Source organism: Pseudomonas sp. H1_D05 (assembly GCF_054682705.1).
This window is the reverse complement of the sequence record NZ_CP162825.1, coordinates 1,412,066-1,636,658: the sequence shown is the minus strand read 5'-3', so window position 1 is coordinate 1,636,658 and position 224,593 is coordinate 1,412,066. Positions and strand designations below refer to the sequence as shown.

At 60.4% G+C, this 224,593-nt stretch carries 209 protein-coding genes, 1 other RNA gene and 4 pseudogenes (1 of these 214 only partly in view); 118 read left to right on the top strand and 96 right to left on the bottom strand.

The annotated features are described in order from the left end of the window. The first annotated feature begins 22 nt into the window (after window positions 1-22). The gene (locus AB4O11_RS07520) at window positions 23-1,945 is read left to right on the top strand and encodes an acetyl-CoA hydrolase/transferase C-terminal domain-containing protein (RefSeq protein WP_460130400.1); all 1,923 of its coding nucleotides are present in this window, start codon (window positions 23-25) and stop codon (window positions 1,943-1,945) included. Between the two features lie 137 nt (window positions 1,946-2,082). Here the strand turns inward: AB4O11_RS07520 and AB4O11_RS07515 are convergent, their stop codons facing one another. Further along, the gene (locus AB4O11_RS07515; RefSeq protein WP_007920398.1) at window positions 2,083-2,655 is read right to left on the bottom strand and encodes a xanthine phosphoribosyltransferase; all 573 of its coding nucleotides are present in this window, start codon (window positions 2,653-2,655) and stop codon (window positions 2,083-2,085) included. Between the two features lie 59 nt (window positions 2,656-2,714). Beyond that, window positions 2,715-4,724, bottom strand: a complete 2,010-nt coding sequence (rep, locus tag AB4O11_RS07510; protein ID WP_460130399.1) for a DNA helicase Rep — start codon at window positions 4,722-4,724, stop codon at window positions 2,715-2,717. Between the two features lie 262 nt (window positions 4,725-4,986). Between rep and AB4O11_RS07505 the strand changes: the two genes are divergently transcribed. Further along, entirely contained in the window at window positions 4,987-6,660 is a 1,674-nt protein-coding gene (locus AB4O11_RS07505) for a putative bifunctional diguanylate cyclase/phosphodiesterase (protein WP_093429679.1), read from the top strand. Window positions 6,661-6,768: 108 nt separating this feature from the next. On the opposite strand, the gene AB4O11_RS07500 is transcribed toward AB4O11_RS07505, so the two are convergent. Continuing rightward, on the bottom strand, window positions 6,769-8,163 hold the full coding sequence (locus AB4O11_RS07500) for a NorM family multidrug efflux MATE transporter (protein WP_093429680.1): 1,395 nt from the start codon (window positions 8,161-8,163) through the stop codon (window positions 6,769-6,771). 158 nt (window positions 8,164-8,321) lie between these two features. Between AB4O11_RS07500 and AB4O11_RS07495 the strand changes: the two genes are divergently transcribed. The 3 genes from AB4O11_RS07495 (at window position 8,322) to AB4O11_RS07485 (ending at window position 12,837) form a co-directional block, all read left to right on the top strand. Beyond that, on the top strand, window positions 8,322-9,242 hold the full coding sequence (locus AB4O11_RS07495; RefSeq protein WP_007920406.1) for a LysR substrate-binding domain-containing protein: 921 nt from the start codon (window positions 8,322-8,324) through the stop codon (window positions 9,240-9,242). A 184-nt stretch (window positions 9,243-9,426) separates the two neighbouring features. Further along, the gene (locus tag AB4O11_RS07490) at window positions 9,427-11,403 is read left to right on the top strand and encodes a methyl-accepting chemotaxis protein (RefSeq protein WP_007920409.1); all 1,977 of its coding nucleotides are present in this window, start codon (window positions 9,427-9,429) and stop codon (window positions 11,401-11,403) included. Window positions 11,404-11,622: 219 nt separating this feature from the next. Then, on the top strand, window positions 11,623-12,837 hold the full coding sequence (locus AB4O11_RS07485) for an aldose 1-epimerase family protein (protein ID WP_460130398.1): 1,215 nt from the start codon (window positions 11,623-11,625) through the stop codon (window positions 12,835-12,837). Here AB4O11_RS07485 and AB4O11_RS07480 read toward each other — a convergent pair. Both AB4O11_RS07480 and AB4O11_RS07475 read right to left on the bottom strand, forming a co-directional pair. Beyond that, a complete protein-coding gene (locus AB4O11_RS07480; protein ID WP_460130397.1) occupies window positions 12,834-14,327 on the bottom strand; it encodes a YifB family Mg chelatase-like AAA ATPase in 1,494 nt (497 codons plus the stop codon). The genes AB4O11_RS07485 and AB4O11_RS07480 overlap by 4 nt on opposite strands. Before the next feature lie 381 nt (window positions 14,328-14,708). After that, the gene (locus tag AB4O11_RS07475; RefSeq protein WP_095187946.1) at window positions 14,709-15,173 is read right to left on the bottom strand and encodes a hypothetical protein; all 465 of its coding nucleotides are present in this window, start codon (window positions 15,171-15,173) and stop codon (window positions 14,709-14,711) included. Window positions 15,174-15,425: 252 nt separating this feature from the next. Between AB4O11_RS07475 and AB4O11_RS07470 the strand changes: the two genes are divergently transcribed. Beyond that, window positions 15,426-15,695, top strand: a complete 270-nt coding sequence (locus AB4O11_RS07470; RefSeq protein ID WP_460130396.1) for a HigA family addiction module antitoxin — start codon at window positions 15,426-15,428, stop codon at window positions 15,693-15,695. Here the strand turns inward: AB4O11_RS07470 and AB4O11_RS07465 are convergent. Both AB4O11_RS07465 and AB4O11_RS07460 read right to left on the bottom strand, forming a co-directional pair. Further along, a complete protein-coding gene (locus AB4O11_RS07465; RefSeq protein WP_257356597.1) occupies window positions 15,690-16,217 on the bottom strand; it encodes a BRO-N domain-containing protein in 528 nt (175 codons plus the stop codon). The genes AB4O11_RS07470 and AB4O11_RS07465 overlap by 6 nt on opposite strands. 359 nt (window positions 16,218-16,576) lie before the next feature. Further along, a complete protein-coding gene (locus tag AB4O11_RS07460; RefSeq protein WP_008086041.1) occupies window positions 16,577-16,837 on the bottom strand; it encodes an accessory factor UbiK family protein in 261 nt (86 codons plus the stop codon). Between the two features lie 414 nt (window positions 16,838-17,251). Here AB4O11_RS07460 and glnK point away from each other — a divergent pair, with 414 nt between their 5' ends. The 4 genes from glnK to sutA all read left to right on the top strand — a co-directional run bounded on the left by glnK (window position 17,252) and on the right by sutA (window position 20,035). After that, window positions 17,252-17,590 (top strand): P-II family nitrogen regulator, encoded by a 339-nt coding sequence (glnK, locus tag AB4O11_RS07455; protein WP_002555808.1) that lies wholly within the window; start codon window positions 17,252-17,254, stop codon window positions 17,588-17,590. Window positions 17,591-17,628: 38 nt separating this feature from the next. Next, complete coding sequence (locus AB4O11_RS07450) at window positions 17,629-18,966, top strand: ammonium transporter (RefSeq protein WP_186620136.1); 1,338 nt, start codon at window positions 17,629-17,631, stop codon at window positions 18,964-18,966. 215 nt (window positions 18,967-19,181) lie between these two features. After that, window positions 19,182-19,607 (top strand): secondary thiamine-phosphate synthase enzyme YjbQ, encoded by a 426-nt coding sequence (locus AB4O11_RS07445; RefSeq protein WP_003229414.1) that lies wholly within the window; start codon window positions 19,182-19,184, stop codon window positions 19,605-19,607. A 101-nt stretch (window positions 19,608-19,708) separates the two neighbouring features. Beyond that, complete coding sequence (gene sutA, locus AB4O11_RS07440) at window positions 19,709-20,035, top strand: transcriptional regulator SutA (protein WP_460130395.1); 327 nt, start codon at window positions 19,709-19,711, stop codon at window positions 20,033-20,035. A 189-nt stretch (window positions 20,036-20,224) separates the two neighbouring features. Here the strand turns inward: sutA and AB4O11_RS07435 are convergent, their stop codons facing one another. From AB4O11_RS07435 to lptM, 6 genes are read right to left on the bottom strand one after another with little or no spacing between them, the layout of a single operon-like run. Continuing rightward, on the bottom strand, window positions 20,225-20,932 hold the full coding sequence (locus AB4O11_RS07435; RefSeq protein ID WP_320336158.1) for an HAD family hydrolase: 708 nt from the start codon (window positions 20,930-20,932) through the stop codon (window positions 20,225-20,227). Continuing rightward, window positions 20,929-21,828 (bottom strand): tyrosine recombinase XerC, encoded by a 900-nt coding sequence (xerC, locus tag AB4O11_RS07430; protein ID WP_007950060.1) that lies wholly within the window; start codon window positions 21,826-21,828, stop codon window positions 20,929-20,931. The genes AB4O11_RS07435 and xerC overlap by 4 nt, the downstream gene beginning before the upstream one ends. A 2-nt stretch (window positions 21,829-21,830) precedes the next feature. Then, window positions 21,831-22,556, bottom strand: a complete 726-nt coding sequence (locus AB4O11_RS07425) for a DUF484 family protein (protein WP_064116398.1) — start codon at window positions 22,554-22,556, stop codon at window positions 21,831-21,833. A 13-nt stretch (window positions 22,557-22,569) separates the two neighbouring features. Further along, window positions 22,570-23,400, bottom strand: coding sequence for a diaminopimelate epimerase (gene dapF / locus AB4O11_RS07420; RefSeq protein WP_257356594.1), 831 nt, complete (start codon window positions 23,398-23,400; stop codon window positions 22,570-22,572). Between the two features lie 3 nt (window positions 23,401-23,403). Continuing rightward, entirely contained in the window at window positions 23,404-24,651 is a 1,248-nt protein-coding gene (gene lysA, locus AB4O11_RS07415; protein WP_077575015.1) for a diaminopimelate decarboxylase, read from the bottom strand. Window positions 24,652-24,660: 9 nt separating this feature from the next. Beyond that, window positions 24,661-24,834, bottom strand: a complete 174-nt coding sequence (gene lptM / locus AB4O11_RS07410) for an LPS translocon maturation chaperone LptM (protein WP_007911098.1) — start codon at window positions 24,832-24,834, stop codon at window positions 24,661-24,663. A 318-nt stretch (window positions 24,835-25,152) separates the two neighbouring features. Between lptM and cyaY the strand changes: the two genes are divergently transcribed. The 3 genes from cyaY to rnk all read left to right on the top strand — a co-directional run bounded on the left by cyaY (window position 25,153) and on the right by rnk (window position 26,253). Next, window positions 25,153-25,485, top strand: a complete 333-nt coding sequence (gene cyaY, locus AB4O11_RS07405) for an iron donor protein CyaY (RefSeq protein WP_077575013.1) — start codon at window positions 25,153-25,155, stop codon at window positions 25,483-25,485. A 4-nt stretch (window positions 25,486-25,489) separates the two neighbouring features. Then, on the top strand, window positions 25,490-25,714 hold the full coding sequence (locus tag AB4O11_RS07400) for a DUF1289 domain-containing protein (protein ID WP_460130394.1): 225 nt from the start codon (window positions 25,490-25,492) through the stop codon (window positions 25,712-25,714). 128 nt (window positions 25,715-25,842) lie between these two features. Next, window positions 25,843-26,253, top strand: coding sequence for a nucleoside diphosphate kinase regulator (rnk, locus tag AB4O11_RS07395; protein WP_027610444.1), 411 nt, complete (start codon window positions 25,843-25,845; stop codon window positions 26,251-26,253). A 7-nt stretch (window positions 26,254-26,260) separates the two neighbouring features. On the opposite strand, the gene AB4O11_RS07390 is transcribed toward rnk, so the two are convergent. The 3 genes from AB4O11_RS07390 to AB4O11_RS07380 form a co-directional block, all read right to left on the bottom strand. Continuing rightward, window positions 26,261-29,104, bottom strand: a complete 2,844-nt coding sequence (locus AB4O11_RS07390; protein WP_460130393.1) for a class I adenylate cyclase — start codon at window positions 29,102-29,104, stop codon at window positions 26,261-26,263. Window positions 29,105-29,287: 183 nt separating this feature from the next. Continuing rightward, complete coding sequence (locus AB4O11_RS07385; RefSeq protein ID WP_047596728.1) at window positions 29,288-29,533, bottom strand: TIGR02647 family protein; 246 nt, start codon at window positions 29,531-29,533, stop codon at window positions 29,288-29,290. A gap of 254 nt (window positions 29,534-29,787) precedes the next feature. Then, window positions 29,788-30,075: a hypothetical protein gene (locus AB4O11_RS07380; protein ID WP_320336556.1), complete on the bottom strand. Its 288-nt coding sequence runs from the start codon at window positions 30,073-30,075 to the stop codon at window positions 29,788-29,790. A gap of 124 nt (window positions 30,076-30,199) precedes the next feature. Between AB4O11_RS07380 and AB4O11_RS07375 the strand changes: the two genes are divergently transcribed. Then, a complete protein-coding gene (locus AB4O11_RS07375) occupies window positions 30,200-30,859 on the top strand; it encodes a glutathione S-transferase family protein (protein ID WP_099757491.1) in 660 nt (219 codons plus the stop codon). Window positions 30,860-30,996: 137 nt separating this feature from the next. Here AB4O11_RS07375 and argH read toward each other — a convergent pair whose 3' ends face one another. Continuing rightward, window positions 30,997-32,391 (bottom strand): argininosuccinate lyase, encoded by a 1,395-nt coding sequence (argH, locus tag AB4O11_RS07370; protein WP_095049356.1) that lies wholly within the window; start codon window positions 32,389-32,391, stop codon window positions 30,997-30,999. Window positions 32,392-32,725: 334 nt separating this feature from the next. Here argH and AB4O11_RS07365 point away from each other — a divergent pair. The 8 genes and pseudogenes from AB4O11_RS07365 to rsd all read left to right on the top strand — a co-directional run. Next, window positions 32,726-32,866 (top strand): annotated as a pseudogene (locus AB4O11_RS07365) (sensor histidine kinase); the annotation flags it as partial. Then, window positions 32,863-33,609, top strand: coding sequence for a LytR/AlgR family response regulator transcription factor (locus AB4O11_RS07360; RefSeq protein WP_093429721.1), 747 nt, complete (start codon window positions 32,863-32,865; stop codon window positions 33,607-33,609). The pseudogene AB4O11_RS07365 and the gene AB4O11_RS07360, both read left to right, overlap by 4 nt. A 138-nt stretch (window positions 33,610-33,747) precedes the next feature. Continuing rightward, complete coding sequence (gene hemC / locus AB4O11_RS07355; RefSeq protein ID WP_093429722.1) at window positions 33,748-34,689, top strand: hydroxymethylbilane synthase; 942 nt, start codon at window positions 33,748-33,750, stop codon at window positions 34,687-34,689. Beyond that, the gene (locus AB4O11_RS07350; protein WP_093429723.1) at window positions 34,686-35,447 is read left to right on the top strand and encodes a uroporphyrinogen-III synthase; all 762 of its coding nucleotides are present in this window, start codon (window positions 34,686-34,688) and stop codon (window positions 35,445-35,447) included. Before hemC ends, AB4O11_RS07350 begins: the two co-directional genes overlap by 4 nt. 16 nt (window positions 35,448-35,463) lie before the next feature. Then, the gene (locus tag AB4O11_RS07345) at window positions 35,464-36,606 is read left to right on the top strand and encodes a uroporphyrinogen-III C-methyltransferase (protein ID WP_320336161.1); all 1,143 of its coding nucleotides are present in this window, start codon (window positions 35,464-35,466) and stop codon (window positions 36,604-36,606) included. Further along, a complete protein-coding gene (locus tag AB4O11_RS07340) occupies window positions 36,603-37,841 on the top strand; it encodes a heme biosynthesis protein HemY (protein ID WP_095049359.1) in 1,239 nt (412 codons plus the stop codon). The genes AB4O11_RS07345 and AB4O11_RS07340 overlap by 4 nt, the downstream gene beginning before the upstream one ends. 218 nt (window positions 37,842-38,059) lie before the next feature. Next, complete coding sequence (locus AB4O11_RS07335; protein ID WP_093429726.1) at window positions 38,060-38,611, top strand: disulfide bond formation protein B; 552 nt, start codon at window positions 38,060-38,062, stop codon at window positions 38,609-38,611. 183 nt (window positions 38,612-38,794) lie between these two features. Further along, window positions 38,795-39,253 carry a sigma D regulator gene (gene rsd / locus AB4O11_RS07330; RefSeq protein ID WP_320336163.1) on the top strand — a complete coding sequence of 153 codons (459 nt, stop codon included), beginning with the start codon at window positions 38,795-38,797 and terminating at the stop codon, window positions 39,251-39,253. 60 nt (window positions 39,254-39,313) lie between these two features. Here the strand turns inward: rsd and AB4O11_RS07325 are convergent, their stop codons facing one another. Beyond that, on the bottom strand, window positions 39,314-39,949 hold the full coding sequence (locus AB4O11_RS07325; protein WP_460130392.1) for an FKBP-type peptidyl-prolyl cis-trans isomerase: 636 nt from the start codon (window positions 39,947-39,949) through the stop codon (window positions 39,314-39,316). A gap of 221 nt (window positions 39,950-40,170) precedes the next feature. Here AB4O11_RS07325 and AB4O11_RS07320 point away from each other — a divergent pair, with 221 nt between their 5' ends. After that, window positions 40,171-41,367 carry an AlgP family protein gene (locus AB4O11_RS07320; protein ID WP_460130391.1) on the top strand — a complete coding sequence of 399 codons (1,197 nt, stop codon included), beginning with the start codon at window positions 40,171-40,173 and terminating at the stop codon, window positions 41,365-41,367. On the opposite strand, the gene AB4O11_RS07315 is transcribed toward AB4O11_RS07320, so the two are convergent. After that, window positions 41,364-41,825, bottom strand: a complete 462-nt coding sequence (locus tag AB4O11_RS07315; protein ID WP_257356588.1) for a TIGR02444 family protein — start codon at window positions 41,823-41,825, stop codon at window positions 41,364-41,366. The genes AB4O11_RS07320 and AB4O11_RS07315 overlap by 4 nt on opposite strands. Before the next feature lie 50 nt (window positions 41,826-41,875). On the opposite strand from AB4O11_RS07315, the gene AB4O11_RS07310 reads away from it, so the two are divergent. The 3 genes from AB4O11_RS07310 (at window position 41,876) to AB4O11_RS07300 (ending at window position 45,166) form a co-directional block, all read left to right on the top strand. Further along, window positions 41,876-43,786, top strand: coding sequence for an ATP-binding cassette domain-containing protein (locus AB4O11_RS07310; protein WP_186620123.1), 1,911 nt, complete (start codon window positions 41,876-41,878; stop codon window positions 43,784-43,786). Beyond that, window positions 43,786-44,367 carry a mechanosensitive ion channel family protein gene (locus AB4O11_RS07305; protein ID WP_093429732.1) on the top strand — a complete coding sequence of 194 codons (582 nt, stop codon included), beginning with the start codon at window positions 43,786-43,788 and terminating at the stop codon, window positions 44,365-44,367. Before AB4O11_RS07310 ends, AB4O11_RS07305 begins: the two co-directional genes overlap by 1 nt. 166 nt (window positions 44,368-44,533) lie before the next feature. Beyond that, the gene (locus tag AB4O11_RS07300) at window positions 44,534-45,166 is read left to right on the top strand and encodes a LysE family transporter (RefSeq protein ID WP_093429733.1); all 633 of its coding nucleotides are present in this window, start codon (window positions 44,534-44,536) and stop codon (window positions 45,164-45,166) included. A gap of 73 nt (window positions 45,167-45,239) precedes the next feature. Here AB4O11_RS07300 and AB4O11_RS07295 read toward each other — a convergent pair whose 3' ends face one another. The 5 genes from AB4O11_RS07295 to AB4O11_RS07275 all read right to left on the bottom strand — a co-directional run bounded on the left by AB4O11_RS07295 (window position 45,240) and on the right by AB4O11_RS07275 (window position 50,003). Next, window positions 45,240-45,983, bottom strand: a complete 744-nt coding sequence (locus AB4O11_RS07295) for a penicillin-binding protein activator LpoB (RefSeq protein WP_093429734.1) — start codon at window positions 45,981-45,983, stop codon at window positions 45,240-45,242. A 3-nt stretch (window positions 45,984-45,986) separates the two neighbouring features. Beyond that, entirely contained in the window at window positions 45,987-46,574 is a 588-nt protein-coding gene (lpoB, locus tag AB4O11_RS07290) for a penicillin-binding protein activator LpoB (protein WP_016772610.1), read from the bottom strand. A 36-nt stretch (window positions 46,575-46,610) separates the two neighbouring features. After that, window positions 46,611-46,985, bottom strand: coding sequence for a YcfL family protein (locus tag AB4O11_RS07285; RefSeq protein WP_007911131.1), 375 nt, complete (start codon window positions 46,983-46,985; stop codon window positions 46,611-46,613). A gap of 15 nt (window positions 46,986-47,000) precedes the next feature. Beyond that, window positions 47,001-48,395, bottom strand: coding sequence for a COG3014 family protein (locus tag AB4O11_RS07280; protein WP_460130390.1), 1,395 nt, complete (start codon window positions 48,393-48,395; stop codon window positions 47,001-47,003). Window positions 48,396-48,602: 207 nt separating this feature from the next. Then, window positions 48,603-50,003: a COG3014 family protein gene (locus AB4O11_RS07275; protein ID WP_116254266.1), complete on the bottom strand. Its 1,401-nt coding sequence runs from the start codon at window positions 50,001-50,003 to the stop codon at window positions 48,603-48,605. Window positions 50,004-50,192: 189 nt separating this feature from the next. On the opposite strand from AB4O11_RS07275, the gene AB4O11_RS07270 reads away from it, so the two are divergent. Together AB4O11_RS07270 and AB4O11_RS07265 are read left to right on the top strand one after the other, a co-directional pair. Then, complete coding sequence (locus tag AB4O11_RS07270; protein WP_460130389.1) at window positions 50,193-52,088, top strand: FTR1 family protein; 1,896 nt, start codon at window positions 50,193-50,195, stop codon at window positions 52,086-52,088. A 120-nt stretch (window positions 52,089-52,208) separates the two neighbouring features. Further along, window positions 52,209-52,664, top strand: coding sequence for a YaiI/YqxD family protein (locus AB4O11_RS07265; protein ID WP_093429738.1), 456 nt, complete (start codon window positions 52,209-52,211; stop codon window positions 52,662-52,664). Window positions 52,665-52,792: 128 nt separating this feature from the next. Here the strand turns inward: AB4O11_RS07265 and elbB are convergent, their stop codons facing one another. Further along, window positions 52,793-53,461 carry an isoprenoid biosynthesis glyoxalase ElbB gene (gene elbB / locus AB4O11_RS07260; RefSeq protein ID WP_038359087.1) on the bottom strand — a complete coding sequence of 223 codons (669 nt, stop codon included), beginning with the start codon at window positions 53,459-53,461 and terminating at the stop codon, window positions 52,793-52,795. Between the two features lie 290 nt (window positions 53,462-53,751). After that, the gene (locus AB4O11_RS07255) at window positions 53,752-54,402 is read right to left on the bottom strand and encodes a DedA family protein (protein WP_175555602.1); all 651 of its coding nucleotides are present in this window, start codon (window positions 54,400-54,402) and stop codon (window positions 53,752-53,754) included. Window positions 54,403-54,609: 207 nt separating this feature from the next. On the opposite strand from AB4O11_RS07255, the gene hemB reads away from it, so the two are divergent. Together hemB and ppk1 are read left to right on the top strand one after the other, a co-directional pair. Next, window positions 54,610-55,623, top strand: a complete 1,014-nt coding sequence (gene hemB / locus AB4O11_RS07250; RefSeq protein ID WP_116254269.1) for a porphobilinogen synthase — start codon at window positions 54,610-54,612, stop codon at window positions 55,621-55,623. Between the two features lie 18 nt (window positions 55,624-55,641). After that, window positions 55,642-57,867: a polyphosphate kinase 1 gene (gene ppk1, locus AB4O11_RS07245; protein ID WP_460130388.1), complete on the top strand. Its 2,226-nt coding sequence runs from the start codon at window positions 55,642-55,644 to the stop codon at window positions 57,865-57,867. 272 nt (window positions 57,868-58,139) lie between these two features. Here ppk1 and ppx read toward each other — a convergent pair whose 3' ends face one another. The 5 genes from ppx to AB4O11_RS07220 form a co-directional block, all read right to left on the bottom strand. Further along, the gene (gene ppx, locus AB4O11_RS07240) at window positions 58,140-59,642 is read right to left on the bottom strand and encodes an exopolyphosphatase (RefSeq protein ID WP_093429742.1); all 1,503 of its coding nucleotides are present in this window, start codon (window positions 59,640-59,642) and stop codon (window positions 58,140-58,142) included. A 206-nt stretch (window positions 59,643-59,848) separates the two neighbouring features. Continuing rightward, complete coding sequence (locus AB4O11_RS07235) at window positions 59,849-60,586, bottom strand: amino acid ABC transporter ATP-binding protein (protein ID WP_007911148.1); 738 nt, start codon at window positions 60,584-60,586, stop codon at window positions 59,849-59,851. Beyond that, on the bottom strand, window positions 60,573-61,223 hold the full coding sequence (locus AB4O11_RS07230; protein WP_116254270.1) for an amino acid ABC transporter permease: 651 nt from the start codon (window positions 61,221-61,223) through the stop codon (window positions 60,573-60,575). Before AB4O11_RS07230 ends, AB4O11_RS07235 begins: the two co-directional genes overlap by 14 nt. Continuing rightward, window positions 61,220-61,894 carry an amino acid ABC transporter permease gene (locus AB4O11_RS07225; protein ID WP_093429744.1) on the bottom strand — a complete coding sequence of 225 codons (675 nt, stop codon included), beginning with the start codon at window positions 61,892-61,894 and terminating at the stop codon, window positions 61,220-61,222. Before AB4O11_RS07225 ends, AB4O11_RS07230 begins: the two co-directional genes overlap by 4 nt. Before the next feature lie 21 nt (window positions 61,895-61,915). Next, window positions 61,916-62,701: a transporter substrate-binding domain-containing protein gene (locus tag AB4O11_RS07220; protein ID WP_103302521.1), complete on the bottom strand. Its 786-nt coding sequence runs from the start codon at window positions 62,699-62,701 to the stop codon at window positions 61,916-61,918. Between the two features lie 256 nt (window positions 62,702-62,957). On the opposite strand from AB4O11_RS07220, the gene AB4O11_RS07215 reads away from it, so the two are divergent. The 7 genes from AB4O11_RS07215 (at window position 62,958) to AB4O11_RS07185 (ending at window position 71,104) form a co-directional block, all read left to right on the top strand. Continuing rightward, entirely contained in the window at window positions 62,958-63,665 is a 708-nt protein-coding gene (locus AB4O11_RS07215) for a FadR/GntR family transcriptional regulator (protein ID WP_093429746.1), read from the top strand. Window positions 63,666-63,785: 120 nt separating this feature from the next. After that, window positions 63,786-64,115: a thioredoxin TrxA gene (gene trxA / locus AB4O11_RS07210; RefSeq protein ID WP_003206727.1), complete on the top strand. Its 330-nt coding sequence runs from the start codon at window positions 63,786-63,788 to the stop codon at window positions 64,113-64,115. A gap of 249 nt (window positions 64,116-64,364) precedes the next feature. Further along, on the top strand, window positions 64,365-65,624 hold the full coding sequence (rho, locus tag AB4O11_RS07205; protein ID WP_003229334.1) for a transcription termination factor Rho: 1,260 nt from the start codon (window positions 64,365-64,367) through the stop codon (window positions 65,622-65,624). A 138-nt stretch (window positions 65,625-65,762) separates the two neighbouring features. After that, the gene (locus AB4O11_RS07200; protein WP_460130387.1) at window positions 65,763-67,724 is read left to right on the top strand and encodes an acyltransferase family protein; all 1,962 of its coding nucleotides are present in this window, start codon (window positions 65,763-65,765) and stop codon (window positions 67,722-67,724) included. Window positions 67,725-67,804: 80 nt separating this feature from the next. Next, a complete protein-coding gene (gene ubiD, locus AB4O11_RS07195; RefSeq protein WP_007911173.1) occupies window positions 67,805-69,271 on the top strand; it encodes a 4-hydroxy-3-polyprenylbenzoate decarboxylase in 1,467 nt (488 codons plus the stop codon). Further along, window positions 69,271-70,239: a CDP-6-deoxy-delta-3,4-glucoseen reductase gene (locus AB4O11_RS07190; RefSeq protein ID WP_095049381.1), complete on the top strand. Its 969-nt coding sequence runs from the start codon at window positions 69,271-69,273 to the stop codon at window positions 70,237-70,239. The genes ubiD and AB4O11_RS07190 overlap by 1 nt, the downstream gene beginning before the upstream one ends. A gap of 196 nt (window positions 70,240-70,435) precedes the next feature. Further along, window positions 70,436-71,104, top strand: a complete 669-nt coding sequence (locus tag AB4O11_RS07185; RefSeq protein WP_093429749.1) for a gamma-glutamylcyclotransferase — start codon at window positions 70,436-70,438, stop codon at window positions 71,102-71,104. Here AB4O11_RS07185 and glpT read toward each other — a convergent pair. Then, complete coding sequence (gene glpT, locus AB4O11_RS07180) at window positions 71,080-72,429, bottom strand: glycerol-3-phosphate transporter (RefSeq protein WP_460130386.1); 1,350 nt, start codon at window positions 72,427-72,429, stop codon at window positions 71,080-71,082. The genes AB4O11_RS07185 and glpT overlap by 25 nt on opposite strands. Before the next feature lie 224 nt (window positions 72,430-72,653). On the opposite strand from glpT, the gene AB4O11_RS07175 reads away from it, so the two are divergent. Beyond that, entirely contained in the window at window positions 72,654-73,283 is a 630-nt protein-coding gene (locus tag AB4O11_RS07175) for a flagellar basal body-associated protein FliL (RefSeq protein WP_116254274.1), read from the top strand. A 6-nt stretch (window positions 73,284-73,289) separates the two neighbouring features. On the opposite strand, the gene AB4O11_RS07170 is transcribed toward AB4O11_RS07175, so the two are convergent. Then, a complete protein-coding gene (locus tag AB4O11_RS07170) occupies window positions 73,290-74,267 on the bottom strand; it encodes an NADPH:quinone oxidoreductase family protein (protein ID WP_460089219.1) in 978 nt (325 codons plus the stop codon). Between the two features lie 150 nt (window positions 74,268-74,417). Here AB4O11_RS07170 and AB4O11_RS07165 point away from each other — a divergent pair, with 150 nt between their 5' ends. Then, a complete protein-coding gene (locus tag AB4O11_RS07165) occupies window positions 74,418-74,825 on the top strand; it encodes a flagellar basal body-associated protein FliL (RefSeq protein ID WP_027610485.1) in 408 nt (135 codons plus the stop codon). A 16-nt stretch (window positions 74,826-74,841) separates the two neighbouring features. Here AB4O11_RS07165 and AB4O11_RS07160 read toward each other — a convergent pair whose 3' ends face one another. The 4 genes from AB4O11_RS07160 to AB4O11_RS07145 form a co-directional block, all read right to left on the bottom strand. Beyond that, a complete protein-coding gene (locus AB4O11_RS07160; protein WP_460130385.1) occupies window positions 74,842-75,960 on the bottom strand; it encodes an ABC transporter permease in 1,119 nt (372 codons plus the stop codon). After that, entirely contained in the window at window positions 75,960-78,689 is a 2,730-nt protein-coding gene (rbbA, locus tag AB4O11_RS07155) for a ribosome-associated ATPase/putative transporter RbbA (protein WP_460089215.1), read from the bottom strand. Before rbbA ends, AB4O11_RS07160 begins: the two co-directional genes overlap by 1 nt. Beyond that, window positions 78,686-79,651: an HlyD family secretion protein gene (locus AB4O11_RS07150; RefSeq protein WP_460089214.1), complete on the bottom strand. Its 966-nt coding sequence runs from the start codon at window positions 79,649-79,651 to the stop codon at window positions 78,686-78,688. The genes rbbA and AB4O11_RS07150 overlap by 4 nt, the downstream gene beginning before the upstream one ends. 121 nt (window positions 79,652-79,772) lie before the next feature. Then, window positions 79,773-80,222, bottom strand: a complete 450-nt coding sequence (locus AB4O11_RS07145) for an EVE domain-containing protein (protein ID WP_099757473.1) — start codon at window positions 80,220-80,222, stop codon at window positions 79,773-79,775. Window positions 80,223-80,419: 197 nt separating this feature from the next. On the opposite strand from AB4O11_RS07145, the gene AB4O11_RS07140 reads away from it, so the two are divergent. Continuing rightward, window positions 80,420-80,575: a hypothetical protein gene (locus AB4O11_RS07140; protein WP_016985917.1), complete on the top strand. Its 156-nt coding sequence runs from the start codon at window positions 80,420-80,422 to the stop codon at window positions 80,573-80,575. A 36-nt stretch (window positions 80,576-80,611) separates the two neighbouring features. Here AB4O11_RS07140 and AB4O11_RS07135 read toward each other — a convergent pair whose 3' ends face one another. The 4 genes from AB4O11_RS07135 to AB4O11_RS07120 form a co-directional block, all read right to left on the bottom strand. Next, window positions 80,612-81,217: a 5-formyltetrahydrofolate cyclo-ligase gene (locus AB4O11_RS07135; RefSeq protein ID WP_093429753.1), complete on the bottom strand. Its 606-nt coding sequence runs from the start codon at window positions 81,215-81,217 to the stop codon at window positions 80,612-80,614. Between the two features lie 79 nt (window positions 81,218-81,296). Further along, window positions 81,297-81,475, bottom strand: a non-coding RNA gene (gene ssrS / locus AB4O11_RS07130) — 6S RNA. 30 nt (window positions 81,476-81,505) lie between these two features. Beyond that, a complete protein-coding gene (locus tag AB4O11_RS07125) occupies window positions 81,506-81,823 on the bottom strand; it encodes a cell division protein ZapA (RefSeq protein WP_093429754.1) in 318 nt (105 codons plus the stop codon). Continuing rightward, window positions 81,820-82,029 carry a TIGR02449 family protein gene (locus tag AB4O11_RS07120; protein ID WP_007911197.1) on the bottom strand — a complete coding sequence of 70 codons (210 nt, stop codon included), beginning with the start codon at window positions 82,027-82,029 and terminating at the stop codon, window positions 81,820-81,822. Before AB4O11_RS07120 ends, AB4O11_RS07125 begins: the two co-directional genes overlap by 4 nt. 125 nt (window positions 82,030-82,154) lie before the next feature. Between AB4O11_RS07120 and AB4O11_RS07115 the strand changes: the two genes are divergently transcribed. The 9 genes from AB4O11_RS07115 to gcvH all read left to right on the top strand — a co-directional run bounded on the left by AB4O11_RS07115 (window position 82,155) and on the right by gcvH (window position 91,636). Further along, the gene (locus AB4O11_RS07115; RefSeq protein WP_093429755.1) at window positions 82,155-82,715 is read left to right on the top strand and encodes a YecA/YgfB family protein; all 561 of its coding nucleotides are present in this window, start codon (window positions 82,155-82,157) and stop codon (window positions 82,713-82,715) included. A gap of 27 nt (window positions 82,716-82,742) precedes the next feature. After that, window positions 82,743-84,077: a Xaa-Pro aminopeptidase gene (pepP, locus tag AB4O11_RS07110; protein WP_099757471.1), complete on the top strand. Its 1,335-nt coding sequence runs from the start codon at window positions 82,743-82,745 to the stop codon at window positions 84,075-84,077. Then, window positions 84,074-85,261 carry a 2-octaprenyl-6-methoxyphenyl hydroxylase gene (gene ubiH, locus AB4O11_RS07105; protein ID WP_460130384.1) on the top strand — a complete coding sequence of 396 codons (1,188 nt, stop codon included), beginning with the start codon at window positions 84,074-84,076 and terminating at the stop codon, window positions 85,259-85,261. The genes pepP and ubiH overlap by 4 nt, the downstream gene beginning before the upstream one ends. Then, window positions 85,254-85,739, top strand: a complete 486-nt coding sequence (locus AB4O11_RS07100; protein WP_093429758.1) for a DUF4442 domain-containing protein — start codon at window positions 85,254-85,256, stop codon at window positions 85,737-85,739. The genes ubiH and AB4O11_RS07100 overlap by 8 nt, the downstream gene beginning before the upstream one ends. Before the next feature lie 9 nt (window positions 85,740-85,748). Further along, window positions 85,749-86,966: a 2-octaprenyl-3-methyl-6-methoxy-1,4-benzoquinol hydroxylase gene (locus tag AB4O11_RS07095; protein ID WP_460131052.1), complete on the top strand. Its 1,218-nt coding sequence runs from the start codon at window positions 85,749-85,751 to the stop codon at window positions 86,964-86,966. Window positions 86,967-87,187: 221 nt separating this feature from the next. Next, window positions 87,188-88,192, top strand: a complete 1,005-nt coding sequence (locus tag AB4O11_RS07090; protein WP_460130383.1) for an extracellular solute-binding protein — start codon at window positions 87,188-87,190, stop codon at window positions 88,190-88,192. 154 nt (window positions 88,193-88,346) lie between these two features. Then, window positions 88,347-89,963: an ABC transporter permease gene (locus AB4O11_RS07085; protein ID WP_093429761.1), complete on the top strand. Its 1,617-nt coding sequence runs from the start codon at window positions 88,347-88,349 to the stop codon at window positions 89,961-89,963. A gap of 156 nt (window positions 89,964-90,119) precedes the next feature. Beyond that, window positions 90,120-91,202, top strand: a complete 1,083-nt coding sequence (gene gcvT / locus AB4O11_RS07080) for a glycine cleavage system aminomethyltransferase GcvT (RefSeq protein ID WP_116254279.1) — start codon at window positions 90,120-90,122, stop codon at window positions 91,200-91,202. Between the two features lie 50 nt (window positions 91,203-91,252). Next, window positions 91,253-91,636, top strand: coding sequence for a glycine cleavage system protein GcvH (gene gcvH / locus AB4O11_RS07075; RefSeq protein ID WP_460130382.1), 384 nt, complete (start codon window positions 91,253-91,255; stop codon window positions 91,634-91,636). A gap of 55 nt (window positions 91,637-91,691) precedes the next feature. Here the strand turns inward: gcvH and AB4O11_RS07070 are convergent, their stop codons facing one another. Then, window positions 91,692-92,834 carry a DegT/DnrJ/EryC1/StrS family aminotransferase gene (locus AB4O11_RS07070; protein ID WP_099759371.1) on the bottom strand — a complete coding sequence of 381 codons (1,143 nt, stop codon included), beginning with the start codon at window positions 92,832-92,834 and terminating at the stop codon, window positions 91,692-91,694. A 156-nt stretch (window positions 92,835-92,990) separates the two neighbouring features. Between AB4O11_RS07070 and gcvP the strand changes: the two genes are divergently transcribed. After that, on the top strand, window positions 92,991-95,864 hold the full coding sequence (gene gcvP / locus AB4O11_RS07065) for an aminomethyl-transferring glycine dehydrogenase (RefSeq protein ID WP_460089207.1): 2,874 nt from the start codon (window positions 92,991-92,993) through the stop codon (window positions 95,862-95,864). Window positions 95,865-96,050: 186 nt separating this feature from the next. On the opposite strand, the gene AB4O11_RS07060 is transcribed toward gcvP, so the two are convergent. From AB4O11_RS07060 to AB4O11_RS07050, 3 genes are all read right to left on the bottom strand, one after another. Continuing rightward, window positions 96,051-96,371: a DUF2388 domain-containing protein gene (locus tag AB4O11_RS07060; RefSeq protein WP_171057234.1), complete on the bottom strand. Its 321-nt coding sequence runs from the start codon at window positions 96,369-96,371 to the stop codon at window positions 96,051-96,053. Between the two features lie 65 nt (window positions 96,372-96,436). Further along, entirely contained in the window at window positions 96,437-98,221 is a 1,785-nt protein-coding gene (locus AB4O11_RS07055) for a GspE/PulE family protein (protein WP_093429764.1), read from the bottom strand. Window positions 98,222-98,313: 92 nt separating this feature from the next. Then, window positions 98,314-98,652 carry a hypothetical protein gene (locus tag AB4O11_RS07050; RefSeq protein WP_093429765.1) on the bottom strand — a complete coding sequence of 113 codons (339 nt, stop codon included), beginning with the start codon at window positions 98,650-98,652 and terminating at the stop codon, window positions 98,314-98,316. A gap of 126 nt (window positions 98,653-98,778) precedes the next feature. Here AB4O11_RS07050 and AB4O11_RS07045 point away from each other — a divergent pair, with 126 nt between their 5' ends. Continuing rightward, entirely contained in the window at window positions 98,779-99,243 is a 465-nt protein-coding gene (locus AB4O11_RS07045; protein WP_257356574.1) for an Lrp/AsnC family transcriptional regulator, read from the top strand. An 89-nt stretch (window positions 99,244-99,332) separates the two neighbouring features. Here the strand turns inward: AB4O11_RS07045 and AB4O11_RS07040 are convergent, their stop codons facing one another. Then, window positions 99,333-100,703: a CYTH domain-containing protein gene (locus AB4O11_RS07040; RefSeq protein WP_460130381.1), complete on the bottom strand. Its 1,371-nt coding sequence runs from the start codon at window positions 100,701-100,703 to the stop codon at window positions 99,333-99,335. A gap of 155 nt (window positions 100,704-100,858) precedes the next feature. On the opposite strand from AB4O11_RS07040, the gene argE reads away from it, so the two are divergent. From argE to AB4O11_RS06985, 11 genes are all read left to right on the top strand, one after another. Continuing rightward, on the top strand, window positions 100,859-102,016 hold the full coding sequence (gene argE, locus AB4O11_RS07035) for an acetylornithine deacetylase (RefSeq protein WP_460130380.1): 1,158 nt from the start codon (window positions 100,859-100,861) through the stop codon (window positions 102,014-102,016). 273 nt (window positions 102,017-102,289) lie between these two features. After that, complete coding sequence (argA, locus tag AB4O11_RS07030) at window positions 102,290-103,591, top strand: amino-acid N-acetyltransferase (RefSeq protein WP_064116338.1); 1,302 nt, start codon at window positions 102,290-102,292, stop codon at window positions 103,589-103,591. 573 nt (window positions 103,592-104,164) lie between these two features. Beyond that, window positions 104,165-105,493: an OprD family porin gene (locus tag AB4O11_RS07025; protein WP_093429767.1), complete on the top strand. Its 1,329-nt coding sequence runs from the start codon at window positions 104,165-104,167 to the stop codon at window positions 105,491-105,493. Window positions 105,494-105,912: 419 nt separating this feature from the next. After that, on the top strand, window positions 105,913-107,256 hold the full coding sequence (locus AB4O11_RS07020; protein WP_320336177.1) for an OprD family porin: 1,344 nt from the start codon (window positions 105,913-105,915) through the stop codon (window positions 107,254-107,256). Between the two features lie 296 nt (window positions 107,257-107,552). Next, window positions 107,553-108,191, top strand: coding sequence for a peroxiredoxin (locus AB4O11_RS07015; protein WP_095125823.1), 639 nt, complete (start codon window positions 107,553-107,555; stop codon window positions 108,189-108,191). Window positions 108,192-108,525: 334 nt separating this feature from the next. Continuing rightward, the gene (gene ssuE, locus AB4O11_RS07010; RefSeq protein ID WP_007913832.1) at window positions 108,526-109,119 is read left to right on the top strand and encodes an NADPH-dependent FMN reductase; all 594 of its coding nucleotides are present in this window, start codon (window positions 108,526-108,528) and stop codon (window positions 109,117-109,119) included. A gap of 91 nt (window positions 109,120-109,210) precedes the next feature. Beyond that, complete coding sequence (locus AB4O11_RS07005) at window positions 109,211-110,176, top strand: sulfonate ABC transporter substrate-binding protein (RefSeq protein ID WP_099757462.1); 966 nt, start codon at window positions 109,211-109,213, stop codon at window positions 110,174-110,176. 25 nt (window positions 110,177-110,201) lie between these two features. Continuing rightward, a complete protein-coding gene (ssuD, locus tag AB4O11_RS07000; protein WP_007939251.1) occupies window positions 110,202-111,350 on the top strand; it encodes an FMNH2-dependent alkanesulfonate monooxygenase in 1,149 nt (382 codons plus the stop codon). Between the two features lie 8 nt (window positions 111,351-111,358). Continuing rightward, window positions 111,359-112,141, top strand: coding sequence for an aliphatic sulfonate ABC transporter permease SsuC (gene ssuC, locus AB4O11_RS06995; RefSeq protein ID WP_003229260.1), 783 nt, complete (start codon window positions 111,359-111,361; stop codon window positions 112,139-112,141). Beyond that, window positions 112,138-112,944, top strand: coding sequence for an aliphatic sulfonates ABC transporter ATP-binding protein (gene ssuB / locus AB4O11_RS06990; RefSeq protein ID WP_093429772.1), 807 nt, complete (start codon window positions 112,138-112,140; stop codon window positions 112,942-112,944). Before ssuC ends, ssuB begins: the two co-directional genes overlap by 4 nt. A gap of 27 nt (window positions 112,945-112,971) precedes the next feature. Next, complete coding sequence (locus AB4O11_RS06985) at window positions 112,972-113,187, top strand: TOBE domain-containing protein (RefSeq protein ID WP_003229256.1); 216 nt, start codon at window positions 112,972-112,974, stop codon at window positions 113,185-113,187. Between the two features lie 178 nt (window positions 113,188-113,365). On the opposite strand, the gene AB4O11_RS06980 is transcribed toward AB4O11_RS06985, so the two are convergent. Next, window positions 113,366-114,004, bottom strand: coding sequence for a TetR/AcrR family transcriptional regulator (locus AB4O11_RS06980; RefSeq protein WP_116254288.1), 639 nt, complete (start codon window positions 114,002-114,004; stop codon window positions 113,366-113,368). Window positions 114,005-114,280: 276 nt separating this feature from the next. Then, the gene (locus AB4O11_RS06975) at window positions 114,281-115,657 is read right to left on the bottom strand and encodes a glutamine synthetase family protein (RefSeq protein ID WP_038358985.1); all 1,377 of its coding nucleotides are present in this window, start codon (window positions 115,655-115,657) and stop codon (window positions 114,281-114,283) included. Window positions 115,658-115,935: 278 nt separating this feature from the next. On the opposite strand from AB4O11_RS06975, the gene AB4O11_RS06970 reads away from it, so the two are divergent. The 8 genes from AB4O11_RS06970 to AB4O11_RS06935 all read left to right on the top strand — a co-directional run bounded on the left by AB4O11_RS06970 (window position 115,936) and on the right by AB4O11_RS06935 (window position 124,746). Continuing rightward, window positions 115,936-116,292, top strand: coding sequence for a gamma-glutamyl-gamma-aminobutyrate hydrolase family protein (locus AB4O11_RS06970; RefSeq protein WP_116254289.1), 357 nt, complete (start codon window positions 115,936-115,938; stop codon window positions 116,290-116,292). Between the two features lie 94 nt (window positions 116,293-116,386). Next, window positions 116,387-117,745, top strand: coding sequence for a glutamine synthetase family protein (locus AB4O11_RS06965; RefSeq protein ID WP_099757459.1), 1,359 nt, complete (start codon window positions 116,387-116,389; stop codon window positions 117,743-117,745). Window positions 117,746-117,801: 56 nt separating this feature from the next. Beyond that, window positions 117,802-119,166: an aspartate aminotransferase family protein gene (locus AB4O11_RS06960; protein WP_093429776.1), complete on the top strand. Its 1,365-nt coding sequence runs from the start codon at window positions 117,802-117,804 to the stop codon at window positions 119,164-119,166. 171 nt (window positions 119,167-119,337) lie between these two features. Beyond that, a complete protein-coding gene (locus AB4O11_RS06955) occupies window positions 119,338-120,447 on the top strand; it encodes a polyamine ABC transporter substrate-binding protein (protein WP_099757458.1) in 1,110 nt (369 codons plus the stop codon). 187 nt (window positions 120,448-120,634) lie between these two features. After that, window positions 120,635-121,732 (top strand): polyamine ABC transporter substrate-binding protein, encoded by a 1,098-nt coding sequence (locus tag AB4O11_RS06950; protein ID WP_099757457.1) that lies wholly within the window; start codon window positions 120,635-120,637, stop codon window positions 121,730-121,732. Between the two features lie 67 nt (window positions 121,733-121,799). Continuing rightward, window positions 121,800-122,942, top strand: a complete 1,143-nt coding sequence (locus AB4O11_RS06945) for an ABC transporter ATP-binding protein (protein WP_034151965.1) — start codon at window positions 121,800-121,802, stop codon at window positions 122,940-122,942. A 35-nt stretch (window positions 122,943-122,977) separates the two neighbouring features. Next, a complete protein-coding gene (locus tag AB4O11_RS06940) occupies window positions 122,978-123,859 on the top strand; it encodes an ABC transporter permease subunit (protein WP_257358657.1) in 882 nt (293 codons plus the stop codon). After that, window positions 123,856-124,746, top strand: coding sequence for an ABC transporter permease subunit (locus tag AB4O11_RS06935; protein WP_093429780.1), 891 nt, complete (start codon window positions 123,856-123,858; stop codon window positions 124,744-124,746). The genes AB4O11_RS06940 and AB4O11_RS06935 overlap by 4 nt, the downstream gene beginning before the upstream one ends. A 150-nt stretch (window positions 124,747-124,896) precedes the next feature. Here AB4O11_RS06935 and AB4O11_RS06930 read toward each other — a convergent pair whose 3' ends face one another. Next, on the bottom strand, window positions 124,897-125,535 hold the full coding sequence (locus AB4O11_RS06930) for an HD domain-containing protein (protein ID WP_093429781.1): 639 nt from the start codon (window positions 125,533-125,535) through the stop codon (window positions 124,897-124,899). Between the two features lie 152 nt (window positions 125,536-125,687). On the opposite strand from AB4O11_RS06930, the gene AB4O11_RS06925 reads away from it, so the two are divergent. Next, entirely contained in the window at window positions 125,688-126,653 is a 966-nt protein-coding gene (locus AB4O11_RS06925) for a GlxA family transcriptional regulator (RefSeq protein WP_460130378.1), read from the top strand. 202 nt (window positions 126,654-126,855) lie between these two features. On the opposite strand, the gene AB4O11_RS06920 is transcribed toward AB4O11_RS06925, so the two are convergent. Together AB4O11_RS06920 and AB4O11_RS06915 are read right to left on the bottom strand one after the other, a co-directional pair. Beyond that, window positions 126,856-129,267, bottom strand: a complete 2,412-nt coding sequence (locus tag AB4O11_RS06920; RefSeq protein ID WP_460130377.1) for a penicillin acylase family protein — start codon at window positions 129,265-129,267, stop codon at window positions 126,856-126,858. A gap of 102 nt (window positions 129,268-129,369) precedes the next feature. After that, window positions 129,370-129,948 carry a DUF6436 domain-containing protein gene (locus AB4O11_RS06915; protein WP_460130376.1) on the bottom strand — a complete coding sequence of 193 codons (579 nt, stop codon included), beginning with the start codon at window positions 129,946-129,948 and terminating at the stop codon, window positions 129,370-129,372. 99 nt (window positions 129,949-130,047) lie between these two features. On the opposite strand from AB4O11_RS06915, the gene bipL reads away from it, so the two are divergent. Then, a complete protein-coding gene (gene bipL, locus AB4O11_RS06910) occupies window positions 130,048-130,995 on the top strand; it encodes a phospholipase BipL (RefSeq protein WP_093429785.1) in 948 nt (315 codons plus the stop codon). Window positions 130,996-131,126: 131 nt separating this feature from the next. Here the strand turns inward: bipL and AB4O11_RS06905 are convergent, their stop codons facing one another. Further along, window positions 131,127-131,858: a DUF2059 domain-containing protein gene (locus AB4O11_RS06905; protein ID WP_460130375.1), complete on the bottom strand. Its 732-nt coding sequence runs from the start codon at window positions 131,856-131,858 to the stop codon at window positions 131,127-131,129. 108 nt (window positions 131,859-131,966) lie between these two features. Here AB4O11_RS06905 and AB4O11_RS06900 point away from each other — a divergent pair, with 108 nt between their 5' ends. Both AB4O11_RS06900 and AB4O11_RS06895 read left to right on the top strand, forming a co-directional pair. Next, window positions 131,967-132,599 carry a 2OG-Fe(II) oxygenase gene (locus AB4O11_RS06900; RefSeq protein WP_093429787.1) on the top strand — a complete coding sequence of 211 codons (633 nt, stop codon included), beginning with the start codon at window positions 131,967-131,969 and terminating at the stop codon, window positions 132,597-132,599. Between the two features lies 1 nt (window position 132,600). After that, on the top strand, window positions 132,601-133,086 hold the full coding sequence (locus AB4O11_RS06895; RefSeq protein WP_460130374.1) for a 2-thiouracil desulfurase family protein: 486 nt from the start codon (window positions 132,601-132,603) through the stop codon (window positions 133,084-133,086). Window positions 133,087-133,340: 254 nt separating this feature from the next. Here the strand turns inward: AB4O11_RS06895 and AB4O11_RS06890 are convergent, their stop codons facing one another. Beyond that, window positions 133,341-133,904 carry a transporter substrate-binding domain-containing protein gene (locus tag AB4O11_RS06890; protein ID WP_093429789.1) on the bottom strand — a complete coding sequence of 188 codons (564 nt, stop codon included), beginning with the start codon at window positions 133,902-133,904 and terminating at the stop codon, window positions 133,341-133,343. A gap of 135 nt (window positions 133,905-134,039) precedes the next feature. Here AB4O11_RS06890 and AB4O11_RS06885 point away from each other — a divergent pair, with 135 nt between their 5' ends. Beyond that, window positions 134,040-134,465, top strand: coding sequence for a DUF4399 domain-containing protein (locus tag AB4O11_RS06885; RefSeq protein ID WP_093429790.1), 426 nt, complete (start codon window positions 134,040-134,042; stop codon window positions 134,463-134,465). Between the two features lie 62 nt (window positions 134,466-134,527). Here the strand turns inward: AB4O11_RS06885 and serA are convergent, their stop codons facing one another. Then, window positions 134,528-135,757: a phosphoglycerate dehydrogenase gene (gene serA / locus AB4O11_RS06880; RefSeq protein WP_008085296.1), complete on the bottom strand. Its 1,230-nt coding sequence runs from the start codon at window positions 135,755-135,757 to the stop codon at window positions 134,528-134,530. 206 nt (window positions 135,758-135,963) lie between these two features. On the opposite strand from serA, the gene AB4O11_RS06875 reads away from it, so the two are divergent. The 4 genes from AB4O11_RS06875 (at window position 135,964) to AB4O11_RS06860 (ending at window position 140,290) form a co-directional block, all read left to right on the top strand. Further along, window positions 135,964-137,358, top strand: a complete 1,395-nt coding sequence (locus AB4O11_RS06875) for an FAD-binding oxidoreductase (RefSeq protein ID WP_026000500.1) — start codon at window positions 135,964-135,966, stop codon at window positions 137,356-137,358. 41 nt (window positions 137,359-137,399) lie between these two features. After that, complete coding sequence (locus AB4O11_RS06870) at window positions 137,400-138,065, top strand: fumarylacetoacetate hydrolase family protein (protein WP_093429791.1); 666 nt, start codon at window positions 137,400-137,402, stop codon at window positions 138,063-138,065. Window positions 138,066-138,333: 268 nt separating this feature from the next. After that, the gene (locus tag AB4O11_RS06865) at window positions 138,334-139,257 is read left to right on the top strand and encodes an SdiA-regulated domain-containing protein (RefSeq protein ID WP_460130373.1); all 924 of its coding nucleotides are present in this window, start codon (window positions 138,334-138,336) and stop codon (window positions 139,255-139,257) included. A gap of 115 nt (window positions 139,258-139,372) precedes the next feature. After that, the gene (locus AB4O11_RS06860) at window positions 139,373-140,290 is read left to right on the top strand and encodes an SdiA-regulated domain-containing protein (protein WP_257356565.1); all 918 of its coding nucleotides are present in this window, start codon (window positions 139,373-139,375) and stop codon (window positions 140,288-140,290) included. A gap of 146 nt (window positions 140,291-140,436) precedes the next feature. On the opposite strand, the gene rpiA is transcribed toward AB4O11_RS06860, so the two are convergent. After that, the gene (rpiA, locus tag AB4O11_RS06855; RefSeq protein WP_007913886.1) at window positions 140,437-141,111 is read right to left on the bottom strand and encodes a ribose-5-phosphate isomerase RpiA; all 675 of its coding nucleotides are present in this window, start codon (window positions 141,109-141,111) and stop codon (window positions 140,437-140,439) included. Between the two features lie 148 nt (window positions 141,112-141,259). Between rpiA and ilvA the strand changes: the two genes are divergently transcribed. Continuing rightward, window positions 141,260-142,774 carry a threonine ammonia-lyase, biosynthetic gene (ilvA, locus tag AB4O11_RS06850; protein ID WP_041072159.1) on the top strand — a complete coding sequence of 505 codons (1,515 nt, stop codon included), beginning with the start codon at window positions 141,260-141,262 and terminating at the stop codon, window positions 142,772-142,774. A gap of 40 nt (window positions 142,775-142,814) precedes the next feature. Next, window positions 142,815-143,228: a DUF2269 family protein gene (locus tag AB4O11_RS06845; RefSeq protein WP_093429794.1), complete on the top strand. Its 414-nt coding sequence runs from the start codon at window positions 142,815-142,817 to the stop codon at window positions 143,226-143,228. A gap of 105 nt (window positions 143,229-143,333) precedes the next feature. On the opposite strand, the gene AB4O11_RS06840 is transcribed toward AB4O11_RS06845, so the two are convergent. Further along, window positions 143,334-143,990 carry a histidinol-phosphatase gene (locus AB4O11_RS06840; RefSeq protein ID WP_257356563.1) on the bottom strand — a complete coding sequence of 219 codons (657 nt, stop codon included), beginning with the start codon at window positions 143,988-143,990 and terminating at the stop codon, window positions 143,334-143,336. Between the two features lie 143 nt (window positions 143,991-144,133). On the opposite strand from AB4O11_RS06840, the gene AB4O11_RS06835 reads away from it, so the two are divergent. Continuing rightward, entirely contained in the window at window positions 144,134-144,613 is a 480-nt protein-coding gene (locus AB4O11_RS06835) for an RNA pyrophosphohydrolase (protein ID WP_003229203.1), read from the top strand. Window positions 144,614-144,635: 22 nt separating this feature from the next. Further along, complete coding sequence (gene ptsP / locus AB4O11_RS06830) at window positions 144,636-146,915, top strand: phosphoenolpyruvate--protein phosphotransferase (protein ID WP_093429796.1); 2,280 nt, start codon at window positions 144,636-144,638, stop codon at window positions 146,913-146,915. 247 nt (window positions 146,916-147,162) lie between these two features. Here ptsP and AB4O11_RS06825 read toward each other — a convergent pair whose 3' ends face one another. After that, on the bottom strand, window positions 147,163-147,909 hold the full coding sequence (locus AB4O11_RS06825; RefSeq protein ID WP_186620069.1) for an NRDE family protein: 747 nt from the start codon (window positions 147,907-147,909) through the stop codon (window positions 147,163-147,165). Between the two features lie 132 nt (window positions 147,910-148,041). On the opposite strand from AB4O11_RS06825, the gene AB4O11_RS06820 reads away from it, so the two are divergent. From AB4O11_RS06820 to AB4O11_RS06810, 3 genes are all read left to right on the top strand, one after another. Further along, the gene (locus AB4O11_RS06820; protein ID WP_460089187.1) at window positions 148,042-148,824 is read left to right on the top strand and encodes a sulfite exporter TauE/SafE family protein; all 783 of its coding nucleotides are present in this window, start codon (window positions 148,042-148,044) and stop codon (window positions 148,822-148,824) included. Window positions 148,825-148,903: 79 nt separating this feature from the next. After that, window positions 148,904-149,719, top strand: a complete 816-nt coding sequence (gene lgt / locus AB4O11_RS06815) for a prolipoprotein diacylglyceryl transferase (RefSeq protein WP_016983202.1) — start codon at window positions 148,904-148,906, stop codon at window positions 149,717-149,719. A 50-nt stretch (window positions 149,720-149,769) separates the two neighbouring features. Continuing rightward, the gene (locus AB4O11_RS06810) at window positions 149,770-150,741 is read left to right on the top strand and encodes a thymidylate synthase (protein ID WP_007913001.1); all 972 of its coding nucleotides are present in this window, start codon (window positions 149,770-149,772) and stop codon (window positions 150,739-150,741) included. Window positions 150,742-150,866: 125 nt separating this feature from the next. Here AB4O11_RS06810 and cadR read toward each other — a convergent pair whose 3' ends face one another. After that, window positions 150,867-151,316 (bottom strand): Cd(II)/Pb(II)-responsive transcriptional regulator, encoded by a 450-nt coding sequence (gene cadR / locus AB4O11_RS06805; RefSeq protein WP_016983204.1) that lies wholly within the window; start codon window positions 151,314-151,316, stop codon window positions 150,867-150,869. An 84-nt stretch (window positions 151,317-151,400) separates the two neighbouring features. Between cadR and AB4O11_RS06800 the strand changes: the two genes are divergently transcribed. The 7 genes from AB4O11_RS06800 to AB4O11_RS06770 all read left to right on the top strand — a co-directional run bounded on the left by AB4O11_RS06800 (window position 151,401) and on the right by AB4O11_RS06770 (window position 160,490). Continuing rightward, the gene (locus AB4O11_RS06800; RefSeq protein ID WP_460130371.1) at window positions 151,401-153,710 is read left to right on the top strand and encodes a heavy metal translocating P-type ATPase; all 2,310 of its coding nucleotides are present in this window, start codon (window positions 151,401-151,403) and stop codon (window positions 153,708-153,710) included. A gap of 13 nt (window positions 153,711-153,723) precedes the next feature. After that, window positions 153,724-154,587: a LysR family transcriptional regulator gene (locus AB4O11_RS06795; protein WP_093429801.1), complete on the top strand. Its 864-nt coding sequence runs from the start codon at window positions 153,724-153,726 to the stop codon at window positions 154,585-154,587. A 221-nt stretch (window positions 154,588-154,808) separates the two neighbouring features. Continuing rightward, on the top strand, window positions 154,809-155,885 hold the full coding sequence (locus AB4O11_RS06790; protein WP_460130370.1) for a putative 2-aminoethylphosphonate ABC transporter ATP-binding protein: 1,077 nt from the start codon (window positions 154,809-154,811) through the stop codon (window positions 155,883-155,885). After that, entirely contained in the window at window positions 155,885-157,609 is a 1,725-nt protein-coding gene (locus AB4O11_RS06785; RefSeq protein ID WP_460130369.1) for a putative 2-aminoethylphosphonate ABC transporter permease subunit, read from the top strand. The genes AB4O11_RS06790 and AB4O11_RS06785 overlap by 1 nt, the downstream gene beginning before the upstream one ends. Before the next feature lie 36 nt (window positions 157,610-157,645). Beyond that, the gene (locus AB4O11_RS06780) at window positions 157,646-158,671 is read left to right on the top strand and encodes a putative 2-aminoethylphosphonate ABC transporter substrate-binding protein (protein WP_093429804.1); all 1,026 of its coding nucleotides are present in this window, start codon (window positions 157,646-157,648) and stop codon (window positions 158,669-158,671) included. Window positions 158,672-158,796: 125 nt separating this feature from the next. Beyond that, window positions 158,797-159,930, top strand: coding sequence for a TIGR03364 family FAD-dependent oxidoreductase (locus AB4O11_RS06775; protein WP_460130368.1), 1,134 nt, complete (start codon window positions 158,797-158,799; stop codon window positions 159,928-159,930). Next, complete coding sequence (locus AB4O11_RS06770; protein ID WP_460130367.1) at window positions 159,930-160,490, top strand: phosphonate degradation HD-domain oxygenase; 561 nt, start codon at window positions 159,930-159,932, stop codon at window positions 160,488-160,490. Before AB4O11_RS06775 ends, AB4O11_RS06770 begins: the two co-directional genes overlap by 1 nt. Window positions 160,491-160,677: 187 nt before the next feature. Here AB4O11_RS06770 and AB4O11_RS06765 read toward each other — a convergent pair whose 3' ends face one another. Together AB4O11_RS06765 and AB4O11_RS06760 are read right to left on the bottom strand one after the other, a co-directional pair. Beyond that, window positions 160,678-162,063, bottom strand: a complete 1,386-nt coding sequence (locus tag AB4O11_RS06765) for a GTPase/DUF3482 domain-containing protein (protein ID WP_093429806.1) — start codon at window positions 162,061-162,063, stop codon at window positions 160,678-160,680. Beyond that, a complete protein-coding gene (locus AB4O11_RS06760; RefSeq protein ID WP_460130366.1) occupies window positions 162,056-163,435 on the bottom strand; it encodes a DUF2868 domain-containing protein in 1,380 nt (459 codons plus the stop codon). The genes AB4O11_RS06765 and AB4O11_RS06760 overlap by 8 nt, the downstream gene beginning before the upstream one ends. Before the next feature lie 85 nt (window positions 163,436-163,520). Here AB4O11_RS06760 and AB4O11_RS06755 point away from each other — a divergent pair, with 85 nt between their 5' ends. Next, on the top strand, window positions 163,521-164,033 hold the full coding sequence (locus AB4O11_RS06755) for a dihydrofolate reductase (protein ID WP_099759369.1): 513 nt from the start codon (window positions 163,521-163,523) through the stop codon (window positions 164,031-164,033). A 108-nt stretch (window positions 164,034-164,141) separates the two neighbouring features. Here the strand turns inward: AB4O11_RS06755 and AB4O11_RS06750 are convergent, their stop codons facing one another. Then, window positions 164,142-165,533 (bottom strand): L-cystine transporter, encoded by a 1,392-nt coding sequence (locus AB4O11_RS06750; RefSeq protein ID WP_095049438.1) that lies wholly within the window; start codon window positions 165,531-165,533, stop codon window positions 164,142-164,144. Between the two features lie 242 nt (window positions 165,534-165,775). Here AB4O11_RS06750 and AB4O11_RS06745 point away from each other — a divergent pair, with 242 nt between their 5' ends. Further along, the gene (locus AB4O11_RS06745; RefSeq protein ID WP_093429808.1) at window positions 165,776-166,837 is read left to right on the top strand and encodes an HAD family hydrolase; all 1,062 of its coding nucleotides are present in this window, start codon (window positions 165,776-165,778) and stop codon (window positions 166,835-166,837) included. A gap of 190 nt (window positions 166,838-167,027) precedes the next feature. On the opposite strand, the gene ilvD is transcribed toward AB4O11_RS06745, so the two are convergent. From ilvD to AB4O11_RS06715, 6 genes are all read right to left on the bottom strand, one after another. Further along, window positions 167,028-168,869: a dihydroxy-acid dehydratase gene (gene ilvD, locus AB4O11_RS06740; RefSeq protein WP_435038355.1), complete on the bottom strand. Its 1,842-nt coding sequence runs from the start codon at window positions 168,867-168,869 to the stop codon at window positions 167,028-167,030. A 257-nt stretch (window positions 168,870-169,126) separates the two neighbouring features. Further along, window positions 169,127-170,359, bottom strand: a complete 1,233-nt coding sequence (locus tag AB4O11_RS06735) for a multidrug effflux MFS transporter (RefSeq protein ID WP_099757432.1) — start codon at window positions 170,357-170,359, stop codon at window positions 169,127-169,129. Next, window positions 170,352-171,329: a diiron oxygenase gene (locus tag AB4O11_RS06730; protein ID WP_099757431.1), complete on the bottom strand. Its 978-nt coding sequence runs from the start codon at window positions 171,327-171,329 to the stop codon at window positions 170,352-170,354. The genes AB4O11_RS06735 and AB4O11_RS06730 overlap by 8 nt, the downstream gene beginning before the upstream one ends. Beyond that, window positions 171,326-172,399 (bottom strand): SagB family peptide dehydrogenase, encoded by a 1,074-nt coding sequence (locus AB4O11_RS06725; protein ID WP_093429812.1) that lies wholly within the window; start codon window positions 172,397-172,399, stop codon window positions 171,326-171,328. The genes AB4O11_RS06730 and AB4O11_RS06725 overlap by 4 nt, the downstream gene beginning before the upstream one ends. Window positions 172,400-172,839: 440 nt before the next feature. Next, window positions 172,840-174,036: a class I SAM-dependent rRNA methyltransferase gene (locus AB4O11_RS06720; RefSeq protein WP_320336189.1), complete on the bottom strand. Its 1,197-nt coding sequence runs from the start codon at window positions 174,034-174,036 to the stop codon at window positions 172,840-172,842. A 172-nt stretch (window positions 174,037-174,208) separates the two neighbouring features. After that, entirely contained in the window at window positions 174,209-174,748 is a 540-nt protein-coding gene (locus AB4O11_RS06715; RefSeq protein WP_093429814.1) for a type 1 glutamine amidotransferase domain-containing protein, read from the bottom strand. 228 nt (window positions 174,749-174,976) lie between these two features. Here AB4O11_RS06715 and AB4O11_RS06710 point away from each other — a divergent pair, with 228 nt between their 5' ends. The 3 genes from AB4O11_RS06710 to AB4O11_RS06700 all read left to right on the top strand — a co-directional run bounded on the left by AB4O11_RS06710 (window position 174,977) and on the right by AB4O11_RS06700 (window position 177,007). Next, complete coding sequence (locus AB4O11_RS06710) at window positions 174,977-175,789, top strand: HDOD domain-containing protein (protein WP_175559546.1); 813 nt, start codon at window positions 174,977-174,979, stop codon at window positions 175,787-175,789. Window positions 175,790-175,801: 12 nt separating this feature from the next. Next, window positions 175,802-176,614, top strand: a complete 813-nt coding sequence (gene mutM / locus AB4O11_RS06705; RefSeq protein WP_095125836.1) for a bifunctional DNA-formamidopyrimidine glycosylase/DNA-(apurinic or apyrimidinic site) lyase — start codon at window positions 175,802-175,804, stop codon at window positions 176,612-176,614. A 69-nt stretch (window positions 176,615-176,683) separates the two neighbouring features. Continuing rightward, window positions 176,684-177,007 carry a multidrug transporter gene (locus tag AB4O11_RS06700; RefSeq protein WP_095049443.1) on the top strand — a complete coding sequence of 108 codons (324 nt, stop codon included), beginning with the start codon at window positions 176,684-176,686 and terminating at the stop codon, window positions 177,005-177,007. Window positions 177,008-177,139: 132 nt separating this feature from the next. On the opposite strand, the gene AB4O11_RS06695 is transcribed toward AB4O11_RS06700, so the two are convergent. The 5 genes from AB4O11_RS06695 to AB4O11_RS06675 all read right to left on the bottom strand — a co-directional run bounded on the left by AB4O11_RS06695 (window position 177,140) and on the right by AB4O11_RS06675 (window position 181,853). Beyond that, entirely contained in the window at window positions 177,140-177,391 is a 252-nt protein-coding gene (locus AB4O11_RS06695; RefSeq protein ID WP_003195146.1) for a YfhL family 4Fe-4S dicluster ferredoxin, read from the bottom strand. 147 nt (window positions 177,392-177,538) lie between these two features. Next, window positions 177,539-178,018 (bottom strand): pantetheine-phosphate adenylyltransferase, encoded by a 480-nt coding sequence (coaD, locus tag AB4O11_RS06690; protein ID WP_003229157.1) that lies wholly within the window; start codon window positions 178,016-178,018, stop codon window positions 177,539-177,541. A gap of 115 nt (window positions 178,019-178,133) precedes the next feature. Further along, window positions 178,134-179,729 (bottom strand): GMC family oxidoreductase, encoded by a 1,596-nt coding sequence (locus AB4O11_RS06685; protein ID WP_093429817.1) that lies wholly within the window; start codon window positions 179,727-179,729, stop codon window positions 178,134-178,136. 118 nt (window positions 179,730-179,847) lie between these two features. Further along, window positions 179,848-180,393: a twin-arginine translocation pathway signal protein gene (locus tag AB4O11_RS06680; protein WP_460130365.1), complete on the bottom strand. Its 546-nt coding sequence runs from the start codon at window positions 180,391-180,393 to the stop codon at window positions 179,848-179,850. Window positions 180,394-180,422: 29 nt separating this feature from the next. Continuing rightward, window positions 180,423-181,853: a coniferyl aldehyde dehydrogenase gene (locus AB4O11_RS06675; protein ID WP_257356548.1), complete on the bottom strand. Its 1,431-nt coding sequence runs from the start codon at window positions 181,851-181,853 to the stop codon at window positions 180,423-180,425. 146 nt (window positions 181,854-181,999) lie between these two features. Here AB4O11_RS06675 and AB4O11_RS06670 point away from each other — a divergent pair, with 146 nt between their 5' ends. Then, window positions 182,000-182,671: a TetR/AcrR family transcriptional regulator gene (locus AB4O11_RS06670; protein WP_099757428.1), complete on the top strand. Its 672-nt coding sequence runs from the start codon at window positions 182,000-182,002 to the stop codon at window positions 182,669-182,671. Window positions 182,672-182,704: 33 nt separating this feature from the next. Continuing rightward, a complete protein-coding gene (locus AB4O11_RS06665; RefSeq protein ID WP_460089168.1) occupies window positions 182,705-183,559 on the top strand; it encodes a sulfurtransferase in 855 nt (284 codons plus the stop codon). 102 nt (window positions 183,560-183,661) lie between these two features. Here AB4O11_RS06665 and AB4O11_RS06660 read toward each other — a convergent pair whose 3' ends face one another. The 5 genes from AB4O11_RS06660 to AB4O11_RS06640 all read right to left on the bottom strand — a co-directional run bounded on the left by AB4O11_RS06660 (window position 183,662) and on the right by AB4O11_RS06640 (window position 189,009). After that, window positions 183,662-184,504: an AraC family transcriptional regulator gene (locus AB4O11_RS06660; protein WP_093429821.1), complete on the bottom strand. Its 843-nt coding sequence runs from the start codon at window positions 184,502-184,504 to the stop codon at window positions 183,662-183,664. Beyond that, window positions 184,501-185,496 carry a hydrolase gene (locus AB4O11_RS06655; RefSeq protein WP_460089166.1) on the bottom strand — a complete coding sequence of 332 codons (996 nt, stop codon included), beginning with the start codon at window positions 185,494-185,496 and terminating at the stop codon, window positions 184,501-184,503. Before AB4O11_RS06655 ends, AB4O11_RS06660 begins: the two co-directional genes overlap by 4 nt. A 63-nt stretch (window positions 185,497-185,559) precedes the next feature. Continuing rightward, window positions 185,560-186,174: a 16S rRNA (guanine(966)-N(2))-methyltransferase RsmD gene (gene rsmD / locus AB4O11_RS06650; protein ID WP_093429823.1), complete on the bottom strand. Its 615-nt coding sequence runs from the start codon at window positions 186,172-186,174 to the stop codon at window positions 185,560-185,562. Continuing rightward, window positions 186,174-187,661, bottom strand: a complete 1,488-nt coding sequence (locus tag AB4O11_RS06645) for a M16 family metallopeptidase (RefSeq protein ID WP_099757426.1) — start codon at window positions 187,659-187,661, stop codon at window positions 186,174-186,176. The genes rsmD and AB4O11_RS06645 overlap by 1 nt, the downstream gene beginning before the upstream one ends. Next, on the bottom strand, window positions 187,654-189,009 hold the full coding sequence (locus tag AB4O11_RS06640) for a M16 family metallopeptidase (RefSeq protein WP_007913612.1): 1,356 nt from the start codon (window positions 189,007-189,009) through the stop codon (window positions 187,654-187,656). The genes AB4O11_RS06645 and AB4O11_RS06640 overlap by 8 nt, the downstream gene beginning before the upstream one ends. 344 nt (window positions 189,010-189,353) lie before the next feature. Here AB4O11_RS06640 and ftsY point away from each other — a divergent pair, with 344 nt between their 5' ends. The 4 genes from ftsY to rpoH all read left to right on the top strand — a co-directional run bounded on the left by ftsY (window position 189,354) and on the right by rpoH (window position 193,492). Next, window positions 189,354-190,832 carry a signal recognition particle-docking protein FtsY gene (gene ftsY / locus AB4O11_RS06635; RefSeq protein ID WP_460130364.1) on the top strand — a complete coding sequence of 493 codons (1,479 nt, stop codon included), beginning with the start codon at window positions 189,354-189,356 and terminating at the stop codon, window positions 190,830-190,832. Beyond that, window positions 190,829-191,500 carry a cell division ATP-binding protein FtsE gene (gene ftsE, locus AB4O11_RS06630; protein ID WP_008065082.1) on the top strand — a complete coding sequence of 224 codons (672 nt, stop codon included), beginning with the start codon at window positions 190,829-190,831 and terminating at the stop codon, window positions 191,498-191,500. Before ftsY ends, ftsE begins: the two co-directional genes overlap by 4 nt. Beyond that, complete coding sequence (ftsX, locus tag AB4O11_RS06625; protein WP_077574909.1) at window positions 191,497-192,522, top strand: permease-like cell division protein FtsX; 1,026 nt, start codon at window positions 191,497-191,499, stop codon at window positions 192,520-192,522. Before ftsE ends, ftsX begins: the two co-directional genes overlap by 4 nt. Window positions 192,523-192,637: 115 nt before the next feature. Further along, window positions 192,638-193,492 carry an RNA polymerase sigma factor RpoH gene (rpoH, locus tag AB4O11_RS06620; protein ID WP_003229146.1) on the top strand — a complete coding sequence of 285 codons (855 nt, stop codon included), beginning with the start codon at window positions 192,638-192,640 and terminating at the stop codon, window positions 193,490-193,492. Between the two features lie 182 nt (window positions 193,493-193,674). On the opposite strand, the gene mtgA is transcribed toward rpoH, so the two are convergent. After that, window positions 193,675-194,397: a monofunctional biosynthetic peptidoglycan transglycosylase gene (mtgA, locus tag AB4O11_RS06615; protein WP_016983236.1), complete on the bottom strand. Its 723-nt coding sequence runs from the start codon at window positions 194,395-194,397 to the stop codon at window positions 193,675-193,677. 74 nt (window positions 194,398-194,471) lie between these two features. Between mtgA and AB4O11_RS06610 the strand changes: the two genes are divergently transcribed. The 4 genes from AB4O11_RS06610 (at window position 194,472) to trmB (ending at window position 196,714) form a co-directional block, all read left to right on the top strand. Beyond that, window positions 194,472-194,852, top strand: a complete 381-nt coding sequence (locus tag AB4O11_RS06610; protein ID WP_116254318.1) for a DUF423 domain-containing protein — start codon at window positions 194,472-194,474, stop codon at window positions 194,850-194,852. 71 nt (window positions 194,853-194,923) lie between these two features. Next, window positions 194,924-195,124 (top strand): sulfur carrier protein ThiS, encoded by a 201-nt coding sequence (gene thiS, locus AB4O11_RS06605; RefSeq protein ID WP_122604433.1) that lies wholly within the window; start codon window positions 194,924-194,926, stop codon window positions 195,122-195,124. 60 nt (window positions 195,125-195,184) lie between these two features. Further along, window positions 195,185-195,979, top strand: a complete 795-nt coding sequence (locus tag AB4O11_RS06600) for a thiazole synthase (RefSeq protein ID WP_007913621.1) — start codon at window positions 195,185-195,187, stop codon at window positions 195,977-195,979. A 9-nt stretch (window positions 195,980-195,988) separates the two neighbouring features. Beyond that, window positions 195,989-196,714: a tRNA (guanosine(46)-N7)-methyltransferase TrmB gene (gene trmB / locus AB4O11_RS06595; RefSeq protein WP_460130363.1), complete on the top strand. Its 726-nt coding sequence runs from the start codon at window positions 195,989-195,991 to the stop codon at window positions 196,712-196,714. Between the two features lie 130 nt (window positions 196,715-196,844). Here the strand turns inward: trmB and AB4O11_RS06590 are convergent, their stop codons facing one another. The 10 genes and pseudogenes from AB4O11_RS06590 to AB4O11_RS06545 all read right to left on the bottom strand — a co-directional run bounded on the left by AB4O11_RS06590 (window position 196,845) and on the right by AB4O11_RS06545 (window position 203,809). Then, a complete protein-coding gene (locus AB4O11_RS06590; RefSeq protein ID WP_007913629.1) occupies window positions 196,845-197,168 on the bottom strand; it encodes a DUF3392 domain-containing protein in 324 nt (107 codons plus the stop codon). A gap of 22 nt (window positions 197,169-197,190) precedes the next feature. Beyond that, the gene (gene hemW, locus AB4O11_RS06585; protein ID WP_099757421.1) at window positions 197,191-198,396 is read right to left on the bottom strand and encodes a radical SAM family heme chaperone HemW; all 1,206 of its coding nucleotides are present in this window, start codon (window positions 198,394-198,396) and stop codon (window positions 197,191-197,193) included. Then, a pseudogene (gene rdgB, locus AB4O11_RS06580) lies at window positions 198,393-198,990 on the bottom strand (RdgB/HAM1 family non-canonical purine NTP pyrophosphatase). The gene hemW and the pseudogene rdgB overlap by 4 nt, the downstream one beginning before the upstream one ends. Continuing rightward, window positions 198,987-199,421 (bottom strand): DUF4426 domain-containing protein, encoded by a 435-nt coding sequence (locus AB4O11_RS06575; protein ID WP_186620035.1) that lies wholly within the window; start codon window positions 199,419-199,421, stop codon window positions 198,987-198,989. The pseudogene rdgB and the gene AB4O11_RS06575 overlap by 4 nt, the downstream one beginning before the upstream one ends. 26 nt (window positions 199,422-199,447) lie before the next feature. After that, window positions 199,448-200,068 (bottom strand): methionine biosynthesis protein MetW, encoded by a 621-nt coding sequence (metW, locus tag AB4O11_RS06570; RefSeq protein WP_008083798.1) that lies wholly within the window; start codon window positions 200,066-200,068, stop codon window positions 199,448-199,450. A 7-nt stretch (window positions 200,069-200,075) separates the two neighbouring features. Further along, window positions 200,076-201,216, bottom strand: a pseudogene (gene metX, locus AB4O11_RS06565) (homoserine O-succinyltransferase MetX). 179 nt (window positions 201,217-201,395) lie between these two features. Next, window positions 201,396-201,683: a DUF167 domain-containing protein gene (locus AB4O11_RS06560; protein WP_460130362.1), complete on the bottom strand. Its 288-nt coding sequence runs from the start codon at window positions 201,681-201,683 to the stop codon at window positions 201,396-201,398. Then, the gene (locus tag AB4O11_RS06555) at window positions 201,680-202,270 is read right to left on the bottom strand and encodes a YggT family protein (protein WP_099757419.1); all 591 of its coding nucleotides are present in this window, start codon (window positions 202,268-202,270) and stop codon (window positions 201,680-201,682) included. Before AB4O11_RS06555 ends, AB4O11_RS06560 begins: the two co-directional genes overlap by 4 nt. Window positions 202,271-202,280: 10 nt before the next feature. Continuing rightward, window positions 202,281-203,099: a pyrroline-5-carboxylate reductase gene (gene proC / locus AB4O11_RS06550; protein WP_093429835.1), complete on the bottom strand. Its 819-nt coding sequence runs from the start codon at window positions 203,097-203,099 to the stop codon at window positions 202,281-202,283. A gap of 23 nt (window positions 203,100-203,122) precedes the next feature. Further along, window positions 203,123-203,809, bottom strand: coding sequence for a YggS family pyridoxal phosphate-dependent enzyme (locus AB4O11_RS06545; protein ID WP_460089161.1), 687 nt, complete (start codon window positions 203,807-203,809; stop codon window positions 203,123-203,125). Window positions 203,810-203,865: 56 nt separating this feature from the next. Here AB4O11_RS06545 and AB4O11_RS06540 point away from each other — a divergent pair, with 56 nt between their 5' ends. Further along, window positions 203,866-204,900 (top strand): type IV pilus twitching motility protein PilT, encoded by a 1,035-nt coding sequence (locus AB4O11_RS06540; protein ID WP_041063525.1) that lies wholly within the window; start codon window positions 203,866-203,868, stop codon window positions 204,898-204,900. Window positions 204,901-205,025: 125 nt separating this feature from the next. Here AB4O11_RS06540 and AB4O11_RS06535 read toward each other — a convergent pair whose 3' ends face one another. Beyond that, window positions 205,026-205,643: a C40 family peptidase gene (locus AB4O11_RS06535; protein ID WP_095049466.1), complete on the bottom strand. Its 618-nt coding sequence runs from the start codon at window positions 205,641-205,643 to the stop codon at window positions 205,026-205,028. A gap of 248 nt (window positions 205,644-205,891) precedes the next feature. Between AB4O11_RS06535 and AB4O11_RS06530 the strand changes: the two genes are divergently transcribed. Then, window positions 205,892-206,323: an NINE protein gene (locus tag AB4O11_RS06530; RefSeq protein ID WP_007913651.1), complete on the top strand. Its 432-nt coding sequence runs from the start codon at window positions 205,892-205,894 to the stop codon at window positions 206,321-206,323. A gap of 93 nt (window positions 206,324-206,416) precedes the next feature. Here AB4O11_RS06530 and AB4O11_RS06525 read toward each other — a convergent pair whose 3' ends face one another. From AB4O11_RS06525 to gshB, 7 genes are all read right to left on the bottom strand, one after another. Next, the gene (locus AB4O11_RS06525) at window positions 206,417-207,688 is read right to left on the bottom strand and encodes a dihydroorotase (RefSeq protein WP_099757416.1); all 1,272 of its coding nucleotides are present in this window, start codon (window positions 207,686-207,688) and stop codon (window positions 206,417-206,419) included. Beyond that, entirely contained in the window at window positions 207,685-208,689 is a 1,005-nt protein-coding gene (locus tag AB4O11_RS06520) for an aspartate carbamoyltransferase catalytic subunit (protein WP_007913665.1), read from the bottom strand. Before AB4O11_RS06520 ends, AB4O11_RS06525 begins: the two co-directional genes overlap by 4 nt. A 27-nt stretch (window positions 208,690-208,716) precedes the next feature. Beyond that, window positions 208,717-209,223 carry a bifunctional pyr operon transcriptional regulator/uracil phosphoribosyltransferase PyrR gene (gene pyrR, locus AB4O11_RS06515; RefSeq protein WP_034153653.1) on the bottom strand — a complete coding sequence of 169 codons (507 nt, stop codon included), beginning with the start codon at window positions 209,221-209,223 and terminating at the stop codon, window positions 208,717-208,719. Window positions 209,224-209,303: 80 nt separating this feature from the next. Further along, window positions 209,304-209,741: a Holliday junction resolvase RuvX gene (ruvX, locus tag AB4O11_RS06510; RefSeq protein WP_064589634.1), complete on the bottom strand. Its 438-nt coding sequence runs from the start codon at window positions 209,739-209,741 to the stop codon at window positions 209,304-209,306. Further along, complete coding sequence (locus tag AB4O11_RS06505; RefSeq protein ID WP_016985971.1) at window positions 209,741-210,313, bottom strand: YqgE/AlgH family protein; 573 nt, start codon at window positions 210,311-210,313, stop codon at window positions 209,741-209,743. Before AB4O11_RS06505 ends, ruvX begins: the two co-directional genes overlap by 1 nt. A 171-nt stretch (window positions 210,314-210,484) precedes the next feature. Beyond that, entirely contained in the window at window positions 210,485-211,384 is a 900-nt protein-coding gene (locus AB4O11_RS06500; protein ID WP_093429840.1) for an energy transducer TonB, read from the bottom strand. Window positions 211,385-211,491: 107 nt separating this feature from the next. After that, on the bottom strand, window positions 211,492-212,463 hold the full coding sequence (gene gshB / locus AB4O11_RS06495) for a glutathione synthase (protein ID WP_038358804.1): 972 nt from the start codon (window positions 212,461-212,463) through the stop codon (window positions 211,492-211,494). Between the two features lie 225 nt (window positions 212,464-212,688). Between gshB and pilG the strand changes: the two genes are divergently transcribed. The 8 genes and pseudogenes from pilG to mdcA all read left to right on the top strand — a co-directional run. After that, the gene (pilG, locus tag AB4O11_RS06490) at window positions 212,689-213,093 is read left to right on the top strand and encodes a twitching motility response regulator PilG (RefSeq protein WP_007913673.1); all 405 of its coding nucleotides are present in this window, start codon (window positions 212,689-212,691) and stop codon (window positions 213,091-213,093) included. A gap of 60 nt (window positions 213,094-213,153) precedes the next feature. Beyond that, window positions 213,154-213,519 (top strand): twitching motility response regulator PilH, encoded by a 366-nt coding sequence (gene pilH / locus AB4O11_RS06485; protein WP_007897961.1) that lies wholly within the window; start codon window positions 213,154-213,156, stop codon window positions 213,517-213,519. 10 nt (window positions 213,520-213,529) lie between these two features. Then, on the top strand, window positions 213,530-214,069 hold the full coding sequence (locus tag AB4O11_RS06480) for a chemotaxis protein CheW (RefSeq protein WP_122604417.1): 540 nt from the start codon (window positions 213,530-213,532) through the stop codon (window positions 214,067-214,069). Window positions 214,070-214,223: 154 nt separating this feature from the next. Continuing rightward, window positions 214,224-216,272: a methyl-accepting chemotaxis protein gene (locus tag AB4O11_RS06475; RefSeq protein ID WP_093429842.1), complete on the top strand. Its 2,049-nt coding sequence runs from the start codon at window positions 214,224-214,226 to the stop codon at window positions 216,270-216,272. A gap of 11 nt (window positions 216,273-216,283) precedes the next feature. Beyond that, window positions 216,284-222,193 carry a hybrid sensor histidine kinase/response regulator gene (locus tag AB4O11_RS06470; RefSeq protein ID WP_460130361.1) on the top strand — a complete coding sequence of 1,970 codons (5,910 nt, stop codon included), beginning with the start codon at window positions 216,284-216,286 and terminating at the stop codon, window positions 222,191-222,193. Next, window positions 222,186-222,656: a chemotaxis protein CheW gene (locus AB4O11_RS06465; RefSeq protein WP_460089157.1), complete on the top strand. Its 471-nt coding sequence runs from the start codon at window positions 222,186-222,188 to the stop codon at window positions 222,654-222,656. The genes AB4O11_RS06470 and AB4O11_RS06465 overlap by 8 nt, the downstream gene beginning before the upstream one ends. Window positions 222,657-223,307: 651 nt before the next feature. Further along, a pseudogene (locus tag AB4O11_RS06460) lies at window positions 223,308-223,672 on the top strand (DUF6124 family protein). 321 nt (window positions 223,673-223,993) lie between these two features. Continuing rightward, window positions 223,994-224,593, top strand: partial view of a malonate decarboxylase subunit alpha gene (gene mdcA, locus AB4O11_RS06455; RefSeq protein ID WP_098966058.1) — the start only. The gene runs 1,071 nt beyond the window's last position; the window shows 600 of its 1,671 coding nt (coding positions 1-600); it begins with the start codon at window positions 223,994-223,996; its stop codon lies off the right edge, out of view.

Below are 224,593 nucleotides of genomic sequence, written 5' to 3'. Positions count from 1 at the left end.
CGGAACGGGCAGGAGGCTTCAGATGGTGCAGTTGTGTTCGATCGAACAGGCAGTGGACGACGTGCTGACGCGGTTGCCGGCGCATATCCACATGGGCATGCCGCTGGGGTTGGGCAAGCCCAATCACTTCGTCAACGCGCTGTACCGGCGGATCAAAGGCCTGCCCGAGCGGCAACTGACGATCTACACCGCGCTGTGCCTCGGCCGGCCGAACCTGGGCGATGGTTTGCAGAAGCGCTTTATCGAACCCTTCGTCGAACGCGTCTTCGGTGACTACCCGGAGTTCGATTTCCTTGGCGACCTGCACCGCGACAGCCTGCCCGCCAACATCCGCATCGAGCAGTTTTTCATGCAGCCCGGCAGCCTGCTCAACAGCGCGCCGGCCCAGCAGAATTACGTCAGCAGCAACTACAGCCACGCCGCGCGCGACATCAACGCCGCCGGGCTGAATCTGGTAGCGCAATTGCTCGCCAGTAGCAGCGAACACCCGGATCGTCTGAGCCTGAGCTGCAACCCGGACATCACCCTCGACCTGTTGCCGATGATCGCCAAGCGCCGCCACGCCGGGGAGACCATTTTGCTGGTCGGTCAGGTGCACACCGATCTGCCGTACATGCCCGGTGATGCCGAAGTCGATATCGACACCTTCGACCTGCTGATCGACGCGAAAGACAGCAGCACGCTGTTTTCCACGCCAAACATGCCGGTGGGCTTTCAGGATCATTTCATTGGCTTGCACGCCAGCACGCTGGTGCGCGACGGCGGTACATTGCAGATCGGCATCGGCTCGATGGGCGATGCCTTGACCGCCGCTCTGCTCGCCCGTCAGGCAGATAACGCCGGATACACAGCGTTACTCAATGACATCAACCTCAGCCAGTGGGCGCAATTGATCGACCGCGAAGGCGGCACCGGCCCGTTCGCCAAGGGCCTTTACGGCTGCAGTGAAATGTTCGTCAACGGTCTGCTAGTGCTGGCGGATGCCGGGATCATCCGGCGCAAGGTCTACCCGGATGTGCCAACGCAGGAACGGGCCAACGCCGGCACCCTCGACGAGGCCGCGCAGACTGACGGGATTTCGGTGCACGGCGGCTTCTTCCTTGGTCCGCGCAGTTTCTATGAACGTCTGCGCGAGTTGCCGCAAAACAAACGCCTCGAATTCAACATGACCCGCATCAGCTACATCAACGAGCTGTACGGGCAGGAAGAACTCAAGCGCCTGCAGCGACTTGATGCGCGCTTCATCAACACCGTGTTCACCATGACGTTGTTGGGCGCGGGCGTCGCGGATCAACTGGAAGACGGGCGCGTGCTCAGCGGTGTCGGCGGGCAGTACAACTTCGTCGCGCAGGGCCACGCACTGCACGATGCCCGATCGATTCTGATCCTGCGTAGCTGGCGCGAATCCGGTGGTGACGTCAGTTCCAACATCGTCTGGGAATACGGCCATTGCACGATCCCACGGCATCTGCGCGATATCGTCGTGACCGAGTACGGCATCGCTGATCTGCGCGGCAAGTCCGATGCGGTGGTGATCGAGTCATTGCTGAATATCAGCGATTCCCGCTTCCAGCAGGGCCTGATTGAGCAAGCGCAAAAAGTCGGCAAATTGCCAAAGGATTTTCGCCTTGATCCGCGCTTTGCCGACAACACACCGCAGCGTCTGCAAGCGATCGCCGCCCGGCATCCGAACCTGTTTCCGGAGTATCCGCTGGGTTGTGATTTCACTGCGATCGAACGGGATTTATTGCGGGCGCTGAACTGGCTGAAGAGCAAATTCAAACTCACCGAAATCCTCGAACTCGGCAAGGCGGCCCTCGATGCGCCGGAGGCTTCGCTGTATCCCGAGCATCTTCAACGCATGCAGCTGACAAACCCGGAAGGCCTGAAAGAAGACCTCTTCCAACGCCTGCTGCTCACCGGCCTCAAAGCCACCGCGCAGTAACAAGCGACAAAAAACCTGTGGGAGCGAGCTTGCTCGCGAAAAGCGGTTAGTCAGTCACTGAAGAGGGGACTGATCTGACGCCTTCGCGAGCAAGCTCGCTCCCACAGGTATTGCGGTGAGCTTGCGGCTTTCAGCGGTTATTCGATGAAGGTGACCACGCCATCTTTCAGCGATTTCACCCGAGCCAGCGATTCGACGCGGTAGCCTTGCGAGTCCAGCTCGGCGCGGCCGCCCTGGAACGACTTCTCGATGACGATGCCCAGACCGGCAACGGTCGCGCCGGCTTGCTTGATGATCGAGATCAGCGCTTGCGACGCCTTACCGTTGGCCAGGAAGTCGTCGATGATCAGCACGCGGTCGCTGCTGGTCAGGTGGCGCGGGGAGATGGCCACGGTGCTTTCGGTCTTCTTGGTGAACGAGTAAACGGTCGCCGACAGCAGGTTTTCCGTCAGGGTCAGGGACTGTTGCTTGCGGGCGAAGATCACCGGCACGCCGAGGTTCAGACCGGTCATGATCGCCGGGGCTATCCCTGAGGCTTCGATGGTGACGATCTTCGTGATGCCCGAGTCCTTGAACAGCGAGGCGAATTCGTCGCCGATCAGCTTCATCAGGGCCGGGTCGATCTGGTGGTTCAGGAAGGCGTCGACCTTCAGGACCTGGTCGGAAAGCACAATGCCTTGTTCGCGGATTTTCTGGTGCAATGCTTCCATGAAGCTGTCCTCTTTTGGCGCTTTGTGCGCCGAAGGTCTAGTAAAAAAAGTGGTCAATTCTAGCGCTTTAACATCGCGCGTATATCGGCCAATGCGTTGTTGCCGCGCACGGCTTTGACTTCGGTCGGTGTGTCGTCGTTGCCTTCCCACGCCAGATCGTCCGGCGGCAGCTCATCGAGGAAGCGGCTGGGCGCGCAGTCGATGATCTCGCCGTACTGCTTGCGCTTGGCGGCGAAGGTGAAGGCCGTGGTCTGACGCGCGCGGGTGATGCCCACGTAGGCCAGGCGGCGTTCCTCTTCGATGGTGTCGGCTTCGATGCTGGAGCGGTGCGGGAGGATTTCCTCTTCCATGCCCATGATGAACACGTAAGGGAATTCCAGACCCTTGGACGCGTGCAAAGTCATCATCTGCACGCCTTCGGCGCCGTCTTCCTCTTCCTGCTGACGTTCGAGCATGTCGCGCAGGACTAGTTTGCCGATGGCATCCTCGACGGTCATTTCGCCTTCTTCGTCCTTTTCAAGGGTGTTTTTCAACGCCTCGATCAGGAACCAGACGTTGCTCATCCGGTAATCGGCCGCCTTGTCGCTGGAGCTGTTGGTGCGCAGCCAGTTCTCATAGTCGATGTCCATGACCATGCTGCGCAGCGCCGAGATCGGATCCTCGCCGGCGCATTGCTCACGGACCTTGTCCATGAAGCGTTTGAAGCGCGACAGGCGATCGGTGAAGCGGCTGTCCAGATGCTCGCCGAGACCGATTTCGTCGGTGGCGGCGTACATCGAGATTTTGCGTTCGGTGGCGTAGTTGCCGAGTTTTTCCAGGGTGGTCGAGCCGATTTCCCGGCGCGGCACGTTGATCACCCGCAGGAAGGCGTTGTCGTCATCCGGGTTGACGATCAGGCGGAAGTAGGCCATCAGGTCCTTCACTTCCTGACGTCCGAAGAAGCTGTTGCCGCCGCTCAGGCGGTACGGCACCTGGTGGTGCTGCAGCTTCAGTTCGATCAGCTTGGCCTGGTAGTTGCCGCGATAAAGGATGGCGAAATCGCTGTACGGACGGTCGGTGCGCAAGTGCAGGCTGAGAATTTCCATGGCCACGCGCTCGGCTTCGGCGTCCTCATTGCGGCAGCGGATCACGCGGATCTCGTCGCCGTGGCCCATCTCGCTCCACAGCTGCTTTTCGAATTCGTGCGGGTTGTTCGAGATCAGCACGTTGGCGCAGCGCAGGATGCGGCTGGTGGAGCGGTAGTTCTGCTCGAGCATCACCACTTTCAGGGACGGATAGTCGTCCTTGAGCAGCATCAGGTTTTCCGGCCGCGCACCGCGCCAGGCGTAGATCGACTGGTCGTCGTCGCCGACCACGGTGAACTGGTTGCGCTTGCCGATGAGCATTTTTACCAGCAGGTATTGGCTGGCGTTGGTGTCCTGGTATTCGTCGACCAACAGGTAACGGACCTTGTTCTGCCACTTTTCGAGGATGTCGGCATGTTCTTCGAAGAGTTTTACCGGCAGCAGGATCAGGTCGTCGAAGTCCACCGCGTTGAACGCTTTCAGCGTGCGCTGGTAGTGGGTGTAGACGATGGCGGCGGTCTGCTCCTTGGGATTGCGCGCGTTCTCCAGCGCCTGAGGCGGCAGGATCAGGTCGTTTTTCCAGGCGCCGATCATGTTCTTGATCTCGTCGACGCCGTCGTCCCCCGCGTATTCCTTCTGCATGATGTCGGTCATCAGGGCTTTGACGTCGGTCTCGTCAAAGATCGAGAAACCGGGTTTGTAGCCCAGCCGCACGTGTTCCTTGCGGATGATGTTCAGACCGAGGTTGTGGAACGTGCAGACGGTCAGGCCGCGACCTTCGCCGGCGCGCAGCAGGGTGCCGACCCGCTCTTTCATCTCGCGCGCGGCCTTGTTGGTAAAGGTCATGGCGACGATGTACTGGGCGCGGATGCCGCAGTTCTGGATCAGGTGCGCGATTTTGCGCGTGATCACGCTGGTCTTGCCGGAGCCAGCACCGGCGAGCACCAATAGAGGGCCGCCGACGTAGTTCACGGCTTCTTGCTGCCGGGGATTGAGTCGGGACATACGAAAATTCGGGAGTCGTTGACGAAATGGGCCGGCATTTTAACAGGCTCAGCGATTTGTGCTGCTCTCTCCGACTTGTGACGTACCACGCGATTCAAATTTGCCGGTTTTGTTACTTTCGCGGAGGATGCGCGGTGATTTTGCGGCTAATGTTCTCATTCGTGACACAAAATAACGTTTTGATAACCGTTGTCATTTGGTCATTGAACGGCGCAACGGCATAATGCCCCGCCCACATCATTGCAGAGTCTAGGGAGCTAGCTTGTCTACGCCTGTCGAACCCTTGCGTTTGCTGCTACTGGCCGAAGAGCCAGCGTGGACAGCGTTATTGCGTGAGTGTCTGGCTCCGATGGGGAGCGCGGCGGTGCTGATCAGCGCGCCGAGCTGGGATTCGGTCAGCAGTTTGTTCGAAGACAACCGCCATGCGGTGTTGTTGACCCTTCCGGCATTGCAACCGGCACCGGGCCGTTGCAGCCTGCCGACGGTCTTGCTGCTGGAACATGAACCGGACACCGCGCCGGTTGGCGTCAGTGACTGGCTGGTGTTCGACGCCCTCGACGCCGGCATGCTGCGCCGCTGCCTGCGCCATGTGCGCGAACGCGGCGTTCTCGAAAACACCCTGCAACGCCTCGCCGAGCAGGATCCGCTGACCGGCATCGCCAACCGTCAGGGTTTCCAGACCTTGCTTGCTGCGCGCCTCGCGGAAAACGACGGTCGCGGCCTGGCCCTCGGGCATCTCGATCTCGACAACTTCCGCCACGCCAACGATGCGCTTGGCCATCAGGCGGGCGATCGCTTGATCCTGCAAGTGGTCGCACGGCTGAAAAGTCAGCTCGAAGCCGGTGATCAACTGGCGCGGCTGGGCAGCGACGAATTTGCACTGCTGATCGACACCCGCCGTGCACCGCAGCGCGCCGAGTGGATGGCCGAACGCATCACCGAAGCGCTCGCCGAACCGTATTGGGTCGATGGCGAAAGCCTGCTGATCGGCTCCAGTCTCGGCATCGCCCACGCCCGTGCGCAGGGCGGCGCTGATCCGCTGATGTGGCACGCCCACATCGCCATGCAGCAGGCCAAGAGCACCCAGGGCTGCACCTTCCATATCTTCAACGAACGCATCAACCGCAATGCGCGGAGCATGGCCGACCTCGAAAGCGAGTTGCGCCGAGCGTTGCGTCGCGATGAGCTGGAGTTGCATTACCAGCCACGCCTGAATCTTGAGGATGGCCAGATTGTCGGCCTCGAAGCGTTGGTGCGCTGGCGTCATGGCGAGCGCGGTTTGCTGCCGCCGAGTGAATTTGTCCCTTTGGCCGAGCAGAGCGGTTTGATTGTGCCGCTGGGTTACTGGGTGATTTCCCGGGCCTTGCGTGACATGCAGGCGTTGCGCGAGCGCGGACTGCCGGCGTTGCACATGGCGATCAATCTGTCATTTCGTCAGTTTCAGGACAGTCAGTTGTTGCCGACGCTGAGCCGGTTGATTGCCGAGCGTGGCGTTGAGGCCCAGTGGCTGGAATTCGAACTGACTGAAACCGCCGTGATGCGCCGTAGCGATCTGGTCAAGCAGACCATGGACGCTCTCGGCCGTCTCGGTGTGCGCTTCTCGCTGGATGACTTTGGCACCGGGTTCTCGTCGTTCGTGCACCTCAACAGCCTGCCGATCACCTTGTTGAAGATCGACAAAAGCTTTGTCGGCGGCATGGAGCAGCGCGAAGAGAACCGCAAACTGGTGCACGCGATGATCAATCTCGCGCACAACCTGCATCTGGAAGTGGTGGCGGAGGGGGTGGAAACCCCTGAACAGCTAGAACTGTTGCGCGGGTTTGGTTGCGATCAGGTGCAGGGTTATCTGATCAGCCGGCCGTTGCCGTTGGCGGAGTTGGTTGAATATCTAACCTTCGGCTCAAGCCAACAGTCAGCCCTCGAAATCGTGAGCTGAACGCATAACCCTGTGGGAGCGAGCTTGCTCGCGAAGGCTGCGACACATTCAATACACATGTGTCAGGTACACCGCTTTCGCGAGCAAGCTCGCTCCCACAGGGGAACTTCATTCAGGTTGAGGGATGTTGAAGCCCCGAGATTGCGGCTCCAGCCGAATCATCCGCTTCATCTTCCATTCAAACGCCAGCGTCAAACTCACCGCCGCACACGCCAGGCCCAGCGCCAATCCCCACCAGACACCCGTCGGCCCCCAGTTCAAATGGAACGCCATCCACCATGCCGCCGGTGCGCCAATCAGCCAATAGCAAGCGAGCCCGACCAGAAACGTGGTCTTTGCATCCTTGAGGCCACGAATGCAACCCATGGCAATCGTCTGCGTGCCGTCGAACAGCTCGAACCACGCCGCCACTGCCAGCAGGCTCACCGCCAGGCGAATCACCTCGGCAAACGCCGGATCATTGTGATCGAGGAACAACCCGACCAACTGGTTCGGCAACAGCCAGAACACCATCGCGAATCCCAACATCACCACCGCGCCAAAGACGATCCCGACCCGTCCGGACATCCGCGCATCACTCAGTTGCCCGGCGCCGTAATGCTGGCCGACGCGCATGGTGATCGCGTACGACATCCCCGCCGGCACCATGAACGCCACCGAGACAATTTGCAGGGCAATCTGGTGCGCGCCCAATTGCGTGCTGCCCATGGTGCCCATGCACAACGCCGCGAAGGCGAACAAACCGACTTCCACCGCGTAGGTGCCGCCGATTGGCAGGCCGAGGCGCCACAGTTCTTTGAGATATTGCCGGTTGGGCCGCGACAAGCCTTCGCGCAATGGATAAGCGTCATAGGCCGGATGCCGGCGAATATGCCAGGCCAGCGCCAACGCCATGCAATTGGCGACAATCGCTGTGACCAGGCCGATGCCCGTCAGGCCCATTTTCGGCAGACCGAACATGCCGGTGATCAGCGCGTAATTGAGCAGGAAATTCGCCACCGTGCCGGCCAGGCTGATGACCATCACCGGTGTCGCCCGGCCGATTGCACTGGTGAAACCGCGCAGGGCCATGAAGCTCAGGTAGCCGGGCAGGGCGAAGGGCAGGGCAATCAGGAATTGCCCGGCCGCGTTGACGTTGGTTTCGGTCTGGCCGAACAGCAGCAACACCGGTTTCAGGTTCCACAGCAGCAACCCGGCGCCCAGCGCCATCAGCCACGCCAGCCACAATCCGGCCTGGGTCAGACGCGCAGCGCCAATGATGTCGCCGGCGCCCTTGCGAATCGCCACCAATGTGCCGACCGCTGCAATCACGCCGATGCAGAAAATCGACACGAACGAATAAGTCGCCGCACCGAGACCGCCGCCCGCAAGCGCTTCAGGACTCAGGCGCGCCATCATCAACGTGTCAGTCAGCACCATCAACATGTGCGCCAACTGTGAAGCAATCAACGGCCCTGCCAGCCGCAGAATGGCCCAGAGTTCGGTACGCACAGGATGCTGCATGGTCATCACCACTCAATTTCAGAGGGAACAGGAGACCGTCGATTCTCGGCGCTTGGCGGGCTTTGCACAAAGGGATAAAAAGGATGGGTGGCATGATTAAAACTCATCCTGAGTAAACGGTTTAAGATTGGCTTTATCCCGCTATCGGAGCTTTCTGCATGTCTCGTCGTCTTCCTCCCTTGTATGCCTTGCGCGCATTTGAAGCGGCGGCGCGACATAGTTCGTTCACCCGGGCTGCCGAGGAACTGTCGATTACCCAGAGTGCGGTAAGTCGGCATATTCGGACCCTCGAAGATCACTTCGCCTGTCGGCTGTTTCATCGCAGCGGGCGCAATCTGCAACTGACCGAAGCGGCGCGGTTGCTGCTGCCCGGGATCCGCGAAGGCTTCAGTGCGCTGGAGCGGGCCTGCAATACCTTGCGTGCCGAGGACGACATTTTGCGCATGAAAGCGCCCTCGACCCTGACCATGCGCTGGTTGCTCGCGCGCCTGAGTCGCTTCCGTCATTTGCAGCCTGGCAACGAAGTGCAACTGACCAGTGCGTGGATGGACGTCGATTCGGTGGACTTTAACGATGAGCCGTTCGACTGCGCGGTGCTGTTGAGTGACGGGCATTTTCCGCCGGATTGGGAGGCGAGCCTGCTGTTTCCTGAAGAGCTGATTCCGGTGGGGGCGCCAAACCTGCTGAATGATCAGCCGTGGGATCTGGCTCGACTGGCTTGCACCGAATTACTTCACCCGACACCGGACCGTCGCGATTGGCGCAGTTGGCTGGAACACATGGGGCTGTCCGATCAGGTGTCACTCAAGGGTGGGCAAGTGTTCGATACCCTCGAATTGGGCATGATCGCGGCGGCGCGCGGGTACGGTGTATCGATGGGCGACCTGTTGATGGTCGCCGAAGATGTGGCGCAGGGAAGGCTGAGCCTGCCGTGGCCAACCGCGGTCGCCAGCGGCTTGAATTACTACCTTGTGTGGCCAAAGACCCGCCCGGGAGGTGAACGTTTGCGCCGTCTCAGCGACTTTCTGCAAAGCGAAGTCCGCGCCATGGAGTTGCCGGCGGTTGCGCGCTTGAGCTGAAACGTTAGAGCCGCCACAATGCCGGCCTTGTGCCATAACCTTGTTTTCCGCTCAAGTATTTGGATCCACCGCCGAATACGTGCTTGTGGAACCGTCGTGCCGGTATCCACGATTCACCCACACAACCAGAAAAATTTCCGAGTCGAGATCAAGGAGGATCCCGTGGCTCGGCCAGGAGCTGTCCATGTCTCAACCTCGCGCTCGGATCGCCTCGCAGCTGGGCCTCGCGCTCGCTGTAATACTGGCGATAGTTATCAGTGGCAGTACGGTGTTCGCCTTGCGTTCGCTGGACTCCGCCAACCTCGCCACCCGTGAAGAGCATCTGGCCAGTGAGGCGCGGCTGCTGGCCGACCAACTGAGCACCTTCCACGGCACGCTGCGTGAAAGCACCCAGCGCCTGAGCGGGCTGTTCGAGAAGCGCTTTAGCGCAGGTCTGAGCATTCACCCGAGTGAGCCGGTGAATGTTGCCGGCACCCAGACCCCGGGCCTGCACCTGGGCAGCGAAGTGCTGAACAACAACTTCAAGGAAGTCGACGAGTTCAAGCAGATGACCGCCGGCGTCGCCACACTGTTCGTGCGCAGCGGCGAAGACTTCATCCGCGTCAGCACTTCGCTGACCAAACAGGATGGCACCCGTGCCATCGGCACCTTGCTCGATCACGCGCACCCGGCCTACGCGAAGTTGATGGCGGGGCAGGGTTACGTCGGTCGCGCCTTGCTGTTCGATCGCTCCTACATGACCCAATACACCCCGGTGCGTGATGGCAGCGGCAAGGTGATTGCGGTGCTGTTCGTCGGCTTCGATTACACCGACGCGCAGAACATCCAGTTCGATAACCTCAAGCGCTTCCGCATTGGCCAGAGCGGTTCGCTGGCGTTGCTCGACGAGCAAAACAAATGGCTGGTCGCGCCAGCGGGGGTGCAGGCGCTGGATCAAGCCGTTCCGGTGATCAAAGGTTTGGCTGCAAAGCCGGGCAAGGGTGAGTTCTGGAGCGACACCTCGGAAGATTTCTACAGCATTGCCGTGCCGTTCGATGGCGGGCCATGGTCGGTCGTGGCGAGCATGCCGAAAGCCGAGATCCGCGCGGTGACCTGGAGCGTGGGTACGCAACTGGCCATTGGCAGTCTGTTGGCGATGCTGCTGGCGGTCGGATCTGTGGTCTGGCTGCTGCGCAGCAAACTGGCGCCTCTGGGGGATCTGGTGCGTCAGGCCGAGGCCTTGGGCGCCGGTGATCTGAGCGTTCGCCTGAACGTATCGAGCAACGATGAAATCGGTCAGTTGTCGCGCGCGTTCAACCAGATGAGCCAGGCGCTGTCGACCATGGTCGAGCACATCCGCCGCTCTTCGGAAGAGGTCAATAGCCGTGCCCAGGCCCTGTCCGGTTTGTCCGGTGGTGCGTATGAAGGCATGGAGCAACAATCTGGCGAAATCACCAGCATGGCCGGCGCGGTGGAAGAGTTCAGTGCGACGTCGTTGAACATCGCCGACAACATGGGCGCGACCCAGCGTCTGGCGCAGGAAAATGCCCAGCAAACGCAGATTGGCCGCAGCTCGATGGAAGAAGCGTCGTCCTCGCTGGAGCAAATCGCTGGCGCCCTGAACAGCACCGCCACCGTGATCAACACCCTCGGTCAGCGCTCGCAGGAAATCGGCGGCATCGTGGGTGTGATCACCTCGATCGCCGAGCAGACCAACCTTCTGGCACTTAACGCAGCAATCGAAGCTGCCCGTGCTGGTGAGCAGGGTCGTGGCTTTGCTGTGGTGGCCGATGAAGTGCGCAGCCTGGCTTCGCGCACCCGTCAGGCGACCGACGAGATTTCCAGCATGATCCACAGCATCCAGCAGGAAACCGGCAACGCGATCAGCACCATGGAGCAGGGCAATGTGCTGATGCAGGAAGGCTTGTCGCGCAACGCCAACGTTGCGTCGGCGCTGGCGCGTATCGATGAGCAGAGCCGTTCGGCGGGGCAGCAGTTTGCTGCGATTACCACGGCCACTCAGGAGCAGAGCAGCACTGCGACCTTGTTGAGCAGCAACTTGCAGAGCATTGCGTTGGCGAACAGTGAGCAGCGTGAGGTTGTGTCGAACCTGGCGGTGACGGCTAAAGAGCTGGAGAAACTGGCGGCGGATTTGCGTTCCGAGGTTGATCGCTTCCGTTGATACAGCCTTGATATAGCTTTCGCGAGCAAGCTCGCTCCCACATTTTCCGGGGTAGCTCACAAATTGTGTGAACACCCGAAAACCTTGTGGGAGCGAGCTTGCTCGCGAAGGCATCCCTGCCAATTCTTGATAAATCACACGATCGCAAGCTCCGTTACACTTGCTGAAACGTTTCCGCAGCGCTATAAAAATGGCACAACTCCAATAAAGGCTGCTGCCATGACCCCGCTCAAACTCGCCGTCGCTCTCGGCGCACTCTCTGCTGCTTCCCACGCCATGGCTTGGGATTACGTTCTTCTCGATGCCAACAAACCCGCGCAAAACTGGACCATCACCAGTGAGCAACTCGGCGTGAAAACCGACAAACCCTTCTCCGTAAGCCTGCGTACCTTGCACGGTGGGCGGCAGGAAGGCGTCAGCATTGTTGATATCGATAACGGCACGATGAAACTCTCGGTGGTGCCAACCCGAGGCATGAATGTCTTGCAAGCCTCTGTCGGCAATGTACGCATGGGTTGGGATTCGCCTGTCAAGGACGTGGTCAACCCGGCCTTTATCGAACTTAACGGACGCGGTGGGCTGGGCTGGCTGGAAGGTTTCAACGAGCTGGTGACCCGCTGCGGTTACGAGTGGGTCGGCCATCCCGGTATGGACAATGGTGAATTGCTGACCTTGCACGGACGCGCCGCCAACATCCCGGCCAGTACGGTCACGCTGCACATCGACGAAAAGCCGCCCTACGCCATCAGCTTGCGCGGCGAGCTGAAAGAGCAAGCGTTCAAGAAAGTCGACTTCTCGGTCGTCACTGAACTGGTCACCGAGCCCGGCAGCGTGCGCTTCGCACTCAACGATACGCTGACCAACAACGGCGATTATCCGAAGGAATACCAGGCGCTGTATCACAGCAACTTCAGTACGCCGTTCCTCGAGCAAGGCGCACGATTTGCTGCGCCGGTAAAACAGGTGTCGCCGTTCAACGATAAGGCCAAGGGCGACCTGGCCGACTGGCAGACCTATCGCGCGCCGACCAAGGACTACGACGAAACCGTCTACAACGTCGTGCCCTATGCTGATGCCAAAGGCGAAACCCTGACGGTTTTGCACAATAAGGTCGGCAGCCTCGGTGTTTCTGTTGGCTTCAATACCCAGCAGTTGCCGGTGTTCTCCCTGTGGAAAAACACCGATACCCAAGGGCAGGGCTATGTCACGGGACTGGAGCCGGGCACCAGTTTTTCCTACAACCGTCGCTATCAGCGTCCGCTGAATCTGGTGCCGACCATTGCACCCAAAGAACACAAACAGTTCCAGATCAGCTACAGCCTGCTCGCGGACAAAGGTGCTGTGGATAACGCCTTGAAGCGTGTGAGCGAGATTCAGGCCGGGCGTGAAACCGAAGTGCGGCAGACGCCTCTGGTTGATCTGACCGAGCATTAAGGAATTGCCGGCCGGTATTGCAGTGCCTCGGCCAAGTGTTCGCGTTTGATTGCATCGACTTGCTCAAGGTCGGCCAGTGTCCGGGCGACTTTGAGTAGGCGATGCGCTGAGCGTAGCGATAGCGTCAGCCGTTCACAGGCTGATTCCAGCCACTTCTCATCGGCTGTGGATAACTTGCAGTGCCGCTTCAATCCCGGCAGATCGAGAAACGCATTGGCACAGCCTTGACGCTTTTGCTGTCGTTCGCGAGCCTCGGCTACCAGTGCTGCGGCGCTGGCGCTGTCCTCTCCCGGCTTCACCTGCGGGTTCAACGCCGTCGCTTCCCGCGCCACTGTCAGGTGCAAGTCGATCCGGTCCAGCAACGGCCCCGAGAGTTTGTTGCGATAGCGCTGCACCATGTCCGGCGTGCAGGAACACTTGCCACTCGGCTCGCCAAGATATCCACAGGGACACGGGTTCATCGCCGCCACCAACTGAAATCGCGCCGGGAAACGCACGCGATCCTTGGCCCGGGCAATCACGATATGCCCGGACTCCAGCGGCTCGCGCAGCACCTCCAGCACCTTGCGATCAAACTCCGGCAGTTCATCGAGAAACAGCACGCCATGGTGGGCGAGGGTAATCTCGCCGGGTTGCGGTTTCGAGCTGCCACCCACCAGTGCCGGCCCGGAGGCCGAATGGTGCGGTTGACGGAAGGGACGCTGCGGCCAATGGGTTAGCGGTGCACCACTGGCGACTGACTGAATCGCCGCGACCTCCAAAGCTTCACTCTCGGCAAGCGGCGGCAACAGTCCCGGTAGCCTACTAGCTAACAGCGTTTTTCCAGTTCCCGGCGGCCCACTGAACAGCAGGTTATGCGCACCCGCAGCGGCAATCAGCAATGCCCGTTTCGCCGCCACTTGCCCCTGCACTTCATTCAAGTCGGGATAAGGCTTGCTGGCATGCATCAGTCCGTCGGAGACATAGGGCTCAACCGGCGTATGCCCATTGAAATGCGCCACTGCCTCCAGCAAATGATCCACCGCAAACACCTTCAATCCCGAAGCCAGACAGGCCTCCTCGGCATTCGCTCGCGGCACCACCAGTGCACGACCCGCCTTGCGCGCCGCCAACGCTGCCGGCAACACCCCACGCACCGCTCGTACGGCGCCGGACAACGCCAACTCACCCAGACATTCCACCTCATCCAGCGTCAGACACGGCACCTGCACACTCGCCGATAGAATTCCCAAGGCAATCGCCAGATCAAACCGCCCGCCATCCTTGGGCAGATCCGCCGGCGCCAGATTCAGGGTGATCCGCCGCGCCGGAAACTGCAGCCCGGAATTGATGATCGCGCTGCGCACGCGATCCTTGCTCTCCTTCACCGCCGCCTCGGGCAGGCCGACCATGGTCAGCGACGGCAGGCCGTTGGCCAGATGCACTTCGACGGTGACGGCGGGGGCTTCCACGCCAATCTGGGCGCGACTGTGGACGATGGAGAGGGACATGGTCGTTCCTTGAGCTGAATCGGGGGCCGCTTCCTGCGGGTTTTTTAAGGGTAGTTGAGCCGGGTTTCAGTGCTGGAATAGAGGTTTACAAGACGTATCAAAACCCAATGGCGCGGCACTGCTTCCCTGAATTGGAGCGTTGACTCTCGACCGGCATTGACGGATCATCCCGTCCGAGGACTGCAACTGCGCATTCGTCGGGACTGGGCACCAGCAAAAGCTCCCCCGCATTTTTGGCAGCAGAGAAAGCTGGTTTCTCTGAAGTAGTGACGACGGGCGAGCCTGTCGGATTCTGAACCCAAGGCTGTAAAGCCAGGAGCTAAAGAATCGCTGCGACTACTCCTCAAAAAATACTTAAAAGGCGTCCATTGGACGCCTTTTTTATTTCTGATTGGATGATGCCCGTGGTATCTGCCCCACCAACGTGCCATGCGCGCGCTTTTGCGGGTACCAAGTCACCACGAAGTAACCAAATCCTGTGGCGCGCTCGTGTCGCGGTTCAAGAATCAGTGTTCCCATAGATGTCTTCAGTACCGCGACCCTGTTTCCACATCGCTGTTCTTTGAACTCGCAATAGATTTGCGCTCCCGGGACGATCATTTTCGCAACAATCGCTGCTACCCCATCGACAGTCTGGCAACCATGTTTGAGCAAGTCGGCTCTATGGGCTTCCCATACGTGTACTACGCCAAAACCGCTATTCGCTCGGCGGTGAATACCTACTCGCAAATAAATTTTCCCGCCTGGCAAGCCGAACTTTGGCATATCGGGGATCGTGCCGAAGATGTAACCGCCATCTGGATGCTGAACCAGCGTGTTTTCTTTGAGTTTGAGCAAGTCAGACAAGAGGGATCCAGAACCAGAGTGTCTGGCGATCAATGTGATTCGTCTGCAATTCGACTTGTTGGATCGACCAGCGCAGGCGAAAGCCACCAGCGTAATCACAGCGAACAACTCACGGAATCAGGCGCAGACGCTGATTTTTGTAGGGCCGTGCCCTAATAGTTGTAGGACGCCGGCGAAAGGGTTTCGACGATCTTGTATCGCGGAGTCGGATGCTCCAGTTTGGCCGCTCAATGCAGCCTCTGGAGCCGAGAAATGAACCGCAATGGTATGCGCCCGATTCATCCGGGCGAGGTTCTGAATAAGGAATTCATGGAGCCGTTGGGCATGACTATCATGGATCTGGCCATGCCCACGAACTGGCCCGCAAGTGAGATCGAAAAGCTTGTGAAATGCCAGTTGAGGATCTGCGCCGACCTAGCAATCAGCCTTGCCACTTATCTCAACACTACGCATGAGTTCTGGATGAATCTCCAATCGACTTACGATTTGCGCAGGGCCCAGCTCAGGCATGCGGGCTTATAGCGACTGCAGCATCCGCGAAGCTCTTTTCCACCATGGCCCCGTCATTGGGCGCTTGGTCTGTTCCCGTTCCACCATCATCAACGGCACATCCTGCAACCGTATCCACGGCTGATTATTCCAATGCAACAAACTCAACGTCATGTCCGGCCAACTGAGCAGGCTCAGGTGTGGACGTTCGCTTGTGCAGGGATGTTGGGCGTCGCGCAGGGTGGGGATGACCTGGTGGGTGAGCCATTCGCGTAGCGCTCGGTATTCGGGGCAGTAGTGGTAGACGAGGAGGGCGTAGATGCCGGATTCGCTGATCAGCAGGGTGTTTTCGATTTGATTGTGGATCAGGGTTTTACGGGTTTGGTATTGGTCGGGGTCGAGCTTTCGCAGCATGCGTTCGTTGAGGTAGATGTGCAGCAGGCGGCTCAGGTCTCGGGCGCAGAACCAGGGTTGGTTCTGGATGAGAAGGGCGTGGAGGGGGAGTTTGTGGCGGGTGAAGATGTGCGGGCTTAGATAAGTCTCTTCTTGATTCATGGAGCAGTTCCTCTTGCTTAAGGGGCTGCCCTCAATCGTCGCCAAACGATTGGGTGGCAGTTGTACGCGGGTTGGCGAACCGGAGCAAAAGGAACCCGGCAGACCCGAAGGTCTCCCACGCACAACCGCCATGAAACGATGTGGCGGTAAATGTAGCCGCCATCATGGTTGTCGTGCGCCTTAAGCTGTTCGGGTCGCCAAACCCGGTGCTGAACATTCAGCATCGGGTGAGCTTAGAAACCTGGGCTTTTCGGCGCAATCGGACGGCGGTCATTCAGGTTGTAGGACGTTGCCGGGATGGTTGAAGGGCTGGAGATCAAAAGATCGCAGCCTTCGGCAGCTCCTACAGGGGGCGCGGATTATTCAGCGGGCGGCGTCAGCTTGGCTTCCATCTCGGCGACTTTGGCTTCGAGGCTTTCGAGGCGAGCGCGAGTACGCGCCAACACAACCATCTGACTATCAAACTCTTCACGGCTGACCAGGTCGAGTTTGCTGAAGGCACTCTGCAGCAGCATCTTGAACTGGCTTTCGATTTCGGCTTTCGGCAGCGGGGTGTCGCCGTTGAACAGGCGGGAGGCGGTGCCGCTCAGGGCGTCGAGGAAGTCTTTGGGCGCGAGCATGGTGGATGTCCTGGAAACAATGGCCGGCAGTGTATCACGCAGTGTCTATAGTCAATCTCGTGGTCAGGGATGCACGCTTTTCGCGCAGGCGGATGGACGGCGACGCACCGTTGTTGTGCGTATCCGGATGGCGTTTTGGGTGCAATGGCTTGCAGCAGCGGCCAAGGGATTGAAATCAGGGGATTTTGGCGAGATGGCAAGGTTTCTGCTTAGTCACCTTCGACCCATGCACTGATGCAGTCGCTGTGACGAATGCAGTGCGGCAGACGGAGCGGGGAGTTTCGTCGGCAGCGGTTAGCTGGCGTCAGTCGGGCAGGTAAGGCCGACGATGCGTTACAAAGCCAGGCACTGCGCTTAGACTTGAGTCGGGTTTGTTTTCCTGGGGCAAGTCCACCAATTCGGGAGAGAGTTTTCATGAAGCTAGTCACTGCCATCATCAAGCCGTTCAAGTTGGACGACGTGCGCGAGTCGCTGTCCGAAATCGGCGTGCAGGGCATTACCGTTACTGAAGTCAAAGGCTTCGGCCGGCAGAAGGGTCACACCGAGCTGTATCGCGGCGCGGAATATGTGGTCGATTTTCTGCCCAAGGTGAAAATCGACGTGGCCATCGACGACAAGGATCTGGATCGGGTTATCGAGGCGATAACCAAAGCGGCCAACACCGGCAAGATCGGTGACGGCAAGATCTTCGTGGTCAATCTGGAACAGGCGATCCGCATCCGTACCGGCGAGACCGATACCGACGCGATCTAAGCGCCGCCACAAACCCCAACGCCCCAGGAGAAAACAATATGACTCTGCGTAAATTCGCAGGGCTAGGAGCCCTGTTGTCCATCGTAATGCCAAGCCTTGCAATGGCGGCAGACGAAGTGGCGGCCCCAGTCCTCAATTCCGGCGACACTGCCTGGATGCTCACCTCGACAGCCCTTGTGCTGTTCATGACCATCCCGGGCCTGGCGCTGTTCTACGGCGGCATGGTTCGCTCGAAAAACATTCTTTCCGTGATGATGCAGTGCTTCGCCATTACCGGTCTGATCAGCATCCTGTGGGTCATTTATGGCTACAGTATTGCGTTCGACACCACCGGCATGGAGCAGGGCGTCGTCAACTTCAACTCGTTCTTCGGCGGCATGGGCAAGGCGTTCCTCGCCGGTGTCACGCCGTCGAGCCTGACCGGCCCAGCGGCGCTGTTCCCTGAGGCGGTGTTCATCACCTTCCAGATGACCTTCGCGATCATCACCCCGGCGCTGATCGTCGGTGCGTTCGCCGAGCGGATGAAGTTCTCCGCGATGCTGATCTTCATGGGCGTCTGGTTCACCCTGGTTTATGCGCCGATCGCGCACATGGTCTGGTCCGGCAACGGCGGCCTGATGTGGGACTGGGGCGTGCTCGACTTCGCGGGCGGCACCGTGGTGCACATCAACGCCGGTGTGGCTGGTCTGATTGCCTGCCTGGTATTGGGCAAGCGCAAAGGCTTCCCGACCACGCCGATGGCTCCGCACAACCTCGGTTACACCCTGATGGGCGCGGCGATGCTGTGGGTCGGCTGGTTCGGCTTCAACGCCGGTTCCGCTGCAGCGGCCAACGGCACCGCCGGCATGGCGATGCTGGTCACTCAGATTGCTACCGCTGCTGCGGCACTGGGCTGGATGTTTGCCGAGTGGGTCACCCACGGCAAGCCAAGCGCACTGGGTATCGCATCGGGTGTGGTTGCCGGTCTGGTAGCGATTACTCCGGCGGCCGGCACCGTGGGCCCGATGGGCGCACTGGTGATTGGTCTGGCCGCAGGCGTGGTGTGCTTCTTCTGCGCCACCACCCTTAAACGCAAACTCGGTTATGACGATTCCCTGGACGCGTTCGGCGTACACGGTATCGGCGGTATCCTCGGCGCGATCCTCACCGGTGTATTCGCTGCTCCGTCGCTGGGTGGCTTCGGCACCGTGACCGACATCGCCGCACAAGTGTGGATTCAGTGCAAAGGCGTCGGCTTCACGGTGATCTACACCGCGATCGTCACCTTCATCATCCTCAAGGTGCTGGACGCTGTGATGGGTCTGCGTGTGACCGAGGAAGAAGAATCGGTCGGCCTCGATCTGGCACAACACAACGAACGCGGCTACAACCTGTAAGTACGCGCAGCAAAAAACTTGCCCGGTTCGCCGGGCATTTTTTTGTCTGGAGTTTGTCGCAAAGAGAGCAGCTGAAAGGATTTTTCGTACGGCTTTGGTCGTGTTTACGACGAGCGTTTTTCTACGGCCAATGGCTTACATCATTGCAGGAATATTAGGGCCTTTGTTTTTTCCCTGAGCGCGCTAGAATGCGCCCCGAACGTGCGGAGAACTGTATGTGGCAACAGACTCTGATAACTCTGCGGGCAAGACCCCGGGGCTTTCATCTGGTAACGGACGAGTTACTCGCCGGCCTGCCTGAACTCAAGGCATGTCGGGTCGGTCTGTTGCATTTGTGGCTGCAGCATACCTCGGCGTCGTTGACCATCAACGAGAATGCCGATCCGGCGGTTCGTCGCGACTTCGAACGATTTTTCAATCGTCTGATCCCACAAGGAACAGACGGCTATGAGCATAACGACGAAGGCCTGGACGACCTCCCGGCGCACTTCAAGGCCAGCGTGCTTGGCTGCCAGATCAGTCTGCCGGTTTCGGCAGGTCGGTTGGCACTGGGAACCTGGCAAGGCGTTTATCTGGGCGAGCACCGTGATCATGGCGGTGCCCGTAAAGTCCTCGCCACCTTGCACGGTGAAGGGGCATAGCCGCTGGTCAGCAGCGGTGAATGATTTTTTAACGGCGACTTTCGACAGTTGCCAAAGCTGGTCTATAACTAATCTGCTTTTCGCAAGTCATGAGGTAGAACATGAGCGACGATGATCTGGAAACCGACGACCTCGAAGTAGGCGACGAAGACGAGGCCGAGGACGGTCTGGAAGCAGCAGCGGAAGACGTTGCTGAAGACGATGGTGGCGACGATACGCCGGCCCCGGCTGCCAAAGGCAAAGCCAAGGCCGCGGTGTCGGTAGATGAATTGCCGAGCATTGAAGCCAAGAACAAGGAACGCGACGCCCTGGCCAAGGCCATGGAAGAGTTCCTGTCGCGTGGCGGAAAAGTGCAGGAAGTGGAGGCCAATGTGGTCGCCGATCCGCCGAAGAAGCCGGACAACAAGTACGGCAGCCGCCCTATCTGAGGCGTGCCGCTGGCTTGCTGAAAAGGCCCGCCGTCGCTGCGGGCTTTTTCATGCCTGGAATAAATGAGCTGAAGTGAATGCAGTTCCCTTGTGGGAGCGAGCTTGCTCGCGAATGCGGTAGGTCGTACAGCATTGCAGTGACTGACCTGACGCTTTCGCGAGCAAGCTCGCTCCCACAGGGTTTGTGGATTATTTCGAGGTGGCATTCCAGCGTGCGAGTACGGCTGGCAAATCACTCAGGCTGCGAATCTCGGCATCCGGCAGACGATCCGCTTCCCAGACTTTCCCCGCCGGATTAAACCAGATTGCCCGCAACCCCGCCTGTTGTGCTCCAGCGATGTCATCGCCCGGATGATCGCCAATATGCACCGCTGTTTCGGCTGTAGCACCACCGCGCTGCAAAGCTTCATGAAACAACCGAGCATCCGGTTTGGCGATGCCGATATCTTCCGCGCACAACGCAAACTTGAAGTAGTCCGCCAGGCCCAATCGACGCACATCAGCATTGCCATTGGTGACCACGCCAAGCGCATAGTGATTGGCGAGAATCTCCAGTACTGGTTCGACTTCAGGGAACACTTCGATCTGATGCCGAGCATGCAGAAACACTTCAAAACTCTTGTCCGCCAGCGCCGACGCCTCGTCATGGGTGTACCCGGCTTCTTCCAGTGCATGGAACAACACCCGCCGGCGCAGCGCGCTGATGCGATGTTTCAGCCCCGGCTCATTGGCCAGCACCCGCTCACGAATCCCCCACAAATGCTCCACCGGCACCGCACCCAGATTCGGCGCATGTTCGCTCAGCCATTCGCGCAATATCGCTTCGGCGCTGACGATCACCGGAGCGGTGTCCCACAAGGTGTCGTCGAGGTCGAAGGTGATCAACTGGATGCTCATGAATCATCGCCTTTCATGCGTTTAGCCCGTGGGTGGGCACTGTCGTAGACCGCCGCCAGGTGCTGGAAGTCCAGGTGGGTGTAGATCTGCGTGGTCTTGATGTCCGAGTGGCCGAGCAATTCCTGCACCGCGCGCAGATCCTGCGAGGATTCGAGCAGGTGGCTGGCGAAGGAGTGGCGCAGCATGTGCGGGTGCAAGTTCTGCCCCAGTTCGCGTTCGCCGGCCAGTTTCACTCGCACCTGAATCGCCCGTGGACCGAGGCGCCGACCTTGCTGGCTGACGAACACGGCGTCGTCTGCGGGGTTGGTCATGGCCCGCAGAGGCAGCCATTGTTCGAGGGCTTCGCGGGCCTTTTTGCCCACCGGCAGCAGCCGGGTCTTACTGCCCTTGCCGAGGACTTGAACCATGCCATCGGCGAGGTCGAGTTGATCGAGATTGAGTCCGGTCAGTTCGGAAAGGCGCAGGCCGGAAGAATAGAACAACTCAAGAATCGCCTGATCGCGCCGCGCAAGAAAATCATCCTCGACCGCCCCTTCAAGCAGTTGCAGTGCGCGATCAGTATCGAGGGTTTTCGGCAGGCGACGTTCGCCCTTCGGCGGCGCCAGACCGGTCGCCGGATCGTGGTCGCAAAGACCTTCGCGATTCAGATAGTGATAGAGCCCGCGTACTGCCGAGAGCAGCCGCGCGAGACTGCGCGAGGATTGGCCCTGCGCATGCAGACGGGCGATCAGGCTTCGCAGGCGCTGAATGTCTAGCGCCGCCCAGCTGCCGATGTTCTGTTTGACGCACCAGCCAAGGACTTTATCGAGGTCGCGGCGATAGGCCGAGAGCGTGTGCGGCGACACCTGTCGCTCACTGCGCAGGTGTTCGCAGTAAGCGTCCAGTTGCCGTTCCATGCTCAGCGTACCGAGCGCAGGGAGCTATTGACCCGTGGCAGCACACGGCCCATGACTTCGGCGATATAGCTGAGGAACAGCGTACCGACCGAACTCTTGTAGTGCTGCGGATCACGGCTGGCGATCGCCAGAATGCCGTGGATGCCTTGATGACTGACCGCAACCACGGCGGTGGAGCCGATCTGTTTGCGCTGTTCTTCGCCGAAAAGAAAATCCAGCTCATGCTCACGCAGGCTGCCGCTGACGCTTTTGCCTTCGGTGAGCAAGCCACCGATGGCGACTTGTGCGTCGGCGTGAGTGACCCAGCGACCGACCGGTGCCGGGTTGTCACCGAGCAGAATCAGGCTGACAAAGGGCACCTGAAAATCCTGGCGCAGGCTGTCTTCGACGCTGATCACCACGTCTTCGAGGCTAGCGGCGTCCATCAGGGACAGTATGAGACGGCGGGTCTTGTCGAACAGTCGATCGTTGTCGCGGGCGACGTCCATCAATTGCGAGAGGCGATGGCGCATCTCGATGTTGCGGTCGCGCAGAATGGTCATCTGCCGCTCGACCAGCGAAACGGTATCGCCACGCTGGTGAGGAATGCGCAGGGCGGGCAGCAGTTCTTCGTGCTCGACGAAGAAGTCCGGATGCGCCTCCAGGTATGCGGCAACCGCTGCCGCCTCCAGGCTCTCGGACGCTGATTCGTCGGACTGTCGGGCGGGTACCTGAGGCTTATCGGTCATGGTTTCTGCTCACTCAAAGACGTACTTGTCCTTCGTATACACGCACTGCCGGACCGGTCATCAGAACCGGTTGGCCAGGGCCAGCCCATTCAATGGACAGGCGCCCGCCGGGCAGGTCGATCAATAGCGGCGAATCCATCCACCCCTGGCTGATCGCAGCGACAGCCGCTGCACACGCGCCGGTGCCGCAGGCCTGGGTTTCCCCGGCGCCACGTTCCCACACGCGCAGTTGCGCGCGGTTGCGGTCGATGACCTGGAGAAAGCCGACATTGACCCGCGCCGGGAAGCGCGGGTGGTGTTCGATTTTCGGCCCCAGTTCATGCACCGGTGCATTGTTGATGTCCTGCACGCGCAACACGGCGTGCGGGTTGCCCATCGACACGGCGGCCAATTCGACCGTGGTGCCGTCGACTTCCAGTTGATAGCTGCTGGCCTGCGCCGGCGCTTCGAACGGAATGTCCGCTGGCACCAGACGCGGGGCGCCCATGTTCACGCCGATCTGGCCGTCGTTACGCACGTCCAGTTCGATGATGCCGCCCTTGGTCTCGACGCGAATCTGCCGTTTGGCGGTCAGACGCTTGTCGAGCACGAAGCGTGCAAAGCAGCGCGCACCGTTGCCGCACTGCTCGACTTCCGAGCCATCGGAATTGAAGATCCGGTAACGGAAATCCACGTCCGGATTGCTCGGTGCCTCAACGATCAGCAACTGGTCGAAACCGATGCCGGTGTGGCGGTCGCCCCACTGCTTGGCGTGCTTTGGCTGAATATGCGCGTGCTGGCTGACCAGGTCGAGAACCATGAAGTCATTACCCAAGCCGTGCATTTTGGTAAAACGCAGCAGCATGGGTTACTCCGGCAGCAGGCTTTCGCCGGCAAACAGCTCGGCCACGGTTTCGCGGCGGCGCACTTCAAAAACCTGATCACCGTCTACCAACACTTCGGCAGCACGGCCGCGGGTGTTGTAGTTGGAACTCATCACAAAACCGTAGGCACCGGCCGAATGCACGGCCAGCAGATCGCCTTCGGCCAGGGCCAATTCACGGTCCTTGGCGAGGAAGTCACCGGTTTCGCAGATCGGGCCGACGATGTCGTATTTGCGCGCAGCGGTGTCACGCGGTTTGACCGCAGTGACGTCCATCCACGCCTGATACAGCGCCGGGCGGATCAGGTCGTTCATCGCCGCGTCGACGATGGCGAAGTCTTTATGTTCGGTGTGCTTGAGGTACTCGACCTGCGTCAGCAGCACGCCGGCATTGGCGACGATGAAACGGCCCGGCTCGAACACCAGCGCCAGGTCACGTCCGTTCAAGCGCTCGCGCACAGCCTTGATGTAGTCGGCAGCCAATGGAGGCTCTTCATCGCGATAGCGCACGCCCAAACCACCACCGAGATCGATGTGGCGCAGGTGAATGCCGCAGTCGCCGAGACGATCGACCAGATCCAGCAAGCGATCGAGCGCATCAAGGAACGGTGGCAGGGTGGTCAGTTGCGAGCCGATGTGGCAGTCGACACCGACCACTTCCAGGTTCGGCAGATGCGCGGCGCGCACGTACACGTCTTCGGCGTCGGCGATGGCGATGCCGAACTTGTTCTCTTTGAGACCGGTAGAAATGTAAGGGTGGGTGCCGGCATCGACGTCCGGGTTCACCCGCAGCGATACCGGGGCGCGAACGCCCAGCTCGGCGGCGACCACTTGCAGGCGCTCCAGCTCGTCGGTGGATTCGACGTTGAAGCAGTGCACGCCGACTTCGAGGGCGCGACGCATGTCGTCACGGGTCTTGCCGACACCGGAGAAGACGATCTTGTCAGGGCTGCCGCCAGCGGCCAGCACTCGCTCCAGCTCACCACGGGAAACGATGTCGAAACCGGCACCGAGACGGGCCAGGACATTCAGCACGCCGAGGTTGGAGTTGGCTTTGACCGCAAAGCACACCAGGTGCGGCATGCCGGCCAACGCATCGGCATAGGCCAGATACTGGGCTTCGATGTGCGCGCGGGAGTAGACGTAGGTGGGCGTGCCGAAGCGATCGGCGATGGCGGACAGCGCCACACCTTCCGCGAACAGCTCCCCGCCACGGTAGTTAAAAGCGTCCATGGCGATCCCTTATTGGTAAACGTCGTGCTTGTGTGCTTTGGACGGCTGCTTCTGCGAAGACTGGGCTTGCTCGGCCGGGTCCTGATCGTCATCCGGCAGGTACAGCGGGCCTTTTTGACCACAGGCCGAAACGAGGCAGGCAACCGCGACGAGCGCAGCAAGGGAAGAGATCAGGCGCTTCATGGCGAAATCCTTGAAAAATGCGTTAATTGCGCCGGAGTATACCGGCCACCCGGCAGCTTGCCTATGCGAGGGGGTTCCCGTCCGGCGGGGCTTGTCCGTGAGCACTGGTAACCCTGAGGGAGCGAGCCTGCTCGCGATGGCGGTGTGTCAGGCAACAATAATGTTGAATGTGCCGGCCATTCGCGAGCAGGCTCGCTCCCACAGGGTTGGGTGTTCGATGCCCTGACCGGTGCTTGGTCGTTAATCTTTGCAATCGGCCAGCAGCGTCCGTATCTTTCGGCGCTTGTGCCTGATCAGACATTTTTTGAGGTTGCCGCAATGAGTTTGTCCGAAGCCCGTTTCCACGATCTGGTCGATGAAACCCAGGAAAAACTGGAAGACATCTTTGACGAGAGCGACCTGGACATCGATCTGGAAAGTTCGGCCGGTGTGCTGACCGTCAAGTTCGAAAACGGCTCGCAGCTGATCTTCAGCCGCCAGGAGCCGCTGCGTCAGCTGTGGCTGGCGGCGGTGTCCGGTGGTTTCCACTTCGACTACGACGAAGAAAGCGAGCGCTGGATGTGCGACAAGAGCGAAGAGCAATTGGGCGAAATGCTCGAGCGCATCGTCAAGCAGCAGGCCGGCGCCGAATTCGACTTCGAAGGTCTGTGATTCCGTGACTGACACCGCTCCCGTTCGTCCACCGAAGCCGCTGTACAGCAACATCAGCCCGGCAGTGCCTTCGCCGTGCAGCGGTGTGTGCCGATTGGATGAGCAGAAGGTCTGCCTCGGCTGCTTCCGCCATGTCGAAGACATTCGCGAATGGCGCTCGGCAGATGATGACCGGCGACGTGTGATTTGCGCGCAGGCGTTGCAGCGCAAACAGTGCGGCGGGGCGTGACTTGTATATTTTTTGAGCTGTGATAGTGTCCGAACACGCCTCAACCCATCGAGGCCTGGTGAAAACCCCGTCTTTTTTGGCGGGGTTTTGCTTTTTTTGTGTGCAGAAGAAAGGAGTCTGCCCGGATCATGACCGCACCTTCCATCACCCTTACCCGTCTGGACGTGCAACGTCTGGAGCGCCTGATCGACAGCCTGGATGACACGCTGCCGGGCGTGATCGCGCTGCAAACCGAACTGGACCGCGCCGACACCGTGGTCGGTCACGATGAAGTGCCCGCCGATGTCGTGACGATGAATTCCCGTGTGCATTGCCGCGAAGAAGGCAGTGGCAAGGATTACCACCTGACGCTGGTCTATCCGAAGGACGCCAACGCCGATGAAGGCAAGATCTCGATTCTGGCGCCAGTCGGCAGCGCACTGCTGGGCCTCAAGGTCGGTCAGCACATCGACTGGCCGGCTCCGGGTGGCAAGACCCTCAAACTGACCTTGCTTGAAGTCGAATCGCAGCCGGCCAACGGCGGTGAATTCCGCGAGTAAGCCCGCCTCAGACCTGTTCGAGTGCCTCGTTCAGAGCGCGCTCCAGGTCAGCCTTGTAGCGCAGATACAGATTGCTTGAACTCTGCCCGTCACCGAGCAGGCCGGAAAGGTCGAGGTCGGTGATGTAGCAGCGATAGCGTTCGCTCTCGCGGCGCTGCTCGACGATCTCCCGGGCGACCACGCTGAACAGCTGGTCGCCATGTTCCAGTTCGCTGAATTCCCGTTGATTGCAATACAGCGTGACCTGCACTTCGCCCGGTGCGGCTTTGCCGACGATCGCCTGTACGTCGTAGAACGGCTTGTTCACTGGCGTCTGTGGTGCCGACCGCGCTTCGACCCGGCGCGCACGTCCCGGACCTGAAGGCAATAACTGGTAATACAAAGTTTCGAGACGGCCGTCGGGACCGGCGTCCATCGGCAGCACGGCTTCGCGGCGGAACAGAATCGATTGCAGGAAGCGTTGCAACGGCACCAACAGACTCTGCTCGTCGTGATAGGGCAAATGTTGCTGCCACAGCGCGTTGAACTCATCCAGCACGTACAGCTCGGCCTGCTGCTCGGTGATCCGATAGAACACTTGAATGCACTCCGGCTGACCCATCGGCAGGATCAGCGCAAGGTCGTTATCTTCAAGTGCCATGGGATCCAGGTGCAGCGGACTGTAGCGCGGCTGTTCTTCGCCAAGGTAGTCGAGCAGGGCCGGCAGGGTGGCAAGCGCCACATGGTTGACCTGACCCGGCACCAATTCCAGCACGTGATAATGCTGCTGCACCTGAATCAGGTAGCGATGGTTCAACTCGCTGAGCAACAGGTTCTGCGCGGTGTCGATGATTTCTTCAACGCGACGGGCAATGAACTGCGCGCGGTTGTGGCAGAAGCAGCGCACCTTCAATGACGGCTGCAACGGCCCGCGCGGCAGGTTGTTGAGGTAATCGCGTAGGCAGTCGAGCAGGGCATGCGGGCCGTCGAAGCGGTTGACCAGTACTTCGTTCCAGCTATTGAGCGTGACCTGATCCAGGGTCAGCACGAGGTTTTCGCGCACCCCGGCGTAACTCAGCGAGTCGGTGCGCTCGGTGGTCATCAGGATATTCAGGTCGCGGTGATGCTTGAGCGGGTCGACGCCGACGTTGACCAGAATCAGCACTTCGCTTGGCACCGCTGCACGCAGCAACGGTTCTTCCGCGACGGTGGGCAAGGGCAGGGCGATGCACTGTTGCAGGCTGCCGAGCAGGTTGAACAGCTCGAACTCGCTCAGGTCGCTGGTGCCGGGATGCAGGGCCAGGCGGGTGCTGCTGTCGATCACGCCGTTGCGGTGGCACCAGGTCAACAGCTCCAGTAACTCGCGGCTGCGCTTGATTGGCGCAAAATGTTCCCACTCAAGTGCCGTGAGGCTGCCGTTATACAGGCCCCACTGGGTTTGTCCCGGTTCCTTTTTATTGCGTGACTGCACCAGGGTCAGGGTGTCTTCGGCCAGATCCGGGGCGATGCCGGGGTTGATGAATTCGACCTTGTCGGCCTTGCGTTCGAAGGCCGCGTAGAGCCGGCGCCCCAGCACATTGAGATCGCGTTTATTGATCAGGCTGACGGTTTGTTCTGTGCGGGCGAACTGGGTCAGGAAGCGATAGCTGTAGTTCAGCTCATTGACCAGCGCGCGGCGTTCGGCGCTGACCTGGCGGACTTTCCACTGACTGCGGCTGTCGAGCAGCGTCAGCTGCCGCTGATCCCAATGCCACTCGCTGGCCAGCCGTTCCAGCAACGTGCGTTGCCAGCTCTGGGTGCGGCTGTTGCCGGTGAGCTTGCGGTTGACCTTCAGATACAACGCGCGACGAACCAGCTCCAGCCGTTCCGGCTCGTTGCGCGCGGTGAGGTATTCCTCGATACGCCGGTACACGACCATGTACGGGTCCAGTTCATCCAGATCCAGCTGGTTGGCGAACACGGCTTTTTTGAAGCGCAGGCTCAGACATTGCACCTGCGGGTGTTCGCTGGCGTAGACCTCGGTCAGCAGCAGCTTGAGCACCGATTTGTAGGGTGACTCGATGCCCTTGAACAACTGCCACAATCCGGCACCGATGAATTCGCCCGGCGGAATCCGCGCCAGATGACCGAGGTCGAGGGTCTCGTCGGCCCGGATAAAACGCTTGGACAGCAGGGTGTGGGTGTAAAGGTTGTACGCGGTTTCTTCGTAAACCGGCACCAGCCACCAAATGGGTGTGCGCCCGGCCAGCCAGATCGCGGTGCGGTAAAACTCGTCCAGCAGCAGATAGTGCTGAGTGCTGCCGCAGTTTTCCGAGCTGAGCTGGGTGTCGCGTTCGCCTTTGACGAAGCGCTCCGGGTCGATCAGGAAAAAATGCGCTTCGGCGCCCTGACTCGCGGCCCAGGCTTCCAGCAGCTGGCATTTTTTGCGCAGTTCGGCGAGCTCGCTTTCGTTCAAGTCCGGCGCGTGGCAGACCCACACGTCCATGTCACTCTGATCGGCCTGTGCCAGCGTGCCAAGGCTGCCCATCAGGAACAGGCCGTGAATCGGTCGCGGCGGATTGCTGCCGTGACGCGGTTTGTACGAAAACGAACGAGTCAGACGCTGTGCGTCGGTCAGCACGTTGGCGTCGGGCTCGTAATTCGACAGGCCGGCCGGCGTGCTGCCCGATACGTATCCCGGCAGCAGCGGGTGATTAACATGAAAGAACAGCGGCAACAGCGTCAACACACTTTGCTGGCGTGTCGACAGCCCTTCAAGGGCACGACCGAGGCGGCCTTCATTGAGTTTGAGAAAACGCGCGCGCAGCTGGCTGAGTACCTTGCGGTCGATGCCTTCGTCCAGGTCGGGGCGGATTTCGTGGGTGCGCGTCATGTCAGCTCAAACCGGCTCGCAGGCTCGGACGAAGAGGGTCTCGGAATGGGAGGCAGTTTAGCCTTTGCGCAGCGGGACTTTTAAGCTGAATTTGTTTTTTGACGTCAGATTTCTATCGCGGGTGGCCGGGCAAGCCCGCGGAAATCCCGTGGCAGGAGTTCCCGTGGGCAAAGTCAGGGGGAATCAGGCGGTTTCCTGCTCTCTCAGAATGGTCAGCACGGTTTGCACACTTTGTGCGGCATCGCGACCGAGGCTGGTCAGATACCCGCCATCGGGCTGGTCGGTCAGTTCTTTTTCAAAGAGGCGTTTGGCAGCGGCGATGTGTTTCGGGGCAGCGGTCTGATGAATTTTCAGACCTTCCTGGGAACTGTCCAGGTTGAAGAGTGCGAGGACTTCCAGTTCGGCAACCAACTCAGGGGTAAGCGACATAAGGACTCCAGACTTTCTAGGAATTGGACGACAGCGTCCCTAAGGTGAACCCGCTTTTGCGGCATGTCCAGTGCTCAGATCAGGGATTTTGTCTTGAGGCGGATTGCAGTGTAGTCGGGAGGCGGGAGTTGGCTGGATGGATACGTTACAAACATTGTAGGAGTGAGCCTGCTCGCGATAGCGGAGTGCCTGTCAGCATCTTTTTCACTGACAGAACGCTATCGCGAGCAGGCTCACTCCTACAGGATCGGGGCTTACTGCTTTTCGGGTGGCAACTCTGGCAAAGCGCGCAGCGCCGCTTCGTACCATTCAGTATCAAATGCGCGGTCTTCATCGAGCATCGCGTCAATCTCATAGGCCAGCACATGCGCCATCAGATTGAGGATCTCTTCGCGCTCAACGCCCACCAGGGTCAGCTTGTTGAAGGTCGCTTTGGCCGCTGGCGGGTTGTCGTTTTCAATCTGATTTTCGATCGCTTCAATCAATGTGTTCTCGGTGAACTCTTCTTCGTCTTCAATCTCGATGTCTGTCGGCTCGCTCATGGCAGGCTCCTTCATGGAAAGGCGCCAGTTTACCCGCATTCAGTGGCGTGATGCTGCTGGCGGGAAACGCCTGAGCGATCTATAAACAGGCACTGCCCACCCCGCACGGCCTGGAGGCTATGTGATGTTCAAGCTCTACGGATTCTCAGTCAGCAACTACTACAACATGGTCAAACTGGCACTGCTGGAAAAAGGCCTGCCGTTCGAAGAGGTCACGTTCTACCCGACGCAGACAGCGGAGTCTCTGGCCATCAGCCCGCGCGGCAAAGTGCCGGTGCTGGGTGTAGACGCTGGTTTTATCAACGAAACCGCGATCATCCTCGAATACCTCGAACAGACCCAGAAAGGCACGCCGCTGCTGCCGAGCGATCCGTTCCAACGCGCGCAGGTATTGGCGATTGCCAAGGAAATCGAGCTGTACATCGAGTTGCCGGGACGCGCCTGTTACGGCGAGGCGTTCTTCGGCATGACCCTGCCGGAGGCGATCAAGGAAAAGACCAAGACTGAATTGCAGCTGGGTTTCGCCGCGCTGGGCCGACATGGCAAATTCGACCCGTACGTGGCGGGCGACAGTCTGAGCATTGCCGATTTGTATTTCCTCTACAGCGTGCCGCTGGCCTGTGCGGTCGGGCAGAAGCTGTTCGGGATTGATCTGCTGGCGGAGTTGCCGCAGGCGAAGGCGCTACTGGAGAGGTTGGAGCAGAATCCGCATGTGCAGAAGATCGCGGCAGACAAGGAAGCTGCGATGCCGGCGTTTTTGGCGATGATCGCTGCCAAGAAGTGAGTTTTATAGCGCTCTGAAGGAAGCCTTCGCGAGCAGGCTCGCTCCCACATTTGGATTTTTGTTGAACACAAAATTTGTGGCCGAAAAAAATCCCCTGTGGGAGTGAGCCTGCTCGCGAAGCTTTTGGCTTTTGGCTTTTAGCGGCTAGCGATCAGCGCCTGACCGCGTACCACCGCTGCCTTGACCTGCGCCGGCGCAGTGCCGCCGATATGGTCACGAGCATTCACCGAGCCTTCCAGGGTCAGCACGGCAAACACGTCCTGCTCGATCTGATCGCTGAACTGACGCAGCTCTTCCAGGCTCATCTCGGCCAGATCCTTGCCAGTGTCGACGCCGTACTTCACCGCGTGACCGACGATTTCATGGCAGTCACGGAACGGCAGGCCACGGCGTACCAGGTAGTCAGCCAGGTCGGTCGCGGTGGAGAAACCGCGCAGCGCCGCTTCACGCATGATCGCGTGCTTGGGCTTGATCGCCGGGATCATGTCGGCAAAGGCTCGCAGCGAATCACGCAGGGTGTCGGCGGCGTCGAACAGCGGCTCTTTGTCTTCCTGGTTGTCCTTGTTGTAGGCCAGCGGCTGGCCTTTCATCAGGGTCAGCAGACCCATCAGTGCACCGAACACACGGCCGGTCTTGCCACGTACCAGCTCCGGTACGTCAGGGTTTTTCTTTTGCGGCATGATCGAACTGCCGGTGCAGAAGCGGTCCGGCAGATCAATGAACTGGAACTGCGCGCTGGTCCACAGCACCAGCTCTTCGGAGAAGCGCGACAAGTGCATCATTGCGATGCTCGCGGCCGAGCAGAATTCGATGGCGAAGTCGCGATCGGAGACGTTGTCCAGCGAGTTGCCGCCAACGGCGTCGAAGCCCAGCAGTTGCGCGGTGTATTCGCGGTCGATCGGGTAGGTGGTGCCAGCCAGCGCGGCGCTGCCCAGTGGCATGCGGTTGGTGCGCTTGCGGCAGTCGACCAGACGCTCGTAGTCGCGGCTGAGCATTTCGAACCAGGCCAGCATGTGGTGCCCGAAGGTCACTGGTTGCGCGGTCTGCAGGTGGGTGAAGCCCGGCATGATGCTCGCGGCTTCGCGCTCGGCTTGCTCCAGCAGGCCTTTCTGCAGGCGGGTGATCTCGGCGAGGATCAGGTCGATTTCGTCACGCAGCCACAGGCGGATGTCGGTGGCGACCTGGTCGTTACGGCTACGCCCGGTGTGCAGCTTTTTACCGGTAACGCCGATGCGGTCGGTCAGGCGTGCTTCGATGTTCATGTGCACGTCTTCGAGGTCGACACGCCAGTCGAACTGGCCGGCCTCGATTTCGCCCTGAATGGTCTTCAGGCCGTCGATGATGCTGTCGCGCTCGGCATCGGTCAGCACGCCGACCTTGGCCAGCATGGTGGCGTGGGCGATCGAGCCCATGATGTCGTGGCGATACAGGCGCTGGTCGAAAGTGACGGAGGCGGTGAAGCGGGCGACGAAGGCGTCGACGGGTTCACTGAAGCGGCCGCCCCAGGACTGATTGGTCTTGTCAGTGCTCATGAATTCGCTCGTATCGGCTTGAAGAAAGAAGGCGTGAAACGCTGGCGCGGATAATAACAGGGTTGCCAATCCTGTCGCTGACACTGGTCGATACGTTTTTTTCTCATTGCGTCAGCCATAGTGGCCGCTGGTGCCGGGGTATTTGCACAAGGATATTTTTCGATTGAGCAATATCGGCCCGGCGAGCGTCTACAGTTGGACATAAGGGTCGACGCGGCTCTGGATCGCGCAAAGGTCTGGCCGGCGACTATAAGAAGAGGGGGTGGGTGTTTTGTCCTTCGGCAAACCCCGTGAGAAACGCAGGAAACAGCGGGCTTTGAGCAGTACGACCCGGACACTGGCAAATATTGCTGGCCGACGTACGGCACTTTTTGGCGCTCGGGCTAGTCTTAGCGTGGATCGCGGTGACGGACGTCACTTCACCTGTCTACGCTATCCTTGTGCGAGACTCACGCAGGAATCCAGCGCAATATGAATGTCCTGATCGTTGATGACGAACCACTGGCTCGCGAGCGCCTCAGCCGAATGGTGAGCGAGCTCGAGGGTTATACAGTTCTGGAGCCCGGCGCCACGAATGGCGAAGAGGCGTTGGCACTGATCGACAGCCACAAGCCGGATATCGTTCTGCTCGATATCCGCATGCCGGGTCTCGATGGCCTGCAGGTTGCTGCCCGTTTGTGCGAACGTGAAACGCCGCCGGCCGTGGTGTTTTGCACCAGCCCCGATGAATTTGCCGTGGAAGCCCTGCAGGCCAGCGCCGTGGGCTATGTGGTGAAACCCGTGCGAACCGAACATCTGCATGACGCCCTGAAACGGGCTGAACGTCCCAATCGGGCGCAACTCTCGGCCCTGACCCGTCCCGCTGCCGAAAGTGGCAACGGCCCGCGCAGCCATATCAGCGCCCGAACCCGCAAAGGCATCGAACTGATCCCGCTGGATCAGGTGGTCTACTTTATCGCCGACCACAAGTACGTGACCCTGCGCCACGAGGCCGGTGAAGTGTTGCTGGACGAGCCGCTCAAGGCCCTCGAAGACGAATTCGGCGAGCGCTTTGTGCGTATCCATCGCAACGCGCTGGTCGCCCGCGACCGCATCGAACGTCTGCAGCGTACGCCGCTGGGGCATTTCCAGCTGTTTCTCAAGGGTCTAAATGGTGACGCGCTGATCGTCAGTCGTCGGCACGTGGCCGGTGTGCGCAAGATGATGCAGGGCCTGTAACCCGGTCATTCCGGACGGCTCCAGCTCCTTTTTACCAGGCACTGCGGGCCAGGGAGGCCGCGCCGACTCTGATTCAAGTCAAAGTGGATTTGGCTGAGCTGTTATTATCCGCCGTATCTATTCAGTACGGATTGATCCATGTCCTCTCGCGAAATCCGCATCGCCACCCGTAAAAGTGCGCTTGCCCTCTGGCAGGCCGAATACGTCAAAGCCCGTCTTGAAGCGGCCCACCCGGGCCTGCTGGTGACGCTGGTGCCCATGGTCAGTCGCGGCGACAAACTGCTCGATTCGCCACTGTCGAAAATCGGTGGCAAGGGCTTGTTCGTCAAGGAACTGGAAACTGCGCTGCTGGAAAACCAAGCAGACATCGCCGTCCACTCGATGAAAGATGTGCCGATGGACTTCCCGGAAGGCCTCGGCCTGTTCTGCATCTGCGAGCGTGAAGATCCGCGTGATGCCTTCGTTTCCAATACGTATGCCAGCCTGGAAGCATTGCCTGCCGGCAGCATTGTCGGCACGTCGAGTCTGCGTCGGCAGGCACAGTTGCTCACCCGTCGTCCGGATCTGCAGATCCGCTTTCTGCGCGGCAACGTCAACACTCGCCTGGCCAAACTCGATGCCGGTGAGTACGACGCGATCATCCTCGCCGCCGCCGGCCTGATCCGCCTCGGCTTCGAAGATCGCATCACTTCGGCGATCAGTGTTGATGACAGCCTGCCTGCCGGTGGCCAAGGTGCAGTCGGCATCGAATGCCGCAGCGCCGACACCGAAATCCACGCCTTGCTCGCACCGCTGCATCACGCCGACACCTCGTCGCGCGTCACCGCCGAGCGTGCCCTCAACAAACATTTGAATGGCGGCTGCCAAGTGCCGATCGCCTGCTATGCCGTGCTCGAAGGCGAGCAATTGTGGTTGCGTGGTCTGGTCGGTGAGCCAAGCGGCGGCAAGCTGCTCAGCGCCCAAGCGCGCGCGCCACGGGCCGATGCCGAAGCACTGGGTGTGAAGGTCGCCGAAGACCTGCTCAGCCAGGGCGCCGACGACATTCTCAAAGCGGTCTACGGCGAGGCAGGTCACGAGTGACCGGTTGGCGCCTGCTGCTGACGCGCCCCGCGGAAGACTGTGCGGCGCTGGCGCAGACGTTGGCCGGGCAGGGCGTTTTCAGTAGCTGTTTGCCGCTTCTGGACATTGTCCCGCTGCCAGTCTCTGAGAAAATTCGTCAGGCGATTACGCAGTTGCCAAGTTGCAGTGCAGTGATTGTCGTCAGCAAACCGGCGGCGCGTATTGCGCTGGATCTGCTCGAAGGTGCATCTGCGCTGACGATGCCGTGGTTCAGTGTCGGCGCGGCGACTGCGCAGATTTTGCTGGATCACGGTCTGGACGCGAACTTCCCGGCCGCCGGCGATGACAGCGAAGCCTTGCTGCAATTACCGCGTCTGCGTGAGGCGGTCAGCCAGCCCGGCGCGCAGGTGTTGATCTTGCGCGGGGAGGGTGGGCGTGAACTGCTCGCCGAGCGCTTGCGTGAGCTAGGTGCTAGTGTCGAGTATCTGGAATTGTATCGACGCGACCTGCCAGCCTATGCCCTGGATGAGCTGCCACGGCGGATCGAAGCGGAACGCTTGAACGGGCTGGTGGTCAGCAGTGGACAGGGTTTCGAGCACCTGCGCCAAATGGCCGGTGATACCTGGCCGGCCATCGCGCCGTTGCCGTTGTTTGTACCAAGCCCAAGGGTCGCCGAGCTGGCACGTGCCGCCGGGGCTCAAACAGTTGTGGATTGCCGCGGCGCGAGTGCCGCGGCTTTGCTGACGGCGTTGCGGGAGTATCCCGAACCCGTTTTCTAATGCAAAGGATGGATACGTGAGCGAAACAGCCTTGCCAAAAGATGACGTCCAGCCTGTGATTGAACCCCAGGTTGAAACTCCACCGCCGGCCACAGAGCCGCGCCGAGGCAATGGACTGGCCATCGTCGCTTTGTTGCTCGGTGCTGCCGGTGTTGCGATCGGCGGCTGGGGTGTCTGGCAGGTTCGTCACCTGCAGACCAACACTCAACAGCAGTCCGGTGAAGTGCAGGCATTGAACGATCAGGCGCAGAGCCTGAAGCTCAATGAACAGCGTCTGACCGAGCGCCTCGCGCAGCTGCCGGATGCCGACGAACTTGCCGAGCGCCAGCGTCTGGTGACCCAGCTTCAAGGTGATCAACAGCGCCTCAATCAACGTCTGGAAACGGTGCTGGGCGCTAGCCGCAAGGACTGGCGTCTGGCCGAGGCCGAGCATTTGCTGCGCCTGGCCAGCCTGCGTTTGTCGGCTTTACAGGACATCAGCAGCGCTCAGGCGCTGGTCCAGGGCGCTGACGAAATTCTCCGTGAGCAAAACGATCCAGGCTCTTTTGCCGCCCGCGAGCAAGTGGCGAAAACCCTGGTGGCGCTGCGCAGTACTTCGCAACCGGATCGCACCGGTCTGTTCCTGCGTCTCGGCGCGCTGCGTGATCAAGTCATCGACCTCACCGAGCTTGCGCCGGAGTACAAGGATCGTGGCGAATCGCTGCTGGGCCTGACCGCTGACGGTGACGGCGCCAGTCGTTGGGCGCAGTGGTGGGACCAGGTCTCGCGCTATATCCGTATCGATTTCAATGCCGACAAGAATGTGCGGCCGCTGCTGGCCGGGCAGAGCCTGAGTCAGGTGCGTCTGGCCCTGAGCCTTGCGCTTGAGCAGGCGCAGTGGGCAGCCCTCAACGGTCAGGCGCCGGTCTATACCCAGGCGCTGGCCGAAGCGCGCGATGTGCTCAAGGGCAATTTCAACCCGGACAATCCGCAAAGCAAAGTGATGCTCGAGCAGGTCGGTGAGTTGAGCAAGGAACCGGTCACGGTCACCACGCCGGATCTGGCCGGCACGCTGAGTGCGGTGCAAGCCTACCTTGAACGGCGCAACGTTAACGCCGAAGAGTCGGTGAAACCCTTCGCCAAGCCTGCCGCCAACACCGCGCAGGAGACCACGCCATGAAACGCCTGTATGTGATCGTGTTTCTGGTGATCGCGGCGACAGCGGCGCTGGGTCTGGCGATTGCCGAGCATTCCGGTTACGTGCTGGTGGCCTACAAAAGCTTCCGCTACGAGTCCAGCCTGTGGGCGACGCTGGCGGTCATCGCGGTGTTGTGGCTGCTGATCTGGGGGATCAAGGCGCTGGTCGAATTGGTCATGGCCTCCAGTGGCGTAGTCAACCCATGGTCGCGCCGCAACCGCAGTCGGCGCGTGCAGGTGGCGATCGAGCACGGTCAACTGGATCTGGCCGAAGGTCGCTGGGCCAGCGCTCAGCGTCACCTGTCTCGAGCGGCTGAAGCCGAGCGCCAGCCATTGCTGTACTACCTCGGTGCTGCCCGCGCAGCCAACGAGCAAGGTCTTTACGAAGAGTGCGATCGTTTGTTGGAGCGTGCGCTTGAGCGTCAGCCCCAGGCGGAGCTGGCCATCGCTTTGAGTCATGCGCAGTTGCAGACTGACCGTGGCGACACCGACGGTGCCTTGGTGACGCTGCAAGCGATGCACGATCGCCATCCACACAATGCGCAGACGTTGCGGCAGTTGCAGCGCTTGTATCAGCAGCGCGGCGAATGGTCGGCGGTGATTCGTTTGCTGCCGGAATTGCGCAAGGACAAAGTCCTGCCGCGCGCCGAACTGGCCGAACTCGAGCGCCGAGCCTGGGGTGAAAACCTCTCGCTGGCTGCGCAACGGGAAGAGGATGGCAGCGTGGGTTTGCAGTCGCTCACGCGCGCCTGGGAACAGCTCACTTCGGCGCAACGGCAGGAGCCGCCGCTGGTGTTGGCGTACGCCGAACAGTTGCGGCAGTTGGGCGCTCAGGTCGAAGCGGAGGAGGTGCTGCGCACTGCCCTCAAACGCAAGTACGACAGCCATCTGGCCCGTCTCTACGGGCTGGTGCGCGGCAGCGATCCGGCCCGCCAGTTGCAAACCGCCGAAGGCTGGCTGAAGGAGCATCCGAACGATCCGAGCCTGCTGTTGACCCTCGGCCGACTGTGTCTGCAAACCAGTCTGTGGGGCAAGGCACGGGATTACCTGGAAAGCAGTCTGCGTGTGCAGCGCAATCCCGAGGCCTGTGCGGAGCTGGCGCGCCTGCTCGCCCAGTTGGGCGATACCGAGCGCAGCAATCAGTTGTTCCAGGAAGGCCTTGGTCTGCTGGACGAGCGCCTGCTGGCCGCGCCGTTGCCGGTTCCGGCCCATGTCTGAAGTGGCGAGGGAGTTCGCTCCCTCGCTTACCTTTTGTGGCTGAATTTTCCACTTCGTTGAGCGCTTGAGGCAAATTCCTACAGCGGTCTACACCAATTCCTCTCGATCCTGTCGGGTTTTCCCTACACCTCTGGTGAACTGTCGGCAGGGCCTTGCCTTGAAAGGCTGACACGCTTTCCTCTACCGTAACCGTCTGTCTCTACTGTTACGGAAAAGCCATGTCGTTGGCCTGCTCACGCTCCTTGTTCTTCATGGCTTTCACTGCGGGGGCCTTTGCTCTGGGAGCTTCCTATTATCTTGAATATGCAGTCGGCCTGACGCCGTGCAGCCTGTGTCTGGTGCAGCGCCTGTTCCTCACGCTGCTGTGCGTAGTCAGTGGTCTGGCGGCGGTGCACGGTCCCAAACGTGTCGGTTTGTGGTTCTATTGGCTGTTGACCCTGGGCGCCAGCCTGGGTGGGACCACGGCGGCCTGGCGGCAGGTACTGATACAGAGCGATCCGATGCTGCACCTGCTCAATTGTTCGCCTGCTCCCGAGGCCTTGTTCAGTGGTCTGCCATGGATCTGTGCCCTGCAAACAATGTTTAGCGGCGGTACCGATTGTGCGGAAATATCCTGGACGCTGTTCGACCTGAGTATCCCGGAGTGGAGCCTGCTGTTCTTTGTCGCGGTATCGATTCTGGCGGTGTATCAATTGTTGCGGCTGGTATGGAGTGCTCTGCAACGCCCGCTCAGCGGCCAAGCGTCGCACCCGGTGCTGTTGCGGGATTAAACACTTGTATGAACTTTATCTCCTGCGTACCTTGAAGCCATAGGCGTGCGGGCATAATCTGGCCCGCACGTGTCATTGGATTTATGTTGCTCGATGACGCTCTGCCCGGCCGACCCCCAAGCCAGAATCAAAAGAGGGGCGCGGGTGTAGAGCAGCATGACCCACAAGGGAAGAGAGATCGCCATGCTCGAAAGTTGTCAGAATGCTCAGGAACGTTGGGGTGGGGTTCATCTGCTGATCGACCGCTGGTTGCAAGAGCGTGAAGATCTGATCGGTGCCTACGACAAGCTCGGCGCAGAGCCTGATTCGCTGTCCGAGAGCCGCAAGCCCTTGCAGGAGTTCTGCGGCGTGTTGGTCGATTACGTCTCGGCTGGGCACTTCGAAATCTACGAACAGCTGACTGGCGAAGCCAAGGCGTTCGGTGATACGCGTGGTCTTGAACTCGCCGAGACGATCTATCCGCGCATCGATGTCATCACCGAGAAGCTTCTAGCCTTCAACGACCTGTGCGATGAAGGTAAATGCGTTGCAGAGAAGTTCAAAGAGCTAGGTGGCCTGCTCCACGAACGCTTCGAACTTGAAGACTGCCTGATTGAAGTGCTGCACACAGCACACAAGGAAGAAGATCCGGTTCAGGCCTGATCCCGAACCCTGATCAAAAAAAACGGTGCGCCCGAAAGCGCACCGTTTTTTATTGCCCGATCAACTCGTCGCTCCACGCAATTCCACTTCAAACACCAGCGGTGTGAACGGCGCAATCAGGTCACCGGCACCGTCAGCGCCATAGGCCTGATCCGATGGAATCACCAGGCGCCATTTCGCGCCTACCGGCATGTTCTGCAACGCGGTGCGCCAGCCGGCAATCACGCTGTCGAGGTTGAACCATTGTGGCTGAGTGTTCTGATCGAACACGGTGCCATCCGGCAGCCGTCCGACATACAGCACCTGCACTTTTCCATCGGGGCCAGCCTTGCCGCCAGTGCCCGGTGTCAGCTCGGTGAGCAGGATGCCGTCAGCCAGTTCCTTAACACCCGGTTTGGCTTTTTCAGCGATGAGAAAGCGTTGCTCGTTTTCCATCGCCGCATCACTTGAAGGCTGTGCAGAGTGCTCGGCGTTTTGCGCTTCATGATCAGCCAGAATCTGCTCGATGCGTGCTTCGCTCAGCGCCAGCGGCTTGCCTTGGTAGGCTTGCTGCAAGCCATCGACCAGCGCCTGAATCTGCAGTTGCGGGACTTCCTGACGCAGTCGTTCACCGAGGCTGGCACCGAGGCTGTAGGCCAGATCGTGAGCATCGTTCGCGGTGTCTTTTTCGTCAGCGTGAACGGCCGAAAAAACCATGCAGAGGGATAAAAAAAGTAGCGCGACATGGGCACACTCCGTCCTGAGATGCGGTGGATTATGCCAGCGCGAACGTCTGCAACGGTGAACTGCTTTTGACTTCGCGCAGAACATTTTCGATTCGGTGCAACGCAACGCAATCGATACTGTCAAGATGCCCTAGCGGCGGTAACTGCAGAGGTCTAGTATGAGCCGCACTCACGTCAGCCAGGAGGTAAACCATGTCGGCCACCAAGAAGCCTGTAAATACTCCGTTGCACTTACTCCAACAACTCTCGGGCAGCCTGCTCGAGCATCTGGAAAACGCTTGCTCCCAAGCCTTGGCTGATGCTGAAAAACTGCTCGCCAAACTGGAAAAGCAACGCGGCAAGGCGCAAGAAAAACTGCACAAATCCCGCACCAAATTGCAGGACGCAGCCACTGCCGGTAAAGCCAAGGCACAGAACAAAGCCAAGGCCGCAGTGAAAGAACTGGAAGACCTGCTCGATGCCTTGAAGGATCGTCAGTCCGACACTCGCAGCTACATTCTGCAACTCAAGCGCGATGCCCAGGAAAGCCTGAAACTGGCCCAGGGTGTGGGTCGCGTTCAAGAAGCCGTGGGCAAAGTACTGTCCACCCGCGCCGCCAAACCGGCAGCGGCACCGGCGAAGAAAGCGGCTGCCAAACCGGCTGCAGCCAAGCCTGCAGCGAAAACCGCAGCGGCTAAACCTGCTGCAAAACCGGCGGCCAAACCTGCTGCCAAGGCACCGGTGAAAGCGGCGGCCAAGCCAGCTGCCAAAACCGCGGCCAAACCTGCGGCCAAACCTGCGGCGAAAAAACCGGCTGCCGCGAGCGCTGCCAAACCGGCGGCTAAAACCACTGCTGCAAAACCAGCTGTTGCCAAGCCAGCCGCTAGAACGGCCGCCGCCAAACCGGCTGCAAAACCAGCCGCGAGCAAAGCTGCTCCCGCGAAAGCTGCAGCTGCCAAACCGGCCGCTAAACCTGCGGCGAAAGCTGTGGCGAAACCAGCCGCAAAACCTGCTGCCAAAACCGCCGCTGCCAAGCCAGCCGCCAAACCGGCTGCCGCTAAACCCGCTGTAAAAACCGCGGCAAAACCTGCCGCCAAGCCGGCGGCAAAACCAGCAGTGAAAGCCGCCGCCAAGCCAGCCGCCGCTGCTAAACCAGCGACCACTGCTGCCAAGCCTGCTGCTGCAAAACCGGCCACCAAACCAACTGCCAAACCGGCCGTGAAAAAGCCTGCCGCTGCCAAACCAGCTGCCGCCAAACCGGCTACCACTCCAGCTGCCAAGCCTGCCGTGCCAGCCACTCCGGCCACGCCAGCCGCCGCTGCTCCAGCCGCCACCACTTCGACTCCTTCGACTGCGCCATCGCCAGCCGCTGCGTCGAGCGTCAGCAACAACCCGACCAGCGCTTCCTAAGTGCCGGTTGCCGCGACGCGCAGCACTTGCAGCGCGTCGCGGTTCGGGCTGGCCGCCATGCCGGCCAATCCTTCAAGCCAAGTCTTCGAGCCTGCATCGTTTAGCGGCCATTCCTGCGCCGCCCCTTCAAGCCGTGACAGCAACGCTCGCTCAGCCTCAAGCTCCAGTGATTTGATCTGCTCGCGCATGCCTTTCAGCACCGCATCATCAACGGCCCGTGCTTTCCATTGCATCCGCAGTGAGCGCAGCGGCTGTACCACCTCGGTATCCCAAGGCTCGGTCAGCGTCTGAAGCTGGCTTACACGTTGTTCATCACAGATCACCCCGCGTTGTTCGAGCCATAAACCGCACAGCAGCAGGCACACATTGGCGCCCGCCGTTTGCAGTCGCAGGCAGGCATCTTCCACGCCCGGGCGGGCGTAGGTGGCAAGGGAAAAGCTCCACAGGTCAGAGGACATCGTGCTACTCGCGCCAGTTGTGAGCGAAGCTGGTAGACTCCGCCGCCATTATGATCCGACTTCAGAACCTGACTTTACAGCGTGGCCCGCAACGTCTGCTAGAAGACGCCGAGCTGACCCTGCACGCCGGCCACAAAGCCGGCCTCATCGGTGCCAACGGCGCCGGCAAATCGAGCCTGTTCGCCTTGATTCGGGGCGAACTGCACCCCGACTCGGGTGATTGCTTCCTGCCGGCTGACTGGCGCATCGCCCACATGCGCCAGGAGATCGAGACCCTTGAGCGTCTTGCCGTCGACTATGTGCTCGATGGCGATTTGCGTCTACGCGAGGTGCAACGTGACCTCGCCGCCGCCGAAGCGGCGCACGACGGTGCCGCTCAGGCCCGCCTGCACTCGGAACTCGACAGCGCCGACGGCTACACCGCCGACGCGCGGGCGCGCAAATTGCTCGCCGGTCTCGGCTTCACCAACGAGCAGATGGATCGCCAGGTAGGAGATTTCTCCGGTGGCTGGCGGATGCGTCTGAATCTGGCGCAGGCATTGATGTGCCCGTCCGACCTGTTGTTGCTCGACGAACCGACCAACCACTTGGACCTCGATGCGATCATCTGGCTCGAAGAGTGGCTGAAAAGCTACCCGGGCACCTTGCTGCTGATCTCCCACGACCGTGATTTCCTCGATGAAGTCGTCGATCACGTGGCCCACGTCGATCAGCGCAAAATCACCCTGTATCGCGGCGGCTATACCGCGTTCGAACGCGCCCGTGCCGAGCGTCTGGCCCAGCAGCAACAGGCCTACGAGAAGCAGCAGGCGCAACGTGCGCACATGGAAAGCTACATCGCCCGTTTCAAGGCCCAGGCGACCAAGGCCCGTCAGGCACAGAGCCGGATCAAGGCACTGGAGCGGATGGAAGAGCTATCGGCGGCCCACGTCGATTCGCCATTCGACTTCGTCTTCCGCGAGTCGACCAAGATCTCCAGCCCGCTGATCGACCTGTCGGATGCGCGTCTTGGCTATGGCGACAAAACCATCCTGGAGAAGGTCAAGCTGCAACTGACCCCGGGCGCGCGGATCGGCCTGCTCGGCCCGAACGGCGCAGGTAAGTCGACGCTGATCAAAAACCTCGCCGGCGAACTGTCACCGCTGGGCGGGCGGCTGACCCGTGGCGAGAACACTGTGGTTGGCTACTTCGCCCAGCATCAGCTCGACTCGCTGGATTCCAAGGCCAGCCCGTTATTGCACTTGCAGCGTCTGGCGCCGACCGAGCGCGAGCAGACACTGCGTGACTTCCTCGGCGGTTTCGACTTCCGTGGTGCGCGAATTGATGAGCCGGTACTGAATTTCTCCGGTGGTGAAAAAGCGCGTCTGGCCCTGGCGTTGATCGCCTGGGAACGGCCGAACCTGTTGCTGCTCGACGAACCGACCAACCACCTCGACCTGGAAATGCGCCTGGCGCTGACCATGGCGCTGCAGGAATTCAGCGGCGCGGTGCTGGTGGTGTCTCACGATCGTCACTTGCTCAAGAGCACCACCGACAACTTCTACCTGGTCGCTGATGGCAAAGTCGAAGAGTTCGATGGCGACCTCGAAGACTACGCGCGCTGGCTGGTGGAGTACCGCCAGCGTAACGCGCCGGTCAGTAACACCCCGGTGAATCCGGACAAGACCGACAAAAAGGCCCAGCGTCAGGCTGCTGCTGCATTGCGTCAGCAACTGGCCCCGCACAAGCGTGAAGCCGACAAGCTCGAAGCCGAGCTGGGCAAGCTTCACGAGAAACTGGCCAAGGTCGACGCCAGCCTCGGCGACAGCGACATCTACGAGCCGGCACGCAAGAACGAATTGCGTGATCTGCTCGCTGAACAGGCCAAGCTGAAGGTTCGTGAAGGCGAGCTGGAAGAGGCGTGGATGGAAGCTCTCGAGGTATTGGAAAGCATGCAAGCGGAGCTGGAGGCGCTGTCCTGATGGAAGCGTTCAAGCTGCCGCTGCCGGCGGAGTGGGTCGAGCCGATCTGGTTCGCGGTGCAGATTCTGCTGATCCTGCTGGCCGGTTACCTCACTCAGCGCTTCGTCGCCAAAGGCCTGACCCGGTTGGGCGAGCGCTATCCGTTCCCGCCGCAATTGCTGATGCCACTGCGCGGTGTGTTGCGCTGGCTGATCATGGGCAGTGCGCTGATCTTTGTTCTGGAACGCCTCGGTGTCTCGGCCACGGTGCTGTGGACGGCGCTGTCAGGGTTCGTCGCCGTGGCGGCGGTGGCGTTCTTCGCGATGTGGAGTGTGCTGTCGAATCTGCTCTGCGCGATTCTGATTTTTACGGTTGGGCCGTTCCGGCTGGGCGATATCGTTGAGCTGGTGGACACCACGGACAAGCCTGGCGTCAAAGGCCGGGTGGTGGCGATCAATCTGCTTTACACCACGTTGATCGAGGCGGAAGAGCTTGGGACTGGCAGCGCGATGGTGCAGGTGCCGAACAGCTTGTTTTTCCAGCGCTCGGTGCGACGTTGGCGCGGGACGGATGTATTCCCTTCCAGCGGGTTCGAGAAGTAAGTCTTACAGCAAGATCAAAAGATCGTCCGATCGCGGCCCGAGCCTTCGGCAGCTCCTACAGGGGTCGCATTCCAAAGTAGGAGCTGCCGGAGGCTGCGATCTTTTGCTTTTAGGCCCAATCCGCATTAGCTTGAGCGTCTGTCACAATTCAGATGCGAGGTGTGCGATGGAGCTTCAAACATGGCTGGCATTTTTTGCCGCCTGCTGGGTGATCAGTCTGTCCCCGGGTGCTGGCGCCATTGCGTCGATGTCCAGCGGTCTGCAATACGGTTTCTGGCGCGGTTACTGGAACGCCCTCGGCCTGCAGATTGGCCTGGCGGTGCAGATCGCGATTGTCGGCGCCGGTGTTGGCGCGATCCTGACCGCTTCGGCCACCGCCTTCCACGCGATTAAATGGTTCGGTGTGGCTTATCTGGTGTACCTGGCCATCAAGCAATGGCGTGCGCTGCCCATGGACATGAGCGACGACGCGACGGTACGACCGATCGGCAAGCCGCTGGCGCTGGTGTTCCGCGGCTTTCTGGTGAACATCAGCAACCCCAAGGCTTTGGTGTTCATGCTCGCGGTCCTGCCGCAGTTCATCAACCCGCATGCGCCGTTGCTGATTCAGTATGTGGTAATTGGTGTGACGATGATCTTCGTCGACCTGATTGTCATGGCGGGCTACACCGGTCTGGCGTCGAAGGTGCTGCGTCTGTTGCGCACCCCGCAACAGCAGAAGCGCATGAACCGCACGTTTGCCGGGCTGTTCATCGGTGCGGCGGCGTTTATGGCCACGCTGCGTAAAGCGGCAGCATAAACCGCGCAGGCACAAAAAAAGGCGACCTGTGCGGGTCGCCTTTTTTGTGGCTGGGACGCAGAGCGGCCAAGGATCAGCGCAAGATCACCGGCGCAGTATCACGCGGCAAATTGTTGCGCTGCGGCGCCTCACGCGGCTGCTCGTAACCGCCGCCACCAAGCTGCATGCTCAGTTGCCCGGCCACGTCTTCACCCAGCGCCTTGGACACGTCGCGCACCACCCGTGGGCGGTTCAGCGAGATCTTGATGTCGCGGTGGTTCACCAGTTTGGTGTCCTGCGCTTCGCCCATCGCCGTGAAGGCCGAGGTGATCTCGAAGGTCTTGGTGTTGATCAGGCTGAAGTCCGCCACCAATGTCAGGCCCAGCACCGCCGAATAGCTGTCGGTATTCGCCAGCTCGTTGATGTCCTGAGTGAAGTCGATATCGGACACGGTACCGAACAGCACATAGTCGGCGCCTTTGAAGTTGCCGGCCTTGATGCGCTTGATCACGTCGTAGACGTCACCCTTGGACGACGCGGTGTACGGCGTGCCCTGCACCAGCTGGAACATACCGGTGCGCAAAATTTCACCCTTGATGTCGCCGGTGAATTTGCGCAACTCGCCTTGCTCGATGTAGCTGGTGCTCGCTTCGATCTCGTTGTAGCTCGACGAGCCGCTGGAGCTGTAGTAACCCTCGCGATGATTGCTCTGGGCCGAAACGATGTGGATGTATTGCTCCACACGTTCCTGGTAAGCCAGATCCGTCACCGCGACTTTCGGGGCCGCTTGCACGCTGAACGCGCAAGCCAGGGCCATCATGCCAATCCATGCGCGCATCAATTAACGCTCCGTGGTTTTGCGGATCTCTTTTTCGTCCATCCACTCGGCCAGACCGCTTTCAACGTCGATCAGTTGCAGGCTGAATTTGTAGAAGACGTCCTTATAGTCGCTGCTGCGTTTGACGATCGAGCTGATCGAACCTTCGATGCGGTACTTGGCGGCAACCATGTTGCCAGTCTTGGCCACGGTGCTCTTCTTGTACAGGCCGCTCTGGTTTTGCAGCTTGAGCTGGTCAACCTGGCTCTGCATGGCGTTGTTGTCGCTGGCGAAGCGGGCCACGCCGGTTTTCATCAGCTGAGTCTTGATGCTGGTGGTGATTTCGCGGGTGTCGATGTATTCGCTGGTCTTGTTCTTCACGTCGTAGACCTGAACCACCGGGCGGCCCTGCAGAATGCCGGACTGGGCCAGCGAGCGGGTCATCGACTCGGCGATCATTTGCAGGTCGGTCGAACCGAATTCGTTGGTCACGGTTTCAACCGCTTTGGTGTCGCCGTAGCTGATGTTCTTGCTGCCCAGGGTCGGCGAAGTGTTGGCGCAACCGGAGGCCAGCAGGGCGATAACAGCGATGCAGGAAAAGCGTGCAAACATGGGAATGCTCTCTAAAACAGAAATAGGGTGACAGGCTTACGGCGTCTTGATTTCCAGACGGAAGTCCACGGCTTTCGGGGTCGGGGCGATGCCTTGAATGAAGCTGGTCTGGGCGCCGTACATCATTTGGCTTTTCCACACTTCTTCTTCGGCAATCGGGAAACCTTCCGCGCCGAGCCAGGCGAAGCGGTAGTAGAAAATCTTGTTGCTGTTGAGGGTGTTGCTCAACTGCACGTTGACCGTCATGAAGCCGTTTTCGCGAGCGACGCGCATGGCGCCGACGACGATGTGTTTCTGGGGGCCCATGGCCACGACTTTGCTCGCGGCGCTGCCCGGCTCTGGCGGTGGCGGGGTAGCGCAGCCGCTCGCCAGCAAGGCGAGGGCGGCGACGGCGATGAGTTTGAAGCGCATGCAAAGACTCCGTTCTTAAGGTTGTTTGAGGCTGGCGACGTTGGTCGCGCTGGCGCTCGGGATGACGTGGGCGGCGAGGCCACCGGCGAACACCTGGTTGCCCACGGCGCGCAGGGTGATCACCTGATAACGCTGATCGACGGTGACCTTGACCACCGAACCGCCGACGGCGCTCGGCAGACTGACCTGATGCTCGCCTTTCTTCAAGCGCAGACGCACCACTTGAGTGTTGTCCGGCAGGGTGCGCCACGTACGGGTATCGGCACCTTCAAGCACAGCTGAAGAGATGCCGACGGCCAGACCGGCCAGTGGATTGGTTTCGTTGATCTTCTTCTGCGCCACGCCTTTGGTGATCGCCCGCACGGTGGTGCGCAGGATGATCCCCGGCATATCGTCACGCAGGGCGCGGCGGGACATGGCGGTGGTGCTGTTCAGAGCGGTCAGATCGACCTGCTGGCCATCGACACCGATCTGCGCGAACGGCGCGGTGGAGGTGTCCGGCTTGATGATCGGGAACGACAGTGGGGTGATCACCACGTTGTTGGAGATCGGCAATGGCAGCGGCACGCGGATCGAGTCGCGAGCTGGCGCCAGACCGCTTTGCACGACGATCAGAATATCGCTGTCGTCAGACTTGCTCGGCTTGTCGAGGTTGACCAGTGCCTGCTCCAGCAACGGCGTGTTCGGACGCAGTTCGGCAGCCTTGCGGTAACCCGGCGCCGCGAGGCCTTTTTCGCCCAGGGCTTCGTAGACGAAACCGGACAGGTAATGGCTGAAAGCACTCTGGTAGCTGTTCTTCAGACCGACCACTTCCGGTGCGTCGAGGCTGGCGACCGGATAACCCTGCAGGTCTTTGTACTGGGTCTTGATGCCTTCTTTCTCGGCCTCTTCTTCGCTCTTGAGGTATTCCTTGTCGCGCAGCTCGGCGATCACCGCTTCACGTTCGTGAGTCTTTTTGATCGCGGTGCGCGCGCCGTCGAAGTCGTTGACCGCCAGCAGGTTCAGGGCCATCTGCGTGGTCAGCATGACTTTTTCGTAGTCGTAGCCTTCGTAGCGACGCACCTTGTCGTTGACCAGGAAGCTGCCGAACTGGGCCAGATATTTGTCGGTGTCGAGCTTGACCGAGTCTTCCCACTTGCCCACCACCTGATCAGCGCTGGTCCAGGCGTTCTGGCTGCCGGACAGGTCGCCCTTGGCGCGCAGCAATTCACCTTTCTCGAAGTAATAGAGCAGGTCTTTGTCCGGGCCGGTGTTGTTCTTTTCCAGCAGGGTCAGCGCGGCGTCGACGTTGCCGGAGGCCAGTTGCTGATTGGTCTGGGCCAGTTCGGAGTCGTAGTTGCGAAACGCCGAACAGCCGGACAGCAGAGTGACGGCGCTGAGCGCAATCAGAGTGGGAGCGCGGAATGCCATGGGGGTACTTCTTCCCTGGAGTAATACAGCCGCGAATGCTGGTCGGGCTGGTGTGACCCATCGACAGTGGCGCTGGCCTCCTGCCAATTCCTCATAACCTGAGGAGCTTTAATGCCGTTTCGCGATAGCGAGGGCGCGGCATTATAGGCGGGCAGTGGTGGCTATGTAATATCTTTTTAATTGCACTTGTTAGTTTGGTGCCATTATTTATTTCAGGTCGGATACCACACTGCCGCTCGGCGCTCCGCTGGGCTGGAACGCGCTGCCATTGGCAAACACTCGCTCACCCAAAGCACGCAGGCCGATGACCTGGCGGCTCTGGTCGATGCGGATTTTCATGGGCGCAGCACCGGGAGCGTTGGGCAGGCTGATCAGGTGCTCACCTTTTTTCAAGCGCAGGCGCACGACTTGGGTGAGGTTGGGCAAGGTGCGCCAAGTGCGCGTGTCGGCATGCTCGAAAGCATCCCAGTGGGTGACGTAGGAGGCTTTGCTCGGATCGCGTCGATTGTCCCTGGCCTGAACATCTGCTGCCAGAAATGCCCGATAGGTTGTGCGCTGGATAATGCCCGGCATGTCGTCACGCAGGGTGCGCAAGGACATGTCGGCAATGCTGTTGACCGCAATCAGCTTTTTTTGACGACCATCGATGCTCAGTTGGTTGAATGAAGGCGTCGAGATGTCGGGCACCATTACGGGGAACGAGATATTGGCGACGATGACCTGACCGTCCGCGAGCTTCACCGGGTAGGGCACGCGCACGGAGCTGCGGGCCGGCGCCAGGCCGCTCTGTACGATGATCAGCACATCGCTTTCGTCTGCCTTCAGACCAGGGCTGTCGAGGTCGCGCAGTGCCTGTTGGAAAAACGCCATGTCCGGACGCAGTTCAATTGCCTGACGATAGCCGGGCGCTGCCAGATCTTTCTCGCCCAGCGCTTCGTAGGTGAAGCCGGCGAGATAGTGACTGAATGCACTTTGGTAGCCGTTTTTCAGCGCAATCACCGCAGGCGATTCGAGCATCACCACGGGGTAACCCTGCAGGTCCTTGTAATGCACGCGCGCGCCCTGGGCCTTGGCCGCTGCTTCGACACGCTCGTATTCCAGCTCCCGCTGTCGGGCTATAAGCGCTTCGCGCTCGTGGGTTTTCTTGATGTCGGCACGGGCGCCGTCAAAATCATTCATGGCCAGTTGGTTGAGGGCCATTTGCGTGGTCAGCATGACTTTTTCGTAGTCGTAGCCATCGTAGCGGCGCAGCTTGTCATTGATGATGCTGCCCCAGTGATCGCCCATGGCGGCGAGCAGCTTGTCGCCGGTGGTCTGGATTGTGTCCTGGCGCTCGATGATCATCTGCTCGGCGCTGCGCCAGGTTGTCTGGCTCTGCGCAAACTCGCCGCCCGCACTCAGTACGGCGCCCTTTTCGAAATAGTAGAGCAGGTCTTTTTCCACGGCCGGATTGTTCGCTTCGATCACGGCCAGGGCGCTGTTGATGTTGCCGGCCTTGAACGGGTCGGTGGTCTGTTGCAGTTCCAGATCGTAGTTGCGATATGCACCGCAGCCGCTCAGTTGCACAACGGCGGCGATCAACAGGGGCAAGTGCAAGCGGTGGCGCATGAAAGGGGTTCATCCTTGAGCGGGAAATGCGACAGGTCGCGCAGTATAGGGTGCAATAGTGGCTAAGTGATCTGGCGTTTTTGCAGGCCGATGGCTCGCGTCTTGTGTGGCGTTACGTCGACAAAGCTTGAGGGAAACGCGTTCGAAGTGAACAATATGTAACTTCGCATTTCCATTTGAGACTCATTCATGACTGCCTCGTCCCGTTTTCTGGCCTGGCTGGTGTTCCCGTTGTTTGCCCTGAGCAGCTTTAATCTGCTGGCAGATACCGTGGAAGGCGCGCCGCAAGCGCTGCACCTGCTCGATTACATCAGCGCCGACTACCCGCCGACGGTAGCGGCGGGCAAGGTTGTCGATGATTCCGAATACCGCGAGCAACTGGAGTTCACGCGGGCGCTGCAAGGCTTGATCGCCGGCATGCCGGCCAAGCCTGAAAAGGCTGCGCTGGAGCAGGGTGTCAGCGCTTTGCACGCGGCAATCACTGCCGTGCAGGATGGCGCCGAAGTGGCCCGACAGGCACGGCAACTGGGCGCGCAACTGGCGGTGGCGTATGAGGTCAGCCAAGCGCCGATCATCACCCCCGATCCCACCCGGGGTGCGCCGCTCTATGCGCAGAATTGCTCGGTGTGCCACGGCGACAGTGGCGCCGGTGACGGCCCGGCGGGCCTCGGCATGACCCCGGCACCGGCCAATCTGCGTGATGCGGCGCGTCTTGATCACCTGAGTCTGTACGCGATCTACAACACCCTCGGCCAAGGCGTCGAAGGCACCGACATGCCGGCGTTTGCCGATCAGCTCGATGACCGGCAGCGTTGGGATCTGGCGACCTACATCGCCGGGTTCAGCGCTGATCCGGCGGCGGCCAAAGCCGAGAAAACCTACAACATCGCCGATCTGGCGCGTCAGACTCCGGCCGAAGTGCAGGCTGCCGAAGGCCAGCAAGCGGCGGCGACGTTTCGTGCGCAACGCGCGCAGCCACCGCAGGTCAAGCGTGGCCCGGCGCAGTTGCTCGACTACACCGCCGCAACGCTGGACAAGAGCTTGGCGGCGTACCGCGCCGGTGAACACGATCAGGCTTACGACCTGTCGGTCGCGGCCTATCTGGAAGGCTTCGAGCTGGTCGAAAGCTCGCTGGATAACGTCGACGCCAATGTGCGCAAGGACACCGAAAAATCCCTGATGGCGTATCGGCAATCGTTGCAGGACGGTTTGTCGGTCGAGCAGGCCGAGCAGCGCCTGGACGCCGCCAAAGCCAAGCTTAAAGAGTCCGCCGGGTTGCTCGGCAGTGATGGCTTGAGCTGGTCGCTGAGCTACATCTCCGGTTTGCTGATTCTGCTGCGTGAAGGTCTGGAAGCGATTCTGGTGCTGGCAGCGATTCTTGCGTTCCTGCGCAACACCGGCCAGCAATCGGCGGTGCGCAGCGTCAACGTCGGTTGGGGCCTGGCGTTGCTGGCCGGCCTCGGCACCTGGGCGCTGGCGGCGTATGTGATCGACGTCAGCGGTTCGCAGCGTGAACTGCTCGAAGGCGCGACGGCGCTGTTCGCCAGTGTGATGGTGCTTTGGCTCGGCGTGTGGATGCATGACCGTCGCCACGCAGCGGCCTGGCAGGATTACATCAAGAGCAGCCTGGTCGGCGGTGGCGGGCGTTTCGGCTTCGCGATCCTCGCGTTCTTCTCGGTGTACCGCGAGCTGTTCGAAGTGATCCTGTTCTACGAAACCCTGTGGTTGCAGGCCGGCCCGGCCGGGCATGACGCGGTACTCGCCGGCGGTGCGACCGCACTGGTGCTGCTGGTGGGGCTGGCGTGGGTGATTCTGCGCGGTTCGGCGAAACTGCCACTGACGTTGTTCTTCGGCATCAACGCGGCGCTGCTGTGCGCATTGTCGGTGGTGTTTGCCGGGCATGGCGTGAAGGCGTTGCAGGAAGCCGGGATCTTCGGCACGCGGCCGGTGGCGTTCTTCGAGTTTGATTGGCTGGGGATTCATGCCGATGCCTATTCGCTGACGGCGCAGGCGGTGGCGATTCTGGCGATTGTGCTGTTGTATGGGCGTAGTTGGGTGGCGGAGAAGCGGCGGGTAGTCGCTTAACAGCATTCGCTGCGCTCACTTTCGCGAGCAGGCTCGCTCCCACAGGTTTAACGCGTAACCTGTGGGAGTGACGGTGCGACGATTCGACTTGCTCGCGAGTTGTTTTTGGAGGTTAGAAAAATGCGTGTATGGATCGATGCCGACGCCTGCCCGAGGGCGGCGAAGGATCTGGTGGTGAAGTTCGCCCTCAAGCGCCAGTTCGAAGTAGTGCTGGTGGCCGGGCAGCCGCAGATCAAGCCGGGGCTGGCCATCGTTAAACTGATCGTGGTGCCGAGTGGTCCGGATGCGGCAGACGATTATCTGGTCGAACACGCAGTGCCCGGTGAGCTGGTGATTTGCAGCGATATCCCGTTGGCTGATCGTTTGGTGAAGAAGGGCGTCGCGGCGCTCGATCCGCGCGGCAAGGAGTTCGATGCACAGAACATGGGCGAGCGGTTGGCCGTGCGTAACCTGTTCACTGATCTGCGCGAACAAGGCCAGATGAGCGGCGGACCGGCGCCGTTTGGCGATCGCGAGAAGCAGGCGTTCGCCAATGCGCTGGATCGGATCCTCACCCGACTGACGCGCCAGTCTTGAGCGGTACACAAAACCTGTGGGAGCGAGCTTGCTCGCGAAGGCGCCAGGTCAGGCAACGCTGTGTTGAATGACACACCGCTTTCGCGAGCAAGCTCGCTCCCACATTGGGATTTGTGTACTGCTGGGAATCAGGCGTCGTTTTCGTGGGTCAGCTCGAGCACGCGATCGACCAGTTTGTTAATCCCCGACGCCGCTTCACTGATGTTCTGCGCCAGCATGTAAGCCGGGGTCGTCACCAGTTTGCGCGCCTTGTCTTCGATGATTTCCGTCACCGCACAGTCTTCGTGGGTGGCGCCCATCTTGTTCATCGCCGTGGCGGTGTCGGCGTCGTTGCCGATGGTGCAGGTTACGCCCGGGCCGTAGATCTTCGCCGCCAGTGCCGGCGAGATGCACATCAGACCGACCGGTTTGCCCGCTTCGGCAAATGCCTCGGCCAGCGCTAGTACTTCCGGCTGCACGCTGCAGCCAGCGCCTTCGACGGCGAAATTGGACAGGTTCTTCGCCGCACCAAAACCGCCGGGCACGATCAGCGCATCGAAGTCGTCGACGTCGGCTTCGCGGATGTCTTTGATGTTGCCGCGAGCAATGCGCGCCGATTCCACCAGCACGTTACGCGACTCGGGCATTTCTTCGCCGGTCAGGTGATTGATCACGTGCAATTGCGCAATGTTCGGTGCGAAGCACTGCACCTGCGCACCGCGTTGGTCGAGACGGAGCAGGGTGATGACGCTTTCATGGATTTCGGCGCCGTCGTATACGCCACTGCCGGACAGGATCACTGCAACTTTTTTGCTCATGGGTTTCTCTCCAGATTCATGGCGCTAAATGTCCACTAAATTGTCGCGCGTTGCCATAGGCCCAAGTGGTGGCTGCGCCTGCATGGAGCGCTTTCTACATGGATCGCAACGACGGCGGGGTGTTCATTATTTGCGGTTGCCTGCGGCGTAACGAGCGGGAGATTTTTGGCGTGACAACGCCGCTGGCGAACTTGAATGCCCCAGAGTAGCGAGGATAAAAGTGATCTGTCTGACTGAAAGGGTCGGCTAGCCCGCTCAGTGCTGGCGGGCTGTAGCAAGTCGCCAGCGAGTTACTCGGCTGGCGTCTTCGGTTCGGCAGCCTTGGACGCTTCGTCTTGACTCAGCAGTGCAGCTTTCGCGGCTTGCTCGTCGGCGTAAACCTGTTTGGCCAGCCGCGCATTCTTGAAGCGGCGGCGCAGCCACAGGCCGACGCCAAGAATCAGCAGCGCACCGAGTACCCACAACTCGTACTTCTTGATGCTGCCGAGCATGCCTTCCAGTACCGCACCGAAGTGGTAGGCGGCCGCAGCCAGCGCCGTCGCCCAGATCGCCGCACCGATGCCGTTGAGCAGCAGATAACGTCCCGGCGGATAACCCGACAAACCGATCGCCACCGGCATCACCGTGCGCAAGCCATAGACGAAGCGGAAGCTCAGCACCCAGATGTCAGGATGCTTGCGAATGTGCTCCAGCGCGCGGTCACCCATCATCTGCCAGCGCGGTTTGCGCGCCAGCAATTTGCGCCCGTGCTTGCGGCCGAGGAAGTACCACAGCTGATCCCCGGCATAGCTGCCGCAGAACGCCACAACCACCACCAGATTGATGTCCATGTATCCACGGAACGCGAGGAAGCCCGCGAGCACCAGAATGGTTTCGCCTTCGAAAAACGTGCCGAGGAACAAGGCAAAGTAGCCAAAGTCATGCAGAAATTGTTGGAGCATTGTCTGGGTGCTGGCGAAATGAACGCGCAGCCTAACCCTTCGGACACATTCATGAAAGTGTCCAAATGTGTCTCGACGTGAACAATTCCTACACTGAGAATGGAATGCGGCTACCTGTCACAGGTCTCACACAACTGTCATCTGTTCGTCATAATGGCCGTCTATAACTGTCACGCTCGCCCGTTTGCGCGGGCTCAGGAGTCTGCCGTGAGCTTTACCCCCGCCAATCGTCTGTTCCCTGCCACACGCCTGCGGCGCAATCGTCGTGATGATTTTTCGCGTCGGCTGGTGCGGGAAAATGTGCTGACAGTCGATGACCTGATCCTGCCGGTGTTCGTGCTCGACGGTGAAAACCGCCGCGAAGCCGTGGCCTCGATGCCCGGGGTAGAGCGGCTGACGATCGATTTGCTGCTCGAAGAAGCGGCCCGGTGGGTCGAGCTGGGGATTCCGGCGCTGGCGCTGTTCCCGGTCACCCCTCCTGAGCTTAAATCCCTCGACGCCGCCGAAGCCTGGAATCCTCAAGGCATCGCCCAGCGCGCCACCCGCGCCCTGCGTGAGCGTTTCCCGGAGCTGGGGGTGATCACCGACGTCGCGCTCGATCCGTTCACCACCCACGGCCAGGACGGCATTCTCGACGAAGAAGGCTACGTACAGAACGACATTACCGTCGACGCGCTGGTTCGTCAGGCGTTGTCCCATGCTGAAGCCGGCGCGCAGGTGGTGGCGCCGTCGGACATGATGGACGGTCGCATACAGGCGATCCGCGAAGCGCTGGAAATCGCCGGCCACGTCAACGTGCGGATCATGGCTTATTCGGCCAAGTACGCCAGCGCCTATTACGGCCCGTTCCGCGATGCGGTCGGTTCGGCGTCGAACCTAGGCAAGGCCAACAAGGCCTCGTATCAGATGGACCCGGCCAACAGCGACGAAGCGCTGCACGAAGTCGGCGCCGACTTGTCTGAAGGCGCGGACATGGTCATGGTCAAACCCGGCATGCCGTATCTGGACATTCTTTTCCGGGTAAAAGATGCCTTCAAAGTGCCGACCTTCGTCTATCAGGTTAGCGGCGAATACGCCATGCACATGGCGGCGATCCAGAATGGCTGGTTGAGCGAGGCGGTGATTCTCGAATCACTGACCGCCTTTAAACGTGCCGGCGCTGATGGCATCCTGACTTACTTTGCTGTCCGCGCCGCTCAATTGTTACGAGAGCAGAAATAGCCCTCCCAGGAACATTCAATGAATACCGAAGGACTCACGGAAGTTGCAGTAAAAGAAGCTCAACCGGTGGTCGAGCAAATCACCGAGACCCCGCCTGAGGTGGAGCCTGCGCCACCCGCGCCAGTCACCGAACCCGTCGCGGCGGCGCCAGTGATTGCGATACCGGGCCTTGATGACAGCAGCCTGTACATCCACCGTGAGCTTTCGCAACTGCAATTCAACATCCGCGTGCTGGAACAGGCGCTGGACGAGTCCTATCCGTTGCTGGAACGCCTGAAGTTCCTGCTGATCTTTTCCAGCAACCTTGACGAATTCTTTGAAATTCGCGTCGCCGGCCTGAAGAAGCAGATTACCTTCGCCCGTGAACAGGCCGGTGCTGACGGCTTGCAGCCGCATCAGGCGCTGGCGCGGATCAGCGAGCTGGTCCACGGTCACGTTGACCGCCAGTACGCGATCCTCAACGACATTCTGTTGCCGGAGCTGGAAAAGCATCAGGTGCGCTTCATCCGTCGCCGCCACTGGACGGTCAAGATCAAAACCTGGGTGCGCCGTTATTTCCGCGACGAGATCGCACCGATCATCACCCCGATCGGCCTCGACCCGACGCACCCGTTCCCGTTGCTGGTGAACAAGAGCCTGAACTTCATCGTCGAACTGGAAGGCATCGACGCCTTCGGTCGCGATTCCGGTCTGGCGATCATCCCGGCACCGCGTCTGCTGCCACGGATCATCAAGGTGCCGGAAGAGGTCGGCGGTCCCGGCGACAACTATGTGTTCCTGTCGTCGATGATCCACGCCCATGCCGATGACCTGTTCCAGGGCATGAAGGTAAAAGGCTGCTATCAGTTCCGCCTGACCCGAAACGCTGACCTCGCGCTCGACTCCGAAGACGTCGAAGACCTGGCCCGCGCCCTGCGTGGCGAGTTGTTCTCGCGTCGTTACGGCGATGCGGTGCGTCTGGAAGTCGCTGACACCTGCCCGAAACACCTCTCGGATTACTTGCTCAAGCAGTTCAACCTGAGCGAGAGCGAGCTGTATCAGGTCAACGGCCCGGTCAACCTGACGCGTCTGTTCAGCATCACCGGTCTCGACAGTCATCCGGAGCTGCAATACACGCCGTTCACCCCGCAGATCCCGAAACTGCTGCAGAACAGCGAAAACATTTTCAGCGTGGTCAGCAAGCAGGACATCCTGCTGCTGCACCCGTTCGAGTCGTTCACCCCGGTGGTCGACCTCCTGCGTCAGGCGGCGAAAGACCCGCACGTACTCGCTGTGCGCCAGACGCTGTACCGCTCCGGCGCCAACTCCGAGATCGTCGATGCGCTGGTGGATGCCGCGCGTAACGGCAAGGAAGTGACGGCAGTCATCGAGCTGCGTGCACGGTTCGACGAAGAGTCCAACCTGCAACTGGCCAGCCGTCTGCAAGCGGCCGGTGCGGTGGTGATCTACGGCGTGGTCGGCTTCAAGACCCACGCCAAGATGATGCTGATCCTGCGTCGCGAGGCCGGCGAGATCGTCCGCTACGCGCACCTCGGCACCGGTAACTACCACGCCGGCAACGCCAAGCTCTACACCGACTACAGCCTGCTGACCTCCGACGATGCCTTGTGCGAAGACGTCGGCAAACTGTTCAGCCAGTTGATCGGCATGGGTAAAACCCTGCGTATGAAGAAGCTGCTGCATGCGCCGTTCACCCTGAAGAAGGGCATGCTCGACATGATCACCCGCGAGACGCAATTTGCGCTCGACGGCAAACCGGCGCACATCATCGCCAAGTTCAACTCGCTGACCGATCCGAAGATCATCCGCGCGCTGTACAAGGCCAGCCAGTCCGGCGTGCGCATCGATCTGGTGGTGCGCGGCATGTGCTGCCTGCGTCCTGGCATCGCCGGTGTTTCGCACAACATCCATGTGCGCTCGATCATCGGCCGCTTCCTGGAACACACCCGCGTGTTCTACTTCCTCAATGGCGGCGACGAGCAGATGTTCCTCTCCAGCGCCGACTGGATGGAGCGCAACCTCGACAAGCGCGTCGAGACTTGCTTCCCGGTAGAAGGCAAGAAGCTGCTGACCCGGGTGAAGAAAGAGCTGGAGCTGTATTTGACTGACAATACGCATAGCTGGAGTTTGCAGTCGGATGGTCGTTATATTCGCAACACGCCGACCGGCAACCAGAACCCGAGGAGTGCGCAGGCGACGTTGCTGGAGCGGCTGGGTAGCCCGATCTTGCCGGTGAGCAGTTGAGGCCTTGAAGGTCAAAAGCCCCTCATCGGAACGCCGCCCGCCTAACCCTCTCCCAGAGGGAGAGGGGACTGACCGAGGTGTCTTACGCTATAACCGACCTGAGAAATCGAGTCGAACTCAGGATTTGAAAAGCCCACAAATCGGCTCCCTCTCCCTCGGGAGAGGGCTGGGGTGAGGGGAAGGCCCAACTCCAATTTCAAGCCGAACCCAATAAAAAGGCGATCCCTGCGGATCGCCTTTTTTGTACCTGTTATCCACAAATTTGCTGGGTATCAGTGAACAGTGAGCACAATCCCCACCCGCGTCAGCCAATCCGCCTCAAGCCCGAAATCCGCCTGAGTCAGCTGATTCTCATCCAGCCAATTCTCCGGAAACTCCACATCGAGGGTGTTGCCCTTGGCATGCAACACCACCTGCGGCATCGCCTGGGTGCCACGAATGTGGTGGAACAGGATTGCAAAACGCAGCAGCACACAGAGGCGAATCAGCTTGTCACCGTCGTCGCCGAAATCGGCAAACTTGTCCTTGGGAATGTTGCGGCGATGGCCGCGCACCAATAGCGCGAGCATCTGTTGGTCTTCACGGGAGAACCCGGCGAGGTCCGAGTGCTCGATCAGGTAGGCGCCGTGCTTGTGGTAGTGATAGTGAGCGATGTCGAGGCCGACTTCGTGCACTTTCGCCGCCCAGCCGAGGAGTTCGCGCCAGATGCCGTCATCCAGCTCCCAGTCCACCGCAACCTGGTCAAACGCGTGCAAGGCTTTGCGCTCAACCCGTGCGGCTTGCTCCAGATCAACGTGATAGCGCTCCATCAACGAGGTCAGGGTGCGCTCGCGCACGTCTTCATGATGATGACGGCCGAGCAGGTCGTAGAGCACGCCTTCACGCAGTGCGCCGTCGCAGTGGTCCATGCGTTGCAGTTCGAGGGCGTCGAAAATCGCTTCGAGAATCGCCAGACCCGCCGGGAAGATTGTCCGGCGATCAGGCTTGATGCCTTCGAAATCGATCTTGTCGACGTCACCGAGCTTGAACAGGCGGCGCTTGAGCCACGCCAGGCCTTCGGCATTCACTTCGCCAGTGCCGTGACCCCCGGCCTTCAGCGCCAGGCCGATGGCACGGATGGTGCCCGAGGAGCCGATGGCTTCATCCCAGGTCAGGCGATGCAGGGCGTGTTCGATGCTCATGATCTCCAGCCGCGCCGCGGTATACGCCTGGGCGTAGCGGGCCGGGGTGATCTTGCCGTCCTTGAAGTAGCGCTGAGTGAAGCTGACACAGCCCATTTGCAGGCTTTCGCGCAACAATGGCTCAAAGCGCTGGCCAATGATGAATTCGGTACTGCCGCCGCCGATATCGGCGACCAGACGTTTGCCCGGGGTGTCGGCGAGGGTGTGCGACACGCCCAGATAAATCAGGCGCGCTTCTTCACGGCCGGAAATGACTTCCACCGGATGACCGAGGATTTCTTCGGCTCGGTGGATGAATTCGAGGCGGTTGCGCGCTTCACGCAAGGCGTTGGTGCCGACGATGCGCACGGCGCCCAGCGGCATACCGTTGATCAGTTGGGCGAAACGCTTGAGGCAATCGAGGCCTCGTTGCATCGATTCTTCGTTGAGATGGCGCTCATCGTCGATGCCGGCGGCGAGCTGAACCTTCTCCCCGAGGCGTTCGAGAATGCGGATCTCACCGTTCTGGGCCTTGGCCACGACCATGTGAAAGCTGTTTGAGCCCAGGTCGATTGCGGCGATCAGGGACAGATTCTTGGCTTGGGATTGCGGCATGGTCAGGGGGTCTCGGTCGATAACCCCGTCATCGTGCCACGATCAAACGCTGGCGCCAACGCGCACGGTTCAAACCGTTGATTCAGCGCAGAAAGTCTGGAGATCGCGGCGCGGCCATTCGCGAGCAAGCTTGCTCCACAGGTGAGCGCATTCCAATGTGGGAGCGAGCTTGCTCGCGAAGAGGGCATCACTGCCTCAGAAGATCTTCAGGCTGTTGCTTCAACTGTGCCAATAAAGTTCGCCAGCTCTGCCGTCTGCGGATTGGCAAACAACACCTTCGGATCCCCCACCTCATGGACTTTGCCATGGTGCATGAACACCAATTTATCCCCGACCTCGCGGGCGAAGCGCATTTCGTGGGTGACCATGATCAGCGTCATGCCTTCCTTGGCCAGTTGCCGCACCACGCTGAGCACTTCATTGACCAGTTCCGGGTCGAGCGCCGAGGTGATTTCATCGCACAACAACACTTTCGGCGACATCGCCAGCGCCCGGGCAATCGCTACCCGCTGTTGCTGGCCCCCAGACAACCGATCCGGGAAGGCATCGAATTTTTCCCCAAGGCCCACGCGTTCCAGCATTTCCCGGGCCAGCTCCGCCGCTTTGGCTTTCGGCACTTTCTGCACCACTTGCGGCGCGAGCATGACGTTTTCGCCCACGGTCAGGTGCGGGAACAGATTGAACTGCTGAAAGACCATGCCGACTTTCTGCCGCAGGCTGCGCAGATCGGCGCGGGCGGCGTCGAGGTATTCGCCGTCGACTTCGATCACGCCGTCATTGATCGACTCCAGCCCATTGAGGGTGCGCAGCAGGGTGGATTTGCCCGAGCCGCTGCGGCCGATGATCGCCACCACCTGGCCTTCCTCGACACTGAGGTCAATGCCTTTAAGCACATGGTGATCGCCGTAGTATTTATGCAGGGCGGAAATTCTAAGCAGAGGCATGCAGTCTCCTTTCCAGGTAGCGCGCACTGAGGGACAAGGGGTAGCAGAGCAGGAAGTAGCCGAGGGCGACGAGGCCGTAGACCATGAACGGTTCAAACGTGGCATTGGCGAGCATGCCGCCGGTCTTGGTCAGCTCGGTGAAGCCGATGATCGAGGTCACGGCGGTGCCTTTGACCACTTGCACCGAGAAACCCACGGTCGGCGCCACAGCGATGCGCAGTGCTTGCGGCAGGATCACGTAGCGCAGCTGTTCCAGCGGATTCAGCGCCAGACTCGCCGAGGCTTCCCACTGGCCATGGGGGATCGACTCGACGCAGCCGCGCCAGATCTCCGCCAGATAAGCGCTGGTAAACAAGGTCAGGGCAATCGCTGCGGCCATCCACGGCGAGATTTCGATCCCGGCCAGCGCCACGCCGAAAAACACCAGAAACAGCTGCATCAACAGCGGCGTGCCCTGAAACAGCTCGATCCAGGTGCGGGCGATGCTGCTCGGCACAGAGTTTTTCGAGATGCGCATGACCAGGATCAGCAGCCCGACGACCCCGCCACCAATGAACGCCACCAGCGACAGCGCCAGTGTCCATTGCAGGCCGGTGAGCAGGTTGCGCAGGATGTCCCAAAAGGTGAAATCGCTCATACGCGGCTCCCGCTTCGACTGATATAGCGTCGGCCAATCCAGTTCAGCAACTGGCGAATCAGCAGCGCCATGCACAGGTAGATCAGCGTGGTCAGCGCATAGGTTTCAAAGGCGCGGAAGTTGCGCGACTGAATGAAGTTGGCGGCAAAGCTCAGCTCTTCGGTGGCGATCTGCGAACACACCGCCGAACCGAGCATGACGATGATGATCTGGCTGCTCAGCGCCGGCCAGACCTTGCCCAATGCCGGCAGCAGCACCACGTGGCGGAACGCCTCGAAGCGCGTCATCGCCAATGCCGCTGCGGCTTCCAGCTGTCCGCGCGGGATTGCCTGAATGCCGGCGCGAATAATCTCCGTCGAATACGCGCCGAGGTTGATCACCATCGCCAGCACCGCCGCTTGCCACTCGGAAATCTGCACGCCCAGCGACGGCAGGCCGAAGAAGATAAAGAACAACTGCACCAGAAACGGCGTGTTGCGGATCAACTCGACGTAGACGCCGAAGATTGCCGAGAACGGGCGGATGTTCCACGCCCGCACCAAAGCCCCGACAACTCCGACACCGACCCCGAGCAACGCACCGATGGCCGTCAGCTCAAGGGTGAACAGTGCCCCGCGCAGCAACAGGTCGGTGTTTTCCACCACCGGCATGAAATCGAACTGATAAGCCATGAAGGTCTCCCGCGCAGTCGATCAGAGATCGGCCGGCAGCGGCTCTTTCAGCCAGGTCTGCGAATTCTTTTCCAGTGCGCCGTCAGCCTTGGCGGTGGTCAGGATGTCGTTGACCTTGGCCAGCAGCGCCGCTTCGTTCTTGTTCACGCCAACGTAGACCGGCGAATCCTTCAGTTTCACTTTCAGCGCCGGCACGCGTTTCGGGTTCTTTTCGCTGATGGCGACCATCACCACGTTGCCGCTGGCGATCAGGTCAACCTGGCCGGCGAGGTAGGCGGCGATGGTCGAGTTGTTGTCTTCGAAGCGTTTGATGGTCACGCCTTCGGGGGCGACCTTGGTCAGCTCGATGTCTTCGATGGCGCCACGGGTGACGCTGATGGTTTTGCCCTTGAGGTCGTCGAGGTTGGCGATCGCAGCGTCTGGCGGGCCGAACACGGCGAGGTAGAACGGCGCGTAAGCGCGGGAGAAGTCGATGACTTTCTCGCGCTCAGGGTTTTTGCCGAGGCTGGAAATCACCAGATCGACTTTGCCGGTGGTCAGGAACGGGATGCGGTTGGTGCTGTTGACCGGTGTCAGTTCAAGTTTGACCTTGAGTTGATCAGCCAGCAGTTTCGCCGTGTCGATGTCCAGGCCGCGAGGCTTCATGTCCGGGCCGACCGAGCCGAATGGCGGGAAGTCCTGGGGCACGGCGACTTTCAGCGTGCCGCGTTTGACCACGTCGTCGAGACCGTCGGCGTGCGCGGGAGCCTGGCTGAGCAACAGAGAGGAAAACAGAGCGGCGAGGAGGGCGCTGTAACGCTTGGTCATGGACAATCTCCGGATCGGCGAGAAGTGATTTCTGCGATCGGACAGAGCATGGGCCGTGCCAATACGTGGTTTTCGCCCCCGCAGACCGCAGTTTCAGCGACTTTGCTCGGTCTTACTGGTCTGAACAGTCAGGTTGTTTTTCGCACTGCCATGGCGCACCGGTGTGGTTTGCCGAACCCTGCTGGGGCACGACTTGCCGGACTCGGCGAATAGCTTTACAACTAGCCGCACATTGGCCTGGCGCGTCTGAAAAACCATGAACTCGATTTCCCGTGCGGTACCCGAAGTGGCGCTGCAAGCGATCCGCAAACTGATCACTGAGCAGGGTTTCGGTGCGGGCGATGCGTTGCCGTCGCAACGGGACCTGGCGCTACAACTGGGCGTTAGCCGGGCATCGTTGCGTGAGGCGCTGTCGTCGCTGAGTGCGCTGGGCGTGGTCAGTATTCAGCCGGGCAAAGGCGTGTTCGTGCAGTCGCCCGTAGAGTTGCCGCGTGGTGCGCAGGCACCGGGCTGGCCATTTGCGGCGCAAGCGTCACCGCTGGACATCTTTCAATTGCGCTATGCGCTGGAAGGCTTCGCCGCAGGGCTGGCGGCGGTCACGTTAAGCACGTTCGATCTGGATGCGCTCGAAGACAACGTTGCGGCCATGCGTGACCAATTGAAGGTCGGTGACTTTGAAGCGGCGGCGAAACTCGACTTCGAATTCCACCGCCGAATCCTCTTGGCCAGCGGCAATCAGGCGATGCTGAGCATCCTTACCGCCAGCGCCGAGATGTTCCTGGAGAGCCAGAAACTACCGTTCATCCGTGCCGAACGCGCCATGGAAACCTGGCAGGAACACCGCAAGATCCTCCGCGCCCTCGCGCGCCGGGCATCGGGTGCGGCGCAAAAAGCCATGCAGGAACACGTGCGCAACGCCGCCCTGCGTACCGGAATTGCTTTCATTGCCCCCGCCACGACGTGACTTGAGCTATACCCAAACTCATCGAGTGCCATAGCAAGACTCAATCAACTGCGGCTTCCTGAACAGGGGAAGGGCGGCTATGATGGGCCACGTTTTTTTGCTTACAACCTGGAGAATTCCATGAGCAGCGATCTTATCAAACACGTTAGCGACGCTAGCTTCGAAGCCGACGTACTCAAGGCCGAAGGCGCTGTCCTGGTCGATTACTGGGCTGAATGGTGCGGTCCTTGCAAAATGATCGCTCCGGTTCTGGACGAGATTGCCGAGACTTACAAAGGCAAGCTGACCGTTGCCAAACTGAACATCGACGAAAACCAGGAAACCCCGGCCAAGCACGGCGTGCGTGGTATCCCGACGCTGATGCTGTTCAAGAACGGCAACGTTGAAGCGACCAAAGTCGGCGCCCTGTCGAAGTCGCAACTGGCGGCTTTCCTCGACGCCAACATCTAAGCGTCGCTGTAAAGTGCCTGAAAAAAAGCCCCGCAAATTAGCGGGGCTTTTTGCGTATTCAGGGCTAGACGCTCCGAAACTCAGGTGGTACATTCGGCCCCGCACTGGTTTCTCCATTGCCCCCTGCTAGCCGTCGCCGACGCACTCCTTTTCGAATTAGTTCGCGATCCTGTCGCCTTCTCCGCGGCGCGGCCTCATTAAGCCAAAAGCTTAATTTCCCCCCTCCATAAATGATTACGTCATTCCTATATGAATCTGACTGAACTCAAGCAAAAGCCGATTACCGAACTGCTCGAATTGGCCGAACAGATGGGCATAGAAAATATGGCCCGTTCGCGCAAGCAGGACGTGATTTTCTCCCTGCTGAAAAAGCACGCGAAAAGCGGCGAGGAAATCTCCGGTGATGGCGTGCTGGAGATTCTCCAGGACGGCTTCGGCTTCCTGCGCTCCGCTGACGCTTCCTACCTGGCCGGCCCGGACGATATCTACGTCTCGCCGAGCCAGATCCGCCGTTTCAACTTGCGCACCGGTGACACCATCGTTGGCAAGATTCGCCCTCCGAAGGAAGGCGAGCGGTATTTCGCCCTGCTCAAGGTCGACACGATCAACTTCGATCGTCCAGAGAACGCGAAAAACAAGATTCTCTTCGAGAACCTGACTCCGCTGTTCCCGACCGTGCGCATGAAGATGGAAGCCGGTAACGGCTCCACCGAAGACTTGACCGGTCGTGTCATCGACCTGTGCGCCCCGATCGGCAAAGGCCAGCGTGGTCTGATCGTTGCACCGCCGAAAGCCGGTAAAACGATCATGCTGCAGAACATCGCCGCGAACATCGCCCGTAACAACCCTGAAGTTCACCTGATCGTGCTGCTGATCGACGAACGTCCGGAAGAAGTAACCGAAATGCAGCGCACCGTGCGTGGCGAAGTGGTTGCCTCGACCTTCGACGAGCCGCCGACCCGTCACGTGCAGGTTGCTGAAATGGTGATCGAGAAGGCCAAGCGCCTTGTTGAACACAAGAAAGACGTGGTGATCCTGCTCGACTCCATCACCCGTCTGGCCCGTGCCTACAACACCGTGATCCCGAGCTCCGGCAAGGTATTGACCGGTGGTGTCGATGCCCACGCCCTCGAGAAGCCAAAGCGTTTCTTCGGTGCCGCGCGTAACATCGAAGAAGGCGGCTCGCTGACCATTATCGCCACCGCGCTGGTTGAAACCGGCTCGAAGATGGACGAAGTGATCTACGAAGAGTTCAAGGGTACCGGCAACATGGAACTGCCTCTGGATCGCAAGATCGCCGAGAAGCGCGTGTTCCCGGCCATCAACATCAACCGCTCCGGCACCCGCCGCGAAGAGTTGCTGACTGCCGACGACGAACTGCAGCGTATGTGGATCCTGCGCAAGCTGCTGCACCCGATGGACGAAGTGGCTGCCATCGAGTTCCTGGTCGACAAACTGAAAACGACCAAGACCAACGACGAGTTCTTCTTGTCGATGAAGCGCAAGTAATACGCAAGCCGTTTGAAAAAAGCGTCCGAAAGGGCGCTTTTTTTTGCCTTGAATTATTTGTATCTGGATTGAAGTTTGCGCGGCTGATAACTTCGCGCCTTCAAGGGATTTTGTATCCAGAACAGGTAAGGTTTTTTCATGCACACGTTTGGCAATCGCCGTGATATCGACGGATTACGGGCACTGGCGGTTATTCCCGTCGTACTGTTTCATTTCGGATTCACTACATTCAGCGGTGGTTTTGTCGGCGTTGATGTGTTCTTCGTCATTTCCGGCTTCCTGATCACCTCGATTCTGTTCCGCGAAATCAGCGCTCAGCGTTTCAGTTTTCTGGACTTCTGGGGCCGTCGTGCCCGGCGTATCCTGCCGGCATTGACCGTCGTGGTTATCGTGACGCTGGCATTAGGCTGGCTGTTGCTGACGGCCAAAGACCTGGCTGAACTCGGGCGGACGATTCGTTACCAGTCGCTGTTCATTTCCAACATTCTGTTCATGCGTGAAGACGGCTACTTTGCGCCGGCGTCGGAGCTCAAACCGCTGCTGCATACCTGGTCGCTGGCGGTGGAGGAGCAGTACTACATCTTCTTCCCGTTGATGATGGTGTTGCTGATGCGGTATGTCCGTCATTGGCGCTGGATGCTGTTCGCGGTCCTGTTGGTGTCGTTTGGCCTGAACCTCATTTATATCGAACGCCGGCCTGAATTCGCCTTCTTCGCGCTGCCGACCCGCGCCTGGGAGCTGCTCTGCGGAGCAATGCTGGCGGTGCTGCCCGCGTCGAAACACGTCGCACGGCCGTGGCTGCGCCAGTCGGTGGGCCTGGCCGGACTGGCGGCGGTGCTGCTGGCGATATTCACCTTTGACAAGTCCACGGTGTTCCCGGGCTGGGCGGCATTGCTGCCGGTATTGGGCACTACCGCGTTGATCTGGTCGGGCGCGCAAGGTGCGACGTGGGCCAGCCGTCTGTTGAGTGTCCGCGTTCTGGTGTGGGTCGGCCTGCTGTCCTACTCCCTGTATCTGTGGCACTGGCCGGTTTATGTGTATGCCAATGCAATTTCCATCGACGGCATCCAGCCGCTGGAGGCGCTTGGCTGGATGGCGCTGGCGTTGGCCCTGGCGTGGTTGAGCCTGCGTTATATCGAGCTGCCCTTTCGTGAGAAACGAGTGTTCGCCAAGCGGAATTCCATGTTGGTCGGTGGTTTGCTGTCGATCACCGTGCTGGCGATTACCGGCTCGGTGATTAACTCGTCAGACGGTGTGCCACAGCGTCTGACCGGCAAGGCGCTGGAATACGCGCAATCGCGGGAGTGGAAGGCCGGGCAAGCGGATTGCATGCAGCTGAGCACGGACAAAACGCTGGACAAGGCCTGTCGGTTGGGCGGCGATGAACAGGTCGCTCCGACCAAGATGTTCTGGGGCGACAGTCACACGGCGGCACTGTTGCCGGCCATCGCCGGCACTCTCGGTCGCGACGCGCAGCCGGTCTGGTTGTACAGCCTGACGGCCTGCCCGCCGATTGTCGAAGACCGCCTGCGCCCTCAATGCCAGGACTTCAACAAACGCAACATGGCGCTGGTGCTCAGTCGAGGTATCAAGGATGTCGTACTGGCGGCGAACTGGAGCCTGTACATTTATGGTCGCGAAGACGGCGACGGCGACAGACAGTTTCTGCTTGAGCGCAAGGACAGTCCGGCGCAAGCCGAACAGCGTCTGGCTGCCGGGCTCAAGGCGCAAGTGGCTGAGCTGCGCGCGGCTGGTGTGCAAGTCTGGCTGTTCAAGGAAGTGCCGCTGCAGCACAAGAGCTACATCGACCGCCTGACCAGCCTCGCGCGCATCGGGCGCTCGGCGCAAGGGCTCGGTCGCCCGCTCAACGAGCATCTGGCGCGCCAGCGGTTTTTCACCGAGCTGTTCGGCTCGATGAGTGCGGCGGATCCCGGCGTGCATGTTATCGACCCGACCTCGCTGATGTGCAAGGACGGCTTGTGCGCCATTGATGTCGATGGCCACTCGCAATACAAGGATGCCGATCATCTTTCGGACGTTGGCAGCGCCAGACTGAGCCCGTTGTTTGCGCCATTGATGCTGGGCACCAGCGACAATTGATTGATGCCAGGCGCTGACGGGCTGCTGTTTGCCCGTCAGAGCAGGTAGGATGTACGCCTATTTTGAGGGTGCCATCGTCAATGAAATTCAAGGATCTTCGGGATTTCGTGCAGCAGCTTGAGCAGCGCGGAGAGTTGAAACGCATCCAGATTCCCGTCTCGCCGGTGCTGGAAATGACCGAGGTGTGCGATCGCACACTGCGGGCCAAGGGCCCGGCACTGCTGTTCGAGAAACCCACCGGCTACGACATCCCGGTGCTCGGCAACCTGTTCGGCACGCCTGAACGGGTGGCGATGGGCATGGGCGCCGAGTCGGTCAGCGAGCTGCGCGAAATCGGCAAGCTGCTGGCGTTCCTCAAGGAGCCGGAGCCACCGAAGGGCTTGAAAGACGCATGGTCGAAACTGCCGATCTTCCGCAAGATCATCTCGATGGCGCCGAAAGTCGTCAAAGACGCGGTGTGCCAGGAAGTGGTCATCGAAGGCGACGACGTCGACCTCGCGATGCTGCCGGTGCAGACCTGCTGGCCCGGCGACGTCGGCCCGCTGATCACCTGGGGTCTGACCGTCACCAAAGGCCCGAACAAGGATCGTCAGAACCTCGGCATCTATCGTCAGCAAGTGATCGGCCGCAACAAGGTGATCATGCGTTGGCTCAGCCACCGTGGCGGCGCTCTCGACTTCCGCGAGTGGTGCGAGAAGCATCCGGGCCAGCCGTTCCCGGTGTCCGTCGCCCTGGGTGCGGATCCGGCGACCATTCTCGGCGCGGTGACGCCAGTGCCGGACAGCCTCTCCGAATACGCTTTCGCCGGTCTGTTGCGCGGTAATCGCACCGAACTGGTCAAGTGCCGTGGCAACGACCTGCAAGTGCCGGCCACCGCCGAAATCATCCTCGAAGGCGTAATTCACCCGGGCGAGATGGCTGACGAAGGTCCTTACGGCGACCACACCGGTTACTACAACGAAGTCGACAGCTTCCCGGTGTTCACCGTCGAGCGCATCACCCACCGGATCAAACCGATCTACCACAGTACCTACACCGGCCGTCCGCCAGATGAGCCGGCGATCCTCGGTGTGGCGCTGAATGAAGTGTTCGTGCCGATACTGCAGAAGCAGTTCCCGGAAATCACCGACTTCTACCTGCCGCCGGAAGGCTGCTCGTATCGCATGGCCATCGTGACCATGAAGAAGTCGTATCCGGGGCACGCCAAGCGCGTGATGCTCGGTGTCTGGTCGTTTTTGCGACAGTTTATGTACACCAAGTTCGTTATCGTCACTGACGACGATATCAATGCCCGTGACTGGAACGACGTGATCTGGGCCATCACTACGCGCATGGATCCCAAGCGCGACACGGTGATGATCGATAACACGCCGATCGACTACCTCGACTTCGCCTCGCCGATCTCCGGCCTGGGTTCGAAAATGGGCCTCGATGCCACCCACAAGTGGCCGGGCGAAACCACTCGCGAGTGGGGCCGTGTGATCGTCAAGGACGACGCCGTCACCCAACGGATCGATGCCATCTGGAATCAGTTAGGAATAGATTGATGCGTGTAACCCTGCAGCCCTCCGGAGCAGTGCTTGAGATACAGCCCGGTGAGCGGATTCTCGACGGCGCGCGGCGTCTGGGCTACGAATGCCCGCAAAGCTGCCGCAACGGTAATTGTCATGTGTGTGCGGCGTTGCTGGTTGAAGGCCGCGTCGCGCAGGATGGCAAAGTGCACGACCACGGCGAGTTCTACACTTGCATAGCCGAGCCGCTGGAAGACTGCATCCTGCTGTGGGATGGCGTGCTCGCGCTGGGAGAACTGCCGGTGCGCAGCCTGTCGTGTCAGGTCATCGAGTGCCGCGACGTCGGTGGCGACACCTGGCGTGTGCGGCTGCGCGCTCCGGCGGGCAAGCCACCGCGTTATCACGCCGGGCAATATTTGATGATCGAGCGCGAGAACGGCGAGAAGTCAGCGTTCTCCATGGCCTCGGCACCGCACGGCGGGCGTGATCTGGAAATCCATGTGCTGGCGCGCGAAGCCAGTGCACTGAGCCTGATCGAACAGCTGCAACGCAATGCGATGGTGCGGGTCGAGTTGCCGTTCGGCGATACGCATCTGGCCGAGCTGCCCGACGGGCCGCTGGTGCTGGTTGCCGCCGGCACCGGCATGGGCCAGATTCACGCCCTGATCGAACACTGCCGCGCCAAAGGCTTCAAACACCCGGTGCATCTGTACTGGGGCGTGCGCCGTCCGGAAGATTTCTATGAGATCGAACATTGGGACGAGTGGCTGAAATTACCCAATCTGTTCCTGCATAAAGTCGTCAGCGATCAATGCGGTTGGGAAGGGCGCTGCGGCATGCTGCACGAGGCAGTCTGTGAAGATTTCCCGGATCTGAAACCGCTGCACGTCTACGCCAGCGGCTCGCCGGCCATGGTCTACGGCACGCTGGACGCTCTGGTTGAAGCGGGTATGGACGCTCATCAAATGCGCGCCGACGTGTTCGCTTACGCCCCCCGCTCCTGATTCGTTATAACTCGCTATATAGCCGATCGGTATTTATGTAATCGCATAAATACCGCTAGGTTATATATCAATCAGGCAATCAATTAAGAACCGTGCCATGGCACTCAAATTGCCTTAAAACATATGTGCCTTATTGTTACAGCGGTGCGTTCTATTAAGTAATTCTTCACCCGCGGGGAGCTGAACGCTATTCGCCATGAGCGCCATTGAAAACGCTTTTCTGAATTTGAATTACCCTCCGCGGCTCGATCTTGGGCCGCAGCTGACGCACGAACAACTTCTCGCTTCCATGCAGTCAACCATGGCGCGCCACAAGGGCGGGCCGGTGTGGCTGTTCGCGTATGGCTCACTGATCTGGCGGCCTGAATGCTCGGCGGTGGAGCGGGTGCGCGGCCGCGTGCATGGTTACCATCGCGGTTTGTACCTGTGGTCGCACGAGCATCGCGGCACGCCGGAAATGCCCGGTCTGGTGTTTGGTCTGGATCGCGGCGGTTCGTGCAGTGGCTTCGCCTATCGCTTGCCGGAAGATAATCTCGACGCGGCGCTGTACGCCTTGTGGAAACGCGAGATGCCGGTGCCGTCCTACCGGCCACACTGGCTCAACTGCCGGCTCGAAGATGGCACTCAGGTGCAGGCCTTGGGATTCGTTTTGGAGCGACACCTGCCCAGCTATGCCGGCAACTTGCCGGATCACGTGCTGAGCCAGGTGTTCGCAAGCGCTTGCGGGCGTTACGGCACCACTCGCGATTATGTCGAGCAGACCGCCCACGCCCTGCGCAGCCACGCCATGCCAGACCGTAATCTGGAGGCGCGGCTCAAGCGCTGTAAATCACAAAGCGATCAAGCGACTGCTTCGCGGCTCTGACTGGCGACTTGCTTGTGCCATAGCGTCGGGGCCAGGAAGGCCATCGCCAGCAGGCAAGCGCCCACCAGCAGGACGAAACCGCCGTCCCAGCCGAAGTGGTCAACGGTGTAGCCCATCGCCGCACTGGCCGCGACCGAACCACCCAGATAGCCGAACAGGCCGGTGAAACCCGCAGCCGTGCCGGCGGCTTTCTTCGGCGCCAGTTCCAGCGCCTGCAGACCGATCAACATCACCGGGCCGTAGATCAGGAAGCCGATCGAAAACAGCGCGATCATGTCGACGGTCGGGTTACCGGCCGGGTTCAGCCAGTAAACCAGGGTCGCCACGGTCACCAGCGCCATGAACACCATACCGGTCAGGCCACGGTTGCCACGGAAGATCTTGTCCGACATCCAGCCGCACAGCAGCGTGCCGGGAATGCCCGCCCACTCGTAGAAGAAGTAAGCCCACGAAGTTTTATCGACGGTGAAACCCTTGGCTTCTTTCAGGTAGGTCGGCGCCCAGTCCAGTACGCCGTAGCGCAGCAGGTAAACGAAGACGTTAGCCATGGCGATGTACCAGAGCATTTTGTTGCGCAGCACGTATTTGACGAAGATTTCCTTGGCACTGAATTCGTCTTCGTGGCTGGCGTCGTAGCCTTCCGGGTAATCGTTCTTGTACTTCTCGATGGGTGGCAGGCCGACCGATTGCGGGGTGTCGCGCATGGTGATCAAGGCAAATACCGCCACGCCCAGCGCCACGGCTGCCGGCACGTAAAACGCCGCGTGCCAGTCGTTGAACAAGCCCATGCCGAGCAGGAACAGCGGGCCGATCAGGCCGCCGCCAACGTTATGCGCCACGTTCCACACGGATACCACGCCACCGCGTTCCTTCTGCGACCACCAGTGCACCATGGTCCGCCCACTTGGCGGCCAGCCCATGCCCTGGGCCCAGCCGTTGATGAACAGCAGGATGAACATCATGGTCACGCTGGACGTTGCCCAAGGCGCGAAGCCGAAAATGAACATCACCCCGGCCGAGACCAGCAGACCGAACGGCAGGAAGTAGCGCGGGTTGGAACGGTCGGACACCAGGCCCATGAGGAATTTCGACAGGCCATAGGCAATGGCGATCGCCGACATCGCCAGACCCAGATCACCACGGCTGTAGCCCTCGTCGATCAGGTACGGCATGGCCAGCGAGAAGTTTTTGCGCAGCAGGTAATAACCGGCGTAGCCAAAGAAAATACCGGCGAAGATCTGCCAGCGCAGGCGTCGGTACGTGCTGTCTATTTTTTCTTCAGGCAATGGAGCCTGATGTGCGGCAGGACGAAAGAAAGCAAACATTCAAGAGCTCCAGATTTCTTGTTTTGACTGCGGATGCGAATGTTACAGTTTCGTTACCGAAAATAGCACCGGTTCGCATCGAGCAAATAGCGGAAAATGTTGGAAGTCGCGCGTTCCTTTACGAACCTGTCGCTCAGCTGTAAGAACAGGGCGTTTTCGTCGCGCTCGGGACGTTGTGACTTAGACTCGCGATTTACAGATCGACTGATTTCGCGAGATAAACGATGACCCCGAAAGTTCGCAGGCTATTGCCCAGACTGTTGATGGTTGCTGCGGTGACTGCTTCAGTACTGGTGTTGAGCTTCGCACAGGGTTCTGCAGCGCCAGGCCTGCGCAATGTCACCGTATTGATCGTCCGTCATGCGGAAAAGCCTGAAGTCGGCCGTGAACTCAATGCCCGGGGCGAACAGCGCGCCGCTGCCTACGCGGACTATTTCACCTCGTTGCAACTGGACGACCAGACACTCACGCCCCAGCGTCTGATCGCTACCGCCGACAGCCCGGAAAGCATCCGACCGCGTCAGACACTGATTCCACTGTCCCAGCGCCTGCAATTGCCCATCGAGCAGCCCTACGCCAATAACGACGTCGACAAACTGGTCAGCCTGCTGCGCAAGAACAATCAGGCGAAAACAGTGCTGATCGCTTGGCATCACGGCCACATCAATAAACTGATTGCCGCTTTCGGCGGCGATGGTCCGGCACTGATCGGCCAGCCGAAATGGCCGGTGGATGTTTACGACTGGCTGATCGTTCTGCGCTTCGATGACAAGGGAAAGCTGGTTGGGTCACAGAGCGAAAAGGTTCAGGAACATCTGATGCCGGGCGACATTGCGGCGTCGCCCGGTCGTTGAAGAGTCTCAGCGAACCTTCACCACAACCTTCCCGACAGCCTTGCGCTGGCCAAGATCATTGATCGCCTGCGCCGCATTGCTCAGCGGATAGACCTGCGACACCAGCGGTTTCAACTTGCCCTCGGCGAACCAGCCGAATAACTGCTGGAAGTTCGCCGCGTTGTCCTGCGGCTGGCGCTGGGCGAAGGAGCCCCAGAAGACGCCGAGCACCGCCGCGCCCTTGAGCAGGGCAAGGTTGACCGGCAGCTCCGGGATGCGCCCGCTGGCAAAACCCACCACCAGCAGGCGACCATTCCAGGCGATGGCGCGGATGGCTTGGTCGAACAGATCACCGCCGACCGGGTCGTAGATCACGTCGGCGCCCTGGCCGTCGGTGAGGCGTTTGATTTCGTCCTTGAGGCTGGTTTCGCTGTAGTTGATCAGCTCATCGGCGCCGGCAGCCTTGGCCACGGCGAGCTTCTCCGCGCTGCTGGCGGCAGCAATGACGCGGGCGCCCATGGCTTTACCGATTTCCACCGCCGCCAAACCGACGCCGCCGGACGCACCGAGTACCAGCAGGGTTTCCCCCGCTTGCAGGTTGGCGCGTTGCTTGAGGGCGTGCATCGAGGTGCCGTAAGTCATGCTGAACGCGGCGGCGGTGTTGAAATCCATCGACGGCGGAATCGGCAGGACGTTGTAGCCCGGCACCGCGACCTGTTCAGCGAAGCTGCCCCAACCGGTCAGCGCCATGACTCGGTCACCGACCTTGAGGTGGCTGACCTTTTCCCCGACCTCCGTGACCACGCCAGCCGCTTCACCACCCGGCGAGAACGGGAAGGGCGGCTTGAACTGGTACTTGCCCTCGATGATCAGCGTGTCCGGGAAGTTGACCCCGGCGGCGTGCACCTCCAGGAGGATTTCGTTCTTCTTCGCGACAGGGCTGGCGACGTCTTCCAGCACCAGCGATTCGGCAGGGCCGAAGGCTTTGCACAGCACGGCTTTCATCAGGGCTATTCCTTTGGGAGTGATGGCCGATAAGTGTAGGTGTGTCAGTCAACGGGTCAACGAGCATGCCCGGCCCTGATAGTCAGCCATAAGCTTGTGCTTGCGTGGCGGGTCGTTATGCTAGGCCGCAAACCGGATAAGGAGCGAATTGTGAAAGCGTGGATCATGTTGTTGCTGGCCCTGTCTCTGCCTGTGGCAGCGCTGGCCGAAGAAGCCAAAGAAGGCGAGGCGCCGAAGGTCAACTACATCACCCTGAGCCCGCCGTTCGTGGGCAACTACGGGCTGGACGGCACGCCGAAGCTCAAGGTTTACAAGGCCGATGTGGCATTGCGCGTGACCGGTGAGGAGGCGACCAAACTGGTCAAGGCCAACGAGCCGCTGATCCGTAATCAGCTGGTGGCACTGTTCACCCAGCAGACCACCGAGGCGATGGGCAGCATCGAGGGTAAAGAGAAGCTGCGTCAGGAAGCGTTGAAGCAGACCCAGCAAGTGATGAATGACGAGACCGGCAAGCCGGTGGTTGAGGATCTGTTGTTCAACAACCTGATCATTCAGTAAGTGCGTTGGCTGCTGTTCAGGACGCCAGGCTTTTGCGAAAGCGCGCCAGCGCAATGACGAAGAACAGCAGGCCGATGGCCGTCAGCGCCAGCAAGTCCGGCCAGACCACGCTCAGCCCGGCGTCGCGAAACAGAATCGCGGCGCTGAGGCTGACAAAGTGCGTGGACGGCGAGCCCTGCATGACCCACTGCAGCCATTGCGGCATGCTGTCCAGTGGCGTGCTGCCACCCGACAGCAGCAACATCGGGATGATCACCGGAATCGCCAGTAAGCCGAACTGCGGCGTCGAACGTGCGAGTGTCGCCAGAAAGATCCCCAACGCGGTACTGGCAAACAGGTAAACCGCAGTCACCAGCAAAAACAGGCTCATCGAGCCCGACAGCGGCGCGCCGAGTGCGCCTTTGACCACCACCTCCAGCGACAGCCAGGTGCACAGCACCACCACCAGCAGGTTGCTCCAGATTTTCGCCAGCATGATTTCCAGCGCCGTCAGCGGCAGCACCAGCAAATGGTCAAGCGTGCCGTGTTCGCGTTCGCGCAGTAGCGCCGTGCCCGTGAGGATGATTGCCAGAATAGTGATGTTGTTGACGATCTGAATCACCGCCAGAAACCAGCCACCCTCCAGGTTGGTGTTGAACAGCGCGCGGGTGGTCAGTTGAATCGGCGTTTTGCTCGCGGCATCGTCCTGGTCGCCAAAGGCCTGCAGCTCGCGCTGGAAAATCCGGCTGATGTAGCCAGCGCCCATGAACGCCTGGCTCATCGCGGTGGCATCGACGTTGACCTGAATGGCCGGTTGCCGCGCCGCCAGTAGATCGGTTTGAAACCCCGCCGGAATGTTGATCACGAAAGTGTACTGGCCGCTGTCCATGACCTGGTCCAGTTGCGGGTAGGGGAGCAACACTGGCGTCTGGAATTCCGGCGGTTGCAGGGCCTGGGCCAACTGGCGCGAGAGGGCGCTGTGGTCTTCGTCGACGATCGCCACGCTGGCGTTGTGCACGCCGATCACCGAGCCGGCGGCAGGCATGTAGATCGCCACGGTGAAGGCGTAGAACAGGAACAGCAGCAACACGCTGTCGTGGCGCAGGCTGGTCAGTTCCTTGAGCCCCAGGCGCAGGATGTGCGCGAACTTGTGCATCAGGCCTCCTGCTTTTTCAGCATGATCAGGCTCAGCCCGGTGAACCCGACAAAGAACCCGAACAGCGCCAGGCACTGCGGCCACAGCTGCCGCAGGTCCAGCGCTTTGGTGAACGTCCCCACGGCAATGTCGAGAAAGTGTCCTGCCGGAAACAGCATGCCCATCACCGCAGCCGCTCCTTCCAGTGAAGAACGCGGCACGATCAGTCCGGAGAACTGGATGGTCGGCAGGCTGGTAATGATCATGGTGCCGAGGATCGCGGCGATTTGCGTGCGGGTGAACGCCGAGATCAGCAGGCCCATGCTGGTGGTCGCCAGCACATACAGCAGGCCGCCAAACGCCAGCGTCAGCAGGCTGCCCTTGAACGGCACGCCAAACAGCCAGCGGTTCATCGCCACCAGCAGCGCGAGATTGACCAGACTGACCAGCAGGTATGGCGCCTGTTTGCCCAGCAGAAACTCCAGGCGGGTCAGGGGCGTGGCGTAGAAGTTGGTGATCGAGCCGAGTTCTTTTTCGCGCACGATGCCGAGTGCGGTGAGCATCGCCGGAATGAACGCCAGAATCAGCGCCATGACCCCGGGGCCAATAGCGTTGACGCTGACCACATCCTGGTTGTAGCGAAAGCGCGTTTCCAGGCTGGCACCCGCTTGGTGGCTGATGGCGGGGCTGCTCTGTTCGGCCAACTGCTGCAGGTTGGCCAGGTGCACGGCTTCGACATAATTGCGGCTGGTCTCGGCGCGAAACGGCATGCCGCCGTCCAGCCACGCCGCCACCGCAGGCTGGCGTCCGGCGTACAGGTCGCGGCCAAAGCCGGGCGGGATTTCCAGCGCCAGTTTGATTTCCGAGCGTTGCAGGCGGCGGTGCAGCTCTTGAGCGTCGTGGATGGCCGGCCGCTCATCGAAGTAGCGCGAGCCGCGAAAGGCTTCCAGATAGGTTCGGCTCTGCGGGGTTTGATCCTGATCGTAAACGGCGAACGCGAGGTTCTCTACGTCGAGGGAAATTCCGTAGCCGAAAATCACCATCATGAAAATCGCCCCCGCCAGCGCAAAAGCCATGCGCACTTTGTCGCGCAGCAGCTCCTTGCCTTCGCGACTGGCCACGGCCAGCAGGCGACCGAGGCTGAAACCGCGTTGCTGGTCTGGCGGCGCGGCGGCTGGCGCTGAAGGCGCTGTCGGCGATTCACTCGCGGGAGGCGATGGGGTATTGCCTTGGGCCTGTTCCAGACACGTCACGAAAGCGGCTTCCAGCGTCTCTCCGGCAAACTGACGCTGCAGCGCTGCCGGGGTGTCGCAAGCGAGGACTCTGCCGGCGTGCATCAGCGAAATGCGGTCGCAGCGCTGGGCTTCGTTCATGAAGTGGGTGGAGAGAAAAATCGTCACGCCTTGCTCGCGGGACAGTTCGATCAGCAGTCGCCAGAAGTCATCACGGGCTGCCGGGTCGACGCCGGAGGTCGGCTCATCGAGGATCAGCACTTCCGGACGATGCAACACCGCGACCGCCAGCGACAGGCGTTGACGCAGCCCGAGAGGCAGGGCACCGGACGGCTGATCGGCGACGCTGAGCAGGTTGAAGCGCTGAATCAATGCGTCGATGCGTTGCGCGCTTTCGGCCTTGGGCAAGTCGAACAGACGGGCGTGCAGCTCAAGGTTCTGCCGCACGCTGAGTTCGCCATACAGCGAAAAGCTCTGGGACATGAAGCCGACCCGCTTGCGCGTGGCCAGATCCTTGGCGTCCACCGGATTGCCCAGCAGTGTCGCGCTGCCTTCGCTGGCCGGCATCAGCCCGGTCAGGACTTTCATGGTTGTGGTCTTGCCGCAGCCGTTGGAGCCGAGAAAACCGAAAATCTCGCCGCGACCGATGGCGAAGCTGACGTGATCCACCGCAGTGAAGTCGCCGAAGCGCAGCGTCAGGTCGTGGGCTTCGATGGCAATGTCTGTGGTACCGCCAGTACGCGGCGGAATGACCAACGGCTGAGCGTCGTGATGACTGTCGCCCTGGAAGTGTGTGAAGGCTTCATCGAGTTTGCCGCTGGGGGTGACGGCTGCCAACTCGCGGCTCAGACCGGTGGCAATCAATTGGCCGTTGTCGAGCATCAGGCAATGCTCGAACTGTTCGGCTTCTTCCATATACGCGGTGGCAACCAGCAGGGTCAGTTGCGGGCGCTCGCGCCGTACATCGTCGATCAGCTCCCAGAAGCGTCGGCGTGAGAGCGGGTCGACGCCGGTGGTCGGCTCATCGAGAATCAACAGATCCGGTTCATGGATCAGCGCGCAGCACAGGCCCAGCTTCTGTTTCATGCCGCCGGACAACTTGCCGGCGGGGCGCTCGGCGAACTTCAGCAGGTCGGTGGCGAGCAGCAGATTGTGCATGCGTTGCTCGCTGTCGGCTTTCGACAGGCCGAACAGCGTGGCAAAGAACTGGATGTTTTCGCGGATCGACAGCTCGGGATAGAGGTTGCCGCCCAATCCCTGGGGCATGAAGGCGATGCGCGCATACAGCGTGTCGCGGTGGCGGCGCTGCTGGATTTGCCCGCCGAGGACGTCCAGTTGCCCTTGCTGCAAGGCCTTCACGCCGGCGATCAGCCCGAGCAGGCTGGACTTGCCCGCACCATCGGGGCCGATCAGCCCGCAACGGGTGCCGGCGGGCAGGCTGAAGGTGATAGCGCTCAGCGCTTGCTGTTTGCCGTAACGGTGCGCGATCGCGTTCGCCTGAACCGCGAGGCTATTCATTGCAAATTGGCCGGCCAGGCAATCGGCGCGATGCGCACATAACCGGCGCCGGGCATGCCGGGCTTGGCTTGCGGCACGGCGCTGGGTTGGATCAGGCGCAGCTTGACGCGGAACACCAGTTTTTGCCGCTCGTCACGGGTCTCGACCTCTTTGGGGGTGAACTGCGATTTGCCGGCGACGAAACTGATCTTCGCCGGCAAGGGTTTGTCGGGCAGGGCATCGAGCAGCACCCGGGCTTCATCGCCTACGGCCAGACGCCCGGCCACCGAGGCAGACAGGTAGAGGTTCATGTACTGATCGTTGGGATCAATCAACAGCAGGACGCGGCCACCGGCCCCCAGCACTTCGCCGGGTTCGGCCATGCGCAACTGGATCACCCCATCAATCGGCGCGCGCAGGCTGCTGTCGTCGATTTCGCTGGTCAGTTGAGCGACCTGTGCCTGCGCCGCGCCGATCGCTGCAGCGACCGCCGACACTTGGGCGCGGGCCGCCGTCACGGCAGCATTGCCGGTGCCGATACGCGACTGCAATTGATCGATAACCTGGGCGCTGACGAAACCGTGCTTGAACAGCGATTGCGAACGCCCCAGTTCCTGCTGGGCCAGTAGCAATTCACTCTGGCGCAATTGCACATTGGCCTCGGCGGCGTTGAGGTTTTCCCGGGCGCGCAAGACTTCGGCTTCGGCTTGAGTGCGCTGGGCTTCGAGGGTTCGGGTATCCATGCGCGCGAGCAGTTGGCCCTTGTTGACCTTGTCGCCTTCATCGACCAGCACCTCGGCCAGGCGTCCGGGTGTCTTGCTGGCGATCTGCACTTCGGTGGCTTCCAGCCGCCCGTTGCCCATCGACAGCCCTTCGACCAGACGGCTGCTGATCGACATCCAGTAACCGAGCCCGCCGGCGGCGGCGAGTAACACCAGAAGCGACCCGGCGTATAAAAGTGAAGAGCGGCTGTGCGTCGACATGGGGGCATCCTGCGGCTGTGGCGTGCAGTCTGACTGCTCAAGCGTTCCAGTCGCTTGATGTCAGTCAACCGAGCGCCAAGCCTAGCCCCTTTTTCGGCTAATAACCGTGACCGGGCAGTTCTCAGCGCAAGCCGAGCACGGCGGCCCACTGTTCGGCCGTCACGGGCATGACCGACAACCGCGAGCCCTTCTGCACCAACGGCATCTCGGCCAGCGCGGTCTGCTGCTTCAGATAATCCAGCTTCAATACCCGGGCAAACGTCTCGACGTGCGCAACATCAATCGCACTCCAGGCATTCTTCTCTGGAGTAGCCTTCGGGTCGAAGTAGTGGCTTTCCGGCTCCAGTGCGGTGGGATCCGGGTACGCCGCCTGAATAATTTTCCCGATACCGGCAATCCCCGGCTCCGGGCAGCTGGAATGGTAGAAAAAGAACTCGTCACCCACGGCCATCGAGCGCAGGAAGTTACGCGCCTGATAGTTGCGAACTCCGTCCCAGCGCGCTGTGCCGAGCTTTTCCAGACCTTTGATAGAGAGTTCGTCGGGCTCGGACTTCATCAGCCAATAGGCCATGGTTTTTGCTCCTGAAACGGTCATTGGGCAGGTTGTCGGGCAATTTTATGACAAACCGACAGTCGGTTGACGTCAGCGTTTGCGCGCAGGTTCACGTTGTCGCAAAATGCCGGCCTTTAAAGCTTGACGCTGCTGCACGGCCTACGAACGGAAACCGCTGCTGTCATCGTGATGATGTGCCTTGAGGGGGGCAATCGATGAAACGCAAACCGGATCTACTATGGACTTTGGTAATTTTGTTTGGCTTGGGCGTCGTGACCACTGGTTATGCGCAGAGCTTGTGGTCGAACAAGGCCGACGCGCCGATTGAAGTCGCGCAACAGGTGCAACAGTCGACAGCCTTCAAGCGCTGAAACGGCTTTCTCGACGCCGCTGATCTGCGCGGCGTCCTATCCCGCGAAATACCAAGCCTTGTCGCTGACCGTGCCTTGTAACGGTACATCCCAGCTTGCCTGCGCCAAGCGTTCGACCTTCTGACATTCATGGGCCAGGCCCAGCAGCGTCGGCTTGCGCCAGCTTTTTCGCCGAGCCAGATACGCCAGGCTGCGATCATAGAAACCGCCGCCCATCCCCAGTCGCCCGCCGACATCGTCAAACCCTACCAACGGCAATAACACCAGATCCAGTGCCCAGACCTTGCGTTGCTGTGCCAGATTGGCTCGCGGCTCGAGAATGCGGAAGCGATTGGGTTTAAGTTTCTCGCCGGGACGAATGCGTTGGAAAACCATCTTGGTGCGTGGCCAGGCGCTGAGCACCGGCAGATAAGTCGATTTACCCCGACGTTGGGCTTCGCGCAGCAGAAGGCGCGGATCGATTTCACCATCGGTGGGCAAATACAAAGAGATATGTCTGGCCCGGCGAAAGTGCGGGTCTTGTGCCAGTTGCCGGTACAGGCCCTTGGCAGCCTGGCGTTGTTCGCTCTTGGTCAGCGCACGGCGCGCCTTGCGCAGCAGGCGGCGGAGTTGCGGGCGGGGCAGCAGCGCGGGTTCGGTCATGGTTCGGCTTCGGCAGGTTGGACGAAAACGTACGCATAAAAAATCCGATGGCGGTTTTCACCGACATCGGATTCGAATCAGGCTCCCCGGATGAACCGCTGTCAACTTAGCCCTTGAACCCGAAAGTTCAAGGTGGAAGATGCAGTAGACTTTAAGGCTTTCCGTCTAGCGGACATGCACACCAGCCCAACGTGCAACTTCCAGGGTAGTGCGAATCGGCTCAGGGACATCGTCAACTGGCAAGCACCCCAGGGAGTGCCGCGAGTATACCGCAAGCGGCCAGTTGAATCAGCCCTTGCTGGTGTTCTGATCGTCGGCGAGGACCAGATCGACACGATCGAGCAAGTCACGTACCTGTTCACGGGTCGAACCGCTGGCCTGGATGTCCGGACGCTCTTCTTTGTGCAAGAGGTCGTGGGTGATGTTCAGCGCGGCCATCACGGCGATACGGTCGGCACCGATGACTTTGCCGCTGCTGCGGATCTCACGCATCTTGCCATCCAGATAGCGCGCGGCACTGACCAGATTGCTGCGTTCTTCCTGCGGGCAGATGATCGAATATTCTTTATCGAGGATCTGCACGGTGACGCTATTGCTTGAACTCATGAGTCTTGCTCCAGGGCCTTGAGGCGCGAAATCATCGATTCGACCTTACGCCGGGCGATTTCGTTTTTTTCAATGAGGTGAGCGCGTTCCTCGCGCCAGGTCTTTTCCTGAGCTAGTAAGAGTGCATTTTGACTCTTTAGTTGCTCGACTCGGCCAATCAACAGTTCGAGTCTGGCCATCAGCGCTTGCAGGTCGGTGTCTTCCATTGTGTCCACGTGTTCGTCTGATGGGAGGTAGCTGGCGGACAGCCTTTAATAGTCTTGGCGAGTCTGTCGATGTAGGATACAAGGCCTTCATTCTAGACATAGCGCCGTCTGGCGCCTAGCTGCCCATGACCAATGCGAATTCCCCGTACCAAGCCTTTGCCACCCTGCTGACTTCCAGCGGCCACAACGTCTCGCCTGCCGAACTGCATGGCCTGCTGCTTGGCCGTAGTTGCGCCGGTGCCGGCTTCAATGCCGAAGAGTGGCTGATCGATGCTGCCGAGTTGCTCGAAAGCGAACCGCAGGACAATGTCCGCAACGCCTTGATCGGCCTGCAAGAGATGGTCAAAGGCGAGCTGACCGGCGACGACGTCACTGTCGTTCTGCTGCTGCCGACCGATGACGCACCGCTGGCTGACCGCGCCGCTGCACTGGGCCAATGGTGCCAGGGCTTCCTCAGCGGTTTCGGCCTGAACTGCCGCGACAGCAGCATGCTCAGCACTGAAGCCACCGAAGTGCTGCAGGATCTGGCCGCCATTTCCCAAGTGCAGGATGCTCTCGAAGAATCCGAAGACGGCGAAACCGACTACATGGAAGTCATGGAGTATCTGCGCGTCGCGCCGCTGCTGCTGTTCTCGGAAACCAAGAAAGCCGACGTGCCGCCAGCCGCCAAGCCGTCGCTGCATTAATCGCGTGCCAGGGAAAGCCATCTGCCCATGATCCATATCCCGAAAGCGGAATACAGCCGTCGCCGCAAGGCCCTGATGGCGCAGATGGAACCCAACAGCATCGCGATCCTGCCCGCCGCCGCGGTCGCCATTCGCAACCGCGACGTCGAGCACGTCTACCGTCAGGACAGCGATTTCCAGTACCTCAGCGGTTTTCCCGAGCCGCAGGCTGTCATCGTTTTGATGCCCGGCCGTGAGCATGGCGAATACGTGCTGTTCTGCCGTGAGCGCAACGCCGAACGCGAATTGTGGGACGGTTTGCGCGCCGGGCAAGAGGGCGCGATCCGCGACTTCGGTGCCGATGACGCTTTCCCTATTACCGACATCGACGACATCCTCCCGGGCCTGATCGAAGGCCGCGACCGGGTGTATTCGGCGATGGGCAGCAACCCTGAATTCGACCGTCACCTGATGGACTGGATCAATGTGATCCGCTCCAAGGCGCACCTCGGCGCCCAGCCGCCGAACGAATTCGTTGCCCTGGATCATCTGCTCCACGACATGCGTCTGTATAAATCGGCGGCAGAAGTGAAGGTGATGCGCGAAGCCGCACGGATCTCGGCGCAAGCCCACATCCGTGCGATGCAGGCCAGTCGGGCCGGGCTCTACGAGTACAGCCTCGAAGCCGAACTCGACTACGAGTTCCGCAAGGGCGGGGCGAAGATGCCGGCCTACGGCTCGATCGTCGCCGCCGGACGCAACAGCTGCATCCTGCATTACCAGCAGAATGACGCGCTGCTCAAGGACGGCGACCTGGTGTTGATCGATGCCGGTTGCGAGATTGACTGCTACGCCAGCGACATCACCCGCACCTGGCCGGTCAACGGCAAGTTTTCGCCCGAGCAGAAAGCGATCTATGAGTTGGTGCTGGCCTCGCAGGAAGCCGCGTTCGCCGAAATCGCCCCGAACAAGCACTGGAATCAGGCGCACGAAGCCACGGTTCGAGTGATTACCACGGGGCTGGTGAAACTGGGATTGCTGCATGGTGAGGTCGACGAGTTGATCGCCAGCGAAGCCTATAAAGCCTTTTACATGCACCGCGCCGGTCACTGGCTGGGCATGGATGTGCATGACGTTGGTGAGTACAAGGTCGGCGGCGAATGGCGAGTGCTCGAGGTCGGCATGGCGCTGACCGTAGAGCCGGGCATCTACATCGCCCCGGACAATCAGAACGTCGCGAAAAAATGGCGCGGCATTGGTGTACGTATCGAGGACGACGTGGTCGTGACCAAAACAGGTTGTGAAATCCTCACCAGCGGCGTGCCGAAAACCGTCGCTGAAATCGAAGCGCTGATGGCGCAAGCAAGGACCCACGCGGCATGAGTCGAGTCAATCTGGCAATCATCGGTGGCGGTCTGGTCGGCGCCAGTCTGGCGTTGGCCTTGCAGGCCGGGGCCAAGGCGCGTGGCTGGAAGATCGTCCTGATCGAACCGTTTGCACCAGGCGACAGCTGGCAGCCGAGTTACGACGCACGTTCGTCGGCGCTGTCCTTCGGCTCGCGGCAGATTTATCAACGGCTGGGCGTGTGGCAGGAAATCTCCCGTCGCGCCGAGCCGATCAAACAGATTCATGTTTCTGACCGTGGCCGCTTCTCCACCGCGCGTCTTTCGGCGATGGAAGAGGGCGTACCAGCGCTCGGTTACGTGGTGGAAAATGCCTGGCTCGGCCAGTGCCTGTGGCAGCACATCGACAAAGACGTGATCAGTTGGCGTTGCCCGGCGGAGGTCACACGCATGGAACCGCTGCCCGATGGCTATCGCCTGACCCTCAATGATGAAACCACCCTTGAATGCGACCTCGCGGTGCTCGCCGATGGCGGTCGCTCCGGTCTGCGCGAGCAGCTAGGCATTAACGTGCGCAAGCGTCCGTACAACCAGAGCGCACTGATCGCCAACATCACCCCGAGCGAAGCGCACAACGGCATGGCCTTTGAGCGTTTCACCGACGAAGGGCCGATGGCCTTGCTGCCGCTGCCGGAAAACCGCTGTGCTCTGGTCTGGACCCGTTTGGGCATGGACGCGCAGCGTCTGGCCGATTTGAGCGAGCGTGATTTCCTCAGCGAATTGCAGGGCGTATTCGGTTATCGCCTCGGCACGTTGAAACAGGTTGGCGCACGGCATTTGTATCCGCTGACGTTGGTCGAGGCCGAAGAGCAGGTGCGCTCGCATCTGGCTGTACTCGGCAACGCGGCGCACAGCCTGCACCCGATAGCCGGGCAGGGTTTCAACCTGTCGCTGCGTGACGCCGATGCCTTGGCCGCTGCGTTGCTGGCCAGCGGTAAGCCGCTGGGCGACTTCGCCACGTTGCAGGCGTATCGCGAGCGTCAGCGTCTGGATCAGGACCTTACCGTCGGTTTCTCCGATCAGGTCACGCGGCTGTTCGGCAGCACGCAGCCATTGGTGTCGCTGGGCCGCAACATCGGTTTGCTCGGTCTCGATCTGCTGCCACCGGCCAAGCGCTGGTTTGCCCGTCAGGCCATGGGTTTGGGAACGCGTCCGGATGCTTAAGTGGTTGACCGCTAAATTCGGCAAGGCGCGGTTGATGCGCTGGGTGATGACGTTCTACCCGCCGTACCTCGGTGCTGGCGTGCGGGTTCGGCACATCAGCGATGACTTCCGCGACATTCAAGTGTCGATGGGCCTTGGCTGGTACAACCGCAACTACGTCGGCACCCAGTTCGGCGGCAGCCTGTATTCGATGGTCGACCCGTTTTTCATGCTGATGCTCATGGAAAACCTCGGCTCGAAGTACATTGTCTGGGACAAGGCTGCCGATATCGATTTCATTGCGCCGGGCAAAGGCCCGGTGTTCGCCCGCTTCAATATCGACGAGACCTTGCTCGCCGAGATTCGCCGGCAAACCGCCAATGGCGAGAAATACCTGCCGCAGTTGCAGGTCGACATTCATGACGGCGCCGGCAATCTGGTGGCGCGGGTCGGTAAAACCCTTTACGTGCGGCTCAAGCCGCAAGCGAGACAGGCTTAAAGCATGGAAATGCGCGCAGATCTGCTGATTGTCGGAGCCGGAATGGTCGGCAGCGCCCTGGCGTTGGCGTTGCAGGACAGCGGGCTGGAAGTCCTGCTGCTCGATGGCAGCCCGCTGAGCGTCAAGCCGTTCGATGCCGACGCGGCATTTGAACCGCGTGTGAGCGCGCTGTCGGCTGCCAGCCAACGCATCCTCGAACGCCTCGGCGTGTGGGACGGCATCGCCATGCGCCGCAGCAGCCCGTACACCGACATGCACGTCTGGGACGGCAGCGGCACCGGGCAGATCCATTTCTCGGCGAGCAGTGTGCACGCCGAGGTGCTGGGTCATATCGTCGAAAACCGTGTGGTGCAGGACGCCTTGCTCGACCGTTTGCACGATTGCGATCTGGGCATGCTCGCTAATGCGCGGCTGGAACAGATGCGCCGCTCGGGCGATGACTGGTTGCTGACGCTGGCTGACGGTCGTCAGTTGCGCGCGCCATTGGTGATCGCCGCTGACGGTGCCAACTCGGCCGTTCGCCGCCTCACCGGGATGGCCACGCGCGAGTGGGATTACATGCACCACGCCATCGTCACCAGCGTGCGCAGCAGCAAGTCGCACCAGATGACCGCGTGGCAGCGCTTTACCGATCACGGGCCTTTGGCGTTTCTGCCGCTTGAGCGTGACGGGCAGCAGGATTGGTGTTCGATCGTCTGGTCGACCACGCCGAGCGAAGCCGAGCGCTTGATGGCGCTGGATGAAGCGGCGTTCTGCCGAGAGCTGGAGCGCGCCTTTGAAGGTCGCCTCGGCGCAGTCGTCAGTGCCGATCCGCGACTGTGCGTGCCGCTGCGTCAGCGCCATGCCAAGCGCTATGTGGCCGAAGGGCTGGCGCTGATCGGCGATGCGGCGCACACCATTCACCCGTTGGCGGGGCAGGGTGTGAACCTCGGTTTCCTCGATGCGGCGGTGTTGGCCGAAGTGCTGTTGCAGGCGGCCGAGCGTGGCGAGTGCTTGGCGGAGGTGAAGGTGCTGAGCCGTTACGAGCGCCGGCGCATGCCGCACAACCTGGCGCTGATGGCGGCGATGGAAGGGTTTGAGCGGTTGTTTCAGGCTGATCCGTTGCCGGTCAGGTGGCTGCGCAATGCCGGGTTGAAACTGGTGGAGCAGATGCCGGAGGCGAAGGCGCTGTTTGTGCGTGAAGCCCTCGGGTTGACCGGGGATCTTCCGGCCCTCGCCAAACCCTGACCTCTCCATTGAGGCTGATGGCCTCTTCGCGAGCAGGCTCGCTCCCACATTTGAAATGCATTCCAATGTGGGAGCGAGCTTGCTCGCGAAGGCGTCAGAACCGACACCACAAATTTCAAACTGTGCAACATCTGGTAACTCCTTCAAAAAGAGTTCGATTGAGGTGGTAAATGTGAGTCCTTATCATTTGGCCCACATTTTCCGACCGAGAGACCACTCCCATGTTGGCACCCAAGCGTCTTCTGACCGCACTGGCCCTGACCCTGATCGGCAGCACAACGGCCCAGGCCGCTGATGAGGTGGTGGTTTACTCGTCGCGCATCGATGAGCTGATCAAACCGGTCTTCGATGCCTACACCGCCAAGACCGGGGTGAAGATCAAGTTCATCACCGACAAGGAAGCGCCGCTGATGCAGCGCATCAAGGCCGAAGGTGAGAACGCCACCGCCGACCTGCTGCTCACCGTTGACGCCGGCAACCTCTGGCAGGCCGAGCAGATGGGCATCCTCCAGCCGTTCACCTCGAAAACCATCGACGCCAACGTTCCACTGCAATATCGCTCGTCCACTCACGCCTGGACCGGCCTGAGCCTGCGCGCGCGGACCATCGCCTACTCCACCGAACGGGTGAAGCCGGGCGAGTTGACCACCTACGAAGCACTGGCCGACAAGAACTGGGAAGGGCGCCTGTGCCTGCGTACGGCGAAGAAGGTCTACAACCAGTCGCTGACCGCGACCATGATCGAAGTCCATGGCGCCGAGAAAACTGAAAAGATCCTCAAGGGCTGGGTCAACAACCTCTCCACCGACGTGTTCTCCGATGATGTCGCGGTGCTCGAAGCGATCAACGCCGGGCAATGTGATGTCGGCATCGTCAACACTTACTACTATGGCCGCCTGCACAAGCAGAAGCCGGAACTGCCGGTGAAGCTGTTCTGGCCGAATCAGGCCGATCGTGGCGTGCACGTGAACCTGTCGGGCATTGGCCTGACCCAGTACGCGCCGCACCCGGAAGCGGCCAAAGCTTTGGTTGAATGGATGACCACGCCCGAGGCGCAGAAGATTTTCGCAGACGTGAACCAGGAGTTTCCGGCCAACCCGGCGGTGGCGCCTTCGGAAGAAGTGGCGGCGTGGGGCAAGTTTGTCGCTGACACCTTGCCGGTGGAAGTGGCGGGCAAGCGTCAGGCTGAAGCGATCCGGATGATGGATCGGGCGGGTTGGAATTGAGGCTTTTTCGATAGACTTGTGATCGTTCCCACGCTCTGCGTGGGAATGCATCCATCGACGCTCTGCGTCGTGCCGCCGACAGCGTGACGCAGAGCGTCACAGGATGTGTGCCCACGCAGAGCGTGGGCACAATCATTTGAACGAGACTGTTTCCTTGGCCCACCCCGCCCAGCGCCGCTGGTATCCCATCGTCTTCGCCATCGCCGCGCTGGTGCTGTTGCCCCTGAGCGTTCTGCTGCTCTCCTGGCAAACCATCGATCAACAGATCTGGTCGCACCTTTGGCAAACCCAGATGCCGCGCCTGCTGGGCAACACCCTGACGCTGGTCGTTGGCGTCGGTGTCGGTGTGACGCTGCTGGGTGTCAGCCTCGCCTGGCTCACCAGCCTCTGCGAATTCCCCGGCCGGCGCTGGCTCGACTGGGCGCTGATGCTGCCTTTCGCCATTCCCGCCTATGTGCTGGCCTTCGTTTTCGTCGGCCTGCTCGATTTCGCCGGCCCTGTGCAGACCCTGCTGCGCGAATGGTTCGGCAGCGGCCTGCGGCTGCCGCGCGTGCGCTCCACCGGCGGGGTGATCATCGTGCTGGTGCTGGTCTTCTATCCCTACGTTTATCTGTTGGCGCGCACCGCATTCCTCGCTCAGGGCAAAGGCCTGATGGAAGCGGCGCGGGTGCTTGGCCAATCGCCGTGGCAAGCGTTCTGGCGTGTGGCGTTGCCGATGGCGCGTCCGGCCATTGGCGCCGGCGTGGCACTGGCGCTGATGGAAACCCTGGCGGATTTCGGCGCGGTCTCGGTGTTCAACTTCGACACCTTCACCACCGCCATCTACAAGACCTGGTACGGCTTCTTCAGCCTGTCGAGTGCGGCGCAGCTGGCCAGTCTGTTGCTGCTGGTGGTGATGCTGGTGCTCTACGGCGAACGTCGCGCGCGTGGCGCCAATCGGGCGGGCAACGAGCGGCCACGGGTGAAAGCCCTGTATCACTTGCGCGGGCTCAAGGCGTTCGCGGCGATGAGCTGGTGCGCACTGGTGTTCGCCTGCGCCTTCGTCATTCCGCTGCTGCAACTGATCGTCTGGTTCTGGCAGCGCGGCCGTTTCGATCTGGACGAGCGCTACGCCGGGCTGATCCTGCACACCTTGTATCTGGGCGGCATGGCGGCGCTGATTACCGTAAGCGTCGCGTTGCTGCTGGCCTTCGCTCGGCGACTGGCGCCGACGCCCGCGATCAACTCCGGCGTTGGTCTGGCCAATCTCGGTTACGCCTTGCCGGGTTCGGTGCTGGCGGTGTCGATCATGCTGGCGTTCAGTTATCTGGATCGCGAGCTGGTGATTCCGCTCTCCGGTTGGCTCGGTGGCGCGGGCAAACCGCTGCTGCTTGGCAGTCTGGCGGCGTTGCTGATGGCCTATCTGGTGCGTTTTATTGCGGTGGCGTACGGGCCGCTGGAAAGCAGTCTGGCGCGTATACGGCCCTCTTTGCCCGAAGCAGCACGTAGCCTGGGTGTCAGTGGGCCGCGACTGTTTTTCAAAGTGTATCTGCCGCTGTTGCTGCCCGGCGCGCTGAGCGCGGCGCTGCTGGTGTTCGTCGATGTGCTCAAGGAAATGCCCGCAACCCTGCTGATGCGCCCGTTTGGCTGGGACACGCTGGCGGTGCGGATCTTTGAAATGACCAGTGAAGGTGAATGGGCGAGGGCGTCTTTGCCAGCGCTGACCCTGGTTCTGGTCGGTCTATTGCCGGTCATCGGACTGATCCGCCGCTCGGCGCACCGAAACACTTAGTCGTCAGTCCTGAATCATGCGGCTACAATGCGCGGCATTCGGTGCGGTTCGTCTGACAGACCCGTTCGCTGAAATCGGCTGAAAGCCTTCTATTTCGCGGCTTTCACCCCGTACAGCGGCTGTCCGCACCTTCGCCACGCCCGGAAGGAGAAACCCATGGGACAGCGTACGCCTCTGTATGACCTGCATCTCGCCCTCGGCGCGAAGATGGTCGATTTTGGCGGTTGGGACATGCCACTGCATTACGGCTCGCAGGTCGAGGAGCACCACGAAGTGCGCCGCGATTGCGGGGTGTTCGATGTTTCCCACATGACCGTGATCGATGTCACCGGCACCCAGGCCAAGGCCTGGCTGCAGCATTTGCTGGCCAATGATGTCGACCGCCTGCACCGCCCCGGCCGTGCGTTGTACAGCACTATGCTCAACGAGCGTGGCGGCATCGTCGATGACATGATCGTCTACCGCCTCGACGACGCTTATCGACTGGTGTTCAACGCTTCGACCCGCGATCAGGATCTGGCCTGGATGAACGCGCAGCGCGGCGATTACGACGTGCAGCTGCACGAGCGCTCCGAGCTGGCGATGCTCGCCATCCAAGGCCCACAGGCCCGGCACAAGATTGCCGAACTGGTGACCCAGTCGCGCGCCACGCTGATCCAGCACCTCAAACCCTTCGAAGGCTATACCGACGGTGACTGGTTCATCGCGCGTACCGGTTATACCGGTGAAGATGGCCTGGAAATCTGCCTGCCGGCCAATCAGGCGCCTGGGTTCTTCAACGATCTGGTCGGTGCCGGCATTTCCCCGATCGGCCTCGGTGCCCGCGATACCCTGCGGGTTGAAGCCGGGATGAATCTCTACGGTCAGGACATTCACCAAGACGTTTCGCCACTGGCCTCGAACATGGCCTGGAGCATTGCCTGGGAACCGGCCACCCGCCAATTCATCGGCCGTGCTGCGCTGGAGGCGGAAAAAGCTGCCGGCATTGCGCACAAACTGGTTGGTCTGGTCCTGGAAGAACGTGGTGTTTTGCGCGCTCATCAAGTGGTTCGCATCGCCGATGTTGGCGAAGGGGAGATCACCAGTGGTAGTTTCTCTCCTACGCTGAGCAAATCGATTGCCTTGGCGCGTGTTCCGATGGCAACTGCCGACCGCGCCGAAGTGGAAATCCGTGGCAAGTGGTACCCGGTACGGGTGGTCAAACCGACCTTCGTACGCCATGGCAAAACTTTGATCTAACCTTTTTCCGGCGGGCATGACCGCTGACCCAATTCCAGAGGACACCGAAGATGAGCAATATTCCCGCTGAACTGCGTTTTGCCGAAAGTCATGAATGGGCACGTCTGGAAGCCGACGGCACCGTCACCGTGGGCATCAGCGATCACGCGCAGGAAGCGCTGGGCGATGTGGTGTTCGTCGAGTTGACTGAAGTGGGTAACAAATTCGCCGCTGAAGATCAGGCGGGTGTGGTTGAGTCGGTGAAAGCCGCTTCCGACATTTACTCGCCGATCGCCGGTGAAGTCATCGCCGTCAACGAAGAGCTGAGTGTTTCTCCGGAACTGCTGAACTCCGATCCGTACGGTGCGTGGATCTTCAAACTCAAGCCAGACAATGCAGCTGATCTGGACAAGCTGCTGGATGCCGCTGCCTACAAGGCTGCCATCGGCGAGTAATTGCCCGGCTACACCGCAAAGCCCCGACTTGTCGGGGCTTTTTTATGGGTGTCTGTCAGGCGTTGTGCAACACCGCTTTCACCGCAGCGACCGAGCGCTCGACATCCTCCTTGCTCATCGCGGTAAACATCGGCAGCGACACGATCAGCCGCCCGACACGCTCGGCCACCGGCAACATCCCCTCGTTGAAACCGCGCTCGCGGTACAGACTCAGCAAGTGGATCGGCGGATAGTGATAGCCGATCCCGATACCATGCGCCTGCATCTGCTCCATGAACGTCGCCCGCGCAGGCAAGCCGTCCTTGCGCTCCGGCAGTACCAGTTGGAACAGGTGCCAGTTGCTGTTGGTGAAATCCGCCAGCGGCAGTTGGGCGCCATAGGTCGCTTCAAAGTCAGCGCCAAAGCACTGGAAATAATGCCGCGCCAGTTCACGCCGATGCGCCGTCAGCGCTTCGATATGAGCAAACTGGCCCAGACCGATCGTGGCAGCGACATCGGTCATGTTGAACTTGCCGCCCAGGACATCGACGTCCAGGCCATCGAAACCGTTGCGGGTTACGCCCTGCAAGCGGTACTTCTCCGCTAGCCGCGCTTCCTCAGGTGTGTTCAGCACCAGACAACCCCCCTCGGCGCAGGTGACGTTCTTGTTCGCCTGAAAACTGAACGACACGAAGTCACCGGTGGCGCCGATGCGCTGGCCGTTCCAGCTCGAGCCCAGCGCCTGGGCGGCGTCTTCGACGATGCGCAGATTGTGTTTGCGCGCGATGGCGTACAGGCGATCCATGTCTACGGGCAGACCGGCGAGGTACACCGGAATCACTGCTTTGGTGCGTGGGGTAATGGCCGCTTCCAGTTGGTCCAGGTCGATATTGCGGGTCTGCGGATCGATGTCGGCAAACACGGGTGTGGCGCCGACTTCAAGGATCACGTTGGCTGTGGCCACCCAGGAAATCGGCGTGGTAATCACTTCGTCTCCGGGCCCGATGCCGGCGATGCGCAAGGCGATTTCCATGGTGCAGGTGCCGGAATTGAAGGTGCGCACCGGGCGCCCGCCAAAATATTCCGACAACTGTGCTTCGAAGGCCTGAACCTTCGGCCCGCTGGTGATCCAGCCGGAACGCAAGACTTCGCCCACAGCGGCAATCGTCGCTTCATCAATGACAGGTTTGGAAAACGGCAGAAACGGCAGTGTGCTCATGAGGCTTTGATCATCCGCGAGTTGAACGCCTGACGCAGGCGCCACAGCATGGCCCGGAACGCCCTCGGCCGCCAAGCCGTGCGCGACGATATCGACTGCTATGCTGGTTTGACCGTGTTGCATTGACGCCGAGCGCCAGCCAAGAGAGAGCCCGTCATGTCCCAGTTGCCGTCCCTGAGCCAGTTACGCGACCCCGACGCTTTTTTGCGCCGTCACCTCGGCCCCGATGCTGCCGAACAACAGGCGATGCTCGACAGCCTCGGCCTCGGCAGCCGGGTCGAACTGATCGAACAGACTGTACCGCCGGCCATCCGCCTTAACCGCGCACTGGATCTGCCGCCGGCCCTCGACGAACAAGCGGCGCTGGCCAGACTGCGCGGTTACGCCGAGCAGAATCAGGTCTGGACCAGCCTCATCGGCATGGGCTATCACGGCACCCTCACGCCCACGGTCATCTTGCGCAACGTCCTGGAAAATCCCGGCTGGTACACCGCGTACACGCCGTATCAACCGGAAATCGCCCAGGGCCGGCTCGAAGCGTTGCTGAATTTCCAGCAACTGACCATCGACCTCACCGGTCTGGAACTGGCCAACGCGTCTTTGCTCGATGAGGCCACGGCGGCGGCGGAAGCCATGGCGTTGGCCAAACGCGTAGCCAAATCGAAGAGCAATCTGTTCTTCATTGATGAGAACTGTCATCCACAAACCATTTCGGTGGTGCAGACCCGCGCCGAAGGTTTCGGCTTCGAATTGATCGTCGATGCTGTGGATAATCTCAAACAGCACCAAGTGTTCGGTGCGCTGCTGCAATATCCCGACACCCATGGCGAGGTGCGTGACCTGCGCCCGCTGATCGACCATTTGCATGCGCAGCAAGCGCTGGCCTGCGTCGCCACGGACCTGCTGAGTCTGCTGTTGCTGACGCCGCCGGGTGAGTTGGGCGCCGATGTGGTGTTCGGCTCATCCCAACGTTTCGGTGTGCCGATGGGTTATGGCGGCCCGCACGCGGCGTTCTTTGCCAGTCGCGAGGAATACAAACGGGCGATTCCCGGGCGGATCATCGGCGTGTCGAAGGACGCTCGGGGTAACGTCGCATTGCGCATGGCGCTGCAAACCCGCGAACAACATATCCGCCGCGAGAAGGCCAACTCGAACATCTGCACGGCTCAGGTGTTGCTGGCCAACATCGCCAGTTTCTACGCGGTGTATCACGGGCCGGAAGGCCTGAAACACATCGCCCAGCGCGTGCATCGGCTGACCTGCATTCTGGCCGCAGGGCTTGAGCGCAAAGGAATCAGTCGGGTCAATGCGCAGTTCTTCGACACACTGACGCTGGACGTCGGCGGTGCGCAAACGGCGATCATCGAAAGCGCTCAAGCCGCACAGATCAATCTGCGGATTCTCGGGCGCGGTCGGGTCGGGCTGAGTCTCGATGAGACCTGCGATGAAAGTACCGTGGCCAAGCTGTTCGATGTCCTGCTTGGCGCCGATCATGGGTTGAACGTCGATGAACTTGACGCTGAAGCCCTGAGTTCGGGCATCCCCGACAACCTACAGCGCAACACACCGTACTTGCGCCACCCGGTGTTCAACGCCCATCACAGCGAAACCGAGATGCTGCGCTATCTCAAACAACTGGAAAACAAGGATCTGGCGCTCAATCAGTCGATGATCCCGCTGGGCTCCTGCACCATGAAACTCAACGCCACCAGCGAAATGATTCCGATCACCTGGCCGCAATTCGCCAACCTGCATCCGTTCGTGCCGCGTGAGCAGGCGGTCGGTTATACGCTGATGATCGAGGAGTTGGAGCGCTGGCTGTGCGCAATCACCGGGTTTGATGCGATCTGCATGCAGCCCAACTCCGGCGCTCAGGGCGAGTACGCCGGGTTACTAGCGATCCGCAAATACCACGAAAGCCGTCAGCAGGGGGCGCGGGAGATCTGCCTGATTCCGTCCTCGGCCCATGGCACCAACCCGGCCTCGGCGCAAATGGCCGGGATGCGCGTAGTGATCGTCGAGTGCGACGAGGCGGGCAACGTCGATCTGGAGGATCTGCAAGCGAAAGCCGCCGAGGCTGGGGATAAGTTGTCGTGCCTGATGGCGACCTATCCGTCGACCCACGGTGTGTACGAGGAGGGCATCAGCGAGATCTGCGAGGTTATCCACAAGTACGGCGGTCAGGTCTACATGGACGGCGCCAACCTCAATGCGCAGGTCGGGCTGGCGCGGCCGGCGGACATCGGCGCCGACGTGTCGCACATGAATTTGCACAAGACCTTCTGCATCCCTCACGGCGGCGGTGGGCCGGGCATGGGGCCGATCGGCATTCGCGCGCATCTGGCACCGTTTGTCGCCAATCACCCGGTGGTGCCAATTGAAGGGCCGCTGGCGCAGAACGGCGCGGTCAGCGCGGCGCCCTGGGGCAGCGCGAGCATTCTGCCGATCAGCTGGATGTACATCGCCATGATGGGCCCGCAATTGGCGGATGCCAGCGAGGTGGCGATTCTGGCGGCGAACTATCTGGCGCAGCATTTATCCGGCGCATTCCCGGTGTTATACACCGGGCGCAACGGGCGGGTCGCTCACGAATGCATTCTCGACCTGCGGCCCTTGAAGGCGCTGACCGGGATCAGCGAAGAAGACGTCGCCAAGCGCCTGATGGATTACGGCTTCCATGCGCCGACTATGTCCTTCCCGGTGCCGGGCACGTTGATGGTCGAGCCGACCGAGAGTGAATCCAAGGCTGAACTGGATCGTTTTATCGGTGCGATGCTGAGCATTCGTGCAGAAATCACCGAAGTGCAAAACGGCAACTGGCCGGCCGAGGACAACCCGTTGAAACGAGCGCCGCATACCCTGGCGGATGTCACCGGGGTTTGGGAGCGGCCCTACAGCATCGAGCAGGGCATTACCCCGGATGCGCACACCAAAGCGCACAAGTATTGGCCGGCGGTGAATCGGGTGGATAACGTTTACGGCGATCGCAACCTGTTCTGTGCCTGCGTCCCGGTGGATGATTACCGCTGACATTCAGACTGTATGCGGTCCTTGTGGGAGCGAGCTTGCTCGCGAAGACGGCGTGTCAGTCGCCGCATATTTCGGATGTGAAATTGCCTTCGCGAGCAAGCTCGCTCCCACAGGGTTTAGTGTTGGGCTCAGAAGACAGGCAAAAAAATGCCGCTCGATTGAGCGGCATTTTTGTTGGCGGATGGCTTACTCGGAAGCCACGGCGTTCTTCGCCAGGATCGCATTCGCCAATTCCATATCGGTCGCCTGCAGGCCCGGATTGTCGGCGCGGACTTTCTGCATCGCCGCTTCCAGATACGGTCCGCGAATGCCGCCATCACTGGCAACGAAGCTGCCGGCATCGTCCTGTGCGGCGATGATCAGCTTGTGATCCTTGAAGGTCAGGTAGGTCGAACCGGTAGTGGCACCGGACGAGATGACGTTACGCCAAAAGCTGTCCGCCATGGCCGAACCAACGGGAAGGGACAGCAAGGCCAGAGTGGCGACAGCAAGTTTGAGACGCATGATGAGATGACTCCAGGGGGTTAACTAGGGCCTTGGATCGCCATTCCCTGATCCGGTTCCGTGGCGGCTTATTTCTGCTCGCTCTGCGGCGTCACCCGCAGCACTTCTTCCACCGTCGTCAGCCCTGCTGCGACTTTCTGTGCCCCGGACAGACGCAAACTGCGCATGCCTTCCTTGAACGCCTGCCGACGAATCGCCGTGAGGTCGGCGTCCGGGGTGATGAACGCCTTGAGGCTGTCGCTCAGTTGCATGATTTCGTAGACCCCGGCGCGGCCGCGATAGCCGGTATCGCGGCATTCCACGCAACCGATGGCGCGTTGTGCGTTGCCCGGTAGCGGCGCTTGCCACGGGCGGGTCAGGGTTTGCCAGTCTTCCTCCTCCAACGTCAGCGGTGCTTTGCAATGCGGGCACAAGGTGCGCACCAGGCGCTGGGCCATGACACCTAGCACGGTGGCCTTGATCAGGTAATGCGGCACGCCGAGTTCGAGCAAACGGCTGATCGCGCTGGGGGCGTCGTTGGTGTGCAGCGTCGACAAGACCAGGTGCCCGGTGAGCGCCGCCTGAATCGCCATTTCAGCGGTTTCCAGGTCACGGATCTCGCCGATCATGATGATGTCCGGGTCTTGCCGCATCAGCGCGCGCACCCCGGCGGCGAAACTCAGGTCGATGTTGTGCTGCACCTGCATCTGGTTGAACGCCGGCTCGACCATCTCGATCGGGTCTTCGATGGTGCAGAGGTTGACCTCCGGCGTCGCCAGTTTTTTCAGCGTGGTATACAGCGTGGTGGTCTTGCCCGAGCCGGTCGGCCCGGTGACCAGAATGATGCCGTTGGGCTGGCGGGTCATGTCTTGCCAGCGGCGCAAATCGTCGGCACTGAAACCCAGCTGGTCGAAATCCTTGAGCAGCACTTCCGGGTCGAAAATCCGCATGACCATTTTTTCGCCGAACGCGGTGGGCAGCGTCGAAAGGCGCAGCTCCACTTCACCGCCGTCCGGGGTCTTGGTCTTGACCCGGCCGTCCTGGGGTTTGCGCTTCTCGGCGACGTTCATCCGTCCGAGGCTTTTCAGGCGACTGACAATTGCCATGGTCACCTGCGGCGGGAATTGATAGACGTTGTGCAGCACGCCGTCGATGCGAAAGCGCACCGTGCCTTGTTCACGCCGAGGCTCGATGTGGATATCGCTGGCGCGCTGCTGGAAGGCGTACTGGAACAGCCAGTCGACGATGTTGACGATGTGCGCATCGTTGGCATCCGGCTCCTGATCGCTGGCGCCGAGGTTGAGCAGTTGTTCGAAGTTGCCAAGGTTACCGCTCTGCTGATCGGCATTGCTGGCGCCGCTGACCGATTTGGCCAAGCGGAAGAACTCGACGCTGAAGCGCTGGATATCCGCCGGGTTGGCCACCACCCGTTTGATCGGCAGTTTCAATACGTGGGTGAGATCGGCCTCCCAGCCGGTGACATAAGGCTGGGCGCTGGCCACGGTCACCGAATCGCGGTCGACCGCCACGGCGAGAATCTTGTGCCGTTGCGCAAAGGCATAGGACATCAACGGCGTGATCGCGGCGACGTTGATCTTCAACGGGTCAATACGCAAGTACGGTTGGCCGGCCTGTTGCGCCAGCCACAGGGTCAGGCTTTCCAGGTCGAGGTGTTTGCCCGGACGGCTGAGGTCGTCCAGTTGCTGGCTGGCGATGAATTCCAGTGGATGCATCTGGCCATGGACGGCGTGGCGACGACGGGCATTCAGCGCCTGCTCGGCCGCGTCCTGGCCGATAAAACCTTGGGCGACCAGTTCACGCAGCACCTCGTTGAGTTCCAGCCAGCGGTCCTGAGTGGCAAGTTGAACGGACATGCGGGCTTCCTTTTGAGCGACAGTGCGCAAAAGGATAGTCGCGGCCCCGCAGACCGTTGGGCCACTACCCGATGAAGCCGTTGCCGGATTTGTCAGCCAGCGGCTTGCGCGGGGGCATCCCAAGCACTGTCGGCGTTTTGCAGATTGACCGAGCAGACGCTGATCAGGTTACGAAGTTTTTCCGCGATCACTTGCGCGCGATGCCAACTGAGACCGCCCATGACCAGGTCGATCGACAGCAGATCATCCATGCGCTGCACATTGACCTGCTCGGGCGTGAGGAACTGCAGTGCGAACAGGTTGAGCACCCGCACCAGCAGATCCGGCTCGGCCTCGGCGAGGATCTGATACTGCGCCAGGCAATGGGCGTTGCTGACGTTCCAGACGTCGGCGCGGGTAGGCGAGGTGGTTACGGCTTCGAGGTGTGGCATGGCGAGTCTCCAAAATCTCTGGAGGAATTTTTACATTCGACGCCGGGTATTTCTTGGCTATGATCGTCGTTATTGACGATTGATCGAAATGATCAATTCGCAAAATGTTCGATTAGAGGTTTTTCTATGCACAATGAGCTGGACAGCTACGACCGCAAGATTCTCGCCCTCCTGCAAGAGGACGCCTCGCTGTCGAGCGCGCAGATCGCCGAGCAGGTCGGCCTGTCGCAATCGCCGTGCTGGCGGCGGATTCAGCGGATGAAGGAGGAGGGCATCATTCGTGGCCAGGTGACCTTGCTTGATCGCAAGAAGATTGGCCTGAATACGCAGATCTTTGCCGAGATCAAACTCAACGCCCACGGGCGTTCGAACTTCACCGAGTTCACCGAAGCGATTCGCGGCTTTCCGGAAGTGCTGGAGTGTTATGTGCTGATGGGTGCGGTGGATTTTTTGCTGCGGATTGTTGCGGCGGACATCGAGGCGTATGAGCGATTCTTTTTCGAGAAGCTGTCGCTGGTGCCGGGGATTCAGGAAGTGAATTCGATTGTGGCGTTGTCGGAGATCAAGTCCACCACAAGCTTGCCGGTTTGAAGTAAGGCGGCTGGCCTCTTCGCGAGCAGGCTCGCTCCCACAGGGAATTGCATTCCAAAGTGGGAGCGAGCCTGCTCGCGAAAGCGGTGTTACATACGCAGGAGCATTTTCCACGCGCGATTCTGGTAAACCGCAATCGCCTGTTGCTTGCGCGCGTCGAGCAGTTCGTCAGTGATTGTCGGCTCGTTGGCCAGTTGCGCCAATTTGTTCAGCTCGCCGTACAGACGATCCATTTCCGGGATTTCCAGCACGTTGCGCGCGTGGTGCAGCCAGACCTGAATGCGCTCGATACGCGGCAGTTGTTCAGCCAGATCTTCCGGCTGCTGCTGATAGCGCTGCAATTGCAGGGCCGTAGCTTCTTCGCCCAACAGGCGCGGCAACCAGCTATGCAACTGCGCACCGCCCTGACGATTGCCACGCACGTTGCGCTCGGCGGCCCAGGTGCGAGCCAGCAGCCAGCGTGACGTGCTCAGCGAGAACAGGCCCCAACGCGGATCTTCAAGCTCTTCGAGGAACTGCTCCGGCGCAGCCTTGCGTACGTCTTCATCTTCGATGCCGGCCTGTACCAGCGGACGCCAGTCTTCCAGCAATGCATCAAGCGCGACGCGCAAATCGTGGGTCGACTGACGCGGCGCGGCCTGGCCGAGGCTGCTCAACAGGGCACGCATTTCGGCGAGGTTCTCGACCCAGTCGAGCAACAGGCGCCAGTGGCCGTTGAAACGGTACTGTTCGGCCAGACGCTGGCTGCTGCCGAGCAAATGCCAGCTCAGCGCGGCGAAGGCGTCGTCGAGTTGGGTTTCCGGGGTCAGCTCCGGCGCCGGCAGGCTCAGCGAATAGCTGTTGGCGTCGTACAGACGATAGCCGCGCTCAGCCTTGCTGATGTCACACGGCATCAACGCCAGGGTTTCAGCCAGTTCGGCGGCCAGTTCCAGCAGCGCGGCAGGCTCGCCTTCGCGCAGCTCCAGTTCCAGCTCGCAGATTTCTTCTTTCTGCTTGCCTACGACAACGTGACCGAGATCCAGCGCGGCTTCGATGACCACTTTGCTCTTGCCACGGCCCCAGGCGATTTCGGCGCGCTCGCGGACGAAGTCGGTGGTGAAGATCGGCTTGAGGGTTTTCTTGTCCAGCTCGGCCAGCGACTCGGGCCAGCATTCGCCGTCGAGTTTCTTCACGTCGAGCTTGGCTTTCGGCAACTTCCAGTCGTATTCATTGCGTTCGGACAGACCAGCAACGCTTTGGCCACGGGTCTTGAGGGTTTGAATGACTTCGTCACCGTCCTTGCGCAGGCGCAGGGCGACTTTGGCCTGGGCCAGATCGCGCTCAGGGGTGTCGAAGTACTGGTTCATCAACTCACGGCGTTCCCAGCCACTTTTGTTGCGTTTTTTCAGTAACGGGTGCTCGCGCAGCGCAGCGAGGGTTTCGCGGCTGACGCGGAGTTTGATTTCGGTTTCTTTCTGCATGGCCGGAAAATCCAGGATCGGGAGCGCAGCCGGGGAATATGTGGCTGCCAAGGCCGTGCAGTGTACAGGACTGATTCGTCCTACGCCCTGCGGCGGTTTATTCCTGACGCCGGATGGTTCTATGATGGACTTCAAATCGGGAGTTGGAGTCAGCGATGCCTTTGCCGTCCATGCAAGACCAGTTCGCTGCGCTGATCGCCGCGCCATCGGTCAGCTGTACCCAACCGAACCTCGACCAATCCAACCGCGCGGTGATCGATTTGCTCGCCGACTGGCTGGGCGACCTGGGTTTCAATTGCGATATCCAGCAGGTCAGCCCCGGCAAATTCAACCTGCTCGCCAGTTTCGGCAGCGGCCCCGGCGGGCTGGTGCTGGCCGGGCACAGCGACACGGTGCCGTACGACGATGCGTTGTGGCAGACCGACCCGCTGAAACTTACCGAAGTTGATGGCCGCTGGGTTGGCTTGGGCAGTTGCGACATGAAAGGGTTCTTCGCGCTGATAATCGAAGCCGTGCAGCCGCTGCTCGATCAGCCGTTCAAGCAGCCGCTGCTGATCCTCGCCACCTGCGATGAAGAAAGCTCGATGTCCGGCGCCCGCGCACTGGCCGAGGCCGGGCGTCCGCTGGGTCGTGCGGCGGTGATCGGCGAGCCGACCGGGCTCAAACCGATCCGCATGCACAAAGGCATCATGATGGAGCGCATCGACATTCTCGGGCAGAGTGGCCATTCGTCGGATCCGCGCCTGGGCCACAGCGCCCTCGAAGCGATGCACGATGCGATCGGCGAACTGCGCGGCCTGCGCCTGCTGTGGCAGCGCGAATTCAATAATCCGCAGTTCAGCGTGCCGCAACCGACGATGAACTTCGGCTGCATCCATGGCGGCGATAATCCCAACCGTATCTGCGGCCAGTGTTCGCTGGAATTCGACCTGCGGCCATTGCCGGGTATGGACCCGAAAGTCCTGCGCGCAGAGATTCTGCGCAAACTCAACCCGGTCGCCGAACGCCACCAGGTGAAGATCGACTACAAACCTTTGTTTCCGGAAGTGCCGTCGTTCGAGCAGGCCGAAGACGCTGAACTGGTGCGCATTGCTGAAAAGCTCACCGGCCACAGCGCCGAAGCAGTAGCGTTTGGCACCGAAGCACCTTATCTTCAGCGCCTTGGTTGCGAAACCATCGTGCTCGGCCCTGGCGACATTGCCTGTGCGCATCAGCCCGGCGAGTACCTTGAAATGTCACGTTTGCAGCCTACCGTGCATCTATTACGGCAACTGATTGAACATTACTGCCTGACCCCGGACAAAGTTCTATGAATTGAACACTGTCCATGTGGGAGCGAGCTTGCTCGCGAAGGCGTCGGGTCAGTCGACATTGATGTATCTGATACACCGCTTTTGCGAGCAAGCTCACTCCTACAAGGGATCTATGTTTTGCCCGATCAAACGCTGTAAATTGCCAGCAACCCAACCCGTATTCATGAGGAGAGCGCGCGTGTCGCCAAGCCTGTTCCGACGATAACCATCAGCCCGCTGTGCGTTTTCCGTTTCGCCCCTTTTTTGGCTGCTATTTATTACAGGCCCAGGTTCATGCCCGAATACGTCAATTGGCTTCGTCACGCGTCCCCTTATATCAATGCCCACCGCGACTGCACCTTCGTCGTCATGCTGCCTGGCGACGGTGTGGAGCATCCGAATTTCGGCAACATCGTCCACGACATCGTCCTGCTGCACAGCCTCGGCGTGCGCCTGGTGCTGGTGCACGGTTCGCGCCCGCAGATTGAAACCCGCCTTGCCGCCCGTGGCCTGACCCCGCATTACCACCACGGCATGCGCATCACCGATGCCGCAACCCTGGAATGTGTAATCGATGCAGTCGGCCAATTGCGCATCGCCATCGAAGCACGTTTGTCGATGGACATGGCTTCGTCGCCGATGCAGGGCTCGCGTCTGCGCGTGGCCAGCGGCAACCTCGTTACCGCGCGGCCGATCGGTGTGCTGGAAGGCGTCGACTATCACCACACCGGCGAAGTGCGCCGGGTCGACCGCAAGGGCATCAATCGCCTGCTCGACGAGCGTTCGATCGTGTTGCTGTCGCCGTTGGGCTACTCGCCGACCGGTGAAATCTTCAACCTCGCCTGCGAAGACGTCGCCACCCGCGCCGCTATCGACCTGGGCGCTGACAAGCTGTTGCTGTTCGGGGCTGATCTCGGTCTGATCGACGAGAACGGCAAACTGGTGCGTGAGTTGCGTCCACAGCAAGTGCCGGCGCATTTACAGCGTCTGGGCAGCAGCAATTATCAGGCGGAACTGCTTGATGCCGCTGCCGAGGCTTGCCGTGGCGGTGTGGCGCGCAGCCATATCGTCAGTTACGCCGAGGACGGCGCGCTGCTGACCGAGCTGTTCACCCGTGACGGTGGCGGTACGCTGGTCGCGCAAGAGCAATTCGAACTGGTGCGTGAGGCGGCGATTGAAGACGTCGGCGGTTTGCTCGACTTGATCAGCCCGCTGGAAGAGCAGGGGATTCTGGTGCGTCGCTCGCGCGAAGTGCTGGAGCGTGAGATCGAGCAGTTCAGCGTGGTCGAGCGTGAAGGCATGATCATCGCCTGCGCGGCGCTGTATCAGATTGCCGATTCCGATGCCGGTGAGCTGGCGTGCCTGGCGGTGAATCCGGAGTATCGCCATGGCGGTCGCGGCGATGAACTGCTGGAGCGCATTGAAACCCGCGCACGGGCGCAGGGGTTGAAGACCTTGTTCGTCCTCACCACGCGCACCGCGCACTGGTTCCGTGAGCGTGGGTTCGAGCCGAGCAGCGTTGAACGCCTGCCAGCGGCGCGGGCTTCGCTGTACAACTTTCAGCGTAATTCGAAGATCTTCGAAAAGACCCTTTGATTCATCAGGGTGTGGCGAGTGGGGGCCGGCTGCGAGGTCCTCACATTGCTGCACCTGTTGTGCATTCCAAGCTGAACCTCTCCTACTGATTCCCCTCCGCTGAAATCCCCGGCTGAAATGACTTGGTGCATTCCGGCAAGGACGACGGCTGCGCCGTGCGTGAAAAAAATCTGCCGACACATAAACTGTAACAATTGATCCGGATAGTGCGCTGGGTTAGCTGCTGGGGTGATGAAACTGTTACAGGATTGCTTCAGGGCAAACTCGCTAAACAGGGCAGCTTAATACTCTTCAGGAATTAATCGGCGCGTTGTTGTGGGGAGCACCAGGGCGTGCAAACACGGGCGTTAAATTCCTAAAGGGTATTAGAAAAGAAGGCATCCATTCTTTTCAGATTCATGACGAACTCATGAATCTGCATGGACCAAAAAACCGCTGATTAGACTATGGTCGTAGACACACAAAGTTACGATTGACTTGTGGGTCACGCTCTGGCGCTAATCGCTAACCTTTGGAACCCGGGCATCGATCCGGGCCAGGTCAACAAGAATTAGAAACGAGAGGAGCTTAACAATGAATAAGTCCACCTTGGCCGTGGCTGTGGCCTTTGGGGTATTGGCGCAGCAGGCAGGTGCCGCGGGTTTCATCGAAGACAGCAAGGCTTCTATCAGTTCCCGCACCATGTATTTCAACAACGACAACCGTGATGGCGGCGCAGATCAGCGAGAAGCCGCGCAGGGCTTCAAGTTTGATTACCTGTCCGGTTTCACTCAAGGCACGGTCGGTTTTGGTCTTGATGTGCAGGCGCTCAGCGGCATTCACCTGGATGGTGGCCGTGGGCACCACCCAGACAATAACTCGTTCAGCCCAAGTGACTCCGACGGTTCAGCAACGCAGTCCTGGAGCCGCGTAGCGGGCAACGTGAAGGCACGTCTGTCCAAGACCGAAGCTCACCTGGGTGGCGCTCTGCAACCTAGCTTGCCGATTCTGGTTGCGAACGATAGCCGTCTGCTGCCTCAAACCTTCGAGGGTGGCACGATCACCTCCAAGGAAATCGACAACGTTACCTTCAATGCTGGTCAGCTCGAGCACGCTGTGGGTCGCGCCTCGACAAACAGCACCGGCCTAGCTGTGGCCGGTGGTACGCAGGACAGCAACCAGTTCCGCTATGCCGGTGCTGACTGGAAGGTCACCAAAGACCTGACCCTGCAGTACTACCATTCGAACCTGCAGGATTATTACAAGCAGAACTTCTTTGGTCTGATACACGTGCTTCCGATCGGCACCAACCAGTCGTTCAAGACGGACATCCGCTATTTCGACAGCAGCTCCGATGGCAAGAACGGGGACGCAGGCTACCGCTTCAATAACAACGGTGGTTATGCCAAGAACCCGGGCGAGGTCGATAACAAGACCTGGAGCGCCATGTTCACTTACACCTTGGGTGGCAACGCCTTCTTGCTTGGCCATCAACGTGTCAACGATGACGGTGGCTTCGTCTACCTGAACCAAGGCAACGTGGTCGATGGCAACGGTCGCCCTGAAGGTGCCGGTGGCGCCAGTTTCTATCTGTTCACCGACTCCATGATCAACGGTTTCGTTCGTGCCGGTGAAAACACCACCTTCGGTCAGTACTCCTATGACTTCGCAGGCCTGGGTGTACCTGGCCTCAAAGCCTCGATCGCTTACCTGCATGGCGACAACATCAAGGCAACGAATGGCACCGGCAGCGATATGTCCGAGTGGGAACGGGACATGCGTATCGACTACACCATTCAACAGGGTGCTCTCAAAGGTTTTGGTGTGACACTGCGCAATGGTGTTTATCGCGGCAGCGAAATCAATATTGCCGATCAGGACCAGACCCGCCTGATCTTCAACTACACCTACAGCTTCCTGTAACAAGTCCTGAAAAAAAACCTTGCCCCTCGGCAAGGTTTTTTTTGCGCATTTTTCTATATTCCAAAATATAAGTCTAATGGCGATTTTTATTCTTTTTATGTTCTTCGGCGAAGGCCTAAAGTAGACCCGTGCGGCGTTCAAAATACGCTGCGGTGTTTTGGCATTTTTGTCCCTCGACAATCTGCAGGGTTCAGGAATCGGTGTTGAAGCCGATACCTCCAGTCTGCGCTGCCTATATATATGCCTCGACGCTCTGAAAAAGAGTGAAACAATTCTTTTAAGGACTATGCCGGGGTATCCTTTCGCGGCTTTGACCGGGGGTAGATGGTCCGTCGCGATCAAGCGTTGAGGATTTCGGGCAATAGATCCGGAACCGACAGTAAAAAAAGCAAAAAAATTAGAAACGAGAGGAGCGATACATGAACAAGTCCACCTTGGCCCTGGCTGTGGCCGTAGGGGTTATGGCGCAGCAGGCAGGCGCCGCCGGTTTCATCGAAGACAGCAAAGCTACTTTGGGGCTGCGTAACTTCTACATCAACAACGATAACCGTGACTCCGGCACAAAAGCGGCTGGCGCTCAGAAGAAGAACGAAGAATGGGGCCAAGGCTTCGATCTGCGCTTCATCTCTGGTTACACCCAAGGCACTGTAGGTTTCGGTATCGACGCCATTGGTCTGCTGGGTGTGCGTCTCGATTCGGGTGGTGGCACCAACGGTATCGGTAACTACGGCGGCACCGTTTTCCCAAGCGAACACAATGGTGACGCTGTCGACAGCTTCTCCAGTCTGGGTCTGACTGCCAAAGCCAAGATCTCTCAGACCGAACTGAAGTTGGGCACCCTGCAGCCGAAACTGCCAGTGATCGTGACCAACGACGGTCGTCTGTTGCCGCAAACGTGGCAGGGTGGACAGATTACCTCTGGCGAAATCAAGGATCTGACTCTGGTTGGCGGTCAGATCGAAGCCGTGAAGGGACGTAACTCCAGCAACAACGAAAACATGTCCATTGGTGGTGCAACCGCACGTATTACCAACAGCAACAAGTTCATCTACGGTGGTGGTGACTACAAAATCACCAAGGACCTGACTGCTCAGTACTACTACGGCAACCTAGAAGATTTCTACAAGCAGCACTTCCTTGGGCTTGTCCACAACTGGGCAATTGGCCCTGGCGTGTTGAAATCTGACTTCCGTTACTTCAACAGCTCGGATGATGGTGCTAACTCCAACACTCCGGCTTACTACAGCAATGGTAACTACACCGGTCAGACAAGCGGTAAAGGTAAGGTCGACAACAATCTGTACAGCGGCCTGTTCTTGTATACCGTTGCCGGTCACACCTTCGGTGGCGGCTATCAGGTTTCCAACGGTAGCAGCGACTTCCCTTGGCTGAACCAAGGTGACGGTTCGTCGAACTACACCATCACTGACATGCAAATCCAGAAGTTCGGCCGTGCCGGCGAGCGCACCTGGCAAGCACGCTACTCGTATGACTTCGCTAAAGTCGGCGTGCCGGGCTTGACTGCCGGTATGGTTTACCTGCGTGGCGACAACATCGACACTGTGGGTAAAAACGGCCTTGAAAACGGCAATGGCCGTTCCGAGTGGGAACGCGACCTGACCATCGGTTATGTCGTACCGGAAGGCCCGCTGAAAAACGTTGGCGTGATGTGGAAAAACGCCATGTGGCGCAACGACATCCCAGGTCAGCGTGACCAGGATGAAAACCGCCTGATCGTCAGCTACTCGATCCCGCTGCTGTAATAGCGCGCCTCGATTCGCTGATGTAAAAAAGCCCCGTCCGGCATTGCGCCGGACGGGGCTTTTGCGTTTTCGAGTCAGGCTCACCCCCGTAAGCCATCCCCGAAACTTCCCTCTTTAAAGCAACTCAAGGCCTTCTCGAACCTTGCGACCGATGGTCGTCGGGATGCCTGCCAGCGTCCAGTGAACAGATATTTAATATTCAATAATGATCTAGATATCTAGTTATTTATTCTTTTTAACGATGGCAAATCCCGGGCTACAGTTGAGGTCTCGAACAACTCATCAGGAGCAGCACCATGAGCCTCAGACTCGGCGACATCGCCCCCGATTTCGAACAGGATTCCAGCGCCGGCAAGATTCGTTTCCACGAATGGCTGGGCGATAGCTGGGGCGTGCTGTTCTCCCACCCGGCGGACTTCACTCCGGTGTGCACCACTGAGCTGGGCTTCACCGCCAAGCTCAAGGATGAGTTCAGCAAACGCGGCGTCAAAGCCATCGCGCTGTCGGTCGACCCGGTGGATTCGCACCACAAGTGGATCGAAGACATCAACGAAACCCAGAACACTGTCGTCAACTTTCCGATCCTGGCGGACGCCGATCGCAAGGTCTCGGATCTGTATGACCTGATCCACCCGAACGCCAACGACACGCTGACCGTGCGCTCGCTGTTCGTGATCGATCCGAACAAGAAGATTCGTTTGACCATCACCTACCCGGCGAGCACCGGGCGCAACTTCCACGAGATTCTTCGGGTGATCGATTCGCTGCAGCTCACCGACAACTACAAGGTGGCTACGCCGGCCAACTGGCAGGACGGTGAAGAGGTCGTGATCGTGCCGTCGCTCAAGGATGAGGACGAGATCAAGCAGCGCTTTCCGAAGGGCTATCGCGCGGTGAAGCCGTACCTGCGCCTGACGCCACAGCCGAATAAGTGATCTCACCGGGCAGATCGTTCCCACGTCGAGGCGTCGAACCGTCCGCGTGGGAATGCCGCCCGTGACGCTCCGCGTCACAGTGGACGCGGAGCGTCCATGGATTCATTCCCACGCAGAGCGTGGGAATGATCAGTGGTTGCTACTAAGCAGGGGATTTCAGGCCGTTTCGACGGCCTTTTTTTTCGCCCGAAACAAAGCGAATCGTATATCTCCAAAACGCATAACCAAATGAATAAATATGATTTATGGATATATGAATCAGCTGGTAAGGTCATTCCCATCGAAGCGAGATCGCAACCCGCGAATCGCCTGAAACGCTTAAGGAATTGTCTCGATGCTGGTCGTCTCACTCGGTGGCAGTCCCAGCCTGCGCTCCCGTTCCGGGGTGCTGCTGGAACGCTCGCAACGCTGGTTGCAGGCGCAAGGGGTGGAAGTGGTGAGTTATCAGGTGCGGGACTTCCCGGCCGAAGATTTGCTTCACGCCCGCTTCGACAGCCCGAAGGTGCTCGACCTGCTGCAACAGATCGAAAACGCCGACGGCCTGTTGATCGCCACGCCGGTGTACAAGGCTTCGTTTTCCGGCGCGTTGAAGACGTTGCTGGATCTGCTCCCGGAGCGCGCCCTGAACCACAAGATTGTTTTGCCAATGGCCACCGGCGGCAGCATCGCCCACATGCTGGTGGTCGATTACGCGCTCAAGCCTGTGTTGTCCGCGCTGAAAGCCCAGGAAATGCTCCAAGGGATTTTCGCCGAGGACAGCCAGATCGCTTACGGCGAAGGCAGTGCCGCAGCACAACTGGCACCGGCGCTGGAGCAGCGACTGCATGAAGCGCTGGATCAGTTTGTCGGCGCCATGGCCCGCCGGCCGAAACCGCTGGAACCGGGCCTGTTGAACGAACGTTTGTTGAGTGCTCGCTGGAGCATTTAAAAGCCACACCCGAATTTGCTCCACTCACCTTACTCAGCCGCTAACGGCCAAGCAGGTGCAGCCAAAACCCAACAGCAAAAAGGAGAGCGCTATGCGCACTGTATTTTTGCGTCGTGGTCTGGTCGCTCTGTTTGCTGCGGCTGTCACCTTCGGCGCCATCACTCAAGCTCAAGCCGAGACTCTTCGGATCGGTTATCAGAAGTACGGCACGCTGGTGCTGCTCAAGGCCAAGGGCACTCTGGAAAAACGTCTGGCCGCCCAAGGCGTCGACGTGCAATGGACTGAATTCCCCGGCGGCCCGCAACTGCTGGAAGGCCTGAACGTCGGCTCGATCGACTTCGGTGTCACCGGCGAAACCCCGCCCGTCTTTGCCCAGGCTGCCGGCGCCGATCTGCTTTACGTTGCCTACGAACCGCCAGCGCCGAACAGCGAAGCGATCCTTGTGCCGAAAGACTCGCCGATCAAATCGGTGGCCGATCTCAAGGGCAAGAAAGTCGCCCTGAACAAAGGCTCCAACGTCCACTACCTGCTGGTGCGCGCACTGGAAGACGCCGGCCTCAAATACTCCGACATTCAAACCGTCTTCCTGCCGCCCGCCGATGCCCGCGCTGCGTTCGAACGTGGCAGCGTCGACGCTTGGGTCATCTGGGATCCATACCAGGCTGCCGCCGAGAAACAACTGCAAGCGCACACCCTGCGCGACGGTAAAGGCATCGTCGACAACCACCAGTTTTACCTCGCGACCAAGCCTTACGCCGAGAAAAATCCTCAGGTGATCAAGACCCTCGTGGAAGAAGTGCGCGCAGTCGGCGAGTGGTCGAAAGCCAATCCTGAAGACGTGACCCAACAGGTTGCGCCACTGCTCGGTCTGCCGGCTGACATCACCCTGACCTCGGTGAAACGCCAGGGCTACGGCGCGCTGTTCCTGACCCCGGAAGTGGTCGCCGCGCAGCAAAAGATCGCCGACACGTTCTTCCAGCTCAAGCTGATTCCCAAGCCATTGAGCATCAAGGATGTGATCTGGACACCACCGGCCGCTGTGGCTAAAGCGCAGTAATTCGAATTCCTAAGGAGACCACTCCATGAGCCTCAATATCTTCTGGTTCCTGCCTACCCACGGCGACGGCCATTACCTTGGCACCGCCGAAGGCGCTCGCGCCGTCGACCACGGTTATCTGCAACAGGTCGCGCAAGCGGCGGATCGTCTGGGATTCGGCGGTGTGCTGATTCCTACCGGCCGTTCTTGCGAAGACTCATGGCTGGTGGCAGCGTCGCTGATCCCGGTGACCCAGCGCCTGAAATTCCTCGTGGCTCTGCGCCCCGGGATCATTTCCCCGACGGTGGCGGCGCGGCAGGCAGCCACGCTGGATCGCCTGTCCGGCGGCCGTGCGCTGTTCAATCTGGTCACCGGCGGTGACCCGGAAGAATTGGCCGGCGACGGTCTGTTCCTCAGCCACGAAGAACGCTATCAGGCTTCGGTGGAATTCACCCGCATCTGGCGTCGTGTGCTGGAAGGCGAAACCGTCGATTACGACGGTCAGCACATCAGCGTGAAAGGCGCGAAGTTGCTCTATCCGCCGATCCAGCAACCGCGTCCGCCGCTGTACTTCGGTGGTTCTTCGGAAGCGGCGCAGGATCTGGCTGCAGAACAAGTGGAAATGGTTTTGACCTGGGGCGAGCCGCCCGCAGCGGTTGCGGAGAAGATCGAACAGGTGCGCGCCAAAGCCGCCAAGCTCGGCCGCACCGTGCGCTTCGGCATTCGTCTGCATGTGATCGTCCGTGAAACCAACGCTGAAGCCTGGCAAGCGGCGGATCGGCTGATCTCGCACCTGGACGACGACACCATCGCTCGTGCTCAGGCTTCGCTGGCGCGGTTCGATTCGGTCGGCCAGCAACGCATGGCCGCCCTGCACGGCGGCAGTCGCGACAACCTCGAAGTCAGCCCTAACCTCTGGGCCGGCGTCGGTCTGGTGCGTGGTGGTGCCGGTACGGCGCTGGTCGGCGATGGCCCGACCGTGGCCGCGCGCGTGAAGGAATACGCCGATCTGGGCATCGACACCTTTATCTTCTCCGGTTATCCACACCTCGAAGAGTCGTACCGCGTCGCTGAACTGCTGTTCCCGCATCTCGACATCGAGCGCCCGGAACTGCCGAAAAGCGCCGGTTATGTCAGCCCGTTCGGCGAGATGGTCGCCAACGACATTCTTCCCAAAGCCGCGTCGCAGAGCTGAGGCGCGCCATGAAGAAAATCATCCACAGCCTCGCGCCCTGGGCGTTGCCGGTGTTGTTGCTAGCGGTGTGGCAGTTGTCGGTGTCGGCGGGTTGGTTGTCGACACGGATTCTGCCGGCACCGGTGGCGGTGATCGAGGCCGGCGTGAGCCTGGTGCGCAGCGGCGAGATCTGGACGCACCTGGCCATCAGTGGCTGGCGTGCAGCCCTCGGTTTCACCATCGGCGGCAGCATCGGTCTGGTCCTGGGCTTTATCACCGGTCTGTCGAAATGGGGCGAACGCCTGCTCGACAGTTCGGTGCAGATGATCCGCAACGTGCCGCACCTAGCACTGATTCCGCTGGTGATCCTGTGGTTCGGCATCGACGAGTCGGCGAAGATTTTTCTGGTGGCGCTGGGCACGCTGTTCCCGATTTACCTGAATACCTATCACGGCATCCGCAACGTCGATCCGGCGCTGGTGGAGATGGCGCGCAGTTATGGCCTGAGCGGTTTCAGCCTGTTCTGGCAGGTGATTCTGCCGGGTGCGCTGCCTTCGATTCTGGTCGGCGTGCGCTTCGCCCTGGGCTTTATGTGGCTGACGCTGATCGTCGCCGAAACCATTTCCGCCAGCTCGGGCATCGGCTATCTGGCGATGAATGCCCGCGAGTTCTTGCAGACCGACGTGGTGGTGCTGGCGATCCTGCTTTACGCAGTGCTCGGCAAACTCGCTGACCTCGCGGCACGTGGACTTGAACGTGTGTGGTTGCGTTGGCACCCGGCCTATCAGGTTGCCAAAGGAGGTGCGGCATGACTGCTCAACAACCTCCACGCCTGCTGCGCGGGATTCCGCTGGCAGTGCGCAACCTGCAGAAAACCTTCGGCGCGCGGCAGGTGTTACGTGACATCGATCTGCACATTCCGGCAGGGCAGTTTGTCGCCGTGGTCGGGCGTAGCGGCTGCGGCAAAAGTACCTTGCTGCGCTTGCTCGCCGGGCTCGATCAACCGACTGGCGGCGACTTGCTCGCCGGTTCTGCGCCGCTCAGCGATGCGCGGGAAGACACCCGATTGATGTTCCAGGAAGCACGTCTGCTGCCGTGGAAAAAGATCATCGACAACGTTGGCCTTGGGCTCAAGGGCAACTGGCGTCAGCAAGCACTGGATGCGCTGGAAGCAGTCGGTCTGGCGGATCGTGCCAATGAGTGGCCGGCGGCGTTATCTGGCGGACAGAAGCAGCGCGTTGCACTGGCGCGGGCGCTGATCCATCAACCGCGTCTGCTGCTGCTCGACGAACCGCTCGGCGCACTGGACGCACTGACCCGCATTGAAATGCAGCAACTGATCGAACGTCTCTGGCAACAACACGGCTTCACCGTGCTGCTGGTGACTCACGACGTCAGCGAAGCGGTGGCGATTGCCGACCGGGTGATTCTGATTGAGGACGGCGAAGTCGGTCTTGATCTGCATGTGGAACTGCCGCGACCGCGAGTGCGTGGTTCGCACCGACTGGCGGCGCTGGAAACCGAAGTGCTTAACCGTGTTCTCTCCCTGCCCGGCGAACCGCCGGCGCCGGAACCTGTTTCACCACTGCCTACGCAACTGCGTTGGGCTCAATAACTCAAGCAAACGACAGGAATCATTGCCATGACTATCAAAGCCATCAACGTCCGCAACCAGTTCAAAGGCTCGATCAAGGAAATCGTCCTCGGTGACGTGCTGTCGGAAATCGACGTGCAGACCGCTTCCGGCATTGTCACTTCGGTGATCACCACCCGCTCGGTCAAGGAGTTGGAACTGGTGGTCGGCAGCGAAGTGATCGCCTTTGTGAAATCCACCGAGGTGTCGATCGCCAAGCTGTAAGTCGGTGAGTAAAAAACAACCCCGGAGAGCGTGAGCCGTTCGGGGTTTTTTGTGCCTGATCTGAAAACTGCGGTGCGGCCTTCGCGAGCAAGCTCGTTCCCACAGGTTCGGTGTTGCCCACAGATGTTGTATTCACTACAAATCACTGTGGGAGCGAGCTTGCTCGCGAAAGGGCCAGTCAGAGCACTAGAGATCTTTTGGGTAGATACGGCGGTAGATACAGGCCGATATAAGCATCAAACACCCGCATCCCTTCCTCGGCCATGCGCGGCGTGATCTGCCCATGCTGCTGCACCGAACGCGCATATACCCGATCACCCAACTCCATCGCCAGGGCGAACACATCGACATCCTTCGGCAGCCTCGGCAGCTCGAAGTGATGATCGAACAGCTTGTGCATCAGATCGCCCAGTTCGATGTCGTGCTGACGGTCAGCCTGGGTCACTTCGGTCAAACCGTGTTGCGCGAGGATCAACTGCCGCGCCGCCGCGTCTTCATCGTAGATCTCCAGCATCCGTTGCTCAACCAACCGCGACAGATCGCGCCAGTCGCGCAAGGCGTCATGATCAATCGGCGCTTGCAGGCAGGCGCGAAACGCGGCGTGCACATCCGCCGTCAGTGCCTCAAGCAACGCCGGGACGCTGGCGAAGAAGTGGTACACGGAGGAGGGCGGAATCTGCGCGCGCTCGGCGACGCTGTAGATCGACAGACTCGCCACACCCTCGGCGGCCAGCAATGTACGCGCGGCGTCGAGTATCGAATCGATGCGCGCCTGACTGCGGGCACGGGGTTTGCGGACGGGGGCGGGTCGCGTCATGGGAGTCTCCTGCGGGGCAGCGGGCATTGTACGAGCCGGCTTGTGTGTTGTCTTGTCGGCCGCTTTCGTCGGAGCGCCGCCCGGAGCAAGCTCGCTCCCACAGGGGATCTCCTGTGTACACACAACCCATGTTCACTGAAGATCTCTGTGGGAGCGAGCTTGCTCGCGAACCGCCGCAGGCGGCCATTCACCCCCACCCTTGGGATCTGAGTCCGGACATAAAAAAACGCCGCCGGCTGCAAGAGCCGACGGCGTTCTGTTTGGCGCTACAACCGCTTACACGGTATGCAGATACCAGTTGTACTCAAGGTCGGAGATGGAGTGCTCGAACTCCTCCAGCTCGCTTTCCTTGCAGGCGACGAAAATATCGATGTATTTCGGATCGATGTACTTGGCCATCACCTCGCTATCGTCCAGCTCACGCAGGGCATCGCGCAAGTTGTTCGGCAGGCTTTGCTCGTTCTGCTCGTAGCTGTTGCCTTCGACTGGCGCGCCTGGCTCGATCTTGTTGGTCAGACCATGATGCACGCCGGCCAGTACCGAAGCCATCAACAGGTACGGGTTGGCGTCGGCACCGGCCACGCGGTGTTCGATACGCACGGCATCGGCAGAGCCGGTCGGTACGCGAATCGCCACGGTGCGGTTGTCCAGACCCCAGCACGGCGAGTTCGGCACGTAGAACTGTGCGCCGAAACGACGGTAGGAGTTGACGTTCGGGCAGAGGAACGCCATCTGCGCGGGCAGGGTCTCGAGCACACCGCCGATCGCGTGACGCAGCGCGGCGTTCTGCTCGGGATCCTCGCTGGCAAAAATGTTTTTGCCTTCTTTATCCAGAATCGAGATGTGTACGTGCAGGCCATTACCTGCCTGGCCCGGATACGGCTTGGCCATGAAGGTGGTGTCCATTTCATGGTCGTAGGCGATGTTTTTGATCAGACGCTTGAGCAGTACCGCGTAGTCGCACGCCTTGATCGGGTCGGCTACGTGGTGCAGGTTCACTTCGAACTGCGCCGGGGCACTTTCCTTGACGATGGCGTCGGCCGGAATGCCTTGCTCTTTGGCGCCTTCCAGAATGTCCTGGAGGCAGTCAACGTATTCGTCGAGGTCGTCGATCAGGTAGACCTGCGTCGAGTGCGGGCGTTTGCCGGAGATCGGCGAGCGTGGCGGCTGAGGACGGCCGTTCACGTTCTCCTGGTCGATCAGGTAGAACTCGAGTTCAAATGCGGCGCAAATGGTCAGGCCCAGTTCGTCAAACTTTGCAACAACTTGACGGAGCACTTCGCGCGGATCGGCGAAGAACGGGTCGCCTTCGAGTTCGTGCATGGTCATCAACAGTTGCGCAGTCGGGCGCTTCTGCCATGGCTCGTTGCACAGGGTATCGGGGATTGGATAGCAGATACGATCGGCGTCGCCGATGTCCAGGCCCAGGCCGGTGCTTTCCACCGTGGAACCGTTGATATCCAGAGCAAATAGAGAGGCCGGCAGGTTGATGCCTTTCTCGTAAACCTTGTGGAGGCTGGTGCGTTCAATGCGCTTGCCGCGCACCACACCATTCATATCCGCAATCAGAAGGTCAACGTACAGAACCTCAGGATGTTCCTTAAGGAACGCGTTCGCTTCGTTAAGCTGAACGGCACGCGGGGGTACCGACATGATGCAACACCTTTGTTGTTAAAAATATCAATCATTGATCTTTTCTGGTTTCAGTCAACCCGAACGGCCTGCCGAAGTCAAGCGAGGCCTTTTTTGCCCTAAAAAAGCGCTGTGAGGGCATTTATGGGGCATTTTTGGGCAGTTTTTTGTCATGAGGAAGCTTGCCACCCGCGGGCTTGAGCAGGCCGTGTTGTATTTTTTACGGGGGTGTTGTGTAAAAAAATGAACAAGGCTAAGCTCCGATCAAACCCATAACAGCAATAATACCGGGGTGCTTCATGTCTCGCCTGCCGTTAATCGGCATCACCGACTGCTCGCAACAGTCCGGTCTGCATGCTCATCACATCAGTGGCGAAAAATCCGTCCGTAGCGCAGCCAGCATGGCTGAATCGTTGCCGACGATGTTCCCGTCCATGGTCGCTCAAGCGCAAGCGTCCGATATTCTGGACGTACGGGACAGCATCCTGTTTATGGCGTCCCCTTCCAATATAGATCGCTTTCACTCCCAAAGCCTGTGTCGCGTGCCCAGCCGTGCTCATGATTCTGCACGCCTCGTCTGTGCACAGGAAATGCAACGCCAGCGTAAAGGGCAGGTAAGCTCCTCTTTCATTGTCTATGCGCGGTGCCAGGCGTAAGCCGGTACTGCGCGAGCAAGCCCCCTTTAACGCGACGCTCAAAGCGTCAAACTTTGCCTGACATCCTGTCAGGAGACTCAGCCCAGAGGCATTTATGAGTAACAACCTCGACCAGCTCACCGATTGGTTGAAAGACCACAAGATCACAGAAGTCGAATGCATGATCGCCGACTTGACCGGTATCACCCGGGGCAAGATCTCGCCGACCAACAAGTTCATCGCCGAAAAAGGCATGCGCCTGCCAGAAAGCGTGCTGTTGCAGACCGTGACCGGCGACTACGTCGAAGACGACATCTATTACGAACTGCTCGACCCGGCCGACATCGACATGATCTGCCGCCCCGACCAGAACGCCGTGTACCTGGTGCCGTGGGCCATCGAGCCAACTGCTCAAGTGATCCACGACACCTACGACAAGCAGGGCAACCCGATCGAGCTGTCGCCGCGCAACGTCCTCAAGAAAGTTCTCAAGCTCTATGCCGACAAGGGCTGGCAGCCGATCGTCGCGCCGGAAATGGAGTTCTACCTGACCAAGCGCAGCGACGACCCTGACTATCCGTTGCAGCCTCCGATTGGCCGCTCGGGCCGTCCGGAAATCGGTCGTCAGTCGTTCTCCATTGAAGCGGCGAACGAATTCGATCCGCTGTTCGAAGATGTCTACGACTGGTGCGAACTGCAGGAGCTGGACCTCGACACGCTGATCCACGAAGACGGCACGGCGCAGATGGAAATCAACTTCCGTCACGGTGACGCACTGTCGCTGGCCGACCAGATTCTGGTGTTCAAGCGCACCATGCGTGAAGCAGCACTCAAGCACGACGTGGCCGCGACTTTCATGGCCAAGCCAATGACCGGCGAGCCGGGCAGCGCGATGCATTTGCACCAAAGCATCATCGACATCGAAACCGGCAAAAACGTCTTCTCCAATGAAGACGGAACCATGAGCCAGTTGTTCCTGCACCACATCGGTGGCCTGCAGAAATTGATCCCGGAATTGCTGCCGCTGTTCGCACCCAACGTCAACTCGTTCCGCCGCTTCCTGCCGGATACCTCGGCACCGGTGAACGTGGAGTGGGGCGAAGAGAACCGCACCGTGGGCCTGCGCGTACCCGATGCCGGCCCGCAGAACCGCCGTGTGGAAAACCGCTTGCCGGGCGCCGACGCCAACCCGTACCTGGCGATTGCCGCGAGCCTGCTCTGCGGCTACATCGGCATGATCGAAGGCCTGAACCCGAGCGCGCCGGTGGTGGGCCGTGGTTATGAGCGCCGCAACCTGCGCCTGCCACTGACCATCGAAGACGCACTGGAACGTATGGAAAACAGCGCGACCATCGAGAAGTACCTGGGCAAAACCTTCATCACTGGCTACGTCGCGGTAAAACGGGCCGAGCATGAAAACTTCAAGCGCGTGATCAGTTCCTGGGAGCGTGAGTACCTGCTCTTCGCCGTCTGATACGCCGGGCGCGGCTGGCAGCAGCCGCGCCTTCACCGATAACAAGGAGAATTGGCATGACCAGCAACAACCCGCAAACCCGCGAGTGGCAAGCACTCAGCAATGATCACCACCTGGCCCCGTTCAGCGACTTCAAGCAACTGAAAGAGAAGGGCCCGCGGATCATTACCAACGCCAAGGGCGTTTACCTGTGGGACAGCGAAGGCAACAAGATTCTCGACGGCATGGCTGGTCTGTGGTGCGTGGCTATCGGTTATGGTCGTGATGAGCTGGCCGATGCGGCCGCCAAACAAATGCGCGAACTGCCGTACTACAACCTGTTCTTCCAGACCGCGCACCCGCCGGCACTGGAACTGGCCAAGGCGATTGCCGACGTGGCGCCGGAAGGCATGAACCACGTGTTCTTCACCGGCTCTGGCTCCGAAGGCAACGACACCATGCTGCGTATGGTTCGCCACTACTGGGCGATCAAAGGCCAGCCGAACAAGAAAGTCATCATCAGCCGCAAGAACGGTTATCACGGTTCGACCGTAGCCGGCGCGAGCCTCGGTGGCATGACGTATATGCACGAACAAGGCGACTTGCCGATCCCGGGCATCGTTCATATCGCGCAGCCGTACTGGTTCGCTGAGGGTGGCGACATGTCCCCGGAAGAGTTCGGTATCTGGGCGGCCAACCAGCTGGAAGAGAAGATTCTCGAAGTCGGCGTCGACAACGTCGGTGCCTTTATTGCCGAGCCGATCCAGGGCGCCGGCGGCGTGATCATTCCGCCAGACAGCTACTGGCCGCGCATCAAGGAAATCCTCGCCAAGTACGACATCCTCTTCGTCGCCGACGAAGTGATTTGTGGTTTCGGCCGTACCGGTGAGTGGTTCGGTAGCGATTTCTACGACCTTGCGCCCGACATGATGACCATCGCCAAAGGCCTGACTTCCGGCTACATCCCGATGGGTGGCCTGATCGTTCGCGACTCCGTTGTGGCGGTGCTCAACGAAGGCGGCGATTTCAACCACGGCTTTACTTACTCCGGTCACCCGGTGGCAGCAGCGGTGGGCCTGGAAAACATCCGCATTCTGCGCGACGAAAAAATTATCGAGAACGCCCGCAACGAAACGGCACCGTATTTGCAGAAACGTCTGCGGGAACTGAGCGATCACCCGTTGGTGGGTGAAGTTCGCGGGGTTGGTCTGTTGGGCGCGATCGAGCTGGTGCAGGACAAGGCCACGCGCAAGCGTTATGAAGGCAAGGGCGTCGGCATGATCTGCCGCCAGTTCTGCTTCGACAATGGCCTGATCATGCGTGCTGTGGGCGACACCATGATCATCGCGCCGCCGCTGGTGATCAGCAAAGCCGAGATCGATGAGCTGGTGACCAAGGCACGCAAGTGTCTGGACCTGACCCTCAGTGCGTTGCAAGGCTAAGTGCTAGGCTCTGAGCGGGGGAGCTGCGGCGCTCTCGCTCAAAGCTGTCAGAAAGGCCGGTCTTTTCTTGAAAGACCGCCTCGGATCTTGCCAGACTAACCGCGGTTCCAGTTGTCCGGGTTCGGCCGCTGAACAAAGTGGTTCAAAAAAGAAAAATTTGGAGCATGACGCATGAAGGCATTAGGTAAAAAGCTTGCTGGCAAGACACTTCTCGCGCTGTCCGTGGCGGGCATGATGGCGGGTGCGGTTCACGCGGACGACAAAGTACTGCACGTCTACAACTGGTCCGATTACATCGCGCCGGACACCATCGCCAACTTCGAGAAAGAGTCGGGGATCAAGGTGGTCTACGACGTATTCGACAGTAACGAAACCCTGGAAGCCAAACTGCTCGCGGGCAAGTCCGGCTATGACGTGGTCGTACCGTCGAACAACTTCCTGGCCAAGCAGATCAAGGCTGGCGTTTACCAGGAGCTGGACCAGTCCAAGCTGCCTAACTGGAAGAACCTCAACCAGGACCTGCTCAAGGCCGTGTCGGTCAGCGACCCGGGCAACAAGCACGCCTTCCCGTACATGTGGGGCTCGATCGGCATCGGTTACAACGCGGAGAAGGTCAAGGCTGCGCTGGGCGTCGACACCATCGATTCGTGGGACGTGCTGCTCAAGCCGGAGAACATCGCCAAACTCAAGGGCTGCGGCGTGAGCTTCCTCGATTCGCCGACCGAAATGCTCCCGGTCGCGCTGCACTACCTGGGCCTGCCAACCGACAGCCAGAAGAAAGAAGACATCAAGAAAGCCGAGGAACTGTTCCTCAAGATTCGTCCTTCGATCACCTACTTCCACTCCTCCAAGTACATCTCGGACCTGGCCAACGGCAACATCTGCGTAGCGGTCGGCTACTCGGGTGACGTGCAGCAGGCCAAGTCGCGTGCCGCCGAGGCCGGTGACAAGGTGAAAGTCAGCTACGCCATTCCGAAAGAAGGCGCGGGCAGCTTCTTCGACATGGTCGCCATCCCTAAAGATGCCGAAAACGTTGAAGGCGCCTACAAGTTCATGACCTTCCTGCAGAAGCCTGAAGTCATGGCCGGCATCACCAACGCCGTACGTTTCCCGAACGGTAACGCCGCTGCAACCGCACTGGTGGAAAAAGACATCACCAGCGATCCAGGCATCTACCCGCCAGCCGACGTGCAGGCCAAGTTGTATGCGATCGCCGACTTGCCGGCAGCGACCCAGCGTGAAATGACCCGCAGCTGGACCAAGATCAAATCCGGTAAATAAGCCGGTTTGAAGCAGCAACCGCTGGCCGTCGTCCCCGCGAGGGCGGCCAGCGGATCAATTAAATGACAGGAAGTTTTGCAGGAACGGTTTTTCGAGGGTAAGTTGCGCGCCGGTTTTGTTGCCGGGCAGCCATGGCTGTCATGCAGTGCGGGGCAACTTGGGCCCAACTAATTTAGAGGACCTCCACTTGCCTATTTTTTCTTCTTTGCGCAAAGCCCTGCTGGCCACTGCCGGCCTGACGATCGCCGTCGGAGCCCAGGCCGCCGGTACGGTACATATTTATAACTGGTCCGATTACATCGGCGAGACCACGCTGGCCGATTTCCAGAAAGAAACCGGGATCAAACCGGTCTACGACGTCTTTGACTCCAACGAAACCCTGGAAGGCAAGCTGCTGGCCGGGCGTACCGGTTACGACGTGGTCGTGCCGTCGAACCACTTCCTTGGCAAGCAGATCAAGGCGGGCGCGTTCCAGAAACTCGACAAGTCGCAGCTGCCCAACTATGCCAACCTCGACCCGGTGCTGCTCAAGCGTCTGGAGCAAAACGATCCGGGCAACCTGTACGCCGTGCCGTACCTGTGGGGCACCAACGGCATCGGTTACAACGTCGACAAGGTCAAGGCAGTGCTCGGTATCGACAAGATCGATTCCTGGAGCGTGCTGTTCGAACCCGAGAACATCAAGAAGCTGCACAGCTGCGGCGTCGCGTTCCTCGATTCGGCGGATGAAATGATGCCGACCGTGCTCAACTACATGGGCCTGAACGCCAACAGCACCAACACCAAGGATTACGAAAAGGCCACGGCCAAACTGCTCGCCGTGCGTCCGTACGTGACCTATTTCCACTCGTCCAAGTACATCGGCGACCTGGCCAACGGCGATATCTGCGTGGCCATCGGTTTCTCCGGGGACATCTTCCAGGCCAAGCACCGCGCCGAGGAAGCCAAGAAGGGCGTGAACATCGCGTACTCGATCCCGAAAGAAGGCGGCGCGCTGTGGTTCGACATGCTGGCGATTCCGAAGGATTCGTCCAACGTCAAAGAGGCCCACGCCTTCATCAACTATTTGCTGAAACCTGAGGTGATTGCCCAGGTCAGTGATTACGTCGGTTACGCCAACCCCAACCCGGGTTCGGACAAGCTGATGGAACAGTCCATTCGCACCGATGAAGCGGTTTATCCACCGCAAGCAGTACTCGACAAGACCTACGTGTCGACCGAGTTGCCGCCCAATATTCAACGTTTGATGACCCGCAGCTGGACCAAGGTCAAGTCGGGCAAGTAAGGCACAAACTATCCTGGGTTCGTCTGCATTGGGCGAACTGCATTGTTTTTTTCTGGGAGTTTCGTAAATGGCAGTTGCCTCCGGCGCCTATAAGAAAGCCCTCGAGGGCGACCAGACACCGAAACAGGTGTTGGTCAAAATCGACCGGGTCACGAAGAAGTTCGACGAGACGATTGCCGTGGACGATGTGTCCCTGGAAATCAAGAAGGGCGAGATCTTCGCCTTGCTCGGCGGTTCGGGATCGGGCAAATCCACTCTGCTGCGGATGCTGGCAGGGTTCGAACGGCCCACGGAGGGGCGGATTTTCCTCGACGGCGTCGACATCACCGACATGCCGCCGTACGAACGTCCGATCAACATGATGTTCCAGTCGTACGCCTTGTTCCCGCACATGACCGTGGCGCAGAACATCGCCTTCGGCCTGCAGCAGGACAAGATTCCCAAGGCCGAGGTCGATGCCCGTGTGGCCGAGATGCTCAAGCTGGTGCAGATGAGCCAGTACGCCAAGCGCAAGCCGCATCAGTTGTCGGGCGGTCAGCGTCAGCGTGTGGCGCTGGCACGTTCGCTGGCCAAGCGACCGAAGTTGCTGTTGCTCGATGAGCCGATGGGCGCATTGGACAAGAAACTGCGTTCGCAGATGCAGCTGGAACTGGTGGAAATCATCGAGCGCGTCGGCGTGACCTGCGTGATGGTGACCCACGACCAGGAAGAGGCCATGACCATGGCCGAGCGCATCGCGATCATGCACCTGGGCTGGATCGCCCAGATCGGCAGCCCGATCGACATCTACGAAACCCCGACCAGCCGTCTGGTCTGCGAATTTATCGGTAACGTCAACATCTTCGAAGGTGAAGTGATCGACGACGCCGAAGGCCACGCGACCATCACCTGTAAGGATCTCGATCGGCAGATCTACGTCGGCCACGGCATCAGCACCTCGGTGCAGGACAAGTCCGTCACCTACGCGATCCGTCCGGAGAAGCTGCTGGTCACCGCCGATCAACCGACCTGCGAATACAACTGGTCGAGCGGCAAGGTGCACGACATCGCCTACCTCGGCGGGCACTCGGTGTTCTACGTTGAATTGCCGAGCGGCAAACTGGTGCAGTCGTTTGTGGCCAACGCTGAACGTCGCGGCGCGCGTCCGACCTGGGGTGATCAGGTCTACGTGTGGTGGGAAGACGACAGCGGCGTGGTACTTCGCTCATGAACATGCGCAAATTCAAACGTCGCATCAACCGAATAATCCCCAATGGCCGGCAACTGGTCATCGGGGTTCCGTTCATCTGGCTGTTTCTGTTCTTCATGCTGCCGTTCTTCATCGTCCTGAAGATCAGTTTCGCCGAAGCCGACGTGGCCATTCCGCCGTACACCGAGATCTACACGTACGCCGAGCAGAAGCTGCAACTGCTGCTGAACCTGGGCAACTACGCGATGCTGGCGGGCGACGAGTTGTACATCGCCGCTTACCTCGGCTCGTTGAAGATGGCGTTCATCAGCACCGTCCTCTGCCTGCTGATCGGCTACCCGATGGCCTACGCCATCGCCACCGCCCGTAAAGAAATGCAAACGGTGTTGGTATTGCTGATCATGATGCCGACCTGGACCGCGATCCTGATCCGCGTTTACGCGTGGATGGGCATCCTCAGCAACAACGGTTTGCTCAACGGTTTTCTGATGAGCATGGGGTTCATCGACGAGCCGCTGCAAATCCTCAACACCAACCTCGCGGTGTACATCGGTGTTGTTTATTCGTACCTGCCGTTCATGATCCTGCCGCTGTACGCCAACCTGGTGAAGCACGACAACAGTCTGCTCGAAGCGGCATCGGACCTCGGCTCGAGTACTTTCAACAGCTTCTGGAAGATCACTATTCCGCTGTCCAAGAACGGCATCATTGCCGGCTGCATGCTGGTGTTCATCCCGGTGGTCGGTGAGTTCGTGATCCCGGAACTGCTTGGCGGTCCGGAAACCCTGATGATCGGCAAGGTGCTGTGGCAAGAGTTCTTCAACAACCGTGACTGGCCGGTAGCGTCCGCGCTGGCGGTGGTGATGCTGGCGATCCTGATTGTGCCGATCATTCTGTTCAACCGCAGTCAGGCCAAGGAAATGGAGGGTAAAGAATGAAGCGCTTCCGTTTCTCCAGCCTGATGCTGGTTCTGGGTTTGCTGTTCATCTACCTGCCGATGCTGATCCTGGTGATCTACTCGTTCAACGCCTCGAAACTGGTGACGGTGTGGGGCGGCTGGTCGATCAAGTGGTACGTCGGCCTGCTCGACAACACGCAACTGATGGGCTCGGTGCTGCGCTCGCTGGAAATCGCCTGCTACACCGCGGTCGCTGCGGTGGCGCTGGGTACGCTGGCAGCGTTCGTGCTGACCCGTATCACCCGCTTCAAGGGCCGCACGCTGTTCGGCGGTCTGGTCACAGCGCCGTTGGTGATGCCGGAAGTGATCACCGGTCTGTCGCTGTTGCTGCTGTTCGTGGCCATGGCGCAGATGATCGGCTGGCCGCAGGAACGTGGCATCGTCACCATCTGGATCGCCCACACCACATTCTGTGCGGCGTATGTGGCGGTGGTGGTGTCGGCGCGTCTGCGTGAGCTGGACCTGTCGATCGAAGAAGCGGCCATGGACCTCGGTGCACGGCCGTGGAAGGTGTTCTTCCTGATCACCATCCCGATGATCGCGCCGTCGCTGGCGGCGGGCGGCATGATGTCGTTCGCGCTGTCGCTGGATGACCTGGTGCTGGCGAGCTTCGTCTCTGGTCCGGGGTCGACGACCCTGCCGATGGAGGTGTTCTCGGCGGTACGTCTGGGTGTGAAACCCGAGATCAATGCCGTTGCCAGTCTGATTCTGCTGGCGGTGTCGATCGTGACCTTCATGGTCTGGTTCTTCAGCCGCCGTGCCGAAGAAGCGCGCAAGAAAGCCATCCAGCAAGCCATCGAAGAAAGCGCAGCCGATTCGTGGAAGCAGCCGGACGTGCGTCGCGCCCCGGCGCCGGAAGCGGCGTAAGCCAAATGGGGTTGATCACAAATCTGTGATCAACCCCAGTCCCTGTGGGAGCGAGCTTGCTCGCGAAGAGGGCGTGTCAGGCGACTGAAATGTTGGCTGACCCACCGCATTCGCGAGCAAGCTCGCTCCCACAGTTGTTTTTGGTGATATTCAAATCCATGGAGATTGGCGGATGACTTCAACAAAGTTCATCGGCTTGAACCCCGGCTGCTGATCCTTCAGGACATCAGTCTTCACATTGCCAAACGTCGTCTGCGGACGATGCCGCAGACCATCGGCGAACGCGCAGATGATGCATTCCTTGAAGCCTTCCCCACGCGGGTGCGCATGCACCACCGCTTCACGCTGCACGGTGCTGAACGCCGCGTAATCCATCCCCAGCACGTCCATTTCCACACCAGCGGTGACCAGCGCTACGGTCGGGCGCAGATGCTTGGGCACGCCCGGCGTGGTGTGCAGGGCAATCGACAGCCAGACCTGCTCGATGTCGTCATCGCTCAACCCGTACGGTTTGAGAAACGCCGCCGCTGCGTTGGCACCGTCCACTTCGAAGCGCTCATCATCACTGCGGTGACCTTCGACCAGACCGAGGTCATGGAACATTGCGCCGACGTACAGCAGCTCCGGGTTGTAAGCCAGTTGCTGGCGCTCGCCGCTCAACGCGCCGAACAGAAAGACCCGGCGCGAGTGGTGGTAGAGCAGGTCGGATTCGATGTCGCGGATGTATTCGGTGGTGGCCCGGGCGAGGGCGCTGTCAGGGATTTTGATGCCGGCGATGGTTGTGGTCATGGCAAGTTTCCTCACTGAAACGCCGTTGTGGCGCTGATGGGGAAAGTCTGTTCCCGGCGCTGGAAGCGGACAATCGATGCATGGCTGCGATCCTTGCCAATCCACCTGCAAATCGTGCCAACTCGGGTCAGACCCAAAGGAGCTTTGCCGCCATGAGCAAAACCGTCGCCATCGTCGTGTTCCCCGGCGTGCAGTCGCTGGACGTCAGCGGCCCGATGGATGTGTTCGCCGAGGCTAATCGCTTCCTGGCGCCCGAGGATCACTATCGGCTCGAAGTAATCGGCGTCGAGCACGGGCCGATGGCCTGTTCCAACGGTTTGACCCTGAATGCCCATCGCCACTTCAGCGAAGCCCTCGACGCCTACGATCTGCTGCTGGTCGCCGGTGGGCCGCAACTGCCCTTCATGGATTTCGGCGCGACGTTCGACGGTTGGCTGCGCGGGGCCTGCGCACGGGCGCAGCGTTTCGGCTCAATCTGCAACGGCGCGTTTATGCTGGCGCGGGCCGGATTGCTGGAGGCGCGCACCGTCACCACCCACTGGAACGATGCCGAGGCGTTGGCGCAGTTGTGTCCGACAACGCAGGTTGAGGCCGATCGCTTGTATGTCGAGGACGGCACGCTCTACACCTCGGCCGGGGTCACGGCGGGGATTGACCTGTCGCTGTACCTGCTGGCCCGTGATCACGGTGCCGAAGTGGCGTTGAGCGTGGCCAAGCGGCTGGTGGTGTTCACCCAGCGTTCCGGTGGGCAGTCACAGTTCAGCCCATTCCTCACACCGCACGCGGAGCCGACCTCGGCGGTGGCGATGGTGCAGTTGTATGTGCTGGCCAATCTCACGGGCGATCTGACGATTGCCGATCTGGCCAATGCGGCGAACATGAGTGCGCGCAATTTCTCGCGGGTGTTTGCCCGGGAAGCCAAAGTCACCCCGGCGGAGTTCGTCGAGCGGGCGCGGGTGGATGCGGCGCGGGTGATGCTGGAAAGCACGGCGGCGCCGTTGAAGACGGTGGCCTATCAGTGCGGGTTTCGCGATGCGCAGCATATGCGCGGGGTGTTCAACCGGCGGTTGGGGGTTACGCCGCAGCAGTTTCGGCTGAATTTTGCGGTGATGGTTTGAGCCTTACCCTCACCCCAGCCCTCCCGAAACGTCGGACCGCCCATAGGGAGAGGGCGCCGATTGGGGGATGTTGAGGAGATACGCCGACCTGAGTGAGCGGTTGTGAATCCATAATCGACACCGTTCTTTCAGGTCGATGTATGACAAAAGACACCTCGGTCAGTCCCCTCTCCCCCCGGGAGAGGGTTAGGGTGAGGGGCTTTTAAGGCGCTGCCCGCGCCGGCAACAACTTCAAGGTACTGCGCGTATTCGCTGTCACCTCTTCGGCATTGAAATGCGCCTGCACATACATCCCGTCAACATACGCCTCAGCCTGATCGTCATAGTGACTGTCAAACGGCACACCACTCTGACCGACCGGGTTGATCGTCAAGCCGTGCGCCGGGTCAGCGAAATCCACCAACCGCCGCGTCGACGGCCCATAAGTCACCGGCCACGGCGCCGGGCCGATCCTCGCCGAGAGGTTGTTCGGCACCTCATGACTGCCCGGCGCGGCAAACGGCCCGACATTGAAAATCCGCTCCAGCGGTTTCTGTTGCCCCAACGGATGGCCGTGGGTCAGCGTGTGCGCCGCGCCCCATTTCCACTCGGCCGAATTGTCGCCGAGGGTCAGCTTCAGGTGCTGCATGCTCGCCGCCCACGCCGCGCGCACGACATCGGCACGGGTCTCCTTGTTCGCCGTGTTGCGGTTATCCCACCACGGTGAATCGGCGTTCGCCGCCAGCTTCGGCAACGCCGCATCGATCACCCGCGTCGACAGCAAGGTGTCGAAGAAGTCATTGCCCAACTCATCCCGCATTGCCGCATCGGCCAAGTCGTAGAGGAACTGGTTGAACAGCGTCGCACTGACCGAGTCCAGCGGATAGTCGCCCGGCCATTGCGCCAGTTGCTCGACCAGTTTCAGCTGTGCCGGATCGCTCACTACCTCACGCAGCACCGGCAGCAACGGCGCGAGCAAACGTGGGCCATAACCGGTCGCAGTGCCCAGTTGCAGTTTCTGGTTGGCCTCATTGGTCCACTTCACGCTCTTGTCGCTGAGCTGACGATTGAGTTGCTGCCCGCGATCGGCAAGGTTGTAGTAACCGGGAATCTCCATGCCGGTCGGCGACAGCGGTTGGAAGTTGGCCGAGACGATATAACCGCGTGCCGGGTTCTCTTCCTGCGGGTTGGCGCTGAACGGGTAGAAGCCGTCCTTGTCCGCCTGATTGCTGCTGCCGTCGAGAATGAATTCCGGCCTCACCCCAGCGGGGCGCTTGGGCAGCAACGCTGAAGCCCACCAGGCGATATCGCCTTTGGCGTTGGCGTAGACGAGGTTCAGCCCCGGCGCCTGCACTTTCGCTGCTGCGGCGCGGGCCTTGGCCAGCGTGTCGGCGCGGTTGAGCTGGTAGAAGCCTTCGAGGATCGGGTTCGGCGTTTCGAGGAAGGCCCACCACATGGCAATCGGCGTTTTCCCGGCAGCAGTCCCCAGCGCATCGTTGACGATCGGGCCGTGGGGCGATTGGCGCAAGGTGAGGTTGACCGGCGTCTGGCCTTTCACATTGATCTGCTGCTGCGTGACGACCATGTCGGTCCACTGGCCGCGATACCAGACCTGATTCGGGTTGTCCGGGTTGACCTTCTCGGCGATCAGATCCAGATCGTCGTTCTGGAACATGGTCAGGCTCCAGCCGAAATCCAGGTTGTGTCCCAGAAACGCGAACGGCACCAGCGCCTGATGATGGCCGTACAGCTCGAAGCCCGGCGCCGACAATTGCGCCTCGTACCACACCGACGGCACCGAGAAGCGAATGTGCGGATCACCCGCCAGCAGAGGTTTGCCACTCTGGCTGCGGCTGCCGGCGATGACCCAGGCGTTGCTGCCTTCGAACTGCGGCAGGCCATGGTCGATCAGCGCTTGTTCGCTGAGGCGGGCAAGGGCGTTGAGGTCTTTCCAGTCGCCGGCGGCGAGGACCGGCGCAGGTTTGGCGTGACCGTTGGCCAGCACACCATTGGGTTGCCAGTCGAGATCGAAGACCTTGAGGTAATCAGCGCCGAGTTGATCGCGCACATAGGTCAGCAACGGCTCGGTGCGAAACGCCGCCGCAAAGCTGTAGGCCATGTAGCCGGCGACGCTGATGCTGTCTTCCGCGGTGAACGGCCGCTTGGGGATGCCCAGCACGTCAAACTCGATCGGTGCGGCGTGGGTGTCCTGATATTGGTTAATGCCATCCAGATAGGCTTGCAGGCCCTTCCACGCCGGTGACTGTTTATCGAGACTGGCGACGTAACTGGCCGCGCGTTCGCGGATGCGCAGGCTGCGGAACAGTTTGTCGGTGTCGAGCAGTTTCGGCCCGAGCACTTCGGCCAGTTCGCCGCGAGCGAGGCGGCGCATGGCTTCCATCTGGAACAGGCGATCCTGGGCATGCACGTAGCCGAGGGCGCGGTAGAGGTCGGTTTCGTTCTCGGCGCGCAGGTGTGGCACGCCGCGCTCGTCGTAGCGCACGGTCACCGAACCTTGCAGGTTGCGCAGTTCAACCTGGCCCTGGCGTGTGGGTTGTTTGCTGTAGACATACCAGCCGACGCCGGCAAGCAGAACAACGATGAGCAAGCCAAGTACGGTGAACACGCGCTTCATGGTGACTCCTTGTGCAAGCGGGATTGCCGCCCGTCGGGCTGCAAACAATTAGCACAGACCTTCTGTGCCGTGCAGCGCTGTCCTTGAAAAGTCCGGAATGCCTTACGGCGTTTCCACCGGCCACGGGCAATAACAACCGACCGCCAGGGTGTGCGTGGCATTGACCGGGCGATCCTCCGTCAGGGCATTCAAAATCGGTTCGATAAAGCTGTTGCTGGAATTGCAGGTCAGGCCTTCGCTGTAGGGGCCGAAGTACGCCAGCTTACCGCTGCGGTCCCAGATCGCCACGGCCGGGCTGGCCGGAACCTGTTCGGAGCCGGGCAATATCGTGATGGTTTTCAGACTGCTGAGGGTCGTGGGCAACTGACCGTGGCTGCCGGTTTTCTGCACGGCGAAGAACTCCACGCCTTTGCCGCCAAACCGCTCGACCATCTCGGTCAGGTGCTGTTGATTGCCGACGTTGCACGGGCAGGCCGGGTCCCAGAAATGTACCAGGCGAATCTTGCCGGGACCGGCGAGGTTGTCCGGCAGGCGCAGCGGATCACCGGAAAATACCGCCGTGTGTTCGCTGAACGCGCGCAGATAACGCCCCTGAAACCAGTCGTACGCCGCCCACAGTACCCCGGCGCAAATCAGCGCGAGCAGGCTGGCAAACAGTGCGGAGCGGTAGGGCGAACGCATGGTTTTCGTTCCAGAAGAGGTGGGCTAGCTTGCCATGCTTGCTCCGACAGATGAATATCGCAGGCCGATAAAGTCTGTTTACCGCTTTGGAATTCCCGCATGCCTGCCACTTTCGACCCCGATCAAATCCGCGCCAGCCTCAAGCCTTTGGCCGAGTGGCAGCCGTTGTCGGACGAGGCCAAGGCTTACCAGCGCTTCTACCAGACCGACTTTCCCCATCGCGATGTCTGGCGTGGCATGGGCCGTTTCGAGGTCGATGGCTATGAAGTGGTCAGCCATTGCTGGTGGCCGGAGAAGGTCAAGGCGACGCTGTTTCTGCTGCACGGTTACTACGATCACACCGGGCTGTATCGGCATGTGATCGAGTGGGCGCTGGATCAAGACTTTGCGGTAATCGCGTGTGATTTGCCGGGGCATGGTCTGTCGAGCGGGCCGCGTGCGAGCATCCGCGATTTCTCTGAATACCAGGACGTCCTGCAAGCGTTGTTCGCCGAGGCGCAGTCGATCGCGTTGCCGCAGCCGTGGCACTTGTGCGGGCAAAGCACCGGCGGGGCGATTGTGGTTGATCACCTGCTCAACCATGGCGAAAACAGCCCGGCGCAAGGCCAGGTGATTTTGCTGGCGCCGCTGGTGCGTCCAAGGGCATGGGGCTGGTCGCAATTTAGTTATTACCTGCTCCGGCCTTTCGTTCGGGGTGTCACGCGACGCTTTAGCGAGAATTCCAATGACCCGGATTTCCTGCCGTTTCTCCAGGCCGATCCGTTGCAGCCACGGCGCTTGCCGACCAAATGGGTGGGCGCGCTGTCACGCTGGATCATCCGCGTCGAGCACGCGAAAAAAAGTCCGCGACGGCCGCTGATCATTCAGGGACAGGCGGACATGACGGTGGACTGGCAGCACAATTTGCAGGTGATGAAGTGGAAGTTCGACCGGCCGCAGATCCTGTTGCTGGCCGAGGCGCGGCATCATCTGGCGAATGAAACGGCGGAGATGCGGGAAGAGTATTTCGAGTTTCTGAGCAAGCGCATCAGGGGCCGGAATCTCTAGCGCCTGTTAGGGCCCCTTCGCGAGCAGGCTCGCTCCCACAGGGGGGCGGGATGCTCACAAATTTTGTGTCCGCTGAAGATCCAATGTGGGAGTGTGCTTGCTCGCGAAGGCGGTTTGTCAGGCAACAAGGATCATTGCCCGACCGCCAACCCTGCGCGGATCGCCGCCAGTGCCGCCTGGTAATAAGCCTTGCCCTCAGTCGATTCGGCAAATGTCGCAAACTCTTCCAGCTCTTCATCCGACAAGTCGCGATACACGTAGAGCAGCGTGTTGTTGATGTCCGCGCCAATCTGATCCATCAAACGCTGGCGCTGACCATTGAGCATGCCCTGCGCCTGACCGCCACCGAGCAATCCCGGGATCATCGAACTCAAACTGTCCGCCGCCACGCCGGCAATCGCCAGGCTCACTTCTGCGCCGGCCTCACGCGCCGGCAAGGCCTGAGCGAGGTGGCCAATGATCAGCAGACGGCTGTCGCTGGCCTGCATCTTCGGCAAGCCCTTGGCATTTTTCGCCAGTTGATCGCGACGGGTGGCGAGCAATTCAGCCGCGACAATTTTCTTGCCCAGCGGTGATTGAAAGAAAGTCAGGGCCGGTTTTGGATCAGCGAGCGTCTGCCGCAGTTGCGCCTCGGCGCGTTGATCCACAGCTTGCGGGGCGAAGCGCTGGTTGCTGTTGTTCACCAGTGCCTGAAACACGGCGGGCGGCAGGCTGTTCTGGTAGCGCTGCTGCGCGGCGGTCAGGGCGTCATTGAAATGCGCACGTTGATCTGGCCAGCCGGCGACCTTGTACAACTGATCGTGGCCGTCCGCCCAAGCGGGCAAAACGCAGAACATCAACAGTGAAAAAAGCAAACGGCGCATAGGGACTCCTGTCAGCAGCGGACTATTCTCCGTGCGGTGCCGGTACTTGTCGAGAATTCGTAGCAAGCCGCCGCGTGGCTCTGTCGGATTTCTTGCCGCCGACATACTATGCGCGCCATGCAAATATCCTCTGAACACCCACTGCTGTTACGCATCGTCGACGACCTGGCGGAACACGGCTGGTCGCAGCAGAACATATTCCTGCCCGCCGGTTTGACCCGCGAGCTGGCGGCCGAGTGCCGTAAACGTGAGGCCGAGGGTGAGCTGGCGCCGGCGGCTGTCGGTCGCGGGCCGTTTTCAGAGATCCGCGAAGGGATTCGGGGCGACCACATTCAGTGGATCGACCCCGGCCAGGCCGAGGCCAGCGACCGTTATCTGAACTTGATGGAAAGCCTGCGTGAGGCGCTTAACCGTGGCCTGTTTCTCGGGCTTGAGGATTTTGAATGCCATTTCGCGCTGTATCCGCCGGGCGCGTTCTATCGCAGGCATGTCGACCGTTTTCGCGACGATGACAAACGCATGGTGTCAGTGGTGGTCTACCTCAATGATGCCTGGTTGCCGGAGGATGGCGGTCAATTGCGAATGTACCTGAGCGATGAGCGCGTGCACGACGTGCAGCCTACCGGCGGTTGCTTGGTGGTGTTCCTTTCCGGTGAAGTGCCTCATGAAGTGCTGCCGGCGAACCGCGAGCGCCTGTCGCTGACCGGCTGGTTCCGCCGCCGTGGCAACGAGCCGTTCTGAGATGGAAAAGATTCTGGTCAGCCGCTGCCTGTTGGGCCATCGCGTGCGTTACGACGGTGGCGCGAGCGGGCCGTTCGATCTGCTCGAACAGTGGATCGCTGAAGGGCGGGTGGTGCCGCTGTGTCCGGAGGTCGCTGGCGGATTGCCGACGCCACGGGCGGCGGCGGAGATTCCGGGCGGGCAGGGTGGTGAAGTGCTGGATGGCATTGCCTCGGTCATGACCACCGAAGGCGAGGATGTCAGTGCGCAGTTTCTGGATGGCGCGTGGCAGGCGCTGGCGTTAGTTCAGAAGCATGGCATTCGGGTGGCGGTGCTCAAGGCCAATAGTCCTTCTTGCGGGAATTTGCTGACTTACGACGGGACGTTCAGTGGCGTGAAGGTCAATGGCGAAGGCGTGACGGCAGCATTGCTCAAGCGTCATGGTGTGCAGGTCTTCAGTGAAGTTGAACTGCCGCTAGCGGCGGTGGCTCTGGCTGCTTTGGATTGATCCTAAATCGTTGCCCTCACCCCAGCCCTCTCCCCGAGGGAGAGGGGGCCGACCGAAGTGTCTGGCGTTATTCATCGACCTGAAAGACCTTATCGACTATGGATTCGACACAGCCATGACTGATCGATTATGGCTTCGACAAAGCCATGACCAGTCGATTTCGGATTCGGTATAGCAATCCCAGGTCGGCGTACCTCTAAAGCATCCCCCAATCAGTCCCCTCTCTTTCTGGGAGAGGGCCAGGGTGAGGGGCTTTAAGGTTTCAACCACTTCTCAGTCAGCGCTGCCAAACGTCCATCCGCCTTGATCCGCTCCATCGCGCTCGCAAGGCTGGCCTGAAACGCCGGATTACCCTTCTGGAACGGAATCGCCAAATCCACCGGCGCTGCCGCTTTCGGCTTCTCTTCCGTAAGCGCCTGCACCAGCACCATCGGCCGTGGCTGCTCATCCTTCTTCGCCAGCAGCTGCGAATCGACCTTGCCGTACGGCTCGCTGAAGTCGAAACGATCCTTGAGTTCGGGTGTCAGTGCTATGTGGTTGAGCGCAACGTCGTACTTGCCGCTTTCAACGCCCTGGAGCAGGTCGGCTTCGTCAGTGACGATGAAGTCGGCGCGCACATCCAGCTCGTTGGCCAGCAGTTGCCCAAGCTCGACCTCGAACCCCGTGAGTGTGTCGCCATCCTTGAAATTGAAGGGCGGTGTATTAGCCTCAAGGGCAATGCGCAGCTCGCCACGGTCATTGACGTCATCAATCAGTTCGGCGTGAGCCAAAGGGCTCAGAAGGGGTAGCAGGCAGATCAGGCCAGGCAGAAAGCGCATGGTCACTCCTTTGAAATCATTATCGCGACGCTCTGAGTGAGGCTCGCTTTGCTATGGTTGTCGAGTGCCTTCGACAACGAATGGTCATGAAGTTGTCATGACCCTGCGGATTTTACGGAAAAACTGGAGAAGAAAATGAAAAGCTTTATGTCACGTGCAGCGCTGGCGGGTGTGCTGATGGGTGTTTCGGTGCTGGCCAGTGCGGCGACACCGGCCCCCAAAGGTGCCGAAGTGTTCATCGTTTCTCCCGAAGACGGGGCCACGGTTTCGCAGACCTTCACCGTCAAATTCGGTACCAAGGACGTCGCGCTGGCACCGGCCGGTGACGTCACCAAGAACACCGGTCACCATCACCTGCTGATCGACGTCGACAAGCTGCCGGCCGCTGGCGCACCGATTCCGAATGACGCCAACCACATGCACTTCGGTAAAGCGCAGACTCAGGCCGACGTCAAGTTGGCGCCGGGCAAGCACACTCTGCAGCTTGAACTGGGCGACAGCGGCCACATGCCGTTCGATCCACCCATCGTCTCGAAGAAAATCACCGTCAACGTCGAATAACGTTTCGGCGTGAATGAAAAAGGGAGCCCGAAGGCTCCCTTTTTTTGTCGCTCAACGCTTGATCAGAACAACACGCGGCTACGGATAGTGCCGTTGATGTGCTGCAGCTTCTCTTGCGCCAGATCCGAGTACTCGGCGTCGACGTCGATCACCACGTAGCCAACCTTCTCGTTGGTCTGCAGGAACTGACCGGAGATGTTGATGCCGTTTTCGGCGAAGACCTTGTTGATCTCGCTCATCACACCCGGGATGTTCTCGTGGATGTGCAGCAGGCGGTGCTTGCCGGGGTGAGCCGGCAGGGCCACTTCCGGGAAGTTCACCGACGAAACGGAGGTACCGTTGTCGCTGTACTTGACCAGTTTCTCTGCCACTTCCAGACCGATGTTGGCTTGTGCTTCGGCGGTCGAGCCACCGATGTGCGGGGTCAGGATCACGTTGTCGAGGCCACGCAGCGGGCTTTCGAACTCTTCGTCGTTGGAACGAGGCTCCACCGGGAATACGTCGATGGCCGCGCCGATCAGGTGCTTGTCCTTGATCGCGTCCGCCAGGGCGTCCAGTTCGACCACGGTGCCGCGCGCGGCGTTGATCAGGATGCCGCCCTTCTTGATGGCGCGGATTTCCTTCTCGCCGATCATCCACTGGGTCGCAGCGGTTTCCGGAACGTGCAGGGTGACGATGTCGGACATGCCCAGCAGCTCGGTCAGGCTACCGATCTGGGTCGCGTTGCCCAGTGGCAGCTTGGTCACGGTGTCATAGAAGTACACCTGCATGCCCAGACCTTCAGCCAGAACCGACAACTGCGTACCGATCGAGCCGTAGCCGACGATGCCGAGTTTCTTGCCACGGATCTCGAAGGAGTTGGCTGCGGATTTGATCCAGCCGCCACGGTGGCAGGAAGCGTTTTTCTCAGGGATGCCGCGCAGCAGCAGGATCGCTTCGGCCAGCACCAGCTCGGCGACGGAGCGAGTGTTGGAGTACGGCGCGTTGAACACGGCGATACCGCGCTCGCGGGCAGCACTCAGGTCAACCTGGTTGGTGCCGATGCAGAAACAGCCGACCGCGACCAGCTTCTTCGCATGATCGAAGATCTCTTCGGTCAGTTGGGTGCGCGAACGAATGCCGATGAAGTGAGCGTCAGCGATCTTTTCCTTGAGCTGGGCTTCCGGCAAGGAACCTGTCAGGTATTCGATGCTGGTGTAGCCCGCCGCCTTGAGGACGTCGACAGCCGATTGGTGGACGCCTTCGAGAAGAAGGAACTTGATCTTGCTCTTATCGAGAGAAGTCTTGCTCATCTGCGTAAACCTGTATCCCGGAGAAAAATGGCAGGGAGGGGAGCAGCCTGGAGCTGACCCAAACGGCAGGAAAGCCGTTACCGCAGAACTGGCCTTGGGCACTGGCCTGCGGGGTCGGTATGCTAGCATAGCCTCCCCGCTAAACACTCATTCCTGCGACGTGAAGCGTTCTCAGGATGACCATGAATTGTTCGAGAGTTCTGTCGATGACCAATCCTGCCCTGATTGATGAACTGAAGACCCTGGTCGAGCCTGGCAAGGTCCTGACCGACGCCGACTCCCTGAATGCGTACGGCAAGGATTGGACCAAGCACTTCGCCCCGGCGCCAAGCGCCATCGTGTTTCCCAAGACCATCGAGCAAGTGCAGGCCGTGGTGCGTTGGGCCAACACCCACAAGATTGCGCTGGTGCCGTCGGGCGGGCGCACCGGGCTTTCCGCCGCTGCGGTGGCGGCCAACGGCGAAGTGGTCGTCTCCTTCGATTACATGAATCAGATTCTCGACGTTAACCTCACCGACCGCACCGCCGTTTGTCAGCCGGGCGTGGTCACCGAGCATTTGCAGAACGTTGCCGAAGAAAAAGGCTTGTACTACCCGGTCGACTTCGCCTCGGCAGGTTCCAGTCAGATTGGCGGCAATATCGGCACCAATGCCGGCGGAATCAAGGTGATTCGCTACGGCATGACCCGCAACTGGGTGGCCGGCATGAAAGTCGTCACCGGCAAGGGTGATGTGCTGGAACTGAACAAAGACCTGATCAAGAACGCCACCGGTTACGACCTGCGTCAGCTGTTCATTGGCGCTGAAGGCACGCTCGGTTTCGTCGTCGAAGCGACCATGCGCCTCGATCGTGCGCCGAAAAACCTCACCGCGATGGTTCTCGGCACCGCCGATTTCGACTCGATCATGCCGGTGCTGCACGCCTTCCAGGGCAAGCTCGACCTGACCGCGTTCGAATTCTTCTCCGATAAGGCTCTGGCCAAGGTCATGGGCCGTGGCGACGTACCGGCGCCATTCGAAACCGACTGCCCGTTCTATGCGTTGCTGGAGTTTGAAGCGACTACTGAAGAAGTGGCCAACAGCGCACTGGAAACCTTCGAGCACTGCGTCGAACAGGGCTGGGTGCTCGACGGCGTGATGAGCCAGAGTGAAACCCAGCTGCAGAACCTGTGGAAGCTGCGCGAGTACATCTCCGAAACCATCTCGCACTGGACGCCGTACAAGAACGACATCTCGGTCACCGTGTCGAAAGTGCCAGCGTTCCTGAAGGAAATCGACGCGATCGTCGGCGAACACTATCCGGACTTCGAAATCGTCTGGTTCGGCCACATCGGCGACGGCAACCTGCACTTGAACATTCTCAAGCCGGATAACCTGAGCAAGGACGAGTTCTTCGCCAAATGCGCGACCGTCAACAAGTGGGTGTTTGAAACCGTCGAGAAGTACAACGGTTCGATCTCCGCCGAGCACGGCGTGGGCATGACCAAACGCGATTACTTGACCTACAGCCGCTCGCCGGTCGAGATCGAGTACATGAAAGCGGTGAAAGCGGTGTTCGACCCGAACGGCATCATGAACCCGGGCAAGATTTTTGCGGTTTGATCGACAATCTTTGATGAATCAATGAAGGCAGGAGTCGGTAAATGAGCTATCAGCACCAGTACGTCGACGGCACGCGCATCCACTTCCCGATCGGGAAAGTCGTGTGCATTGGCCGCAATTACGCCGAACACGCCAAGGAACTGGACAATCCGGTGCCTACCGAGCCGTTGCTGTTCATCAAACCGGGCAGTTGCGTGGTGCCGCTGGAAGGCGGTTTCAGCATTCCGACCGAGCGCGGTTCAGTGCACTACGAAGCGGAAATCGCCGTGTTGATCGGCAAGCCTTTGTCGACCAAGCCGAGCCGTGAAGAAGTGCTCGACGCCATCTCTGGTTTTGCCCCGGCACTGGATCTGACCCTGCGCGACAAGCAGGCCGAGCTGAAAGCCAAGGGCCTGCCGTGGGAAATCGCCAAGTCGTTTGACGGCGCAGCGGTGATCGCCCCGTTCGTGGTTGGCAGCACCTTCGCTGACCTGACCGACATCGGCATTCGCCTGACCATCAACGGCGAAGTGCGCCAGGACGGCAACAGCAGCGCGATGCTCAACCCGATCGTGCCGATGATCCAGCACATGGCCGGCTGCTTCTCGCTGCAGGCCGGTGACGTGATCCTCACCGGCACGCCAGTGGGCGTTGGCCCGCTGAACGTTGGCGATGACATCGTTCTCGAACTGGTTGGCGCGAGCAGCTTCAACAGCAGCGTGCGCTAACCGCCACACTGCAAATCCCCTGTGGGAGCGAGCTTGCTCGCGAAAGCATTTTGTCAGTCAACAAAGATGTCGACTGACACTCTGCCTTCGCGAGCAAGCTCGCTCCCACATTGTTTTGTGCTGCCCTGAAGATCGCTGGCAACACACGGCAATCCCGCCATTTGCCGTTTTTTTCACATCCTGTACGGATAATTCCTCTCATTCTGGCGTCTGAGCCGGCCTCTTTGTGCTATTACCCATAGCCTGAATTTTCGGAACGCGTCCCTCGATGTCATCTCAAACTCAGCTCAAACCCACCCGCCGTTCACGTTTCGCCCTGCGCTGGTATGTCTGGCTGTTGCTGGTGCTTGCCGCCGCTTATGCCGTGGCGTTTGCCATGCATTGGGATGATCGCGGTGTGCTTTGGCTGCAGGAGCGCTTTGAAAGCCAGGCCGAGCAGAAGGAAAGCATCTGGCTGCCGGACTATCGGGTGGTCATCGATGCCAAACCGCTGAAGGGTATGGAGAAGGACGAGGCTTCGGATCTGGCTTACAACCCGCAGACCAAAACGCTGTTCTCGGTGATGGGCAAGAACCCGTTTCTCGCTGAACTGACGTTACAGGGCGATGTACTGCGCAAAATGCCGCTGGTGGGCTGGAGCAATCCGGAAGGCCTGACGATGATGGAAAACGGCTTGATGGCCATCGTCGACGAGCGTCAGCACATGCTGTCGATCGTCAAAGTCGATGCCGATACTCGCGAGCTGAATATCGCCGACTTCCCGAAATACGACCTCGGCCCGTCGAAAGACCAGAACAAAGCCTTCGAAGCCATTACCTGGGATTCCCACAACCAGCAATTGCTGCTCGGTGAGGAGCGGCCACCGGCGCTGTTCACCTGGAAGAGCGACGGCAGCCAGACCCTCAAGGGCGACAAGCAGAAACTTGCCAGTGATGAACTGGATATTCGCAACCTCTCGGCCTTGGCGATTGACCCGCGCACTCAGCACACACTGGTGCTGTCCGCCGACTCGCATCTGCTGCTGGAACTGGACGAGAAGGGCGAACAGGTCAGCTTCATGACCCTGCTTGGCGGCTTCAATGGCCTGAAAAACACCATTCCCCGCGCCGAAGGCGTGACCATGGACGAGGTAGGTACGCTGTACATGGTCAGCGAGCCCAACCTGTTCTATCGCTTCGAAAAACAGAAATAGCAGCCTTCGGCAGCTCCTACAGGGGTTGGCTTGTGGTTTGAGGCAAGTGGCCATTAAGCTTCAGTTCAGACGGGCGTGATATTTCATCCGCCTGTTTTGATCCCGAGCCATCCACATGCGTCGACTTGCCCGCCCCAAGCCTCTGATTATCTTCCTGTCGGTGATTGCCCTGATCGCGTTGATTGCGATCGGTCAATACATGCGCCTGTTCGAGCGCGCCTGGTTTAACTTGCACACCCTGTGGCAACCGCAGAGTAGCGAGTCGATTGGGCTGGATCAGTATCGCGTGGAGATTGAGGCGCGGGTGATTGACGGGCTGGACGACGATGTTTCGGCGCTGACCTTCGATCCGGTGCGCAAAAGCCTGTTCACCGTGACCAACAAGAATTCCGAGCTGGTCGAACTGTCGCTTGAAGGCAAGATCCTGCGGCGCATTGCCCTGATTGGTTTTGGCGATCCCGAAGCCGTCGAGTACATCAGCGCCGACACCTACGTGATCACTGATGAGCGTCAGCAGCGACTGATCAAGATTCACTTGGAGGCAGGCACCACATTCCTCGACGCGGCGGACGCCGAGCAGATGACCCTCGGCGTGCATATGGCCAGCAACAAAGGTTTTGAAGGACTGGCGTATGACTCGGTGGGCAAGCGTCTGTTTGTCGCGAAAGAGCGTAATCCGATGCTCATCTACGAAGTGCACGGTTTTCCGCACTTCAATCCGGAAAAGTCCTACGCGGTGCATGTGATCAACGACCCCAAGCGTGACGCTGGGATGTTTGTGCGCGATCTGTCGAGTTTGCAATACGACGAGCGCAGCGGGCATTTGCTGGCGCTGTCGGATGAGTCGCGGTTGATTCTGGAGCTGGATGTCGGCGGACGGCCGTTGAGCACCATGTCCATCAGTGGCGGCCGGCAGGGTTTGAAGAAAACCGTGCCGCAGGCGGAAGGCATTGCGATGGATGATGACGGGACGTTGTATCTGGTGAGCGAGCCGAACCTGTTTTACGTCTTCAAAAAACCAACCCCGAACTAACCAACACCACAAAACACTGTGGGAGCGAGCCTGCTCGCGAAGGCGTCGTGTCAGCCAATGAAAATGTTGGCTGAACTGGCGCATTCGCGAGCAAGCTCGCTCCCACAGGTTTATTCGTCTGCCCATTAATTTCGGGCAGTCTGGGCTTACTCAGCCTTCAGGGTTTTCACACCTTCACTGGTGCCCAGCAACAGCAAGTCCGCCGGACGCGCCGCGAACAAACCGTTGGTGACCACGCCGACGATCGCATTGATCTGCGCTTCCAGCTCCACCGGGTTGGTGATCTGCAGGTTGAACACATCCAGAATGATGTTGCCGTTATCGGTCAAAACGCCTTCGCGGTACACCGGGTCGCCGCCCAGTTTCACCAGTTGGCGGGCGACGTGGCTGCGGGCCATCGGGATCACTTCGACCGGCAGCGGGAACTCGCCCAGCACCGGCACCAGTTTGCTGGCGTCGGCGATGCAGATGAAGGTCTTGGCCACGGCGGCAACGATCTTCTCGCGGGTCAGCGCTGCGCCGCCGCCCTTGATCAGGTTCAGGTGCGCGTCGCTTTCATCGGCGCCGTCGACGTAGAACTCCAGGTCGCTGACGGTGTTCAGCTCATACACCGGAATCCCGTGGCCCTTGAGGCGCGCGGCGGTAGCTTCGGAACTGGCCACCGCGCCATCGAAGGCGCCCTTGTGCTGGGCCAGGGCGTCGATGAAGCAGTTGGCGGTGGAGCCGGTGCCGACCCCGACGATGCTCTTGTCGTCGAGTTTCGGAAGGATGAAGTCGACGGCGGCCTGAGCCACTGCCTGTTTGAGTTGATCCTGGGTCATGCGGGCTCCGGAAGCGGGCAAGGTGAGAACGGAAAGGCCGGCATTATAGCCGCAAGCGAGGCTAAAACCTCTGGATTCGTGTGGTCGTCCGGGCAAAAGCCGGGTTAGACTCCTTGGCCCTGCCCAACCCGCTCAGTGATGCTTTCCGATGCTCGAACAGTACGTCAAAAAGATCCTCACCTCGCGCGTTTATGACGTTGCCGTAGAAACCCCGTTGCAGAACGCTCGCCAGCTCTCCGAGCGGCTGGGCAATGACATCTGGCTCAAGCGTGAAGACTTGCAGCCGGTGTTCTCGTTCAAGATTCGCGGCGCCTACAACAAACTCACCCAGCTTACTGACGAAGAGCGTGCCCGTGGCGTGGTCACTGCGTCGGCGGGCAACCATGCGCAAGGTCTGGCCCTGGCGGCGAAAGTGCTTGGCGTCAAAGCCACCATCGTCATGCCCAAGACCACCCCCGAGATCAAAGTCGAAGGCGTGCGCTCGCGTGGCGGCAAAGTAGTGCTGCACGGTGACTCGTTCCCGGAAGCTCTGGCGTACTCGCTGAAACTGGTCGATGAAAAAGGCTACGTCTACATTCACCCGTACGATGATCCGCACACCATTGCCGGGCAGGGCACTGTGGCGATGGAAATTCTGCGCCAGCACCCGCAGCCACTGGACGCGATTTTCGTTCCGGTCGGCGGCGGCGGCCTGATCGCCGGCATCGCTGCCTACGTGAAATACCTGCGTCCGGACATCAAAGTCATCGGCGTCGAGCCGGACGACTCCAACTGCCTGCAAGCGGCAATGGCCGCCGGTGAGCGCGTGGTGTTGCCGACCGTGGGCATCTTCGCCGACGGCGTGGCGGTGGCGCAGATTGGCCAGCACACCTTCGACATCTGCAAGGACTACGTCGATGAAGTGATCACCGTCAGCACTGACGAGATCTGTGCGGCTATCAAGGATATCTACGACGATACCCGCTCGATCACCGAACCTGCCGGCGCATTGGGCGTGGCCGGGATCAAGAAGTACGTCGAGTTGCGCGGCGTCAGCGGCCAGACCTTTGTGGCCATCGACTCCGGCGCCAACGTCAACTTCGATCGCCTGCGCCACGTCGCCGAACGCGCCGAGCTGGGTGAAGGCCGCGAAGCGATAATCGCTGTGACCATCCCCGAGAAGGCCGGCAGCTTCAAGGCGTTCTGCGAAGCGATCGGCAAGCGCCAGATCACCGAATTCAACTACCGCTACAACACCGGCAGCGAAGCGCACATTTTCGTTGGCGTGCAGACCCATCCGGAAAACGATCCGCGCAGTGCATTGCTGGCGAGCCTGACCGAGCAGGGTTTCCCGGTACTCGACCTGACCGACAACGAACTGGCCAAACTGCACATCCGCCACATGGTCGGCGGCCACGCGGCGCACGTGATTGATGAAGTGGTGTTCCGCTTCGAGTTCCCGGAGCGTCCGGGCGCGCTGTTCAATTTCCTCAACAAGCTCGGTGGGCGCTGGAACATCTCGATGTTCCACTACCGCAACCACGGCGCTGCCGATGGTCGCGTGGTCGCCGGTCTGCAAGTACCGCACGACGAACGTCATCTGGTGCCGGCGGCGCTTGAGGAAATCGGTTACCCGTACTGGGATGAAAGCGAAAACCCGGCCTATCAGCTGTTTCTTGGCTGAGCGGCTACGCTGATGGGCATGGCCCAAGGAAGAGAATTACATGGAAACCCTGACCACCCTGAAAGTCCTTCACGTCGCGGCGACCGTGGTCATACTCGCGAGCGGGCTGGGGCTTGCCGCCCTGACCTGGCGTAATCGCAGCGAAGGGCCGGCCAGCACGATGCAGCGTCCCTGGCTGTTTATCTGGTGTTTGATGCTGATCGGTATGCTGAGCATGCCTTTCACCGGCTGGTGGTTGGTGCACCTGATTGGCTGGCCATTGGGGCAGTTGTGGATTCTGGGGTCCAGCGTGATTTATGCCGTGGCCACGTTGAGTGCAGTGTGGCTGCTTGTTCGGCTGAATCGGCTGTGGACAACGGGGGTTGGCAACTGGAAATTCAATCTGGCCCTGGCGATTGTCAGCGGCGTCGGGTTTCTCGCCATTGCCGGGTTGATGGGGGCCAAGCCTGTTTAAGGCTTGAGACCGTGTCGACCCCATTCGCGAGCAGGCTCGCTCCCACAGGGGATTTGTGAACGACACAGATCCAATGTGGGAGCGAGCTTGCTCGCGAAGGCATAATCAGCCGCGCAGCGAAATCACCGGCCAGCCACGCTTCTCGGCTTCAGCACGCAGATTCGGATCCGGATCCACCGCGACCGGATTCGCCACCTGCTCCAGCAGCGGCAAGTCATTCATCGAATCGCTATAAAAATAGCTGTCATCCAGCGAATACCCGGTTTCCTCCAGCCAACGGTTCAGGCGCGTGACCTTGCCTTCGCGAAAGCAAGGAATGTCGGTGCTGCGCCCGCTGTAGCGGCCATCAACCATCTCGCATTCGGTGGCAATCAGGGTTTCAACGCCCAGACGCACAGCAATCGGCGCGGTGACGAAGCGGTTGGTCGCGGTGATGATCACCAGTTTGTCGCCGGCGTCCCGGTGTTTTTTCAGCAGTTCCAGCGCCTTCGGCAATACGATCGGCTCAATGCAGTCGCGCATGTAATCGTTGTGCCATTGCTCAAGCACGGCCATTTCGGTGCGGCCGAGGATCTCCAGGCAGAAGTTCAGGTACGCGGCGTTATCCAGTTTGCCTGCCAGGTAATCCTGATAAAACTCGTCGTTGCGCGCCTTGTACGCAATCGGGTCGAGGAAGCCGCGTTCACACAGATAGTCGCCCCAGGCGTGATCGCTGTCGCCGCCCAGAAGGGTGTTGTCCAAATCGAATAGAGCCAGGCGCATTGCAGTTACCCGCTGAAAAGTCAGTAAAAAGGCGACAAGAATACGGTCTTTTCACAAGAGTGCACATAAGGTAGGAAGCCTCGTTGCCGCCTTATCAACCTTTGTGGAACAATGCGGCGACATGCGTTTGCGAGGTTGTTGCCGTGATCGACCCCGATGGTTTCCGCCCCAATGTCGGGATCATTCTGACGAATGACGCCGGCCAGGTGCTATGGGCTCGCCGTATCAATCAAGATGCCTGGCAGTTTCCGCAAGGGGGAATCAACCCTGAAGAGACGCCGGAAGACGCCTTGTACCGCGAGCTGAACGAAGAAGTTGGCCTGGAACGTGAAGATGTTGAAATACTGGCCTGTACCCGGGGCTGGTTGCGCTATCGTTTGCCGCAACGTCTGGTGCGTACGCACAGCCAACCGCTGTGCATCGGCCAGAAACAGAAATGGTTTCTCCTGCGCCTGATCTCCAACGAGCAGCGGGTGCGGATGGATTTGACCGGTAAACCGGAGTTCGATGGCTGGCGCTGGGTCAGCTATTGGTATCCGTTGGGCCAGGTGGTGACATTCAAGCGCGAGGTGTATCGCCGCGCCCTCAAAGAGCTTGCCCCGCGCCTTTTAGCGCGCGACTGACGACGGAGTTCGACCCCGAGCCATGCTCAATACGCTGCGCAAGATCGTCCAGGAAGTTAACTCCGCCAAGGATCTCAAGGCGGCGTTGGGGATTATTGTGTTGCGCGTCAAAGAGGCCATGGGCAGCCAGGTCTGCTCGGTCTACCTGCTTGATCCCGAGACCAACCGCTTCGTCCTGATGGCCACCGAGGGCTTGAACAAGCGCTCGATCGGCAAGGTCAGCATGGCACCCAACGAAGGTCTGGTCGGTCTGGTCGGCACGCGTGAAGAACCCCTGAACCTCGAAAACGCTGCGGATCACCCGCGCTACCGCTACTTCGCCGAAACCGGTGAAGAGCGTTACGCCTCGTTCCTCGGTGCACCGATCATTCACCACCGCCGCGTCGTCGGCGTGTTGGTCATCCAGCAAAAAGAACGCCGCCAGTTCGACGAGGGTGAAGAAGCCTTCCTCGTGACCATGAGCGCCCAGCTTGCAGGCGTTATCGCCCATGCCGAGGCCACCGGTTCGATCCGTGGTCTGGGCCGTCAGGGCAAGGGTATTCAAGAAGCCAAGTTCGTCGGCGTGCCGGGCTCGCCGGGTGCGGCGGTCGGTACCGCGGTGGTCATGCTGCCGCCGGCCGATCTCGACGTGGTGCCCGACAAGACCATCACCGACATCGACGCTGAACTGGCGCTGTTCAAGACCGCCATCGAAGGCGTGCGCGCCGACATGCGCGCGTTGTCCGCCAAACTCGCGACCCAACTGCGCCCGGAAGAGCGCGCACTGTTCGACGTCTACCTGATGATGCTCGACGATGCCTCGCTGGGCAGCGAAATCACCACCGTGATCAAGACCGGCCAGTGGGCCCAGGGCGCGCTGCGTCAGGTGGTCACGGAACACGTCAACCGTTTCGAATTGATGGACGACGCCTACCTGCGTGAGCGTGCCTCGGACGTCAAAGACCTTGGTCGCCGTCTGCTCGCCTACTTGCAGGAAGAGCGCCAGCAGAACCTGGTCTACCCGGAAAAAACCATTCTGGTCAGCGAAGAACTGACGCCGGCGATGCTCGGCGAGGTTCCGGAAGGCACACTGGTCGGTCTGGTCTCGGTACTCGGCTCGGGTAACTCGCACGTCGCGATCCTCGCCCGAGCGATGGGCATTCCGACGGTGATGGGTCTGGTCGACCTGCCGTACGCCAAGGTCGACGGCATCGAAATGATCGTCGACGGCACTCGCGGTGAGGTTTACACCAACCCGAGCGAAGTGCTGCGCAAGCAGTTCGCCGAAGTCGTCGAAGAAGAGAAACAACTGGCGCTGGGCCTCGACACCCTGCGTGACCTGCCGTGCGTGACCCTCGATGGCCACCGCATGCCGCTGTGGGTCAACACCGGCCTGCTGGCCGATGTGGCGCGGGCGCAGAAGCGTGGCGCCGAAGGTGTCGGCCTGTACCGCACCGAAGTGCCGTTCATGATCAACCAGCGCTTCCCGAGCGAGAAGGAGCAACTGGCGATCTACCGCGAGCAGCTCGCCGCGTTCCACCCGCAACCGGTGACCATGCGCAGCCTCGACATCGGCGGTGACAAGTCGCTGTCGTACTTCCCGATCAAGGAAGACAACCCGTTCCTCGGCTGGCGCGGCATTCGCGTCACCCTCGACCACCCGGAAATCTTCCTGGTGCAGACCCGCGCGATGCTCAAGGCCAGCGAAGGCCTGAACAACCTGCGGATTCTGCTGCCGATGATCTCCGGCACCCACGAACTCGAAGAAGCCCTGCACCTGATCCACCGGGCCTGGGGCGAAGTGCGCGACGAAGGCACCGACGTGCCGATGCCGCCGATCGGCGTGATGATCGAGATCCCGGCAGCGGTGTACCAGACCAAGGAGCTGGCGCGGATGGTCGACTTCCTGTCCGTCGGTTCCAACGACTTGACCCAGTATTTGCTGGCGGTCGACCGTAACAACCCGCGTGTGGCCGATCTCTACGACTACCTGCATCCGGCGGTGCTGCAAGCCCTGCAGACCGTGGTGCGCGATGCCCATGCCGAAGGCAAACCGGTGAGTATCTGCGGCGAAATGGCCGGTGATCCGGCGGCGGCAGTGCTGTTGATGGCGATGGGCTTCGACAGCCTGTCGATGAACGCCACCAACTTGCCGAAAGTGAAGTGGATGCTGCGTCAGGTCAATCTGAGCAAGGCTCAGGAATTGCTGGCGGAGCTGATGACTATCGACAACCCGCAAGTTATCCACAGCTCGCTGCAATTGGCGCTGAAGAACCTTGGGTTGTCGAAGATGCATCCGCCGGCGGTGGTCAAGGCCCTCTGAATCAAAAGCCCCTCATCGGAACGCCGCCCGCCTAACCCTCTCCCAGAGGGAGAGGGGACTGATCCGGGGATGCTGCGGACTTACGCCGACCTGAAAGGGCTGTGCTGAATCCATAATCGAAGCGCCCCGACCTGATAGTGCTGTGCCGAATCCATAATCGACTCGGTCTTTCAGGTCGGTGTATGGCGCAAGACACCTCGATCGGCCCCCTCTCCCTCCGGGAGAGGGCTGGGGTGAGGGTCAGCTCTTAGACACAAACCTCAACTTCCCCAAGATGCCCGCCATACGGCCCAAAACTCCGCTCCACCATCCGCCGAGTCCCGTCCGCCTGAACGATCAACGCCGTACTCGCCCGCGTCCCATAACTCTGACTGGCAATAAACACACTCGACAACAAAGTCTCAGTCGCCAACCCCACCCCTGTATCCGGCAGCTCAGCCGACGGCGCAACCTGCGCATCACTCAACAACCCCAACAACCGCGCAGGCGTCGGATCATCCAGCACTGCACCTAACGCTGCCTTGGCCTTGAGCAACTTCGGCCACGGCGTATCCAGCCCGGCATTGGATAATCCGTAAACCCCCAATCCCAGCATTACTGGCTCCGACATCCGCGCATTGAAGTGCCACAGCTCATGACTATTACCGAGCAGCAGATTAAACCCGGCATATTCCGCCGCACGCCCGACCACTTCGCTCAAATAATCATCAATCGACGCATCGCCGGTCAGAAACCGCGCCACCAACTCACCCCGCGACTTACGCGCAGGCGCCTGCTGCGGATCGCGGATATTGGTCAGCGCGGCAAAGCGCCCGTTGGCGCCAATCCCCAGCCAACTCCCGCCGGCCTCAAGATCACGTCCGGCATGCACATGCGGCGCCTCTGGCCATGGCGCCAGTGGCAGGCTTGGCCGGGCGTAGAACTCGTCACGGTTGGCCGCGACGATCAGCGGCTGGGCATGGCCCGGGCGCCAGGCGAAAACAATCAGGCACATAAGGTGGTCCTTGTGTGTTTTTTGCTCACTCTACGCATCCGGCGTCCGTGCATCCATCGCCAGTGGAGCCAAAGGGTGTGCATCCGTTACCATGCCGCTCCGGTTTTGCGGATGCGGTCTGGGGAGACGGTCATGGAATTTCTGCTCTATCTGGCGCTGGGCGCCTGTGCGGGCGTGCTGGCCGGGCTGTTCGGGGTTGGCGGCGGGATCATCATCGTGCCGGTGCTGGTGTTCAGTTTCACCTTGCAGGGCTTCGATCAGTCGATCCTCACGCATCTGGCGGTCGGCACTTCGCTGGCGACGATCATCTTCACCTCGGTCAACGCCGTGCGTGAGCATCACCGTCGAGGCGCAGTGCGCTGGCCGATCTTCATGTCGATGGCCGTTGGCATCCTGCTCGGTGCAGGTTTCGGCGCGCTGACTGCGGAAGCGATTTCTGGCCCGCACCTGCAAAAGATCATCGGCGTTTTCGCCTTGATCATCTCGGTGCAACTGGCGCTGGACATCAAACCCAAGGCCAGCCGAACGGTGCCGGGTAAACTCGGTCTGACCGTGGCCGGCAGTGTGATCGGTTGGGCCTCGGCGATTTTTGGCGTGGGCGGCGGTTCGCTGACCGTGCCGTTCCTGACCTGGCGCAGCGTGCCGATGCAGCAAGCCGTGGCAACCTCATCGGCCTGCGGTCTGCCGATCGCCCTGGTCAGTGCATTAAGTTTCATGATTCTGGGGTGGCACGATCCGTTGTTGCCACCGCATAGTCTCGGTTTTGTTTATTTACCGGCGCTGCTGGGCATCGCCCTGACCAGCATGGTTTTCGCCCGCATCGGCGCGCGTTTGGCACATCGGTTGTCGCCGCGCTTGCTGAAACGGCTGTTCGCCGCTTTGCTGTTCAGCGTGGGTCTGAGCTTCTTGCTTTAACCACTTCGCAATCCTGGCTTAATCCTGTGGTGGCAGCGTCGCCCGGGAATTTTGGTTTCAACTCTAACGAGGAGTCGCAATGCTGCCTTACCCGCAGATCGACCCGGTGGCCCTGGCCATCGGTCCGCTGAAAATCCACTGGTACGGTCTCATGTACCTCGTCGGCATCGGCGGTGCGTGGCTGCTGGCGTCGCGCCGGCTCAACCGTTTCGACCCGACCTGGACCAAGGAGAAACTCTCCGACATGGTCTTCTGGATGTCGATGGGCGTGATCGTCGGCGGACGTCTGGGTTACGTGCTGTTCTACGATCTGAGTGCCTACCTGGCCAACCCGACGCTGATTTTCGAAGTGTGGAAGGGCGGCATGTCGTTCCACGGCGGGTTCATTGGCGTGATGCTCGCGGCCCTGTGGTTCGGCAAGCGTAACGGCAAGTCGTTCTTCCAGTTGATGGACTTCGTCGCACCAATGGTGCCGATCGGCCTGGGCGCCGGGCGTATCGGCAACTTCATCAACGCCGAGTTGTGGGGTAAGGCGACCGACGTGCCGTGGGCCATGGTCTTCCCGCCATTCAGCGATCCGGCGCAACTGCCGCGTCACCCGTCGCAGCTGTATCAGTTCGCGCTCGAGGGCGTGGCGCTGTTCCTGATCCTGTGGATTTTCTCGCGCAAGCCGCGTCCGACCATGGCCGTCTCGGGCATGTTCGCGCTGTTCTACGGCATCTTCCGGTTCATCGTCGAGTTCGTCCGCGTGCCGGATGCGCAACTGGGCTATCTGGCCTGGAACTGGCTGACCATGGGCCAAGTACTCTGCGTGCCGATGATCGTCGGCGGGCTGTTCCTGATCTGGCTGGCCTATCGTCGCGCACCGGCAGCACCGCTCGCGCCGACGGCTTAAACTACGAACCCCGGCGCGCGACGCCGGGGCTCAAAGGACACAGGTAACTCATGAAGCAATATCTCGAACTGGTCTCGCACGTCATTCAGAACGGCACCAAACAAGCCAACCGCACCGGTATCAACACCATCAGCTTCCCGGGTGCGATGCTGCGTTTCGATCTGCAGGAAGGTTTTCCGGCGATCACCACGCGCAAAATGGCCTTCAAATCGGCCATCGGCGAGATGTGCGGATTTTTGCGTGGCGTGAACAACGCCGCGGAATTCCGTGCGCTGGGCTGCAAGGTCTGGGACCAGAACGCCAACGAAAACGCGCAGTGGCTGGCCAACCCGTTCCGTCAGGGCGACGACGACCTCGGCGAAATCTACGGCGTGCAATGGCGCAAATGGCCGGCGTACAAGCAGATCCCGCTGAGCAACACCGCCGCCATCGAACAAACCCTGGCCAACGGCTACAAGCAGATCGCTCAAGGCGAAGAAGACGGCCAGGCCTACGTGGTGTTGTACAAAGCCATCGATCAGGTGCGTCAGTGCGTCGACACGATCATCAACGATCCGGGCAGCCGCCGCATCCTGTTCCACGGCTGGAACGTCGCTCAGCTCGATGAAATGGCCCTGCCGCCGTGCCATCTGCTGTACCAGTTCCACCCGAATGTCGAGACCAAGGAAATTTCCCTGACCCTCTACATCCGCTCCAACGACCTGGGTCTGGGCACGCCGTTCAACCTCACCGAAGGCGCCGCGCTGCTGAGCCTGATCGGTCGCCTGACCGGCTACACGCCGCGCTGGTTCACCTATTTCATCGGTGATGCGCACGTCTACGAGAACCACCTGGACATGCTCAACGAACAGCTCAAGCGCGAGCCGTTCGCCATGCCGAAGCTGAAAATTTCGGATCGTGTGCCGGAGTTTGCCAAGACCGGTGTTTATCAGCCAGAGTGGCTGGAGCTGGTCGAGCCGAGCGATTTCTCGCTGGAAGGCTACGAACACCACGCGCCAATGACCGCGCCGATGGCGGTTTAAGCCGTTGCATAAAACCCCTGTGGGAGCGAGCCTGCTCGCGAAGAGGGCGTGTCAGTCGTAGAGATGTCGACTGATACACCGCTTTCGCGAGCAGGCTCGCTCCCACATTTGGTTTTGCGTGAGTCTTAATGGCCGTGGCTGCGGCCTACGTGGGAATGCTCAACCTCCGTCGCGACTACCCCGCCACTCACTTCCAGGCGCTGCAAAATTCCGCACTGATCGGCCATCGGCCCTTCGCCACAACGTTGGCGCAGGTCGAGCAGTTGTGTCTGCAACGCCAACAAGCCATCAATCCGCGCCTTCACATGTTGGATGTGCTCGTCGATCAGCGTATTCACGCTTTCACACTGATCCTGCGGGCTATCACGCATGGCCAGCAGGCTGCGGATTTCTTCGAGGGTCATGTCGAGGGTGCGGCAGTTGCGGATGAAGGTCAGGCGTTCGGCGTGCGCCTGGGTGTAAACGCGGTAGTTGCCGTCGCTGCGAGCCGGTTCCGGCAGCAGGTTTTCGCGCTCGTAGTAGCGGATGGTTTCCACGGCGCAGTCGGTGAGTTTGGCCAGTTCTCCAATCTTCATGACGACAATCTCCAAAAGGGTGCTTGACCCTATAGTGGCTACAGGGTCTTTACTTGGCAACAGGCACCTTCATGGACGCGACCAATGAGCGATTCCCAGCACACCCACAAGCCCGGCGACGGACACGATCACAGTCATAAATTGCAGCCTGTGCATAAACATTCACAGGGTGGCGATGCTTGCTGCGGATCGAAAGTCGCTGCGCCGGCACCGGTTCATGCGCACGAAGATTCCTGCTGCTCGTCGAAAGCCGCCGCGCCTGCGCTGGTGCAACTGAGCGAAAAGACCAGCGCTGACGCGCGGCTGAGCAGTTTCCGCATCGAGGCGATGGACTGCCCGACCGAGCAGACGCTGATCCAGAACAAGCTCGGCAAACTCGCCGGCGTGCAGCAACTGGAATTCAACCTGATCAACCGCGTACTCGGCGTGACCCATAACTTGCCGGGCACCGAACCGATCACCGAAGCGATCAAATCCCTCGGTATGCACGCCGAGCCCCCGGAGGCGGGCGTCGAAGCACCGGCCCCGGCGCCAGTGAAAAAGCACTGGTGGCCCTTGGCGCTGTCCGGTGTCGGCGCCCTCGCTGCCGAAGTCATCCACTTCACCAACGCCGCGCCCACCTGGGTGGTGGCGATCATCGCGCTGGTGTCGATCCTCAGCGGTGGCCTGACCACCTATAAAAAGGGCTGGATCGCCCTGAAGAACCGCAACCTCAACATCAACGCGCTAATGAGCATCGCCGTCACCGGTGCCATCCTCATCGGCCAGTGGCCGGAAGCGGCGATGGTGATGTTCCTGTTCACCGTCGCCGAGTTGATCGAAGCGCGCTCGCTGGACCGTGCGCGCAACGCGATCAGTGGTCTGATGCAGATGACGCCGGAGCAAGCCACGGTGTTGCAGGCTGACGGTTCGTGGATTGAGCAGAACGTGAAAAGTGTCGAGCTCGGCGCCCGCGTGCGAGTGAAACCCGGCGAGCGCATCGCGCTGGACGGTGAAGTGGTCAGCGGCAGTTCGACCATCGACCAGGCGCCGATCACCGGTGAGAGCCTGCCAGTGGAGAAAACTGTCGGCGACAAAGTTTTCGCCGGCACCATCAACCAGGCCGGTTCGCTGGAATACGCGGTGACCGCAGCGGCGAACAACTCGACTCTTGCGCGGATCATCCACGCCGTCGAGCAGGCCCAAGGCGCGCGTGCGCCGACCCAGCGCTTCGTCGATCAGTTCTCGAAAATCTACACGCCCGTGGTGTTCGTATTTGCCTTGGCCGTGGCGATCATTCCGCCGCTGTTCATGGGCGCTGTGTGGTTTGACTGGATCTACCGTGCGCTGGTGTTGCTGGTTGTCGCGTGCCCATGTGCATTGGTGATTTCGACCCCGGTGACCATCGTCAGCGGCCTTGCGGCAGCGGCGCGCAAAGGCATTCTGGTCAAGGGCGGCGTGTATCTGGAGGGCGGTTTCAAACTGGATTATCTGGCGCTGGATAAAACCGGGACGATCACCCACGGCAAACCGGTGCAGACCGATTACCTGTCGCTCGATCCAACCGCCGATGCCACCGCACCGGCAATTGCCGCTGCCTTGGCCGGTCGCTCCGATCACCCGGTGTCGCTGGCCATCGCCAACGCTGCTGTGGATAAAAACTTCGCCGCGCTGATTGTGGATAACTTCGAAGCGCTGGGCGGGCGGGGCGTCAAAGGCGACATCAACGGCCAGACCTACCACTTGGGCAACCATCGTCTGGTCGAAGAACTCGGCCTGTGCTCGCCGGCGCTGGAAGAAAAGCTCTTCGCGCTGGAGAAACAGGGCAAATCCGTGGTGTTACTGCTCGACAGCTCCGGCCCGTTGGCACTGTTCGCTGTGGCCGACACCGTCAAGGAAACCAGCCGCGAAGCGATCCGCCAATTGCATGAACTCGGGGTGAAAACCCTGATGCTCACCGGCGACAACGTCCACACCGCCCAAGCGATTGCCGCACAGGTCGGGATCGACGAAGCGCGTGGCGACTTGCTGCCGACCGACAAGCTGCAAGCCATCGAAGAGCTTTATGCACAGGGCCGCCGAGTCGGCATGGTCGGCGACGGCATCAACGACGCGCCGGCACTGGCCCGCGCCGAGATTGGTTTTGCCATGGCCGCGGCCGGTACCGACACCGCGATTGAAACCGCCGATGTCGCCCTGATGGACGACGATCTGCGCAAGATTCCGGCATTCATCAGCCTGTCGCGCAATACCGCAAGCATCCTGAAACAGAACATTGCGTTGGCACTGGTGATCAAGGCTATCTTTCTTGGGGTAACCTTCGCCGGGCTCGCCACCATGTGGATGGCGGTGTTCGCCGACATGGGCGTGAGCCTGTTGGTGGTGTTCAACGGTTTGCGCCTGCTGCGCAAATAGATGAGGAAAGGTTGTGCTGAGTGCCGAGCTGAAAGCGTTTTACATGGTCGCCCGCCTGGGCAGCATCACGCTGGCGGCGAAAAAACTCGGCCTCAGCCAACCGACCGTGACCACGCAGATCCGCAATCTGGAAAGCCAGTATTCGGTGGAGCTGTTCTACCGTGGCGGCCGGCGTCTGAGCGTCAGCGACGAAGGTGCGCGGTTGCTGCCGATGGTCAAGACGCTGTTGCAGCAGGAGGCCGACATCGAGTTTTTTCTGCGCAACAGCGGTCAGGTGCAGGGTACTTTGCGCATTGCCGCGACGGCGCCGTATTACATCCTCGATCTGGTGAAGACCTTTCGCGAGCGCTTGCCGCAGGTGGAAGTGTCGGTGGAAATCGGTAACTCGCAGCAGGTGCTCGAAGCGCTGGAGGATTACCGAGTGGACGTCGCCGCTTCGTCACAGTTGCTCGACGATGCGCGATTGATTCGCCGGGTGCTCGGCACTGATCCACTGGTACTGGCGGTGCATCGCAACCATCCGCTGGCGGCCCATGATCATGTGACATTGAGCGCACTGGCCGGGCATACCTTGTTGATGCGCGAAACCGGGTCAACGACGCGGCGGCTGACTGAAGAGTTGCTGGCCAGCGCCGGGGTGAGTTTCGGTCCGTTGCTGGAGATTGGCAGCCGTGAGTCGATCCGTGAGGCGGTATTGCGCAATATCGGCATCAGCATCATTGCCCGGCAGGAAGTGCCGCATGACCCGCAGTTGCGCGTGTTGACGATCGAGAATGCGCCGCAGATTCCGGAGTATCTGTATTGCCTGAAAGAGCGCAAAGGCGCGCGGTTGCCGGCGGCGTTCCTCGGGTTGGCGCAGGAAATGTCCCCCGCGTAATGATCGTTCCCACGCTCCGCGTGGGAATGCAGCCCGGGACGCTCTGCGTCCCAACAGCCGAACGCGGAGCGTCCGATGAGGCATTCCCACGCAGAGCGTGGGAACGATCTCTGGTGAACCAAAATCCCCGAATACCACTATCACCAGTTTTTGCCTCACTGCCACATGACGGACGCATTACAACTCTAGGATTGGCCCCATCTGCTTGATGAGGTCTGTCCATGAATCCTGCCATCGCAACTGCCCTGACCAACCCCGGTGCGCCGATGAAAGTGCGCGGCGTACAGAAACGCTTCGGCGCGTTCACTGCGCTGGATAACGTCTCCCTCGACGTCGCCGCCGGTGAACTGGTCTGCCTGCTCGGCCCGTCGGGCTGCGGCAAGACCACGTTGCTGCGCTGCATCGCCGGTCTGGAGAAGCAGGACAGTGGCGAGCTGTACCTTGGCGACCGCGATGTCTCGCACCTCGCCCCGCAGGCCCGCGACTACGGGATTCTGTTCCAGTCCTACGCGCTGTTCCCCAATCTGACGGTCGAAGCGAACATTGCCTACGGCCTCGCTGGCGGCGGTCGTGATGAAGTACGCCGTCGCGTCGGGCAGATGCTGGAACTGGTCGGCCTCACCGGCAGCGAGAAAAAGTACCCCGGCCAATTGTCCGGCGGCCAGCAACAGCGCGTTGCTCTTGCTCGGGCCTTGGCACCAGCACCATCGCTGCTGTTGCTCGATGAACCGATGTCCGCCCTCGACGCCCGCGTCCGCGAGCATCTGTGCACCGAACTGCGCCAGCTGCAACGCAACCTCGGCATCACCACGCTGATGGTCACGCACAATCAGGACGAAGCCATGCTGATGGCCGACCGCATCGCCGTGATGAACAACGGCCGCGTCGAGCAATACGCCACCCCGCAGGAAGTCTACAACCGCCCGGCCACGCCCTTCGTGGCGGAGTTCGTTGGTCAGGGCAACTGGCTGCCGTTCCAGCGCAGCAGCGACACTCACGCGCAGGTCGGCGGAATGAACCTGCGCCTCAGCGACGGCAGCATCCAGCGCGCCTCGGGTCGGTTGTTCTGCCGCCCGGAAGCGATCAACGTCAATCCGCCAGTGCATGAAGAAAACCTGTTCCCGGCCAAAGTCCGCGAGATCACCTTCCTCGGCAACCGCTGCCGCATGAGCTTCGAACTCGATCAGTTGCCGGGCCACGCCTTGCTCGCCGAACTGGCGCCGGAAGCCATGCCGCGCCTCGGCGCCCAGCAAATCATGGTCGCCTTGCCGCCGCGCAGCCTGCAGGTGTTTGCCTGATGAACAGCAACCTCGCGCTGCCGCTACCGCACAAGCAGGTGCGACAGTCTTCGAAAGCCGAGATTGGCGACCGCATTTTTGTCGTCGGCGGCAAGCTTCTCTTGCTGCTGTTGCTTGGCGTCGCGGTGTTGCTGCCGTTGCTGGCGATCTTCTGGCGCGGCTTCAGCAGTGAAGCCGGGCAGGGCGGTGGCTGGCTCGCGGCCAAGGAGTTGGTGACCAGCGAGAATTTCCACTGGCTGCTCGGCAACAGCCTGAAGGTTTCCCTCAGCGTCGCGGCCATCGTCGTACCGCTGGCCTACCTGTTTGCCTACGCGCTGCAACGCACAATGATTCCGGCGAAGGGCATCTGGCGCGGAATTTCCCTGCTGCCGTTGATGGCGCCGTCGATGCTGCCAGGCATTGCACTGGTCTATCTGTTCGGCAACCAGGGCATGTTGCGCGGCCTGCTCTCGGACAACATCTACGGGTTCTGGGGAATTGTGCTGGGTGAGGTGATTTACACCTTCCCGCATGCATTGATGATTTTGCTCTCGGCGCTGTCGCTGGCCGATGCGCGTCTGTTTGATGCTGCGTCGAGCATGGGCGCCAGTCCCGCCAAGGCTTTCCGCAGCATCACCTGGCCGGCCACTCGCCAAGCGGTGTTTGCCGCGTTCTGTCTGGTGTTCACCCTGACCATCACCGATTTCGGTGTGCCGGTGGTGGTCGGTGGCGACTATCAAGTGCTGGCGCTGGAAGCCTACAAAGCCGTGGTCGGCCAACAGCAGTTCGGTCGCGGCGCGTTGATCGGCATGGTGCTGTTGCTGCCGGCGCTGTTCAGCTTCGGCGTCGATGCGTGGTTGCGTCGGCGACACGGCGATTCCATGAGCGGGCGTGCACAGGTGTTCAAACCGGCACCGTCGAAACTGCGCGATGGCTGCTATCTGGCGATTGTTGTGCTGATCAGCGCCGCGTTGATTCTGGTGTTCGGCATGGCGGTGTTTTCCTCGCTGGTGAAGTTCTGGCCGTACAACCTGTCGCTGTCACTCAATCATTACCAGTTCAACGAAACTGCTGGCGGTGGCTGGCTGGCCTACAGCAACAGTCTGAAGATGGCGTTGGGCACGGCGTTGATCGGCAGCGTGCTGATTTTCACCGGCGCTTACCTCATGGAGAAAACCCGCAGCCAACGCGGCCTCAATCTGGCCCTGCGCATGCTCAGTTTTGTGCCGATGGCGGTGCCGGGGCTGGTGCTCGGTCTGGGTTACGTCTTCTTCTTCAACCTCACGGGTAACCCGCTGCATGTGCTCTACGGGACGATGACGCTGCTGATCGTCTGCACGATTGCGCACTACCTGACCACGGCACAAATGACCGCGACCACCGCGCTGCGCCAACTCGATGCCGAGTTCGAAGCCGCCGCGCTGTCGCTCAAAGCGCCGCTGTACCGCCACTACCTGCGTGTCACTGTGCCGATCTGCCTGCCGGCGCTGCTCGACATCGTGCGCTACCTGTTCGTCTCGGCGATGACCACGGTTTCTGCTGCGATCTTCCTCTACAGCCCCGACACCATCCTTGCGGCGGTCGCGGTGCTGAACATGGATGACGCCGGCAACGTCGGCGGCGCGGCGGCGATGTCGACCCTGATTCTGTTCACCTCGGCGGGCGTGTCCTTGCTGCTGGCGTGGGCTTCGCGCGGCTTGCTGCGCCGTTCTCAAGCCTGGCGGCAAACCGCGCCCGGTCACTGATTCCAACCCCGTTCAACTCATTACAGGAAAACGATCATGTTCAAGCCTATGGCCCTGGCCGCTGCTGTGCTCGCTACTTTCAGCCTGAATGCCTTCGCGGCAAAAACCGAGTTGACGGTGTACACCGCCCTCGAGGCCGAGCAATTGAAGTCCTACAAAGAAGCCTTCGAAAAGGCCAACCCGGACGTCGAGATCAAGTGGGTGCGTGATTCCACCGGGATCATCACCGCCAAGCTGCTCGCCGAGAAGGCCCGTCCGCAGGCTGATGCGGTGTGGGGCCTCGCGGCTTCCAGTCTGGCGATCCTCGATCAGCAAGGCATGTTGCAGAGCTACGCGCCAAAGGACCTCGGCAAGATCGGCGCGAACTACCGCGACGCCGCGAACCCGCCAGCGTGGGTCGGCATGGACGTCTGGGCCGCGACCATTTGCTTCAACACCGTCGAGGCCGAGAAGCAGGGCCTGAGCAAGCCCGTGAGCTGGCAGGACCTGACCAAACCTGAGTACAAGGGCAAGATCGTCATGCCCAACCCGGCGTCGTCCGGCACCGGTTTCCTCGACGTCAGCGCCTGGCTGCAAACCTTCGGCGAGAAGCAGGGCTGGGCCTATATGGACGGTCTGCACCAGAACATCGGCCAGTACGTTCACTCCGGTTCCAAGCCTTGCAAACTGGCAGCGGCGGGCGAATTCCCGATTGGTATTTCCTTTGAATACCCGGCAGTACAGCTCAAGCGTCAGGGCGCGCCGCTGGACATCATTCTGCCGAAGGAAGGTCTGGGTTGGGAGATCGAAGCGACGGCGGTGATCAAAGGTACGCCGCATGAAGAGGCAGCCAAGAAACTGGCTGACTTCTCAGCGAGTGCTGAGGCGATGGATCTGTACAAGGAGAACTTCGCTGTCCTCGCGCAGCCAGGGATCGCCAAGCCGCAGACCGAATTGCCGGCGGATTATGAGCAACGCCTGATCAAGAACGACTTTGCCTGGGCCTCGAAGAATCGCGACGAGATCCTCACCGAGTGGCGCAAGCGTTATGACGGCAAGTCCGAGAAAGTGGTTGCCAAGTAACCGTTGCCGATCGTTCCCACGCTCCGCGTGGGAATGCAGCTAAGGACGCTCCGCGTCCCTGTGACGCGGAGCGTCACGGGATTCATTCCCACGCAGAGCGTGGGAACGATCATTGAGGTAGCTTCATGACACAACAACAAGACTTGCTGATCGTCGGCGCCGGCATCCTTGGCCTGTCCCACGCCTACGCCGCCGCCAAACGCGGCCTCAAGGTCGCCGTTTTCGAACGCACCGCCACCCCCCTCGGCGCTTCGGTGCGCAACTTCGGTCAGGCCTTGGTCACCGGCCAACCGCCGGGCCCAATGCTCGAACTGGCCAAGGCCAGCCGCGAAATATGGGGCGACTGGGCGCAGCTCGCCGGTTTGCAAATCAAGCGCAACGGTTCCTATCTGTTCGCCCGCACTGAAGCCGAAGAACATCTGCTCGAAGCCTTCTGCAACGGTCGCGCCGTGGAACACGGTTACAACATCCAGTTGCTGCGCGGCGCTGCCTTGCGCGATCTGTATCACGGTCAGTTCAGCCACCACCGCGCCGCGTTGCACGGTATGGACGATCAACAGCTGTATTCGCGCGAAGCGATTCCGGCACTGATCGATTATCTGCGCCGCGACCTTGGTGTGGCGTTTCATTTCTCCACGCTGGTGCGCGACGTCGAACCGGGGCGTCTGCACAGCACTGTCGGCAGCTTTACGGCGAAGCAGATTATCGTCTGCTCGGGCCACGATTATCAGACTTTGCTGGCCGAGCCGATTGCCGCACTCGACCCGCAAATCTGCCGCCTGCAAATGCTCCGCGCCAAACCGCAGACCGAACTGAATCTGCAACACGCCTTGCTCACCGGCCTCAGCTGCGTGCATTACGGCGCCTTCGCCGATCTGCCGGAAGCGGCGGCGGTGCAGGCGCAAATCCTCCGTGAGCAACCGCACCTGCACGACAACGGCATCCACCTGTTGATCAGCCCGACGCCGTACGGCGAACTGATCATCGGCGACTCGCACCATTACGGCAGCGACCCTTCACCGTTCAACGCCGAGCAGGTGGATGACTGGATGCTCGAACTGGCCGTGCAGACGCTGGGCTGCAAGGTGCAAGTGGTCGAGCGCTGGCAGGGCGTCTATGGTTCCCGGGGACCGGGGCCGTTTTCGTTCCTGCGCCCGGCAGCGGGGCTAAGTGTGGCGCTGATGCACACCGGCGTCGGCATGAGCGTCGGCCCGGCGTTGGCTGAGCGCAATATCGCGCAGTTGCTGGAGGAAGATTGATGACAGGTCACGAGCAAGTCGTCGCCCGGGTGTTCGGCTTGTATGAGCGCTTTGGCACTAGCGATTACATCGGCGAGCCGGTGTCGCAGATCGAGCACATGTCCCGGGCCGCTGAGCTGGCGATGGCCGAAGGCTTCGATGACGAAGTGGTGCTCGCGGCGTTCTTCCATGACATCGGCCATTTGTGTACCGAGGGCGCGGAGAACATGGGCGGGTATGGCGTGGTCAGCCATGAACGGCTGGGTGCGGATTATTTGCGTGAGGCCGGGTTCAGCGAGCGCATGGCGCGGCTGGTGGAATATCACGTGCAGGCCAAGCGGTATCTGACGTTGCGTGAGCCGGGGTATTTTGATCGGCTGAGTGAGGCGAGTCGGCGGACGCTGGCGTATCAGGGCGGGGTGATGACGGAGGCTGAGGCTGATGCGTTTGCGCGGGATCCGTTGTGTGCTGTCAGCCTGCGGATGCGCCAGTGGGATGAGTTGGCCAAGGAGATGGCGGTGCCGGTGATCGATTTGGCGGTTCTCAAGCGCAAGGCTGAGGTTTTGTTGTCGGCCGAGTGATTGTCACCCTCATCGGATCGCCGCCCGCCCAGCCCTCGCCCGGAGGGAGAGGGCGCCTACGGAGTTGTTCTCAGGTGATACATCGACCTGAAATATCCAGCCGAACTCAGGTTTTGAAAAGGCTGGAGATCTGCTCCCTTCCCCCTCTACCCCTTGGGGGAGAGGGCTGGGGTGAGGGGGTAGCGATCTAAAGCTCAAGCACCCGATCAACCAACGCCTCAATCTGCTCCTGCCGTTCCGCTTGATTCAATTTCGCCTGCGGATTGAGCGACGACCACTGCGGATGCGCCCGCGCCTTGCTCAATGCCTCCGGCAACTTGCCCTCTCGCCAGGTCTTGTCCTGCGGTGTCGCCACCTGAACCGCATCCATCGCCGCATGCCCACGCTGATCCAGCGCCAACACCAGTTGCCGCTGACGCAACGCCAGCAGCCGCAACACCCCGTCATCCACCGTCAGCTCACGCTGCCCTTTGATCTTGCCCAGCAACCGGCTGCCATAACTACGCGCCGTCTGCAGCGCACCACCGGCAATCGCCCCAGCCAACGCCGCCGCGCCAAGGGTAATCCCGCCAACCAGCAAATCCACACCAGCCCCCGCCGCCGCACCGGCAGCAATGCCGCCACCCACGCGCACGCCGAGTTGCTTCAAGGTTTCCGGGTTGAACAAATCATCGCCCCAACGTCCATCCAGCAGCGGCAAATCACTCGCCGCCGCATCTTGCGGGCGGAACGCATACAGCTTGAGCAGCGCCTCAACACACTTCTGCTCACGCTGACGCACAGCCTTGCGCAGCTCGCTGATCGCTTGCTGTTCCTGCTCCGCTTCGCTGACCACACTGCGTCGGCAAGCCGCACAGTCGATCAACAATTCAGCAATCAATCGCGCCGCACTTTGCTGACGCGCGAGGCGCTGAGCCTGTTGATCGGCAATCAACCGCTCCAATTGTGGCCGAGCATTCTCCAGCAACAACGCGAGACTTTCGTACAGCCGCCGCTCGCCATCCTCCGGCGGCGCCACGCTGTCGAAACGCACCAGCGCATGCAGCCCAAGCCGCGCCAGCGCTTCACGCCAATCTGGCTCGCGATGGTTGGCGCTGCTGACAAAATTCAGTACCGGCAGCAGCGGTTTGCCGCAACTGGCGAGTACTTCCAGCTCATCGCGATATTTGGCCAACACCGGTTCGCGGGCGTCGATCACATACAAACCGGCGTCGGAGGCGAGCAGTTGCCGTAGCACTTTCGCCTCCTGCTCGAAACGCTGGCGCGCTTCGCTGCCGTCGAGAAACCGCGCCAGCCGCGCCGGGCCATCGAGGCGTTCGCCGGGCCGCTCCAGTCGTTCGAGAAAATCCAGCAGAGCGATCGCATCTTCCAGGCCAGGCGTGTCGTAGAGATCGAGCAACGGCTCGCCGTCCACCGACAACCGCGCACCTTCGACATGCCGCGTGGTACTCGGGCGATGGGAGACTTCGCCGAAGCCGACATCGCGGGTCAGCGTGCGTAGCAGCGAGGTTTTGCCGACGTTGGTGTGGCCGACCACCGCGAGTTTCAGCGGCGCTTTCCAGGCATCAGTCATGGCCACTCTCCAGCCAGTTCAACGGTGCGCAATCGGCAAACTGCAGATCCAGCTGTTGCAGCGCGGTGTGCCAGTCGCCGAGGCGCTCGGCATCCAGTGCTTCGCCCGGTGGCGCTTGCAGCAGCCACACGCGAGTCTCGCCCGCGCTGCGCGCCAGTTCAGCGATCAAGGCGAGGCTGCCGCGATCCGGCGAGCGCCGTGGGTCGCAGGCAATCGCCAGACGTGCCGGCGGGAAGCGGCTGAGTTGTTCGAGGAGTTTATGGCGCGATTCGCGACTGTCGAGGATACCGGCGTTGCTGACGTTTTTCGGCAGTGCGGGTGGCCATGGGCGTTGTTCATCGAGTTCGATGGCGACCAATAAGGCACCTTCGCTGGCGAGTCCGCCGACGCTGCTTTCGACGCGGTGCAGTTGCGCAGGCTCCGGATCGTTGACGCCGAGGCGTTCGCTGGTTGGCATCAGACGTTCACGCAACTGCGCGTAGCCGGGCAGGTTCAGCTCCAGACGCAAGCGATCCCGACCACGCTTCCAGCGCCAACGGCAGAACAGCATCAGCAGCAGACGGGGTAGCACGCCATAGATCAGCACCGCGCCGACCAGCCATATCGCCCACATCTGGCGAACCAGGACGCGGTTGTAATCGGTGTCCAGCGTCACGCGAATCATGTCCACGCTCGGCGCACTCCAGCCCAGCGCATGGGGAATCACCGTCAACGCATCAGTCAGTGCCGCGAAGAAGTCTGCACCCAGCAGCGTGCTTTCCCAGATGAAGTCATATTGCCGAGTGGCCATCATCAATATCAGCATGCTTAGCGCGCTGAACATGATCAGCAGCCACAGGCCATTGACCAGCGTGCCAATCGCCCAGCGATTGAGTTTGTGGCGTTGCAGCAAGACCAGTAATGCGGGGGGTAATTGCGCGGCCTTGGCGTCCCGGGCAAATTTTTCGCTGAGCCACAGCCACAGGCGGCCGAGCGCAGCTCCGTGTTCGCCAGCGAAAAGCAGGCCCAGCGCCCAGCTCAGCAGGAGGATCAGATTGACCCCGAGCAAGGTGCCCAGCGCCCAGAAAATATTGACCGCTCGTGTGCCGTCGCCGAGCGCAGAAAATGCCATGCCTGCGCCAGTGACGCAGGCCAGTAGCGCCATCAGCACCAGCGCCAGACGCGCACCTTGCAGCCAGTGTTTGAGGGCTGCCGTCAGCCCGTCACGCTCGGCCAGCCATAAAGCCCGGCGCTGAATGCGGCTCGGCAGATCGCCGCCGGCCGTGCGCGCCAGTCGGTTGGCTTCCAGATCGTCCAAGGGGCCTGCGTGTTCTTCGCGCAGGCGCACGGTCTCGGTCAGCCAGAGGTTTTGCAGTGGAGTCAGTTCAGTCACGCGGCGTCCCGTCGCTTAAATGAGCGCTGAGCATAACCGCTGTGGCGCTTATCGGGGTAAGCGCGGCTCTGGTATCCTCGCCGGCATGACTAAATCACTCCCCCTCAGCCTGATCGCAGCCCTCGGTGAAAACCGCGTGATCGGCGTCGACAACAGCATGCCCTGGCACCTGCCGGGGGACTTCAAATACTTCAAGGCCACCACCTTGGGCAAGCCGATCATCATGGGTCGCAAGACCTGGGATTCGCTCGGCCGGCCATTGCCGGGGCGCTTGAACATCGTGGTCAGCCGTCAGGCCAATCTGGTGCTCGAAGGTGCGGAAGTTTATCCGTCGCTGGAAGCAGCCGTGGTTCGCGCCGAGGAATGGGCGAAGGAGCAGGGCGTCGATGAGCTGATGCTGATTGGCGGCGCGCAGCTGTATGCGCAAGGGCTGGCGCAGGCGGATCGTCTGTATCTGACTCGCGTGGCGTTGAGCCCGGAAGGGGATGCGTGGTTTCCAGAGTTTGATTTGGAGCAGTGGAAACTGGTCTCGAATGTGCCGAATCCGGCTGAGGGCGACAAACCTGCGTACAGCTTTGAGGTTTGGGAGAAAGCCTAAGAGCTTCGTCGGAACGCCGCCCGGAGCAAGCTCGCTCCCACAGGGGAAACGCATTCCTATGTGGGAGCGAGCCTGCTCGCGAAGAGGCCAGATCAGGCAAAGATGAGCTTAAGCCTGAGCCAGCTCCGCATGCTCATCCGCATCCAGCAATTCTTTATCAGTCTGCTGCATCACCTGACTGGTAATCGCCCCAGCGGTAATCGAGCCACTCACGTTCAACGCCGTGCGGCCCATGTCGATCAGCGGCTCAACCGAAATCAGCAACGCCACCAGTGACACCGGCAAGCCCATCGCCGGCAGCACGATCAGCGCCGCGAACGTCGCACCGCCACCCACACCGGCCACACCCGCCGAACTCAACGTCACAATCGCCACCAGCGTCGCGATCCACAGTGGATCCAGCGGATTGATGCCTACGGTTGGCGCAACCATCACTGCCAACATCGCCGGGTACAGACCCGCGCAACCGTTCTGGCCGATGGTCGCACCGAACGAAGCAGCAAAACTCGCCACCGATTGTGGAATGCCCAGACGACGGGTCTGCGCTTCAATGCTCAGCGGAATGCTCGCGGCGCTGGAACGGCTGGTGAACGCGAACGTCAGCACCGGCCAGATCTTGCGGAAGAAGCGCAGCGGGTTGATACCCGCCGCCGAAACCAGCAAACCGTGCACGACGAACATCAGGCCCAGACCGAGGTACGACACCACCACAAAACTGCCGAGTTTGATGATGTCTTGCAGGTTGGAACCGGCGACCACTTTGGTCATCAGCGCCAGCACGCCGTATGGGGTCAGTTTCATCACCAGACGCACCAGGCGCATCACCCAGGCTTGCAGGGTGTCGATGGCGTTGATCACTTTCTGACCTTTCTCGACGTCATCCTTGAGCAGTTGCAGCGCTGCGACCCCGAGGAACGCGGCGAAAATCACCACGCTGATGATCGAGGTTGGCTTGGCCCGCGCCAGATCGGCAAACGGGTTTTGCGGGATGAACGACAGCAGCAGTTGCGGCACATTCAGATCGGCGACCTTGCCGGCGTAGTCGGTCTGAATGGTTTGCAGACGGGCCATTTCCTGGGTGCCGGCGACCAGACCTTCAGCGGTGAGGCCGAACAGGTTGGTCAGGCCGATGCCGATCAGCGCCGCGATCGCAGTGGTGAACAGCAGGGTGCCGATGGTCAGGAAGCTGATCTTGCCCAGCGACGAAGCATTGTGCAGGCGTGCCACGGCGCTGAGGATCGAGGCGAACACCAACGGGATGACGATCATTTGCAGCAACTGTACGTAGCCGTTGCCGACCAGATCGAACCAGCCGATCGACGCTTTCAGCACCGGGTTGCCGGCACCGTAAACGGTGTGCAGGGCCACGCCGAACGCAACACCCAGCACCAGCGCGAGCAGGACTTTTTTCGCCAGGCTCCACGTGGTGTGGCGGGTTTGTGCCAGACCGAAAAGCAGGGCGAGGAACACCAGCAGGTTGAGAATCAACGGTAGATTCATGAGATCTCCAGGAAAGACTGTGCCAACAGCCTTCCGGGGCTGCTGCGAACCGGCAAGCCTAACAGCTTGATTTGCAATGATTTAATACCGAAATCTTAGGGCGTCCGTCGTTTTTGGAATAAGCCCGTGTCGCTCTCGGCAATGCATCTGGCGCAAACAGGGACGAGGGCGGTCGCTGACAGACGAGGACTGTCACACATATTTGTTAGCGTCGATCTCTTTGAATCAGGGAGAAGAGGCTTATGAAGTTCGCACCGAAATTTCTGGCTGTCGCACTGGCTGTGGGCATGGGCCTGGCCACTCAGGCGTTCGCCACCGACCTGAAACACTGGCCGGCCGATCAGGCCAAGGCGCTGGACGCGATGATCGCCGCCAACGCCAACAAGGGTAACTACGCGGTGTTCGACATGGACAACACCAGTTACCGCTACGACCTCGAAGAATCCTTGTTGCCGTTCATGGAAAACAAGGGCCTGATCACCCGCGACAAGCTTGATCCTTCCCTGAAACTGATGCCGTTCAAGGACACCGCCGACCACAAGGAAAGCCTGTTCAGTTACTACTACCGCCTCTGCGAAGTCGACGACATGGTCTGCTACCCGTGGGTGGCGCAGGTGTTCTCCGGTTTCACCCTCAAGGAACTCAAAGGCTACGTCGATGAGCTGATGGCTTCGGGCAAGCCGGTGCCAGCGACTTACTACGAAGGCGATGTGGTCAAGAAACTCGACGTCAACCCGCCGAAGATCTTCACCGGCCAGCAAGAGCTGTACAACAAGCTGATGGAGAACGGCATCGAGGTCTACGTGATGACCGCCGCCTCGGAAGAACTGGTGCGTATGGTCGCGGCGGATCCGAAGTACGGCTACAACGTCAAACCGCAGAACGTCATCGGCGTGACCACCCTGCTGAAGAACCGCGAGACCAACGAACTGACCACGGCACGCAAGCAGATTACCGCCGGCAAATATGACGAGAAGGCCAACCTTGGGCTCGAACTGACGCCGTATCTGTGGACGCCGGCGACGTGGATGGCCGGCAAGCACGCAGCGATTCTGACCTACATCGATGAATGGAAAAAACCGGTATTGGTCGGTGGCGATACCCCGACCAGCGACGGTTACATGCTGTTTCACGATGTCGATGTGGCCAAGGGCGGGATTCACTTGTGGGTCAACCGCAAGGACAAGTACATGACGCAAATCAACGGCATGATGGCCAAGCATGCGGCGGCGCAGGCCAAGGAAGGTTTGCCGGTGACGGCGGACAAGAACTGGGTGATCGTCAAGCCAGAAGAAATCCAGTAATCACCGCAGATCTAATGTGGGAGCGAGCCTGCTCGCGAAAGCGTAGTGTCAGTCACCATCTTCGTTTCTGACATACCGCCTTCGCGAGCAGGCTCGCTCCCACAGTGTGATCTGCAGTGACTTTGGGATTTCGGCCAGACAAAAAAATGCCCCGCACTTGGCGGGGCATTTTCTTTTCGACAGCTGAGGCTTACAGCCCGTCGAGCATCGCTTTGTTACGCACAGCACCCTTGTCGGCACTGGTCGCCAGCAGGGCGTAGGCCTTGAGGGCGGTGGTCACTTTGCGTGGACGCACTTCGACCGGTTTCCAGCCTTTCTTGTCCTGCTCGGCGCGGCGTGCGGCCAGTTCTTCGTCGCTGACCAACAGGTTGATCGAGCGATTCGGAATGTCGATCAGCACCTTGTCGCCGTCCTGCACCAGGCCGATCGCGCCGCCGGCTGCTGCTTCTGGCGAAGCGTGGCCGATGGACAGACCCGACGTGCCGCCGGAGAAACGACCGTCGGTGAGCAGTGCACAGGCTTTGCCCAGACCTTTGGATTTCAGGTACGACGTCGGGTAGAGCATTTCCTGCATGCCCGGGCCGCCTTTCGGGCCTTCGTAGCGAATGATGACGATGTCGCCAGCCTTCACTTCGTCAGCAAGGATGCCGCGTACGGCGCTGTCCTGGCTTTCAAAGATCTTCGCGTTGCCTTCGAAGACGTGGATCGACTCGTCAACACCGGCGGTTTTCACCACGCAGCCATCGAGCGCGATGTTGCCGTACAGCACGGCCAGGCCACCTTCTTGCGAATAGGCGTGTTCGAAGCTGCGGATGCAGCCGTTCTCACGGTCGTCATCGAGGGTTTCCCAACGGGTCGACTGGCTGAACGCCGTCTGTGTCGGAATACCGGCAGGGCCGGCCTTGAAGAAGTGGTGCACCGCTTCATCGTCGGTCTGGGTGATGTCCCACTTGGCGATGGCTTCTTCCATGCTGCGGCTGTGCACAGTCGGCAGGTCGGTGTGCAGCAGACCGCCACGGGCCAGCGAGCCGAGGATGCTGAAGATGCCGCCGGCGCGGTGCACGTCTTCCATGTGGTACTTCTGGATGTTCGGCGCCACTTTGCACAGTTGCGGGACGCTGCGCGAGAGACGATCGATGTCGCGCAGGTCGAAATCGATCTCGGCTTCCTGAGCGGCAGCGAGCAAGTGCAGGATGGTATTGGTCGAACCGCCCATGGCGATGTCGAGCATCATCGCGTTCTCGAACGCCTTGAAGTTGGCGATGTTGCGCGGCAATACCGACTCATCGTTCTCGCCGTAGTAGCGTTTGCACAGCTCGACGATGGTGCGGCCGGCCTGCAGGAACAGTTGTTCGCGGTCGCTGTGGGTGGCGAGGGTCGAACCATTGCCGGGCAATGCCAGACCCAGTGCTTCGGTCAGGCAGTTCATCGAGTTGGCGGTGAACATGCCGGAGCACGAACCGCAGGTCGGACAGGCGCTGCGCTCGTACTCAGCGACTTTCTCGTCAGAAGCGCTGGCGTCGGCGGCGATCACCATGGCATCGACAAGGTCGAGGCCGTGGGAAGCGAGTTTGGTCTTGCCGGCTTCCATCGGGCCGCCGGAAACGAAAATCACCGGAATGTTCAGGCGCAGGGCAGCCATCAGCATGCCCGGGGTGATCTTGTCGCAGTTGGAGATGCAGACGATGGCGTCGGCGCAGTGGGCGTTGACCATGTACTCGACGGAGTCGGCGATGATTTCGCGACTCGGCAGCGAATACAGCATGCCGTCGTGGCCCATGGCGATGCCGTCATCCACGGCGATGGTGTTGAATTCCTTGGCCACGCCACCGGCGCGTTCGATTTCACGGGCGACCAGTTGACCGAGGTCCTTCAGGTGCACGTGGCCCGGTACGAACTGGGTAAACGAGTTGGCAATGGCGATGATCGGCTTTTTGAAGTCGTCATCTTTCATCCCCGTGGCGCGCCACAGTGCGCGGGCACCGGCCATGTTGCGGCCGTGGGTGGATGTTTTCGAGCGGTAATCTGGCATGGAGCACTCCGGGCGGCTAATCAGGTATCAAAGGGGAGTGAGCTTCTATTGACGTCTGGAACACTCAGAAATGGCCGTGTGTCCGTGAAGTTGCCGATGACGTTGCGGGATCGCCGCTGGTCTCAGCCTGAGCTCATAAACCCGCCGGGGGATGAATGGCGATGAATCAGCCGATTCTACACCGCTGGCGTCTGGAGGGAATGGCGCAAAGCGTTGTTCCAGTGCCGACGGCGTGTATGGAATGACGACCGGCGGGTTTAATCACCGCCGGTCTGCGCCATGACGTTGCCTTCAAGGTTTTTCGCGCGACGGCTGAGCCGGTTGTTGAGCACCAGCGCGATCGCGCTCAGCAGCACAAAGCTGTAACCCAGCGTCAATTGCAGATTGGCCGGACTGAGGCTGATCAATGCGCTGATCAGGCCGCCACAAATAAAGATAATCGTACTGCCCGCCGAGGCCGATGTGCCGGCGTTCTCAGGAAACAGGCCCATGGCCCGAGAGGTGGCGGCAGGGCGGGCAATGGTGGTGCCGGCGGTGCAGATCAGCATCGGGATCAACACCGTGGCCGGCGCCAACACATGATTGGCTGCCAGGTACAGCATTGCCAGTCCCGACAGCAGTATCAGGCTCAGCCCGGTGAAGATTTGCTGAACCGGCGTGATGCGTCGATTGAGTACCGCGGCGATGATCCCGCCGACAACATACGCCGCACCGTAAACCAGCAGGATCAGCGAAAAGTCGTAAGGCGCGAGTTGCAGTTGGTCCATGAAAATCAGCGGCGAAATCACGATGAACGAGAAGTGGCAGGCGAAGGCGAACGCCGAAATCAGCCAATAGCCGACAAACTCGAAGTCTCCCAACACGCGTCGGTAGGATTGAATGAAGCCGGTCGGCGAACCACCTGAGGCCGGACGGCTGCTCGGTAAAAACAGCCAGGCCTTGATCAGCACCGTGGCGGACAGTGCGCAAAAGATCCAGAAGCTGCCGCGCCAACCAAGTGTCGCCTGGAGAAAAGTCCCGGCCAGCGGCGATACCGAAATGAATATCCCGGTCGCCGTGACCATCAGGATCCGTAACCGGTCGCGCTCTTCACCTTCGAACAGATCCTGCACCAGTGCCTGCGACAGCACGAAACATCCACAGCCCAAGGCCTGCATCACCCGAAATATCAGGAATAGCGTGTAATCGGAGGTCAGCACGCAACCGAACGCACCCAGCATCGATACGCTCATGCCGGCGAGTAACAGGCCCTTGCGCCCGATCACGTCCGAGAGGGGGCCGATCAAGAGCTGGGCAAACGCGATCCCCACGGCGAACAGGCTGATGGACAGTGCGATGTCTGCCGGTGAACGGAGAAAGTGCGTCGCCATTGCCGGAAAGGAGGGCAGCAGCACGTCCAGTGGAAACACACCCAGCAGCACCATGGCCAGCAACAGGCTGACAGCGGCGCGGCGCTGCCTGGTGGTTGCCACGGATTGTCCTTTATCCATCGATCAGTCCTGCCTTGGCGAAAAGTTTCTGGTTATGGGGAAGTGCGAAAAAACCGGCCTTGCGTAGTGCGTCCAGCGTTGCGACGGCGCCTGATCGTGCACGGGCCCGGTTGGCTTGCACCGTCGCCATGCCGCCGACGATTTGTTTCACGTCACTGTCGGCGATGCCTGCCCCTCGCAGGCTCTGTTGCAGCCAGCGTTCGTCGGCCTCGAAAAAAATCCCGATGATCTCCAGCAGTGTCCGGCTCACAAACGCACGCTGGCGGCTGTTCATCGACAGCCAGAAATAATGGAACACCTCGCTGAAGTAGCGGCTGTGGCGGGCTTCGTCAGTCAGGTGGTCGCGCAGCATGTCGTTGACGCTGGACACCAGGCTGTCGCGGCAGACGTCCAGCAGTTCGCGGGCAATGATGGTTTCCGAGACGAAACCGAGCAGAAACCATGCCAGTGGCCGGTTGTTTTCCGGGGTGCGGGCGATCAGTGCGTTGAGGCGGCTGATGCGCTTCGGAATCGTCGGACGTCCGGTGAACCCGTAAAACGCGGCGATCTGTTCGGCGAGACGATTGGAGAACAGCGCGTGATAACCCTCGTCGGTATAGAGCTGCAGCGCGGCGTGCTTCATCGGCAGAGGCACGTAAAGGGGCAGTTCCCGGTGCACGATGACTTCTACTGCACGATTGACGATGCGGTGTTCAAGCAAGGTGGTGTAATCGAGAAAATGCACCAGATGGTTGGCTGCCAGTCGATGCTGTACGTCGCGCCCCGCCGCCTGGATGGCCGGATGTGCCAGATAAGGCAGAAATGCCGGCGGGAACCAGTGGCGGGTTTGCAGTTGCAGCGGCACATCGGCGGGCAATTGATAGTCATGGGTACTGCTGCGCACCGAGGCCCGGCTTTCCCAGTCTCCCAAGGTAAATTTGAGCGCCCAGGACACCGGCGCTTGATCAGGGTCGGCCATCGACAGGGTCATGCCTGTCCCTCGCGCAACAGCTCGCGCATTTCGTGGCACATCACTTGCCCGTCGCTTTGTCCACAGCCAACAAAGAACAGCGGTTGTTCAGCGCTGCCCTCGAGATTGAGCAGTGCTTCGACCTGCTGGTCGGCAAATGCGCCGGTCAGCCAGGTGTTGAGGCCCAGTGCCGTGGCGACCAGTTGAAAGGTTTGCGACAAGTGGCCCGCTTCAACGAAGGCCATGCGATAGGCCCGCGAGTGTTCGTACTTCCACCAGAGCCGGTCAAAACGGGCGGTGATGAACAACCCCAGCGGCAGGTTGTTGATGAAGTGCTGACCGCCGAGCAATTGGCCCAGCGCTGGTTGAGGCAGCGGATTGATCCGGCTCAGGGTGTGGTCGGCCGGATGATAGGCATAGATGCCCGGTTCCAGGCCATCGACGTTCTGCACCAGGAGGAAGCCTTCGCAAGCGTTCAGGCCCCCCGCGGAAGGACTGCTTCGCCGTGCGCTTAGTCCTTGGGCGATGCTGTCGTCGCGATCATTGTCTCGTTCATGGAGATAACCGAGGGAAAGGTAAAGCAGGGTGCCGACGTCCTTCAGCGTTATCGCTGCACCTGTATAGGAGCGGCAGGTTTTGCGCTGGAGCAGAACATTTCCCAGACGGTCGTTATTCAAAGCGCCCGGCGCAGGCAGGGCGATACGCTGCTCGGGTGCTGGTGTCGGGCGGTCTGTAGCAGGCTGTGGGGTGGCCAGTACTTCGTTGCAGTGCGCCAGATATTGCCTGGACCACTCGTGAATATTCTGTGGGGTATGTTCGCAGGGAATATTTTGTGTGCCGATGTGATAAATCTTCGACAGCTCATCCCAGCCCCATGGCGGATTGTCTATTTTTGAAACGGTAAGAATATCTGCGCTCAATAGTTGTGTGTCTATTATGTTGTGCGCGTCGAACAGTTGAGGGTTGTTGATTAGTTGCGCAAGGCGAGTTGCATAGTTCAGATCAAGTTCGTGTTGTGTATGGTTTTTATAATTCCACACAACTTGTCCGGTCTGGCGCGGCAATATAAACAAGTAAGGATTGATGTGCATATTGATCGTTTCACTCTGGAAGAAGTCAAAAGGACGCCGGGTTGCCGGCACTCCCCAGCGTCCTGACTTACTTAGCGGGCTTTAGGGGCAACCAGAAAAGCCAGGTTTGCGATTTTTTTACTTTCCAGAGAAATACTTTTCATGATGTGAACTCCTTGTTCATTGATAGTTGAAGTCACCTCGTGGTGACAACTTCATAATAGTTTGTAATGGATTATTGGCAAGGGGGTATTAGGTAGGAAATTTCCAGTAATTTTGTCGGAGCAATCTTTAGCTGAAAATAAACTTGTAGGGCAAGTTTCAGTAATTAAAAGACGTAAGGAAATGTCCTGCATGTCTGCGGGAATATAATTGTAGGAAGTCCAGGAAGATAGTGAAGGGAAGGGCGATGCCAGAAACCAAAACGGGGAGCCTGCTGGCTCCCCGTTATCCGCAAAAAATCAGCTGTTGGGCAGCAGGCGGCAGGTGATGCTCTTGATGTAGCGTGTTTCGGCGATGGCAGGGTGCACCGGGTGATCCGGACCCTGGCCGCCCCGCTCGAGCAACTGGATGTTGCGATCCAGGTGACGGGCGCTGGTCAGCAGGATGTTCTGCAGGTCATCTTCCGGCAGGTGCATCGAGCACGACGCGCTGACCAGGATGCCGTCCTTGTTGAGCAGGCGCATGGCTTGCTCGTTCAGGCGACGGTAGGCGCCTTCGCCGTTTTTCATGTCTTTCTTGCGTTTGATGAACGCTGGCGGGTCGGCCACGATCACGTCGAAGCGCTCTTCGCTGGCTTTCAGCTCTTTCAAGGCTTCGAAGACGTCGCCTTCGATGCAGGTCATCTTGTCGCCGAAACCGTTCAGCGCGGCGTTGCGCTCAACGCCGTCGAGGGCGAAAGCCGAGGCGTCGACGCAGAACACTTCGCTGGCGCCGAACGCAGCAGCCTGCACGCCCCAGCCACCGATGTAGCTATAGAGGTCGAGGACGCGTTTGCCTTTGGCGTAAGGGGCCAGGCGTGCACGGTTCATGCGGTGGTCGTAGAACCAGCCGGTTTTCTGCCCCTGAATGACCGGGGCTTCGAACTTCACGCCGTTCTCTTCCAGCGCCACCCACTCCGGCACCAGGCCGAACACGGTTTCGACGTAGCGGTTGAGGCCTTCGGCATCACGGGCTGCGGAGTCGTTCTTGAACAGGATGCCGCTTGGCTTGAGCACTTGGGTCAGGGCCGCGATCACGTCATCTTTGTGCGCTTCCATGGTCGCCGAGGCGATCTGCACCACAAGGATGTCGCCGAAACGGTCAACGACCAAGCCTGGCAACAGGTCGGAGTCACCGTAGACCAGACGGTAGAACGGTTTGTCGAACAGGCGCTCGCGCAGTGACAGGGCCACGTTCAGACGGTGCACCAGCAGCGACTTGTCCAGCGCAACTTTAATATCGCGCGACAGCAGGCGGGCGCAGATCAGGTTGTTCGGGCTCATCGCCACGATGCCCAACGGCTTGCCGCCAGCGGCTTCGAGGATGGCCTGGTCGCCGGCATTGAAGCCGTGCAGCGGGGTGGCGGCTACATCGATTTCGTTGCTGTAGACCCACAGGTGACCGGCGCGCAGGCGACGGTCGGCGTTGGCTTTGAGGCGCAAGCTAGGCAGGGACATGACGTCGCTCCGGAAAAAAGAGCGGGAGTATAGCGTGTTGCGACTTGTGCCGGGTTTGATGAGCGATGAAACGCTGATGGCCTCTTCGCGAGCAGGCCCGCTCCCACAGGGACCTTGTGTCGATCCAGAATCTACTGTGTGAGCGAGCTTGCTCGCGAGACGGCCTCGAATACTACGCCGACAGCGCGGTGATCAGCTCCTTGCTGAACGCCGGAATATCATCCGGCTGACGGCTGCTGATCAGGTGACCATCCTTGACCACTTCTTTATCGACCCAGTTGGCCCCGGCATTCACCAGGTCATCCTTGAGTGTCTTGTAACTGGTCATGGTCTTGCCGTTGACCAGCCCGGCGGAAATCAGCAGCCATCCGCCATGGCAGATCACCGCAATCGGTTTGCCGGCAGAGGCGCCGGTCTTGACCAGGTGCTGGGCATCCTGATCGATGCGGATGGTGTCGGAGTTCTGCACGCCGCCCGGCAGGACGATCGCGTCGTACTGCTCGCTGCTGGCGCTCTGGAAAGTCTGGTCGACCTCGAAGTCGTCCGCTGGTTTATCGTGGTTCCAGCCTTTGACCTTGCCGGCCTCGGCGGAGAGGATGTCGACTTGCGCGCCCGCTTGCTCCAGTGCCTGCTTGGGACCGGTCAGTTCGACCTGCTCGAAACCGTCTGTTACCAAAATGGCGACGCGTTTGCCGTTGAGGGAAGTGGCCATCGATAAGCTCCTGAGTCTGTGGGAGTTTGCCGCCGCAATGGGCCGGTGTGACCCGTTGGGCATTACAGATTCCGAAGCCTGGACGTGAATGAAAGTTCCTGACAATTGCCCACTGGTGTGTCGTCGTGCGGTTTTTAGAGGTTAGAATCGCCGCCTGTCCCAGAGTGTGTACTTATGTCCCAAGAGCTGACCACCGAACAGATTCAACAATCGCTGCAAGGCATCAGCGTGCCTGCGCAACCGCAGATCATGGTGGATCTGCAAATGGAGCAGTACATGCCCGACCCGGACCTGGAGGTGATCGCCAAGCTGATCGCCCAGGATCCCGGGCTGTCCGGCTCGTTGCTGAAGATCGTCAACTCGCCGTATTACGGCTTGAGCAACAAAATCACCTCGATTCAGCGCGCGGTGAACCTGCTGGGTAGCCGCTCGATCATCAACCTGATCAACGCGCAGTCGATCAAGGGCGAGATGAACGACGACACCATCGTCACCCTTAACCGCTTCTGGGACACCGCCCAGGATGTGGCGATGACCTGCCTGACGCTGGCCAAGCGTATCGGCACTCAGGCCGGTGACGAGGCTTACGCCTTGGGCCTGTTCCACGATTGTGGTGTGCCGTTGATGCTGCAACGGTTTCCCAATTACATGACGGTGCTGGAAAAGGCTTACGCCAATGCCAGCGCCGAATGTCGGGTGGTCGACACCGAGAACAGCGAGTTCAACACCAACCACGCGGTGGTCGGCTACTACACCGCCAAGTCGTGGCGCCTGCCGGAGCATGTCAGTGCGGCGATCGCCAATCACCACAACGCCCTGGCGATCTTCAGCGATGAATCGTCGCGCAACAGTCAGCTGAAAAACCTCCTGGCGATCCTGAAGATGGCCGAGCATATTTGTGCGTCATACCGTGTGCTGGGCAACCAGACCGAAGATTCCGAATGGAACGCCGTCGGCCCGCTGGTACTCGACTATGTAGGACTGTCGGATTACGACTTCGAAACTCTCAAACAAACAATCCGCGACCTCGGCGCGCATTGATCCGAGAACGCCATGCCTGAACTGCCAGAAGTCGAAACCACCCGTCGCGGGATTGCCCCGCACCTGGAAGGCCAGCGCGTCAGTCGGGTGATCGTGCGTGACCGGCGGTTGCGCTGGCCGATCCCCGAAGACCTCGATGTGCGCCTGTCGGGGCAGCGCATCGTGCTGGTCGAGCGTCGCGCCAAGTATCTGCTGATCAACGCCGAAGTCGGCACGCTGATCAGCCACTTGGGCATGTCGGGTAATTTGCGTCTGGTTGAAGCCGGATTGCCGGCGCTTAAGCACGAACACGTCGATATCGAGCTGGAGTCAGGGCTGGCGCTGCGCTACACCGATCCGCGCCGGTTCGGCGCGATGTTGTGGAGCAACGACCCGCTCAATCATGAACTGCTGATTCGCTTGGGGCCTGAGCCACTGACCGATCTGTTCGACGGCGAGCGCTTGTTTCAGCTGTCACGCGGGCGGTCGATGGCGGTCAAGCCGTTCATCATGGACAACGCAGTGGTGGTCGGGGTCGGCAATATTTACGCGACCGAAGCGCTGTTCGCCGCTGGGATTGACCCGCGCCGCGAGGCCGGGGGCATTTCCCGGGGGCGCTATCTGAAGCTGGCGATAGAGATCAAACGCATTCTGGCCGCTGCCATCGAGCGCGGAGGTACGACGCTGCGCGATTTCATTGGCGGCGACGGTCAGCCGGGGTATTTCCAGCAGGAACTGTTTGTCTATGGCCGTGGCGGTGAACACTGCAAGGTCTGCGGTACCGGTTTGCGTGAAGTGAAGCTCGGCCAGCGTGCCAGTGTGTTCTGCCCGCGCTGCCAGACCTGAGACAACAGGCTGAAAAAGTCCTACGGTCTATAGTGAGTTGTCTCACTGTTCAGCCCGAAGGATCGTGCCATGAAATCCTTGCAAACCCTCGTTATTACGCTGCTGCTGTGTTCCAGTCTGGCGGTTCAGGCCACGGAAAACGGCAGCGGTGACCCGCGCTACACCATCCAGAATCCACCGGCCTACGCGATGATCGGCGACTTGCTGATTGCCCGACCTTTATTGGTGGTGGCGACGGTCATCGGTGCGGGGGCGTTCGTCGTGTCGTTGCCGTTCACCGCACTGGGCGGCGGGGTGGGCGATGCCGGGCAGGCGCTGGTAGTTGATCCGGCTAAAGCCGCTTTTGTGCGGTGCCTGGGGTGTATCGGGGAGGGGTTTGAGCAGCGCGAGTAAGCTGAGCAGGGATTTCCTGTGTGGCTGACGGCCCTTTCGCGAGCAAGCTCGCTCCCACATTGGAACGCATTTTAAATGTGGGAGCGAGCTTGCTCGCGAAGAGGCCCGAAAGAGCGCTACAAATCCGGCGGATCAAGCCTTGCCAGTGATCTTGCGGTATTTCTCCATCAACTGTTCTTCAGTCTCCGGATGCGCTTCGTCCAGCGGAATGCAATCCACCGGGCAGACCTGCTGGCATTGTGGTTCGTCGTAGTGGCCGACGCACTGGGTGCACAGGTTCGGGTCGATCACGTAGATCTCTTCGCCTTGGGAGATGGCGGCGTTCGGGCACTCGGGTTCGCAGACGTCGCAGTTGATGCAATCGTCGGTGATGATCAGGGACATGCTAACTCCAGCCAGGGCGGCAGGCCCGGGCGCTATAAATCAATGCGCGCAATTGTGCCGCATTGGCGAGCGCAGTGCACGCGGCTGCGATCAAGGGCACGAGACTGCAATCTTTTAAAAGCAAAAGATCACAGCCTTCGGCAGCTCCTACTTCTTGAAGCGCAGGGTCAACGCATCAGCCACGGCCGGGTGGACGAACTTGCTGATATCGCCGCCCAGCGCGGCAATTTCCCGCACCAGCGTCGAGGAAATGAACGAATAACGCTCGGACGGCGTGAGAAACAGGCTCTCCACATCCGGGGCCAACTGACGGTTCATGTTGGCCAGCTGGAATTCGTATTCGAAGTCCGACACCGCACGCAGGCCGCGCAGGAACACGTTGGCGTTCTGCTCTTTGGCGAAATGCGCCAGCAGTGTCGAGAAACCGACCACTTCCACGTTCGGCAGGTGTTTGGTCACTTCGCGAGCCAGTTCTACCCGTTGTTCCAGCGGGAACAGCGGGTTTTTCTTCGGGCTGGCAGCGACTGCAATAATCACGTGGTCGAACAGGCGCGAGGCGCGTTCGACCAGATCGCCATGGCCCTTGGTAATAGGGTCGAAGGTACCTGGGTACAACACTCGGTTCATCGCGTCGTCCTGGCGGGAGTCCGTTGGGGAGTCGGATGGTATCGCAGCCGTCCCGGTCGGCCAAGTCGCCTGTTGGGTAAGAAAGCACTATAGACGAGGCGATTAATCGGTTTTTTCACGGGTTTCTCAGCCGATCGGCGAGGGAAGTCGCCAGTTGCGCGGTCAGGCCATACACCGATAGCTGCGGGTTGGCGCCGATGCTGGTAGGGAACAGCGAGCCGTCGTGAATCGACAGATTAGCCAGTTGATGATGCCGGCCGAGACTGTCGGTGACTGCGCTTTTCGGCTCTTCGCCCATCGCGCAACCGCCCATGACGTGCGCGCTGCCCAGACGCGTGCGGTACAGCTCAAGGCTCAAACCATCGATCAACGTGCGGGCCTCGGCCAGGGTTTTCACGTAACGGGCGTCGGCGTGCATCGGCATCACCGCTTTCGCGCCGCCGGCGAACTGGATTTCGGCCATGACGTGAAAAGCCCGGCGCAAGCCTTCCCAGGCGTAGGGTGACACCTGATAGTCGAGCACCGGCGAACCATCGCCACGCAGCTCGACGGTGCCGCCCGTGCTGTCCGGGTGAAAACCGTCACGCAGCAAGGCCAGCATGGCGTGGGTGTGCGGCAGGTCCGCCATGTGTTGCGCGCTCTCTGCGCCAAAGCCGCCGAGCAGGGTGGCAGCCAAGGCCGGATGCAACGGCGGCACTTCGAGTTTGAAGGCCATCGGCCCGCTGGTGCCGTCCTTCCACTGGAAATGGTCGGAGTAGATCGACTGCGGCGCCCCGTAAAACGGGTTGATGACTTCGTCGAAGCGCGCTGCGGACATGTTCACCGGGTGCAGGAAGGTACGTTTTCCCAGGGTTTTATGTGGGTCCGCAGCATCCGAACGCAGCAGCAGCGCCGGGCTGTTGATGCCGCCGCCGGCGAGCACGTAATGCCGCGCCTTGACCGTGATCTTGCGCCCGGTCGGCGTGACGCAACGTTCGTCCATCGCCACGCATTGCAGGCCAGTGACCTTGTCGCCGTTGATCAGCAGCTTCTCCGCGCGGGCCAGATAAAGCAGTTCGCCGCCCTTTTCCAGAGTCGCCGGAATGGTCGTGACCATCATCGATTGTTTGGCATTGGTCGGACAGCCCATGCCGCAATAGCCGAGGTTCCAGCAGCCGCGCACGTTACGTGGGATCACGTGCCAGCTATAGCCAAGTTGCTCGCAGCCTTTACGGATCACGTCGTTGTTGGCATTGGGTGGCACCCTCCACGGGGCGACGCCGAGGCGCTGCTCCATTTTCTCGAACCACGGCGCCATCTCGGCAGGGCTGTGACCTTTGACGTTGTGTTCCTTGGCCCAGTGCTCGAGGGTCGGCTCCGGGGTGCGAAAGCTCGAGGTCCAGTTGATCAGCGTCGTGCCGCCGACCGCGCGGCCCTGAAGAATGGTGATCGCGCCGTCCTTGCTCATGCGCCCGATGCCTTCCTGATAAAGGCTGCTGTAGGCCTTGTCTTCGAGCATTTTGAAATCTGAACTGGTTTTCAGCGGGCCTTCTTCGATCAGCAGAACTTTGTAGCCGGCAGCGCTGAGGATTTCTGCCGTGGTGCCGCCACCGGCGCCGCTGCCGATGATGGCCACGTCGGCTTCAAGGCTGAGATCGTCGCTCAGTTGTGCGCCGTTGTAGGTTTTCCAGCCTCGGGCGAGGCCTTCGCGGAACGGGTCGGGTACGGGCATCGATCAGGTTCTCTTGTTTTTGTTGTTCTGGCGGGCCTCATCGCGAGCAGGCTCACTCCTACAGGGAATGCATTTCAAATGTGGGAGCGAGCTTGCTCGCGAAGGGAGCGACACGGTTTCAGACGCTAGGCGGCCCTGGATAACCGCAATGCACCCACGATTCTGCGCGGGTATACCAGGCCATCATCACCATCTGCTGCAACGAGCTACGCCCCATGCGCAGTAGGTTCAGCGAACTGTTTTCCCAGCGATCAAGGAAATGCCGCATGGCCTCGGCACTGGCGTTCTCCCAACTGCCCCAGATCCCGGTGAGTGGCCCGCGCGTCACGGCCATGCCGAGTACGTCGAACAGTTGCCGGGTGAGCTTGAGCATTTCCGGCGACAGGTGATCAAGGCTGTAGTCCAGCGACTTGAGCGTGCCATCAACCGCGCTCGGCATCTTCTCGGCTGCCACTGCGCCGTCGAGCATCACCGGAATCAGCGCGCGCAGAAACAGCAGGTCGCCGTCACGCAACGAGACAAAACCGTTGGCCGCGACGCTCGATGAACAGCCACTGAGGCTGGCGCCGAGTCCGGCGGTGGCGAGAAACGCCGTGGCGCCGAGGCTGAATTTCAGCAGGCCACGGCGCGACAGTGCAGGTGTTTCGGTCAGGCTTGGGTGCATTGTTTTTATTACCCGGCGGTGACAAAGGTTTAGCGAATGAACAGCTTCTGGATCAGTTTCTGAATCGATGTGCCGTAGGGCGGGTAAATCAGTCGGGCTGCGTTGAAGCGCTGTTTAATCAGCACGCCCTTGGCTTTGCTGAAGGTCAGGAAGCCTTCGTGACCGTGGTAGTGGCCCATGCCCGAAGCGCCGATGCCACCGAATGGCATATCGTCCTGAGCCACATGCAGCAAGGTGTCGTTCAGGCACACACCGCCGGAATGAGTTTCGTGTAGCACCCGGTTCTGTTCGCGTTTGTCGTAGCCAAAGTAGTAAAGAGCCAGAGGACGTGGCCGCTGATTGATGTAAGCAAATGCCTGCTCCAGGTCCTGATACGGCACGATCGGCAGCAGCGGGCCGAAGATTTCGTCCTGCATCACCGTCATCTCATCGCTGACATTCAGCAGCACACTGTGTGGCATGCGTCGGCCCTGGCCCTGCTCGAACAGCGGAATCAACAGCGCGCCCTTGCTGGTGGCGTCGCTTACATAACCGTTGAGCCGCGCCAGTTGGCGTTCGTTGATGATCGCCGTGTAGTCCGGATTGTCGGTGAGTGTCGGGTAAAAACCCTGCACCGCCTGGCGATAGGCTTCGACAAAAGCACCGACCCGGTCTTCCGGCACCAGCACGTAATCCGGGGCAACGCAGGTCTGGCCGGCGTTGAGGGTTTTACCGAAGGCTATGCGCTCGGCGGCATCTTTGAGCGGTACATCGCGGGAGACGATGGCCGGCGACTTGCCGCCCAGTTCCAGGGTGACCGGGGTGAGGTTTTCGGCGGCGGCGCGCATCACGTGTTTGCCGATGCTGGTGGCGCCGGTAAACAGCAAGTGGTCGAAGCGCAAGCGCGAGAACGCCACGCCGATGTCGGCTTCACCGAGCACCACGCAGACCAGGTCTTCGGGGAAGATCCGCGCCAGCAATTCCTTGAGCAATAGGCCGGTGGCGGGGGTTGATTCACTGAGTTTGAGCATCACCCGGTTACCCGCCGCCAAGGCGCCAACCAGCGGGCCAACCGCCAGATACAACGGGTAATTCCACGGCACAATGACGCCGACTACGCCCAGAGGCTGATACACCACTTTTGCCGAAGCGGGCTGAAACGCGATGCCGACCTTGCGCCGCGAAGCTTTCATCCAGCCTTTGAGATGGCGGCTGGCGTAATGAATGCCGTGCAGGCTCGGCATCAGTTCGGCGAGCAAGGTTTCGTCGCCACTGCGATGGCTGAAATCGGAGCTGATCGCCTCGATCAAGGCCTGACGCTCGTTGCTGAGCAAATCACTCAGGGCCTTGAGCCATTGCTGGCGCTGGGCGGCGGGCGGCATCGGATTGGCGGCATACGCAGCCCGCTGCGCCTCGAACAACCGGTCCAGTTCGGCCAGCGGTTGTTGCAGCGTTTGCAGGTAAGCAACGTCGGCAGTCATGGTCTGCTCCGGATTTATTGTAGTGATGAACTTTTTAGAGTCTATGCTCTAGAAAGTCAAATGACTTCCTTGCACGGCAGTGTTTTATCCATTTCCGGTTAGGTCGTAAGATGCTCCCCAACGCACTCTGAATTAAAGCTCAAGCCATGGCCCCACGAATAAAAACCAGCGAGCGTATCGTGCTGAACAGCCTTGAACTGTTCAATCAGCAGGGTGAGCGCAGCATCAGCACCAATCATATTGCCGCCCACATGGAGATTTCTCCGGGCAACCTGTACTACCACTTCCCCAACAAGCAGGCGATCATCGCCGTGTTGTTCAGTGAGTACGAAAGCCTCGTGGACAGCTTTCTGCGTCCGCCGCAGGGGCGCGCGGCGACGGTCGAGGACAAGCGTTTCTATCTCAAGGAATTGCTCTCGGCGATGTGGCGCTACCGCTTTCTGCACCGCGATCTGGAGCATCTGCTCGACAGCGATCCGGAACTGGCCGCCCGCTATCGGCGCTTTTCCCAGCGCTGCGTGATTCAGGGCGCGGCGATCTACGAAGGTTTTGTTTCCGCCGGGATCCTTGATATGGATCGCGTGCAGATCGAATCCCTGACCCTCAATGCCTGGATCATCCTGACGTCCTGGGTGCGCTTCCTGTGCACCACGCGCGAAAACTCCAACCACCTCAGTGAACAAGCTATTAAACGTGGCGTGTATCAGGTACTGGTGCTTGAAGCCGGGTTTGTCACCGAGCAGGCGCGTGACGAGGTCAATGCGTTGTTCGAGGAGTTCTACGTGCCGCTGGCCCAGGCCCTCGAAGACGTGAAATAAACCGTTCTGTTGAAATCCCTCAGGGAGCCCGTTATGCCGATTGCGCAACTGATCAGCCCCGAAGCACTGGACGCCCGCAAGGTGCAGCCGGGACTGGTGATTCTCGATTGTCGTTTTGCCCTCGAAGACCCGGACTACGGTCAGCGCAGCTATGCCGAAGGGCACATTGCCGGGGCGAGCTTTGCCGACCTTGAGCGTGACCTCAGCGGTAAAGTGGTCAAAGGCGTGACTGGCCGTCACCCGTTGCCCGAGCCGGCGGCGTTGATCGAGCGGCTGCAGGCGTGGGGCATCAACAAGGACAGCGACGTGGTTTTGTACGACGACGGTCCCGGTGCCTACGCGGCACGGGCGTGGTGGTTGCTGGCGTGGCTGGGCAAGCGCGATGGCGTGTTCATTCTCGATGGCGGGCTCAAGGCGTGGCATGCGGCGGGGCTCCCGCTGAGCCTGGATGCGCCGACGGTTACCCGTGGCAATTTCAGTGGCCAGCCGGACACCCGCCTGCTGCTCAGCGCCGAGCAACTGCAACAGCGCCTTGGTCAACCGGCGCTGACGTTGATCGATGCCCGGGCTTTGCCGCGTTTCAAAGGTGAGGTCGAGCCGATTGATCCGGTTGCCGGGCATATTCCCGGTGCGCAATGCGCGGCGTTCACCGACAACCTCGGCAGCGATGGACAATTCCTGCCGGCGGATCAACTCAAGCAGCGTTTTGCCGCGAAGCTCGGTGAGCGTTCGCCAGCGGATCTGGTTGCGTATTGCGGGTCCGGCGTGACGGCGTGTCATAACCTGTTTGCCTTGTGTCTGGCGGGTTATCCGTTGGGGTCGTTGTATGCCGGGTCGTGGAGTGAGTGGATCAACGAGCCTTCGCGCGGTATCGCCACCGGCGAATAACCAACATCTGTGGGAGCGAGCCTGCTCGCGAAGGTGTCGGATCAGTCGACATTAATGTTGAATGAACAACCGCTTTCGCGAGCAGGCTCGCTCCCACATTGGTTATTCGTTGTCTGAAGGAAGCTGTCGGGCGCTGCGGTAAGCGGCGGGCCCGACACCATAAGCCTGTTTGAACTGTCGGCTCAAATGGCTCTGGTCGGCAAAACCCAATTGCGTGGCGACCTCCACGGGCAGGCAGCCATGTTGCAGGAGTGCGCGGGCCTGGGCGATGCGCTGCTGCATCAGCCAGGTGTGCGGCGGCATGCCGGTGGCGCGACGGAACACCCGGGCGAAATGGAAGGGTGACAGATTGACCGCCGCCGCGAGCTCTTCCAGCGATGGCGGCGCCGCCAGTTGCGCGCGCAGCAGTTCTTTGCCCAACAGCACCGCGCGGTGTTCCTTGCCGGCTCGGCCGGGCACGGGCACTGCCGCATGGCGCTGCAACAGCCGCAACATCATCTCGCGCCACACCGTCTGCTGTTGCAGCGCGGTGGTCGGGCTTTCGAGCAGACGGTGCAACTGCGCAAAGCCGTTGACCAGATCCGCATCGCGATACAACGTGGCGCTGAACGCCGGCAGGTTGCTGGTGGACAGCTCCAGCTCATCCAGCAGCGAAACGATTTGCGCGGTATCGGGATAAAACGCCCGATACAGCCAGCCATCCTCGGTGCCCTTGTGTCCGGTGTGCAGTTCGTCGGGATTGATCAACACCAGCGTGCCGCTGCCCGCCAGATGCTCGGCGCCGCGATAGCGATAACGCTGGGCGCCGGCCATGATCATGCCGATCACATAGCCGTCATGCACATGCGGGGCGAAGCGATGCTCGATGTAGCGCGCCGACAGCAACTCGACCCCGGCCAGCGGCGCGGTTTGCCAGAAGCGGATCGACTCGCCCTGATCGCTCATGCGGACACGCGAGCCAGCCACTGCGGGATGCGTCGTTCCAGGTAGTAACCGGGCTGACGCAGCGAGCCTTCGACAAAGCCGACATGCCCACCGCGTGCCTGCAATTCGAAGACGGTTGACGCCGATAGCTCATTGGCCTGCGGCAAACTGTGCGGGAACACGAAAGGATCGTCCGCCGCCTGAATGATCAGGGTCGGCGTGCGGATCTCGCCGAGGAAATAGCGGCTAGAAGCGCGACGATAGTAATCCTCGGCATCCTCGAACCCGTGCAACGGCGCGGTTACCCGGCCATCGAAATCCCAGAAGGTGCGCATGTTTTCCAGCGAGCCGAGGGCGGCCAGCGCGGCGAGTCCTTCTTCACGCCCGTCGTGTTGAAACTGCCGCTGCTTGTTCTTGATATAGGCGACCATCTCGCGCATGAAGTGCGCCTGATAGACCTTGGAAAATCCTTGGCCGATGCGGTCGGCGCATTGGTCGAGGCGAAACGGCACTGATACCGCCACGGCGCCGAGCACGCCGCTGGCGCTGCCGGTTTCCCCGAGGTGTTTAAGCAGCACGTTGCCGCCCAGGGAGTAGCCGACGGCATACAGCGGTGCCAGCGGTCGTTTGGCGCGCAGATGTCTGATGGTTTCGGCGAGGTCTTCGCTGGCGCCGGAGTGATAGCTGCGCGGCAGCAAATTCGGTTCGCCAGAGCAGCCGCGCCAGTTCAACGCAACACTGGCCCAGCCTTGATCAGCCAGTGACTTCTGGATGCCCGCTACATAAGGCGAATTGGAGGACCCGGTCAGACCGTGTAACACCAGCACCAGTGGTGCATCGGCGGTGTGCGGGCCGTGCCAGTCGAGATCGAGAAAGTCGCCATCCTCAAGCCACAGGCGTTCGCGTTCACGCTCGATATGTACGGTTTTGCGCCACAGCGGCCCCCACAAGGTTTGCAGGTGCGGATTGCCGAGGCCGAAGGCGGGGTTGAAGCGTTCTGAAGAGGCGGACACGATGGTTCTCGATGCAGAGCGGCGACCCTGTTGGAAGGGGCGCCGCTTATTCAGACCGGTCGGTTAACCGGCGATCTCTGCCGTACGTTGCCACAACGCGTAATAAACCCGGCCGGATTTCTGTTCGCGATGCAGGCGCCAGTTGCCCGGCAGGCCCAGCGTCGATGGCGCCGTTTCGCTTTCAGTGTAGATCCACGAGTCCGGCGCCAGCCACTGGCGCTCTTCGAGCAAGGTGCAGACGGCAGGCAGCAGGTTCTGGTTGAACGGCGGGTCGAGGAATACCAGGTCGAACGGTGTTGCGGTCTGGGTTTCCAGATAACGCAGGGCGTCGGCGGTCTGCACCTGGCCGTTGGTGCAGCGCAGGGTGCCGAGGTGTTCTTTCAGGCTGGACACCGCAATGTTGCTGGCATCCAGTGCCTGACCCATGGCCGCGCCACGGGACAGCGCTTCGAGAAACAGCGCGCCACTGCCGGCGAACGGATCAAGCACCTTGGCCCCTTCAACGTACGGTGCGAGCCAGTTGAACAAGGTTTCACGCACGCGATCCGGCGTCGGGCGCAGGCCCGGTGCGTCGGGGAAGCTCAGCTTGCGGCTGCGCCATTGGCCGCCAATGATGCGCAACTGGTTCACACCGTTGTGAACGTTTTGCGCAGGTTTCTTGGGTGCTCGAGTCGCCATTAATGCTCCGGAACCCCGAGCGGTTGCTCGGCAGGTTTATCAGATGGGGCCGGTAACGGCTTTTGCGGCACGGTCGGGCCAGCGGTGACGATGACCATTTTGTCCGTGCTCAGGTGTTTGTTCAGAGCGTCGCGGACTTGCTCCACGGTCAGGCTTTGCGACTGACGCATGAAGTCATCCAGGTAGCTCAGCGGCAGATTATAGAAGCCCATCGCGCCGAGTTGGCCGACGATATCGGCATTGCTCGCGGTGGACAGCGGGAAGCTGCCGGCCAGTTCGCGTTTGGCGTCGTCGAGTTCCTTCTGCGTCGGCCCGGTTTTCAGGTAGTCAGCGAGCACGTCCTGCACCAGTTTCAGGGTGCCCTCGCTCATTTCTGCGCGGGTTTGCAGGTTGATCATGAACGGGCCACGTACCTGCATCGGGCTGAACGCCGAGTACACGCCGTAGGTCAGGCCGCGCTTCTCGCGCACTTCACTCATCAGGCGCGTGCCGAAACCGCCGCCACCGAGGATCTGGTTGCCCATCGACAGCGCGGCGTAATCCGGATCGTCACGGTCGATACCCAGTTGCGCGATCATCAGATTGGTCTGCTTCGACGGGAACTCGATATGGCCTGTGCTGGCCTTCGGTTCCTGTGGCTGGGCGATCTTCGCCAGCGCCGGGCCTTTCGGCAGGGCAGAAGAGACCTGATTGGCAATTGCTTCGGCGTCCGCCCGCGACAGGTCGCCGACCAGCGCGATCACCACGTTGCCAGCGGCGTAGGCCTTGGCGTGGAACTCACGCAACTGCGCGAGGGTGATCTTCGGCACGCTCTGCGGGTTACCGTCACTCGAATGCGCGTACGGGTGATCGCCGTACAAGCGCTTCATCAGCTCAAGGCTGGCGAGTTTGCCGGGGTTCTGTTTCTGGTATTCGAAACCGGCGAGCAGCTGGTTCTTGATGCGTGCGAACGAATCGGCAGGGAAGGTCGGTTTGCCAACCACTTCCGAAAACAGCTTCAGCGCCGGTTCACGCTTGTCGGTGGCACTCAAGCTGCGTAGCGAAGCCAGCGCCATGTCCTTGAAAGCACCGTTGCCGAAATCCGCACCGAGGCCTTCGAAGCCTTGCGCGATGGCGCCGACGTCTTTACCGGCGACACCTTCGTTGAGCATTGCGTTGGTCAGCACCGCCAGACCCGATGCGCTGCCGTCCTGGCTGCTGCCGGCGGCGAAGATCAGCCGCATGTCGAACATCGGCAGCTCATGGGCTTCGACGAACAATACTTTGGCGCCTTCGGCGGTGTTCCAGGTTTGCACGTCGAGTTTGCGGCTGGCCGGGGCCTTGCCGTCGAGTTCGGTCAGTGATTGCAGCTTCTGGCTGGTCTTGGCGTTGTCGAGGGCTTCGCTGGCATTGCTGTCAGCGCCTGGCGACAGGTACAGCGCGGCAGAGCCGATCACCGCCACGGCAATCAGGCCGAGCAGCAGGCGTGGGGATTTGCGCTTACTCATGAGTCGTCTCCAGTGGCAGGACGTGGGCGACGCTGAGACGTTCGCGGGTGAAATACAGCTTGGCGGCGTTCTGGATGTCTTGCGGGGTCACGCTTTCCAGATCGGCGAGTTCGGTGTCCATCAGTTTCCACGACAGACCGACGGTTTCCAGTTGGCCAATAGCGGTGGCCTGGCTGGTGATCGAATCACGTTCGAAGACCAGACCGGCAATCACTTGTGCTCGCACGCGCTCCAGTTCTTCAGCGGACGGCGCGGTGGTTTTCAGCTGTTCCAACAGCTTCCACAGACCTGCCTCGGCTTGCGCGATGGTCTTTTTCTTCTGGGTGTTCGGGGTTGCCGACAGGGTGAACAGACTGTCGCCACGGGTATAGGCGTCGTAGCTCGACGAACCGCCGGAGACCAGCTCTTCGCCGCGCTCCAGTTGCGTCGGGATGCGCCCGCTGTAACCGCCGTCGAGCAACGCCGAGATCAGGCGCAAGGCGTTGACCGAGCGTTTGTCTTCAGCCGTGGCAATGCTTGGCACGTTGAAACCGAGCATCAGGCTAGGCAATTGCGTCTGCACGTGCAGGGTGATCTGGCGTTCGCCGGGTTCGGCCAGCTCCAGCGGTTTTTTCGCTGGCGGCACGTCGCGTTTGGCGATTGGGCCGAAGTAGCGTTGAGCGAGGGTTTTCACTTCGTCCGGAGTAACGTCACCGACTACGACCAGCGTGGCGTTGTTCGGCACGTACCAGGATTGGTACCAGTGGCGCAGCTCCTCGACTTTCATCCGGTCGAGGTCGGCCATCCAGCCGATGGTCGGCGTATGGTAACCGCTGGCCGGATAGGCCATGGCCTTGTAGCGCTCGTAAGCCTTGGACATCGGCTTGTCATCGGTGCGCAAGCGGCGCTCTTCCTTGATGACTTCGATTTCCTTGGCGAACTCGTCGGCCGGCAGGCGCAGATTGGCCATGCGGTCGGCTTCCAGTTCGAAGGCGACGCCCAGACGGTCGCGGGCCAGCACCTGGTAATAAGCGGTGAAATCGTCGCTGGTGAAGGCGTTCTCTTCGGCGCCGAGGTCACGCAGGATCAGCGAGGCTTCGCCGGGACCGACTTTTTCACTGCCCTTGAACATCATGTGCTCAAGCGCGTGGGACAGACCGGTCTGGCCCGGGGTTTCGTAGCTGGAGCCGACCTTGTACCAGACCTGCGAGACCACCACCGGCGCGCGATGGTCTTCGCGCACGACGACCTTGAGGCCGTTGTCGAGGGTGAATTCGTGAGTCGGTTGCGGGTCGGCCGCCAGGGCCGAAAGGGGCAGGCAGACTGTGCTGAGCAGCAGGCCTGCAGCGCGGCGGGCTAGAGCATTCATTCGTTTTTTAACCTGTTGGGCTGCCCGCTTGGTCTTAGCGTCGGCGGGCGAGAGGGTGCTAGGATACTGATCCGTTTTACCGGCGACCACGCCTATCAGGTTTTCAGACCTGATCTGGCTGAATGGGTTTGCGGCAGAAAGCTACGGTTTATCGACTAAACTTCGCTTTTTCGCCGAATTTGCCGGTTTAGTCCTTCGTTTATACGATTCTTTGAGGTGCCGCTGGCGCCTCGACAAAATGTTGCGCGTGAACAAGCTGGATGAAACACAGTCTGTTCTGCATCGAATATTTATTTGCCGGGGCGCCCTTATGGCGCGTCGCTACCGTGAGATAGCCGTCCTCCATGTTTGGTTCCAACGACGACAAGAAGACCCCAGCTGCGGCTGGCGAGAAGAAAAGCCTGTTCGGATGGCTGCGTAAGAAACCGCAGGAACCCGTCGTCGAACAGCCGCCGGTGATTCCTGAGCCAGCGCCTGCGCCGGCGCCAGTCATAGAAGAAGAGCCGGCACCGATTGTGCTGCCGATTGCCGAGCCGGTGTTGCAACCGGTTGAGCCTGAGCCTGAAGCGCCTGTGGCGGCTGAGCTACCACTGACTCCTGCGGCTGAACCGTGGCTGACCTTGCCGGTGGCGGAAGAGCCGGTGGCGTTGGTTGAAGAGGCTGCGCCGCATATCACCCCGATGATTCCTGCGCCTGCTGCGTTCGTTCCAGAGGTTGCTCCGGCGCCGGTGGTTGAGCCGGTTGTCGAGCCTGTTGCGCCCGTGTTTGTTGCGCCAGTTGTTCAACAGCCTGCACCTGCACCTGCACCTGCACCGGTCGTCGCTGCTCCAGTTGTGCCGGTTGAAGTGGTTACCGAGGCCCCAGTCGAAGCCCCGCGCACCGAAGAAGCCAAAGCCGGTTTCTTCGCCCGCCTCAAGCAAGGCCTGTCGAAAACCAGCGCCAGCATCGGCGAGGGCATGGCCAGCCTGTTCCTCGGCCGCAAAACCATCGATGACGATCTGCTCGATGACCTCGAAACCCGTCTGCTCACCGCCGACGTCGGCGTCGAAGCCACCACGCAGATCATCCAGCGCCTGACCCAGAAGGTCGCCCGCAAAGAGCTGGCCGACGCCGACGCGCTGTACAAATCCCTGCAGGCCGAACTGGCGGCGATGCTCAAGCCGGTCGAACAACCGCTGAAAATCGTTTCGCAGAACAAGCCGTTCGTGATTCTGGTGGTGGGCGTCAACGGCGCCGGCAAAACCACCACCATCGGCAAACTGGCGAAGAAGCTGCAACTGGAAGGCAAGAAAGTCATGCTCGCCGCCGGTGACACCTTCCGCGCCGCTGCCGTGGAACAGCTGCAAGTCTGGGGCGAGCGCAACAAGATCCCGGTCATCGCCCAGCACACCGGCGCCGACTCGGCTTCGGTGATCTTCGACGCCGTGCAGGCCGCCAAGGCCCGTAGTATCGATGTATTGATCGCCGACACCGCCGGTCGCCTGCACACCAAAGACAACCTGATGGAAGAACTGAAAAAAGTTCGCCGGGTGATCGGCAAGCTCGACGCCGACGCGCCGCACGAAGTGCTGCTGGTGCTCGACGCCGGCACCGGCCAGAACGCCATCAACCAGGCCAAGCAATTCAACCAGACCGTCGAACTGACCGGCCTGGCGCTGACCAAGCTCGACGGTACCGCCAAGGGCGGGGTGATTTTCGCCCTGGCCAAGCAGTTCGGCTTACCGATCCGCTACATCGGCGTCGGTGAAGGCATCGACGATTTGCGTACCTTTGAAGCCGAACCCTTTGTCCAGGCACTGTTTGCCGAGCGGGAGCGTTCATGATTCGTTTCGAACAGGTCGGTAAACGCTACCCGAACGGTCACGTCGGCTTGCATGAGCTGAGCTTTCGAGTCCGTCGTGGCGAGTTCTTGTTTGTCACCGGCCACTCCGGCGCCGGTAAATCCACGTTGTTGCGCCTGTTGCTGGCGATGGAGCGTCCGACCAGCGGCAAACTGCTGCTGGCCGGGCAAGACCTGAGCACCATCAGCAACGCGCAGATTCCGTTCCTGCGTCGGCAGATCGGCGTGGTGTTCCAGAATCACCAACTGCTGTTCGATCGCACGGTGTTCAACAACGTCGCCTTGCCGCTGCAGATTCTTGGCTTGTCCAAGGCCGAAATCGCCAAGCGTGTCGACTCGGCGCTGGAGCGCGTGGCGCTGTCGGATAAAACCGATCTGTACCCGGGCGACCTGTCCACCGGTCAGCAACAGCGCGTCGGCATCGCCCGCGCCATCGTGCACCGCCCGGCCTTGCTGCTGGCGGACGAACCGACCGGTAACCTCGACCCGCGTCTGGCGGCGGAAATCATGGGCGTATTCGAAGACATCAACCGTCTGGGCACCAGCGTGCTGATCGCCAGTCACGACCTGGCACTGATCGCGCGCATGCGTCACCGCATGCTGACCCTCCAACGCGGCCGATTGATTGGCGACGGGGAGGCCGGAGAATGAGTGCCACACGCAGTCCGAAGGTTTCCGAACGCGTGGCCCCGAAAGCCGCCGATCCGCAGCCACCGAAGAAGAAAAAACACGACGAAGACGATGGCCCGGACTTCGCCACGCTGTTCCGTGCCTGGGTCGAAAGCCATCGCGCCAGTCTGCTCGACAGCCTGCGTCGTCTCGGCAAGCAGCCGATCGGCAGCTTCTTCACCTGCATGGTGATGGCGGTCGCGCTGAGTCTGCCAATGGGCTTGTCCCTGTTGCTCAACAACGTCGAGCGTCTTGGCGGTTCGTGGCAGCGTGCGGCGCAGATTTCGCTGTATCTGCAACTCGACGCCAGCCCGGAGCAGGGCGAGTCGTTGCGCGAGCAGATCAAAGGCATGCCCGGCGTAGCGGATGCTGAATATGTCGGCCGCGATCAGGCGCTGGAAGAGTTTCAGCAGCAATCCGGGTTGGGCGAAGCCCTGCGCGAGCTGCCGGAGAACCCGTTGCCGGGCGTGGTGCTGGTCACCCCGAACGAGGTCGACAAGCCGACGCTGGAAGCATTAAGACAAAAACTTTCCGAATTGCCCAAGGTACAACAGGCGCAACTTGATCTAGTCTGGGTCGAGCGTTTGGCCGCGATCCTCAAGCTTGGCGATCGTTTTGTCTTCGGTCTGACGGTGCTGCTGGTTTCTGCATTACTTTTGGTGATAGGCAATACCATTCGTCTTCATATTGAAAACCGCCGCACCGAGATAGAAGTGATTAAACTCGTCGGCGGCACTGACAGTTATGTGCGTCGCCCTTTCCTTTATATGGGCGCGTTGTATGGCTTCGGTGCGGGGCTATTGTCCTGGGGCGTCTTGGCGTTCGGCCTGAACTGGCTGAACGATGCGGTGGTTGGGCTGGCCGGTTTGTACGGCAGCGATTTCGCTCTGGCCGGAGTGCCAGTTGCCGACGGTCTGTCGCTCTTGCTTGGCGCGGTGCTGTTGGGTTATATCGGTGCATGGATTGCAGTCGCACGCCATCTCAGGGAGCTGGCGCCGAAGTAGAATCTTTTTTGCGCGTGATTGACCTCGCGGTTTTTTTGGGAACTTGCACTTGAATTCCCGGTCAATTTTTCGCAGTGCCGAGAGGCACGAGTATGTAAGTGGGAGGTTTTTTCGTATGACCAATTCTTTGCAACCTGCGTATGCGTTGGTTCCGGGTGCGAACCTGGAAGCCTACGTGCACACCGTCAACAGCATTCCATTGCTGACGCCGGAGCAGGAGCGTGAACTGGCCGAGAGTCTCTACTATGAGCAGGATTTGGGGGCGGCTCGGCAGATGGTGCTCGCCCACCTGCGTTTTGTCGTACACATTGCCCGTAGCTATTCCGGCTACGGTCTGGCTCAGGCTGACCTGATCCAGGAAGGTAACGTCGGCCTGATGAAGGCCGTGAAGCGCTTCAACCCGGAAATGGGTGTGCGTCTGGTGTCGTTCGCCGTGCACTGGATCAAGGCGGAAATTCACGAGTTCATCCTGCGCAACTGGCGCATTGTGAAAGTCGCGACCACCAAGGCCCAGCGCAAGCTGTTCTTCAACCTGCGCAGCCAGAAAAAACGTCTGGCGTGGCTGAACAACGAGGAAGTCCACCGTGTGGCGGAAAGCCTCGGCGTCGAGCCGCGTGAAGTGCGCGAAATGGAAAGTCGCCTGACCGGCCATGACATGGCTTTCGACCCGGCTGCTGAAGCCGACGACGACAGCGCTTTCCAGTCGCCGGCCAACTACCTGGAAGACCACCGGTACGACCCGGCGCGTCAACTGGAAGATGCCGATTGGAGCGACAACTCCAACCACAACCTGCACGAAGCGCTGGAAGTGCTGGACGAACGTAGCCGCGACATCCTTTACCAGCGCTGGCTGGCCGAAGAGAAAGCCACGCTGCACGACCTGGCGCAGAAGTACAACGTGTCGGCCGAGCGGATCCGTCAGCTCGAGAAGAGCGCGATGAACAAGCTCAAGTTGTCGATCGCCGCATAACCGGCGAGCAGGCAATAAAAAAACGCCCCGATCAGCGATGATCGGGGCGTTTTCATTTCAGGCTTCACACAAAACAATTGTAGGAGTGAGCCTGCTCGCGATAGCGGTGTGACAGTCAGCATTGCCGTCACTGATGCACCGGTATCGCGAGCAGGCTCACTCCTACATTTAGATCCTCGGTGTTATCGCGACCAAGGTGCGCGGCGGGAATCGTTGAGCCCCAACAGATAACTATCCCCACCCAACTGACTCATCTGCTGACGAATCCACCCGGCCCGGCGCGAGACATAAGCGGTCGGATGGCTAGCGCTCCACACCCGAGGGTTGGGCAGAACAGCCGCCAGATAACTCGCCTGCTGCCGCGACAACGACTTCGCGCTCACACCAAAGTGATGGCGGGCTGCGGCTTCGGCGCCAAACACCCCGTCATCCCACTCGACGCTGTTGAGATACACCTCAAGAATCCGCTGCTTGGGCCAGAACACCTCGATCAGCGCGGTAAACCACGCCTCCAGGCCTTTACGCAGATAGCTGCGGCCGGCCCACAGAAACAGGTTTTTCGACACCTGCTGGCTCAAGGTGCTGGCGCCGCGAATCGACCCGCCAAGCTCGTTGTGGGCCAACGCTGCCTGGATCGCACTGAAATCAAAGCCCCAATGCTCGGGAAACTTCTGATCCTCACCGGCCATGACCGCGACTTTGAGGTCATCGGAGATCTCGTCCCATGGCTTCCAGGTACGTTGCAGGTCAATCGGCTCGCCATCGACCCAGGATTCGACTTTGCGCTCGACCATCAACGCCGTGCCCGGCGGTGGCACGAAGCGAAACACCAGCACCAGCAAAATGCTGCCGCCCGCGAACCAGAGCAGGGCCTTCGTGAGACGACGGAAAATAGTACGCAGCATAGAGATGGCTTGGCCGAACCGGTGGAGCGGGCCATTATACAGACCCTGCCGATCGCGTCTGACTGGAGTTCCCAATGCTGCGTGGCTTTTTGATGCTGGCCGCTTTTTTCGGTTTCACCGGGGTCGCCTTGGGTGCATTCGCCGCCCATGGCCTGAAAAACCGCCTGACACCCGAGTATCTGGCGATCTTCCATACCGGCGTCACCTATCAATTGGTGCACACCTTGGCGCTGTTTGGTGTGGCGCTGTTGGCCACGCAGATTCAGGGCCGACTGGTCACTTGGGCCGGCGTGTCATTCACCATTGGCATCCTGTTGTTCTCTGGCAGTCTGTATGTGCTGACCATGACCGGCATCAGCAAGCTCGGCATCATCACCCCATTTGGTGGCCTGGCGTTCCTGATTGGCTGGCTATGCCTGGGCCTCGCCGCCTGGCGCTTGCAACCAACCGCTTGACGCTTGGTGCTGACCTTTAGGTCATGATCGGGCTAGAATGCCAGCCCCTAAAAATGATGGCGGCGTTACGCATGCGCATTCAGTTGAACGGCGAATCCCTTGAACTGCCCGACGGCGAGACCGTTGCGGCCCTGATCACTCGTCTGGAACTGACCGGACGTCGAGTGGCAGTCGAACTCAATCTGGATATCGTCCCGCGCAGCCAGCATGCCGACACCACCCTCAATGATGGTGACAACGTCGAAGTGGTGCACGCCATCGGCGGCGGCTGATCGCCAGGTCTGCAAGGGCACAGAATTCTGCAAGACCCTCACTCCTAAAGAGGATTCCCCATGAGCATCGTTCGTAGCGACAAGCCTTTTGTGCTGGCCGGTCGTACTTACCAGTCGCGTTTGCTGGTCGGTACCGGCAAGTACCGTGACATGGAAGAAACCCGTCAGGCCATCGAAGCCTCGGGTGCCGAGATCGTCACCTTCGCCGTGCGCCGCACCAACCTGGGCCAGATCGAAGGCGAACCGAACCTGCTCGACGTGCTGTCGCCGGAGCGCTACACCTTCCTGCCGAACACCGCTGGATGCTACGACGCCATCGAAGCCGTGCGCACCTGCCGCCTGGCCCGTGAGCTGCTCGATGGCCACAATCTGGTGAAGCTGGAAGTGCTGGCCGACCAGAAGACCCTGTTCCCTAACGTCATCGAAACCCTTAAGGCCGCAGAAACGCTGGTCAAGGAAGGCTTCGACGTGATGGTGTACACCAGCGATGACCCGATCATCGCCCGCCAACTGGCGGAAATCGGCTGCATCGCGGTCATGCCGCTGGCCGGTTTGATTGGTTCCGGTCTGGGGATCTGCAACCCGTACAACCTGCAGATCATCCTCGAAGAAGCCAAAATCCCTGTGCTGGTCGATGCCGGTGTCGGCACTGCGTCCGATGCGACCATCGCCATGGAACTGGGTTGCGATGCGGTGCTGATGAACTCGGCCATCGCCCACGCCCAGCAGCCGGTGATGATGGCTGAAGCCATGAAACACGCCATCGTTGCAGGCCGTCTGGCCTACCTCGCTGGCCGTATGCCGAAAAAACTCTATGCCAGCGCCTCCTCGCCGCTGGATGGTCTGATCAAGTAAGAGCCATTGATGACTGAATCGAACGACACGCCTGTCCAGACGGAAGAGGGCGACGAGCGCCAACACCGCCGCATCAAGAGCTTCGTGATGCGCGCCGGGCGCATGACCGAAGGCCAGCAACGCGGCCTGGATCAGGGCGGGCCGCTTTACGTGCTGCCGCTGGCCGACGCGCCGGTGGATTACGATCAAGTGTTCGGCCGTTCGGCACCGCGCTCGCTGGAGATCGGTTTCGGCATGGGCCACTCGCTACTGGAAATGGCTGCGGCCGCGCCGGATCAGGATTTCATCGGCGTTGAGGTTCACCGTCCGGGTGTTGGCGCGCTGCTCAATGGCGTGCTGACTCAGGGCCTGACCAACCTGCGGGTCTACGATTGCGACGCGATCGAAGTGCTTAACCGCTGCATCGCCGACAACAGCCTCGATCGCCTGATGCTGTTCTTCCCGGACCCATGGCACAAGAGCCGTCACCACAAGCGTCGTATCGTTCAGGCCTCGTTCGCTGAACTGGTGCGCAGCAAGTTGAAGGTTGGCGGCATCCTGCACATGGCCACCGACTGGGAACCGTACGCCGAGTACATGCTGGAAGTGATGAACGTCGCCCCGGGCTACCGCAACCTCGCCGAAGACGGCAAGTGCGTACCACGCCCGGCCGAACGCCCGATCACCAAGTTCGAACGCCGCGGCGAACGACTGGGCCATGGCGTGTGGGACCTGAAGTTCGAAAAACAGTCCTGAGCATCACGCGGTAAAAATGTAGGAGTGAGCCTGCTCGCGATTGCGGGCTGACAGTCACCGAAGAGGTTGAATGTCAGACCGCAATCGCGAGCAGGCTCACTCCTACAGTCGTTTTGGGTGTGCTGAAAGATCAGCGGCGGTCGGCGACGACGCCGATCAGCACCAGCACCACCAGCAGGACTGGCGCCAGGCTGTAGTTGTTGAACTGGCTCAAACCCTTGATAACCCAAGGCGTTGCATAGATCAGCGCCGCACCGCTGCCGATCACGCAGAGCAGCGCCATCAATGGCACGCGCAGGGCGCCGGCGATGCTGCCCAGGCGTTGCTCAACCCAGCCTTTGAAGTCGGCGCCGAACAGCACCAGCAGGCAGCCGACCAGCGCCAGGGCGATTTCCGAGAGGTTGCTACGGCTCCAGCGGGAGACGGTGGCGAGCAGGTCGAGTATCAAATCCATGCGTTTTCCCTTGGGACTGAAGTCAGTTCAGAAATTGTTGCAGCAAGTCGTTGAGAAACAGCTGTCCGCGCTCGGTGGCCGCCAGACGTGACGGTTCGACCTGCAACAGACCGCTTTGTTCTGCCGCTGCCCGGCCTTCAGCGAGGCTTTCCAGCGACAGCCCGGTGCGCTCAGGATACAGGCGCGATTCGACGCCTGCGGTCAGGCGCAAAGCGTTCATCAGAAACTCGAACGGCATCTCGTCGTTGGTCAGCGCTTTCTCGCCGGCCTGAAAGCTTTTTGCCGGGTTGAGATAGTCCTTCGGCAAACGGGTTTTCCAGGTACGCACGATGCGCCCGTCCGGATGGCTGAGCTTGCCATGCGCACCCGCGCCGATGCCGATGAAGTCGCCGAAACTCCAGTAATTGAGGTTGTGCCGCGCTGGCCGACCCGCCTGGGCATAAGCCGACACTTCGTATTGCGCATAACCGTGTTCCGCCAGCAGCGCTTGCCCGGCCTCTTGAATGTCCCACAGCGTGTCATCTTCCGGCAGCACCGGCGGCTGGTTCCAGAACACGGTGTTCGGCTCCAGCGTCAGCTGATACCAGGAAATGTGCGTTGGATTCAGCGCGATGGCCTGGCGCAGATCGCTGAGGGCATCGTCCAGCGACTGATCGGGCAAACCGTGCATCAAGTCGAGGTTGAAGTTATCGAACCCGGCCTGCCGCGCCATACCGGCCGCGCGTACCGCTTCGTCACCGTTGTGAATCCGCCCCAGCGCCTTGAGCTTTTCCTGCTGGAAGCTCTGGATGCCGATCGACAGGCGATTGATCCCCAGCTTGCGGTACGCGACGAACTTCTCTTGCTCGAAGGTCCCGGGGTTGGCTTCCAGAGTGATTTCGATGTCGTGGGCAAACGGAATCCGCTGTTCGACGCCTTCCAGCAGCCGCCCGAGGGCTTCGGCGCTGAACAGGCTCGGCGTGCCGCCACCAAAGAAGATCGAACTGATTTCACGACCGTACACGGCGTGCAGATCCTGATCGAGATCGGCCAGCAGCGCGTCGACGTATTCCTGCTCCGGCAACACCGGGCTGGCAGTGTGCGAGTTGAAGTCGCAATACGGACATTTGCGCACACACCACGGGATGTGGATGTACAGCGCCAGGGGCGGCAGCGTTGGCAGCGGTGCCCGAGGCGAAGAAGCGGCGCCGCCGACAATCAGCGACGGCGCAGAAGAGTCACGGGTCATTTCAGGCCCAGACGCTGGCGCAGCAGATCCATTGCACGGGCGCGGTGGCTGATCTGGTTCTTGTCGGCCGGACTCAGTTCGGCGCTGGACACATCACGCTCCGGCACCCAGAACAGCGGGTCATAACCGAAACCGTGCTCGCCGCTGGCGGCCGTCAGGATGCGTCCGTGCCACAGGCCTTCGCAGAGGATCGGCAACGGATCATCGGCGTGACGCACCAATGCCAGCACGCAGACGAACTGCGCACCGCGCTCGGCTTCCGGCACATCTTTCAGTGCATCGAGCAATTTGGCATTGTTCGCCGCATCGCCCTTGCCGTCGGCATAACGCGCCGAATAGATGCCCGGCGCACCGCCAAGTAAATCCACCGCCAGACCGGAGTCGTCGGCCAGCGCCGGCAACCCGGAAATGCGCGCGGCATTACGCGCCTTGAGGATCGCGTTCTCGACGAACGACAGACCGGTTTCTTCCGGCTCGACCTTGCTCCACTCGCCAATCGAGCGCAGTTGCACCGATTCGCCGAGCATGGCACTGGAGTTCTTTGAGTTTGCCGGCGTTATGGCTGGCCAGTACGAGCTGCTTGATGTTCATCATTCGCCGGGAAAGAGTTCTTGGTTGAAATTGATGGTGTTGATCTTGTCGCCGTTCTGCACCTTGATTTCAAAGGTGCGGGTTTCCTGCTGAGGCACCGGGTATTGGGCGATGTAGTAGATCGCACCCTGCTCGGTGACTTGCTTGAAATTCAGCGGCACGCTCTGGCTGGTCAGGTCTTTGACCGTGCCGGTGACGTTGGCGACCAGCGGTTTGCCGTCCTTGATCACCGAGACATTGATCACGCCCTGATTTTTGCTGCGAATCAGTTCAGCCGCCTTGGCGATGTCCGGCGTCAGAAACGTCGAGTTGAAAGTGTTGTAGTGCACCGTGACGTCGCCAAAGGTTTCCTTGCGCTCGCCCTTGATGACGTCGGCCGCTATGGCGCTGGCGCTCAGGCAGGCAGTCAATAACAACAACGCTAAACGACCCATGATCGTGCTCCTCGAAATGACGGGATTCAGACCGCGACTTTGTGGTCTGCAAGCTGCGGGCTGCTGACGCGGTAGATACCGATCTCACCTAACAGATTAGGCCATAGCTTACTGGCCCACCCGTGACGGTGCTGTTGATCCACGGCAAGCCGATCAATGACCTTCGCATCACGTTCGCGGCAAAGTTCTTCAAAGTCTTCGAAGGTGCAGAAGTGAATGTTCGGTGTGTTGTACCAGGTGTACGGCAGAAACTCGGACACCGGCATGCGGCCCTTGCTCGCCAGATACCAGCGGCAGCGCCAGTGGCCGAAGTTCGGGAAAGTGATGATGCACTGGCGGCCGACCCGGAGCATTTCGTCGAGGATCTTGTCCGGGTAGTGCACGGCTTGCAGGGCCTGGGTCATGACGACGATGTCGAAACTGTTGCTGGCGAAGTTGCCCAGCCCCTTGTCCAGATCCTGCTCGATGACGTTGATGCCCTTGGCCACGCACTCGGCGATGTTGTCGGCGTCGTTTTCCAGGCCATAACCGGTGACGTTCTTGTTGTCGCGCAGCCAGGTCAGCAGCTCGCCGTCACCGCAACCGAGGTCGAGGACGCGGCTGCCGGCGGGGATCCATTCCTGGATGATTTCCAGATCAGCTCTCATGGCTTTCTCACAACGTGATGCGGTTCATGTAATTGCCGAACGCCTGCAAGTAGCGCGGGATCGGAATCAGGAAGGCGTCGTGGCCCTGCGGTGCGTCGATTTCCAGATAGCTGACGTCTTTGCGCGCCGCCATCAGCGCATCCACCAATTCCCGCGAGCGGGCCGGAGAGAAGCGCCAGTCGGTGGTGAACGACATTACGCAGAACTTGGCCGTGGCGTTTTGAAAGGTTTTCGCAAGGTTATCGTCGAAGTTCGCCGCCGGATCGAAGTAATCCAGTGCCTTGGTCATCAACAGATAGGTGTTGGCGTCGAAGCGTCCGGAGAACTCTTCGCCCTGATAACGCAGGTAGCTTTCGACCTGGAATTCGACGCTGTGGAAGTCGTAGTTGAGCTTCTCGCTCTTCAGGCCGCGGCCGAATTTCTCGCCCATCGAATCGTCGGACAGGTAAGTAATGTGGCCGACCATCCGCGCCAGCATCAGCCCGCGCTTGGGGATTACACCTGCTTCACTGGAACGAACCGCCGTGGAATTCCGGGTCGGTGAGGATCGCCTGACGCGCAACTTCGTTGAAGGCGATGTTCTGTGCCGACAGCTTCGGTGCCGAGGCGATGGCCAGGCAGTGACGCACACGATCCGGGTAAGTGATGGTCCATTGCAGCGCCTGCATGCCGCCGAGGCTGCCGCCGATCACGGCTGCCCACTGGCCGATGCCGAGCAGATCAGCGAGGCGTGCCCGGCTGTGCACCCAGTCTTCCACGGTGAGCACCGGGAAATCGGCACCGAACGGTTTGCCGGTCTCCGGGTTGATGCTGCTCGGGCCGGTGGAGCCGTTGCAGCCGCCGAGGTTATTCAGGCTGACCACGAAGAACTTGTTGGTGTCGATCGGCTTGCCCGGGCCGATGCAGCTGTCCCACCAACCGGGTTTGCGGTCGTCGACGCTGTGATAGCCGGCAGCGTGGTGATGGCCGGACAAGGCATGGCAAATCAGCACGGCGTTGCTCGCCTGCGCGTTCAGCGTGCCGTAGGTTTCGTAGATCAGGTCATAGGCGGCCAGCGAACGGCCACAGGCCAGCGCCAGCGGATCGCTGAAGTGCGCGGTTTGCGGCGTCACCAGACCAACAGAATCGGGGGGAAAGGCAGTTGGCATCGACCCTGCTCTCGTTGAAATGAGGCGTAAGTCTAAAGACCGGGGGGGTTAGCGGCAAGCAACTACCTGCGCTCGTTCCCACGCTCTGCGTGGGAATGCCTCATTGGACGCTCGGCGTCCGCTTCGGCAGGGGACGCGGAGCGTCCCGGGATGCATTCCCACGCGGAGCGTGGGAACGATCAGCGCATTAGGTCAGGCAAATCCGGCAACTTCTTCGGCGAGCAGATTTTCACCCGCTTCTGCCTGTTCAGCTCACCACTGAGCAAGCTGACCTGGCTCTTGGAAACCCCGAACACCTTGGCCAGAAAGCCCATCAGATAAGCATTGGCCTTACCCTCGACCGGCGGCGCAGTCAGGCGAATCTTCAAACGATCACCGTGCAGCCCGGCGAAGTCATCGCTGCGGGCTGCCGGTTGCAGGTGACACTCGAGGATCAAGTCGTCACCGTCCCAACGGAACCAGCTCACATCAGCAAGCGCAGGATTTCCGGCATCATCGTCATCGCCGCCAGATTGTTGATCACCAGCATGTCGATCAGTTTCAGCGCGAGGAAGGCGAAGATCGGCGACAGGTCCAGACCGCCAAGATTCGGCAGGAACTTGCGGAACGGCGCCAGCGCCGGCTCGCAGATCTGGTTGACCAGTTCAGCGCCCGGATTGTGGCTGCCCGGCGCAACCCACGACAGAATCACGCTGATGATCAGGGCGAAGAAGAAGATCTTCAGGAACAGTGCGGTCACGCCGATGATCGACCAGATAAACAGTTGCAGCGGGTTGCCGGTGGTGCCGTAAGTCAGCAGCAGGGTCAGCGCCATCAGTGCCAGTTGCACCAGAATCGCCAGCACCAGCGACGACATGTCGAGGCCGAACAGGCTCGGGATGATCCGGCGCAGTGGCTTGAGCAGCGGCTGGGTCGCCTTGACCACGAACTGGCACAGCGGGTTGTAGAAGTTCGCCCGTACCAGTTGCAGGACGAAACGCAGCAGCACGATCAGCAGGTACAGACTGCCGAGGGTTTGCAGCACGTAAACCGCTGCGGTGTTCAATCCAATCATGTAAGGCTCCTTATTTGCCCAGTTGTTCGGCCATTTCGGCCGAGCGGTGCGCGGCGGCGCCGAGTGCGGTTTCGACCAGGGCTTCGAAGCCATTGGCCTGGAATGATTTGATTGCAGCTTCCGTAGTGCCATTTGGCGAGGTCACACGGCGGCGCAGTTCAGCAGCGTCAACGTCGCTGGAGACGGCCATGTGTGCGGCGCCGAGTGCGGTCTGCAGAGTCAGTTGTTCAGCGATGTCCTTCGGCAAGCCGAGTTTGACGCCAGCAGCAGTCATGGCTTCGATCAGCAGGAAGAAGTACGCCGGGCCGGAGCCGGAGACGGCGGTGACCGCATCGAGTTGCTGCTCTTCGTTCAGCCACAGGGCAATGCCGACGGCGGACAGCAGCTCTTCGGCTTGCTGACGCTGCTCGGCGGTCACTTCGCTGGTCGCGTACAAACCGCTGACGCCCTGTCGCAGCAGTGCCGGGGTGTTGGGCATGCAGCGCACGATTGGCTGCTCGCCAAGCCAGGCGGTCATGCTGGCGCAAGTGATGCCAGCGGCAATGGAGACCACCAGTTGATTCGGTTTCAGGCTTGGGCGAATCGCCTCGCACACGGCTTTCATCGCCTGTGGCTTGACTGCCAGCACAATCACATCGACGCCGTCGATGGCCTGGGCGTTGTCGGCGAAAGTTTCGATGCCGTGTTCGGCACTGACTTTGGCGCGGGTTTCTTCACCCGGGTCGCTGGCGCGGATCTGTGCGGCTTCCAGGCCCTTGGCGCGCAGGCCGCCGATCAGGCTGGCCGCCATGTTGCCCGCACCGATAAACGCAATACGTGTGTTGCTCATGTGTGGTCCTTATCTGGAATCGTTCAAGACTGGGAATAATCTCTGGCACCAAACAGGGCCGTACCGATACGCACCCAGGTGGCGCCTTGGGCAATGGCCGACTCGAGGTCGTGGCTCATGCCCATGGACAGTGTGTCGAGCGGCAGATCGAGGCTGGCCTGCAATTTCTGCACGGCGGCGAAGGCCGCGTCTTGCTCGGCGCGATCTTCGGTCGGCTCGGGAATTGCCATCAAGCCGCGCAGTTTCAAGCGTGGCAAGGCGTTGATGGCCGCGGCCAATGCCGGCAGGTCGGCCGGGGTGCAGCCGGACTTGCTCGCCTCACCGCTGACGTTGACCTGTATGCAGATGTTCAGCGGCGGCAACTCGGCCGGGCGCTGTTCGGACAGGCGTTGAGCGATTTTCAGGCGATCCACGGAGTGCACCCAGTCGAAATGCTCGGCGATGGCGCGAGTCTTGTTCGATTGAATGGGGCCGATGAAGTGCCAGATCAAGGGCAGGTCGGCCAGTTCGAGCTGTTTGCCCAGGGCTTCCTGCAGGTAGTTCTCGCCAAAGTCGCGCAGGCCGGCGGCATACGCTTCGCGCAGGGCCTGGGCGGGTTTGGTCTTGCTGACCGCGAGCAGCTGGACGCTGTTTTCAGCGCGGTTTGCAGCTGTTACCGCTGCCTGGATGCGCGAACTAACCAGTTGGATGTTGTCTGCTATCGTGGACATCAAGAGGCGCCAGCGGTCGGAAGGTTCGCGGCATTCTACTGGAATTGAGGAGCGCTATGGATATCACTGAACTGCTGGCCTTCAGCGCCAAACAGGGAGCTTCCGACCTGCACCTGTCGGCCGGTCTGCCGCCGATGATCCGCGTCGATGGCGACGTGCGGCGGATCAATCTGCCGGCGCTGGATCACAAGCAAGTGCACGAACTGATCTACGACATCATGAACGACACCCAGCGGGTCGACTTCGAGAAACATCTGGAAACCGACTTTTCTTTCGAAGTGCCGGGTGTGGCGCGTTTCCGGGTTAACGCCTTTAACCAGAACCGTGGCGCCGGCGCCGTATTCCGTACGATTCCGTCGAAAGTGCTGAGCATGGAAGACCTTGCCATGGGCGACGTCTTCCGCAAGATCACCGATGCGCCGCGCGGTCTGGTGCTGGTCACCGGGCCGACCGGTTCCGGCAAATCGACCACGCTGGCGGCGATGATCGATTACCTCAATACCCACCGGCATCACCACATCCTGACTATCGAAGATCCGATCGAGTTTGTTCACGAGTCGCGCAAATGCCTGATCAATCAGCGTGAAGTCCACCGTGATACCCGCAGTTTCGCCACTGCGTTGCGCTCGGCACTGCGTGAAGACCCGGATGTAATTTTGGTCGGTGAGATGCGTGACCTGGAAACCATTCGCCTGGCGCTGACCGCAGCCGAAACCGGGCACTTGGTGTTCGGCACGCTGCACACCACCTCGGCGGCGAAAACCATCGACCGCGTGGTCGACGTGTTCCCCGGTGACGAGAAGTCGATGGTGCGCTCGATGCTTTCCGAGTCGCTGCTGGCGGTGGTTTCGCAGACGCTGATCAAGAAGATCGGCGGCGGGCGGGTGGCGGCGCACGAGATCATGCTGGGGACGTCGGCGATCCGTAACCTGATCCGCGAGGACAAGGTCGCGCAGATGTATTCGGCGATTCAGACGGGTGGGTCGTTGGGCATGCAGACACTGGACATGTGCCTGAAGGAACTGGTGACCAAGGGCTTGATCAGCCGCGAACATGCGCGGGAGAAGGCGCGCACGCCGGATAATTTCTGAGGGAGTGATCGTTCCCACGCTCTGCGTGGGAATGCAGCCCGGGACGCTCTGCGTCCCTGCCGAAGCGGACGCGGAGCGTCCATTGAGGCATTCCCACGCGGAGCATGGGAACGATCGGTATGGTGTTAGCGCTGAACCACGCGCATCTGGTTTTGCTCTTTCGGCAACACACGCTTGGCAACCACGTAATGCTGCTGCCAATACGGCTTGTTCAACGTATCGATGCTCACCGCTTTGCCACGACGCGGAGCGTGGATGAAGCGATCGTTGCCCAGGTAGATGGCAACGTGGTTGACCCGACGGCTCTTGATGTTGAAGAAAATCAGGTCGCCCGGCTTCAGATCCTTGCGCTCGACTTTCTCGCCGTGACCGCTGGCCATGGCGTTGGAGGTGCGTGGCAGGTCGAACGTAGCGTCGTTGAACGCGTATTTCACCAGACCGCTGCAATCGAAGCCTTTACTTGGGCTGCTGCCGCCCCAACGATAAGGGGTACCGAGGACGTTCACCGCACGGCTCAGTACGTTGCTGCTTTCCTTGCTCGCCATCGGTGGCACCAGCTTGCTGTGGCTCTTGCTGCTCAGCGTGGTGGTTTTGCTTTTGCTGCTTTTGCTCGAGGGAGCCGAAGCATGGGATTTAGGGGTAAAGCCGTTAACGTTAGGAAGACGTTGCTCACGATTGGTGGCGTGGGCGGCCAGTGGCATTAATAGGCAGATGGTTAGCCATGTCTTGAAAAATGGTCGCATTAGGCGTGGCTCTTTAGTGATAGCGCGCAACTTTATAACAGAGTTTTTTTTCATTCCGAGTCCGTTGGTCGATTCAGTTGGAGGCCAACGGAACCAAATAAGCGGCAAATGGACGCAATTGTCGGACAGAAGTCAGGTGCTATAAGGCTTTGACGGTAGCAACGGTAACATTTGCCGTACGTCGGCTACCTGTAAAAAAGTCACAAAGAATTCAAGAATATTTATCTATCGTGTGAATCGAGGTCTTCATGAACCCCTATCAACAATTTGTTCAGCAGCAAGATACGCACAGCAAAATCATCGGTTATCTGCTGTGGATTTTCGGTTTTACCGGTGCTCACCGCTTCTATTACGGCAAGCCGGTGACCGGGACGATCTGGTTCTTCACCTTCGGTTTGCTGGGTATTGGCTGGCTGATCGACCTGTTTCTGATCCCGGCGATGGATCGCGAGGCGGATCTGCGTTTTACCGCAGGGCCGATCGAGTACAACGTGGCGTGGATTCTGCTGACGTTCCTCGGAGCATTGGGTGTGCACCGGATGTATCAGGGCAAGTGGATCAGTGGGCTGATCTATCTGCTGACAGGCGGGTTGTTCTTTCTGGGGGTGCTGTATGACTTCTGGACGCTGAATGATCAGGTCTCGGTGCGTAACGCCGAAGGCAGAGGCGCCTTCCAGTAAAGCTTCGCGAGCAGGCTCGCTCCCACAGGGGATTTGTGTCGTTCACAGATCCAATGTGGGAGCGAGCCTGCTCGCGAATGGGGCGACGCGGTATCAAGCCTGGTGACTGATCCGCCCATCCACCAGCGTATAGCGAACCACACCCGGCAAAGTGTGCCCAATGAACGGGCAGTTCTCACCCTTCGACAACCAGCCTTCACCGGCCACCGTCGAAGCCTGCGGATCGAACAGCACGATATCCGCCGCACCACCCACTGCCAGTTTGCCCGCCGGCAGACGCAGCGCTTCAGCCGGGCCAGCGCTCAAACGCGCCAGCAAGGTCGGCAAATCCAGTAACCCATCCTCAACCAGCGTCATCGCCAGCGGCAACAGCAACTCAACACTGCTGATGCCCGGCTCGGTCGCGCCGAATGGCGCCAGTTTGGCGTCGCGTTCGTGCGGCTGGTGATGGCTGGAAATCGCCGTGACCACACCGGACTTCACCGCTTCACGCAGGCCATCACGGTCAGCACGCGTACGCAGCGGCGGTTGCACGTGGTACAGGCTGCTGAAGTCGATCAGCGCCTCATCAGTCAGAATCAGTTGATACAGCGCGACATCCGCCGTCACCTTCAAGCCACGGGCCTGCGCCTGAGCGATCAGGGCTACGCCGCGGGCGCTGGTCAATTGGCTGAAGTGCGCACGTACGCCGGTTTGCTCAACCAGCAGCAGGTCACGGGCCAATGCCACGGTTTCAGCGGTTTCCGGAATCCCCGGTAAGCCGAGGAAACTGGCCACCGCGCCTTCGTGAGCCAAGCCACCTTCAGCCAAGTCGTGATCCTGCGAGTTGAAGATCACCGTCAGATCGAAGGTCGCCGCGTATTCCAGCGCCCGGCACAGGGTGCGGGTGTTGCGGAAGCTCTCCAGACCGTTGCCGAACGCCACGCAACCAGCGTCGCGCAGCGCCACCAGTTCGGCCAGTTGCTCGCCGTCCAGACCTTTGCTCAGCGCGCCGATCGGGAACACCTTGGTGTTGCCGGCCTCGCGAGCGCGATCGAGGATCAGTTCGGCCACGGCCGAGGTGTCGAGCACCGGCTTGGTTTTCGGCGGGCAGCACAGGCTGGTCACGCCGCCGGCCGCCGCAGCGCGGGTTTCGCTGATGATCGAGCCTTTGCGGCTGTAACCCGGCTCGCGCAGGGCCACGTTCAGATCGACCAGGCCCGGAGCGGCAACGAGGCCTTGGGCATCAATGGTTTCTACTGCCGTGAAACCCGCTGGAGCGGCGCCGAGGGCGACGATCTTGCAGGCTTCAACGTGAATGTCGGTGATTTGATCCAGGCCGCTGCTTGGATCGATGACGCGTGCGCCGAGAATGCTGAGCTTCACTGGGCGTTCTCCTGCTCGAATTGACGCTGCGCGGTTTGCCCGCTCATGGCCATGGACAACACAGCCATACGAATGGCGATGCCGTAGGTCACCTGATTGAGGATCACCGAGTGCGGGCCGTCGGCCACTGCGGACTCGATCTCCACCCCCCGGTTGATCGGCCCCGGGTGCATGACGATGCAATCCGGTTTCGCCCCGGCCAGACGCGCAGTGGTCAGGCCGAACAGGCGGTAGAATTCGCCTTCGCTCGGCAGCAGGCCGCCGGTCATGCGCTCACGCTGCAGGCGCAGCATGATCACCACGTCGACGTCTTTCAGGCCTTCGGTCATGTCGGTGTAAACCTTCACGCCGTATTGCTCGATGCCGATCGGCAGCAAGGTCTTCGGCGCAATCACGCGGATGTCCGGGCAACCGAGGGTTTTCAGCGCGAGCATGTTCGAACGTGCGACCCGCGAGTGCAGGATGTCGCCGACGATGGCCACCGAGAGGTTTTCGAAGCCGCCCTTGTGCCGACGGATGGTGAGCATGTCGAGCATGCCCTGCGTCGGGTGCGCGTGACGGCCGTCGCCGCCGTTGATGATCGCCACTTGCGGGCAAACATGCTCGGCGATGAAGTGCGCGGCGCCGGAATCACCGTGGCGCACGACAAACATGTCGGCGGCCATGGCTTCGAGGTTGCGCAGGGTGTCGAGCAGCGTTTCGCCCTTGCTTGCCGACGAGGTCGACACGTTCAGGGTGATCACGTCCGCCGACAGCCGCTGGGCCGCCAGTTCGAAGGTGGTGCGGGTGCGCGTGGAGTTTTCGAAGAACACGTTGCACACGGTCTTGCCGCGCAGCAACGGGACTTTCTTCACCGCCCGGGCACCGACTTCGAGGAACGAGTCGGCAGTGTCGAGGATTTCCGTCAGCAACTCGCGGCGCAGGCCGTCGAGCGAGAGGAAGTGGCGCAGCTGGCCCTGATCATTGAGCTGCAGCGGGCGCTTGGTATCTAGAGGCGTCATCGCGAAGGGGACTCTCAATAGGGCGGATTAAAGGTTGAAGTCTTGCAGTTCGAGCGTCAGCGGCTCGGGGCCGGACAGCTTCACCCGTTCATGTGCGGCCAGCGACAGCGTCGCGCCAACCACGTTCGGGCGGATCGGCAGCTCGCCGGCGTCGAGGTCCAGCAGGCAGACCAGGGTCACGCTGGCCGGGCGGCCGTAGTCGAACAATTCGTTCATGGCGGCGCGGATGGTACGGCCGCTCATCAATACGTCGTCGATCAGCACCAGATGCTGGCCTTCGATCTCGAAGGGCAGGGCGGACGGGCGCACTTGCGGGTGCAGGCCGTTCTGGCTGAAGTCGTCGCGGTAAAAGGACACATCCAGCGTGCCCAGTGGTGCATCGCTGCCCAGTTCCTTGAGCAAGGCCTGCGCGACCCAGATGCCGCCGGTGCGGATGCCGATGTAACGCGGTTCAGTGATTTCACGCTGGGCAAGGTGCGCCTTGAGGCGGGTCGCCATCTGGCTGATCAGATCGGCGGGATTTGGCAGGCTCATGGTTGCTCCTTGTTGGGGGCGAGTCGGATCCTTGGACGCGACTCGGTTTTTCACTCAAAAGAAAAGCGCCGAAGCGCTTGTCAGGACTCAAACAATGCAGTGTTTTCATCGAGCCAGCCCTGCAACAGCAGAGCGGCGGCGATGGCGTCCACCGGGTTGTCGCGGTAACTGCCTTTTTGACCGCCACGGGCCAGTCGCTCGCCTTTGGCTTCAAACGTGGTCAGGCGTTCGTCGTGGGTATAGAAGGGCAGATTGAAGCGGCCATTGAGGCGGCGGGCAAACTTTTCCGCGCGTACGCACATGTCGCTCGGGGTGCCGTCCATGTTCAGCGGCAGTCCGACAACAACGGCATCGGGTTTCCATTCTTTTATAAGGGCTTCGACCTGGTTCCAGTCCGGCACGCCGTTCTGTGCCTTCAAGGTGCACAGCTCACGGGCCTGGCCGGTAATCACCTGGCCGACCGCGACGCCGATCTGTTTGGTGCCGTAGTCGAAGCCGAGAATCAGGCGCAGGGCCATCAGGCGTGACCTGCCTGGCTGGTCAGCAGGCTGAGGTTGATCCCCAAGTGCCGGGCCGCCGCTTCCAGACGCAGTTCGCTGCTGGTGTTGAACAGGATGTCGGCGTCGTACGGGCAGTTCAGCCAGGCGTTGTCGGCGAGTTCGGCTTCCAGTTGCCCGGCTTCCCAACCGGCGTAACCGAGGGCAATCAGGCTTTTTGCCGGGCCGACGCCGTCAGCGATGGCGAACAGCACGTCCTGCGAGGTCGAGAGGGCCAGATCACCGTCCAATTGCGCGGTGGCTTGGAAGGTCTTGCCCGCCGGGTGCAGAACAAAACCGCGATCGGTCTGCACCGGGCCGCCAATGAAGATCGGCACATGCTGGCACAGTGCAGGCGGGTCGATGTCCGGGCGCAATTGCTCAAGAATGTCGGCCAGATTCAGCTCTTGCGGCCGGTTGACCACAATCCCCATAGCGCCATTGGCCGTGTGCTCGACGATGTAGGTCAAGGTGTGGGCAAAGTTCGGGTCGGCCATGTGTGGCATGGCGATCAGGAATTGATGCTTGAGGTAGCTGGGGCTGACGTTTTTCATGTGCGCTAGTGTGGCGTTCGGGGGGCAAACTGACAAGCTGGAGATGCTGACAACAGCACAGATCCATTGTAGGAGTGAGCCTGCTCGCGATAGCGGTGTGCCAGAATCGGAATTGTTGACTGATACACCGCTATCGCGAGCAGGCTCACTCCTACAAGGGGTTGTGGTGTGTCAGTTGCTCGAGAGCTTGTCGCCCCGGGCAAATTTCCAGGTGCGAATGATTTCCAGACGATCGATATCCGACAAGTCCCCGGTAAACGGCGCAAACGGTGCTGCCAACCGGACGATGCGCTGCGCCGCCTGATCCAGCAGCGGCTGGCCGGACGATTCCAGCACCAGCACTTCATACAGCGAGCCGTCGCGGTTGATCGAGACCATCAGGCGCAAATTGCCGTAGATCTGCTTGCGCCGCGCTTCCTCGGGGTAATTGAGGTTACCGATGCGCTCGACCTTCTTGCGCCAGTCGTCTTTGTACCAGGCACCCTTGTCGCGCATGGTCGACGCCGCGCTCAAACGGTGGATGCGTGGGCGCTTGGCGTACAACTGCTGTTCCTTGGCCAGTTCGGCTTCGAGGCTGGCGATGTCGCTGGACAGCTGTGAGCTGTCGAATTCTGGCGCGTCGACTGTCGGTTTGACTTCGGTTTTGGCTTCTTCTTTCTTGGTCGGCGCTTTTTTAGGTTTCGGCGCGACGGTGGTCACCGCAGCTTTGGGTGCGGCTTCCTGCACTTGCGGTTTGGCGGCCGGTGGCGGGGTGACTTTTTTGACCTGATTGTCCTGGAACGGCGCCACCTCAGTGGTCTTCGGAATCGCCTTCTTGTCCAGCGTGCCGCTGCCTTCCTGATGCTGTTGAGCGAGAAAGTCAGCCTTCTCCGGCTTCTTTTCGCTCTTGAAGGTGGCGAGGGTGATTTCCAGGGTTTTGCTGATTTGCTTGGGCTCGACCATCGTGAAGCCGACGCCGAGCAGCAGCGCCAAATGGATCAGCGCCGCAAGAAACAGGGTAAATCCGAGGCGATCGGCCGGGCGCACGCCACGGTGGGCGAGTTCTGCGGGCAGATCGGACGGGAGGGTCATGACAAGAAAACCAACATCGCGTTTTTCAGAGGCTGCGCATGATAACGCAATGTTGGTTTCACGCCTTGGGCTTCACGCTTCAAGCGACAGACTGCATGTGACGTGCATCAAGCTTGTGGCATTTTGCCGGCGGCTTGCAGCTTCTTGGCGATCGCATCCATGAGCATGCCGCCAATGTCAGTGCCGAAGGCATTGTCGATTTCACGGATGCAGGTCGGGCTGGTGACGTTGATTTCGGTCAAGCTCTCGCCGATCACGTCGAGACCGACGAACAGCAGGCCTTTCTCACGCAGGGTCGGGCCGACTTGGGCGGCGATCCAGCGATCCTTGTCAGTCAGCGGGCGCGCCTCACCACGACCACCGGCCGCGAGGTTGCCACGGGTTTCGCCCTGCGCCGGAATCCGCGCCAGGCAGTAATCCACCGGCTCGCCGTCGATCATCAGGATGCGTTTGTCGCCGTCCTTGATCGCCGGCAGGTAGGCCTGGCCCATGATCTGCTGGCCACCGAGGGCGGTCAGGGTTTCGAGAATCACCGACAGGTTCGGATCGCCCGCGCGGTGACGGAAGATCGACGTGCCGCCCATGCCGTCCAGCGGCTTGAGGATCACGTCGCCGTGCTTGGCGGCGAATTCACGCAGCACGTCGGCGCGACGGCTGACGATGGTTGGCGGCGTGCACTGCGGGAACAGCGTGGCGAACAGCTTTTCGTTGCAGTCGCGCAGGCTCTGCGGCTTGTTCACCACCAGCACGCCAGCGGTTTCGGCCTGTTCGAGCAGGTAGGTGGAGTAAACGAACTCCATGTCGAACGGCGGATCCTTGCGCATCAGTATCACGTCGAGATCGCTCAGCAGGTTGTCCTGCTCGGCGTCCAGTTCGAACCATTTTTCCGGGTTGGCGAAGACTTTCAGCGGCTTCATGCGCGCCCGGGCCTGACCTTCACCCTGATACAGGTCGCGCTGTTCCATATAGAACAGTTCCCAGCCACGCTTCTGCGCGGCCAGCAGCATGGCCAGCGAGCTATCCTTTTTATAGGAGATGCTGGCGATAGGGTCCATGACAATCCCGACGCGAACGCTCATTGGGTTTTCCTCGAAAATTGGCTACCGGATCGGTATTGAAAAAGTGCCGCCAGAGTGGCGCCGGGCGGGTTTTCGGTCAAGGAAAAACCCGTCGATAGATTGCATCTGGAGACTGTGCTAAAAAGGCTGCCAAGCAGTGCTGGCCCTTGAACATCAAGGGTTTCCGGCCATCAGTCATCGCAAAACGGACAAATTGATTCGCAAAGGCGACGGTAGAGCCCTCTTATGGAACAGCAGTCCAGCGCCTTGAAGGTCATGGTGATCGACGACTCGAAAACGATTCGTCGCACCGCCGAAACATTGTTGAAGAATGTCGGTTGCGAAGTGATCACGGCGATCGACGGTTTCGACGCCCTTGCGAAGATCGCCGACAACCATCCCGGGATCATTTTTGTCGACATCATGATGCCGCGTCTGGATGGTTATCAGACCTGCGCTTTAATCAAGAACAACAGCGCGTTCAAGGCGACGCCGGTGATCATGCTGTCATCGCGCGACGGGCTGTTCGACAAGGCCAAGGGGCGGATTGTCGGCTCTGATCAATTTTTGACCAAACCTTTCAGCAAGGAAGAACTGCTCAACGCGATTCAGGCCCATGTTCCGGGCTTCGCCGCCGTTTTGCCGCAGTAAGACACGTACAGTGACGCTCGGCCAGCGGGCCGCGCGTCGACAAGAAAAATGGGGAAAACCATGGCACGCATCCTGATCGTTGATGATTCGCCGACTGAAATGTACAAACTCACCGGCATGCTCGAAAAGCACGGCCATGAAGTGCTGAAGGCCGAAAACGGCGCCGACGGCGTGGCCCTTGCCCGTCAGGAAAAACCTGACGCGGTATTGATGGACATCGTCATGCCCGGCCTCAATGGTTTTCAGGCAACCCGTCAGTTGACCAAAGACCCGGAAACCGGACATATCCCGGTGATCATCATCACTACCAAGGATCAGGAAACCGACAAGGTCTGGGGCACCCGTCAGGGCGCCAAGGATTACCTGACCAAACCGGTCGACGAAGACACCCTGATCAAGACGCTGAACAACGTTTTGGCCGGTTGATCGCGCAACCATGAGCGAATCGCTGACCGCGTTCGAACTGCTCTGGCAAATCGACCAGCGCTGCCGCTTGCTGGCGGCGGACCTGCCGTCGCAAGCGGCGCGCCAGGATCGCTGGAGCGGCATCGGCTTTCGCCTTGGCGAGCATTGGTATGTGGCGCCGATGGGCGAAGTCAGCGAAGTGCTGCATGAACCGCGATTCACCCAGTTGCCCGGGGTCAAACCATGGGTCAAAGGCGTGGCTAACCTGCGCGGGCGGCTGCTGCCGATCATGGATCTGTGCGGTTTCTTCGGCCATGAACTGTCGCCGTTGCGTAAACAGCGGCGGGTATTGGTGGTCGAGCATGGCGATGTGTTTGCCGGGCTGATGGTCGATGAGGTGATTGGTCTGCAGCATTTCGAGCAGGACAGCTTCGAACCGATCTCGATCAGCAAACGCCAGGGCTCCAAGGCCGAGTTCGTCAAAGGCTATTTCCGCCGTGAGCAGAACTGGCGGGTGTTCAGCCTGTTTGCCCTGGCCAAATCCCCGGTGTTCATGAGTGTCGCGATATAACAGATTCAACACCGTCCCCTGTGGGAGCGAGCCTGCTCGCGAAGAGGGCGTGTCAGGCAAGATAAATATTGGCTGACCCAGCGCTTTCGCGAGCAGGCTCGCTCCCACAGGGATTGCAGCAGGCCTCAAAGGTGTGGGTTAAGGGCGAGGACCGATGACAAAAGCAAAAACAGGCAAGCCGGCGGAAGGCTCGCGCAGTCGCTCGCAGATCATCGTGCTGTTCATCGCACTGATCGTGTTCATCATGCTGCTGTTCGCCAACTTCGCTTACCTCAACACCCAGGCGAACTACGACAAACAGTACATCGGCCACGCCGGTGAGCTGCGCGTGCTCTCGCAACGCATCGCCAAGAACGCCACCGAAGCCGCCGCCGGCAAGGCTGCCGCGTTCAAATTGCTCAGCGACGCGCGCAACGATTTCGCCCAGCGCTGGGGTTACCTGAAGAAGGGCGACCCGGCCACCGGCCTGCCTCCCGCCCCGGCTACTGTGCGCCCGGAAATGCGCGCCGTGCAGCTCGACTGGGAACGCCTGCTGAAAAACACCGACGCGATTCTTTCCAGCGAACAGACCGTGCTGTCGCTGCATCAGGTCGCCGCAACGCTGGCCGAAACCGTGCCGCAGTTGCAGATTGAATACGAAAAAGTCGTCGAAATCCTCCTCCAGCGCGGTGCCCCGGCCGCGCAAGTGGCGATGGCCCAACGTCAATCGCTGCTCGCCGAACGCATCCTCGGCGCGGTCAACACGGTGCTCGCTGGCGACGAAAACTCGCAGCAAGCCGCCGACGCCTTTGGCCGCGATGCCACGCGCTTCGGCCAAGTGCTCAACGGCATGCTGCAAGGCAACCCGACGCTGAAAATCAGCCAGGTCGAAGATCGCGACGCCCGTGCTCGTTTGAGCGAAATCTCCGAGCTGTTCCAGTTTGTCTCCGGCTCCGTCGATGAAATCCTCGAAACCTCGCCGGAGCTGTTCAAGGTTCGTGAATCGGCGAGCAATATCTTCAGCCTCTCGCAAACCCTGCTCGACGAAGCCTCGCACTTGGCCACTCGCTTCGAGAACCTTGCCGGTGGGCGCAACACTGACACCATCGGCGGCTACGTCCTCGGTTTGCTGGCGCTGGCCTCGATCATCCTCATCGGCATGGTCATGGTCCGCGAAACCAATCGCCAGTTGCGCGAAACCGCCGAGAAGAACGAGCGCAATCAGAACGCGATCATGCGCCTGCTCGATGAAATCGAAGACCTCGCTGACGGCGACCTCACCGTGACCGCTTCGGTGACCGAAGACTTCACCGGCACCATCGCCGACTCGATCAACTACTCCGTCGACCAATTGCGCGATCTGGTCGCGACGATCAACCTCACCGCCGGCCAGGTTGCCGCCGCCGTGCAGGAAACCCAGGCCACCGCCATGCACCTGGCCCAGGCCTCGGAGCATCAGGCTCAGCAGATTTCCGAAGCCTCGACGGCGATCAGCGACATGGCCGAATCCATCGACCAGGTTTCGGCCAACGCCGCTGAGTCTTCAGCGGTAGCCGAGCGGTCCGTGGAGATCGCCAACAAGGGCAACGAGGTGGTGCACAACACCATCCACGGCATGGACAACATTCGCGAACAGATTCAGGACACCGCCAAACGCATCAAGCGTCTGGGCGAGTCGTCGCAGGAAATCGGCGACATCGTCAGCCTGATCGACGACATTGCCGACCAGACCAACATCCTCGCCCTCAATGCGGCGATTCAGGCGTCGATGGCTGGTGATGCCGGGCGCGGGTTTGCCGTGGTCGCCGATGAAGTGCAGCGACTGGCTGAACGCTCGTCCGCCGCGACCCGGCAGATCGAAACCCTGGTGCGGGCCATTCAGACCGACACCAACGAAGCGGTCATCTCGATGGAGCAAACCACCACCGAAGTGGTGCGCGGCGCGCGACTGGCGCAGGATGCCGGTGTGGCCCTGGAAGAAATCGAAGGCGTGTCGAAGACCCTTGCGGCGCTGATTCAAAGCATCTCCAACGCAGCGCAACAGCAGACGACTTCGGCCGGGCAGATCTCGCTGACGATGAACGTGATCCAGCAGATCACCTCGCAGACCTCGTCCGGCTCCACGGCCACCGCCGAGAGCATCGGCAACCTGACGAAAATGGCCAGTCAGCTACGGCGTTCGGTGTCCGGCTTCACCTTGCCGGCGGCGACAGATAAAGCGTGAGTGGAGTGGTTATGGGTGATCGGCACGACTACGTGGCCCTCGAATGGGTCAAAGGCGAAATTGCCGAAACGCTGAAACAGGCGCATCAAGCAATTGAAGCCGTGCTCGACGACCCGCAAGCCTTTCCCGGGCTGGACGAGTGCCTGGATCACATCCATCAGGTCCACGGCAGTTTGCAGATGGTCGAGTTCTACGGTGCAGCCTTGCTCGCCGAAGAAATGGAACATCTGGTCGAAGCCTTGCAGCACGAGCGCGTCAGCCATCGCGACGAAGCCCTGCACCTGTTGCTGCAAGCCCTTGGGCAATTGCCGATCTACCTCGACCGCGTGCAGAGCGCCCGGAGAGATTTGCCGTTGGTGGTGCTGCCGCTGATCAACGATCTGCGCAGCGCCCGTGGCGAAAGCCTGTTGTCTGAAACCAGCCTGTTCAGCCCGCAACTGCCCGAACTGGCACAGCTAAACGCAGAAGCGCTGGCACTGCTGGAGCCGGCAGAACTGCCGAACGTGCTGCGCAAATTGCGCCAGATGCTGCAAATGGCTTTGGTCGGTTTGCTGCGCGAGCAGGATGACCAGACCCACCTCGGTTATCTGGCCAAAGTATTCACTCGCCTCGAAGCGCTGAGCGGTGATTCGCCGCTGAGTCCGCTGTGGCAAGTCGCCTCGGCGCTGGTCGAGGGCATGCGCGCAGGCGTCATCGCCAACAGCCCGGCGCTGCGCAGCCTGTTCAAGGATGCCGACAAAGAGCTCAAGCGTCTGCTCGAGCAAGGTATGTCCGGCCTCAATCAGCCGCCTCCGGCTGAGCTGCTGAAAAGCCTGTTGTTCTATATTGCCAAAGCCGAACATCCCACCGGGCAGATGCTGACCATGAAAGATCGCTACTCCCTGGACGACGCGTTGCCCGACAGCGCGATGGTCGACGAAGAACGCGCGCGCCTGGCCGGCCCCGATCGCGATGCGATGCGCTCGGTGCTGGCGGCGTTGTGTGAAGAACTGGTGCGGGTCAAGGAGCGCCTCGACCTGTTCGTGCGCAGCGACCGCCAGCACACCTCGGATCTGGAAAACCTGCTCGCACCCCTGCGGCAGATCGCCGACACCCTCGCGGTGCTCGGTTTCGGCCAGCCGCGCAAAGTGATCATTGATCAATTGGCCGTGGTGCTCAGCCTCGCTCAGGGCCAGCGCGAACCGAACGACGCGATCCTGATGGACGTTGCCGGCGCGCTGCTCTACGTCGAAGCGACGCTGGCCGGAATGGTCGGCACCGTCGAGCCGGAAAGCCCGGAAGATACGCGCCTGCCAACCACCGACCTGACGCAGATCCATCAGATCGTCATCAAGGAAGCACGCATCTGCCTGCAACAGGCCAAGGACATGATCGTCGACTACATCGACGCCGATTGGGATCGCCAGCACCTGCAACCGTTGCCGGCGCTGCTGACTCAGGTGCGCGGTGCGCTGGCGATGATTCCGCTCAGCCGGGCGGCGAGTCTGGTTGAGGCCTGCAACGGTTTTATCCGCGAACATTTGCTGCTTGATCCGCATGAGCCGGGCTGGGAACAACTGGATCATCTGGCCGATGTCATCAGCAGCCTCGAGTACTACCTCGAACGATTGAGCGATGACCCGCAGGCAGCGGGCGAACAGCTGCTGGATGTAGCGCAGAAATCCCTCGCCAGTCTGGGTTTCTTTCCCGATCAACAGCCCGGTGCGCTGCATGTACCGGTACTCGACGACGTGCTCAGCCCCAGCGAAGCGCTGGTGATGCAGGACATGCAAGCGCTTGATGACCCGGAAACCGTGCAGTCGCTGGCCGACGTTCTGGCCAGCCCGGTTTCAGCGCTCAACCCGCCGGCATTGATCACGCCGGGCAGCCTGATGCCGCCGCCAGCCGATGAAGAACCGGTCGACGATGAGCTGCGCGAAGTGTTCCTCGAAGAGACCGACGAGGTCCTCGAAGTCCTCCACGAATACCTGCCGCGCTGGATCGCCAATGCGCAGGATCGCGATGCGCTGACCGAACTGCGCCGTGCCTTCCACACCCTCAAGGGCAGCGGGCGCATGGTCCGCGCGCTGATCCTCGGCGAGCTGGCGTGGTCGGTGGAAAACCTGCTCAACCGCGTGCTCGAACAAAGTGTCGAACCGGGCTCGGTGGTGCAGCAACTGCTCACCGACACGGTGTTGTTGCTGCCCGAGTTGATCAACGAGTTCGCCATCAATAGTCAGCGTCAGCGCAGTGATGTCGATCAACTCGCTGCCCGTGCTCACGCTTTGGCCAAGGGCGACGAGCCGCTGGCCGCCGAAGACGTCGACGATGTCGCGGCGCTCGATCCGCTGTTGCTGGAAATCTTCCGCAAAGAAGCCGAGACCCACCTCGCCAGCCTCAACCGCTTTCTCGATCAGGCCGCCGAGCATGTGCCGCTACAGGCCAGCGATGAATTGCAGCGCGCCCTGCACACGCTCAAGGGCAGTGCGTCGATGGCCGGGGTGTTGCCGATTGCCGAACTCGCTGCGCCGCTCGATCAACTGGCCCGCGAGTTCAAGGCGCACCAGTTGCCGCTGGACCTCGACGAAGTGGAGTTGCTGCTGGAAGCCGAGGGCCTGTTCCGCGTCGGCCTGCGTCAACTCAAGCATGATCCGCTGGCGCCGATTGTCGGTGCACAGTCGCTGATCAAACGCTCGGAAACCCTGCTCGCCGAGCGTCTGGAATCGATCCTCGATGCGCCCAATACCGGCCTGCGGATCAAGCGTGATCCGCAACTGATCAACAACTTCCTCGCTCAGGGCATGGACATCCTGCTCGACGCTGAAAGCCTGTTGCAGCGCTGGCAGCAACACCCCGGCGAGCGTCAGGAACTCAGCGCCTTGCTGGATGAGCTGACCACCCTCGGCGAAGGCGCACATCTGGCGGATCTGCTGCCGGTGGACGTGCTGTGCGAAGCCTTGCTCGACCTGTATGGCGCGGTGGAAGAAAGCAGCCTGGCGGTCAGTGAACAGTTTTTCCGCGAAGCGCAGAACGCTCACGAAGCGCTGATCAACATGCTCGACGAACTGGCCGCAGGCCAGGAAGTCACGCCGCAACCGGTGCGGATCCGGGCGTTGCATGATCTGCTCGATCAGAGCCTCGACCCATCGTCCATGGGCCTGATTCGCAGCGATGGCAGCCGTACCCTGAGCATCCGTGAACTGGGCAGCGCCACCGCCGAGTTGCAGCAAAAGGCAACGGCGCTTGAACCCGATGACGAGATCGTCGAGATTTTCCTTGAAGAAGCGGTCGACATTCTCGATAGCTCAGGCCAAGCCTTGCAGCGCTGGTTGAGCGACCCGGACAACGCTGCACCACTGTCCTCGCTGCAACGCGATCTGCACACCCTCAAGGGTGGCGCGCGGATGGCTGAAGTCGAGGCCATTGGCGATCTGGCTCAGGAGCTGGAAAGCTTTTACGAAGGCTTGGTGGATCGTCGCTACCACTACAGCGAAAGCCTGGGGCGCTTGCTGCTCAAGAGTCATGAGCGTTTGGCATTGTTGCTTGATCAACTGCAAAGCCATCAGCCGCTGATCCCGGCGCAGGATCTGATCGACACGATTCGTCAGGTACGTCAGGGCCACAGCGTCGCCGAAGCGCCGTCAGCAACAACCGAGCACGACAGCGCTGGCCACGATCCCGAACTGCTGGAAATCTTCCTCGAAGAAGGTTTCGACATCATCGAAAACTCCGGCGCCGCGCTGCTGCGCTGGCAAGCCGAGCCGGGCAATCGCCAGGAAGTGGAAACCCTGCTGCGCGATCTGCACACCCTCAAGGGTGGCGCGCGGATGGTCGAGATCGGGCCGATCGGCGACCTCGCCCATGAGCTGGAATACCTTTACGAAAGTCTTTCCAGCGGCGCTTTGCAGCCGTCGGCGGAGCTGTTTGCGCTGGTGCAGCGCGGCCATGATCGGCTGGCACAAATGCTCGATGGCGTGCGCGCCGGGCAACCGTGTCCACCGGCCGATCGGCTGATCAACGCGATCCAGAATTTCAGCCATCCGGTGACGATAGAAACGCCGCCAGTGCTACCCGTTCCGGTCAAGACTGACGCGGCGCCGCCGGCTGCTGACGCTGGCGCGGACATGGTCAAAGTCTCCGCCGAACTGCTCGATGAGCTGGTCAATCTGGCCGGGGAAACCTCGATCTTCCGTGGTCGCATCGAGCAGCAGGTCAACGACGCACAGATCGCCCTGAACGAGATGGAAACCACCATCGAACGCATGCGCGATCAGTTGCGTCGTCTCGATACCGAAACCCAGGGGCGGATTCTCAGCCGCCAGCAAGTCGATGCCGAACGTCTCGGCTACGAAGAATTCGATCCGCTGGAAATGGACCGCCATTCGCAGTTGCAGCAACTGTCTCGCGCGCTGTTCGAATCGGCCTCCGACTTGCTCGACCTCAAGGAAACCCTCGACCGCCGCAACCACGACGCCGAGAACCTGTTGCAGCAACAGGGGCGGATCAATACCGAATTGCAGGAAGGCCTGATGCGCACGCGCATGGTGCCGTTCGAGCGCATGTTGCCGCGTTTGAAACGCATCGTCCGCCAGGTCGCTGAAGAGCTGAACAAAGACGTCGCGTTTGTCGTCGGCAACGCCGAAGGCGAGATGGATCGCAACGTACTCGAACGCATGGCCGCGCCGTTGGAACACATGCTGCGCAATGCCGTCGATCATGGTCTGGAGTCCGCCGAGGTGCGGCTGGCGGCAGGCAAACCGGCGCAGGGCACGGTAAGCCTGGACCTGTCCCGCGAGGGCGGCGACATCGTTTTCGACATTCGCGACGACGGTGCCGGGGTGCCACTGGAAGCGGTGCGGCGCAAGGCGATCAAGCGTGGCATGCTCGCGCCGGAAGCTGAGATCAGCGACCGCGACGTGTTGCAGTTCATCCTTCAGCCGGGGTTTTCCACAGCGGAAAAGATCACGCAGATTTCCGGACGCGGCGTCGGCATGGACGTGGTGCATGAAGAAGTGCGGCAACTCGGCGGCAGCATGAGCATCGACTCGGTGCCGGGGCAGGGCGTGCATTTCCGTATTCGTTTGCCATTCACCGTGTCGGTCAACCGCGCATTGATGGTGCAGTGTGGCGAGGATCAATATGCGATTCCGCTGAACACCATCGAAGGCATCGTCCGCGTGTTGCCGAATGATCTGGAAGGGCACTTCCGCCAGGATCCACCGCGCTACCACTACGGCGGCCAGACCTATGAACTGTGCTACCTCGGCGAACTGCTGAAAACCGCGCCACGGCCAAAACTGCTCGGCCAGAACCTGCCGTTGCCGGTGCTGCTGGTGCACTACAACGACCGGCGCATCGCGGTGCTGGTCGATACCATGGCCGGCACCCGCGAGATCGTGGTGAAGAGCCTTGGCGCGCAATTCGCGGCGGTGCAGGGCGTGTCCGGGGCGACGATTCTCGGCGATGGCCGGGTGGTGCTGATTCTCGATTTGCTCGCACCGATTCGGGCAATGCAAGCGCGGGTTGCGCAGACACCGACGCTGCCGGAGATCGACAGCGAACCGCAGAAACCGCTGCTGGTGATGGTGGTCGACGACTCGGTCACCGTACGCAAGGTCACCAGCCGTTTGCTCGAACGTCACGGCATGAACGTGCTCACGGCCAAGGACGGTGTCGACGCCATGCTGCTGCTCGAAGAACACATGCCCGACCTGATGCTGCTCGACATCGAAATGCCGCGCATGGACGGCTTCGAAGTCGCCACCCAGGTACGCAACGACGAACGCCTGCAACACTTGCCGATCATCATGATCACCTCACGCACCGGCCAGAAACACCGCGACCGTGCCATGGCGATTGGCGTCAACGACTACCTCGGCAAGCCGTATCAAGAGTCGGTGCTGCTTGAAAGCATTGCCCAATGGAGCAAGAAACATGCATGAGCGCCGGCATAATCAGCGCAGCAGCCAACTGACCGGGTTGCTGCTGCCGTTGGCGGATCGCAATTTGATCCTGCCTAACGTTGCTGTCGCTGAGTTGATCGATTACCAGGCCAGCGCCTTCGATCTGGATACGCCGCCGTGGTATCTCGGCAAGGTTACGTGGCGTGAGCGGCAGATTCCGTTGCTGAGTTTTGAATCGGCGTGCGGGCAGAAAATCGTCATTGGCGAGCGCGCGCGGATCGTGATTTTGAATGCGCTGGGCGGGTTGCCGGAGTTGAAATTCATTGCGCTGCTGGTGCAGGGGATTCCGCGGTCGTACAAGCTTGATAGCCAGTTGAGTTATGTCGATGTGCCGTTGTGTGCGCTGGAGCAGGCGGCGGTGCAGGTCGGGGAGCAGGTGGCAAAGGTGCCGGATTTGTTGGGGCTGGAGAAGTTGTTGGTAGATGCTGGGCTAGCCCACTGATCGTTCCCACGCTCCGCGTGGGAATGCAGCCCGGGACGCTCCGCGTCCCAAAAAGCCGAACGCAGAGCGTCCGTTGAGGCATTCCCACGCAGAGCGTGGGAACGATCATCCGCGGGGTGATCCAGAACTTGCGCTGCTTCGGCTGGCCTCTTCGCGAGCAAGCTCGCTCCCACAGTGGGTTTCTGTCGTACACAGAATCTGCGTTCTCTGGAGATCTCCTGTGGGAGCGAGCTTGCTCGCGAAAGCGTCAGTCGCTACACCTCAATCCGACAGGAAAATCCTCAATCTTTGTGCGCAATAAACACCCTTTAGCGCAGCTGTTTAAAGACACTCTGTGTTACGCCTCCCTAACCTACAAATCCTTGCGCCGCTGCCTACGCATGCACCAGAATCCGCCGGCTTGTGCGCCTTGGGCATGCTGCGTAACTTGATTCCGTCACTGATTTCCAGTGATCGGGTTTAGCAGCCCGTGGTTAATCTAAGGGTGCACATGCATCATCGTCAGGCTCAGCGCCTGCATTCGATGGCGGCTGTGCGCAGGGCGCTTCGGCGCGCCGGCTTCCTTAGGTTCCCCGGTCTGCTAACCTGCGTTCAGCTGCCACCCCTTCTTTTAGCAGAGAAGCGGTTCCAGCTTTATTTCGGAACCTGAAGATGATTAAACCAACGCCTAACCCCCGCTCGCAGACCCGGCATCCCCCTACGAATCCTCCGATTCGAAGAAATTCCACGAAGCCGCCGAGCGCGCCCTCGACCATTACCTCGGTCCGACCAACGCCGACCTGATGGCCACGCCCTACACCCCGAACACGCTGTACATGGCCAACCCGAATGCCGACACCGAATCCCTGCTGGCCGACGCCAGTGAAACCCTCGGGTCGGCCACGGTGATGCTCAACAATCATGCGGCAATGGTGGAAGGTACGCACCGCAAGACTGTGCAGGGTATTGCGCAGGTGGTGATGGTGGCGGAGATGGCGGTCAATCGTTTGTTGGATAGGTTGGTGCCGACGGAGTGACTTAAAAGCTGACCCTCACCCCAGCCCTCTCCCGGAGGGAGAGGGGGCCGACCGAGGTGTCTGGCGTTGTACATCGACCTGAAAAACCGAGTCGATTATGGATCTGGTAAACCTAGTAAATTCCGGATTCAGTGCAACATTCCCAGGTCGGCGCAATTCCCGAATATCCCCCAATCAGTCCCCTCTCCCTCCGGGAGAGGGCTAGGGTGAGGGCGCTCTTGACCATTACGCTCAGCGTAACGATTCACCACCGCGCTTGATTGATGCCCCCACCCCACACGCCTACCTTAGCTCCACGACAGCGAACCCCGTGGAGTGAGCATGACAACAACAATTTCCCCCGACTCGCGCTGGACGCGGCGGCGCGATGAGAAGCAGCGCCGCCTCGACAAGGTGCGCGGGCTGGCCGACGGTGTGGTGTTGCCCACCGACAAGATCGTCGCCGCGCTCGAAGCGCTGATCCACCCCGGTGACCGTGTGGTGCTGGAGGGTAACAACCAGAAGCAGGCGGATTTCCTTTCGCGCTCGCTGGCCAAAGCCGACCCGGAAAAGCTCCACGACCTGCACATGATCATGCCCAGCGTCGGCCGCTCCGAGCACCTCGACCTGTTCGAACGCGGCATCGCCCGCAAGCTTGATTTCTCCTTCGCCGGAACCCAGAGCCTGCGCATCAGCCAGTTGCTGGAAGACGGCCTGCTGGAAATCGGCGCGATTCACACCTACATCGAACTCTACGCCCGGCTGGTGGTGGACCTGATCCCCAACGTCGTGCTCTCGGCCGGGTTCATGGCCGACCGCGCCGGCAACATCTACACCGGCCCGAGCACCGAAGACACTCCGGCACTGATCGAACCGGCCGCCTTCAGCGACGGCATCGTCATCGTCCAGGTCAACCAATTGGTCGACGACGTCAGCGAACTG

What these genes read in the sequence shown, in the direction of transcription:
- AB4O11_RS06725 (WP_093429812.1), bottom strand. Translation starts at nt 172,399, where the DNA reads ATGCACATCAATCCTTACTTGTTTATATTGCCGCGCCAGACCGGACAA.
- gshB (WP_038358804.1), bottom strand. Translation starts at nt 212,463, where the DNA reads ATGAGCGTTCGCGTCGGGATTGTCATGGACCCTATCGCCAGCATCTCC.
- cyaY (WP_077575013.1), top strand. Translation starts at nt 25,153, where the DNA reads ATGAGTTTGTCCGAAGCCCGTTTCCACGATCTGGTCGATGAAACCCAG.
- AB4O11_RS06825 (WP_186620069.1), bottom strand. Translation starts at nt 147,909, where the DNA reads ATGTGCCTGATTGTTTTCGCCTGGCGCCCGGGCCATGCCCAGCCGCTG.
- ruvX (WP_064589634.1), bottom strand. Translation starts at nt 209,741, where the DNA reads ATGGCCCTGCGCCTGATTCTCGGCTTCGACTACGGCACCAAACAGATC.
- AB4O11_RS06845 (WP_093429794.1), top strand. Translation starts at nt 142,815, where the DNA reads ATGGAAACCCTGACCACCCTGAAAGTCCTTCACGTCGCGGCGACCGTG.
- AB4O11_RS06975 (WP_038358985.1), bottom strand. Translation starts at nt 115,657, where the DNA reads ATGTCGGTACCCCCGCGTGCCGTTCAGCTTAACGAAGCGAACGCGTTC.
- AB4O11_RS07135 (WP_093429753.1), bottom strand. Translation starts at nt 81,217, where the DNA reads ATGACCGAACCCGCGCTGCTGCCCCGCCCGCAACTCCGCCGCCTGCTG.
- trxA (WP_003206727.1), top strand. Translation starts at nt 63,786, where the DNA reads ATGAGCAGCGATCTTATCAAACACGTTAGCGACGCTAGCTTCGAAGCC.
- AB4O11_RS07340 (WP_095049359.1), top strand. Translation starts at nt 36,603, where the DNA reads ATGAAACGCCTGTATGTGATCGTGTTTCTGGTGATCGCGGCGACAGCG.
- AB4O11_RS07485 (WP_460130398.1), top strand. Translation starts at nt 11,623, where the DNA reads ATGACCCCGCTCAAACTCGCCGTCGCTCTCGGCGCACTCTCTGCTGCT.
- hemW (WP_099757421.1), bottom strand. Translation starts at nt 198,396, where the DNA reads ATGACCCGTGACTCTTCTGCGCCGTCGCTGATTGTCGGCGGCGCCGCT.
- AB4O11_RS06915 (WP_460130376.1), bottom strand. Translation starts at nt 129,948, where the DNA reads ATGCGTTCGCCCTACCGCTCCGCACTGTTTGCCAGCCTGCTCGCGCTG.
- lgt (WP_016983202.1), top strand. Translation starts at nt 148,904, where the DNA reads ATGCTGCCTTACCCGCAGATCGACCCGGTGGCCCTGGCCATCGGTCCG.
- AB4O11_RS06980 (WP_116254288.1), bottom strand. Translation starts at nt 114,004, where the DNA reads ATGACGCGACCCGCCCCCGTCCGCAAACCCCGTGCCCGCAGTCAGGCG.
- AB4O11_RS06470 (WP_460130361.1), top strand. Translation starts at nt 216,284, where the DNA reads ATGGGTGATCGGCACGACTACGTGGCCCTCGAATGGGTCAAAGGCGAA.
- serA (WP_008085296.1), bottom strand. Translation starts at nt 135,757, where the DNA reads ATGAGCAAGACTTCTCTCGATAAGAGCAAGATCAAGTTCCTTCTTCTC.
- ftsE (WP_008065082.1), top strand. Translation starts at nt 190,829, where the DNA reads ATGATTCGTTTCGAACAGGTCGGTAAACGCTACCCGAACGGTCACGTC.
- AB4O11_RS06985 (WP_003229256.1), top strand. Translation starts at nt 112,972, where the DNA reads ATGACTATCAAAGCCATCAACGTCCGCAACCAGTTCAAAGGCTCGATC.
- ssuC (WP_003229260.1), top strand. Translation starts at nt 111,359, where the DNA reads ATGAAGAAAATCATCCACAGCCTCGCGCCCTGGGCGTTGCCGGTGTTG.
- AB4O11_RS07380 (WP_320336556.1), bottom strand. Translation starts at nt 30,075, where the DNA reads ATGAGCGAGCCGACAGACATCGAGATTGAAGACGAAGAAGAGTTCACC.
- AB4O11_RS07325 (WP_460130392.1), bottom strand. Translation starts at nt 39,949, where the DNA reads ATGGTTTTTTCGGCCGTTCACGCTGACGAAAAAGACACCGCGAACGAT.
- AB4O11_RS07295 (WP_093429734.1), bottom strand. Translation starts at nt 45,983, where the DNA reads ATGCGCGCATGGATTGGCATGATGGCCCTGGCTTGCGCGTTCAGCGTG.
- AB4O11_RS07265 (WP_093429738.1), top strand. Translation starts at nt 52,209, where the DNA reads ATGCGTGTATGGATCGATGCCGACGCCTGCCCGAGGGCGGCGAAGGAT.
- AB4O11_RS06810 (WP_007913001.1), top strand. Translation starts at nt 149,770, where the DNA reads ATGAAGCAATATCTCGAACTGGTCTCGCACGTCATTCAGAACGGCACC.
- rsmD (WP_093429823.1), bottom strand. Translation starts at nt 186,174, where the DNA reads ATGGCGACTCGAGCACCCAAGAAACCTGCGCAAAACGTTCACAACGGT.
- proC (WP_093429835.1), bottom strand. Translation starts at nt 203,099, where the DNA reads ATGAGCAACACACGTATTGCGTTTATCGGTGCGGGCAACATGGCGGCC.
- AB4O11_RS07490 (WP_007920409.1), top strand. Translation starts at nt 9,427, where the DNA reads ATGTCTCAACCTCGCGCTCGGATCGCCTCGCAGCTGGGCCTCGCGCTC.
- AB4O11_RS06920 (WP_460130377.1), bottom strand. Translation starts at nt 129,267, where the DNA reads ATGAAGCGCGTGTTCACCGTACTTGGCTTGCTCATCGTTGTTCTGCTT.
- hemC (WP_093429722.1), top strand. Translation starts at nt 33,748, where the DNA reads ATGTCCTCTCGCGAAATCCGCATCGCCACCCGTAAAAGTGCGCTTGCC.
- AB4O11_RS06875 (WP_026000500.1), top strand. Translation starts at nt 135,964, where the DNA reads ATGACCAATCCTGCCCTGATTGATGAACTGAAGACCCTGGTCGAGCCT.
- AB4O11_RS06730 (WP_099757431.1), bottom strand. Translation starts at nt 171,329, where the DNA reads ATGACCCTGTCGATGGCCGACCCTGATCAAGCGCCGGTGTCCTGGGCG.
- xerC (WP_007950060.1), bottom strand. Translation starts at nt 21,828, where the DNA reads ATGGAACGGCAACTGGACGCTTACTGCGAACACCTGCGCAGTGAGCGA.
- AB4O11_RS06905 (WP_460130375.1), bottom strand. Translation starts at nt 131,858, where the DNA reads ATGCGCCGTTTGCTTTTTTCACTGTTGATGTTCTGCGTTTTGCCCGCT.
- AB4O11_RS07375 (WP_099757491.1), top strand. Translation starts at nt 30,200, where the DNA reads ATGTTCAAGCTCTACGGATTCTCAGTCAGCAACTACTACAACATGGTC.
- thiS (WP_122604433.1), top strand. Translation starts at nt 194,924, where the DNA reads ATGCGCATTCAGTTGAACGGCGAATCCCTTGAACTGCCCGACGGCGAG.
- ssuD (WP_007939251.1), top strand. Translation starts at nt 110,202, where the DNA reads ATGAGCCTCAATATCTTCTGGTTCCTGCCTACCCACGGCGACGGCCAT.
- AB4O11_RS07315 (WP_257356588.1), bottom strand. Translation starts at nt 41,825, where the DNA reads ATGTCCTCTGACCTGTGGAGCTTTTCCCTTGCCACCTACGCCCGCCCG.
- pyrR (WP_034153653.1), bottom strand. Translation starts at nt 209,223, where the DNA reads ATGAGCCTGCCAAATCCCGCCGATCTGATCAGCCAGATGGCGACCCGC.
- ubiH (WP_460130384.1), top strand. Translation starts at nt 84,074, where the DNA reads ATGAGTCGAGTCAATCTGGCAATCATCGGTGGCGGTCTGGTCGGCGCC.
- AB4O11_RS06890 (WP_093429789.1), bottom strand. Translation starts at nt 133,904, where the DNA reads ATGCGCTTTCTGCCTGGCCTGATCTGCCTGCTACCCCTTCTGAGCCCT.
- ilvD (WP_435038355.1), bottom strand. Translation starts at nt 168,869, where the DNA reads ATGCCAGATTACCGCTCGAAAACATCCACCCACGGCCGCAACATGGCC.
- AB4O11_RS06685 (WP_093429817.1), bottom strand. Translation starts at nt 179,729, where the DNA reads ATGCCCGTACCCGACCCGTTCCGCGAAGGCCTCGCCCGAGGCTGGAAA.
- AB4O11_RS07095 (WP_460131052.1), top strand. Translation starts at nt 85,749, where the DNA reads ATGCGCGCAGATCTGCTGATTGTCGGAGCCGGAATGGTCGGCAGCGCC.
- AB4O11_RS06590 (WP_007913629.1), bottom strand. Translation starts at nt 197,168, where the DNA reads ATGGATTTGATACTCGACCTGCTCGCCACCGTCTCCCGCTGGAGCCGT.
- AB4O11_RS06505 (WP_016985971.1), bottom strand. Translation starts at nt 210,313, where the DNA reads ATGAAAAACGTCAGCCCCAGCTACCTCAAGCATCAATTCCTGATCGCC.
- AB4O11_RS06545 (WP_460089161.1), bottom strand. Translation starts at nt 203,809, where the DNA reads ATGTCCACGATAGCAGACAACATCCAACTGGTTAGTTCGCGCATCCAG.
- rpiA (WP_007913886.1), bottom strand. Translation starts at nt 141,111, where the DNA reads ATGACCCAGGATCAACTCAAACAGGCAGTGGCTCAGGCCGCCGTCGAC.
- AB4O11_RS06900 (WP_093429787.1), top strand. Translation starts at nt 131,967, where the DNA reads ATGCGCGCCATGCAAATATCCTCTGAACACCCACTGCTGTTACGCATC.
- AB4O11_RS06645 (WP_099757426.1), bottom strand. Translation starts at nt 187,661, where the DNA reads ATGAGTAAGCGCAAATCCCCACGCCTGCTGCTCGGCCTGATTGCCGTG.
- AB4O11_RS06680 (WP_460130365.1), bottom strand. Translation starts at nt 180,393, where the DNA reads ATGCACCCAAGCCTGACCGAAACACCTGCACTGTCGCGCCGTGGCCTG.
- AB4O11_RS06735 (WP_099757432.1), bottom strand. Translation starts at nt 170,359, where the DNA reads ATGGATAAAGGACAATCCGTGGCAACCACCAGGCAGCGCCGCGCCGCT.
- AB4O11_RS07320 (WP_460130391.1), top strand. Translation starts at nt 40,171, where the DNA reads ATGTCGGCCACCAAGAAGCCTGTAAATACTCCGTTGCACTTACTCCAA.
- AB4O11_RS06640 (WP_007913612.1), bottom strand. Translation starts at nt 189,009, where the DNA reads ATGAATGCTCTAGCCCGCCGCGCTGCAGGCCTGCTGCTCAGCACAGTC.
- AB4O11_RS07190 (WP_095049381.1), top strand. Translation starts at nt 69,271, where the DNA reads ATGCGTGTAACCCTGCAGCCCTCCGGAGCAGTGCTTGAGATACAGCCC.
- AB4O11_RS06675 (WP_257356548.1), bottom strand. Translation starts at nt 181,853, where the DNA reads ATGACTGCCGACGTTGCTTACCTGCAAACGCTGCAACAACCGCTGGCC.
- AB4O11_RS07070 (WP_099759371.1), bottom strand. Translation starts at nt 92,834, where the DNA reads ATGAGCACACTGCCGTTTCTGCCGTTTTCCAAACCTGTCATTGATGAA.
- AB4O11_RS07185 (WP_093429749.1), top strand. Translation starts at nt 70,436, where the DNA reads ATGAGCGCCATTGAAAACGCTTTTCTGAATTTGAATTACCCTCCGCGG.
- AB4O11_RS06790 (WP_460130370.1), top strand. Translation starts at nt 154,809, where the DNA reads ATGAATCCTGCCATCGCAACTGCCCTGACCAACCCCGGTGCGCCGATG.
- AB4O11_RS07160 (WP_460130385.1), bottom strand. Translation starts at nt 75,960, where the DNA reads ATGCACAAGTTCGCGCACATCCTGCGCCTGGGGCTCAAGGAACTGACC.
- rbbA (WP_460089215.1), bottom strand. Translation starts at nt 78,689, where the DNA reads ATGAATAGCCTCGCGGTTCAGGCGAACGCGATCGCGCACCGTTACGGC.
- AB4O11_RS06785 (WP_460130369.1), top strand. Translation starts at nt 155,885, where the DNA reads ATGAACAGCAACCTCGCGCTGCCGCTACCGCACAAGCAGGTGCGACAG.
- pilH (WP_007897961.1), top strand. Translation starts at nt 213,154, where the DNA reads ATGGCACGCATCCTGATCGTTGATGATTCGCCGACTGAAATGTACAAA.
- AB4O11_RS07425 (WP_064116398.1), bottom strand. Translation starts at nt 22,556, where the DNA reads ATGACCGATAAGCCTCAGGTACCCGCCCGACAGTCCGACGAATCAGCG.
- rpoH (WP_003229146.1), top strand. Translation starts at nt 192,638, where the DNA reads ATGACCAATTCTTTGCAACCTGCGTATGCGTTGGTTCCGGGTGCGAAC.
- AB4O11_RS06775 (WP_460130368.1), top strand. Translation starts at nt 158,797, where the DNA reads ATGACACAACAACAAGACTTGCTGATCGTCGGCGCCGGCATCCTTGGC.
- AB4O11_RS07385 (WP_047596728.1), bottom strand. Translation starts at nt 29,533, where the DNA reads ATGTCGCTTACCCCTGAGTTGGTTGCCGAACTGGAAGTCCTCGCACTC.
- lpoB (WP_016772610.1), bottom strand. Translation starts at nt 46,574, where the DNA reads ATGTTTGCACGCTTTTCCTGCATCGCTGTTATCGCCCTGCTGGCCTCC.
- AB4O11_RS06780 (WP_093429804.1), top strand. Translation starts at nt 157,646, where the DNA reads ATGTTCAAGCCTATGGCCCTGGCCGCTGCTGTGCTCGCTACTTTCAGC.
- AB4O11_RS07450 (WP_186620136.1), top strand. Translation starts at nt 17,629, where the DNA reads ATGACTCTGCGTAAATTCGCAGGGCTAGGAGCCCTGTTGTCCATCGTA.
- AB4O11_RS07285 (WP_007911131.1), bottom strand. Translation starts at nt 46,985, where the DNA reads ATGCGCTTCAAACTCATCGCCGTCGCCGCCCTCGCCTTGCTGGCGAGC.
- argA (WP_064116338.1), top strand. Translation starts at nt 102,290, where the DNA reads ATGCCCGAATACGTCAATTGGCTTCGTCACGCGTCCCCTTATATCAAT.
- AB4O11_RS07020 (WP_320336177.1), top strand. Translation starts at nt 105,913, where the DNA reads ATGAACAAGTCCACCTTGGCCCTGGCTGTGGCCGTAGGGGTTATGGCG.
- AB4O11_RS07275 (WP_116254266.1), bottom strand. Translation starts at nt 50,003, where the DNA reads ATGCGCCACCGCTTGCACTTGCCCCTGTTGATCGCCGCCGTTGTGCAA.
- AB4O11_RS06765 (WP_093429806.1), bottom strand. Translation starts at nt 162,063, where the DNA reads ATGACTGATGCCTGGAAAGCGCCGCTGAAACTCGCGGTGGTCGGCCAC.
- gcvH (WP_460130382.1), top strand. Translation starts at nt 91,253, where the DNA reads ATGAGCAATATTCCCGCTGAACTGCGTTTTGCCGAAAGTCATGAATGG.
- AB4O11_RS07235 (WP_007911148.1), bottom strand. Translation starts at nt 60,586, where the DNA reads ATGCCTCTGCTTAGAATTTCCGCCCTGCATAAATACTACGGCGATCAC.
- AB4O11_RS07310 (WP_186620123.1), top strand. Translation starts at nt 41,876, where the DNA reads ATGATCCGACTTCAGAACCTGACTTTACAGCGTGGCCCGCAACGTCTG.
- AB4O11_RS07435 (WP_320336158.1), bottom strand. Translation starts at nt 20,932, where the DNA reads ATGAGCATCCAGTTGATCACCTTCGACCTCGACGACACCTTGTGGGAC.
- AB4O11_RS06500 (WP_093429840.1), bottom strand. Translation starts at nt 211,384, where the DNA reads ATGACCCTCCCGTCCGATCTGCCCGCAGAACTCGCCCACCGTGGCGTG.
- AB4O11_RS07280 (WP_460130390.1), bottom strand. Translation starts at nt 48,395, where the DNA reads ATGGCATTCCGCGCTCCCACTCTGATTGCGCTCAGCGCCGTCACTCTG.
- AB4O11_RS06750 (WP_095049438.1), bottom strand. Translation starts at nt 165,533, where the DNA reads ATGAATCTACCGTTGATTCTCAACCTGCTGGTGTTCCTCGCCCTGCTT.
- AB4O11_RS07005 (WP_099757462.1), top strand. Translation starts at nt 109,211, where the DNA reads ATGCGCACTGTATTTTTGCGTCGTGGTCTGGTCGCTCTGTTTGCTGCG.
- elbB (WP_038359087.1), bottom strand. Translation starts at nt 53,461, where the DNA reads ATGAGCAAAAAAGTTGCAGTGATCCTGTCCGGCAGTGGCGTATACGAC.
- AB4O11_RS06930 (WP_093429781.1), bottom strand. Translation starts at nt 125,535, where the DNA reads ATGACCACAACCATCGCCGGCATCAAAATCCCTGACAGCGCCCTCGCC.
- AB4O11_RS07115 (WP_093429755.1), top strand. Translation starts at nt 82,155, where the DNA reads ATGACCAATGCGAATTCCCCGTACCAAGCCTTTGCCACCCTGCTGACT.
- dapF (WP_257356594.1), bottom strand. Translation starts at nt 23,400, where the DNA reads ATGCTGCTGCGTTTTACCAAAATGCACGGCTTGGGTAATGACTTCATG.
- AB4O11_RS06695 (WP_003195146.1), bottom strand. Translation starts at nt 177,391, where the DNA reads ATGTCCCTGATCATCACCGACGATTGCATCAACTGCGACGTCTGCGAA.
- AB4O11_RS07170 (WP_460089219.1), bottom strand. Translation starts at nt 74,267, where the DNA reads ATGAAAGCCGTGCTGTGCAAAGCCTTCGGCCCTGCCGAATCGCTGGTG.
- ftsY (WP_460130364.1), top strand. Translation starts at nt 189,354, where the DNA reads ATGTTTGGTTCCAACGACGACAAGAAGACCCCAGCTGCGGCTGGCGAG.
- ilvA (WP_041072159.1), top strand. Translation starts at nt 141,260, where the DNA reads ATGCTCGAACAGTACGTCAAAAAGATCCTCACCTCGCGCGTTTATGAC.
- AB4O11_RS07465 (WP_257356597.1), bottom strand. Translation starts at nt 16,217, where the DNA reads ATGAATCAAGAAGAGACTTATCTAAGCCCGCACATCTTCACCCGCCAC.
- AB4O11_RS07520 (WP_460130400.1), top strand. Translation starts at nt 23, where the DNA reads ATGGTGCAGTTGTGTTCGATCGAACAGGCAGTGGACGACGTGCTGACG.
- AB4O11_RS07495 (WP_007920406.1), top strand. Translation starts at nt 8,322, where the DNA reads ATGTCTCGTCGTCTTCCTCCCTTGTATGCCTTGCGCGCATTTGAAGCG.
- AB4O11_RS07515 (WP_007920398.1), bottom strand. Translation starts at nt 2,655, where the DNA reads ATGGAAGCATTGCACCAGAAAATCCGCGAACAAGGCATTGTGCTTTCC.
- mutM (WP_095125836.1), top strand. Translation starts at nt 175,802, where the DNA reads ATGCCTGAACTGCCAGAAGTCGAAACCACCCGTCGCGGGATTGCCCCG.
- AB4O11_RS06575 (WP_186620035.1), bottom strand. Translation starts at nt 199,421, where the DNA reads ATGGGTCGTTTAGCGTTGTTGTTATTGACTGCCTGCCTGAGCGCCAGC.
- argE (WP_460130380.1), top strand. Translation starts at nt 100,859, where the DNA reads ATGCCTTTGCCGTCCATGCAAGACCAGTTCGCTGCGCTGATCGCCGCG.
- lysA (WP_077575015.1), bottom strand. Translation starts at nt 24,651, where the DNA reads ATGGACGCTTTTAACTACCGTGGCGGGGAGCTGTTCGCGGAAGGTGTG.
- AB4O11_RS06955 (WP_099757458.1), top strand. Translation starts at nt 119,338, where the DNA reads ATGAAGGCATTAGGTAAAAAGCTTGCTGGCAAGACACTTCTCGCGCTG.
- AB4O11_RS06610 (WP_116254318.1), top strand. Translation starts at nt 194,472, where the DNA reads ATGCTGCGTGGCTTTTTGATGCTGGCCGCTTTTTTCGGTTTCACCGGG.
- AB4O11_RS06745 (WP_093429808.1), top strand. Translation starts at nt 165,776, where the DNA reads ATGAAGTTCGCACCGAAATTTCTGGCTGTCGCACTGGCTGTGGGCATG.
- AB4O11_RS06965 (WP_099757459.1), top strand. Translation starts at nt 116,387, where the DNA reads ATGAGTAACAACCTCGACCAGCTCACCGATTGGTTGAAAGACCACAAG.
- AB4O11_RS07225 (WP_093429744.1), bottom strand. Translation starts at nt 61,894, where the DNA reads ATGGCTTATCAGTTCGATTTCATGCCGGTGGTGGAAAACACCGACCTG.
- rep (WP_460130399.1), bottom strand. Translation starts at nt 4,724, where the DNA reads ATGTCCCGACTCAATCCCCGGCAGCAAGAAGCCGTGAACTACGTCGGC.
- AB4O11_RS07255 (WP_175555602.1), bottom strand. Translation starts at nt 54,402, where the DNA reads ATGCTCCAACAATTTCTGCATGACTTTGGCTACTTTGCCTTGTTCCTC.
- AB4O11_RS07120 (WP_007911197.1), bottom strand. Translation starts at nt 82,029, where the DNA reads ATGGAAGACACCGACCTGCAAGCGCTGATGGCCAGACTCGAACTGTTG.
- AB4O11_RS06555 (WP_099757419.1), bottom strand. Translation starts at nt 202,270, where the DNA reads ATGATTGGATTGAACACCGCAGCGGTTTACGTGCTGCAAACCCTCGGC.
- AB4O11_RS07230 (WP_116254270.1), bottom strand. Translation starts at nt 61,223, where the DNA reads ATGAGCGATTTCACCTTTTGGGACATCCTGCGCAACCTGCTCACCGGC.
- AB4O11_RS07270 (WP_460130389.1), top strand. Translation starts at nt 50,193, where the DNA reads ATGACTGCCTCGTCCCGTTTTCTGGCCTGGCTGGTGTTCCCGTTGTTT.
- AB4O11_RS07305 (WP_093429732.1), top strand. Translation starts at nt 43,786, where the DNA reads ATGGAAGCGTTCAAGCTGCCGCTGCCGGCGGAGTGGGTCGAGCCGATC.
- AB4O11_RS07090 (WP_460130383.1), top strand. Translation starts at nt 87,188, where the DNA reads ATGTTGGCACCCAAGCGTCTTCTGACCGCACTGGCCCTGACCCTGATC.
- AB4O11_RS06660 (WP_093429821.1), bottom strand. Translation starts at nt 184,504, where the DNA reads ATGAGCGATCAGGGCGAGTCGATCCGCTTCTGGCAAACCGCGCCGCTG.
- metW (WP_008083798.1), bottom strand. Translation starts at nt 200,068, where the DNA reads ATGAGAGCTGATCTGGAAATCATCCAGGAATGGATCCCCGCCGGCAGC.
- AB4O11_RS07215 (WP_093429746.1), top strand. Translation starts at nt 62,958, where the DNA reads ATGAACTCGATTTCCCGTGCGGTACCCGAAGTGGCGCTGCAAGCGATC.
- ppx (WP_093429742.1), bottom strand. Translation starts at nt 59,642, where the DNA reads ATGCCGCAATCCCAAGCCAAGAATCTGTCCCTGATCGCCGCAATCGAC.
- AB4O11_RS06540 (WP_041063525.1), top strand. Translation starts at nt 203,866, where the DNA reads ATGGATATCACTGAACTGCTGGCCTTCAGCGCCAAACAGGGAGCTTCC.
- pilG (WP_007913673.1), top strand. Translation starts at nt 212,689, where the DNA reads ATGGAACAGCAGTCCAGCGCCTTGAAGGTCATGGTGATCGACGACTCG.
- ssuE (WP_007913832.1), top strand. Translation starts at nt 108,526, where the DNA reads ATGCTGGTCGTCTCACTCGGTGGCAGTCCCAGCCTGCGCTCCCGTTCC.
- rho (WP_003229334.1), top strand. Translation starts at nt 64,365, where the DNA reads ATGAATCTGACTGAACTCAAGCAAAAGCCGATTACCGAACTGCTCGAA.
- AB4O11_RS06770 (WP_460130367.1), top strand. Translation starts at nt 159,930, where the DNA reads ATGACAGGTCACGAGCAAGTCGTCGCCCGGGTGTTCGGCTTGTATGAG.
- pepP (WP_099757471.1), top strand. Translation starts at nt 82,743, where the DNA reads ATGATCCATATCCCGAAAGCGGAATACAGCCGTCGCCGCAAGGCCCTG.
- gcvP (WP_460089207.1), top strand. Translation starts at nt 92,991, where the DNA reads ATGTCCCAGTTGCCGTCCCTGAGCCAGTTACGCGACCCCGACGCTTTT.
- AB4O11_RS06530 (WP_007913651.1), top strand. Translation starts at nt 205,892, where the DNA reads ATGAACCCCTATCAACAATTTGTTCAGCAGCAAGATACGCACAGCAAA.
- rsd (WP_320336163.1), top strand. Translation starts at nt 38,795, where the DNA reads ATGCTCGAAAGTTGTCAGAATGCTCAGGAACGTTGGGGTGGGGTTCAT.
- AB4O11_RS06870 (WP_093429791.1), top strand. Translation starts at nt 137,400, where the DNA reads ATGAGCTATCAGCACCAGTACGTCGACGGCACGCGCATCCACTTCCCG.
- AB4O11_RS07220 (WP_103302521.1), bottom strand. Translation starts at nt 62,701, where the DNA reads ATGACCAAGCGTTACAGCGCCCTCCTCGCCGCTCTGTTTTCCTCTCTG.
- AB4O11_RS06700 (WP_095049443.1), top strand. Translation starts at nt 176,684, where the DNA reads ATGAAATCCTTGCAAACCCTCGTTATTACGCTGCTGCTGTGTTCCAGT.
- AB4O11_RS06865 (WP_460130373.1), top strand. Translation starts at nt 138,334, where the DNA reads ATGTCATCTCAAACTCAGCTCAAACCCACCCGCCGTTCACGTTTCGCC.
- AB4O11_RS07045 (WP_257356574.1), top strand. Translation starts at nt 98,779, where the DNA reads ATGCACAATGAGCTGGACAGCTACGACCGCAAGATTCTCGCCCTCCTG.
- AB4O11_RS06535 (WP_095049466.1), bottom strand. Translation starts at nt 205,643, where the DNA reads ATGCGACCATTTTTCAAGACATGGCTAACCATCTGCCTATTAATGCCA.
- AB4O11_RS07175 (WP_116254274.1), top strand. Translation starts at nt 72,654, where the DNA reads ATGACCCCGAAAGTTCGCAGGCTATTGCCCAGACTGTTGATGGTTGCT.
- gcvT (WP_116254279.1), top strand. Translation starts at nt 90,120, where the DNA reads ATGGGACAGCGTACGCCTCTGTATGACCTGCATCTCGCCCTCGGCGCG.
- AB4O11_RS07100 (WP_093429758.1), top strand. Translation starts at nt 85,254, where the DNA reads ATGCTTAAGTGGTTGACCGCTAAATTCGGCAAGGCGCGGTTGATGCGC.
- sutA (WP_460130395.1), top strand. Translation starts at nt 19,709, where the DNA reads ATGAGCGACGATGATCTGGAAACCGACGACCTCGAAGTAGGCGACGAA.
- AB4O11_RS07050 (WP_093429765.1), bottom strand. Translation starts at nt 98,652, where the DNA reads ATGCCACACCTCGAAGCCGTAACCACCTCGCCTACCCGCGCCGACGTC.
- AB4O11_RS07470 (WP_460130396.1), top strand. Translation starts at nt 15,426, where the DNA reads ATGAACCGCAATGGTATGCGCCCGATTCATCCGGGCGAGGTTCTGAAT.
- AB4O11_RS06520 (WP_007913665.1), bottom strand. Translation starts at nt 208,689, where the DNA reads ATGACGCCTCTAGATACCAAGCGCCCGCTGCAGCTCAATGATCAGGGC.
- AB4O11_RS06925 (WP_460130378.1), top strand. Translation starts at nt 125,688, where the DNA reads ATGAGCAAAACCGTCGCCATCGTCGTGTTCCCCGGCGTGCAGTCGCTG.
- rnk (WP_027610444.1), top strand. Translation starts at nt 25,843, where the DNA reads ATGACCGCACCTTCCATCACCCTTACCCGTCTGGACGTGCAACGTCTG.
- AB4O11_RS06820 (WP_460089187.1), top strand. Translation starts at nt 148,042, where the DNA reads ATGGAATTTCTGCTCTATCTGGCGCTGGGCGCCTGTGCGGGCGTGCTG.
- AB4O11_RS06960 (WP_093429776.1), top strand. Translation starts at nt 117,802, where the DNA reads ATGACCAGCAACAACCCGCAAACCCGCGAGTGGCAAGCACTCAGCAAT.
- AB4O11_RS07025 (WP_093429767.1), top strand. Translation starts at nt 104,165, where the DNA reads ATGAATAAGTCCACCTTGGCCGTGGCTGTGGCCTTTGGGGTATTGGCG.
- AB4O11_RS06670 (WP_099757428.1), top strand. Translation starts at nt 182,000, where the DNA reads ATGGCCCCACGAATAAAAACCAGCGAGCGTATCGTGCTGAACAGCCTT.
- AB4O11_RS07360 (WP_093429721.1), top strand. Translation starts at nt 32,863, where the DNA reads ATGAATGTCCTGATCGTTGATGACGAACCACTGGCTCGCGAGCGCCTC.
- AB4O11_RS07040 (WP_460130381.1), bottom strand. Translation starts at nt 100,703, where the DNA reads ATGCAGAAAGAAACCGAAATCAAACTCCGCGTCAGCCGCGAAACCCTC.
- coaD (WP_003229157.1), bottom strand. Translation starts at nt 178,018, where the DNA reads ATGAACCGAGTGTTGTACCCAGGTACCTTCGACCCTATTACCAAGGGC.
- AB4O11_RS06715 (WP_093429814.1), bottom strand. Translation starts at nt 174,748, where the DNA reads ATGGCCACTTCCCTCAACGGCAAACGCGTCGCCATTTTGGTAACAGAC.
- AB4O11_RS07140 (WP_016985917.1), top strand. Translation starts at nt 80,420, where the DNA reads ATGAAACGCAAACCGGATCTACTATGGACTTTGGTAATTTTGTTTGGC.
- ubiD (WP_007911173.1), top strand. Translation starts at nt 67,805, where the DNA reads ATGAAATTCAAGGATCTTCGGGATTTCGTGCAGCAGCTTGAGCAGCGC.
- AB4O11_RS07300 (WP_093429733.1), top strand. Translation starts at nt 44,534, where the DNA reads ATGGAGCTTCAAACATGGCTGGCATTTTTTGCCGCCTGCTGGGTGATC.
- AB4O11_RS07390 (WP_460130393.1), bottom strand. Translation starts at nt 29,104, where the DNA reads ATGACGCGCACCCACGAAATCCGCCCCGACCTGGACGAAGGCATCGAC.
- bipL (WP_093429785.1), top strand. Translation starts at nt 130,048, where the DNA reads ATGCCTGCCACTTTCGACCCCGATCAAATCCGCGCCAGCCTCAAGCCT.
- AB4O11_RS06885 (WP_093429790.1), top strand. Translation starts at nt 134,040, where the DNA reads ATGAAAAGCTTTATGTCACGTGCAGCGCTGGCGGGTGTGCTGATGGGT.
- AB4O11_RS07335 (WP_093429726.1), top strand. Translation starts at nt 38,060, where the DNA reads ATGTCGTTGGCCTGCTCACGCTCCTTGTTCTTCATGGCTTTCACTGCG.
- AB4O11_RS06600 (WP_007913621.1), top strand. Translation starts at nt 195,185, where the DNA reads ATGAGCATCGTTCGTAGCGACAAGCCTTTTGTGCTGGCCGGTCGTACT.
- argH (WP_095049356.1), bottom strand. Translation starts at nt 32,391, where the DNA reads ATGAGCACTGACAAGACCAATCAGTCCTGGGGCGGCCGCTTCAGTGAA.
- AB4O11_RS06840 (WP_257356563.1), bottom strand. Translation starts at nt 143,990, where the DNA reads ATGCGCCTGGCTCTATTCGATTTGGACAACACCCTTCTGGGCGGCGAC.
- AB4O11_RS07015 (WP_095125823.1), top strand. Translation starts at nt 107,553, where the DNA reads ATGAGCCTCAGACTCGGCGACATCGCCCCCGATTTCGAACAGGATTCC.
- glpT (WP_460130386.1), bottom strand. Translation starts at nt 72,429, where the DNA reads ATGTTTGCTTTCTTTCGTCCTGCCGCACATCAGGCTCCATTGCCTGAA.
- AB4O11_RS07445 (WP_003229414.1), top strand. Translation starts at nt 19,182, where the DNA reads ATGTGGCAACAGACTCTGATAACTCTGCGGGCAAGACCCCGGGGCTTT.
- AB4O11_RS07500 (WP_093429680.1), bottom strand. Translation starts at nt 8,163, where the DNA reads ATGCAGCATCCTGTGCGTACCGAACTCTGGGCCATTCTGCGGCTGGCA.
- trmB (WP_460130363.1), top strand. Translation starts at nt 195,989, where the DNA reads ATGACTGAATCGAACGACACGCCTGTCCAGACGGAAGAGGGCGACGAG.
- AB4O11_RS06860 (WP_257356565.1), top strand. Translation starts at nt 139,373, where the DNA reads ATGCGTCGACTTGCCCGCCCCAAGCCTCTGATTATCTTCCTGTCGGTG.
- AB4O11_RS06665 (WP_460089168.1), top strand. Translation starts at nt 182,705, where the DNA reads ATGCCGATTGCGCAACTGATCAGCCCCGAAGCACTGGACGCCCGCAAG.
- AB4O11_RS06895 (WP_460130374.1), top strand. Translation starts at nt 132,601, where the DNA reads ATGGAAAAGATTCTGGTCAGCCGCTGCCTGTTGGGCCATCGCGTGCGT.
- AB4O11_RS07055 (WP_093429764.1), bottom strand. Translation starts at nt 98,221, where the DNA reads ATGTCCGTTCAACTTGCCACTCAGGACCGCTGGCTGGAACTCAACGAG.
- AB4O11_RS07200 (WP_460130387.1), top strand. Translation starts at nt 65,763, where the DNA reads ATGCACACGTTTGGCAATCGCCGTGATATCGACGGATTACGGGCACTG.
- cadR (WP_016983204.1), bottom strand. Translation starts at nt 151,316, where the DNA reads ATGAAGATTGGAGAACTGGCCAAACTCACCGACTGCGCCGTGGAAACC.
- AB4O11_RS07460 (WP_008086041.1), bottom strand. Translation starts at nt 16,837, where the DNA reads ATGCTCGCGCCCAAAGACTTCCTCGACGCCCTGAGCGGCACCGCCTCC.
- AB4O11_RS06465 (WP_460089157.1), top strand. Translation starts at nt 222,186, where the DNA reads ATGCATGAGCGCCGGCATAATCAGCGCAGCAGCCAACTGACCGGGTTG.
- AB4O11_RS06475 (WP_093429842.1), top strand. Translation starts at nt 214,224, where the DNA reads ATGACAAAAGCAAAAACAGGCAAGCCGGCGGAAGGCTCGCGCAGTCGC.
- AB4O11_RS06970 (WP_116254289.1), top strand. Translation starts at nt 115,936, where the DNA reads ATGTCTCGCCTGCCGTTAATCGGCATCACCGACTGCTCGCAACAGTCC.
- AB4O11_RS07480 (WP_460130397.1), bottom strand. Translation starts at nt 14,327, where the DNA reads ATGTCCCTCTCCATCGTCCACAGTCGCGCCCAGATTGGCGTGGAAGCC.
- lptM (WP_007911098.1), bottom strand. Translation starts at nt 24,834, where the DNA reads ATGAAGCGCCTGATCTCTTCCCTTGCTGCGCTCGTCGCGGTTGCCTGC.
- glnK (WP_002555808.1), top strand. Translation starts at nt 17,252, where the DNA reads ATGAAGCTAGTCACTGCCATCATCAAGCCGTTCAAGTTGGACGACGTG.
- AB4O11_RS07145 (WP_099757473.1), bottom strand. Translation starts at nt 80,222, where the DNA reads ATGGCCTATTGGCTGATGAAGTCCGAGCCCGACGAACTCTCTATCAAA.
- AB4O11_RS06935 (WP_093429780.1), top strand. Translation starts at nt 123,856, where the DNA reads ATGAAGCGCTTCCGTTTCTCCAGCCTGATGCTGGTTCTGGGTTTGCTG.
- mtgA (WP_016983236.1), bottom strand. Translation starts at nt 194,397, where the DNA reads ATGCTGCGTACTATTTTCCGTCGTCTCACGAAGGCCCTGCTCTGGTTC.
- ppk1 (WP_460130388.1), top strand. Translation starts at nt 55,642, where the DNA reads ATGAATACCGAAGGACTCACGGAAGTTGCAGTAAAAGAAGCTCAACCG.
- ptsP (WP_093429796.1), top strand. Translation starts at nt 144,636, where the DNA reads ATGCTCAATACGCTGCGCAAGATCGTCCAGGAAGTTAACTCCGCCAAG.
- AB4O11_RS07125 (WP_093429754.1), bottom strand. Translation starts at nt 81,823, where the DNA reads ATGAGTTCAAGCAATAGCGTCACCGTGCAGATCCTCGATAAAGAATAT.
- AB4O11_RS06480 (WP_122604417.1), top strand. Translation starts at nt 213,530, where the DNA reads ATGAGCGAATCGCTGACCGCGTTCGAACTGCTCTGGCAAATCGACCAG.
- ftsX (WP_077574909.1), top strand. Translation starts at nt 191,497, where the DNA reads ATGAGTGCCACACGCAGTCCGAAGGTTTCCGAACGCGTGGCCCCGAAA.
- AB4O11_RS07150 (WP_460089214.1), bottom strand. Translation starts at nt 79,651, where the DNA reads ATGTCGACGCACAGCCGCTCTTCACTTTTATACGCCGGGTCGCTTCTG.
- AB4O11_RS06800 (WP_460130371.1), top strand. Translation starts at nt 151,401, where the DNA reads ATGAGCGATTCCCAGCACACCCACAAGCCCGGCGACGGACACGATCAC.
- ssuB (WP_093429772.1), top strand. Translation starts at nt 112,138, where the DNA reads ATGACTGCTCAACAACCTCCACGCCTGCTGCGCGGGATTCCGCTGGCA.
- AB4O11_RS06755 (WP_099759369.1), top strand. Translation starts at nt 163,521, where the DNA reads ATGACTAAATCACTCCCCCTCAGCCTGATCGCAGCCCTCGGTGAAAAC.
- AB4O11_RS06720 (WP_320336189.1), bottom strand. Translation starts at nt 174,036, where the DNA reads ATGTCCCTGCCTAGCTTGCGCCTCAAAGCCAACGCCGACCGTCGCCTG.
- AB4O11_RS06945 (WP_034151965.1), top strand. Translation starts at nt 121,800, where the DNA reads ATGGCAGTTGCCTCCGGCGCCTATAAGAAAGCCCTCGAGGGCGACCAG.